General features: G+C 72.3%; 192 protein-coding genes, 2 tRNA genes, 3 rRNA genes, 6 pseudogenes and 2 riboswitches (1 of these 205 cut by a window edge). Of the genes and pseudogenes, 132 read left to right on the forward strand and 71 right to left on the reverse strand.

What is annotated here, in order from left to right:
- The first annotated feature begins 152 nt into the window (after positions 1 to 152).
- From OHQ87_RS00005 to rrf, 3 genes are all read left to right on the forward strand, one after another.
- A 16S ribosomal RNA gene (locus OHQ87_RS00005) occupies positions 153 to 1667 on the forward strand.
- A gap of 383 nt (positions 1668 to 2050) precedes the next feature.
- Positions 2051 to 5158 (forward strand): 23S ribosomal RNA (locus tag OHQ87_RS00010).
- Positions 5159 to 5253: 95 nt separating this feature from the next.
- Positions 5254 to 5370: ribosomal RNA gene (gene rrf / locus OHQ87_RS00015) — 5S ribosomal RNA — on the forward strand.
- Together the 16S, 23S and 5S rRNA genes form the textbook arrangement of a ribosomal RNA operon.
- Before the next feature lie 95 nt (positions 5371 to 5465).
- On the opposite strand, the gene OHQ87_RS00020 is transcribed toward rrf, so the two are convergent.
- Entirely contained in the window at positions 5466 to 6149 is a 684-nt protein-coding gene (locus OHQ87_RS00020) for a hypothetical protein (RefSeq protein WP_328343748.1), read from the reverse strand.
- A 70-nt stretch (positions 6150 to 6219) separates the two neighbouring features.
- On the opposite strand from OHQ87_RS00020, the gene OHQ87_RS00025 reads away from it, so the two are divergent.
- The 3 genes from OHQ87_RS00025 (at position 6220) to OHQ87_RS00035 (ending at position 10576) form a co-directional block, all read left to right on the forward strand.
- On the forward strand, positions 6220 to 8838 hold the full coding sequence (locus OHQ87_RS00025; protein WP_328343749.1) for a valine--tRNA ligase: 2619 nt from the start codon (positions 6220 to 6222) through the stop codon (positions 8836 to 8838).
- Positions 8839 to 8930: 92 nt separating this feature from the next.
- Positions 8931 to 10202 carry a bifunctional folylpolyglutamate synthase/dihydrofolate synthase gene (locus tag OHQ87_RS00030; RefSeq protein ID WP_328348687.1) on the forward strand — a complete coding sequence of 424 codons (1272 nt, stop codon included), beginning with the start codon at positions 8931 to 8933 and terminating at the stop codon, positions 10200 to 10202.
- On the forward strand, positions 10199 to 10576 hold the full coding sequence (locus OHQ87_RS00035) for a DUF4233 domain-containing protein (protein WP_328343750.1): 378 nt from the start codon (positions 10199 to 10201) through the stop codon (positions 10574 to 10576). Before OHQ87_RS00030 ends, OHQ87_RS00035 begins: the two co-directional genes overlap by 4 nt.
- Positions 10577 to 10582: 6 nt before the next feature.
- On the opposite strand, the gene OHQ87_RS00040 is transcribed toward OHQ87_RS00035, so the two are convergent.
- Positions 10583 to 11923: a VOC family protein gene (locus OHQ87_RS00040; RefSeq protein WP_328343752.1), complete on the reverse strand. Its 1341-nt coding sequence runs from the start codon at positions 11921 to 11923 to the stop codon at positions 10583 to 10585.
- A 141-nt stretch (positions 11924 to 12064) separates the two neighbouring features.
- Between OHQ87_RS00040 and ndk the strand changes: the two genes are divergently transcribed.
- Positions 12065 to 12490, forward strand: coding sequence for a nucleoside-diphosphate kinase (gene ndk, locus OHQ87_RS00045; protein ID WP_328343754.1), 426 nt, complete (start codon positions 12065 to 12067; stop codon positions 12488 to 12490).
- A gap of 14 nt (positions 12491 to 12504) precedes the next feature.
- On the opposite strand, the gene OHQ87_RS00050 is transcribed toward ndk, so the two are convergent.
- Positions 12505 to 14949: a glycogen debranching N-terminal domain-containing protein gene (locus OHQ87_RS00050; protein WP_442930631.1), complete on the reverse strand. Its 2445-nt coding sequence runs from the start codon at positions 14947 to 14949 to the stop codon at positions 12505 to 12507.
- Positions 14950 to 15092: 143 nt separating this feature from the next.
- Here OHQ87_RS00050 and OHQ87_RS00055 point away from each other — a divergent pair, with 143 nt between their 5' ends.
- Complete coding sequence (locus OHQ87_RS00055) at positions 15093 to 15875, forward strand: alpha/beta fold hydrolase (protein WP_328343756.1); 783 nt, start codon at positions 15093 to 15095, stop codon at positions 15873 to 15875.
- A gap of 67 nt (positions 15876 to 15942) precedes the next feature.
- Here OHQ87_RS00055 and OHQ87_RS00060 read toward each other — a convergent pair whose 3' ends face one another.
- The 3 genes from OHQ87_RS00060 to OHQ87_RS00070 are packed head-to-tail and all read right to left on the reverse strand — an operon-like array spanning position 15943 to position 18520.
- Positions 15943 to 16731: an ABC transporter permease gene (locus OHQ87_RS00060; protein WP_328343758.1), complete on the reverse strand. Its 789-nt coding sequence runs from the start codon at positions 16729 to 16731 to the stop codon at positions 15943 to 15945.
- 11 nt (positions 16732 to 16742) lie between these two features.
- Complete coding sequence (locus OHQ87_RS00065) at positions 16743 to 17513, reverse strand: ABC transporter permease (RefSeq protein ID WP_328343760.1); 771 nt, start codon at positions 17511 to 17513, stop codon at positions 16743 to 16745.
- A complete protein-coding gene (locus OHQ87_RS00070) occupies positions 17510 to 18520 on the reverse strand; it encodes an ABC transporter ATP-binding protein (RefSeq protein ID WP_328343762.1) in 1011 nt (336 codons plus the stop codon). The genes OHQ87_RS00065 and OHQ87_RS00070 overlap by 4 nt, the downstream gene beginning before the upstream one ends.
- Positions 18521 to 18884: 364 nt before the next feature.
- On the opposite strand from OHQ87_RS00070, the gene ileS reads away from it, so the two are divergent.
- A complete protein-coding gene (gene ileS / locus OHQ87_RS00075; protein WP_328343763.1) occupies positions 18885 to 22028 on the forward strand; it encodes an isoleucine--tRNA ligase in 3144 nt (1047 codons plus the stop codon).
- Between the two features lie 160 nt (positions 22029 to 22188).
- On the forward strand, positions 22189 to 22881 hold the full coding sequence (locus OHQ87_RS00080; protein WP_328343765.1) for a lysophospholipid acyltransferase family protein: 693 nt from the start codon (positions 22189 to 22191) through the stop codon (positions 22879 to 22881).
- Positions 22882 to 22929: 48 nt separating this feature from the next.
- Here OHQ87_RS00080 and OHQ87_RS00085 read toward each other — a convergent pair whose 3' ends face one another.
- Positions 22930 to 24783 (reverse strand): hypothetical protein, encoded by a 1854-nt coding sequence (locus OHQ87_RS00085; RefSeq protein ID WP_328343766.1) that lies wholly within the window; start codon positions 24781 to 24783, stop codon positions 22930 to 22932.
- A gap of 108 nt (positions 24784 to 24891) precedes the next feature.
- Between OHQ87_RS00085 and OHQ87_RS00090 the strand changes: the two genes are divergently transcribed.
- The 8 genes from OHQ87_RS00090 (at position 24892) to OHQ87_RS00125 (ending at position 34693) form a co-directional block, all read left to right on the forward strand.
- Positions 24892 to 26931 (forward strand): TIGR03960 family B12-binding radical SAM protein, encoded by a 2040-nt coding sequence (locus OHQ87_RS00090; protein WP_328343768.1) that lies wholly within the window; start codon positions 24892 to 24894, stop codon positions 26929 to 26931.
- A 185-nt stretch (positions 26932 to 27116) separates the two neighbouring features.
- Entirely contained in the window at positions 27117 to 27836 is a 720-nt protein-coding gene (locus tag OHQ87_RS00095; RefSeq protein WP_328348688.1) for a TIGR03936 family radical SAM-associated protein, read from the forward strand.
- A gap of 131 nt (positions 27837 to 27967) precedes the next feature.
- Positions 27968 to 31153 carry an Rne/Rng family ribonuclease gene (locus OHQ87_RS00100; protein WP_328343770.1) on the forward strand — a complete coding sequence of 1062 codons (3186 nt, stop codon included), beginning with the start codon at positions 27968 to 27970 and terminating at the stop codon, positions 31151 to 31153.
- Between the two features lie 118 nt (positions 31154 to 31271).
- On the forward strand, positions 31272 to 31766 hold the full coding sequence (locus tag OHQ87_RS00105) for a hypothetical protein (protein ID WP_328343772.1): 495 nt from the start codon (positions 31272 to 31274) through the stop codon (positions 31764 to 31766).
- Positions 31767 to 31964: 198 nt separating this feature from the next.
- On the forward strand, positions 31965 to 32279 hold the full coding sequence (rplU, locus tag OHQ87_RS00110) for a 50S ribosomal protein L21 (RefSeq protein WP_328343774.1): 315 nt from the start codon (positions 31965 to 31967) through the stop codon (positions 32277 to 32279).
- Between the two features lie 11 nt (positions 32280 to 32290).
- Complete coding sequence (gene rpmA, locus OHQ87_RS00115; RefSeq protein WP_088647594.1) at positions 32291 to 32542, forward strand: 50S ribosomal protein L27; 252 nt, start codon at positions 32291 to 32293, stop codon at positions 32540 to 32542.
- Between the two features lie 155 nt (positions 32543 to 32697).
- Positions 32698 to 34173: a GTPase ObgE gene (obgE, locus tag OHQ87_RS00120; protein WP_328343776.1), complete on the forward strand. Its 1476-nt coding sequence runs from the start codon at positions 32698 to 32700 to the stop codon at positions 34171 to 34173.
- A gap of 70 nt (positions 34174 to 34243) precedes the next feature.
- Positions 34244 to 34693, forward strand: coding sequence for a GNAT family N-acetyltransferase (locus OHQ87_RS00125; RefSeq protein ID WP_328343778.1), 450 nt, complete (start codon positions 34244 to 34246; stop codon positions 34691 to 34693).
- A 14-nt stretch (positions 34694 to 34707) separates the two neighbouring features.
- Here OHQ87_RS00125 and OHQ87_RS00130 read toward each other — a convergent pair whose 3' ends face one another.
- On the reverse strand, positions 34708 to 35367 hold the full coding sequence (locus OHQ87_RS00130; protein ID WP_328343780.1) for a DUF6766 family protein: 660 nt from the start codon (positions 35365 to 35367) through the stop codon (positions 34708 to 34710).
- Positions 35368 to 35594: 227 nt separating this feature from the next.
- Here OHQ87_RS00130 and OHQ87_RS00135 point away from each other — a divergent pair, with 227 nt between their 5' ends.
- Genes OHQ87_RS00135 through OHQ87_RS00145 form a run of 3 tightly spaced genes read left to right on the forward strand, consistent with a single transcriptional unit; the run spans position 35595 to position 37529 of the window.
- Complete coding sequence (locus OHQ87_RS00135; protein ID WP_328343782.1) at positions 35595 to 36386, forward strand: hypothetical protein; 792 nt, start codon at positions 35595 to 35597, stop codon at positions 36384 to 36386.
- 31 nt (positions 36387 to 36417) lie between these two features.
- Entirely contained in the window at positions 36418 to 36882 is a 465-nt protein-coding gene (locus OHQ87_RS00140; protein ID WP_328343784.1) for a phage holin family protein, read from the forward strand.
- Positions 36879 to 37529, forward strand: coding sequence for a DUF3618 domain-containing protein (locus OHQ87_RS00145; RefSeq protein ID WP_328343786.1), 651 nt, complete (start codon positions 36879 to 36881; stop codon positions 37527 to 37529). The genes OHQ87_RS00140 and OHQ87_RS00145 overlap by 4 nt, the downstream gene beginning before the upstream one ends.
- A gap of 122 nt (positions 37530 to 37651) precedes the next feature.
- Here OHQ87_RS00145 and OHQ87_RS00150 read toward each other — a convergent pair whose 3' ends face one another.
- From OHQ87_RS00150 to OHQ87_RS00160, 3 genes are all read right to left on the reverse strand, one after another.
- On the reverse strand, positions 37652 to 38749 hold the full coding sequence (locus OHQ87_RS00150; protein ID WP_328343788.1) for a glycosyltransferase: 1098 nt from the start codon (positions 38747 to 38749) through the stop codon (positions 37652 to 37654).
- A gap of 112 nt (positions 38750 to 38861) precedes the next feature.
- Positions 38862 to 40109 (reverse strand): cytochrome P450, encoded by a 1248-nt coding sequence (locus tag OHQ87_RS00155; protein WP_328343790.1) that lies wholly within the window; start codon positions 40107 to 40109, stop codon positions 38862 to 38864.
- A 191-nt stretch (positions 40110 to 40300) separates the two neighbouring features.
- On the reverse strand, positions 40301 to 40519 hold the full coding sequence (locus OHQ87_RS00160) for a DUF397 domain-containing protein (protein WP_067312494.1): 219 nt from the start codon (positions 40517 to 40519) through the stop codon (positions 40301 to 40303).
- A 66-nt stretch (positions 40520 to 40585) separates the two neighbouring features.
- Here OHQ87_RS00160 and pepN point away from each other — a divergent pair, with 66 nt between their 5' ends.
- The 9 genes from pepN (at position 40586) to OHQ87_RS00205 (ending at position 51228) form a co-directional block, all read left to right on the forward strand.
- Complete coding sequence (pepN, locus tag OHQ87_RS00165; RefSeq protein ID WP_328343798.1) at positions 40586 to 43102, forward strand: aminopeptidase N; 2517 nt, start codon at positions 40586 to 40588, stop codon at positions 43100 to 43102.
- Between the two features lie 189 nt (positions 43103 to 43291).
- Positions 43292 to 43891, forward strand: a complete 600-nt coding sequence (gene nadD / locus OHQ87_RS00170; RefSeq protein WP_328343800.1) for a nicotinate-nucleotide adenylyltransferase — start codon at positions 43292 to 43294, stop codon at positions 43889 to 43891.
- Positions 43892 to 43998: 107 nt separating this feature from the next.
- On the forward strand, positions 43999 to 44403 hold the full coding sequence (rsfS, locus tag OHQ87_RS00175) for a ribosome silencing factor (RefSeq protein ID WP_328343802.1): 405 nt from the start codon (positions 43999 to 44001) through the stop codon (positions 44401 to 44403).
- Positions 44400 to 45020 (forward strand): histidine phosphatase family protein, encoded by a 621-nt coding sequence (locus OHQ87_RS00180; RefSeq protein WP_328343804.1) that lies wholly within the window; start codon positions 44400 to 44402, stop codon positions 45018 to 45020. The genes rsfS and OHQ87_RS00180 overlap by 4 nt, the downstream gene beginning before the upstream one ends.
- A 116-nt stretch (positions 45021 to 45136) precedes the next feature.
- Positions 45137 to 45988, forward strand: a complete 852-nt coding sequence (locus OHQ87_RS00185; RefSeq protein WP_328343805.1) for a DegV family protein — start codon at positions 45137 to 45139, stop codon at positions 45986 to 45988.
- Between the two features lie 265 nt (positions 45989 to 46253).
- Positions 46254 to 47228, forward strand: coding sequence for a ComEA family DNA-binding protein (locus OHQ87_RS00190; RefSeq protein ID WP_328343807.1), 975 nt, complete (start codon positions 46254 to 46256; stop codon positions 47226 to 47228).
- On the forward strand, positions 47225 to 49615 hold the full coding sequence (locus tag OHQ87_RS00195; RefSeq protein WP_328343809.1) for a ComEC/Rec2 family competence protein: 2391 nt from the start codon (positions 47225 to 47227) through the stop codon (positions 49613 to 49615). Before OHQ87_RS00190 ends, OHQ87_RS00195 begins: the two co-directional genes overlap by 4 nt.
- 138 nt (positions 49616 to 49753) lie before the next feature.
- Entirely contained in the window at positions 49754 to 50734 is a 981-nt protein-coding gene (gene holA, locus OHQ87_RS00200) for a DNA polymerase III subunit delta (protein WP_328348689.1), read from the forward strand.
- 59 nt (positions 50735 to 50793) lie between these two features.
- A complete protein-coding gene (locus OHQ87_RS00205; RefSeq protein WP_328343810.1) occupies positions 50794 to 51228 on the forward strand; it encodes a hypothetical protein in 435 nt (144 codons plus the stop codon).
- A 271-nt stretch (positions 51229 to 51499) separates the two neighbouring features.
- Here the strand turns inward: OHQ87_RS00205 and rpsT are convergent, their stop codons facing one another.
- Positions 51500 to 51766, reverse strand: a complete 267-nt coding sequence (gene rpsT, locus OHQ87_RS00210; RefSeq protein WP_091238600.1) for a 30S ribosomal protein S20 — start codon at positions 51764 to 51766, stop codon at positions 51500 to 51502.
- Positions 51767 to 52004: 238 nt separating this feature from the next.
- On the reverse strand, positions 52005 to 53117 hold the full coding sequence (locus OHQ87_RS00215; RefSeq protein ID WP_328343812.1) for an aminoglycoside phosphotransferase family protein: 1113 nt from the start codon (positions 53115 to 53117) through the stop codon (positions 52005 to 52007).
- A gap of 191 nt (positions 53118 to 53308) precedes the next feature.
- Here OHQ87_RS00215 and OHQ87_RS00220 point away from each other — a divergent pair, with 191 nt between their 5' ends.
- The 8 genes from OHQ87_RS00220 to OHQ87_RS00255 all read left to right on the forward strand — a co-directional run bounded on the left by OHQ87_RS00220 (position 53309) and on the right by OHQ87_RS00255 (position 61044).
- Positions 53309 to 53845, forward strand: coding sequence for a DUF4240 domain-containing protein (locus OHQ87_RS00220; protein WP_328343814.1), 537 nt, complete (start codon positions 53309 to 53311; stop codon positions 53843 to 53845).
- 87 nt (positions 53846 to 53932) lie between these two features.
- Complete coding sequence (gene lepA, locus OHQ87_RS00225) at positions 53933 to 55810, forward strand: translation elongation factor 4 (protein ID WP_328343815.1); 1878 nt, start codon at positions 53933 to 53935, stop codon at positions 55808 to 55810.
- A gap of 246 nt (positions 55811 to 56056) precedes the next feature.
- Positions 56057 to 56344 (forward strand): GlsB/YeaQ/YmgE family stress response membrane protein, encoded by a 288-nt coding sequence (locus OHQ87_RS00230; RefSeq protein WP_328343817.1) that lies wholly within the window; start codon positions 56057 to 56059, stop codon positions 56342 to 56344.
- A gap of 300 nt (positions 56345 to 56644) precedes the next feature.
- Positions 56645 to 56932 (forward strand): GlsB/YeaQ/YmgE family stress response membrane protein, encoded by a 288-nt coding sequence (locus OHQ87_RS00235; protein WP_328343819.1) that lies wholly within the window; start codon positions 56645 to 56647, stop codon positions 56930 to 56932.
- A 326-nt stretch (positions 56933 to 57258) separates the two neighbouring features.
- Positions 57259 to 58548 (forward strand): sugar ABC transporter substrate-binding protein, encoded by a 1290-nt coding sequence (locus OHQ87_RS00240; RefSeq protein WP_328343821.1) that lies wholly within the window; start codon positions 57259 to 57261, stop codon positions 58546 to 58548.
- On the forward strand, positions 58545 to 59531 hold the full coding sequence (locus OHQ87_RS00245) for a carbohydrate ABC transporter permease (protein ID WP_328343823.1): 987 nt from the start codon (positions 58545 to 58547) through the stop codon (positions 59529 to 59531). Before OHQ87_RS00240 ends, OHQ87_RS00245 begins: the two co-directional genes overlap by 4 nt.
- Positions 59528 to 60358, forward strand: a complete 831-nt coding sequence (locus OHQ87_RS00250; protein ID WP_328343825.1) for a carbohydrate ABC transporter permease — start codon at positions 59528 to 59530, stop codon at positions 60356 to 60358. The genes OHQ87_RS00245 and OHQ87_RS00250 overlap by 4 nt, the downstream gene beginning before the upstream one ends.
- Positions 60359 to 60402: 44 nt before the next feature.
- Positions 60403 to 61044 carry an MOSC domain-containing protein gene (locus OHQ87_RS00255; protein ID WP_328343827.1) on the forward strand — a complete coding sequence of 214 codons (642 nt, stop codon included), beginning with the start codon at positions 60403 to 60405 and terminating at the stop codon, positions 61042 to 61044.
- Positions 61045 to 61069: 25 nt separating this feature from the next.
- Here the strand turns inward: OHQ87_RS00255 and OHQ87_RS00260 are convergent, their stop codons facing one another.
- Positions 61070 to 61933 (reverse strand): hypothetical protein, encoded by an 864-nt coding sequence (locus OHQ87_RS00260; protein WP_328343829.1) that lies wholly within the window; start codon positions 61931 to 61933, stop codon positions 61070 to 61072.
- A gap of 97 nt (positions 61934 to 62030) precedes the next feature.
- Positions 62031 to 62813, reverse strand: a complete 783-nt coding sequence (locus OHQ87_RS00265; RefSeq protein ID WP_328343831.1) for an enoyl-CoA hydratase-related protein — start codon at positions 62811 to 62813, stop codon at positions 62031 to 62033.
- Positions 62814 to 62832: 19 nt separating this feature from the next.
- On the opposite strand from OHQ87_RS00265, the gene hemW reads away from it, so the two are divergent.
- Positions 62833 to 64056 (forward strand): radical SAM family heme chaperone HemW, encoded by a 1224-nt coding sequence (hemW, locus tag OHQ87_RS00270; protein ID WP_328348690.1) that lies wholly within the window; start codon positions 62833 to 62835, stop codon positions 64054 to 64056.
- A gap of 100 nt (positions 64057 to 64156) precedes the next feature.
- Here the strand turns inward: hemW and OHQ87_RS00275 are convergent, their stop codons facing one another.
- Positions 64157 to 64777: a DUF4870 domain-containing protein gene (locus tag OHQ87_RS00275; protein ID WP_328343833.1), complete on the reverse strand. Its 621-nt coding sequence runs from the start codon at positions 64775 to 64777 to the stop codon at positions 64157 to 64159.
- Positions 64778 to 65014: 237 nt separating this feature from the next.
- Between OHQ87_RS00275 and hrcA the strand changes: the two genes are divergently transcribed.
- From hrcA to OHQ87_RS00340, 13 genes and pseudogenes are all read left to right on the forward strand, one after another.
- On the forward strand, positions 65015 to 66037 hold the full coding sequence (gene hrcA / locus OHQ87_RS00280; protein ID WP_328343835.1) for a heat-inducible transcriptional repressor HrcA: 1023 nt from the start codon (positions 65015 to 65017) through the stop codon (positions 66035 to 66037).
- A gap of 73 nt (positions 66038 to 66110) precedes the next feature.
- Entirely contained in the window at positions 66111 to 67256 is a 1146-nt protein-coding gene (gene dnaJ / locus OHQ87_RS00285) for a molecular chaperone DnaJ (RefSeq protein ID WP_282274015.1), read from the forward strand.
- 241 nt (positions 67257 to 67497) lie between these two features.
- Positions 67498 to 68232 carry a 16S rRNA (uracil(1498)-N(3))-methyltransferase gene (locus tag OHQ87_RS00290; RefSeq protein WP_328343837.1) on the forward strand — a complete coding sequence of 245 codons (735 nt, stop codon included), beginning with the start codon at positions 67498 to 67500 and terminating at the stop codon, positions 68230 to 68232.
- A 324-nt stretch (positions 68233 to 68556) separates the two neighbouring features.
- Positions 68557 to 68916, forward strand: a complete 360-nt coding sequence (locus OHQ87_RS00295; protein ID WP_328343838.1) for a histidine triad nucleotide-binding protein — start codon at positions 68557 to 68559, stop codon at positions 68914 to 68916.
- Positions 68917 to 69046: 130 nt separating this feature from the next.
- A complete protein-coding gene (locus OHQ87_RS00300; RefSeq protein ID WP_328348691.1) occupies positions 69047 to 70387 on the forward strand; it encodes a serine hydrolase domain-containing protein in 1341 nt (446 codons plus the stop codon).
- Positions 70388 to 70528: 141 nt separating this feature from the next.
- A pseudogene (locus OHQ87_RS00305) lies at positions 70529 to 71275 on the forward strand (PhoH family protein); the annotation flags it as partial.
- Positions 71276 to 71773: 498 nt separating this feature from the next.
- Positions 71774 to 72031, forward strand: a pseudogene (locus tag OHQ87_RS00310) (LAGLIDADG family homing endonuclease); the annotation flags it as partial.
- Between the two features lie 264 nt (positions 72032 to 72295).
- Positions 72296 to 72655: pseudogene (locus tag OHQ87_RS00315) on the forward strand (PhoH family protein); the annotation flags it as partial.
- A gap of 18 nt (positions 72656 to 72673) precedes the next feature.
- Positions 72674 to 73147, forward strand: a complete 474-nt coding sequence (gene ybeY, locus OHQ87_RS00320; protein WP_328343839.1) for an rRNA maturation RNase YbeY — start codon at positions 72674 to 72676, stop codon at positions 73145 to 73147.
- The gene (locus OHQ87_RS00325; protein WP_328348692.1) at positions 73123 to 74505 is read left to right on the forward strand and encodes a hemolysin family protein; all 1383 of its coding nucleotides are present in this window, start codon (positions 73123 to 73125) and stop codon (positions 74503 to 74505) included. Before ybeY ends, OHQ87_RS00325 begins: the two co-directional genes overlap by 25 nt.
- On the forward strand, positions 74498 to 74884 hold the full coding sequence (locus OHQ87_RS00330) for a cytidine deaminase (RefSeq protein WP_328343841.1): 387 nt from the start codon (positions 74498 to 74500) through the stop codon (positions 74882 to 74884). The genes OHQ87_RS00325 and OHQ87_RS00330 overlap by 8 nt, the downstream gene beginning before the upstream one ends.
- Positions 74881 to 75777: a GTPase Era gene (gene era / locus OHQ87_RS00335; RefSeq protein ID WP_328343843.1), complete on the forward strand. Its 897-nt coding sequence runs from the start codon at positions 74881 to 74883 to the stop codon at positions 75775 to 75777. Before OHQ87_RS00330 ends, era begins: the two co-directional genes overlap by 4 nt.
- 123 nt (positions 75778 to 75900) lie before the next feature.
- Entirely contained in the window at positions 75901 to 76998 is a 1098-nt protein-coding gene (locus tag OHQ87_RS00340) for an acyltransferase family protein (protein WP_328343845.1), read from the forward strand.
- Between the two features lie 14 nt (positions 76999 to 77012).
- Here the strand turns inward: OHQ87_RS00340 and OHQ87_RS00345 are convergent, their stop codons facing one another.
- Complete coding sequence (locus OHQ87_RS00345; RefSeq protein WP_328343847.1) at positions 77013 to 77789, reverse strand: DUF4097 family beta strand repeat-containing protein; 777 nt, start codon at positions 77787 to 77789, stop codon at positions 77013 to 77015.
- Positions 77790 to 77891: 102 nt separating this feature from the next.
- On the opposite strand from OHQ87_RS00345, the gene recO reads away from it, so the two are divergent.
- The 3 genes from recO to OHQ87_RS00360 all read left to right on the forward strand — a co-directional run bounded on the left by recO (position 77892) and on the right by OHQ87_RS00360 (position 79816).
- Positions 77892 to 78737, forward strand: coding sequence for a DNA repair protein RecO (recO, locus tag OHQ87_RS00350; protein WP_328343849.1), 846 nt, complete (start codon positions 77892 to 77894; stop codon positions 78735 to 78737).
- A complete protein-coding gene (locus tag OHQ87_RS00355) occupies positions 78734 to 79546 on the forward strand; it encodes an isoprenyl transferase (RefSeq protein ID WP_328343851.1) in 813 nt (270 codons plus the stop codon). Before recO ends, OHQ87_RS00355 begins: the two co-directional genes overlap by 4 nt.
- Before the next feature lie 81 nt (positions 79547 to 79627).
- Positions 79628 to 79816, forward strand: coding sequence for a hypothetical protein (locus OHQ87_RS00360; RefSeq protein WP_328343852.1), 189 nt, complete (start codon positions 79628 to 79630; stop codon positions 79814 to 79816).
- 173 nt (positions 79817 to 79989) lie between these two features.
- Here the strand turns inward: OHQ87_RS00360 and gndA are convergent, their stop codons facing one another.
- Positions 79990 to 81435, reverse strand: a complete 1446-nt coding sequence (gene gndA, locus OHQ87_RS00365; protein ID WP_328343854.1) for an NADP-dependent phosphogluconate dehydrogenase — start codon at positions 81433 to 81435, stop codon at positions 79990 to 79992.
- 507 nt (positions 81436 to 81942) lie between these two features.
- Here gndA and OHQ87_RS00370 point away from each other — a divergent pair.
- On the forward strand, positions 81943 to 82155 hold the full coding sequence (locus tag OHQ87_RS00370; RefSeq protein WP_328343856.1) for a hypothetical protein: 213 nt from the start codon (positions 81943 to 81945) through the stop codon (positions 82153 to 82155).
- Between the two features lie 159 nt (positions 82156 to 82314).
- Here OHQ87_RS00370 and OHQ87_RS00375 read toward each other — a convergent pair whose 3' ends face one another.
- Genes OHQ87_RS00375 through OHQ87_RS00385 form a run of 3 tightly spaced genes read right to left on the reverse strand, consistent with a single transcriptional unit; the run spans position 82315 to position 85162 of the window.
- Entirely contained in the window at positions 82315 to 83115 is an 801-nt protein-coding gene (locus tag OHQ87_RS00375) for an energy-coupling factor transporter transmembrane component T family protein (protein WP_328343858.1), read from the reverse strand.
- Positions 83112 to 84539 carry an ABC transporter ATP-binding protein gene (locus tag OHQ87_RS00380; protein WP_328343860.1) on the reverse strand — a complete coding sequence of 476 codons (1428 nt, stop codon included), beginning with the start codon at positions 84537 to 84539 and terminating at the stop codon, positions 83112 to 83114. Before OHQ87_RS00380 ends, OHQ87_RS00375 begins: the two co-directional genes overlap by 4 nt.
- Positions 84540 to 84571: 32 nt before the next feature.
- Complete coding sequence (locus tag OHQ87_RS00385) at positions 84572 to 85162, reverse strand: ECF transporter S component (protein ID WP_328343862.1); 591 nt, start codon at positions 85160 to 85162, stop codon at positions 84572 to 84574.
- A 75-nt stretch (positions 85163 to 85237) separates the two neighbouring features.
- Positions 85238 to 85343: riboswitch (TPP riboswitch) on the reverse strand.
- A 157-nt stretch (positions 85344 to 85500) separates the two neighbouring features.
- Here OHQ87_RS00385 and OHQ87_RS00390 point away from each other — a divergent pair.
- Positions 85501 to 86331, forward strand: a complete 831-nt coding sequence (locus OHQ87_RS00390; protein WP_328343864.1) for an alpha/beta fold hydrolase — start codon at positions 85501 to 85503, stop codon at positions 86329 to 86331.
- A gap of 266 nt (positions 86332 to 86597) precedes the next feature.
- The gene (locus tag OHQ87_RS00395; RefSeq protein ID WP_328343866.1) at positions 86598 to 87101 is read left to right on the forward strand and encodes a DUF6328 family protein; all 504 of its coding nucleotides are present in this window, start codon (positions 86598 to 86600) and stop codon (positions 87099 to 87101) included.
- An 82-nt stretch (positions 87102 to 87183) separates the two neighbouring features.
- Here OHQ87_RS00395 and OHQ87_RS00400 read toward each other — a convergent pair whose 3' ends face one another.
- Positions 87184 to 87351 (reverse strand): hypothetical protein, encoded by a 168-nt coding sequence (locus tag OHQ87_RS00400; protein ID WP_176734845.1) that lies wholly within the window; start codon positions 87349 to 87351, stop codon positions 87184 to 87186.
- A 204-nt stretch (positions 87352 to 87555) separates the two neighbouring features.
- On the opposite strand from OHQ87_RS00400, the gene OHQ87_RS00405 reads away from it, so the two are divergent.
- A complete protein-coding gene (locus tag OHQ87_RS00405; protein ID WP_328343870.1) occupies positions 87556 to 88818 on the forward strand; it encodes a cellulose binding domain-containing protein in 1263 nt (420 codons plus the stop codon).
- A gap of 145 nt (positions 88819 to 88963) precedes the next feature.
- Here the strand turns inward: OHQ87_RS00405 and OHQ87_RS00410 are convergent, their stop codons facing one another.
- The 7 genes and pseudogenes from OHQ87_RS00410 to OHQ87_RS00440 form a co-directional block, all read right to left on the reverse strand.
- The gene (locus OHQ87_RS00410) at positions 88964 to 90460 is read right to left on the reverse strand and encodes a cellulose binding domain-containing protein (protein ID WP_328343871.1); all 1497 of its coding nucleotides are present in this window, start codon (positions 90458 to 90460) and stop codon (positions 88964 to 88966) included.
- Between the two features lie 215 nt (positions 90461 to 90675).
- Positions 90676 to 91281: a hypothetical protein gene (locus tag OHQ87_RS00415; protein WP_328343873.1), complete on the reverse strand. Its 606-nt coding sequence runs from the start codon at positions 91279 to 91281 to the stop codon at positions 90676 to 90678.
- Between the two features lie 67 nt (positions 91282 to 91348).
- A pseudogene (locus OHQ87_RS00420) lies at positions 91349 to 91651 on the reverse strand (ArsR/SmtB family transcription factor); the annotation flags it as partial.
- Between the two features lie 43 nt (positions 91652 to 91694).
- Positions 91695 to 92561 carry a metal ABC transporter permease gene (locus tag OHQ87_RS00425; RefSeq protein WP_328343874.1) on the reverse strand — a complete coding sequence of 289 codons (867 nt, stop codon included), beginning with the start codon at positions 92559 to 92561 and terminating at the stop codon, positions 91695 to 91697.
- Positions 92562 to 92564: 3 nt separating this feature from the next.
- Positions 92565 to 93326, reverse strand: coding sequence for a metal ABC transporter ATP-binding protein (locus OHQ87_RS00430; protein ID WP_328343876.1), 762 nt, complete (start codon positions 93324 to 93326; stop codon positions 92565 to 92567).
- Positions 93323 to 94273 carry a metal ABC transporter substrate-binding protein gene (locus OHQ87_RS00435; RefSeq protein WP_328343877.1) on the reverse strand — a complete coding sequence of 317 codons (951 nt, stop codon included), beginning with the start codon at positions 94271 to 94273 and terminating at the stop codon, positions 93323 to 93325. The genes OHQ87_RS00430 and OHQ87_RS00435 overlap by 4 nt, the downstream gene beginning before the upstream one ends.
- Positions 94274 to 94327: 54 nt before the next feature.
- Complete coding sequence (locus OHQ87_RS00440; protein WP_328343879.1) at positions 94328 to 94585, reverse strand: DUF6703 family protein; 258 nt, start codon at positions 94583 to 94585, stop codon at positions 94328 to 94330.
- 27 nt (positions 94586 to 94612) lie between these two features.
- Between OHQ87_RS00440 and OHQ87_RS00445 the strand changes: the two genes are divergently transcribed.
- The 7 genes from OHQ87_RS00445 (at position 94613) to dusB (ending at position 101120) form a co-directional block, all read left to right on the forward strand.
- The gene (locus OHQ87_RS00445) at positions 94613 to 94954 is read left to right on the forward strand and encodes an antibiotic biosynthesis monooxygenase family protein (protein ID WP_328343881.1); all 342 of its coding nucleotides are present in this window, start codon (positions 94613 to 94615) and stop codon (positions 94952 to 94954) included.
- A gap of 209 nt (positions 94955 to 95163) precedes the next feature.
- Positions 95164 to 95637 (forward strand): Rv0361 family membrane protein, encoded by a 474-nt coding sequence (locus OHQ87_RS00450; RefSeq protein WP_328348693.1) that lies wholly within the window; start codon positions 95164 to 95166, stop codon positions 95635 to 95637.
- A gap of 116 nt (positions 95638 to 95753) precedes the next feature.
- Positions 95754 to 97133 (forward strand): glycine--tRNA ligase, encoded by a 1380-nt coding sequence (locus tag OHQ87_RS00455; RefSeq protein WP_328343883.1) that lies wholly within the window; start codon positions 95754 to 95756, stop codon positions 97131 to 97133.
- A 205-nt stretch (positions 97134 to 97338) separates the two neighbouring features.
- Positions 97339 to 98181 carry a hypothetical protein gene (locus OHQ87_RS00460; RefSeq protein WP_328343885.1) on the forward strand — a complete coding sequence of 281 codons (843 nt, stop codon included), beginning with the start codon at positions 97339 to 97341 and terminating at the stop codon, positions 98179 to 98181.
- A gap of 56 nt (positions 98182 to 98237) precedes the next feature.
- On the forward strand, positions 98238 to 99158 hold the full coding sequence (locus OHQ87_RS00465) for a hypothetical protein (RefSeq protein ID WP_328343887.1): 921 nt from the start codon (positions 98238 to 98240) through the stop codon (positions 99156 to 99158).
- Entirely contained in the window at positions 99151 to 99846 is a 696-nt protein-coding gene (locus OHQ87_RS00470) for a hypothetical protein (RefSeq protein ID WP_328343888.1), read from the forward strand. Before OHQ87_RS00465 ends, OHQ87_RS00470 begins: the two co-directional genes overlap by 8 nt.
- 104 nt (positions 99847 to 99950) lie before the next feature.
- Complete coding sequence (gene dusB, locus OHQ87_RS00475; RefSeq protein WP_328343890.1) at positions 99951 to 101120, forward strand: tRNA dihydrouridine synthase DusB; 1170 nt, start codon at positions 99951 to 99953, stop codon at positions 101118 to 101120.
- Positions 101121 to 101258: 138 nt separating this feature from the next.
- Here the strand turns inward: dusB and OHQ87_RS00480 are convergent, their stop codons facing one another.
- Both OHQ87_RS00480 and OHQ87_RS00485 read right to left on the reverse strand, forming a co-directional pair.
- Entirely contained in the window at positions 101259 to 101915 is a 657-nt protein-coding gene (locus OHQ87_RS00480) for a C39 family peptidase (protein WP_328343892.1), read from the reverse strand.
- 499 nt (positions 101916 to 102414) lie between these two features.
- A complete protein-coding gene (locus OHQ87_RS00485) occupies positions 102415 to 104253 on the reverse strand; it encodes a beta-N-acetylhexosaminidase (RefSeq protein WP_328343894.1) in 1839 nt (612 codons plus the stop codon).
- A 314-nt stretch (positions 104254 to 104567) separates the two neighbouring features.
- On the opposite strand from OHQ87_RS00485, the gene ppdK reads away from it, so the two are divergent.
- From ppdK to OHQ87_RS00510, 5 genes and pseudogenes are all read left to right on the forward strand, one after another.
- Positions 104568 to 107303 (forward strand): pyruvate, phosphate dikinase, encoded by a 2736-nt coding sequence (gene ppdK / locus OHQ87_RS00490; protein ID WP_328343896.1) that lies wholly within the window; start codon positions 104568 to 104570, stop codon positions 107301 to 107303.
- Positions 107304 to 107443: 140 nt separating this feature from the next.
- A complete protein-coding gene (locus OHQ87_RS00495; RefSeq protein ID WP_328343898.1) occupies positions 107444 to 108730 on the forward strand; it encodes a deoxyguanosinetriphosphate triphosphohydrolase in 1287 nt (428 codons plus the stop codon).
- Between the two features lie 218 nt (positions 108731 to 108948).
- Entirely contained in the window at positions 108949 to 109782 is an 834-nt protein-coding gene (locus OHQ87_RS00500; protein WP_328343900.1) for a siderophore-interacting protein, read from the forward strand.
- Positions 109783 to 109874: 92 nt separating this feature from the next.
- A complete protein-coding gene (gene dnaG, locus OHQ87_RS00505) occupies positions 109875 to 111749 on the forward strand; it encodes a DNA primase (protein ID WP_442930634.1) in 1875 nt (624 codons plus the stop codon).
- A 323-nt stretch (positions 111750 to 112072) separates the two neighbouring features.
- A pseudogene (locus OHQ87_RS00510) lies at positions 112073 to 112525 on the forward strand (hypothetical protein); the annotation flags it as partial.
- Between the two features lie 213 nt (positions 112526 to 112738).
- Here OHQ87_RS00510 and OHQ87_RS00515 read toward each other — a convergent pair.
- Complete coding sequence (locus OHQ87_RS00515; RefSeq protein WP_328343904.1) at positions 112739 to 112984, reverse strand: flavin reductase; 246 nt, start codon at positions 112982 to 112984, stop codon at positions 112739 to 112741.
- 364 nt (positions 112985 to 113348) lie between these two features.
- Between OHQ87_RS00515 and OHQ87_RS00520 the strand changes: the two genes are divergently transcribed.
- The 24 genes from OHQ87_RS00520 (at position 113349) to OHQ87_RS00635 (ending at position 142262) form a co-directional block, all read left to right on the forward strand.
- Positions 113349 to 114137, forward strand: coding sequence for a helix-turn-helix domain-containing protein (locus tag OHQ87_RS00520; protein WP_328343906.1), 789 nt, complete (start codon positions 113349 to 113351; stop codon positions 114135 to 114137).
- Positions 114128 to 114328, forward strand: a complete 201-nt coding sequence (locus OHQ87_RS00525) for a DUF397 domain-containing protein (protein WP_328343908.1) — start codon at positions 114128 to 114130, stop codon at positions 114326 to 114328. Before OHQ87_RS00520 ends, OHQ87_RS00525 begins: the two co-directional genes overlap by 10 nt.
- 94 nt (positions 114329 to 114422) lie before the next feature.
- Entirely contained in the window at positions 114423 to 114863 is a 441-nt protein-coding gene (locus OHQ87_RS00530) for a hypothetical protein (protein ID WP_328343910.1), read from the forward strand.
- 214 nt (positions 114864 to 115077) lie between these two features.
- Positions 115078 to 116031 (forward strand): YihY/virulence factor BrkB family protein, encoded by a 954-nt coding sequence (locus tag OHQ87_RS00535; RefSeq protein ID WP_328343912.1) that lies wholly within the window; start codon positions 115078 to 115080, stop codon positions 116029 to 116031.
- Positions 116032 to 116380: 349 nt separating this feature from the next.
- Positions 116381 to 117559 (forward strand): ROK family transcriptional regulator, encoded by a 1179-nt coding sequence (locus OHQ87_RS00540; RefSeq protein ID WP_328343914.1) that lies wholly within the window; start codon positions 116381 to 116383, stop codon positions 117557 to 117559.
- Positions 117556 to 119142: a sugar ABC transporter ATP-binding protein gene (locus tag OHQ87_RS00545; RefSeq protein ID WP_328343916.1), complete on the forward strand. Its 1587-nt coding sequence runs from the start codon at positions 117556 to 117558 to the stop codon at positions 119140 to 119142. Before OHQ87_RS00540 ends, OHQ87_RS00545 begins: the two co-directional genes overlap by 4 nt.
- A gap of 31 nt (positions 119143 to 119173) precedes the next feature.
- Positions 119174 to 120292 (forward strand): ABC transporter permease, encoded by a 1119-nt coding sequence (locus OHQ87_RS00550; protein WP_328343917.1) that lies wholly within the window; start codon positions 119174 to 119176, stop codon positions 120290 to 120292.
- A 127-nt stretch (positions 120293 to 120419) separates the two neighbouring features.
- The gene (locus OHQ87_RS00555) at positions 120420 to 121475 is read left to right on the forward strand and encodes a substrate-binding domain-containing protein (protein ID WP_328343918.1); all 1056 of its coding nucleotides are present in this window, start codon (positions 120420 to 120422) and stop codon (positions 121473 to 121475) included.
- Between the two features lie 20 nt (positions 121476 to 121495).
- Entirely contained in the window at positions 121496 to 122704 is a 1209-nt protein-coding gene (locus tag OHQ87_RS00560; protein WP_328343919.1) for a Gfo/Idh/MocA family protein, read from the forward strand.
- Positions 122705 to 123173: 469 nt separating this feature from the next.
- On the forward strand, positions 123174 to 124343 hold the full coding sequence (locus tag OHQ87_RS00565; RefSeq protein ID WP_328343920.1) for an inositol-3-phosphate synthase: 1170 nt from the start codon (positions 123174 to 123176) through the stop codon (positions 124341 to 124343).
- Entirely contained in the window at positions 124340 to 125263 is a 924-nt protein-coding gene (locus OHQ87_RS00570; RefSeq protein ID WP_328343922.1) for an SCO3242 family prenyltransferase, read from the forward strand. Before OHQ87_RS00565 ends, OHQ87_RS00570 begins: the two co-directional genes overlap by 4 nt.
- Positions 125260 to 126240 carry a sugar phosphate isomerase/epimerase family protein gene (locus OHQ87_RS00575; RefSeq protein ID WP_328343923.1) on the forward strand — a complete coding sequence of 327 codons (981 nt, stop codon included), beginning with the start codon at positions 125260 to 125262 and terminating at the stop codon, positions 126238 to 126240. Before OHQ87_RS00570 ends, OHQ87_RS00575 begins: the two co-directional genes overlap by 4 nt.
- 35 nt (positions 126241 to 126275) lie before the next feature.
- Positions 126276 to 126878: an EboA domain-containing protein gene (locus OHQ87_RS00580; protein ID WP_328343925.1), complete on the forward strand. Its 603-nt coding sequence runs from the start codon at positions 126276 to 126278 to the stop codon at positions 126876 to 126878.
- A complete protein-coding gene (locus tag OHQ87_RS00585) occupies positions 126879 to 127733 on the forward strand; it encodes a TatD family hydrolase (protein WP_328343927.1) in 855 nt (284 codons plus the stop codon).
- Positions 127733 to 128986: a metabolite traffic protein EboE gene (gene eboE / locus OHQ87_RS00590; RefSeq protein ID WP_328343929.1), complete on the forward strand. Its 1254-nt coding sequence runs from the start codon at positions 127733 to 127735 to the stop codon at positions 128984 to 128986. The genes OHQ87_RS00585 and eboE overlap by 1 nt, the downstream gene beginning before the upstream one ends.
- Positions 128987 to 129050: 64 nt before the next feature.
- The gene (locus tag OHQ87_RS00595) at positions 129051 to 130589 is read left to right on the forward strand and encodes an alkaline phosphatase family protein (RefSeq protein WP_328343931.1); all 1539 of its coding nucleotides are present in this window, start codon (positions 129051 to 129053) and stop codon (positions 130587 to 130589) included.
- Complete coding sequence (locus OHQ87_RS00600) at positions 130586 to 131653, forward strand: polyprenyl synthetase family protein (RefSeq protein WP_328343933.1); 1068 nt, start codon at positions 130586 to 130588, stop codon at positions 131651 to 131653. The genes OHQ87_RS00595 and OHQ87_RS00600 overlap by 4 nt, the downstream gene beginning before the upstream one ends.
- 672 nt (positions 131654 to 132325) lie before the next feature.
- Complete coding sequence (locus OHQ87_RS00605; RefSeq protein ID WP_328343935.1) at positions 132326 to 135199, forward strand: carbohydrate-binding protein; 2874 nt, start codon at positions 132326 to 132328, stop codon at positions 135197 to 135199.
- Positions 135200 to 135258: 59 nt separating this feature from the next.
- Complete coding sequence (locus tag OHQ87_RS00610) at positions 135259 to 136971, forward strand: ThuA domain-containing protein (RefSeq protein WP_328343937.1); 1713 nt, start codon at positions 135259 to 135261, stop codon at positions 136969 to 136971.
- 165 nt (positions 136972 to 137136) lie between these two features.
- The gene (locus tag OHQ87_RS00615; RefSeq protein WP_328343939.1) at positions 137137 to 138363 is read left to right on the forward strand and encodes a sensor histidine kinase; all 1227 of its coding nucleotides are present in this window, start codon (positions 137137 to 137139) and stop codon (positions 138361 to 138363) included.
- A complete protein-coding gene (locus OHQ87_RS00620; RefSeq protein WP_328343941.1) occupies positions 138360 to 139040 on the forward strand; it encodes a response regulator transcription factor in 681 nt (226 codons plus the stop codon). The genes OHQ87_RS00615 and OHQ87_RS00620 overlap by 4 nt, the downstream gene beginning before the upstream one ends.
- Positions 139041 to 139163: 123 nt before the next feature.
- Positions 139164 to 140105, forward strand: coding sequence for an ABC transporter ATP-binding protein (locus tag OHQ87_RS00625; protein ID WP_328343943.1), 942 nt, complete (start codon positions 139164 to 139166; stop codon positions 140103 to 140105).
- Positions 140105 to 140938: an ABC transporter permease gene (locus OHQ87_RS00630; RefSeq protein WP_328343945.1), complete on the forward strand. Its 834-nt coding sequence runs from the start codon at positions 140105 to 140107 to the stop codon at positions 140936 to 140938. The genes OHQ87_RS00625 and OHQ87_RS00630 overlap by 1 nt, the downstream gene beginning before the upstream one ends.
- 313 nt (positions 140939 to 141251) lie before the next feature.
- The gene (locus tag OHQ87_RS00635; protein WP_091238403.1) at positions 141252 to 142262 is read left to right on the forward strand and encodes a sugar phosphate isomerase/epimerase family protein; all 1011 of its coding nucleotides are present in this window, start codon (positions 141252 to 141254) and stop codon (positions 142260 to 142262) included.
- A gap of 54 nt (positions 142263 to 142316) precedes the next feature.
- Here the strand turns inward: OHQ87_RS00635 and OHQ87_RS00640 are convergent, their stop codons facing one another.
- A complete protein-coding gene (locus OHQ87_RS00640; protein ID WP_328343949.1) occupies positions 142317 to 142700 on the reverse strand; it encodes a hypothetical protein in 384 nt (127 codons plus the stop codon).
- A gap of 294 nt (positions 142701 to 142994) precedes the next feature.
- Here OHQ87_RS00640 and OHQ87_RS00645 point away from each other — a divergent pair.
- The 5 genes from OHQ87_RS00645 (at position 142995) to OHQ87_RS00665 (ending at position 148240) form a co-directional block, all read left to right on the forward strand.
- Positions 142995 to 143067, forward strand: a tRNA-Asn gene (locus OHQ87_RS00645).
- Positions 143068 to 143954: 887 nt separating this feature from the next.
- Entirely contained in the window at positions 143955 to 146081 is a 2127-nt protein-coding gene (locus OHQ87_RS00650) for an MMPL family transporter (RefSeq protein WP_328348694.1), read from the forward strand.
- On the forward strand, positions 146071 to 147312 hold the full coding sequence (locus tag OHQ87_RS00655) for an NAD(P)/FAD-dependent oxidoreductase (RefSeq protein ID WP_328343951.1): 1242 nt from the start codon (positions 146071 to 146073) through the stop codon (positions 147310 to 147312). Before OHQ87_RS00650 ends, OHQ87_RS00655 begins: the two co-directional genes overlap by 11 nt.
- Positions 147313 to 147442: 130 nt before the next feature.
- Positions 147443 to 147519 (forward strand) — tRNA-Ile (locus tag OHQ87_RS00660).
- Positions 147520 to 147760: 241 nt separating this feature from the next.
- A complete protein-coding gene (locus tag OHQ87_RS00665) occupies positions 147761 to 148240 on the forward strand; it encodes a DUF488 domain-containing protein (RefSeq protein WP_328343953.1) in 480 nt (159 codons plus the stop codon).
- Here the strand turns inward: OHQ87_RS00665 and OHQ87_RS00670 are convergent.
- Positions 148206 to 149045 carry a hypothetical protein gene (locus OHQ87_RS00670; protein ID WP_328343955.1) on the reverse strand — a complete coding sequence of 280 codons (840 nt, stop codon included), beginning with the start codon at positions 149043 to 149045 and terminating at the stop codon, positions 148206 to 148208. The two genes, OHQ87_RS00665 and OHQ87_RS00670, sit on opposite strands and share 35 nt — an antisense overlap.
- 398 nt (positions 149046 to 149443) lie before the next feature.
- Between OHQ87_RS00670 and OHQ87_RS00675 the strand changes: the two genes are divergently transcribed.
- A complete protein-coding gene (locus OHQ87_RS00675) occupies positions 149444 to 149833 on the forward strand; it encodes a hypothetical protein (RefSeq protein WP_328343957.1) in 390 nt (129 codons plus the stop codon).
- A 197-nt stretch (positions 149834 to 150030) separates the two neighbouring features.
- Here the strand turns inward: OHQ87_RS00675 and OHQ87_RS00680 are convergent, their stop codons facing one another.
- A complete protein-coding gene (locus OHQ87_RS00680) occupies positions 150031 to 150564 on the reverse strand; it encodes an SRPBCC family protein (protein WP_328343959.1) in 534 nt (177 codons plus the stop codon).
- 256 nt (positions 150565 to 150820) lie between these two features.
- On the opposite strand from OHQ87_RS00680, the gene OHQ87_RS00685 reads away from it, so the two are divergent.
- Positions 150821 to 152446, forward strand: coding sequence for a LamG domain-containing protein (locus OHQ87_RS00685; protein WP_328343961.1), 1626 nt, complete (start codon positions 150821 to 150823; stop codon positions 152444 to 152446).
- Positions 152447 to 152557: 111 nt separating this feature from the next.
- Here the strand turns inward: OHQ87_RS00685 and OHQ87_RS00690 are convergent, their stop codons facing one another.
- Positions 152558 to 153961, reverse strand: coding sequence for an extracellular catalytic domain type 1 short-chain-length polyhydroxyalkanoate depolymerase (locus tag OHQ87_RS00690; protein ID WP_328343963.1), 1404 nt, complete (start codon positions 153959 to 153961; stop codon positions 152558 to 152560).
- A gap of 301 nt (positions 153962 to 154262) precedes the next feature.
- On the opposite strand from OHQ87_RS00690, the gene OHQ87_RS00695 reads away from it, so the two are divergent.
- Positions 154263 to 155285, forward strand: coding sequence for a PaaX family transcriptional regulator (locus OHQ87_RS00695; protein ID WP_328343965.1), 1023 nt, complete (start codon positions 154263 to 154265; stop codon positions 155283 to 155285).
- Positions 155286 to 155326: 41 nt separating this feature from the next.
- Here OHQ87_RS00695 and OHQ87_RS00700 read toward each other — a convergent pair whose 3' ends face one another.
- The 6 genes from OHQ87_RS00700 to OHQ87_RS00725 form a co-directional block, all read right to left on the reverse strand.
- Positions 155327 to 158572, reverse strand: coding sequence for an ATP-binding protein (locus OHQ87_RS00700; RefSeq protein ID WP_328343967.1), 3246 nt, complete (start codon positions 158570 to 158572; stop codon positions 155327 to 155329).
- On the reverse strand, positions 158569 to 159219 hold the full coding sequence (locus OHQ87_RS00705; RefSeq protein WP_328343968.1) for a hypothetical protein: 651 nt from the start codon (positions 159217 to 159219) through the stop codon (positions 158569 to 158571). Before OHQ87_RS00705 ends, OHQ87_RS00700 begins: the two co-directional genes overlap by 4 nt.
- Positions 159206 to 160237: an endonuclease domain-containing protein gene (locus OHQ87_RS00710; protein ID WP_328343969.1), complete on the reverse strand. Its 1032-nt coding sequence runs from the start codon at positions 160235 to 160237 to the stop codon at positions 159206 to 159208. The genes OHQ87_RS00705 and OHQ87_RS00710 overlap by 14 nt, the downstream gene beginning before the upstream one ends.
- Before the next feature lie 220 nt (positions 160238 to 160457).
- Positions 160458 to 161414 (reverse strand): hypothetical protein, encoded by a 957-nt coding sequence (locus OHQ87_RS00715; RefSeq protein ID WP_328343971.1) that lies wholly within the window; start codon positions 161412 to 161414, stop codon positions 160458 to 160460.
- Positions 161411 to 162766, reverse strand: a complete 1356-nt coding sequence (locus tag OHQ87_RS00720; RefSeq protein ID WP_328343973.1) for a hypothetical protein — start codon at positions 162764 to 162766, stop codon at positions 161411 to 161413. The genes OHQ87_RS00715 and OHQ87_RS00720 overlap by 4 nt, the downstream gene beginning before the upstream one ends.
- Complete coding sequence (locus OHQ87_RS00725) at positions 162763 to 163068, reverse strand: DUF6403 family protein (protein WP_328343975.1); 306 nt, start codon at positions 163066 to 163068, stop codon at positions 162763 to 162765. The genes OHQ87_RS00720 and OHQ87_RS00725 overlap by 4 nt, the downstream gene beginning before the upstream one ends.
- 343 nt (positions 163069 to 163411) lie before the next feature.
- On the opposite strand from OHQ87_RS00725, the gene OHQ87_RS00730 reads away from it, so the two are divergent.
- The gene (locus tag OHQ87_RS00730) at positions 163412 to 164413 is read left to right on the forward strand and encodes a hypothetical protein (RefSeq protein ID WP_328343976.1); all 1002 of its coding nucleotides are present in this window, start codon (positions 163412 to 163414) and stop codon (positions 164411 to 164413) included.
- 68 nt (positions 164414 to 164481) lie between these two features.
- Positions 164482 to 165411, forward strand: a complete 930-nt coding sequence (locus OHQ87_RS00735) for an LLM class F420-dependent oxidoreductase (RefSeq protein ID WP_328343978.1) — start codon at positions 164482 to 164484, stop codon at positions 165409 to 165411.
- A 74-nt stretch (positions 165412 to 165485) separates the two neighbouring features.
- On the opposite strand, the gene OHQ87_RS00740 is transcribed toward OHQ87_RS00735, so the two are convergent.
- Positions 165486 to 165848: a hypothetical protein gene (locus tag OHQ87_RS00740; protein ID WP_328343979.1), complete on the reverse strand. Its 363-nt coding sequence runs from the start codon at positions 165846 to 165848 to the stop codon at positions 165486 to 165488.
- 240 nt (positions 165849 to 166088) lie between these two features.
- Here OHQ87_RS00740 and OHQ87_RS00745 point away from each other — a divergent pair, with 240 nt between their 5' ends.
- The gene (locus tag OHQ87_RS00745; RefSeq protein WP_328348695.1) at positions 166089 to 167327 is read left to right on the forward strand and encodes an FAD-binding protein; all 1239 of its coding nucleotides are present in this window, start codon (positions 166089 to 166091) and stop codon (positions 167325 to 167327) included.
- A 134-nt stretch (positions 167328 to 167461) separates the two neighbouring features.
- Here the strand turns inward: OHQ87_RS00745 and OHQ87_RS00750 are convergent, their stop codons facing one another.
- The 5 genes and pseudogenes from OHQ87_RS00750 to OHQ87_RS00770 form a co-directional block, all read right to left on the reverse strand.
- On the reverse strand, positions 167462 to 168073 hold the full coding sequence (locus OHQ87_RS00750) for a phosphatase PAP2 family protein (protein ID WP_328343981.1): 612 nt from the start codon (positions 168071 to 168073) through the stop codon (positions 167462 to 167464).
- Complete coding sequence (locus OHQ87_RS00755; protein WP_328343983.1) at positions 168070 to 168513, reverse strand: DUF6545 domain-containing protein; 444 nt, start codon at positions 168511 to 168513, stop codon at positions 168070 to 168072. The genes OHQ87_RS00750 and OHQ87_RS00755 overlap by 4 nt, the downstream gene beginning before the upstream one ends.
- Before the next feature lie 107 nt (positions 168514 to 168620).
- A pseudogene (locus OHQ87_RS00760) lies at positions 168621 to 169337 on the reverse strand (MAB_1171c family putative transporter); the annotation flags it as partial.
- Positions 169258 to 169785 carry a hypothetical protein gene (locus tag OHQ87_RS00765; protein ID WP_328343985.1) on the reverse strand — a complete coding sequence of 176 codons (528 nt, stop codon included), beginning with the start codon at positions 169783 to 169785 and terminating at the stop codon, positions 169258 to 169260. The pseudogene OHQ87_RS00760 and the gene OHQ87_RS00765, both read right to left, overlap by 80 nt.
- On the reverse strand, positions 169761 to 170246 hold the full coding sequence (locus OHQ87_RS00770) for a hypothetical protein (RefSeq protein ID WP_328343987.1): 486 nt from the start codon (positions 170244 to 170246) through the stop codon (positions 169761 to 169763). Before OHQ87_RS00770 ends, OHQ87_RS00765 begins: the two co-directional genes overlap by 25 nt.
- Positions 170247 to 170431: 185 nt before the next feature.
- On the opposite strand from OHQ87_RS00770, the gene OHQ87_RS00775 reads away from it, so the two are divergent.
- A complete protein-coding gene (locus tag OHQ87_RS00775; protein WP_328343989.1) occupies positions 170432 to 171298 on the forward strand; it encodes an AraC family transcriptional regulator in 867 nt (288 codons plus the stop codon).
- Here OHQ87_RS00775 and OHQ87_RS00780 read toward each other — a convergent pair.
- Positions 171295 to 172422 carry a site-2 protease family protein gene (locus OHQ87_RS00780; RefSeq protein WP_328343991.1) on the reverse strand — a complete coding sequence of 376 codons (1128 nt, stop codon included), beginning with the start codon at positions 172420 to 172422 and terminating at the stop codon, positions 171295 to 171297. The genes OHQ87_RS00775 and OHQ87_RS00780 overlap by 4 nt on opposite strands.
- A 105-nt stretch (positions 172423 to 172527) precedes the next feature.
- Here OHQ87_RS00780 and OHQ87_RS00785 point away from each other — a divergent pair, with 105 nt between their 5' ends.
- The 3 genes from OHQ87_RS00785 to OHQ87_RS00795 all read left to right on the forward strand — a co-directional run bounded on the left by OHQ87_RS00785 (position 172528) and on the right by OHQ87_RS00795 (position 175557).
- On the forward strand, positions 172528 to 174579 hold the full coding sequence (locus OHQ87_RS00785) for a prolyl oligopeptidase family serine peptidase (protein ID WP_328343993.1): 2052 nt from the start codon (positions 172528 to 172530) through the stop codon (positions 174577 to 174579).
- Between the two features lie 249 nt (positions 174580 to 174828).
- Positions 174829 to 174972: a hypothetical protein gene (locus tag OHQ87_RS00790; RefSeq protein ID WP_328343995.1), complete on the forward strand. Its 144-nt coding sequence runs from the start codon at positions 174829 to 174831 to the stop codon at positions 174970 to 174972.
- Between the two features lie 87 nt (positions 174973 to 175059).
- Positions 175060 to 175557 carry a hypothetical protein gene (locus OHQ87_RS00795; protein WP_328343997.1) on the forward strand — a complete coding sequence of 166 codons (498 nt, stop codon included), beginning with the start codon at positions 175060 to 175062 and terminating at the stop codon, positions 175555 to 175557.
- Positions 175558 to 175657: 100 nt separating this feature from the next.
- Here OHQ87_RS00795 and OHQ87_RS00800 read toward each other — a convergent pair whose 3' ends face one another.
- Both OHQ87_RS00800 and OHQ87_RS00805 read right to left on the reverse strand, forming a co-directional pair.
- Entirely contained in the window at positions 175658 to 175858 is a 201-nt protein-coding gene (locus OHQ87_RS00800; RefSeq protein WP_328343999.1) for a DUF397 domain-containing protein, read from the reverse strand.
- The gene (locus tag OHQ87_RS00805; protein WP_328348696.1) at positions 175851 to 176729 is read right to left on the reverse strand and encodes a helix-turn-helix domain-containing protein; all 879 of its coding nucleotides are present in this window, start codon (positions 176727 to 176729) and stop codon (positions 175851 to 175853) included. Before OHQ87_RS00805 ends, OHQ87_RS00800 begins: the two co-directional genes overlap by 8 nt.
- 358 nt (positions 176730 to 177087) lie before the next feature.
- Here OHQ87_RS00805 and OHQ87_RS00810 point away from each other — a divergent pair, with 358 nt between their 5' ends.
- Together OHQ87_RS00810 and OHQ87_RS00815 are read left to right on the forward strand one after the other, a co-directional pair.
- Positions 177088 to 177402, forward strand: coding sequence for a DivIVA domain-containing protein (locus tag OHQ87_RS00810; RefSeq protein ID WP_442930636.1), 315 nt, complete (start codon positions 177088 to 177090; stop codon positions 177400 to 177402).
- Positions 177399 to 177653 carry a hypothetical protein gene (locus tag OHQ87_RS00815; protein WP_328344000.1) on the forward strand — a complete coding sequence of 85 codons (255 nt, stop codon included), beginning with the start codon at positions 177399 to 177401 and terminating at the stop codon, positions 177651 to 177653. The genes OHQ87_RS00810 and OHQ87_RS00815 overlap by 4 nt, the downstream gene beginning before the upstream one ends.
- A 107-nt stretch (positions 177654 to 177760) precedes the next feature.
- Here OHQ87_RS00815 and OHQ87_RS00820 read toward each other — a convergent pair whose 3' ends face one another.
- The 3 genes from OHQ87_RS00820 to OHQ87_RS00830 form a co-directional block, all read right to left on the reverse strand.
- Entirely contained in the window at positions 177761 to 178606 is an 846-nt protein-coding gene (locus tag OHQ87_RS00820; RefSeq protein WP_328344001.1) for an alpha/beta hydrolase, read from the reverse strand.
- 562 nt (positions 178607 to 179168) lie between these two features.
- Positions 179169 to 180053, reverse strand: a complete 885-nt coding sequence (locus tag OHQ87_RS00825) for a L,D-transpeptidase (protein ID WP_328344002.1) — start codon at positions 180051 to 180053, stop codon at positions 179169 to 179171.
- A gap of 150 nt (positions 180054 to 180203) precedes the next feature.
- Positions 180204 to 181649, reverse strand: a complete 1446-nt coding sequence (locus OHQ87_RS00830; RefSeq protein ID WP_328344003.1) for an alpha-amylase — start codon at positions 181647 to 181649, stop codon at positions 180204 to 180206.
- 431 nt (positions 181650 to 182080) lie between these two features.
- On the opposite strand from OHQ87_RS00830, the gene OHQ87_RS00835 reads away from it, so the two are divergent.
- Genes OHQ87_RS00835 through OHQ87_RS00850 form a run of 4 tightly spaced genes read left to right on the forward strand, consistent with a single transcriptional unit; the run spans position 182081 to position 186753 of the window.
- Positions 182081 to 183766, forward strand: coding sequence for a ferric reductase-like transmembrane domain-containing protein (locus tag OHQ87_RS00835; RefSeq protein WP_328344004.1), 1686 nt, complete (start codon positions 182081 to 182083; stop codon positions 183764 to 183766).
- Complete coding sequence (locus OHQ87_RS00840) at positions 183763 to 185229, forward strand: NADH-ubiquinone oxidoreductase-F iron-sulfur binding region domain-containing protein (RefSeq protein WP_328344005.1); 1467 nt, start codon at positions 183763 to 183765, stop codon at positions 185227 to 185229. Before OHQ87_RS00835 ends, OHQ87_RS00840 begins: the two co-directional genes overlap by 4 nt.
- Before the next feature lie 40 nt (positions 185230 to 185269).
- Positions 185270 to 185899, forward strand: coding sequence for a TlpA family protein disulfide reductase (locus OHQ87_RS00845; RefSeq protein ID WP_328344006.1), 630 nt, complete (start codon positions 185270 to 185272; stop codon positions 185897 to 185899).
- Positions 185899 to 186753, forward strand: coding sequence for a cytochrome c biogenesis CcdA family protein (locus OHQ87_RS00850; protein WP_328344008.1), 855 nt, complete (start codon positions 185899 to 185901; stop codon positions 186751 to 186753). Before OHQ87_RS00845 ends, OHQ87_RS00850 begins: the two co-directional genes overlap by 1 nt.
- Before the next feature lie 80 nt (positions 186754 to 186833).
- On the opposite strand, the gene serS is transcribed toward OHQ87_RS00850, so the two are convergent.
- From serS to OHQ87_RS00875, 5 genes are all read right to left on the reverse strand, one after another.
- Positions 186834 to 188120 carry a serine--tRNA ligase gene (gene serS / locus OHQ87_RS00855; RefSeq protein ID WP_328344010.1) on the reverse strand — a complete coding sequence of 429 codons (1287 nt, stop codon included), beginning with the start codon at positions 188118 to 188120 and terminating at the stop codon, positions 186834 to 186836.
- Between the two features lie 202 nt (positions 188121 to 188322).
- The gene (locus OHQ87_RS00860; protein ID WP_328348698.1) at positions 188323 to 189396 is read right to left on the reverse strand and encodes a DNA polymerase III subunit beta family protein; all 1074 of its coding nucleotides are present in this window, start codon (positions 189394 to 189396) and stop codon (positions 188323 to 188325) included.
- 84 nt (positions 189397 to 189480) lie between these two features.
- Positions 189481 to 190662 (reverse strand): saccharopine dehydrogenase family protein, encoded by a 1182-nt coding sequence (locus tag OHQ87_RS00865; RefSeq protein WP_328344012.1) that lies wholly within the window; start codon positions 190660 to 190662, stop codon positions 189481 to 189483.
- Between the two features lie 29 nt (positions 190663 to 190691).
- Positions 190692 to 191864, reverse strand: a complete 1173-nt coding sequence (locus tag OHQ87_RS00870) for an alcohol dehydrogenase catalytic domain-containing protein (RefSeq protein WP_328344014.1) — start codon at positions 191862 to 191864, stop codon at positions 190692 to 190694.
- Positions 191861 to 192268: a hypothetical protein gene (locus OHQ87_RS00875; protein ID WP_442930638.1), complete on the reverse strand. Its 408-nt coding sequence runs from the start codon at positions 192266 to 192268 to the stop codon at positions 191861 to 191863. Before OHQ87_RS00875 ends, OHQ87_RS00870 begins: the two co-directional genes overlap by 4 nt.
- Before the next feature lie 183 nt (positions 192269 to 192451).
- On the opposite strand from OHQ87_RS00875, the gene OHQ87_RS00880 reads away from it, so the two are divergent.
- Positions 192452 to 195706: a LuxR C-terminal-related transcriptional regulator gene (locus tag OHQ87_RS00880; protein WP_328344016.1), complete on the forward strand. Its 3255-nt coding sequence runs from the start codon at positions 192452 to 192454 to the stop codon at positions 195704 to 195706.
- Between the two features lie 278 nt (positions 195707 to 195984).
- On the opposite strand, the gene OHQ87_RS00885 is transcribed toward OHQ87_RS00880, so the two are convergent.
- Entirely contained in the window at positions 195985 to 196533 is a 549-nt protein-coding gene (locus OHQ87_RS00885; protein ID WP_328344018.1) for a DsbA family protein, read from the reverse strand.
- Complete coding sequence (locus OHQ87_RS00890; protein WP_328344020.1) at positions 196530 to 197027, reverse strand: redoxin domain-containing protein; 498 nt, start codon at positions 197025 to 197027, stop codon at positions 196530 to 196532. Before OHQ87_RS00890 ends, OHQ87_RS00885 begins: the two co-directional genes overlap by 4 nt.
- Positions 197028 to 197214: 187 nt before the next feature.
- Here OHQ87_RS00890 and OHQ87_RS00895 point away from each other — a divergent pair, with 187 nt between their 5' ends.
- Both OHQ87_RS00895 and OHQ87_RS00900 read left to right on the forward strand, forming a co-directional pair.
- A complete protein-coding gene (locus OHQ87_RS00895; protein ID WP_442930639.1) occupies positions 197215 to 199194 on the forward strand; it encodes a hypothetical protein in 1980 nt (659 codons plus the stop codon).
- 176 nt (positions 199195 to 199370) lie between these two features.
- Entirely contained in the window at positions 199371 to 202115 is a 2745-nt protein-coding gene (locus tag OHQ87_RS00900) for a cellulose binding domain-containing protein (protein WP_328344022.1), read from the forward strand.
- 621 nt (positions 202116 to 202736) lie between these two features.
- Here the strand turns inward: OHQ87_RS00900 and OHQ87_RS00905 are convergent.
- Both OHQ87_RS00905 and OHQ87_RS00910 read right to left on the reverse strand, forming a co-directional pair.
- Positions 202737 to 203135 carry a hypothetical protein gene (locus tag OHQ87_RS00905; RefSeq protein WP_328344023.1) on the reverse strand — a complete coding sequence of 133 codons (399 nt, stop codon included), beginning with the start codon at positions 203133 to 203135 and terminating at the stop codon, positions 202737 to 202739.
- Positions 203136 to 203341: 206 nt separating this feature from the next.
- On the reverse strand, positions 203342 to 203494 hold the full coding sequence (locus tag OHQ87_RS00910) for a hypothetical protein (protein WP_328344024.1): 153 nt from the start codon (positions 203492 to 203494) through the stop codon (positions 203342 to 203344).
- 332 nt (positions 203495 to 203826) lie between these two features.
- On the opposite strand from OHQ87_RS00910, the gene OHQ87_RS00915 reads away from it, so the two are divergent.
- Complete coding sequence (locus OHQ87_RS00915) at positions 203827 to 204189, forward strand: STAS domain-containing protein (protein ID WP_328344026.1); 363 nt, start codon at positions 203827 to 203829, stop codon at positions 204187 to 204189.
- Between the two features lie 106 nt (positions 204190 to 204295).
- Positions 204296 to 204763 carry an SRPBCC family protein gene (locus tag OHQ87_RS00920; RefSeq protein WP_328344029.1) on the forward strand — a complete coding sequence of 156 codons (468 nt, stop codon included), beginning with the start codon at positions 204296 to 204298 and terminating at the stop codon, positions 204761 to 204763.
- 115 nt (positions 204764 to 204878) lie between these two features.
- Here OHQ87_RS00920 and OHQ87_RS00925 read toward each other — a convergent pair whose 3' ends face one another.
- From OHQ87_RS00925 to OHQ87_RS00940, 4 genes are all read right to left on the reverse strand, one after another.
- Entirely contained in the window at positions 204879 to 205934 is a 1056-nt protein-coding gene (locus tag OHQ87_RS00925) for a coiled-coil domain-containing protein (protein ID WP_328344031.1), read from the reverse strand.
- A gap of 4 nt (positions 205935 to 205938) precedes the next feature.
- Positions 205939 to 206070: riboswitch (cyclic di-AMP (ydaO/yuaA leader) on the reverse strand.
- A gap of 132 nt (positions 206071 to 206202) precedes the next feature.
- Positions 206203 to 207117, reverse strand: coding sequence for a cation diffusion facilitator family transporter (locus OHQ87_RS00930; protein WP_328344033.1), 915 nt, complete (start codon positions 207115 to 207117; stop codon positions 206203 to 206205).
- Between the two features lie 196 nt (positions 207118 to 207313).
- Positions 207314 to 209431: a HelD family protein gene (locus OHQ87_RS00935; protein ID WP_328344034.1), complete on the reverse strand. Its 2118-nt coding sequence runs from the start codon at positions 209429 to 209431 to the stop codon at positions 207314 to 207316.
- 275 nt (positions 209432 to 209706) lie between these two features.
- Complete coding sequence (locus tag OHQ87_RS00940) at positions 209707 to 210687, reverse strand: alpha/beta fold hydrolase (protein ID WP_328344035.1); 981 nt, start codon at positions 210685 to 210687, stop codon at positions 209707 to 209709.
- Positions 210688 to 210821: 134 nt separating this feature from the next.
- Between OHQ87_RS00940 and OHQ87_RS00945 the strand changes: the two genes are divergently transcribed.
- A complete protein-coding gene (locus tag OHQ87_RS00945; protein WP_328344036.1) occupies positions 210822 to 211436 on the forward strand; it encodes a carbonic anhydrase in 615 nt (204 codons plus the stop codon).
- 375 nt (positions 211437 to 211811) lie between these two features.
- On the opposite strand, the gene OHQ87_RS00950 is transcribed toward OHQ87_RS00945, so the two are convergent.
- Entirely contained in the window at positions 211812 to 212141 is a 330-nt protein-coding gene (locus OHQ87_RS00950; RefSeq protein WP_328344037.1) for a hypothetical protein, read from the reverse strand.
- A 317-nt stretch (positions 212142 to 212458) separates the two neighbouring features.
- On the opposite strand from OHQ87_RS00950, the gene OHQ87_RS00955 reads away from it, so the two are divergent.
- Both OHQ87_RS00955 and OHQ87_RS00960 read left to right on the forward strand, forming a co-directional pair.
- Positions 212459 to 212947, forward strand: a complete 489-nt coding sequence (locus OHQ87_RS00955) for a DUF3145 domain-containing protein (protein ID WP_328344038.1) — start codon at positions 212459 to 212461, stop codon at positions 212945 to 212947.
- 912 nt (positions 212948 to 213859) lie between these two features.
- Positions 213860 to 215590: a glycoside hydrolase family 3 protein gene (locus tag OHQ87_RS00960; protein WP_328348700.1), complete on the forward strand. Its 1731-nt coding sequence runs from the start codon at positions 213860 to 213862 to the stop codon at positions 215588 to 215590.
- Between the two features lie 94 nt (positions 215591 to 215684).
- Here OHQ87_RS00960 and OHQ87_RS00965 read toward each other — a convergent pair whose 3' ends face one another.
- The gene (locus OHQ87_RS00965) at positions 215685 to 218378 is read right to left on the reverse strand and encodes a sugar-binding protein (RefSeq protein ID WP_328344040.1); all 2694 of its coding nucleotides are present in this window, start codon (positions 218376 to 218378) and stop codon (positions 215685 to 215687) included.
- A 416-nt stretch (positions 218379 to 218794) separates the two neighbouring features.
- Between OHQ87_RS00965 and OHQ87_RS00970 the strand changes: the two genes are divergently transcribed.
- From OHQ87_RS00970 to OHQ87_RS01005, 8 genes are all read left to right on the forward strand, one after another.
- On the forward strand, positions 218795 to 219958 hold the full coding sequence (locus tag OHQ87_RS00970) for an ROK family protein (RefSeq protein WP_328344042.1): 1164 nt from the start codon (positions 218795 to 218797) through the stop codon (positions 219956 to 219958).
- A gap of 48 nt (positions 219959 to 220006) precedes the next feature.
- The gene (locus OHQ87_RS00975; protein WP_328344044.1) at positions 220007 to 221053 is read left to right on the forward strand and encodes an extracellular solute-binding protein; all 1047 of its coding nucleotides are present in this window, start codon (positions 220007 to 220009) and stop codon (positions 221051 to 221053) included.
- Between the two features lie 196 nt (positions 221054 to 221249).
- A complete protein-coding gene (locus OHQ87_RS00980; RefSeq protein WP_328344046.1) occupies positions 221250 to 222323 on the forward strand; it encodes an ABC transporter ATP-binding protein in 1074 nt (357 codons plus the stop codon).
- Positions 222324 to 222378: 55 nt separating this feature from the next.
- Positions 222379 to 224160 carry an ABC transporter permease gene (locus tag OHQ87_RS00985; RefSeq protein ID WP_328344048.1) on the forward strand — a complete coding sequence of 594 codons (1782 nt, stop codon included), beginning with the start codon at positions 222379 to 222381 and terminating at the stop codon, positions 224158 to 224160.
- On the forward strand, positions 224157 to 225197 hold the full coding sequence (locus OHQ87_RS00990) for a creatininase family protein (protein ID WP_328344049.1): 1041 nt from the start codon (positions 224157 to 224159) through the stop codon (positions 225195 to 225197). Before OHQ87_RS00985 ends, OHQ87_RS00990 begins: the two co-directional genes overlap by 4 nt.
- A complete protein-coding gene (locus OHQ87_RS00995; RefSeq protein ID WP_328344051.1) occupies positions 225194 to 226204 on the forward strand; it encodes an amidohydrolase family protein in 1011 nt (336 codons plus the stop codon). The genes OHQ87_RS00990 and OHQ87_RS00995 overlap by 4 nt, the downstream gene beginning before the upstream one ends.
- 9 nt (positions 226205 to 226213) lie before the next feature.
- Positions 226214 to 227665, forward strand: a complete 1452-nt coding sequence (locus OHQ87_RS01000; RefSeq protein WP_328344052.1) for a lyase family protein — start codon at positions 226214 to 226216, stop codon at positions 227663 to 227665.
- Positions 227666 to 227789: 124 nt separating this feature from the next.
- Positions 227790 to 228710 carry an ROK family protein gene (locus OHQ87_RS01005; protein ID WP_328344053.1) on the forward strand — a complete coding sequence of 307 codons (921 nt, stop codon included), beginning with the start codon at positions 227790 to 227792 and terminating at the stop codon, positions 228708 to 228710.
- 142 nt (positions 228711 to 228852) lie between these two features.
- Here the strand turns inward: OHQ87_RS01005 and OHQ87_RS01010 are convergent, their stop codons facing one another.
- Together OHQ87_RS01010 and fabF are read right to left on the reverse strand one after the other, a co-directional pair.
- Positions 228853 to 229437 carry a lipoprotein gene (locus tag OHQ87_RS01010; RefSeq protein ID WP_328344054.1) on the reverse strand — a complete coding sequence of 195 codons (585 nt, stop codon included), beginning with the start codon at positions 229435 to 229437 and terminating at the stop codon, positions 228853 to 228855.
- 120 nt (positions 229438 to 229557) lie between these two features.
- Positions 229558 to 230686 carry the 3' portion of a beta-ketoacyl-ACP synthase II gene (gene fabF / locus OHQ87_RS01015; protein WP_328344056.1) on the reverse strand. 98 nt of this gene lie beyond the right edge of the window, so 1129 of the gene's 1227 nt are visible here — the last part of the coding sequence; the start codon falls outside the window, past its right edge; it ends in the stop codon at positions 229558 to 229560.

Consider the following 230686-nt stretch of genomic DNA (forward strand, 5'->3'; position numbering starts at 1 on the left):
GTGTGGTTGTTCTTTGAGAACTCAACAGGGTGCTTGATAAGCCAGTGCCAATGATGATTTATACCCCGCGCTGGGCAGACTTTCGGGTTTGTTCGGTGGGGATTCCTTTGGCAACATTTGTTTGTTGTCGGGATGGATTGTTCAACAAGTTTTTGTTGGAGAGTTTGATCCTGGCTCAGGACGAACGCTGGCGGCGTGCTTAACACATGCAAGTCGAGCGGAAAGGCCCTTCGGGGTACTCGAGCGGCGAACGGGTGAGTAACACGTGAGTAACCTGCCCTAGGCTTTGGGATAACCCTCGGAAACGGGGGCTAATACCGAATATGACCTCCTTCCGCATGGTGGGTGGTGGAAAGTTTTTCGGCCTGGGATGGGCTCGCGGCCTATCAGCTTGTTGGTGGGGTGATGGCCTACCAAGGCGACGACGGGTAGCCGGCCTGAGAGGGCGACCGGCCACACTGGGACTGAGACACGGCCCAGACTCCTACGGGAGGCAGCAGTGGGGAATATTGCACAATGGGCGGAAGCCTGATGCAGCGACGCCGCGTGAGGGATGACGGCCTTCGGGTTGTAAACCTCTTTCAGCAGGGACGAAGCGTAAGTGACGGTACCTGCAGAAGAAGCACCGGCCAACTACGTGCCAGCAGCCGCGGTAAGACGTAGGGTGCGAGCGTTGTCCGGATTTATTGGGCGTAAAGAGCTCGTAGGCGGCTTGTCGCGTCGACCGTGAAAACTTGGGGCTCAACCCCAAGCCTGCGGTCGATACGGGCAGGCTAGAGTTCGGTAGGGGAGACTGGAATTCCTGGTGTAGCGGTGAAATGCGCAGATATCAGGAGGAACACCGGTGGCGAAGGCGGGTCTCTGGGCCGATACTGACGCTGAGGAGCGAAAGCGTGGGGAGCGAACAGGATTAGATACCCTGGTAGTCCACGCTGTAAACGTTGGGCGCTAGGTGTGGGGGGCCTCTCCGGTTTCCTGTGCCGCAGCTAACGCATTAAGCGCCCCGCCTGGGGAGTACGGCCGCAAGGCTAAAACTCAAAGGAATTGACGGGGGCCCGCACAAGCGGCGGAGCATGCGGATTAATTCGATGCAACGCGAAGAACCTTACCTGGGTTTGACATGGCCGCAAAACTGTCAGAGATGGCAGGTCCTTCGGGGGCGGTCACAGGTGGTGCATGGCTGTCGTCAGCTCGTGTCGTGAGATGTTGGGTTAAGTCCCGCAACGAGCGCAACCCTCGTTCGATGTTGCCAGCGCGTTATGGCGGGGACTCATCGAAGACTGCCGGGGTCAACTCGGAGGAAGGTGGGGATGACGTCAAGTCATCATGCCCCTTATGTCCAGGGCTTCACGCATGCTACAATGGCCGGTACAATGGGTTGCGATACCGTGAGGTGGAGCGAATCCCAAAAAGCCGGTCTCAGTTCGGATCGGGGTCTGCAACTCGACCCCGTGAAGTCGGAGTCGCTAGTAATCGCAGATCAGCAACGCTGCGGTGAATACGTTCCCGGGCCTTGTACACACCGCCCGTCACGTCACGAAAGTCGGCAACACCCGAAGCCGGTGGCCCAACCCTTGTGGAGGGAGCCGTCGAAGGTGGGGCTGGCGATTGGGACGAAGTCGTAACAAGGTAGCCGTACCGGAAGGTGCGGCTGGATCACCTCCTTTCTAAGGAGCACCATCCAGTGAAAGCTGGTATGGAGCCCGCGACCTGCACATGTTGGGTTGGGGTGCTCGAATGGCGGAGACACTGGTGAGTTCGTTCCTGGCAACGGCCGTGATGATCTAGTACAGCTGCTCTTCGGGGTGGTGGGAACGGTCGGGTTGGTGCGGCTGGGGAGGGATGTAGAGCACCCTGTTGGGTCCTGAAGGAACAACTCTCGGGTTGTTGTTTCGGAGCCTCGTTGACGGGCGTGATGCTTGTCGGGGGGGTGCCAGGCATGGCCTGGTCTCGCATACCGGGTTCCCTGTGGGGGGCTGTTTGGTGTGGGGCTGTGGGTTGTGGGTTGGTTGTTTGTTGAGAATTGCACAGTGGACGCGAGCATCTTTGTGGTCAAGTTGTCAAGGGCGAACGGTGGATGCCTTGGCACCAGGAGCCGATGAAGGACGTGGGAGGCCGCGATAGGCCTGGGGGAGCTGTCAACCAAGCTGTGATCCCAGGGTGTCCGAATGGGGAAACCTGGCACCAGTCATGTGGTGTCACCTGCACCTGAACACATAGGGTGTATGGGGGGAACGCGGGGAAGTGAAACATCTCAGTACCCGTAGGAAGAGAAAACAAATAGTGATTCCGTGAGTAGTGGCGAGCGAAAGCGGATTGAGGCTAAACCGGTTGCGTGTGATACCTGTCAGGGGTTGCGTAGTCGGGGTTGTGGGACCCTGCTGAACAGGCTGACACTTGTTCGAGGAGTTATCAAGTCAGTGGCTAGCCGAACAGTCTGGAATGGCTGACCGTAGTCGGTGAGAGTCCGGTAGGTGAAAGTTGCTGACCTTCTGTGGGTGTTCCCGAGTAGCGGCGGACCCCTGAAATCTGCCGTGAATCTGCCAGGACCACCTGGTAAGCCTAAATACTTCCTGGTGACCGATAGCGGACGAGTACCGTGAGGGAATGGTGAAAAGTACCCCGGGAGGGGAGTGAAATAGTACCTGAAACCGTTCGCCTACAATCCGTCGGAGCCTTGCGGGGTGACGGCGTGCCTTTTGAAGAATGAGCCTGCGAGTTAGTGGCATGTGGCGAGGTTAACCCGTGTGGGGGAGCCGTAGCGAAAGCGAGTCTGAATAGGGCGTCGTAGTCGCATGTTCTAGACCCGAAGCGGAGTGATCTAGCCATGGGCAGGCTGAAGCGCGGGTAAGACCGCGTGGAGGGCCGAACCCACCAACGTTGAAAAGTTGGGGGATGACCTGTGGTTAGGGGTGAAAGGCCAATCAAACTCCGTGATAGCTGGTTCTCCCCGAAATGCATTTAGGTGCAGCGTCGCGTGTTTCTTGCCGGAGGTAGAGCACTGGATGGTCTAGGGGGCCCACAAGCTTACCGAAATCAGCCAAACTCCGAATGCCGGTAAGTGAGAGCGCGGCAGTGAGACTGCGGGGGATAAGCTTCGTAGTCGAGAGGGAAACAGCCCAGATCACCAGCTAAGGCCCCTAAGCGTGTGCTAAGTGGAAAAGGATGTGGGGTCGCATAGACAACCAGGAGGTTGGCTTAGAAGCAGCCATCCTTTAAAGAGTGCGTAATAGCTCACTGGTCAAGTGGTTCCGCGCCGACAATGTAGCGGGGCTCAAGCACACCGCCGAAGCTGTGGCATTCACATGATACTTCGCCAGGTCTTGATATCTGGTGCAGGTGTGTGGATGGGTAGGGGAGCGTCGTGCCGGGGGTGAAGCAGCGGGGTGACCCAGTTGTGGACGCGGCACGAGTGAGAATGCAGGCATGAGTAGCGAAAGAAGGGTGAGAAACCCTTCCGCCGGATGACCAAGGGTTCCAGGGCCAGGCTAATCCGCCCTGGGTGAGTCGGGACCTAAGGCGAGGCCGAGAGGCGTAGTCGATGGACAACGGGTTGATATTCCCGTACCCGCGAAAGAGCGCCCGTGATGAACCTTATTGTGCTAACTGCCCGAACTGTTGGCGGTCTTCGGACCAAGAACGGGGAGCGTGGGAACCTGGTAGGTAGTAGTCAAGCGATGGGGTGACGCAGGAAGGTAGCTGAGCCCGGCCGGTGGTTGTGCCGGGGTAAGCGTGTAGGCCGTGCCGTAGGCAAATCCGCGGTGCACAGGGCTGAGACGTGATGCCGAGCCGATTCAGGTGAAGTCAGTGATCCTATGCTGCCGAGAAAAGCCTCTAGCGAGTTCTTAGCGGCCCGTACCCCAAACCGACACAGGTGGTCAGGTAGAGAATACCGAGGCGATCGGGCGAACTGTGGTTAAGGAACTCGGCAAATTGCCCCCGTAACTTAGGGAGAAGGGGGGCCGGAGACGTGAAGCCCCATGCGGGTGGAGCGTTGTATGGCCGCAGAGAGCAGGGGGAAGCGACTGTTTACTAAAAACACAGGTCCATGCGAAGAAGTAATTCGATGTATATGGACTGACGCCTGCCCGGTGCTGGAACGTTAAGGGGACCTGTTAGCCTTTCGGGGCGAGGCGGAGAACTTAAGCGCCAGTAAACGGCGGTGGTAACTATAACCATCCTAAGGTAGCGAAATTCCTTGTCGGGTAAGTTCCGACCTGCACGAATGGCGTAACGACTTCCCCACTGTCTCAACCACAGGCCCGGCGAAATTGCAGTACGAGTAAAGATGCTCGTTACGCGCGGCAGGACGGAAAGACCCCGGGACCTTTACTATAGCTTGACATTGGTATCTGAATGGGCTTGTGTAGGATAGGTGGGAGCCAGTGAAACCTGTACGCCAGTATGGGTGGAGGCAATCTTGAAATACCACTCTGGTTGATTTGGGTATCTAACTTCGGACCGTTATCCGGTTCAGGGACAGTGTCTGGTGGGTAGTTTAACTGGGGCGGTTGCCTCCTAAAGGGTAACGGAGGCGCCCAAAGGTTCCCTCAGCCTGGTTGGCAATCAGGTGTTGAGTGCAAGTACACAAGGGAGCTTGACTGTGAGACTGACAGGTCGAGCAGGGACGAAAGTCGGGACTAGTGATCCGGCACTTGCGAGTGGAAGCGGTGTCGCTCAACGGATAAAAGGTACCCCGGGGATAACAGGCTGATCTTCCCCAAGAGTCCATATCGACGGGATGGTTTGGCACCTCGATGTCGGCTCGTCGCATCCTGGGGCTGTAGCAGGTCCCAAGGGTTGGGCTGTTCGCCCATTAAAGCGGTACGCGAGCTGGGTTTAGAACGTCGTGAGACAGTTCGGTCCCTATCCGCCGTGCGCGTAGGATACTTGAGAAGGGCTGTCCCTAGTACGAGAGGACCGGGACGGACGAACCTCTGGTGTGCCAGTTGTCCCGCCAGGGGCACGGCTGGTTAGCTACGTTCGGAAGGGATAACCGCTGAAAGCATCTAAGCGGGAAGCCTGCTTCAAGATGAGGTATCCCACCCACCTATGGTGGGGTAAGGCCCCCAGCTAGACGACTGGGTTGATAGGCCGGAAATGTAAGCCCGGTAACGGGTTCAGTTGACCGGTACTAATAGGCCGAGGACTTGACTACGAAGCTGCTACGCGTCCACTGTGCAACTCTGAACAAGCAAACACCCCGACTGGTCACACGACCAGCCCGCGCGTGTGTTGATATGTTCATAGAGTTACGGCGGTCATGGCGGAGGGGAAACGCCCGGTCACATTCCGAACCCGGAAGCTAAGCCCTCCAGCGCCGATGGTACTGCACTCGGGAGGGTGTGGGAGAGTAGGACACCGCCGGACAACCATTACGAGTAGGCCCACCCCGTACGGGGTGGGCCTACTCGCATATTACCCGTGCCGTTGCCACCCCCGGTGGGTGAGCGGGAAGAAGGGTCTCAGTTCCGGGTCTGGACGCCGTCGCGGAGTTGACGGAAGAGGCCAGCCGACTCGTCGACGGAACGGTTGGCGAACATACCCATCGCCACACTGCCGTGATCGGCCCACCCGCAGACCGCGAAGTCGCCACCGTCGCCACTGGTCCGGCCGCACTTCATCACGCCGCCGTACCTTCCGGCGGGCACCTCACGCAGGTCGGTCACCCGACCGGTCTCGTCGGCCATCAGACCGAAGAGGCTGTCCAGGTCACGTTCCGGCTGCCAGAGCAGGGTGGTGCCGCCGAAGAACAGCACCGCCCGCTTCTCGTCGGCCGGGTCGCGGTAGACCGTACCGATGCTGCGGTCCAGCTCGATGTCGGCGGCGAAGCCGCTGCGCAGGTAGTCGGCGGTGCTGCGGGCCCGGTCCGAGTCGTCACGGGTGAGACCGGCCACCTGCTCCGGTGTGCCGAGCCGGACGTCCTTCTCCTGGGCGATACGCCAGCCGGCGGTGCCGAGTGCCCCGGCGCCGGCCAGGCCGACGACGAGGGCGACCGTCAGCACGATCCGGCGGCGTCGGGACACCGGGGCCCCGGTCTGCGGACCGTGCTGCGGGTCGTGGTTGCTCAACCGGATGGGTTCGTCGGTCAGTTCGACCGGCTCCGGCCCCTCGATGAGCTGACGCTCGGTGAGATGTGCGTCGGACATGTTCGCCACCGTACGCGAATGACAGGTGGCGCACGTCAGGTCCGCGGAAGCGCTCCGTAGACTTTCGCAGGTGACCGAGAGACTCGATGCCCGACGCCCCGACGCCCCGACCCTAGCCGGCCAGTACCAGCCCGGCGAGGTAGAGCAGCGACGGTACGAGCAGTGGGTAGCCGCCGGCCACTTCCGGGCGTCGGCACAGAGCGACAAGCCGCCCTTCACCATCGTCATCCCCCCGCCGAACGTCACAGGCGTGCTGCACATGGGCCATGCCCTGGACCACACCGTCCAGGACGCCCTGGTGCGCCGCAAGCGGATGCAGGGGTACGAGGCTCTCTGGCTGCCCGGGATGGACCACGCCGGCATCGCCACCCAGAACGTGGTGGAGCGGCAACTCGCCGGTCAGGGGCTGTCCCGGCACGATCTCGGCCGGGAGAAGTTCGTCGAGCGGGTCTGGCAGTGGAAGGCCGAGTCCGGTGGCGCGATCCTCGGCCAGATGCGCCGGCTCGGCGACTCGGTCGACTGGGACCGCGAGCGCTTCACCATGGACGAGGGCCTGTCCCGGGCCGTGCAGACCATGTTCAAGAAGCTCTACGACGACGGGTTGATCTACCGGGCCAACCGGATCATCAACTGGTGTCCGCGCTGCCTGACCGCGCTGTCCGACATCGAGGTGGAGCACACCGACGACGAGGGCGAGCTGGTCTCGATCCGGTACAGCGACGACGTGGTGGTCGCCACCACCCGGGCCGAGACGATGCTGGGCGACACCGCCGTGGCCGTGCACCCCGACGACGAGCGGTACCGGCACCTGATCGGCACCGAGGTCGAGGTGCCGCTGACCGGCCGGCGCATCCCGATCGTCGCCGACGAGCACGTCGACCCGACGTTCGGCACCGGCATGGTCAAGGTGACCCCGGCGCACGACCCGAACGACTTCGAGATCGGCCAGCGGCACGACCTGCCCGCCCTGACGATCATGGACGAGCGGGGCGTCGTCACCGCGCCCGGCCCGTTCCAGGGCCTGGACCGGTACGAGGCCCGCCCGGCGATCGTCGCCGCGCTGCGCGAGCAGGGCCGGATCGTGGCCGAGAAGCGGCCGTACCTGCACGCGGTGGGGCACTGCTCGCGGTGCGGCACCACTGTCGAGCCCCGGCTGTCGTTGCAGTGGTTCGTCGACACCACCCCGCTGGCCAAGGCGGCCGGCGACGCGGTGCGTGACGGCCGGGTGAAGATCGAGCCGGCCGAGCTGGCCAAGCGCTACTTCGCCTGGGTCGACAACATGCACGACTGGTGCATCTCCCGGCAGCTCTGGTGGGGCCACCGGATCCCGGTCTGGTACGGCCCGGCGGGCGAGATCGTCTGCGTCGGCCCGGACGAGACGCCGCCCACCGGCGAGGGCTGGCGGCAGGACGAGGACGTCCTGGACACCTGGTTCTCCAGCGGCCTGTGGCCGTTCTCCACCCTCGGCTGGCCGGAGCAGACCCCGGACCTGGCGAAGTTCTACCCGACCAGCGTGCTGGTCACCGGCTACGACATCCTCTTCTTCTGGGTCGCCCGGATGATGATGTTCGGCCTGTACGCGATGGACGGCCGGCAGCCGTTCGACACGGTCGCCCTGCACGGCATGGTCCGCGACCAGCACGGCAAGAAGATGTCGAAATCGTTCGGCAACGTGGTCGACCCGCTGGACTGGGTCGACAGGTACGGCGCCGACGCCACCCGGTTCACCCTGGCCCGGGGCGCGAACCCGGGCGGGGACGTCCCGGTCAGCGAGGACTGGTGCCAGGGCTCCCGCAACTTCTGCAACAAGCTCTGGAACGCCACCCGGTTCGCCCTGCTCAACGGCGCGCACACCACCGGCCCGCTGCCGGCCGCCGACCAGCTCTCCACCGTCGACCGGTGGATCCTGTCCCGGCTCGCGCACGTCACCGCCGAGGTCGACGAGCAGTTCGAGGCGTACGAGTTCGCGAAGGTGTGTGATCTGCTCTACCACTTCGCCTGGGACGACGTCTGCGACTGGTACGTGGAGCTGGCCAAGCCGGTGCTCGCCGAGGGTGGGCCGGCCGCCGACGCCACCCGCCGGGTCCTCGGGTACGTGCTGGACCAGTTGCTGCGGCTGCTGCACCCGGTGATCCCGTTCGTCACCGAGGAGCTGTGGACCGCGCTCACCGGCGGCGGGACGGTCGTGACGGCGGCCTGGCCGGTCGCCGACCGTACGCTTGTGGACGACGCCGCGGAGCGTGAGGTCGGCACCGTCCAGGGGGTGGTGACCGAGATCCGGCGGTTCCGCTCCGACCAGGGGCTGCGGCCGACCCAGCGGGTGGCCGCCCGGCTGGACGGGCTCGCCGGGGCGGGGATCTCGGCGCACGAGCCGCTTGTCCGATCCCTGGTCCGACTGGACGCCCCGGCCGACGACTTCCAGGCCAGCGCCACCCTCGCCATGCCCGGTGAGGTAAGCGTGGCGCTCGACACCCGGGGGTCGATCGACGTGGCCGCCGAGCGGGCCCGGCTCACCAAGGACCGGGCGACCGCCGAGAAGGAGGTCGCGCAGGCCCGCGCGAAGCTCGACAACCCGGCGTTCGTCGGGAAGGCGCCCGAGCCGGTGGTCGCCAAGATCCGTGACCGGCTGGCGGTGGCCGAGGCCGACCTGATCCGCATCGACGCCGCTCTGGAGGCGCTTCCCTCGTGACCGACCGTACCGACCAGACCAGCCGGCCCGGGGCCGGGCGGGGCGAGTTCGCCGCCGTCGACGCCGAGCTGGCCGCACGCGGGTTCACCCGGATGCACTTCGAGCTGGACCGCATCGAGATGCTGCTCGACCTGCTGGGCAGCCCGCAGCGGGCGTACCCGTCGATCCATCTCACCGGGACCAACGGCAAGACGTCCACGGCCCGAATGATCGACTCGCTGCTGCGGGCCTTCGGCCTGCACACCGGCCGCTACACCAGCCCGCACCTGGAGACCGTCCGGGAGCGGATCAGCCTGGACGGGGAACCGGTCGGCGAGGAACGCTTCGTCGCCACGTACCGCGAGGTGAAGCCGCTGGCCGACCTGGTCGACCAGCGGTCCGCCGAGCCGCTCACCTACTTCGACCTGACCACGGCGCTGGCCTTCGCCACGTTCGCCGACGCGCCTGTCGACGTGGCCGTGGTGGAGGTGGGGCTGGGCGGTGCCGAGGACGCCACCAACGTGCTCCAGGCCGGGGTGGCGGTGCTCACCCCGATCGGGTTGGACCACACCGAGTGGCTCGGCGACACCCTGGAGGACATCGCCCTGCACAAGGCCGGCATCATCCACCCCGGCGCGACGGTGATCGCCGCCGCGCAGGAGGAGGAGGCGGCCCGGCCGATCCTGGAGCGGTGCGCCGAGGTCGGCGCCACCGTCGCCCGGGAGGGCGCGGAGTTCGGGGTGCTGCGCCGGGCGGTCGCCGTCGGCGGCCAGGTGCTGACCATCCAGGGCCTCGGCGGCGTGTACGAGGAGGTGTTCGTGCCGCTGCACGGCGCGCACCAGGCGCAGAACGCGGCGGTGGCGCTGGCCGCCGTCGAGGCGTTCCTCGGGGCCGGGGCGAAGCGGCAGCTCGACATCGACGCCGTGCGGGAGGGCTTCGCCTCGACCAGTTCCCCGGGGCGGCTGGAGAAGGTCCGCAACGCCCCGACGGTGCTGCTGGACGGGGCGCACAACCCGCACGGGATGGCCGCCACGGTCACCGCGCTCCAGGAGGAGTTCGCGTTCAGCAAGCTGGTCGGGGTGCTCGCCGTGCTCGGCGACAAGGACGCCGCCGGTCTGCTGGAGCTGCTGGAGCCGGTGCTCGACTCGCTGGTCGTCACCCGCGCCAGCTCGCCCCGGGCGATGCCCGTCGACGAGCTGGCCGAGCTGGCCCGGGAGGTCTTCGGACCGGACCGGGTCCAGGTCGCCGCCGACATGCCGGACGCCATCGAGGCGGCCGTCGCCGAGGCCGAGTACGACGTCCCGGGGGAGTTGTCCGGGGTGGGGGTGCTGGTCACCGGGTCGGTGGTGACGGTGGCCGACGCCCGACGGCTGCTGAAGCGATGACCGGGCCGGTCCCGGACCGCCCGGACCCGGCCACCCGGGGTTCCGGGCTGCGCAACCCCGAGGCGGCCGTCCGGGGCCTCGGTGCCGGGACGCTCGGGTTGGAGGCGCTGGTCCTGCTGCTCGCCATCCAGCCGATCCGGGTGGTCGGTGGGCACTTCGGCGGAGCGGCGATCGCGGCCACCGTGACGCTGGCCGTGGCGGCGGTGGTGCTGGCCGGCCTGATGCGCCGCCGGTGGGCCTGGTCGGCGGGCACCGTGCTCCAGGGGCTGCTGCTGCTCGCCGGCCTGCTGCACTGGTCGCTGTTCGGGCTCGGGGTCATCTTCGCCCTGGTGTGGGCGTACGCGCTGCACGTGCGGCGGGTCATCCTCGGCTGAGCGGGGTCAGGCGTCGGCGCGTTCCCGCCACTGGGTAAGTGCGATGCCGTGCCCGTCCGGGTCACGGAAGGCGGCGGCCCACACCTCCACCCTGGTGCCCCGGTTGACCACCCGGGGCGCGTAGGTGAACCGAAGGCCGGTGTCCTTGAGCCGCCGGTAGGCCGCCTCGATGTCGTCCACCTCCAGGTTGACGTGGACCAGCCGGCGGCTCATCGGGGCCGCCCCGGTCACCTCGCGCAGCACCAGCCGGGTCGCCCCGGAGGCGAGCACCGCGTTGCCGGTGCCCCTGTCGAACTCCTCGAAGCCGAGCTTGTCACGGTAGAACTCCAGGGACCGGGACAGGTCGGTGACCAGCAGGGTCAGCCCGACGCCGCTGATCGGGGCGGCCAGGTCGTCCTGGTCCTCCGGCGCGGTGGTCGGGTCGTACCCGAAGATCGCCTCGTCCAGCTCCGGGTCGAGCCGGTCCTCGGTGGTGGGGGGAGCGTCCAGCGGGACGTCGACCGGGTCGAGGATCGGCTCGTCGAACCGTTCCTCGGCGGGTGGGCGGGGGGTGGGCGCGGCGGTGACCGTGGCCCGACGGGGCAGTCCACCGGCGGTCGGCTGCTCGACCACGGTGCCCTCCAGCACCACCGGGCGGCCGGGCCGCTGGTGTACCACAAGCGGCTTCCGCTCGTCGGTCAGCACCTCGACGTCGTCGCGCAGTGGCTCGGCCCGTGCCGGCTCGGGATGGGGCGACTCCGGCCGCCGGGGGTCGTCGGGCAGCGGGTCGGTGGGCGGCGGATCGCGCAGGTCGTCCCGGAACTCGTCGTCGGCCGTCCGGCCCGCCCACGGCGGGGCCTCCTGCTGGATCAGCAGGTCGTCGAGGGGCTCGGCCCCACCGTACTCGGGTGGCAGGTCGGCCATGCTCGTGGCGGACTCGGTGTGGGTCGGCACCTCGTCCCAGAGGACCCGGACGTGCCGCTGGTCGTCCAGGGCCACCCGGATCGGCAGGGTCTGCCCCAGCGACGGCCACTTCGCCACCGGCACCCGGGGCTCGATGATCTTCTTGGACCGGGGCGGCAGACCCGGCGCGTCGATCACCAGTTGCAGCTCGCAGCGGCCGAAGGCGTACTGGGTGGGTGGCTCGGAGGCGCTGTGCACGTGGCCGACGCCGACCACCCAGGTGCGCCCGCCGCCGCGCACGGTGGCCAGGGCGATGGCGAGCACCACCAGGGCCACGCCCAGCGCGACGATGGCCCAGCTGGTCATGCCCAGCCCGAACAGGACGACGAAGGTGGCCACGGTGCCGAGCACCGCGGCGATCAGCTTGCGTACCGGCGCGATGGTGCGGTTCCCGCCATTCGCCACAGTGGACCTCCCAGGGGTCAGAGCCAGGCTAGGCCGGACGGCGACCGAGGGAAAGAGCAGCCGCCGCGCCGGTGCCGGTACCGGGTCGCTAGGCTGACCGTACCCAGCCGAACCGCCTTGTGCGCACAGGAGGAACCCAGCGTGTCCAGCAGCAGCCCGGATGAGCGCACTCTCGTACTGATCAAGCCGGACGCGGTGCGCCGTGGCCTGGTCGGCGAGATCATCTCCCGCTTCGAGCGCAAGGGCCTGCGGATCGACGCGCTGGAGACCCGGACGCTGGACGGCGGGTTCGCCGACCAGCACTACGCCGAGCACGTGGACAAGCCGTTCTACCCGCCGCTGAAGACGTTCATGACGAGCGGGCCGCTGGTGTCGCTGGTGCTCTCCGGCGACCAGGTGATCGAGGTGGTCCGCGCGATGATCGGTAGCACCGACGGCCGTAAGGCCGCCGCCGGCACGATCCGGGGCGACCTGTCGCTGTCCAACCGGGAGAACCTGGTGCACGCCTCGGACTCCACCGACAGCGCCAAGCGCGAGATCGCCCTCTGGTTCCCCACCCTGGACTGACTCCGCCGGAGGCGCTACCGGGTGGGGCGGTCGCGGAAGGGGCGGCCCCGGCCGAGGGCGTCGGCGTACCCCCAGCGGCCCCTGATGTCGAGCAGTTCGATCTGCCCCAGCTCCTCCGGCACGGCGGCGTCGACGGCGAGATGGTCCTCGTACGGTTCGAGGCCGAGCAGCGTACGGAGCAGCATCAGGGGCGCTCCGGCCGACGGCGCGTACGGGCTGTCGGTGAAGCCGTGCGGGACGGGGACGTGGGTGATGGCCCGGTCGTAGCCGGTGAGGTACGCCGGCAGCCGGCCCTGGAAGTGCCGGGCGGCGTCGAGCAGCCCGGTGGCGACCCGGGCGGCATGGGTCCGGAAACCGGCCCGGCGCAGCCCCCAGGCGATAAGCGAGTTCTCCCAGGGCCAGATCGCGCCGGTGTGGTGGCCGAGCGGGTTGTACTCGGCCGCCGTGCTGGCCAGGGTGCGGATGCCCCAGCCGGAGTACAGCGCCGGTGAGAACAGGTGCGCCACCATCTGTTCGGCGCGGTGGGGGGCGACTATGCCGGTGCAGAACAACTGTCCGATGTTGGACGTCAGCGAGTCCAGTGGGGTGCCGTCGAGCTGCACCGCCACCGCGTAGTGGCCGCGTTCGGGCAGCCAGAAATCCCTGTCGAACCGCTCCCGCAGCCCGGCGGCGTCGCGTTCCAGCCGGTCGGCCCAGGCCGGATCGGCCCAGAAGCGGCGGGCCATCCGGGCGGCCCGTCGGCGGGCTTCGTAGGCGTATCCCTGGATCTCGCAGATCGCCAGCGGGAAGGTGGGCGAACGGCCGTCGTGGAAGCAGACCGCGTCGGCGGAGTTGCGCCAGCTCTCGTTCTGCAGCCCGGTCCGGGTCGGGTGGCGGGTGGACCAGACGTAGCCGGTGCCGGTCGGGTCGGCGTCGGAGCCGAGCCAGCCGATGGCGGCCCGGACCTCGAACTCGAACCGGCGTACCAGTTCCTCGTCGCCGGTCCAGCGTTCGTACTCGTCGAGCAGGATGACGAAGAGGGCGGTGGTGTCGGCCGCGGTGAAGCTGGCGGCCTCCGGGGTGTCGTTGAACGCGCCGGAGTCGCCGTACCGGCTCTCCTGGACGATCTTGCCGGGTTGTTCGCCCCGGAACGGGTCCTGCCGGACGCCCTGGCTCAGCGCCAGGATGCGCAGCGTGTTGACCGCCCGGTCGGGCATGAAGGGCAGCGCCTGGAAGCTGCTGACCAGGCTCTCCCGGCCGAGTAGGGCCATCGACCAGGGCAGCCCGGTGGCGGGCAGGGCGGCCTGGAAGTTCAGCCCGGGGTAGTGCAACGCGGCCAGGTCCCGGATGCCGTACTCGTACGCCTGCTGTAACGGTTTGTGGTCGGCGCGCAGCCGGGGCACCCCGGCGGTCCGGGCGGCGATGTCCCGGCCCCGCCGGTGGTGGCTGCGGCCGGCCGAGCTGGTCAGCCGTTCCCGCAGGTCGCGGCGGTGCAGGTCGCGCAGGAGGGCGAGCACCCGCAGCCGGGTGGACCAGGTGCCGTGCGACGCCACGGTGAACGTCCAGGTCAGCCCGTGCTCGTCGAACTCGGCAGGTGTGCTGGAGGTGATCACCGTCTCGCGGTGCAGGCTGCTCCGCTTGTAGTGCAGCCGGAGCGCGTTCTCGGCGATGGTGGCCGTCACCGGCCGGGCCCGGCGGAAGCCGTCGCGGACCTCCAGTACCTCGGCGAAGTCCGCTCCCGCGTCGAGCCGGACGACGTACCGCACCGGCTCCGGCGCGTAGTTGAACAGGGTGATCTCCTCTTCGAACTCCGGCCCCACCCAGCGGTGGCGCAGCACGGAGGTGGTGGCGTTGACGTAGTGGGTGGGTTCCCCGGGGACCAGCCCGAACTTGGCCTCGTAGGTGGCGACGTCGTCGACGGAGAGCACCGAGAGGGATTCGGAGTTGACGGTCAGCCGCCAGGTCGACAGGAACCGGGTGTCGAAGGAGAAGAGCCCGAGCGGGGTGGTCGGCGCCGCCGACACGTCCCCGTTCTGGGCGCTGATCATGAATATGTTGCCGGCGAATACGCTTGTGACCTCGTCCAGTCCGATGAAGCTGGGGGTGGTGTCCCGGACCAGTTCGGGGGCCGGTTCGGTGCCGGCGCTGTCGGCGGGCACCGGCAGCAGCCGCCGGAAGGTGAACAGCAGGGCCAGGTCGCCGGCGACCGAGACGTCGCCGCGTAGCAGCATCGCCACCGTGTTGTCCCGGCCGGCCAGCAGCCGGACGAACGCCTCCGGCCGGATCTCCACCGTGCAGTCGGGGTGGTCCCCGGTCCGGGTGACCCGGGCCCGCCCGTCGGCGAACCGGACGAACCAGGTGGCGGTCTCCCCGTCGTCGGCGACGACGTCGAAGCGGAGCAGTCCGGTGGGTGCGGTGGGCAACCGCCCCGGACGGTCCGCAGTGAGGCCGACGAAGAACTCCTCGATCCGCCCGTCCACCGTCGGCTCCCGTCCCCCTGCTGGCCGTACCCACGAAAAGGTCCAGGCGTGCCAAAAGGAACAATACGCCGCGTCGAAACCGGGTGGGCGCGCTTAAGTGGAAGAACGCCATTACGCTGCGCACACGCCGGGGAGGTTCGACGATGGACGGGCAGACGGCCGCCGGGATGCGGTACCGGACGTACGGGCAGGGTCGGTGCGGCACCTTCCTGCTGGTGCACGGCTGGTGCTGCGACCACGAGTTCATGGCGCCGCCGGCCCGGCACCTGGCCGCCCGGCAGGCCCGGGTGATCGCCGTGGACATGCCCGGTCACGGGGCCAGTCCACCCCCGGCCGACGGCTACGGGGTCGCCGAGATGGCGGGTCACCTGCGGTCCTTCGCCGCCGCCCTCGACCTGCGTCGGGTCTTCGTGCTCGGGCACAGCCTGGGCGGGGTGTGGTCGCTGGTGGCCGCCGCCGGTGACCGGGACCGGTTCACCGGGCTGGGGCTGCTCGACTCCGCGGTGGCCGGGCCGCCCGGTGCCGCCGCCGCGATCGCCCAGGTCGCCGCCTCGCTGCGGGACGACACCTCGGGTGCGGTCCGGGAGTCGATCGTCAGGTCGTACTTCCCGCCGTACTCCGACCCGCGGCTGGTGGAGCGGGTGGTGGCGGCGACGGCCCGACCGTCCACCGAGGTGGCGTACGCGCCGATCGCCGGGCTGGCCGAGTGGACCGCCGCCGAGGGGGACGTGGCCGCCCTGCGTCGCTGGGACCGCCGGCTGCTCTTCGTGGGCAGCAACGCCCCGTTCGCCGACTACGCCCGGCTGGCCCAGCTCGCGCCGCAGGCGGTCATCGGGCAGACCGTCGGCTCCGGGCACTTCGTCCAGCTCCAGGTGCCGACCCAGGTCGACGCGATGCTCGACCGCTACCTGGAGATCACCGACTGACCCGGGTGGTGGGCCGGCGGACGCGACGACCGCGCGGTCCCCGACAGCCGCGGGGGAGGGGACGCCGTCAGAGGGTGTCCAGCGAGGCGCGGCGACGGGACTCCGCCTCGAACACCTTGAGCAACCCGGCCGCCAGCACGGCGTAGCCGACCCCGACGGCCAGTTCGACGCCGATCGCCGGCAGGGCGTCGCCCAGGGTGGCCCCGCCGGCCAGCCGCCGGGCCGCCTCGGCGGCGTGGGTCACCGGCAGCACGCCGCCGACCGCGCGGATGCCGGCCGGCAGACCCTCGGCCGGCACGTTCACCCCGGTGAACAGCAACAGCAGCGCCGCCGCCACGTTCGAGATCAGGAAGACGTCCCGGAAGCGCAGCCCCAGCGCCCCCAGGGTCAGCCCGAAGAAGCCGCAGGTCAGCGAAGCCGAAGCCAGGGCCAGCAGCAGACCGGGCAGGGCGGTGACCGGAATCCGTAGGCCGAGCAGGAACGCGGCCACGGTGAGCGTGCTCGCCGCGATCAGCAGGCCGTTGCCGGCGTACGGCAGCACCCGGCCGAGGAAGATCGCGGTGCGGCTGCGCGGGGAGAGCAGCACGTGCCCGAGGGTGCCGAAGCGTCGCTCGTTGGCCACCGCCATGGTGCCGCCGTAGACGCAGGCCAACGAGGTGCTGAGCACCGCGTTGCCGACGATGTAGAACCTGTCGTCGGCTACCCCGAGCTCCCGCCCCAGGTAGGCGAAGAAGAAGAGCTGGAACAGCGGGCCCACCAGCAGGGTACCCACGAAGATCGACGGGGTGGTCCAGTTGAACAGGGCCCGGTAGGCGATCACCCCACCCACGCCCACCAGCCGCAACAGTGCGCTCATCGGTGACCCCCTCAGGCCAGGGCCAGGGTCGCGGCGACCCGGGCCCGGCGCTCGACGTACGTCATCAGCAGCCAGCCGGCGGCCAGGCAGGCCAGGCTGATCGCCAGGCAGATGCCCAGCGCCGGCCAGACCGACCCACCGACGGTGGCCTCGTGCACCGCGCGGGCACCCCAGGTGGTCGGCAGCACCGCGGCGACCGGCCCGGTCCAGCCGGGCAGCGCGGTGACCGGCACGAGCATCCCGGAGACCAGCCAGATCGGGTACTCCAGCGTGTTCGCCAGGGCGTTCGCGTGCCGCAGCAGCACGAAGCTGGACGCCAGCAGCAGACCGAACATGCCCAACCCGGCGATGCAGCCGACCACGGCGACCGGGAAGGCCAGCGGGTGGGCGAAGTCGAGCGGGATGCCGTAGAGCAACCGTCCCCAGGCCAGGGTGGCGAGCATCGCGTACGTGCCGGTGACGCCGGTGGCCAGGGTGATCGGCAGCAGCACCAGCGCCGGCGGTCGGGGCGCCAACATGATCATTTCCAGGGTGCCCTGCCAACGCTGGCTCTGGATCGCCCCGCCGGAACCGAACAGCACAGTCGACCAGACCCCCATCAGGCCCGCGCCCACCGCCGCCTCGAGCAACCGGTCCGGCTCACCGCCGGCCCGGAACAGGTAGACCGCCAGGGTCGCCTGCACCACCGGGACGAGCAGCGCGATGGCGATCTCGAAGGGGGAGCGGCTGAGCTGCTTGACGTGCAGCAGCGCGCCGACCGCGATCATCCGTGCGGTGCTCACGCCGGCACCGGATCGGCCACCGACGTCGGCTGCGCCGCCCGGTTGACGATCGCCACGTACGCGTCCTCCAGGGTGGGTTGCCGGGCGGTGACCCGGCCCAGCCGTACCCCGCTCAGCTCGCGCAGCACGTCGGCCTGCACGTCCACCCCCGCGTCGGACTGCACCCCGAGCACCTGCGCCGCCCCGTGCACCGCCAGGCTCACCTCGCGTACGCCGGGCCGGGCCCGGATCGCGGCCACCTGCTCGTCGGTGACCCCGTAGGCCTCGACCTCCAGCACCCGCCGGCCGTCGGCGTGGTGACGCAGCTCGGCGGGGGTGCCCAGGGCCTGGATCCGGCCGCCCGCGATCACCGCCATCCGGCCGCACAACTCGTCGGCCTCGGCCATGTAGTGCGTGGTCAGCAGCACCGTCGTGCCGGTGGCGGCCAGCTCGGCGACGGTCTGCCGCAGCTCCCGGGCGGCCACCGGGTCGACCCCGATCGACGGCTCGTCGAGGAAGAGCACCCGGGGCCGGTGCAGCAGCCCCCGGGCGATGTGCAGCCGCTGCCGCATGCCCCGGGAGTAACCCTCGACCCGGTCGTCCTCCCGGCCGGTCAGCCGGACCAGCGCGAACAGCTCGGCGATCCGGCGCTTCTGCTCCCGACCCGGTACGCCGTACAGCTCGGCGAAGTAGCGCAGGTTGTCCCGGGCGGAGAGCCGGTCGTACAGGCCCCGGTCGCCGCCGAAGACGTAACCGATCCGCCGGCGTACCTCCCGGGTCTGCCGGACCACGTCGAAGCCGCAGATCCGGGCCTCGCCCGCGGTCGGGATCAGCAGGGTGTTGAGCAGCTTGATGGTGGTGGTCTTGCCGGCGCCGTTCGGGCCGAGCAGGCCGAACAGCTCACCGTGGCCCACCGTGAGGTCGACCCCGGCGACGGCGTGCACCTCCCGGCGCTGTGGTCGTAACCAGCCGGTCCTGGTGCGGTAGCTGCGGTGCAGTCCCACCGCCTCGATCGCGTGCCCACCCATGGCCGTGAATCTATGGGTTGCCCGGGGACGCCCGCACGCCCATTACCCGCCGACCGGCACCGCCCCCGGCCCTCGCCCCGGCCGGTTACTCGGCGGCGGACGCCCCAGTCGGTCGAGTATCCTTGCCGGTACAGGCGACGACCCGGCCATCACCGGCGAGCCTCCGGAAGAAACGGTGGCGACACCGGAGTAGAACCGGACGGGGCGGCCCGTCACAGCCGACCGACGAGCGGGTGGTCGATTCCTGACCGCCAAGCGGGGTGGTACCGCGGGCCCGGCCCGGGGCGTCGACGACGGCGTACCGGCGAAGGCTCGTCCTCGCAGACCACGAGATCAGTGAGCTGCCAGAGGAGAGCGACCCCCGATGGGCTATCCGTTGCACGACCCGGCCGCCGGCGTCCCGGCGAGCCCGGACCTGCCCGCGGTCGAACGCCGCGTCCTGGAGCACTGGACCGCCGACCGGACCTTCGAGGCCTCGGTGGCGGCCCGGCCGGCCGGCGACGACGGCAAGAACGAGTACGTCTTCTACGACGGCCCGCCGTTCGCCAACGGCCTGCCGCACTACGGCCACCTGTTCACCGGGTACGTCAAGGACGTGGTGCCGCGTTACCAGACCATGCGCGGCCGGCACGTCGAGCGGCGTTTCGGCTGGGACTGCCACGGCCTGCCCGCCGAGGTGGTGGCCGAGAAGCAGCTCGGCATCACCAGCAAGGCGGAGATCCTCGACCTCGGGGTGGCCCGGTTCAACGAGGCGTGCCGCTCCTCGGTGCTGGAGTTCACCCAGGACTGGGAGCGGTACGTCACCCGGCAGGCCCGCTGGGTCGACTTCACCGACGACTACAAGACCCTCGACCTGGACTACATGGAAAGCGTCATGTGGGCCTTCAAGACCCTGCACGACAAGGGCCTGGTCTACGAGGGCTTCCGGGTGCTGGCGTACTGCTGGCGGTGCGAGACGCCGCTGTCGAACACCGAGACCCGGATGGACGACGTCTACCGTGACCGGCACGACCCCACGCTGACCGTGTGGTTCGAGCTGACCCCGGACGAGCGTGCCCCGGAGCTGGTCCGCGGGCCGGTCAAGCTCGGCGTCTGGACGACCACGCCGTGGACCCTGCCGTCCAACCTCGCGCTCGCCGTCGGCCCGGACATCCGGTACGCGGTGCTGGAGCGCGACGGCCAGCGGTACGTGGTCGGGGAGTCCCGGCTCGGGGCGTACGCCAAGGAGTTGGAGGGGTACGAGCAGGTCGGCTGGGTGACCGGCGAGGCTCTGGCCGGACGCCGCTACACCCCGCTGTTCGACTTCCTGGTCGAGCGGGCCGGGGAGAACGCCTACCAGGTGCTCGGCGCGGAGTTCGTCACCACCGAGGACGGCACCGGGATCGTGCACCTCGCCCCGGCCTTCGGTGAGGACGACCAGAACGTCTGCAACGCCGCCGGCATCCCCACCATCGTCACGGTCGACGACCACACCCGGTTCACCGCGCTGGTCCCGCCGTACCAGGGTGAGCAGGTCTTCGACGTCAACAAGCCGGTGATCCGGGAGCTGAAGGAGCGGGGGGTGGTGCTGCGGCAGGACACCTACACCCACTCGTACCCGCACTGCTGGCGCTGCGACACCCCGCTGGTCTACAAGGCGGTGTCGTCGTGGTTTGTCGCGGTGACGCGGTTCCGGGACCGGATGGTCGAGCTGAACCAGCAGATCAACTGGACGCCCGGCCACATCAAGGACGGTTCGTTCGGCAAGTGGCTGGCCAACGCCCGGGACTGGTCGATCAGCCGCAACCGGTTCTGGGGCTCACCCATCCCGGCCTGGAAGTCCGACGACCCGAACTACCCCCGGCTGGACGTCTACGGCTCGCTGGACGAGATCGAACGGGACTTCGGCGTACGCCTGACCGACCTGCACCGGCCGGCGGTGGACGACCTGGTCCGCCCCAACCCGGACGACCCGACCGGGCGCTCGATGATGCGTCGGGTGCCGGAGGTGCTGGACTGCTGGTTCGAGTCCGGCTCGATGCCCTTCGCCCAGGTGCACTACCCGTTCGAGAACGCGGACTGGTTCGAGCACCACTACCCGGGTGACTTCATCGTCGAGTACATCGGGCAGACCCGGGGCTGGTTCTACACCATGCACGTGCTGGCCACCGCGCTGTTCGACAGGCCGGCGTTCCGCAACTGCCTGAGTCACGGCATCCTGCTCGGCTCGGACGGGCGCAAGATGTCCAAGAGCCTGCGCAACTACCCGGACGTCTACCACGTCTTCGACGCGTACGGCTCGGACGCGATGCGCTGGATGCTGATGTCCTCGCCGGTGCTGCGGGGCGGGGACATGCCGGTCACCGAGCCGGCGATCCGCGACGCCGTCCGGCAGGTGCTGCTGCCGCTGTGGAACGTCTGGTACTTCTTCTCGCTCTACGCCAACGCCGCCGGGCACACCGCCCGTCGCCGGACCGACTCGACGCACCTGCTCGACCGGTACGTGCTGGCCAAGACCCGGGAACTTGTGGAGACCGTCGGCGCGCAGATGGACGCGTACGACATCTCCGGGGCCTGCGCCACAGTCCGGTCCTACCTCGACGCGCTGACCAACTGGTATGTGCGGCGGTCCCGGGACCGGTTCTGGTCGGGTGACGCCGACGCGTTCGACACCCTGTGGACGGTGCTGGAGACGCTCTGCCGGGTGGTCGCGCCGCTGGCCCCGCTGACCGCCGAGGAGATCTGGCGCGGGCTGACCGGCGAGCGGTCGGTGCACCTGACCGACTGGCCGTCGGCGCAGGACCTCCCCGCCGACCACGACCTGGTCGCGGCGATGGACGCCACCCGGGACGTCTGCTCGGCGGCGCTGTCGCTGCGCAAGGCCAAGGGGCTGCGGGTCCGGCTGCCGCTGCCCAGGCTGACCGTGGCCTCCCCGGTCGCCGACCAGCTGCGGCCCTTCGCCGACCTGGTCGCCGACGAGGTAAACGTCAAGGCGGTGGAGTTCTCCGCGCAGGTCGCCGACTACTGCCAGCAGGTGCTGACCGTGGTGCCCCGGGCGCTCGGCCCCCGGGTCGGCAAGCAGGTGCAGCAGGTGATCAGGGCGGTCAAGGCGGGGGAGTGGGAGCTTCACGACGGCGCTCCCGTCGCCGCCGGGGTCACCCTCGCCGAGGGCGAGTACGAGCTGCGCCTGGTCGCCGCCGACGCCGCGCACTCCGCCCCGCTGCCCGGCGGTGAGGGGGTGGTGGTGCTCGACACCGCTGTCACCCCGGAGTTGGCCGCCGAGGGGCTGGCCCGGGACGTGGTCCGGGTGGTGCAGCAGGCCCGCCGGGACGCCGACCTGGACATCTCCGACCGGATCGTGCTGTCGGTGTCGGCCTCCGAGGAGGTCCGGGCGGCGGTGTCGGCGTACACCGGGTTCGTCGCCCGGGAGGTGCTGGCCGACACGGTGGACTTCGCCGACGGCCTGGCCGGGTTCACCGGTGAGGTCGGCGACGGCGAGCCGGTGACGGTGACCGTCCGACCGGTGTGAGCGGTGTGGGAGGGGCCCCTGCCGTCGCCTGCGCGGCGGTCGGGGCCCGTCCCCGCGCCCGCCCATCCAGTGGGCGGACGCGCGTGCACCAGTTGGGTCGTGCGGGCGTCCGTCCGCTACCGTGACACCGCCTGTTCAACGTACGACCGCCGGAGGACCAGTGCCGCTGCTCTACACCATCGGCAAGCTCACCGTGGGACCCGCGATCCGGCTGGCCTTCCGCCCGGTCGTCGAGGGGCTGGAGCACATCCCGGCGAGCGGCGGTGCGATCTTCGCGGGCAACCACCTCTCCGTCGCCGACGAGCTGCTGCTGGGCACCGTCGTCCCCCGGCACCTCGCCTTCTGGGCCAAGTCGGAGTACTTCACCGGCCCCGGTCCGAAGGGCGCACTGTCCAAGTTCGTGCTCACCGGTCTGGGTGCCATCCCGGTCGAGCGGGCCGGTGGGCGGGCCGCGCTGTCCGCGTTCGACGCGGCCATCCCGGCGTTGCGCGGCGGAGACCTGGTCGCCGTCTACCCGGAGGGGACCCGCTCGCCCGACGGGCGGCTCTACCGGGGACGGACGGGCACCGCCCGGCTGGCGGTGGCGGCCGGCGTGCCGATCATCCCGGTGGGGGTGCTCGGCACCGACAAGGCCCAGCCGATCGGCACCCGGGTCCCCCGCCCCGGCAAGGCGAAGATCATCATCAAGTTCGGCAAGCCGCTGGACTTCACCGGCCGCTCCGACGACCGCACCTCGCTGCGGGAGATGACCGACGAGCTGATGGCCGAGATCCAGAAGCTCACCGGCCAGGAGTACGTCCCCCGCTACGCCCCCCGCCGGGCCGAGCCCACCGCCGGTGGCACGCCGGCCTGAACACCGCCTGTACACGGCGGAGCGTCGGCTGCTCGGGCCGGCCCCCGCTCAGCCCTGCTTCGGAGTGACGATCTGGGCGCGCATCGTGGCGAGCAGCCGGGCGCTGTCGTCCACCGAGAGTCGGGTGAAGACCCCGGTGGCGCTGCTGCCGTGGTCCACCGACGTGCAGACCACCACGTCGGCGCCGTTGGATGACCCGGTCGCGCAGCGCTCGTACCGGCCCCGGACGCCGGTGTCCACCGGTTGGGGCGTACCGAGCCCGAAAGTGTCGGTCAGCCGCACCATGGCGTCGTCCGCGTCGGACTCCGGGCTGAACCGGAAGCCGGTGTCACCGAAGACGATCACCCGCTTGCCGTCGGACGTGCCGTAGACGCCGGCGTAGACGTCCTCGGCGAGCAGGTTCGCCTTGCGTACCTCGGTCTTGAGCTTCTCGACCTCGCTGCCCGAGTCCTCCCGCAGGGTCAGGTCCGCGACCTGGCCGGGCAGGGTGGCATCGGCGGGGTACTGCTGCCAGGCCGGTCGGCCGAACCAGGCGGGGCAGCCGCAGCAGCAGGCCAGGCTGAGCAGCAGCACCCAGGGCCAGCGCCGACGCTTGCGGCGGACGTACCCCTTGGGAGGTCTCCTGGGGTCCACCGGCGGTGGGGCGGCCGGTTCCGGACGGGCCCGGCGCTGCTTCGGCGGCCGGGGTGGCGCGGGCGGCGGCGGGGGTGGCAGCGCCGGGCGGGCTGGTGGCGGGGACACCGGCCGCGCAGCGGGCACCGGCGCGACCGGGTAGGGCCTGGTCGGCGAGGGCGCGGCCGGAGCCGGCGACGACACCGGCGGGTACGGCGGGGTCGGGGTGTTCTGGTGGGGCGGGGTGTTCTGGTACGGCGGGGCCGGTGGGGTCGGGGTGTGCTGGTGGGGCGTCGACTGCGCCGGTGGGGTGGAGTCGGGCCGGTGGGGTGGGGCCGGGCCGGTGGCCGGTGGGTAGGGGCGGGTCGGCGGCGACGCCGGATAGGGCACCGCCGGCGGCAGTGCAGCCAGCTCGGGGTGGTGCAGGTCCCAACCGCCGGTGTCCGCGCCCGCCCACGGGTCCACCGGGGCACGGTGCTCCGGCAGCTCCGGCGGGGGCGGCGGCGGGAGTGGCGGCGGTGCCGGGGTGAACTCGGCCGACTCACCCCACCCGCGGCGACGCGGCGGCGGTGCGGGTACGGCGGCGGAACCACTCCACCGGGGCGCCGCCGGCTCCTCAAGCGTCGCGTCGGGGCGCTGTTCCAGCCGGGTGGCGTCGGGGCGTTGCTCCAGCCTGGTCGGGTCGGGGCGCTGTTCCTGCCGGGTCGGGTCGGGGCCCTGCTCCTGTCGGGCCAGGTCGGGCTGGGCTGGCGTCGTCGGCTCGGGCGGTGTGACCCGCGCCGGAACGGCGGCCGACCCCCGGGCCGGGGTGACCGGGCCGGGCGCGACCCCCCGCGCCGGGCCGACCGGCTCCACCGGACTGCTCTGCTCGGTCGGGCCGGTGGACTCCATAAGACCGGCCTGTCCGTCGGGGCCGGCCTGCTCGCTCGGGCCGGCGGACTCCGGCGTGCCGGCCTGCTCGGCCTGCTCGGTCGTGCCGGCCTGCTCGGTCGTGCCGGCCTGTTCCGGTGGGGTGGGGGGCTCGGTCGGGCCGGCCTGTTCCGGCGCGGGGGTGGGTCGGGGTGGGGTGGCGACGTCGACGGGTGACGCGGAAGGAGGGGCGTCACCAGCCGGATTCCCCAAGTCGCCCTGCGTGACCGCGATGGGCTCACCCGCCGACGCTGCGTGGTCACCAGGCGGTGGTGTGGGGAGGTCGACCGGCTCGGCGGTGACCACTGGATCCTGCTGCCGACCCGGGACCGGGTCGCCCCCGTCGGCCGGCCGGTCTGCTCCCGGCTGCGGCTCCGGCATCGCGGCAATCTCCTCTCGCGCCGGTTGCGAGGTTAGTACCGGGGTGCCACCTCGACCAATCGGCGGTGCGGCGAGTGGTTCGCCGGCGGACGCGTACCCTTGGGCTCCATGAGTGCTCCGTCCACGACGCCGCGCCCCGCCGCGGCCATGACCGACGACGGCTCCGGCACGGCGGGTCCTTCGCCGCGCCACGACGGCGAGCTGTCGGTCTGGCCCCGGCTGGAGGCGCTGCTGCCCCAGGTGACCAAGCCCATCCAGTACGTCGGTGGCGAGCTGGGCGCGGTGGTCAAGGACTGGGACGCGGCGACCGTACGCTGGGCGCTGATGTACCCCGACGCGTACGAGGTGGGCCTGCCCAACCAGGGCGTGCAGATCCTCTACGAGGTGCTCAACGAGCAGCCCGACGTGCTGGCCGAGCGGACGTACGCGGTCTGGCCGGACCTGGAACAGCTGATGCGTACCCACGGCGTGCCGCAGTTCACCGTCGACGCGCACCGTTCGGTGCGCCGCTTCGACGTGTTCGGGGTCTCGTTCTCGACCGAGTTGGGCTACACCAACCTGCTCACCGCGATCGACCTCGCCGGTATCCCGATGCGCGCCGCCGACCGTACCGAGGCCGATCCGGTGATCGTGGCCGGTGGGCACGCCGCGTTCAACCCGGAGCCGATCGCCGACTTCGTCGACGCCGCCGTGCTCGGCGACGGCGAGGAGGCGGTCCTGGAGATCACCGCGATCGTCCGGGAGTGGAAGGCGGAGGGCTCCCCGGGCGGCCGGGACGAGCTGCTGCTGCGGCTGGCCCGCACCGAGAGCGTCTACGTGCCGCGCTTCTACGACGTGGACTACCTGCCCGACGGCCGGATCCAGCGGGTCGTGCCGAACCGCCCGGACGTGCCGTTCCGGGTGCACAAGCGCACCACCATGGACCTGGACGCCTGGCCGTACCCGAAGAAGCCGCTCGTGCCGCTGGCCGAGACGGTGCACGAGCGGTACGCGGTGGAGATCTTCCGGGGCTGCACCAGGGGTTGCCGGTTCTGCCAGGCCGGCATGATCACCCGCCCGGTCCGGGAACGCTCGATCACCACCGTCGGGCAGATGGTCCAGCAGGGGTTGGAGTTCTCCGGCTTCCACGAGGTGGGCCTGCTGTCGCTGTCGTCGGCCGACCACTCCGAGATCGGCGACATGTGCTCCGGCCTGGCCGAGCAGTACGCCGGCACCAACGTGTCGCTGTCGTTGCCGTCGACCCGGGTGGACGCGTTCAACATCGACCTGGCGCAGGAGCTGTCCCGCAACGGTCGGCGGACCGGGCTGACCTTCGCCCCGGAGGGCGGGTCGGAGCGGATCCGCAAGGTCATCAACAAGATGGTGTCGAAGGAAGACCTGATCCGCACGGTGGTCACCGCGTACACCAACGGTTGGCGGCAGGTGAAGCTCTACTTCATGTGCGGCCTGCCCACCGAGACCGACGAGGACGTCCTGGAGATCGCCGACATGGCGCACGAGGTGATCCGGGCCGGGCGGGCGGCCACCGGGTCCAAGGACATCCGCTGCACCGTCTCCATCGGCGGTTTCGTGCCGAAGCCGCACACCCCGTTCCAGTGGGCACCGATCTGCCCGCCGGAGGTCATCGACCACCGGCTCAGGCTGCTCAAGCAGGCGATCAATTCGGACCGCTCGCTCGGTCGGGCGATCGGCTACCGCTATCACGACGGCGAGCCGTCGCTGATCGAGGGCCTGCTCAGCCGGGGTGACCGCCGGGTAGGCGCGGTGATCCACGAGGTGTGGCGCAACGGCGGCCGGTTCGACGGGTGGAGCGAGCACTTCTCGTACCAGCGCTGGGTGGACGCCGCCGCCGAGGTGCTTCCGGGCTTCGGCGTCGACCTGGACTGGTACACCACCCGCCAGCGCGACGAGCTGGAGGTGCTGCCCTGGGACCACCTCGACTCCGGCCTGGACAAGGACTGGCTCTGGCAGGACTGGCAGGATTCCCTGGGCGAGTACGAGCAGGACGACTGCCGGTGGACCCCGTGCTTCGACTGCGGTGTCTGCCCGTCGATGGACACCGAGATCCAGATCGGTCCCACCGGCCGTAAGCTCCTGCCGCTCACCCCGGTCACCGGCCTGAAGGTGCCCACCGGCGCCCAGCAGTGACAGTCGCCGGGGCGGGGGTGGCGTGCCCCGGCGGGCCACCCGTCCCGCGAAGACGCGCATGACGCTATCGTCACCGCCGGCCCGGGGCACGGGGACGACCGGCCGGTTCTAGACCGAGGAGTACGACGATCAGCAGGAAACCACAGCCGGAGGGCGGGCAGGCGCCCATCGTCCAGCGGGTCCGGATCCGGTACGCGAAGCGCGGACCGTTGCGGTTCACCTCCCACCGGGACTTCGCCCGCGCCTTCGAGCGCGCCCTGCGCCGGGCCGCCGTACCGGTGGCCTTCTCCCAGGGCTTCACCCCGCACCCGAAGATCTCCTACGCCAGCGCCGCCCCCACCGGCGTCGCCAGCGAGGCGGAGTACCTGGAGGTCGGCCTCCAGGCGGTGGTCGACCCGGAGCAGTTGCGCGCCGCGCTCGACGCGGCCCTCTCACCCGGCCTCGACGTGCTGGACGTGGTGGTCGCCACCGGGGGGAGCCTGCCCGAGCGGATCGAGGCGTCGCACTGGCGGATCGAGCTGCCCGACGTCGACCCGGCGGTGGCACAACGGGCGGTTTCCGCCTTCGTGGCCGCCGACGAGGTGCAGGTCGAGCGGATGACCAAGCAGGGCCGACGGACGTTCGACGCGCGGAGCGCGGTGACCCGCATCGATGTGCTGCCCCCGGTGGAGACGCCTTCCGGGGCAGCGGACTCGTCGTGTGCGATACTCGAACTGGTCGTACGGCAGGTCACCCCGTCCGTGCGACCCGATGACGTCCTTTCCGGCCTCCGCGTGGTGGCCGCCCTGGAGCCGCCGGTCTCCCCGAGGGTGATCCGGCTGGCGCAGGGCACGTTGACCGCGCAGGGCGCGATCGTGGATCCGTTGGAAGCGGACCGCGACTGGGCAGCCATCGGAGGACGCTGACCGTCGGTCAGGGTTCTGGCAGGCAGACTTCGGCGGTCGTGCACGTCGCGCGCCCGGCGGAAACACTTTTGCGGCAGTCCTGCGTGGCAGCGCTCACCCGCGCCCGGGGCCGCCAGAACTGGAGAACGTCCATGCTCGAGAACGAGCCCGAGGGCGGCGAACGGACCGGTTCCCAGCCGGCCGGCGACACCGCCGACACCACCATCGGCGGCGGCACCGGTGCCGCCTCCTCCGACGGCACGCCCGGCGCCGCGCCACCGGAGGCCGCCGCGACGCCCCCGGAGGGTGCCGCGACGACCACCGAGGGTGCCGCGACGGCTGTGGACGGTGCACCGCCGACCCGGCGACGGACCACCCGACGGCGGGCCGCGCCACTGAGCCAGCCGGAGCCGACCGGGGCGCCCGCCGAGGCGTCCGACACCGCCGCCTCGGCCACCGACGAGTCGCAGCAGGCCGAGGTGATCGTCCCGGTCGCCGGTGAACTCGACTCCGCGCCGAAGCCCACCCGACGCCGCCGCAAGGCCACCCCGGCCAAGGCGGTCGAGGATCCGCTCGTCGCCGACGGGGTGGAAGAGGGCAGCGCGGAACTCGTACCACCGGTGAAGGTGACCCGTACCCGGCGGAAGAAGGCTGTCGCCCCGGCGGCCGCCGAGCCGCTGCCGGCCGCCGAGGTCGCCGCCGGCCAGGTGCCGGCCGCCGAGGTGGAGGAGCCGGCCGTGGAGGCGGCTGCCCCGACCGAACCGACCGTCGCCGACGAGGTCGAGGAGACCGAGGAGACCGCGGCCGAGGAAGCCGCGGTGCCTGTCGACCAGCCGTCCGCCGGGGCGGCGCAGCCGGACACCGGTGCGCGGCCGGGCAGGACGTCCGGCCCGGCCGGTGCCGGGACGGGAGCCGGTGAGGTGTCGCCCGGCGTCGCCGTGCCGGCCGCCGGTGAGCCGGTGGAGCCGGCCGAGCCGCAGCTGCGTACCCGCCGGCGGCGGGCCGCGATCGCCGCGCCGACGGTGCTCTTCATGGCCCCGCAGCCGGAGGAGCTGCCCACCTTCCGGGTGGTCGAGCCCGGACCGGTCGCCGAGGAGCCCGCCGAGGAGCCCGCCGAGACCGGGCGGCGGCGTCGCCGTGGTCGCCGTGAGGCCGAGCCGGTCGAGGCCGTCGAGCCGGTCGAGGTCGTCGAGGAGGAGCCCACCGGCGAGGCCGAGGAGGGCACCGAGGACGACAGTGACGACGAGGAGGACGACGACGAGTCGGCCGCCGCGCGTCGCCGCCGTCGCCGGGGCCGCCGGGGCCGGGGCCGGGGCAAGGGCGGCGCGGACGACACCGACGAGGACGAGACCGAGGAGCCGGCCCAGGCCGAGGCCGAGAGCGAGGGCGACGAGGCCGAGGACGAGGGTGACGGGGACGGACTGACCCGCCGTCGTCGGCGGCGTCGCCGCCGGGGCGCCGGGGACGTCGAGGGGAGCGCCGACGACGGCGTACCCACGGTGGTGAAGATCCGTGAGCCCCGCAAGGCCGTCGACGAGGTGCAGGGCGTCTCCGGCTCGACCCGGCTGGAGGCCAAGCGGCAGCGTCGGCGGGACGGCCGGGAGCAGCGCCGCACCCGCCCGCCGATCCTGAGCGAGTCGGAGTTCCTGGCCCGCCGGGAGGCGGTCGACCGGGTGATGGCGGTCCGCCAGCGCGGCGACCGGACCCAGATCGCGGTCCTCGAGGACGGCGTCCTGGTCGAGCACTACGTCACCCGCAACTCGTCCGGCACCATGGCCGGCAACGTCTACCTGGGCAAGGTGCAGAACGTCCTGCCCAGCATGGAGGCGGCCTTCGTCGACGTCGGGCGGGGTCGCAACGCCGTGCTGTACGCCGGCGAGGTCAACTGGGACACCAGCGGCCTGGAGGGGCGCTCCCGCTCGATCGAGCAGGCGTTGCGCTCCGGCGATTCGGTGCTGGTCCAGGTCACCAAGGACCCGATCGGGCACAAGGGCGCCCGGCTGACCAGCCACGTGGCGCTCTCCGGCCGGCACCTGGTCTACGTGCCCAACGGCAACGCCTCCGGGATCAGCCGCAAGCTGCCCGACAACGAGCGCAAGCGGCTGCGTGACGTGCTCAAGAAGCTGGTCCCGGACGGCGCGGGCGTGATCGTCCGGACCGCCGCCGAGGGAGCCAGCGAAGACGAGCTGGCCCGGGACGTCAAGCGGCTGCAGGCCCAGTGGGAGGACATCCAGGCCAAGGCGACCGCCGGTGGCGCCCCGGTGCTGCTCTACGAGGAGCCCGACCTGGTCATCCGGGTGGTCCGGGACCTGTTCAACGAGGACTTCCGCGAGTTGGTCATCGAGGGCGAGCAGTCGTACGGCATGGTCGAGTCGTACCTGTCGCACGTCTCGCCGGACCTGGTCGACCGGGTACGCCGGTACGTCGGCACCGCCGACGTGTTCACCGAGTACCGGATCGACGAGCAGATCATCAAGGGGCTGGACCGCAAGGTCTTCCTGCCCTCCGGTGGTTCGCTGGTGATCGACCGGACCGAGGCGATGACCGTCGTCGACGTCAACACCGGCAAGTACACCGGCTCCGGGGGCAACCTGGAGGAGACGGTCACCCGCAACAACCTGGAGGCGGCCGAGGAGATCGTCCGTCAGCTGCGGTTGCGCGACATCGGTGGCATCGTGGTCATCGACTTCATCGACATGGTGCTGGAGTCCAACCGTGAGCTGGTGTTGCGTCGGCTCACCGAGTGCCTGGGGCGCGACCGGACCAAGCACCAGGTGACCGAGATCACTTCGCTCGGCCTGGTGCAGATGACCCGGAAGCGGATCGGCGCCGGCCTGCTGGAGGCGTTCAGCGAGCCCTGCGAGTGCTGCAAGGGCCGGGGCCTGGTCATCCACACCGAGCCGGTGGCGGAGAAGCCGCGTGCGGGTGCCGGTGCGGGTGCGGGTGCGGGCGACCGGGTCAAGGCGGTCGCCTCGGCGGTCACCGCCCCGGCGGCCGAACCGCCCGCCAGCGCGTCCTCGCGGCGGCGGGCCCGCAAGGCGGCCACGGCGGAGCGGACCGTTGTCGAGACCACCGAGGCCACCGACGTCGAGGTCGCCGCCCCGGCGGCCGACACCGGTTACGACGACACCATGGGCTACGACCTGTCCCGGTACGAGACGCAGACGCCGGCCGCGCCGGCTGTGGCCGACGCCCAGACCGGTGAGTCGGCCCGGCTCGCCGGGGTGGACGACCCGGACGCGCTGGGTGAGGCCGACGGCGACGACGACGGTGGTGAGGCCGGCACCGGTCGGCGGCGGTCCCGCCGGGGTGGTGCCCGTCGGCGGACCCGTCCGTGACGGGCTGACCCGCACCAACGTGCCCCAGGACCCCTCCTCCGGCGTCCCGCTGGTGGGAGGGGTCCTGCCGGGCCGGCGGCCGGCGATACGATCGGTCACCCCCGGCTAGGAGAAGACCATGCGCCGCCTGCCCGCCGCCATCGTGGTGACCACCGTCCTGCTGACCGGCGTCGGCTGTTCCGGCGACCGGACCGACGGGTCGGCCCCCGCCGACCGGTCGAGTGCCACGGTGGCCCCCGCCACGGTGGTCCCGTCCGCCGTGGTGAGCGGTTCCCCGGCGGGCGGCAACGGACCGCAGGTGTGCGCCGACGCCGAGGCCGCCTCGACCACGGCGGTGCGTACCTACGTCGAGGAACTGGGCAAGATGATCGCGGCGGTCGGTGCGAACGACAGTACGGCGGCGGACACCGCCCGCAAGCGGGCGGAGGTGGCGCTGACCACCTGGCGGACGGTGCTGCGGCAGCAGTCCGGCCGGGCCACCGACCCCCAGTTGAAGACCCTGCTCACCGAGTTGGCCACCGAGATCGGCCGGCTCGGCACCGACGTCGACTCGATCGACGAGACCGAACTGGACCGGCTCCAGCAGCGCCTGGACCAGCTCTGCGCCCGCTGACGGCGGGCCGGTTCCGGCGCGGCCGGCCGACCGGCGGGGGGCCGGTTTGGGTGGCGGGCGGGGGATGGCGTAGTCTTTCCTGCGGCGCACTTTGGTGTGCCGAGTTCCCGCGTGCCCGCGCTGCCGGTGTCACAGCTACCCGGCAAGTTGCCATGGGAACGACCGCCAGCAGCCTCAACGACAGGGAGTCCGCCTCCGATGTACGCGATCGTCAAGACCGGCGGCAAGCAGTACAAGGTCGCCGAGGGCGACGTGATCGAGGTCGAGAAGCTCACCGGTGCCCCCGGTGACGCGGTGAAGCTCACCGCGGTGCTCCTCGTCGACGGTGACGACCTGGTGACCGAAGCGGCAAAGCTTGCCAAGGTCGCGGTGTCCGGCGAGATCGCCGCGCACACCAAGGGCCCGAAGATCCGGATCCACAAGTTCAAGAACAAGACCGGCTACCACAAGCGCCAGGGTCACCGCCAGCCGTTGACCCAGGTCAAGGTGACCGGCATCTCCAGCGGGAAGTAGGTCGTCCTCCAATGGCTCATAAAAAGGGTGCGTCCAGCTCGCGTAACGGTCGTGACTCCGCGGCCCAGCGACTCGGCGTGAAGCGCTTCGGTGGTCAGGTCGTCAGCGCGGGTGAGATCCTCATCCGTCAGCGTGGCACCAAGTTCCACCCCGGTGACCTGGTCGGCCGCGGTGGCGACGACACGCTCTTCGCGCTGGCCGCCGGTTCGGTCCTGTTCGGCACCAAGCGGGGTCGTAAGACCGTCAGCATCGTGCCGCAGTAGCTCGAAGGCGAAGCGGGCCGCGGACCTCGGGGTCGCGGCCCGCTTCGCCGTTTCAGGTGCGGGGTGCTCCCGCCGGTGGGTGCTCCTGCCCGCCGGTGGCCCCGGTGGGGTGCTTTTCAGGTGCGGGGCGTGACTCCGCTGGAAGGATTGGCGTCGTGACGACGTTCGTTGACCGGGTCGTCCTGCACATGCAGGCCGGCGACGGCGGGCACGGCTGTGTCTCCATCCACCGGGAGAAGTTCAAGCCCTTCGGCGGCCCGGACGGGGGCGACGGCGGGCACGGCGGCAGCGTCTCGCTGGTTGTCGACCCGCAGGTGACCACGCTGCTTGACTTCCACTTCCGCCCGCACCTGAAGGCCGAGAACGGCAAGGGCGGCGCGGGTTCGAACCGGGACGGCGCCAAGGGCCACGACCTGCTGATCAAGGTGCCCAACGGCACCGTCGTGCAGACCCTCGACGGTACGGTGCTTGCCGATCTGGTCGGTGCGGGCACCACCTTCGAGGCGGCCCGGGGTGGGCGCGGCGGGCGGGGCAACGCCTCGCTGGCCAACGCCCGGCGCAAGGCGCCCGGCTTCGCCGAGCTGGGCGAGCCCGGTGACAAGCTCGACGTGGTGCTCGAGCTCAAGAGCGTCGCCGACGTCGGCCTGGTCGGTTTCCCGTCGGCGGGCAAGTCCTCGCTGATCTCGGTGATCTCCGCCGCCAAGCCGAAGATCGCCGACTACCCGTTCACCACCCTGGTCCCCAACCTGGGCGTGGTCCGGGTGGACAACCACACCTTCACCGTCGCCGACGTGCCGGGTCTGATCCCGGGCGCCGCCACCGGTAAGGGGCTGGGCCTGGAGTTCCTCCGCCACGTCGAGCGGTGCGCCGTGCTGGTGCACGTGGTCGACACGGCGACCCTGGAGCCGGGCCGGGACCCACTTGCCGACATCGACACCATCGAGGCGGAGCTGGCCGAGTACGGCGGACTGGCCGACCGGCCCCGGCTGGTGGCGCTGAACAAGGTCGACGTGCCGGACGGTCAGGATCTCGCCGACATCGTCCGACCCGACCTCCAGGCGCGTGGTTTCCAGGTGTTCGACGTCTCCGCGGCCACCCGTGAAGGGCTCAAGGAGCTCACGTACGCGATGGCGGAGCTGGTCGACCAGGCCCGCCGCGCCGCGCCGCCGGCCGAGCCGACCCGGGTGGTGATCCGTCCCAAGGCGGTCGACGACGCCGGCTTCACCATCGAGGCGGCGGCCGACGGCTCGTTCACCGTGCGGGGCGTCCGACCCGAGCGTTGGGTACGCCAGACGAACTTCGACAACGACGAGGCGGTCGGCTTCCTCGCCGACCGGCTGGCCCGGCTGGGGGTGGAGGAGAAGCTGGCCAAGGCCGGCGCGAACCCCGGTGACCTGGTCCGGATCGGTGAGCGGGAGTTCGACTGGCAGCCGACCCTCTACGCCGGCGTCGACTTCGTCCCCGGCAACCGGGGCACCGACGTACGGCTGGAGGAGAAGTCGTCGCGCCCGGCGGCGGCCGAGCGGTTGGCCGCCCGCAAGGCACGGCGGCAGCGCCCCGAGGACGAGCTGGCGACGGCCTCGCCGGAGTCGGCGGCCGACGACCAGGACTACGACGAAGACGAGGAATAGCCCGTTACCGGTCGGGTCCGGGTCGTTTCCCGGAAACCTTCGTGAAACGGACCCGTCCTACCGTGGGGTGATGCTGATCGAGTCCCGTCCCGCCACCGATCCGCAGGTCGACGCGCTGGTCGCCGCCCAGCAGCGGGAGCTACGCGAGGCCGACGGTGGGCTGGGCGGACAGGTCACCCTGGTCCACGACGGCATCCGCTACCTGGTGGTGGTGGACGGTGGCCGGGTGGTCGCCTGCGGTGGCCTCCAGTCCCTCGATGCGGACACCGGCGAGCTGAAGCGGATGTACGTCCGGCCGGCGTACCGGGGGCGGGGGATCGCCCGGCAGTTGCTCTGTGCGCTGGAGGAGTTGGCCTTCCAGCAGGGCCACTCGATGCTCTGCCTGGAGACGGGCACCTATCTACCTGCCGCGATCGGCCTCTACACCTCCTGCGGCTACCAGCCGATCCCGGTCTACGGCGAGTACGTCGGCAACCCGTACAGCGTGTGTTTCGCCAAGCGGCTGCCGGTGGCGGCCTGAACAGCCCCGCCCGGTCAGGCGCCGGTCTGGGCGTGCGCGGCGGTCACCGGCTTCGACTCCGGCGAGGACGCCTGGCGCAGGAAGATGCTCAGCAGGACCAGTGCCCCCACGGCGAGGAACTCGCTCTGCCAGTTCTGCATCGACTGGAACCAGAAGTCGCTGGTGCCGAGGAACTGCCAGGCGCTGATCGGGGCCGCGCCGCTCTGGAGCGCCTGCTCCTCGTTGTAGGCGGCAACCCCGCCGAACAGATGCCCGACGAAGGACCCCGCGAAGATCAGTAACAGGGCCGACGAGAGGCTGTGCCGGTAGACGGCCAGTGGCAGTCCACCGACCCGGACCGGCCAGGGCGCGTCCGGGCCGGCCCGCCGTTCGTCGTCGGTGGGCCGGTCGGTGCTGTCCTCGGGCTTCGACTCGGCAGAGCCCCGCTGTACCAGGTAGGTGGTGAGCAGCACGTAGCCGCCCATCTGGAGGAACTCCGACTCCCAGTTCTCGAAGACCGCCTCGGCGAAGTGCCCGCTGCCCAGGTACGCCCACCAGCTCAGCGGGGCGACGCCGTACTCGGCGAGCTCCTCGTTGTGGGTCTGCCAGCCGAACAGGCTCTGCAATCCCAGGAAGAGTGCGAACGCGCCCAACAGGGCCAGGCTCAGGGCGTTCCTGCGCAACCATCGTGACATCGCGGCCTCCTCGTCCTCCCGGTGGCTGCCCGAGCCGGGACGCGGGCAAACGCCGGCGCGGCGTGTCGGGGCACGGACCACCCGCCCGGGTGACGGGGCGGCGGCTCCGCGGAAACGACGGATCGTGCATGGACCCGAAAGGCGAGGGTAGGTCCGAAGGTGCGGCCGACGTGATCGGCGAATCCCCCGCACATCACCGCGACGAGTATCCGAGCGGAAGGACCATCATGACGCACGATCTTTCCTCCACCACTTCCTACGGGCAGCAGAGCAACGGCACCGGCGTCCGGGACCAGGCACGCCAGGTCGGCGCCGACGCCGCCAACGCCGGTGGGGCGGTCGCCCAGACCGCCCGGGAGCAGGGCCACGAGGTGGTCGGCGAGGCCCGCCGTCAGGTGCGCAACCTCTACGGCGAGGCCCGTGACCAGCTCACCACCCACGGCGGCGAGCAGCAGCGCAGGGCCGCCGGTGGCCTGCGGTCGCTGGCCGAGGAGATGCGCTCGATGGCGCAGAACGGCGGGCAGGGCGGCCCGGTGACCGAGCTCGCCCACCAGGCGGCCGACCGGGTCCACGGCGTGGCCGGCTGGCTGGAGGAGCGCGAGCCGGGCGACCTGCTCCACGAGGTGAAGACCTATGCCCGCCGCAACCCGGGCACCTTCCTGCTCGGCGCGGCCGTGCTCGGCGTGGTCGCCGGCAGGCTCGCCAAGGGTCTCACCGCCGGTTCCGACGACGCCACCAGCCCCCGCGGCTACGGCACGGCGGGCGGCTACGACCCGGAGCAGACCGCGGTCATCCCGACCCAGGCGGCCCCGACCCCGCCGGCCGGCTACCTGGACCCGACCCCCGGCACCTACGCCGAGCCCGACCCGGGCTACTCCGGCCAGGGCGCGGCCCACCCCGACAACGGGACCGGCGCCAGCTACGCCGACCCGGCCGGCGGCACCGGCCAGCCCCTACCGCCGGTGACCCAGACCGACCCGCTGCCCGGCGTGCCGTCCAGCGGCGTCACCCGCCCGTGAGCCGAGCGATCATCCGAAGGGAGGCAACGGCATGACCATGCCGACGCAGGGGTCCGGACCGGACTCCGGATACCACCCCGCGGGTGCGCCGCACTCCGCGGACGAGGTCAGGGGCAGTTCGCTCGGTGACCTGATGAGGTCGGTCACCGCCGACCTGTCCACCCTGATGCGCCAGGAGGTGGAGCTGGCCAAGGCCGAGATCCGCCAGGAGGGCAAGAAGGCGGGCAAGGCCGCCGGGCTCTATGGCGGTGCCGGTTTCGGCGGCTACATGGTCGCGCTCTTCCTCTCCATCGCCCTGTGGGCCGGACTGTCCAACGTGTTGGACGCCGGTTGGGCGGGCCTGATCGTCGCCGTGATCTGGGCGGCCATCGCCGCCGTCCTCTACTCGATGGCCAAGAAGAACGCCGCACACGTGCGCGGCCTCAAGCAGACCAACGACAGCGTGCAGCGCATCCCGGATGCGCTCAAGCCGCACCCGGAGGGAGTCACCCGATGAGCACCGATCCCGACCAGATCCGCCGGGAGATCGAGGCGACCCGCAACAGCCTCAGCTCGGACGTGGACGCGCTGGCGTACAAGGTCAGTCCCGGCCGCATCGTCGACTACCGCAAGCAGCGGGCGCGCAGCGCGCTGCAGAATGTGAGGGACAGGGTCATGGGCACCGCTTCCGACCTCGGCCACGGCACCGGTCACGCCGCCCACTCGGTAGGCGACCGCGCCTCCTCGGCGATCTCCGCCGTCGGTGGAAGCGCCCACGCGGCGGCCTCGACCGTCGGTGACGCCGCCCAGCGCGCCCCGCAGGTGATCCGGCGCAAGTCCGAGGGCAACCCGATCGCCGCCGGCCTGATCGCCTTCGGTGTCGGCATGCTGGTCTCCTCCCTGATCCCGGCCAGCCGCCGCGAGCAGGAGCTGGCCGCCCAGGTCAAGGAGAAGGCCGGCGAGCACAGCGGGGCCGTCAAGGAGAAGCTGGGCGAGGTGGCCGGCGAACTCAGGGAAGAGCTGCGCGAGCCGGCCCAGCAGGCCACCGAGTCGCTGCGCAGCACCGCCCAGGACGCCGTGCACGCGGTCAGGGACGACACCCGCACCGCCGCCCACGACGTGAAGGACTCCGCGCAGCAGTCCCGCGAACAGGTCCGCCACTGAGCGGACCCGGTACGACTCGCGGCCACCTCCGGCACCCGCCGGGGCGTGGCCGCGAGCCGCGTCCGGCCGGCGGGGTCAGGGCCGGCCCGCGTGCGGCCGGTGGCCGGTGACGTTCTCGCTGGTCAGCGGCCCCGGGAGGCCGGGTCGGCCCGGATCCAGCGGGTGAGGTCGCTCGGCTCGGCCGGGGTCAGCCGGCGGCGGAGCACCCGCACCGAGTGGGCCGGCCGGCGTACCCGCCGACCCGCGTGACGCACCCCGCCGCGACCTACCCGGCGGGCCAGCGCGAGCCAGCTGCAGGCTCCGCGTTCGAGCAGCCAGAGCGGTGCGGCCAGCACGGTGGTCGGGGGGAACACCGCCGTCCCCCCGGCCCGCCGTCGGCCGACCTCGGCCAGCGCCACCGTGCCGGCCGCCCCGACGGCCAGCAGCCCCGGCCGGCGGGCCACCGCCGCGGCCACCACCCCGGGCAGCACCGCCAGCGCGACCAGCAGCCGCACCGGTCGGGCCAGTTCGTCGTACGCCTGGCGGAACCGCTGGCTCTGGAAGTGCGCGGCGGTCGGTGGCAGCCTCCGGACGTACAGCCCGGCGGGGCTCGCCTCGGTGCCGCCGTACGCCCGCACCGTGCGGACCAGCTCCAGGTTCCCGAAGAGCACGTCCGGGTCGTAACCGCCCATCGCCCGGAAGGTGCTGCGACGCACCGCCAGGGTGCCCGGCCCGTCGGCGCCGAACGCCCGGTTGAGCAGCGTCCGGCCGGTGTCCCACCAGGCGTGCCAGGGCAGCGGATCGAAGTAGTTCTGCGGGCGGACCAGGTCGACGGTGTCCAGCAACCGGTGTACCGCGCGCAGCCCCGCCTCGTCGTACCGGACGTCGTCGTCGGCGATCACCACGTGTTCGTGCCGTGCCGCCGCCACCCCGGTCAGCACCCCGCACACCTTGCCGTTGACCCCGTGCACCGTCGGGTCGGGCGGCAGGTGCCGGAGCAGGCCGTCCCAGCGGGCGGCGTGCCGGACGAACACCTGTGGTGGGGAGCTGTCGACCACTGTCACGTCGACCAGTTGGCCCAGCTCCCGCAGGTAGCCGGTCAGCTCGTCCAGGCCGGTGTCGTCGGCCTGCCGCAGCGGTAGGACGTACTCGACGGGGAGCCGGATCGGGCCCGGGCGGCCAGCGGGGTGGTGGTCCCGGGCGGTGGTGTGGCGGTCCCGGGTCGCGGCGGTGTCGGGCAACGGTCCTCCCGGTGACGATGGTCCCCGAACATCCCCCACCGAAGGCCGACCAAACCGCGCAGTTTCCACAGGTCCGCGCCGGGTGGCACACCGGGCCCCGGTGGCGGAGCGGTCAGCCGGTCGGGTGGACGCCGGTGAGCACGAGGCCGCTGGGCGGCAGGGTCGGCACCCGGGTCAGGTCCAGGGCCAGGTCCTGCGGCGGCACCCGGTAGTCCATCGCCCCGGTCAGCACCCCGACCGCCTGCTTCATCAGCTCGATCGTGATCCACTCCCCGGCGCAGCGGTGCCCGCCCAGGTGGTACCCCCCGCCCTGCGGCACGAAGCCGTACGGGTCGTCGCGCCAGCCGGCGAACCGCTCCGGGCGGAACCGCTCGGGCTCGGGCCAGAGCCGCGGGTGGTGGTTGGTGCCGTACAGGTCGAGCAGTACCCGGCGACCCTGCGGGAAGTGGTGGCCCTGCCAGTCGAAGGAGTGCCGGACCCGGGCCATGGCCACCGGGAAGAACGGGTAGTAGCGGCGCACCTCCTGGACGAACCACTCGGTCGGCTCGTCACCGGTACGGACCCGTTCCCGCCAGCCCGGATGGTCGTGCAGGGCCAGGGCGGCGAAGACCACGTACCTGTCGACGGCCACCGTGGGGCGCAGCACGTTGAGCAGTTCCACCGCGGCGACCCGGCGGGGGAGCAGCCGGCCGTCGGCAGCCCGGTGCTCGGCGATCACCGCGAGCGCGCTGTCCGCCGGTGCGGGCAGGGTGCCGATCCGGACCCGCTCCACCAGGTCGGCGAGCCAGCGCTCCGCCCGCCGCCGGGCGAGCAGGCCACGCCAGTGCCGAGGCCCCAGCGCGGCCGGTCCGTCGATCATGGCGTGCATCTGCGCGGTACGTCGGCCCACCTCGCTGGTGGGCAACGGCACCCCGGCCCAGGCGCAGACGGCCCGCATGAGCAGCGGACCGACCTCGTCGCCGAGCACCGTCGGCCCGGACCCTGCCCAGCCGGCCAGCCGGGTGTGCCACTCGTCGGCGAAGAGCCGGCCGAGCCGTTGGACGGCCGAGGGCGTCATGATCGACATGAACATGGCCTTGCGGTCGGCGTGGGCCGCCCCGTCCAACCCCTGCACGCCGCCCTGCCCGGTCAGCGTCCGCTGGCCCCGCTTCGGGGCCGCCCCCGCCCGCAGGAAGCGCTCCTGGTCGTAGAAGAGCTCCGCCGCTTCCCGCCCGCGTAGGAAGATCGTCGGTTCCAGCATCAGCCGGGCGGTGAAGATGTCGCTGTCGTAGCGCTCGCAGCGGGTGCTGATGAACCGGTAACCCTCGCGCAGGTACGCCAGCGTGCTCTCCGGGCTGCGGTCGGCCGGGGTGGTGGCCATCTGGCTCTCCTGACGCGGGCTACGGTGGGCGGACCGGCCGACGGGTCGGCCGTGGGTGGTCTACCCGGGTATGGGGGACTGAATCGCTCGCGGCACCCCCGACCGGGGGTTGCCGGCCACCCACCGACCCACCTGCCCGCCGGCACCCCCGGGCGCGGGCGGGTCCCCCGCCCGGGGGCGGCGTCCGACGCTCAGTCCAGGTCGAACTCGCCGTCCTGGGCGCCCGCGACGAACGCGTCCCACTCGGCCTGGGTGAAGACCAGCACCGGGCCGTCCGGCTCGGCCGAGTTGCGCATCCCGATCAGGTCGTCCACGAAAGCCACCTCGACCGCACTGTCGGAGGTGTCCCCCTCGGCTCGCTGCCAGACCGCCCGGGACAGGTCGAAGTCGCCCTTGGGGTGCTGACCCATTGTTGATCCTCCATCGCGACGCGTAAGGGAAGCCCGGCCGGCTCCCCCGTCGGGCAGGATAAGCGGATGCCGAGCCTGACCCGTGTAGAGGCGACCGCGCGTCGCGCACTGATCGATGTCGAGTCCTATCAGGTGGACCTCGATCTGACCGGTGGCGACGACCACTTCCGCTCCACGACCACCATCCGGTTCCGGGCCACCGCAGGCGCCGAGACCTTCGTCGAGGTCAAACCCGCGACGCTCGAGTCCGTCCTGCTCGACGGCCGGGAGCTGGACCCGGGGGCGCTCGCCGACGGCCGGTTCCCGCTCACCGGGCTGGCGGCGGAGAACACCCTCACGGTCACCGCCGAGATGGCGTACTCCAACACCGGTGAGGGGATGCACCGTTTCGTCGACCCGGCCGACGGCGAGACGTACCTCTATGCGATGTCCTTCCTGGACGAGGCCCCACGCGTCTTCGCCGCCTTCGACCAGCCCGACCTCAAGGCCCCGGTGACCCTTTCGGTGACCGCGCCGCCGCAGTGGACGGTCGCCGGCAACGGCCCGCTCGTCGCCAACCCGGCCCCGGGCCGCTGGGAGTTCGCCCCCACCGCTCCGCTGGCGAGCTACCTCGTCTCGCTGATCGCCGGCCCCTGGCACGTCCGGCGGGACAGCCATGACGGCATCCCGCTCGGCGTCTACTGCCGGCAGTCGCTGGCCGCGCACCTCGACGCCGACCTCGACGAGATCCTCACCGTCACCAGGCAGTGCCTGGACCGCTTCCACCAGCTCTTCGCCGAGCGTTACCCGTTCGCCAAGTACGACCAGGCGTTCGTGCCGGAGTTCAACGCCGGCGCGATGGAGAACCCGGGCCTGGTCACCATCCGCGACGACGCCGTCTTCCGGTCGGCGGTCACCGACACCGAGCGGGAGCAGCGGGCCACCACGATCGCCCACGAGATGGCCCACATGTGGTTCGGTGACCTGGTCACCATGCGCTGGTGGGACGACCTGTGGCTGAACGAGTCCTTCGCCGAGTACCTGGGCACCCGGGTCACGGCCGAGGCGACCCGGTTCGACCGGGCCTGGACGACCTTCGCGATCCGCCGCAAGGCCTGGGGGTACGCCGCCGACCAGCGCCCGTCCACCCACCCGGTCGCCCCGGAGGAGGTCGCCGACGCCGCCCGCGCCCTGCTCAACTTCGACGGCATCTCGTACGCCAAGGGCGCCGCCGTGCTCCGTCAGCTCGTCGCCTGGCTCGGCGACGACGCCTTCCTGGCCGGGCTCAACCGGCACTTCGCCGCCCACCGCTTCGGCAACGCCACCCTTGCCGACCTGCTCGCCAGCCTCAGTGCCGCCAGCGGGCGGGACCTCACCGACTGGGCCGCCCGCTGGCTGCGCCAACCGCAGGTCAACACGCTGCGGACGGAGACCTCGGTGGACGCCGACGGCCGCTGGACCTCGGTGGCGGTGGTGCAGACCGCGCCGCAGGCGTACCCGGTGCTGCGCCCGCACCGGATCGCCGTCGGCAGGTACACCCCCGACGGCGCGGCCGAACGGATCGAGGTCGACCTCGACCCGGACAACGACCGGGGCCGCACCGCGCTGCCCGGCCTGACCGGTCAGGCCGCCGACGGTCTGCTGCTGCCCAACGACGGTGACCTGACGTACGCCAAGATCCGGCTCGATCCGGCCTCGGCGGAAGCGGTCGCCACCGTGCTGCCCGGACTCACCGACCCGCTGGCGCGTGCGCTGCTCTGGGAGGAGTCGCTGGACGCCGCGACCGACGGCGAGCGGCCGGTGTCGGCGGTGGTGTCGCTGTTGACGGCGGCCCTGCCCACCGAGACCGAGGTGGCCGTGGCGGAGAGCGTGCTCGCCCGCACCCGCAACCTGGTCGACCGCTACCTCGACCCGCTGGCCCGGGACGCCGCGCTGCTGCGGATCGCCGAGGCCTGCGCCGCGCTGCTCGCCGCCGCTGCGGCCGGTGGTTCGCTGCAACTGGCCGCCGTGCGCGGGTTGCTCTCCGCCACCGCCGACGCCGACCTGCTCACCGGGTGGCTCGCCGGCCGGGACGTGCCCGACGGGCTGGCCGTCGACGCCGAGCTGCGCTGGGCGCTGCTGCGCCGGCTGGTGGTGCTGGGCGCGGCCGGCGAGACCGAGATCGCCGACGAGGCGTCCGCCGACCGCAGCGCCACCGGCGCCGAGCGGGCCACCCTGTGCCGGGCGGCCCGACCCGAGGTGGCGGCGAAGGACGCCGCATGGGAGATCGTCATCCGGGACACCGGCCGGTCCAACCGTCTCGTCGAGGCGGCGGCCGAAGGATTCTGGCAACCGGAGCAGGCCGAGTTGACCGCCGCGTACGTCGACAGGTACTTCACGGAGATGCCGGCGGCGGCGCTTCGGCGTACCCCGTGGGTGGCCGAACAGGTCGCCCGGCTGGCCTTCCCCCGCTACGCCGTGGCGCAGCCCACCCTGGACTCGGCCGCGGCCCTGCTCGGCCGCGACGACCTCACCCCGGGACTTCGCCGGAGCGTCGTCGACGCCGCCGACGACCTGCGCCGGGCGTTGGTCGCCCGGACGGCGGTCGCCGCTGCCGCCGCCTGACCGGCGTGGCCGGGCCGGGTCGGCGGTCGTGGTCCGGCAGCCGGTCGTGGTCCGGCAGCCGGTCGTGGCCGCCGCCGGTCGTGGTCGGGCCTGCTCCGGCCCGGTACCGACCGGCCCGGTCCGGCGGCCTGCGGTGGCGGTACGCCCGGCCCGGGGCGGGACGGGCGAGGGGCGGCCTACGATCATCGGGTGGAGGACGACATCCGGCGGATCGGCATCATGGGCGGCACCTTCGACCCGATCCATCACGGCCACCTGGTGGCGGCCAGCGAGGTGGCGGACCGGTTCGGCCTGGACGAGGTGGTCTTCGTGCCGACCGGTGAGCCGTGGCAGAAGGCGGACACCCCGGTCAGCCCGGCCGAGGACCGTTACCTGATGACGGTGATCGCCACCGCCTCCAACCCCCGGTTCCAGGTCAGTCGGGTCGACATCGACCGCGGCGGCCCCACCTACACCGTCGACACCCTGCGTGACCTGCACCACGAGTACGGCCCAAAGGCGCAGCTGCACTTCATCACCGGCGCCGACGCGCTGGAGCGGATCCTCTCCTGGAAGGACCTGGACGAGATCTTCGCGCTTGCCCACTTCATCGGGGTGACCCGGCCCGGCTTCGCGCTGACCGACGAGCACCTGCCCGCCGACACGGTCAGCCTGGTGCAGGTGCCGGCGATGGCGATCTCCTCGACCAACTGTCGCGACCGGGTGGGCCGCGGCGAGCCGGTCTGGTACCTGGTGCCCGACGGTGTGGTGCAGTACATCGCGAAACGCCGGCTCTACCAGCAGGGATAGTGCCCGGTAGTAGCCATTTCGTCCCGGAAACCGGCCAGAACTGACAAGTCGTCTGTCCGCCGGATGTGAGACGCTTGGAGGGTCGCACGGTTGATCGAAGGAGAACGGTGACAGTTTCCGAACGCGCTCACGAGCTGGCGATGGCCGCCGCCCAGGCTGCGGCCGACAAGAAGGCGCAGGACATCGTCCTCATCGACGTGGGTGAGCAGCTTGCCATCACCGACGTGTTCCTGGTCGCCTCGGCGCCGAACGAGCGTCAGGTGATGGCCATCGTCGATGCCATCGAGGAGCGTCTGCTGGAGCTGCCCGAGAAGGCCAAGCCGCTGCGCCGCGAGGGCGAGCGGGGTGGCCGCTGGGTGCTGCTCGACTACGTCGACATGGTGGTCCACGTCCAGCACACCGAGGAGCGCGAGTTCTACGCCCTCGACCGGCTCTGGAAGGACTGCCCCCAGCTCCCGTTCGTCGACCGTGACCTGGTCGACGCCGACGCCGCCGGTTCCGCCGCCGAATGACCCGCCTGATCGTCTGGCGGCACGGCAACACCGACTGGAACGCCACCGGCCGGGTCCAGGGACAGACCGACGTACCCCTCAACGACCTCGGTCGGGATCAAGCCCGGGTTGCCGCGCCGCTGCTCGCGGCGCTGCGTCCGGACGTCGTCGTCGCCTCCGACCTCCGCCGCGCCGCCGACACCGCCGCCGCGCTCGCCCAGCTCACCGGTCATCCGGTACGTTCCGACGCCCGGCTGCGGGAACGGCACTTCGGGCAGTGGCAGGGCCTGGCCCTGACCGATGCCGCCGACCGGTTCCCCGGCGAGTACGCCCGCTGGCGGGCCGGCGACCCGGACCCGGGAGCGGGCATCGAACCCCTCGACGACCTCGGCAAGCGCGTCGGCGAGGCGCTGCTGGCCGCCGCCGAGCTGGCCGACGGTGGCACCGTCGTGGTCGCCACCCACGGCGGCGCGGGCCGGCAGGGCGTCGGTCACCTGCTCGACTGGGACCACTCCGTGCTGCGCAGCATCGGTTCGCTGGCCAACTGCCACTGGACCGAACTGCGGCGCAACGACGTCCGGGGTTGGCACCTGCGCGCCCACAACGTCGGCCCGATCACCCGGCCGGCGCAGACTTAACCGGTCTGAGTCGGCTGCCCGAACGCCGGACTGCAGGTGCCGGCGCGACCGGGACCTGCCAGCACTGCCGGTGCCGGCGCGGGCGGGCGGTCCCGGCATCGGCTAGCGTGCCGGGCATGCCCGTCGCGGTCGTCACCGACTCCACCGCCTACCTTCCACCCGGGCCGGTGCGGGCGCACCGGCTGACCGTGGTGCCGTTGACCGTCGTGCTCAACGGTGCGGAGGGGTTGGAGGGGGTGGAGACCTTCCCCGCCGACGCCACCCGGGTGCTCGGCGGCCGGCGGGTCTCGGTGAGCACGTCCCGGCCGTCCCCGGCGCAGTTCGTCACGTCGTACCGGCGGCTGCTGGCCGAGGGCGCGGACGGGGTGCTGTCGGTGCACCTGTCGGCCGAGCTGTCCGGCACGGTGGAGGCGGCCCGGCTCGCCGCCGCCGAGGTCGGTGACCGCGTCGAGGTGGTCGACAGCCGGGCCACCGGCATGGGGCTCGGGTTCCCGGTGCTCGCCGCCGCCGCGGCCGCCGAGGCCGGTGCCGACCTGACCGGGGTACGCGCCGCGGCGCTGGCCGCCGTCGACCGGACCACCATCTTCTTCTACGTCGACACGCTGGAGTTCCTGCGCCGGGGCGGTCGGATCAACGCGGCGGAGGCGCTGCTCGGCACCGCCCTGTCGGTGAAGCCGATCATGCACATGCGGGACGGCACGATCGTGGTACGCGACAAGGTGCGCACCGCCAGTCGGGGAGTGGCCCGCCTGGTCGACCTGGCGGTCGAGGCCGCCGCCGACGCCGACGTGGACCTCGGGGTGCACCACCTCGCCGCCCCGCAACGCGCGGAGCAGTTGGTCGAGGTGCTCACCGCCCGGCTCGGTGACCGCCTGCACGACACGTACGTCTCCGAGGCCGGCGCGGTGGTCGCCGCCCACGCCGGACCGGGCCTGGCCAGCGTCGTGGTCCACCGCCGGCCGGACTGAGGCGGGACGGGCGGCGGGCGGCCTTCCTCAACGGGGTCACCCTGCCGGTCGACGGCGGCCGGTCGGCGCTCGGCCTCGACCCGGAATCCTCCTGACGCTTCCTTCCGGCCTGCTGTCGCGAGTGGTGACCCGGGCCGGGTGACCGGGCGGTGTCCGCCATAGCAGATCGGGGCATGATCAGGCGGTTGTCCACAACGGGCGCCGTTGTCCACAGCCGACCTCCCGACGACTGAAGGGGAGCCGTCCGCCGTCCTAGCCTCACGCCGTGTCAGAGGACGAGGAGACCGTGGTGCGGCGACGGCTGCACCGGCTGACGGACGGGTTGTCGACGGCGGAGTGGCCGACGGGGTCCCCAACCCCGCCAGCCCACCCACAGCGTCCGGCGGGCCGGCGGGCCGGGCACCGCGCACCACCGCAGGACCGGGCGGGTGACGTGCCGCCCCTCCGCCCGCCCGCTGACCCCGGCCTTCGTGATCCCGGTTCTCTCGACGCCGACCGGCCGCGTGACGTCGAGGCCGTCCACCCCGCTCGGGCCGGGCAACCCGGCCTCGACCGGGCGTACCACCCCGATGGGGACGACACGCTCGCCGGCGGCCACCTGTCCGGGCCCGGTGTCTTCGACCCCGGCCGGCGCGGCGTCCGGGCGTTGGCCGCCGTGGCGGTGGTCGTGGTGCTCGGCGCGGGGTTCTGGGCCTGGCGGTCCCGCCCGCAGGCCGAGCCGGTGCGCTCGGCGCCGACGGTGGCCGGGCCGGAGTCCTCCGGCGGGCCTGCATCGGGTCCGGCCCCGAAGCCGACCGGTGAGCTGGTGGTGGCGGTGGCCGGCAAGGTACGCCGTCCCGGGCTCGTCCGGGTGCCGGCGGGGGCGCGGGTCGCCGACGCGGTCGAAGCGGCCGGCGGTGCCCTGCCCGGGGTGGACGTGGCGCTGCTCAACCCGGCCCGGAAGGTGGCCGACGGGGAGTTGGTCCTGGTCGGGGTCACCGCACCACCCGGTGCCGCCGGGGAAGGTGGTGCCCCGGCCGGGCCGGCGGCGGGCGGGGTGGTGCCGGGTGGCCGGGTCAACCTCAACACCGCCACGTTGGCGCAGCTCGACGCGTTGCCCGGGGTCGGCCCGGTGCTCGCCCAACGCATCCTCACCCACCGCGACCAGCAGGGCGGCTTCCGCAGCGTAGGCGACCTGCGCCAGGTCGACGGCATCGGCGACGCCCGGTACGAACAGCTCAAGGACCTGGTGACGGTGTGACCGGCGGCCCGATCCTGGACGGCGCGGTCGCCGCTGACCGGGCTCCCGACCTGCGCCTGGCCGGGCTGGCGGTGGCCGCCTGGTTGGCGGCGCTGACCTGCCTGCACCTCACCGCCCGGACGGCGGTCCTGCTCGCCGTCAGCGCCGCTGTCCTCGCCGCCCTGCTCGCCGCGCATCTCCTCGCGATGCTGGGCAACCCGACCACGCCGGTCCGACGGCACGGCTGGATCGCCGTCGCCGTACTGCTCGGGGTGGTCTGTGGCAGCACCGCCACCGCGGCCCGCCTGCACGTCCGCGATGCCGCCCCGCTGCGCGCCCTGGTCGACGACCGGGCCCGGGTCACCGCCGGCCTGGTGCTCCGCGACGATCCCCGTCCGGTACGCGGGGCACCCGGCCGACCGGCGACCCTGCTCGTCACGGCGGAACTGACCGCGCTCACCGACCCCGAGGGCCACCGCCTGCGGGTTCCGGTACGCCTGCTCGTGCTCGCCACCGACCCGGCCTGGCGGGGACTGCTGCCCGGGCAGCGGCTGACCGCCCAGGGCCGGTTGGCCACCCCCCGGGGCGGCGATCTCACCGCGGCCGTGCTGACCGTGACCGGTCCGCCGGTCCGGCACGGGCCCCCGCCGTGGCTCCAACGCGCCGCCGGCACCCTGCGGGCAGGTCTGCACCGGGCGTGCGCACCGCTCCCACCCGAGCAGGGCGGCCTGCTGCCCGGCCTGGTCGTCGGCGACACCAGTCGACTGCCGGCCACCGTGGAGGAAGACTTCCGGGCCACCGGGATGACCCATCTCAACGCGGTGTCCGGCTCGAACGTGGCGATCGTGGTCGGTGCGGTGCTGTTGCTGGCCCGCTGGGCCCGGGCGGGCCCCCGGCTGGCGGCGGTTCTCTGTGGGCTGGCACTGATCGGCTTCGTCGTCCTGGTCCGCCCCTCGCCCAGCGTGGTGCGGGCGGCCACCATGGGGGCGATCGGGCTGGCCGCGTTGGCCGTCGGGCGTCCCCGGGCGACGCTGCCGGCGTTGGCCGCGGCGGTGGCCGTGCTGGTGCTTGTCGACCCGGAGTTGGCCGGGGACGCCGGTTTCGCGCTGTCCGTCCTGGCCACCGGTGGGTTGCTGCTGCTCGCCCCCGGCTGGCGGGACGGGCTGCGCCGCCGGGGCGTACCGGCGGGGTTGGCCGAGGCACTGGCCGTCCCGGCGGCGGCCCAGCTCGCCTGCGGGCCGGTGGTGGCAGGCATCTCCGGCACGGTGAGCCTGGTGGCGGTGCCGGCCAACCTGCTGGTGGTGCCGGCGATCGCCCCGGCCACCGTGCTCGGGGTGGCGGCGGCCGTCGTCTCGCCGGTGTGGCCGGCCGGGGCCGGATTCGCCGCCTGGTTGGCGAGCTGGCCGGCCTGGTGGCTGGTCACCGTGGCCCGGGTCGGGGCCCGGCTACCGGCGGGCACCCTGCTCTGGCCGGGTGGGGTCCCGGGCGCGATGCTGCTGGCCGGGCTGACGCTGGGGCTGCTGCTGGCGGTCCGCCGTCCGCTGGTTCGTCGGCTGGTGGCGGTCGGCGCGGTGGCGGTGGTGCTGGGCGCCCTCCCGGTCCGGCTGATCGCCAGCGGGTGGCCGCCGGAGGGCTGGGTGGTGGTGGCCTGTGCCGTCGGCCAGGGCGATGCCATCGTGCTACCGGTGACGTCCGGCCGGGCGGTGGTGGTGGATGCCGGCCCGGAACCATCGGCGGTGGACGGCTGCCTGCGCCGGCTCGGGGTACGAGAGGTGTCGTTGCTGGTGGTGAGCCACTTCCACGCTGACCATGTGGGTGGTGTCGCCGGGGTGTCGCGGGGCCGGCGGGTGGCCATGGTGCTCACCCCGGCGATGGCCGAGCCGGCGGCGGGTCTGGAACTGGTGACGGCCGCCGTCGGGACCGCCAGGCGGGTGGTGCCGGCGGCCGGTTGGTCGTACCGGTCCGCGGGGGTCGACCTTGTCGTTCTCGGGCCGCCCCATCCCATGCGGGGCACCCGGTCCGACCCGAACAACAACTCGCTGGTGCTACGGGCCTCGGTGGCCGGCGTACGCATCGTGCTGCCGGGGGATGCGGAGACGGAGGAGCAGCGGGCACTGCTGGACCGGGTTCCGCCGGAGACGCTGCGGGCCGAGGTGCTCAAGGTGGCCCACCACGGCAGCGCGTACCAGGATCCGGGTTTCCTCGACGCGGTACGGCCGGCCGTGGCGCTGGTGCCGGTGGGGGTCGACAACGACTACGGGCATCCCAGCCCGGTGATCCTCGACCGGCTCGTCCGGTCCGGCACACGGGTGCTGCGTACCGACACCGACGGCGACGTGGCGGTGGTGGTCCGGGCCGGCGGTCGACTGGCGGTGGTCGAGCGAGGCCTGCCACCCGGCCGCAGGTGACCGACGGCGCACTGCACCCTGCGATGCATCGCGACCTTAGTCCAATAAAAATGGTAAATGTCCATATTTGCGCTGAGTGCGGGGTGGGCCGTCGCGGTCGCCGACGAGCAGACCCGATCCCCTGCCGGCCGTGCCAAGATGAGCGACGTGACCGGCGTCGACCTTGCTCCTATTCTGCTCGTCCTCGGCGACGAGGAGTTGCTCGCCACGCGCGCGGTGACCGACGCCGTGACGAAAGCCCGTGGCGTCGACCCGGACGTCGACGTCCGGGAGTACCAGGCCGGGGCGTTGGCGGTGGGCGAGATCGACGAGATGCTCAGCCCGTCGCTGTTCGGTGGGCGGCGGGTGCTGGTGCTCCGGTCCGCCCAGGACGCCCGTAAAGACCTGGTCACCGCGCTGCTCGGCTACGCGAAGAACCCCGATCCGGACGTCCAGCTGGTGGTGCTGCACCTGGGCGGGGGCAAGGGCAAGGCGTTCGCGGACGGGCTGCGCGCCGCCGGTGCGACGGTCGTCCCGGCAGCGAAGTTCAAGGGGCACCGTGAGCGGGTGGCATTCGTCCGCGACGAGATCCGCAGGGGCGGCGGAAAGTGCACCGACGACGCGGCCGATGCGCTGATCGCTGCCGTCGGGACCGACCTGCGGGAGCTCGCTGCCGCCTGTTCGCAGCTGATCGCGGACACCGACGGGCGGATCGGCGCGGAGACGGTGGCCCGCTACTACCGGGGCAGAGTCGAGGTGAGCGGCTTCACGGTCGCCGACGCCACGATGATCGGCGATGTCCCCGCCGCCCTGGAGGCACTGCGCTGGGCGCTACACGTCGGGGTCGATCCGGTGCCGATCGCCGACGCCCTCGCCGACGGGGTCCGGACGGTGGCGCGGGTCGCCGCCGCCGGCCGGGGCGATCCGTACCAGCTGGCCAGCACCCTCGGCATGCCCGCCTGGAAGATCAAGAATGCCCAGCAGCGGGCCCGGGGGTGGACGCCGGAGGGCCTGGTCGAGGCGATGCGGGCGGCAGCGGAATGCAACGCGGCGGTCAAGGGCGGCGCCGACGATCGGGGGTACGCGCTGGAGAAGGCGGTCTTCTCGGTCGCCGCCGCCCGGCGAGGCCGCACCAGGTGACCGGCGCGGCCCGTCCGGTGGCTGACCCGGCCCGTCGGGTGGCTGACCCGGCCCGTCCGGTGACCGGGCATAGCCGGAGGGGGTGGTCCACCATGCCGACAGATGATCAACGGTATCGGCCGCTCTACGCCCGGCTGCTCGGCCTGCGCTTCGTCAACCCCGGTGGGGTGCTCTGCTTCGTCTTCTTCGAAGGAGCGGTGGCGCTCGCGGTGCTGCTCGCCCTGGCCGAGTTGGTGAGCTGGTGGGCGGTCCCGGTGCTGCCGCTGGCGGTGGCCGTCATGGTGAAACTCAACGACGTGGTTGCCGAGCGGGTGGTCCACTCGGCGGCGCTGGTACCGGAGCAGGAACGGGACCGGTTTCGGCGGCAGGTCGAGCCGGTGGTCGGGCGGGCCCAGGTGCCGAGCGTCCCGTCCGGCGTGGTGGTCGCCACTCCGTGTCCACCGTGGGAGCCGGCTGATCTCCCACCCCCGGGTACCTCCCGGCACCCACTGTGAAGTAGGCCGCCTCCGCCGTGATCAGGGCCGTTCCGTGGACGGGGACAGAGCCTGGGCCGCACCAGATCGCGCTCGATCCTGGTTGTAGTGGCATCCAAGGTGCAACGAGGCCACTACAACCAGGAAACAGGCGATCCTGAGGCGGGGCGTTTGCTGGGTGCGGACATGATGTCCGAGACGAGACGGGTGGGATATCGGCGTCCGAGCGGTGGACAGCCGTAAGCCCCGGGGGCGCTGCCCCGGGGCTTACGGTCAGGTTTGGGTCGCTCGGTCAGGCCGAGAGCGAGCCGACGCGCTTCGAGATGGCCGACTTCCGGTTGGCCGCCTGGTTGGCGTGAATGACGCCCTTGCTGGCGGCCTTGTCAAGCTTACGGGCGGCGTCACGCATCAGGACGGTGGCCTTCTCGGCGTCACCGGCCTCCGCAGCCTCGTGGAACTTCCGGATGGCGGTCTTCAGCGACGACTTGACCGACTTGTTACGCAGCCGGCGCTTCTCGTTCTGCCGGTTGCGCTTGATCTGGGACTTGATGTTCGCCACGCGACAGCCTCGTCTTGATAGCTCGGTTTGGTCTGCACTTCCGCGCGCGACGAGCATGCGTCATCGCCACGCGAAAACCCAGGCTACCAGGTCCGCGGGGAGGAACCAAAGCGCCCACCCCCACCTCACCGGGCGGCGACCAGACCGTGACGCGGCGGGTGCGGAAACGGCAGGGCCCGGGAAGTGGCATGGCAGAGAGGCAGCGGGCGGGGAGGCGGGGGCTCCGGGACGCGGCGGGTCAGCGCCAGCCCTGGCGGGCGGCGAGCCAGCTGAGCGCCTGTTCCCCGCTGAACCGACGGTGCGCCCACAACAGCGGAGACGCCCCTGCCGAATCTGGCCCGGCGGCATCGTCACCAGACGACGTGTCGACCGTCGGTGCCGGGCTGAGGGCCGGTGGCAGGTCGGAGACGGGGGGTCGGCCGGCGGCCGGTGACAGGCCGGCGGCTGGTGGTCGGTCAGCGGTCGGTGGTGGTCCGGCGGCGGTGAGGTAGTAGCCGGAGAGGGCCGCCAGCGTCACGTCCAGGGCGTCGGGTGGGGCACCGACCGCTGCCGGATGACCGGCGAAGATCGCGTCCAGGTCCCCCTCGTCGGCGTACCCGGTGATCAGGAGCCCGGCCAGGTCGAACCAGGCCGGGCCGTGGCAGAGCCAGTTCCAATCGCAGAACCAGGCCCGCCCGGCCGGGTCCAGCAGCACGTTGTCCACCCGCAGATCGCCGTGGACCAGGCCGGGCGCGGTCGCCGCGTACCCGGGCAGCCGGGATTCCAGCGCGACGAGGTCGGGCAGCCGGTGGCGGGCCTGCGGGGGAAGCGGGGGTGTCGGCTCGCGCCCGGCGGCCACCTCACCCCACCAGAGGATGTCGGAGCGGGCCAGGTCGGCCAGCCGGGGCAGGCCGAGCGCGGCCAGCGCGGGCGGCGGGTCGGCCAGCGCGGCGGCGACCTCGGCGTACCCGTCGAGCACGGCGGTCAGCTCGGTCGGATCCCAGGGCAGTCGGGGTGTCCGCCCGTCGAGGGCGTCCAGGCCGACCGCGTACCAGCCGGCCGCGTCGAGCGCCCAGCGAGGGCGGGGGACCGGCAGGCCGGCCGGCAACCGGTCGAGGACGGCCAGCTCCCGGGCGTACCAGTCGGCCAGATGCCGTTGGCGGGTCAGGTCGGCGGCCTTGACGAAGACCCGGCTGCCGGCGGCCGTCTCCAGCACGGCGGCGAAGCCGCCGGTGAAACCCGCGGTGGCGGTCCGGGCCGTGACCACCGTCGCGCCGAGTCGGGCGGTGACTGCTTCCCGCAGGCCGTCGGGCAGGTCACGCCAGTCGGGTCGCACGGCGGTCTCGTGGTACGGCGGCAGCGTCGCGGACACCCCCTCATCGTGCCCGGTCCGGCCCGAGATCGGCTCGCCCGGTCCGGCCCGAGATCGGCTCGCCCGGTCCGACCCGAGGTCGGGAACGTCCCGAGGTCGGGAACGTCCCGAGGGTCGGACCGGTTCGGCCCGAGGTGGGCGGGGGACGGGTTCGGCCCGAGCCGGGCCGGGGTCTGGGAGACTGCGGGGCCATGAGGACCGATGAGTTCTGGCAGTTGATCGACCAGGCCCGGAGCGGGGCCGGGGGAGAGGCGGACGCGGTCGCCGCCCGGGCGGTCGCGCTGCTCGCCGAGCGCACCCCGGAGGACATCGTCGGGTACGCACACCATCAGCAACGGGTGTTGGCGGCCTCCTACCGGGTGGACCTGTGGGGAGCGGCGTACCTCATCAACGGGGGTGCCTCCGACGACGGGTTCGAGTATTTCCGGGGCTGGCTGATGACCCAGGGCCGGGCGGTCTTCGCCGCGGCGGTGGCGGCTCCGGACTCGCTGGCCGAGCTGCCCCGGGTCCGGTCGGCCGCGCTCAGCGGCGAGGAGTTCGAGTGCGAGGACATGCTGGCGGTGCCGTGGGACGCGTACCGGAAGGCGACCGCCAGCGACCTGCCGGCGGAGCGCGACAGGGTGCCGGTGCCCGACCTGAACGACTTCTGGGACTTCGACGACGAGGAGGAGGCCCGCCGTCGGCTCCCGAAGCTCGCGGCCCTCTTCGTCGAGCCACCCGAGGAGTGACCGGACCGGGTTCGGAGCGACGTGGGAACATAGAGGGGGCCGGCGGCGCGTCGGCCCGCTCACGTCAGCCGACCAGAACGGACCGCTGTGCCACCGACGCTCGATCCCGGCGCGAACGCTCCTGGTGCCACCGACCCGGCGCGCATCCGGAACTTCTGCATCATCGCCCACATCGACCACGGGAAGTCGACTCTGGCCGACCGGATGTTGCAGCTCACCGGCGTGGTCGACCCCCGGCAGATGCGCGCGCAGTACCTCGACCGGATGGACATCGAGCGTGAACGCGGCATCACCATCAAGAGCCAGGCCGTCCGGATGCCGTGGACCATCCGGGAGGGCGAGCGGGTCGGTGAGCAGGCCGTCCTGAACATGATCGACACCCCGGGTCACGTGGACTTCACCTACGAGGTGTCCCGGTCGCTGGCCGCCTGCGAGGGCGCGCTGCTGCTTGTCGACGCCGCGCAGGGCATCGAGGCGCAGACGCTGGCCAACCTCTACCTGGCGCTCGAGAACGACATGCGGATCATCCCGGTGCTCAACAAGATCGACCTGCCGGCCGCCCAGCCCGAGAAGTACGCCGAGGAGCTGGCCCACCTGATCGGCGGTGATCCGGCCGACTGCATCAGGGTCTCCGGCAAGACCGGGGTCGGGGTGCCGCACCTGCTCGACGAGATCGTCCGGCAGTTCGCCGCGCCGGTCGGCGACGCCGACGCCCCCGCCCGCGCAATGATCTTCGACTCGGTCTACGACGTGTACCGGGGCGTGGTCACCTACGTCCGGGTGATCGACGGCCGGATCAGCGCCCGGGACCGGATCAAGATGATGTCCACCGCCGCGGTGCACGAGCTGCTGGAGATCGGCGTCATCTCGCCCGAGATGGTCAAGGCCGACGCGCTCGGCGTCGGCGAGGTGGGCTACCTGATCACCGGGGTGAAGGACGTCCGGCAGTCCCGGGTCGGTGACACCGTCACCATCAACTCCCGGCCGGCGACCGAGGCCCTCGGCGGCTACAAGGACCCGAGGCCGATGGTCTACTCCGGCCTCTACCCGATCGACGGTTCGGACTACCCCAACCTGCGTGAGGCGCTGGACAAGCTCAAGCTCAACGACGCCGCCCTCGACTACGAGCCGGAGACGTCCGGGGCGCTGGGCTTCGGCTTCCGCTGCGGCTTCCTCGGCCTGCTGCACCTGGAGATCATCCGGGAGCGGCTGGAACGGGAGTACAACCTCGACCTGATCTCCACCGCCCCGAACGTGGTCTACCGGGCCATCACCGACGACGGCCAGGAGATCGTGGTGACCAACCCGAGCGAGTACCCCACCGGCAAGATCGCCGAGGTGTACGAGCCGGTCGTGCGGGCCACCGTGCTCACCCCGAACGACTACGTCGGTGCGGTGATGGAGCTGTGCCAGGGCCGGCGGGGCAGCCTGCTCGGCATGGACTACCTCTCCGCCGACCGGGTGGAGCTGCGCTACACCCTCCCGCTCGCCGAGATCATCTACGACTTCTTCGACCAGTTGAAGAGCCGCACCAAGGGCTACGCCTCGCTTGACTACGAGCCCTCCGACGAGCAGGCGTCCGACCTGGTCAAGGTGGACATCCTGCTGCACGGTGAGCCGGTGGACGCGTTCAGCGCCATCGTGCACAAGGACAAGGCCTACAACTACGGCACGTCGATCGCGGCGAAGCTGCGCAACCTGATCCCGCGCCAGCAGTTCGAGGTGCCGATCCAGGCGGCGATCGGCAGCCGGGTGATCGCCCGGGAGACCATCCGCGCCATCCGCAAGGACGTGCTCGCCAAGTGCTACGGCGGTGACATCAGCCGTAAGCGCAAGCTGCTGGAGAAGCAGAAGGAGGGCAAGAAGCGGATGAAGATGGTGGGCCGGGTGGAGGTCCCCCAGGAGGCCTTCATCGCCGCGCTCTCCTCGGATTCCGGCGACGCCAAGCCGGCCGGCAAGAAGTAGGCGGGGCCCTGCCTCCCTGGCGTACGGGTGAATTTTTTGTGTCCCGGTGTTGCTCGCACGGGCCGATGCACCCCCGCTGAGCTGGGCGGACATCGACGGTCGGTAAACCGACGCACCGTCGTCGCATCGACGTTCGGCGACAAGTGTGGCGGTGAGTCGGTTTGGGTTTCCGGCCGGTCGGGAACCTAGCTCTCACGACAGGAACCACACATACCGTGTGACTCAATCTTGAGGAGGAGGGCGACCGTGGAGTTCACCGTCTGGGGCATCATCACCGCGCTCGTTGTTGGTCTCATCGTCGGCGCTCTGGGCCGTCTGGTCGTGCCGGGCCGCCAGAACATGCCGATCTGGCTGCACCTGCTGATCGGCGTGGGCGCCGCGCTGCTGGGCACCGTGCTGGCCCGGGCGATGGGCATCGCCACGGAGACCGCCGGTATCGACTGGACCGAGCTGCTGGTGCAGGTCGTCGTCGCCGCCATCGCCGTGGCCCTGGTGGCCGGCGTGGGTCGTCGCCGCGGCGTCTCCCACCGGTAACAGCCGTACCGCTCAGCGGGCGCCCGCACCCCTCGGGGTCGGGCGCCCGCTCGCGTCTGTCCCGACCGTGGTCGCCACCGGCCTTCCCGCCGTGCAGCTCGTCCCGCGTCGCCGCAGCTGACCGGAGGGGGCTCGTCCCGCGCCGCCGCAGCCGGCCGGAGGGATCGACCGCCGGTAGTGGGATCTAGACCGGATCGTTACCGGAACCGGTTTCGCGATTCTCCGCTTCGGGAACCTTATCGATCACCACAGCAACAACAACTCATCGAATGACATATCGACAGAAGAAGGAGGACGGTCGTGGAGTTCACCGTCTGGGGCATCATCACCGCGCTCGTCGTCGGCCTCATCGTCGGCGCGCTGGGCCGCCTGGTCGTGCCGGGTCGTCAGAACATGCCGATCTGGATGCACCTGCTGATCGGTGTCGGCGCCGCGCTGCTGGGCACCGTGCTGGCCCGGGCGATGGGCATCGCCACGGAGACCGCCGGTATCGACTGGACCGAGCTGCTGGTGCAGGTCGTCGTCGCCGCCATCGCCGTGGCCCTGGTGGCCGGTGTTGGCCGGCGTCGGGGCGTCAGCCACCGCTGACCCGTCCGCCGGTCGGTGACCGGTCGGCACGTACCACCAAGCGGATGCCCGCTCCCCGGTTCGGGGGGTGGGCATCCGCTTGTCCTCGTGTCCACGGCTCGAGCCCGACAGGGCCGTCGTAGGCCCTCCTCAGGGGCCTCCGCCTGCGATACGGTCGCCTCGCCGGGCATCCGCGGCGGCCGCCGTCGGCACCCTCGCGGCACCCGCCGTCACCATCGGCGACGGTCTGCCGGCCGGGACGGGAACCGCCCCCTGTCGTAAAGGAAATTTTCCTACTAGGGTGCGGCTAAGAAGGTAAGTGCCGGACGGCGCGAGGGAGAAGTGGCGTGAACAGGTGGAAACGGCTGGCTCCGGTCACCGCCGTCGTGGCCTCGGCCGCGATGGTGCTCGCCGGCTGCGGTGGTTCAGGCGACGACGAAGCCGCCGACGACAGCAAGCTGACGGTCTGGATGATGGGCGAGGGCAGCGCCGCCCAGACGGCGTTCCTCGACGGCGTCGAGACCGAGTTCCAACAGCGGCACCCCGACACCGACGTGGTGGTCCAGTACGTCCCCTGGCTGGAGGCGCCGAAGAAGTTCCAGGCGGCGCTCGCCGGCGGCGAGGGCCCGGACGTCACCGAGCTGGGCAACACCGAGACCCAGGGCTGGGCGGCCCAGGAGGCCCTCGCCGACGTCTCCGGCCGGTTCGGCGACTGGGCCGACGGCAAGGACGTCCTGCCGGACCTGGTGCGCAACGCCCAACTCGACGGCAAGCAGTACGGCGTCCCCTGGTACGCCGGCGTGCGCGCCATCTACTACCGCACCGACTGGTTCGCCGAGGCGGGCGTGCAGCCGCCGAAGAACTGGGACGAACTGGTCTCGGTCGCCAAGGCGGTGCAGGCCAAGAAGCCCGGCACCTACGGCATCGCCCTGCCCGGCAACTCCGAGCTGCCCTTCTACTCCTTCCTCTGGGGTGCCGGGGGCGAGATCGCCACCGACCAGGGCGGCACCTGGAAGTCCGGTTACACCAGCCCCCAGGCACAGCAGGCGGTGAAGTTCTGGACCGACCTGGTGACCGTACACAAGGTCGCCCCGCCCGCCGCCGCCGCCTGGAACGAGATCGACGCCCGCACCCAGTTCGCCACCGGCAAGGCGGCGATGGCCTTCGCCGGAAGCTGGCAGGCCGGCGCGATCAAGAAGGACAACCCCGAGATCGAGAAGGTCTGGGGCACGTTCCCGATCCCCGGCCCGGACGGCAGGCCGGCCCCGGCCTTCGCCGGCGGCTCCGACCTCGCCCTCTGGCGCGACAGCGAGCGGCAGGACCTGGCCTGGGACTACCTGACCGTGCTGCTGAACAAGAAGAACGCGCAGACCTTCGCCGGCAGTCTCGGCTTCTTCCCGGTCTACGCCGACCTCGTCCGGGGCGGCGACTACGCCGACGACAAGCTGATGGCGGCGTTCGCCAGCACCATGCAACGCACCCGGGTGACCCCGTTGACTCCGAAGTGGGTGGAGGTCAGCCGGACCCGAACGGTCACCCAGGCGATGAACAGCTCGGTCATCAAGGGTCAGAAGTCGGTCGAGCAGGCCACCGCCGACGCCGCCGCCGAGATGGAAAGCATCCTCAACGCCAAGTGAGCACTCTGACCGAGCGCACCGGGGCGGCCGCCGCGCGGGAGACCCCCGTACGGCGGCGACGCCGGGTGGACCGCCTGCCGTACCTGCTCCTGCTGCCCTGCCTGGTGGTCATCGGGGTGCTGCTGCTCTGGCCGCTGGGCCAGGTGGTGGCGATGTCGTTCTTCAAGCTGGACAACGTCCGGCAGTTGCGCGGCGACCGCGAATGGCCGTTCGTCGGGTGGGCCAACTACACCCAGATCCTCGGCGACCCGTTCTTCCGTACGGTGCTGCGCAACACGGTGCTCTTCGCGGCGGCGAACGTGCTGCTGACGATGGTGCTGGGCACCCTGGTCGGGCTGCTGCTGCACCGGCTCGGCCGCAGGATGGCCACCTTCGTGGCCAGCTGCGTGATGCTGGCCTGGGCCACCCCGGCGCTGACCGGCACGATCGTCTGGAAGTGGATCTTCGATGACACCTCCGGCCTGGTCACCTGGGCGTTCAACGCCCTGCCGGACGGGCTGTCGCAGGCGCTCTTCGGGCGCACCGACTGGTCCGGCTACGGCTGGTTCAACTCGCCGCTGCTGTTCTTGGCGATCCTGACCCTGGTGGTGGTCTGGCACTCGTTCCCGTTCATCGCGGTGAGTGTGCTCGCCGGGCTCAAGAGTGTGCCGAGCGAGCTGCACGAGGCGGCCCGGGTGGACGGGGCCGGCCCGTGGACGGTGTTCTGGAAGATCACCTTCCCGCTGCTGCGGCCGGTCTTCGGCATCCTGGTGGTGCTCTCCACCATCTGGGACTTCAAGGTGTTCACCCAACAGTTCGTGCTGGCCGGCGGCACCCAGGACCGGCCGACGTTCATGCTCGCCATCTACTCGTACGCCGAGGCGTTCTCGCCGCCGCCGAAGTACGGCGTGGGTTCGGCCGTCGCGGTCATCCTCACGCTGATCCTGCTGCTGGTGACCGGCCTGTACGTCCGGATGGTGCTCAGGCAGGAGGACGGGTCGTGAAGAAGGTCGCCCTCAACGGCGCGGGCCTGCTGGTGGCGCTCTTCGCCGCGTTCCCGGTCTACTGGATGGTCGCCACCTCGCTGAAGCCGAACCGGGAGATCTTCTCGGCCACCCCCCGGCCGGTGCCGGCCCACCCGACCCTGGAGCACTACCGGGAGATCCTCACCGGCAACCTGATCCCGGGGGTGACCTTCGGCGACTTCCTGCTCAACAGCGTGCTTGTCGCGGGGAGCACGGTCGTGCTCAGCGGCCTGGTGGCGCTGCTGGCCGCGACGGCGGTGGCCCGGTTCCGGTTCCGGCTGCGGACCACCTTCCTGATCATGCTGCTGGTGGTCCAGATGATCCCGCTGGAGGCGCTGGTCATCCCGCTGTTCCTGATGATCCAGCGGCTCGGCCTCTACAACACCCTGCCCAGCCTGATCCTGACCTACCTGGGCTTCTCGCTGCCGTTCGCGGTGTGGATGCTGCGCGGCTTCGTCGCGGCGGTGCCGAAGGAACTGGAGGAGGCCGCCGCGATCGACGGGGCGAGCCGGTCGCAGATCTTCCGGAAGGTCCTCTTTCCGCTTGTCGCGCCAGGCCTGGTGGCGACCAGCATCTTCTCCTTCATCACCGCCTGGAACGAGCTGATCTTCGCGCTGACCTTCGTCAACGACCAGAGCCGGTACACCCTGCCGGTGGCGATGACCTTCTTCTTCGGTCGGGACGACACCGCCTGGGGTTCGGTGATGGCGGCCTCCACGCTCTTCACCCTGCCGGTGATCGTCTTCTTCCTGCTGGTGCAGCGGCGGATGGTCTCCGGCCTGGTGGCCGGCGCGGTCAAGGGCTGAGGCGCGGGGCCGTCGTCGGCGGGTGGTCGTCGTAGGCTGGGCCGATGACGGGCAGGGTGACGGCGGTGAATCTCGGCGTGGTGACCGAGGCGCAGTGGGCGGGCGGCGCGAGCGGGCGCAGCGGCATCGACAAGCGGCCGGCCGACGGCCCGGTGCCGCTGCGTACCGGCGGGGTGGCCGGCGACTTCATCGGCGAACGGGCCCACCACGGCGGCCCCGACCAGGCGGTCTACGCCTACGCGCAGGAGGACGCCGAATGGTGGGCGGCCGAGCTGGGCCGGGACGTCCGCCCCGGCGGCTTCGGCGAGAACCTGACCACCTGGGCGGTGGACGTGACCGGCGCGGTGGTCGGCGAACGCTGGGCGGTCGGCTCGGCGCTGCTCCAGGTCACCAAACCGCGCACCCCGTGCATGACCTTCGCCGGCTTCTGGGGGGTGCCCGACCTGATCAAGCGGTTCACCGTCCGGGCCGCGCCCGGGGCGTACCTGCGGGTGCTGCGCGAAGGTGAGGTCGGCGCCGGCGACCCGGTCGAGGTGGTGGACCGGCCGGCGCACGGGGTCACCATCGGCGAGGTGTTCCGGGCCATGAGCCTGGAACCGGAGCTGCTGCCCCGGCTGCTCACCGCCTCCGAACTGCCCGCGCCGACGATGGAGAAGGTCCGTCGCCGGTTGAACGTCGCCGGCTGACCGCACCGGCCCGCCGACCGGGCGGTCAGGTGCGGTCGGCGAAGACCTCGGCCAGCACCCGGGGCTCGGCGGCCCGGCCGTCGGCGACCTTCGCCCACCGGCCGTTGTCGGCGGTCCACTCCAGGCCGCCGAAGCGGACCCGCTTCACCCCGTGGTCGGGGGCGTGCGAGACCAGCCAGTGCGCGTACCGCCAGCCGTCGCGGGCGTCCGCGGCGGGCACCGTCACGTCGGTCAGTTCGGCCACCGCGCCGGCACCGGGCAACCCCCAGTCCAGGGTCAGGCCGCGGGTCAGCTCGGCGGTCGCCGCCTGCCCGCGCATCACCGGGGTACGCCCGACCGTGCAGGCCACCGCGCCGGTCGCCTCACCGAACAGGGCCCGCGCCAGCACCTGCGACTCGTCCGCCCACTTCTGGTAGGCCTGCGGGTACGCCGACCGCTGCACCGCCTGGGCGGCGTCGGTGACCTCCATCCGTTCCCAGCCACGGACCTTCTTCAGCGCCTTGTAGAACCGGTTGGCCGCGTACCGTTCGTCGCGGATCTGGTCCGGGGTGCCCCAGCCCTGGCTGGGTCGCTGCTGGAACAGGCCGAGCGAGTCCCGGTCACCGTGGGCGAGGTTGCGCAGCCCCGACTCCTGGTACGCGGTGGCCAGCGCGACCACCACGGCCCGCTCGGGCATCTGCCGCTGCATGCCGATCGCGGCGATGGTGGCCGCGTTGGCCATCTGGTCGGCGTCCAACTTCACGGTGCCGTCGGCCTGCACGGTGCAGGTGCGGCTGGCGGTGGGCAGCCGAAGCTGACCGCCGAGCTGACGGACTCCCCAGACCCCGAGCATGGCGAGCACCGCCACCACCACACCGGCTGCCACGAATGTCCGTGTTCGCACCCGCACCTCCTGTTTCAGGGTCGGAGCCAGCCTACGTCGTCATTCTGGGAGCCCGGGTCGGTCGACTGGTTCACGTTCCCGCGCGTAATCAGAAGAAACCAGCTCAATCCGTCGGTACCCAGGCCGCGTCCCGCCGCTCGCGGAAGGCAGTCACGCCCTCACGGCCCTCGGCGGACAGGAAGTAGCCGGTGGACCGGGCGGACAGTTCGGCGATCTCCGCCCGCAGGTCGGGGGCCGCCGGCCGGCGCAACAGCTCCTTCGTCCCGGCCAGTGCGCCAGGCGCTCCCCGGACCAGCGAGGCGCAGTACCGGGCCACCGCCGCGTCCAGCCCGTCGGCCGGCACGGCGGCGGTCACCAGACCCACCTCGGCGGCCCGCCGGCCGTCGAAGGTGTCCCCGGTCAGGTACAGCTCGGCGGCGGCCCGGGGGTGCAGCCGGGGCAGCACGGTCGCCGAGATGACCGCCGGGATCACCCCGATCCGCACCTCGGTGAAGGCGAACGTCGCCTCCTGCGCGCAGACCGCCAGGTCGGCCGCCGCGATCAGGCCGAGCCCACCGGCCCGCGCCGGCCCGGCCACCTTCGCCAGCACCGGCTTCGGGCACTCCCGGACCGCCACCAGCACGTCGCCGAGCATCCCGGCCGGCACCGACCCGCTGGCGTACGCCGCCGCCGTCTCCTTCAGGTCCGCCCCGGAGCAGAAGACCGGGCCGGTGTGGTCCAGCACGACCACCCGGACCGCCTCGTCGGCGACCGCCGCGGCGATCCCGGCCAGCAACCCGGTCATCAGCGCGGTGGACAGCGCGTTGCGGTTGTGCGGGCTGTCCAGGGTGAGGGTGGTCACCCCACGGGCCGTGGCGACCCGCACGAGTCGGTCGGGAGAGGTCATGCCGGGCACACTAGTGGCCATGCCCGGCGTCCTTCCAGATGGTGAGACCGTTCCCGTCGACGGTGCGCTGCCCGCCACCGCGCTGCGTGCCGTCGGCGCGCGCGGGTTCGGCGTGTACCTGCACGTGCCGTTCTGCGCCAGCCGGTGCGGTTACTGCGACTTCAACACATACACCGCCGCCGAGTTGGGCGGGGGTGCCGACCGCGAGTCGTACGCCGACACCGTGCTCGCCGAGTTGGCGCTCGCCGCCCGGGTGCTCGGCGACGCCCGACCGCCGAGGGTGGACACGGTCTTCGTCGGCGGCGGCACGCCGACCCTGCTGCCCGCCGACGACCTGGCCCGCCTGCTGGACGGCATCGACCGCACCTGGGGGCTGGCCGCCGACGCCGAGGTGACCACCGAGGCCAACCCCGAGTCGGTCACCCCGGAGTCGCTGAAGACCCTGCGGGCCGCCGGCTACACCCGGATCTCGCTGGGCATGCAGTCCGCCGCCCCCGGGGTGCTGGCGATCCTCGACCGCACCCACCGCCCCGGCCGGGCCGCCGAGGCCGCCCGGGAGGCCCGCGACGCCGGGTTCGACCACGTCAACCTGGACCTGATCTACGGTACGCCGGGGGAGCGCGCCGAGGACTTCGCCGCCTCACTGGAGCAGGTGGTGGCCGCCGGGGTCGACCACGTCAGCGCGTACGCCCTGATCGTGGAGGACGGCACCCGGCTGGCCGCCCGGATGCGGCGCGGCGAGCTGCCGTACCCCTCCGACGACGTGGCGGCGGACCGTTACCTGGCCGCGGAGGCAGCCCTCGACGCGGCCGGTTTCTCCTGGTACGAGGTCTCCAACTGGGCCCGCACCGAGGCCGCCCGGTGCCGGCACAACCTGCTCTACTGGACCGGCGCCGACTGGTGGGGCCTCGGCCCGGGGGCACACAGCCACGTCGGCGGGGTGCGTTGGTGGAACGTCAAACACCCCACGACGTACGCGCAGCGGCTCGCCGCCGGGCACTCACCCGGCCTGGCCCGGGAGGTCCTCACCCCGGCCGAGGCGCACATGGAGGACGTGATGCTGCGGCTGCGGCTGGCCTCCGGGTTGCCGCTTGCCGCGCTTGACGACGCCGGCCGGGCCGGTGCCGCCCGGGCGCGCGACGCCGGGCTGCTGGACCCCTCGGCCTATCCGCAGGGGCGGGCAGTGCTCACCCTGCGCGGCCGGCTGCTGGCCGACGCGGTGGTCCGCGACCTGCTGCCCTGAGCGCGCGACCCGGGCCGGTCCGTGGCGGTGCCGGGCCGGCGCACGACGGTGCCCGGCCCGGGGTGGTTCCCGGCCGGCCGGGGGAGCGGCCGACCGGGGCTCACTTGATGAAGCTGGTGGACATCGGGTAGCGGTAGGCCTGCCCCTCGTTGGCCTTCATGCCGGCGATGATCCCGAACAGGATCTGGATCACCACGACCGCGATGCTGGGCAGGAAGAGCAGGCACCAGCTCACGAAGAGCAGCACGAACGCGATGATCGACCAGAGGATCTGGAAGTTCAGCGCGGCCAGCGCCTGGGCCCGGACGGCCGGCGACTGCTGACCGCGTACCAGGTAGGCGATCAGCGGGGCGACGAAGCCGAGCGGACCGAAGCTGATCAGCGCACCGGCGGCACCGCCGAAGTGCGCGACAAGTGCCCAGGTCTTGTCCTCGTTGTTGGCGTAGCCACCGGCCGGGGCGCCGTACGCGCCGGCGGTCGGATATCCGCCACCGGCCGGGGGGTAGCCGCCCGGCGGCGGGTAGCCACCGGACGGACCGTAGCCGCCCGACGGCGGCTGGTCACCGGTGGGCGGCGGATACCCGCCGGGCGGGGGATACCCGCCCGACCCCGGGGCACCGGACAGTGGTGCGGTGGGTGGCTCGTATGGCGAGCCCTGGCCAGCGTTCGGGTCCGGCGGGTAGCCGTCCCCCGCGCCGGGCGGGCGAGGTGGTTCAGTCATGCCGCCACGGTAGGGGCTGCCGGCAAGGGCGCACCAGAGCGACACTGGTGAGGTTGGCCTCGACGTTCGGTCAGCGACCGCGCCGGCCGCCCGCCGGGGGCGGCCACACCGACGGTCCGTCGTTGATCATCGCGGCGGCGGTACTGCCGTCGTAGACTGGCACTCGCTACAGTCGAGTGCCAGAGCGGTTGCCGGGCGCAGCGGCTGCCCCGGTCGACGTGCATCAGGAGGTGGGAGATGGGTCTCGACGACCGCAAGCTCGCCGTGCTGCGGGCGATCGTCGAGGACTACGTCGCCACGCAGGAACCCGTCGGCAGCAAGACGCTCGTCGAGCGGCACCAGCTCGGGGTCTCCCCGGCCACCGTCCGCAACGACATGGCGGTGCTGGAGGAGGAGGGCTACATCCGGCAGCCGCACACCAGCGCCGGCCGGGTGCCCACCGACCGCGGCTACCGCCTCTTCGTCGACCGGCTCTCCCGGGTCAAGCCGCTCAGCCCGGCCGAGCGCCGGGCCATCGAGCGCTTCCTGGTCGGCGCGGTCGACCTGGACGACGTCGTGCACCGCACCGTGCGCCTGCTGGCGCAGCTCACCCGGCAGGTCGCCGTGGTGCAGTACCCGTCGCTGGCCCGCTCGTCGGTGCGGCACCTGGAGCTGGTGCCGATCTCCACCACCCGGCTGATGCTGGTCATGATCGCCGACACCGGGCGGGTGGAGCAGCGGCTGGTCGAGCTGCCCGCGCCGGTGCCCGCCGACGACGTCACCGACCTGCGCCGGTTGGTCAACGAGAAGCTGGTCGGCAGCCGGTTGTCCGACACCCCGCCGTTGGTCCAGGCGCTTGTCGAGGAGTCCGCGCCGCACCTGCGCGGTGCCATGACCACCCTCTCCACCGTGCTGCTGGAGACCCTCGTCGAGCGCACCGAGGAGCGGCTGGCGCTGGCCGGCACCGCCAACCTCACCCGGGGCGGCCTGCTCGACTTCCAGGGTTCGCTGCGTCCCATCCTGGAGGCGCTCGAAGAGGAGGTGGTCCTGCTCAAGCTGATCGGCGAGGCCGAGCCGAGCACCACCCGGGTGCTGATCGGCGACGAGAACGAGATCGACAACCTCCGCGCCGCCTCGGTGGTCAGCACCGGGTACGGCCCGGGCAGCACCATCGTCGGCGGGTTGGGTGTGCTCGGCCCGACCCGGATGGACTACCCCGGCACCATCGCCACGGTGCGGGCCGTGGCACGCTACGTGGGCGAGCTGCTGGCCCAGAACTGACCAGTCAGGGCCGACGGCCGGCTCCGGCCGCCGACCGGCGCAACGCGAGACGAACATGAGGACACGGAACGCAGTGGCCAGGGACTACTACGGCATCCTCGGCGTGAGCCGGGAAGCCTCCGACGACGAGATCAAGCGCGCCTACCGCAAGCTGGCGCGGCAGTTCCACCCGGACGTCAATCCGGACCCGGAGGCACAGGAGAAGTTCAAGGACATCAACGCCGCGTACGAGGTCCTGTCGGACGATCGGAAGCGGCAGATCGTCGACCTGGGCGGCGACCCGCTCGCCCCGGGCGGCGGGGGTGCCGGCGGCCCGGGTGGCCCCGGTGGGGCGGGCCCGTTCGTCGGTTTCCAGGACATCATGGACGCCTTCTTCGGCGGCGCCGCCGGTGGCGCACGCGGACCGCGCCCGCGTACCCGGCCGGGTGCCGACGCGATCCTGCGGCTGGAGCTGGACCTGCACGAGACCGCCTTCGGCGTCGAGGCCCCGATCACCGTCGACACCGCCGTGCTCTGCACCACCTGCTCCGGGGCGGGCACCGCAGCCGGCACCCACCTGGCGACCTGCGAGGCGTGCGGGGGCCGGGGCGAGGTGCAGTCGGTGCAGCGGACCTTCCTCGGCCAGGTGGTCTCGGCCCGCCCGTGCACCGTCTGCCAGGGCTACGGCACCACCATCCCGCACCCCTGTCCCACCTGCGCCGGCGACGGCCGGGTGCGGACCCGCCGCTCGCTGACCGTGAAGATCCCCGCCGGGGTCGAGGACGGCATGCGCATCCGGCTGGCCCAGCAGGGCGAGGTCGGCCCGGGTGGTGGCACCGCCGGTGACCTCTACGTCGAGATCCACGAGCGCCCGCACGACGTCTACTCCCGCAAGGGCGACGACCTGCACTGCCGGGTCACCGTCCCGATGACCGCCGCCGCGCTGGGCACCCGGCTGACCATCAAGACGCTGGACAGCGAGGAGACCGTCGACGTCAAGGCCGGCACCCAGCCGGGCAGCACGCTGCGGCTACGCGCCCGGGGCGTACCGCACCTGCGCGGCACCGGCCGGGGCGACCTCTACGTCCACCTCGACGTGCGTACCCCCACCAAGCTCGACGCCGACCAGGAGAAGATGCTGCGGGACTTCGCCAAGACCCGGGGCGAGGAGGTCGCCGAGCTGAGCAAGCAGGGCGGTTTCTTCTCCCGGATGCGCGACGCCTTCAACGGCCACGCCTGACCGGCCCGTTCGGGCTCGCGCCTGATCGTTCCGGTCGGGGTCGGGCTGTCGGGGTCGGGCCGGCGCTGCCGCGTCGCTCCGGTCGGGGTCGGGCCGGCGCTGCCGCGTCGCTCCGGTCGGGGTCGGGCCGGCGCTCCCGCTCCCGCTCCCGCTCGGGGTCGGGGTCGGGGTCGGGGTCGGGGTCGGGTGATCGTGGGACCAGCCCCGACCGGCTCAGGCTCGGCCGGTTAGCCTGATTGTCGTGTCCGCGTCGCTGTTCCTGGTCGAATCGCTGCCCACCGCCGACCAGTTCACCCTGGACGGCCCCGAGGGGCACCACGCCGCCACCGTGCAACGGGTACGCGTCGGCGAGGAGCTGCTGCTCGCCGACGGCCGGGGTGGCACCGCCGGCGCCGTGGTCACCGCCGTCGCCCGGGGCACCCTCGACCTCACCATCACCTCCCGGGGGTACGTCGACGCGGACGTCCCCCGGCTGGTCGTGGCGCAGGGCATCGCCAAGGGGGACCGGGGCGAGCTGGCAGTGCAGGCGATGACCGAGGTCGGGGTGGACGAGATCGTGCCCTGGGCGGCGTCCCGCTCGGTGGTGCAGTGGCGCGGTGACCGGGGCGTACGGGCCCGGGCGAAGTGGGCGGCGACGGCCCGGGAGGCGGCCAAGCAGGCCCGCCGGGCGCGGCTGCCGGTGGTGGCCGGAGCGCCTGACGAGTCGACCGCCACGGTGGCCAGACGGATCGCCGGGGCGGCAGCGGCGTTCGTGCTGCACGAGGAGGCCGACGAGCGCCTCACCGCGGCGGAGCTGCCGGCCACCGGCGAGATCGTCCTGGTCGTCGGGCCCGAGGGCGGCATCGCCCCGACAGAGCTGACCACCTTCACCGAGGCCGGCGCCCACCAGGTACGCCTCGGCCCCTCGGTCCTACGTACCTCCACCGCCGGCGTGGCCGCCCTCACCGTCCTAGCCACCCGCCTCTCCCGCTGGTAAATCCCCCACCCCCACCCCCACCCCGGTGATCAAGAGGTTTACGTCACCCTGAAGCACATCCCCACCCCCAAACCTCTTGATCACCAACCGCCAACGCCGGCTCCGGCGTGGTAGGTCCGGTGATCAAGAGGTTTGCGTCATCGGTGGGCTTGAAATTGACGTAAACCTCTTGATCACCGGGGCGGGGGTGAGGGGGGTGGGTGAGGGAGTGGGGGGAGGGAGGTGAGGGGGAGGGGGAGGGAAGGCGGGGCGGGCGGGTGAGGGCGGGAGGGGTGGGGTGGGCGGGGGGCGGGGGTGGGCGGGGGTGGTCTTTAGACTTGTGGGATGGGAGACGACTGTCTGTTCTGCCGCATCGTCGCCGGGGAGATCCCGGCCACCATCGTCCGGGAGACCGGCACCACCCTCGCCTTCCGCGACATCGGTCCGAAAGCGCCGGTGCACGTGCTGGTCATCCCCAAGGAGCACTACGCGGATGTGGCGACGCTCGCCCAGGGTGACCCGGGGCTGGCCGGTGAGGTGCTGGCCACGGCCGCCGCGGTGGCTGAGGACGAGGGACTGACCGGCGACGGGTTCCGGCTGATGTTCAACACCGGCCCGTACGCTGGCCAGGAGGTCTTCCACGTGCACGCCCACCTGCTCGGCGGCGCACCCCTCGGCCCGATGCTGGCCCGGGACCTGGCATGACGCCCGTGGATGGGGGGCACGTGACGGTCGAGGGTCGGGACGCGTGACGCCTGACGGCCCGGGGCCGGGGGTGTCGCCCGAGGCGGGGACGGGCGTCGACGGGGCGGGGGTGCACCACCGGCTGGAGCGGATGGTCCAGCAGGTCCAGGCGCAGGCCCGGGTGCCCGCCCTGGCGGTGGCGCTGCACCGGGCCGACCGTGCGCTCTGGACCTACCAGGTCGGCGGCACCGGCAACGGCACCGTGCTCGGCCCGGCGACCCGCTTCCGGATCGGCTCGGTCACCAAGACCTTCACCTCGGTGCTGGTGATGCAGTGCCGCGACGACGGGCTGCTCGACCTCGACGACCCGCTGAGCCGGCACCTGGAGCTGCCGGCGCACGGCGAGCTGACCGTACGCCGGTTGCTCTCGCACACCGCCGGGCTGCAACGCGAGCCGTACGGGGACGTCTGGGACACGCTGCGCGCGCCGCAGGTGGACGACCTGGTCGCCGACCTGATCCGGGTCGAGCGGGTGCTGCCCACCGGTCGCCGCTACCACTACTCCAACCTGGGGATGGCGCTGCTCGGTCGGCTGGTCGGCGTGCTGCGGGGCAGCACCTGGGCGGAGGTGCTCGCCGCACGGGTGCTCACCCCGCTGGGGCTGGCCGACACCTCGGTCGACCCGGGGCCGTCGGCGGCGACCGGGTTCCTGGTCGACGCGTACTCCGACGAGGCGCATCCGGAACCGCCGACCGACTTCGGGGCGGTCGGCCCGGCCGCCCAGCTGTGGAGCACCGCGACGGACATGGCCCGTTGGGCGGCGTTCCTGGCCGACCCGACGGCGCTGGATCCGACCGGGGCGGTGCTCGCCGCGACCACCCTGGACGAGATGCGCTGGCCGGTGACCACCACCGACGAGACCGCCTGGTCGGCGGGGTTCGGGCTGGGACTGATCCTGGTCACGTACCCGGACCGGGTGGTGCACGTGGGGCACGACGGGGCGATGCCCGGTTTCCTGGCCGGCGTGTACGGCCGGCGCGGCGGTGCCGGTACGGCGGGCGCGATGGGCTGCGCGGTGCTCGCCTCCTCGGGCACGGCGAGCGAGGTACTGGAGCTCCCGCACCGGTTGCTCGTCGCCTCGGCCGAGCACGCCCCGGCGGACATCGAGCCGTGGGAGCCCGGTCCGGGTGCGCCCGGACCGTGGCGCGGGCTGCTCGGCCGCTGGTGGGGCGAGGGTTTCGAGTACGTCTTCTTCTGGCACGACGGGGCGCTGCGGGCCCGGGGTGCGGACGACCCGGCGGGGAGGCCGCCGGCGGTCTTCGCGCCGATGCCCGAATCCCCGGACGTGTTCCGGACCGTCGCCGGGCGGGAGATCGGGGAGCTGCTGCGGCTCACCCGGGACGCCGACGGGAAGGTGGTCGGGATGCACTGGGCCACCTACCGTTTCACCCGCCACCAGGAGACCTTCGACAGGTACGACTTCCGTGCCTGACGGGTCGGCCGGAAGGGGCGGGGAAATGGACGCGGTGCCGCCGGTGCGGAGCGGATACGATGGGAGTATCGTCCGCACGCCGCGCCGGCAGGGCACGGCGCGAGATGGAAGCAGGTGGCGCAGGGCCCCACGGCCCGATCTATGACCGGCACCCCACCTCCCGGCCCGCCCCGGGTGCAGACCAGGATCACGGTTCCCGATGCCAAGATCATGGTCAACCTGCTCGGCGCGGGCGACGAGATCCTGCGACTCGTCGAACGTTCGGTCACCAGTGACGTGCACGTACGCGGCAACGAGATCACCATCACCGGTGCGCCCGCGGACAACGCTCTCGCCGAGCGTCTCTTCAGCGAGCTGCTCGAACTGATCGAGAAGGGCGAGACCCTGACCACTGACGCTGTCCGGCGTACCGTCGGCATGCTCGAGCAGGGCGGCACCGAGCGGCCCGCCGAGGTGCTCACCCTCAACATCCTCTCCCGGCGCGGGCGCACCATCCGCCCCAAGACGCTGGGCCAGAAGACCTACGTCGACTCGATCGACGCCAACACGATCGTGTTCGGCATCGGCCCGGCCGGCACCGGCAAGACCTACCTGGCGATGGCGAAGGCCGTCCAGGCACTTCAGGCCAAGCAGGTCAGCCGGATCATCCTGACCCGGCCGGCGGTCGAGGCGGGCGAGCGGCTGGGCTTCCTGCCGGGCACCCTGAACGAGAAGATCGACCCCTACCTGCGCCCGCTCTACGACGCGCTGCACGACATGCTCGACCCGGAGACCATCCCGAAGCTGATGGCCGCCGGCACCATCGAGGTCGCGCCGCTGGCGTATATGCGGGGTCGCGCACAGCCGTACGACGCACAGGTGCTGACTCCGGAGGGTTTCCGACCGTTCGGGTCGCTGCGGGTCGGTGACCTGGTCATCGGCGCGAACGGGACGCCCACGCCGGTGATCGGCATCTACCCGCAGGGCCCCAAGCAGGTCTACCGGGTCACCACGCAGGACGGGGCCTCCACCCTCTGCTGCGGTGAACACCTCTGGACGGTGGCCACCCCGGAGGACAAGCGGCGCGGCGGTCGGCGCACCCTCGAGACGCACGAGATGATCGGCAAGGAACGGCGGGGTCACATCCGCCGGTACGAGCTTCCGGTCGTGGCACCGGTGCAGCTCGAGTCGCAGGACGTTCCGCTCGACCCGTACGCCCTCGGTCTGCTGCTCGGAGACGGCAGCATCTCGTCGCGGACCACCCCGGCCTTCAGCACCGCCGACCCGGAGCTGGCCGACGCGCTCGACGCAGCGCTGCCCGACATCGAGCTGGTGCGCAGGAACAACTACGACTACGTGCTCCGGCACGTCAACGGTCACCGGGGCGGGGTGATCGTCGCCAATCCGATGACGCTCGCGCTCCGCGAACTGGGCCTCGCCGGTGCGAAGTCGGGGACCAAGTTCGTGCCCGACGTCTATTTGCAGAACAGTCTCGACGTCCGGCTGGCCGTCCTGCAGGGGCTGCTGGACACCGACGGGGGGCCGGTCGTCCAGGCGGGGCGCACCTGTCGGGTGCAGTACTCGACGACGTCGGCCCGGCTGCGGGACGACGTCGTCCACCTGGTCCAGTCGCTCGGTGGGGTGGCGACCTGGCGGGTACGGGAGGCCGAGGGACGCAAGCCCGGTCTGGCCAACGGGCGTCCGGTCCCGTGTCGTGCCGACGCCTACGTCGTGGAGATCCGGCTACCGGCCGGTGTCCCGCCGTTCCGACTGGCCCGCAAGCGCCAGCAGTACGACGAGCACGGTGGCGGACGGCCGATGCGGTTCATCGACTCGATCATCCCGGCCGGGGTGCAGGAGACGATGTGCATCCAGGTCGCGGCGGAGGACTCGTTGTACGTGACCGACGACTTCCTGGTCACCCACAACACCCTGAACGACGCTTTCATCATCCTGGACGAGGCGCAGAACACCACGCCCGAGCAGATGAAGATGTTCCTCACCCGGCTCGGCTTCGGTTCCAAGATCGTGGTGACCGGTGACGTCACCCAGGTGGACCTTCCCGGTGGGACGGCCAGCGGGCTGCGGGTGGTCCGGGAGATCCTGGAGAACGTCGAGGACGTGCACTTCGCCCAGCTCTCCAGCTCGGACGTGGTCCGGCACCGGCTGGTCGGGGAGATCGTCGACGCGTACGCCCGCTGGGACGAGCGGGAGAACCAGCAGGCGCAGGGCGTGCACGCCGTGCCGGGGCGGACCGCCCAGGGCGGCCGGGCCGGCCGGCGCCGCTAACCAATCAGAGGAAGACAGTTGTCCATCGAGATCGCCAACGAGTCCGGTGCCGAGGTCGACACCGACTCCGTGCTCGCCGTGGCCCGGCACGCCCTCGACGAGATGGGGGTCAACCCGCTCGCCGAGCTGTCCGTGCTGCTTGTCGACATCGGCTACATGACCGAGCTGAACCATCGCTGGATGGGCGGCGACGGCCCGACCGACGTGCTCGCCTTCCCCATGGACGAGGGCAGCGTCGACCACGGTCCGGGGGAGAGCGCCCCGGCCGGCGGTGAACCGGCCCTGCTCGGCGACATCGTGCTCTGCCCGGAGGTGGCGGCCAAGCAGGCAGCCACCGCCGGGCACGCCGCCGCCGACGAGCTGCACCTGCTGACCGTGCACGGCGTGCTGCACCTGCTCGGCTACGACCATGCCGAGCCGGAGGAGGAGCGGGAGATGTTCGCCCTCCAGGCCCGGCTGCTGGCCAGCTGGCGGTCGACCCGGTCCCGGTGATGGACATATTCGCGGCCGGTCCGACCGCCGGCCTTCCCGATCTCCAGTTGATCTTCTTCGCGGCCGGGCTGGTGGTACTCGCCGGCCTGATCGCGATGACCGAGGCCGCGTTGGCCGCGGTCTCCCCGGCCCGCGCCGCCGAACTGGCCCGGGACGGGGCGCGCGGCGCGCGTACCCTCCAGGCGGTCGCCGGTGACGTGGTCCGCCACCTCAACCTGTTGCTGCTGCTCCGGCTGCTCGCCGAGTTGACCGCCACCACCCTGGTCGCCCTGGTGGCGGTGGACAGCTTCGGCGCGGGTTGGCGGGCGGCGCTGGTGACCGCCGGGGCGATGACAGTGGTCAGCTTCGTGGTGGTCGGGGTGGCCCCGCGCACCCTGGGCCGGCAGCACGCGTACGCGGTGGGTCGGGCGGTGGCGCCGCTGGTCAGGTGGCTGGGTCGGGCGCTCAACCCGCTCGCCTCGCTGCTGATCCTGATCGGCAACGCGGTCACCCCGGGGCGCGGTTTCCGGGAGGGGCCGTTCGCCACCCAGGTCGAGCTGCGGGAACTGGTCGACCTGGCCGAGCAGCGCGGGGTGGTGGAGCACGGCGAACGCCAGATGATCCACTCGGTCTTCGCGCTCGGCGACACCATCGCCCGGGAGGTGATGGTGCCGCGTACCGAGATGGTGTGGATAGAGGAGGGCAAGACGCTCTCCCAGGCGCTGGCGCTCTTCCTGCGGTCCGGCTTCTCCCGCATTCCGGTGATCGGCGAGAGCGTCGACGACGTGCTCGGCGTGCTCTATCTCAAGGACCTCATCCGGCGTACCCGGGGTGGTGACCTGCGGGCCCACCAGACCCCGGTGGCCGAGCTGATGCGGCCGGCCACCTTCGTGCCGGAGTCCAAGCCGGTCGACGACCTGCTGTCGGAGATGCAGGCCGCCCGCAACCATCTGGTCATCGTCGTCGACGAGTACGGCGGCACCGGCGGTCTGGTCACCATCGAGGACATCCTGGAGGAGATCGTCGGCGAGATCACCGACGAGTACGATGTCGAGCGCCCGCCGGTGGAGCACCTGGCCGACGGTGCGGTGCGGGTCACCGCCCGACTGCCGGTGGAGAACCTGGGCGAGTTGTTCGACACCGAGCTGCCCACCGACGAGGTGGAGACGGTCGGTGGGCTGCTGGCGCAGGCCCTCGGTCGGGTGCCGATCCCGGGTGCCGACGCCGAGGTGGCCGGCCTCAAGCTGGTCGCCGAGGGCACCACCGGCCGGCGTAACCGGATAGACAGCGTGCTGGTCAGCCGGGCCCCGTCGACCGGCGTGCCCGATTCCCGTGACAACCAGAACAGCACCGAGGAGAGGCAACCCGCCGATGCCTGAGACACCTGCCGTGCCGGCCGCCCGGCCCACCCCGTCCGACCCGGCCGAGTTGAGCGCCGAGGACGGCAAGCTGGTCGTGCTGGCCCGGGGCGCCCGGGCCCGGGTGGCTGCCGTGGAGGGCGCGGCGGTCCGCGACCAGGACGGCCGGACGTACGCCGCGGCGAGCGTCTCGCTGCCCTCGTTGACAGTCACGGCGCTCCAGCTCGCGGTCGCCTCGGCGGCGGCGGCGGGGGCGAGCCGGCTGGAGGCGGCGGTGGTGGTGACCGAGGCGTCGACGCTTGACGGCGCCGGGCACGCCGCGGTGCGGGACCTGGCCGCCGACGCGCCGATCCACGTGGCCGCGCCGGACGGGACCGTCCTCGGCACGGTGGTCGAGTGACGGGCGTGGAGCAGCGACCGTACCGGGCGGGTTTCGGGTGTTTCGTCGGGCGGCCGAATGCCGGCAAGTCGACGTTGACCAACGCGATCGTCGGCACCAAGATCGCGATCACCTCGAACAAGCCGCAGACCACCCGGCACGTGATCCGGGCGGTGCTGCACCGGCCGGAGTCGCAGCTGGTGCTGGTGGACACCCCGGGCCTGCACCGGCCCCGGACGCTGCTCGGCGAGCGCCTCAACGACCTGGTCCGCACCACCTGGACGGAGGTCGACGTGATCGGCCTCTGCATCCCGGCGGACGAGCCGGTGGGCCGGGGGGACCGGTTCATCAGCGGCGAGCTGAGCGAGCTGAAGGCCACAGTGCTCGCCGTGGTCACCAAGACCGACCTGGTCGACAAGCGACGGTTGGCCGAGCAGCTGCTCGCGGTCAGCAAGCTGGCCGAGTTCGCGGCCGTGGTCCCGGTCAGCGCGGTCTCCGGGCACCAGGTGGACACCCTGGTCGACGTGATGACCGGTTACCTGCCGCCGTCACCGCAGCTCTACCCGGACGACATGCTCACCGACGAGCCGGAGCAGGTGCTTGTCGCCGAGCTGATCCGGGAGGCCGCCCTGGAGGGGGTCCGCGACGAGCTGCCGCACTCCATCGCCGTGGTGGTGGAGGAGATGATCCCCGAGGGGCAGCTCATGAAGATCTACGCCGACGTCTACGTCGAGCGGCCCAGCCAGAAGGCGATCGTGCTCGGCCACAAGGCCAGCCGGCTCAAGGAGGTCGGCACCACCGCCCGCAAGCAGATCGAGGAACTGCTCGGCACCCGCGTCTATCTGGACCTGCACGTGCGGGTGGCGAAGGAGTGGCAGCGCGACCCGAAGCAGCTGCGCAAGCTGGGTTTCTGACCCGGCCGACATCGGGCACTGATATGGGAATTTTCACGTCAGGCCCGAATTAGCAGCTGTTTCACAGGCTGGCTTTGCAGGGTAGGGGACATCCATCCCGCCCCCCCACATAGATGCAGTCTGATGCGCAATCGATATCTGGATCTGCTCCGTTTCCTGGCCATCGTCCGGGTCGTGGTCTACCACGTCACCGGGCTGGCCGGCCTGACGCTCGTCTTCCCGGCCATGGCGGTCATGTTCGCCCTGGCCGGGTCGCTGATGGCGGGGTCGCTGGACCGGTCCGGCGGTGCCGCACTGGGGCGTCGGCTGCGCCGCCTGCTGCCCTCGCTCTGGGTGCTGGCGGTGATCTTCGTGCCGGCCATGCTGCTCACCGGGCTGGAGTTCACCCCCCGGGTGCTGATCTGGCTGTTCCCGATCACCGACCCGCCGGCCAACTACTGGGGTGCGCTCGCGCTCAGCCCGATCTGGTACCTGCGGGACTACCTGTGGTTCGTGCTCGCCTCCCCGGTGGCGCTCTGGCTCTTCCGCCGGGCCCCGCTGCCCACCCTGGCCGCCCCCTACCTGCTGATTGTCGCGATCGAGGTGGGGATCCTGCCGACCACCTCGGCGGTGTTGCGCGACTTCGGCCTCTACTTCGGCGCCTGGCTGCTCGGCTTCGCCCACCACGACGGTCTGCTGCGTCGCCTGGCCGGCCGGGTGCTGGTGGCGGTGGCGCTGCTGCTGGCCGGGGCCGGCGGGGCGTGGATCCTCACCCACCCCGGGCCACGCGGCTACGACCTCAACGACATACCGCTGGGTAACGCCCTGTGGTCGGCGGCGTTCATCCTGGTCGTCATCGGGCGGGCCCCGGCCGCCGCCGCCTGGGTCGATCGCAACCGGATCTTCGGCCGGCTGGTGACGGTGGCGAACCGGCGCGCGCTGACCGTCTACCTGTGGCACATGCCCTTCGTGGTGGCGCTGACCCCGCTGGTGGGTCTGGTCGGCTGGTCGCCCCGGGACCCGTGGGGGCTGGCGATCCGGGTGGTGCTGGTCTTCCTGCTGGTCGGAGTGGTGACCCTGCTGGTCGGCTGGGTGGAGGACGTGGCCGCCGGCCGCCGTCCCGAACTGGTCCCCGGCCGCCGGCCGTCCCGACCGGCGACGGCGTCGCCCGGCACCGGGCCGGTCGGCGTCCCGGCCCCCCGGGTGGCCGAGGCCGACACCGTCGAGATCAGGGGCCGGTGAGGTACGCCGGCCGGTCACCGCTGCGCGACTGTCACGTTCCCGCTGCCGGCGTCCAGGTCCAGCAACAGCGGTGCGGCCGGATCGTTGGTGACCCCGATCTCGGCATCCCCCGAGTCGACGTTCGACTTCACCCGGTACCGGCCGGCCGGCACCGTCAGCTCGACGTCCCCGCTGCCGGCGTGGGCCCGCGTCGAGGCCGGTTTGTCCAGGATGAGCGTGATGTTGCCGGAACCGGTCTCGGCGGAGACGTCGCCGCCGAGGCGGGTGCCGGTGACGTCGCCGGAGGCCGCCCGCAGGTCGACCGGGCCGGCGACGTTGACCACCTCGATGTTGCCCGACCCGGTCTCCGCCCGCACCGTGCCGCTGGCGTCGGCGATCCGGATGTTGCCCGAGCCGAGGGTGAAGTCGACCGATCCGATCCTGGCCAGCTCCACGTCGCCGGAGCCGGCCTCGCCCTGCACCCGCACCCCGGGCGGGGCGGTCACGTCGTACGACACCGAGCAGCGGGAACCGCAGTCGGTGTCCAGCACCAACTCGTCCCCGGTGATCTCGTACGTGGTGTCGGGCTGGTCACCCTGGTAACGGACCACCCGCTTGACGCGTACGCCGGTGGCCGGGCCGGTCGCCCGGACCACCACGTCCCCGGATCCGGGCCGTACGGTGATCCGGGCGATCTTCGCCGCCTCGGTGGTGTCGAAGTCCAGCCGCCGGAACGCCAGCGTGTCGCACCCGGTGGCGAGGATGAGGGCGGCGGTCGCGCCCAGGGCGACCGTGCTGCGGGGAAGAGCCATGCCGAGCAACCTACGACCGTCCCCACCTGCGGCACATCCGGGGCGAAGCACCGACCCACCCCGAGCCGACCCTGATTTCCCACCCCGAGGGAGAATGACCCGATGGCCGGGTACCGCCGACAGCTCTACCGCGACGACGCGGTGGTGCTGCGCGTGCAGAAGCTGGGCGAGTCCGACCGGATCATCACCCTGCTGACCCGCCGGCACGGCCGGCTACGCGCGGTGGCCCGGGGGGTACGCCGCACCACGAGCAAGTTCGGCGCCCGGTTGGAGCCGTTCGGCCACGTCGACCTCCAGCTCGCCGGCGACCCGAAGGGCAACACCGGCAGCTCGCTGCACAGCGTCAGCCAGGTCGAGGGCATCGACCTGTACGGCAAGCGCTTCCTCGGGGACTACCCCCGGTACACGGCGGCCAGCGCGATCGCGGAGACCGCCGAACGCCTTACCCCCGTCGAGCGGGAGCCGTCGCTGCGGCTGTTCCAGCTCACCCTCGGCGCGCTGAAGGCGTTGTCCCGGGGGGAGCACGCCACCACGCTGGTGCTCGACGCCTACCTGCTGCGCGGGATGAGCCTGGCCGGCTGGGCGCCGGCGCTTACCGCCTGCGCCGTCTGCGGCACGCCGGGGCGGCACCGGGCGTTCTCCGTACCGGCCGGGGGTGCGGTCTGCCCGGACTGCCGGCCGCCCGGCGCGGCCCACCCGGCACCGGCCACCATCGACCTGATGTCCGCCCTCACCAGCGGCGACTGGCAGGTCGCCGACGCCACCGAGACCGGGGTACGCCGGGAGTGCAGCGGCCTGGTCGCGGCGCATCTGCAGTGGCACCTGGAACGCGCGTTACGCTCGCTGCCGCTGGTCGACCGGGGTGGGTCGCCGGGTGGCGCGGGGAGCGGTCCGGTGCCGCCGCCCCGGGTCGGCGTGGAGGGCGTGGACAGGGGGATGACCGAGTGATCCGATCGTTGAGGGCCGGCCGGCGGGCGCCGACGCCGCCGACACCGCACCCGTCGGGTGCCCGGCCGCCGGCGTTGCCCGTCGAGGCGCTGCCGAAGCACATCGCGGTGGTGATGGACGGCAACGGCCGATGGGCCAAGGAACGCGGCCTGCCCCGCACCAGGGGCCACGAGCAGGGCGAGCACAGCCTCTTCGACACCGTCGAGGGGGCGATCGAGCTGGGCGTGCCCTACCTGTCGGCGTACGCCTTCTCCACCGAGAACTGGCGGCGCTCGCCGGACGAGGTCCGGTTCCTGATGGGCTTCAACCGGGACGTCATCCGCCGCCGCCGCGACCAGCTGGTCGACCTGGGGGTGCGGGTGGTCTGGTCGGGGCGGGCCGGCCGGCTCTGGAAGAGCGTCATCTCCGAGTTGCAGACCGCCGAGGAGATGTCCCGGGGCAACTCGACGCTTACCCTCCAGTTCTGCGTCAACTACGGCGGCCAGGCCGAGATCGCCGACGCCGCCGCCGCGATCGCCCGGGAGGTGGCCGCCGGCCGGCTCGACCCGGCCAAGGTCACCGAGAAGACCGTGGCGAAGTACCTCTACCACCCGGAGGTCCCCGAGGTCGACCTCTTCCTGCGCCCCTCCGGTGAGGAACGGATCTCCAACTTCATGCTCTGGCAGTCGGCGTACGCGGAGCTGGTGTTCCTGGACACCCTCTGGCCGGACTTCGACCGTCGCCACCTCTGGTACGCCTGCGAGCTGTACGCCCAGCGGGACCGTCGCTTCGGCGGGGCGCTGCCCAACCCGGTCGCCCCGACTGTCTGACCGTCGCCCCGCCTTGCGATTGGTGATCTCGCCGGCGGGGTACCACCTCCGCAGGCAGCCAGATCGCGGAGGTGAGCACACATGATTCAGAAGCGGATCGCGCAGTGGGCGGTCATGGCGGTCGCCGTGCCGCTGGCCGCGGCCGGCGCCCGTCGGCTGAGCCACACCCTGGAGTCCCGTCGGGGGCCCAGCGGGGTGAGCCGGCTGCTGTCCAAGGGTGCCGACGTGCTGCGCCCCCAGAAGGCCGCCCGGCGTCGTCGGTTCTGGTGACCACCCGCCACCGGCTTCCCCGGTGACCAGCGGTCACCACCGACCTCACGGCGAACGCCCCGCCACCCCGTTTCACCGGGGCGGCGGGGCGTTCGCGTGGCACTGGTGCCGGTCCGGTGAGCGCGGTGCCCCCGCTGGGGGGAGACCGCGGCACGCCGGGGACGACGGGCTGGTCAGCCGGCCACTTCGGAGCGGTCGGCGGTCGCCCACAGGGTGTGGAACGCGCCCTCCCGGTCGACCCGGTGGTAGGTGTGCGCGCCGAAGTTGTCCCGCAGGCCCTGGATCAGGGCCGCCGGCAGCCGCTCCGCGCGCAGCGCGTCGAAGTAGGCGAGCGACGAGGAGAAGGCCGGGGTGGGCACGCCGGCCCGCGCCGAGTCGGCCACCACCCGACGCCAGCTCGGCACGCCGTCGCTCACCGCGTCGGCGAAGTACGGCGCGACCAGCAGGGTGGGCAGCTCCGGCTGCGAGTCGTACGCCTCCCGGATCCGGTCCAGGAAGCGGGCCCGGATGATGCAGCCGCCCCGCCAGATGGTGGCGGTGCCACCCAGGTCGATGTCCCAGTGGTACTCGCGGCTGCCGGCCCGGATCTGGTCGAAGCCCTGCGCGTACGCGACGATCTTGCTGGCCAGCAGCGCCCGCCGGACGTCCTCGACGAAGGCGTCCCGGTCGTCGACCTGCCACTTCTCGCCCGCGTCGCCGAAGGTGCGGCGGGCGGCCTCACGCTGGCCGGCGTGGCCGGACAGCGACCGGGCGAAGGTCGCCTCGGCGATACCGGTGATCGGGATGCCCAGGTCGAGGGCGATCTGCACCGTCCAGCGGCCGGTGCCTTTCTGCTCGGCCTGGTCGAGCACCACGTCGACGAAGGACTTGCCGGTGGCGGCGTCCGTGTGCGCCAGCACGTCGGCGGTGATCTCGATGAGGAACGACTCCAGCTCGCCGGTGTTCCACTCCCGGAAGATCTCCGCGATCTCCGCCGGGCTCGCACCCAACCCGGCCCGCAGCAGGTCGTACGCCTCGGCGATGAGCTGCATGTCGGCGTACTCGATGCCGTTGTGCACCATCTTGACGAAGTGACCGGCACCGTCGGGGCCGACGTGCTGGCAGCACGCGACGCCGTCCACCTGTGCGGCGATCTTCTCGAAGATCGGCCCGAGCTTCTGGTAGGACTCCGCCGAACCGCCCGGCATGATGCTCGGCCCGAGCAGCGCGCCCTCCTCGCCGCCGGAGACGCCGGTGCCGACGAAGTGCAGCCCGTGCTCGCGCAGCGTCTCCTCCCGGCGGCGGGTGTCGGCGAAGTGCGCGTTGCCGGCGTCGACGACGATGTCGCCCTCCTCCAGCAGCGGCACCAACTCGTCGATGACCGCGTCGGTGGGGCCGCCCGCCTTGACCATGACGATCACCGCGCGGGGCCGCTCCAGCGAGCCGACGAAGTCCGCCAGGGACTCGGACGGCACGAAGGTGCCCTCGTCACCGTGGTCGGCGACCAGGCTGCGGGTGCGCTCCGGGGAGCGGTTGTGCACCGCCACGGTGAACCCGTTCCGGGCCAGGTTCCGGGCCAGGTTGCGACCCATCACCGCCAGCCCGGTCACGCCGATCTGCGCCGTCGCCTGTTGCGTCATCTCGTACCCGCCACCTCTCACGTCACCTGTGTGCTGCGACGGTATCGCGTGCCCCCTACGCCCGGCAGCCGCCGTCCACCCAGTGTCACAGGGTGGTCGCGTCCGCGCGGCAGGGGCCGCCCGCCGCCGGGCCGGGATGACCGTCTGGTGTCCGCCGTGGGGCGGCGCGGTCGTCGGGGTGTCCGCCGTCGGGCCCTGGAACGGTCGTCGGGCCGGGAACGGCCGTCGGGAAAAACGGATGCGTCGGGCGCGGGGGCCGGCTAACGTGACGGCATGCGCATCTGACGCCCTTTCTCCAGAGCCGACCCGCCGCCGTGGCCGCGGGTCCGCGTGCTCGGGCGTCCGCGTCTCCCACCCCTCCTGGCAGGGGATGACTCGTGGCCGGTCGTCCGGAGCCGATCCCGTCCGTCGACCGCCCGCCCGCCGTTTGCTGGCGGTGTGGTCCTCCGCACGTACAGGAGGCAGCGTATGCCCGCCAAACGCAGTCCGAAGAGGTCCCGTCGTCCCGTGCCGAAGCCGGTGGAGGTGGACCCGGCGGCGCTCGCGGCACTCACCGTGACGCCCGCGCACCCGGTCCCCCTCGCCTTCGCATCGGCCCACCCGGACGCTGTCGTCCGGTCGCCCCCGCCCCCGCCGCCGTCGCGGTCGGGCCGGTCGGTCCGGTCCGGCTCCACCACCGCCCAGGGCCAGAACCGCCGGTACGCCTTCCGGCGCAGCTGATCCGCCCCCGGCGGGGACGTCCCGCACCAGATCGCCGAAACAGCGGTGTCCGGACCCCGGACACCGCTGTTTCGGCACAGTGGTGCCGGCGTGTCCCGGCGGTCCGGGTGCCTGGCCGCCCGGCATGCCCGGTGGGGCGATGGACCGGGTGGGAGTGGATCAGCCGATCAGGGGGCGGAAGGTGCCGAGCGCCACGCTGACCGCGAGCGCGCCGCCGGCCAGCGCCGCCGCGCCGACGACCAGCAGCCAGTCGGCCGGGCGGAACACCTGCCGGCGGGCCACCGTGCGCGGGGTGCCGGCGTCGAAGCCCCGGGCGTCCATCGCCACCGCCAGCCTGGTGCCGCGTCGGATCGCGCCCACCAGCAGGGCGAACGCCGTGGAGACGAAGAGTCGCAGCCGGGCCAGCGGGTTGCGGCCGGCGTCCACGCCCCGGGCCCGGCGGGCCATGGTCAACATCTGCCACTCCTGACCGAGCAGCGGCACCAGCCGGAAGGCGGCAAGCGCGCCGATGGCGAACCGGGCCGGGGCCTTCGCGTTCTGGACAAGCGCGTCGGCCAGGTCGGTCGGATCGGTGGTGGCGAAGACGATCACCCCGGGCAGGGCGACCGCGAACATCCGCAGCACCAGCCCGAGCGCGGTGACCACCACCCCCGAGGTGACAAGCAGCGGCCCGGCCTCCCACAGCACCCGGCCGGACCGGTCGGCGGCGAACAGGACCAGCGTGACCAGGATGCCGGCGGCCCCGGCCAGCAGCGGCAGTGCGCGGCGGGCCAGCACCCGGTAGCGGATGCCGAACAGCGGCAGCAACGCCAGCTCGACGGCGATCGCCACCGCCGGTGCGACCGGGTCGAGGCTGGCCACCAGCAGGAACGAGAAGACCAGCCCGGCCGCCAGCTTCGCCACCGGGTTGCGCCGGGCCAGCGGCGCACCGGGCCGGGCGACAGGTGCGAAACCGATCACGGTCCCTCCCGGGTGGGGCACAGGGTGACCGTCCGGTCGGCGAGCGCGGCGACGAAGTCCGTGTCGTGGGTGACGGTGACCACGCCGTGCCCTGCGTCGCGCAGGTCGGCGAAGAGGTCGACCAGCTCACCCCAGGTCCGCCGGTCCTGGCCGAAGGTGGGTTCGTCGCAGATCAGCAGCCGGGGCGCGGTGGCCAGGGCGGTCGCCACGCTGAGCCGCCGGGCCTCCCCACCGGAGAGGGTGTACGGGTTGGCACCGGCGAGCCGGGTCAGCCGCAGCCGGTCCAGCAACTCGTCCACGGTGGCCCGGACGGCGGGCTCGGGGCGGCCCGTCCGGCGGGGGCCGAGGGCCAGCTCGTCGTGGACGGTGCCGGTGACGAACTGGTGCTCCGGGTTCTGGAACACCGAGCCGATCCGGCCGGCCAGGGCGGGGGCCCGCCAGCGGTGCGGTGGGAGGCGGGTGTCCCCGTCGGCCAGCGCGGAGGTGCCGGCCAGCCGGCCGACGCCGGGGCGGAGCAAGCCGCCGAGCAGCAGCGCGAGGGTGGACTTGCCGGCCCCGTTGGGGCCCCGGACGGCGAGCGCCTCGCCGGCACGTACCGCCAGGTCGGTGGGGGCCAGCCGGGGTGGCAGGCCGAGCCGGTCGGCGGTGAGCAACTCCCCGCCCGGCGGCCCGGCGGCCGGGCGGGACGCGGTGGGGTGTCCGGGCACCCAGACCCCCTCGGCGGCGAGCGCGGCACCGTGTGCGGCGAAGACCGTCTCCGGTGGCCCGTCCGCCCGGACCCCGCCACCGGGTGCCAGCACCACCACCCGGTCGACCAGGGCGAGGGCGTCGGCGACCCGGTGCTCGACCAGGACCAGGGTGGTGTCGGGGTCCAGCGCGCCGGCCACCGCCCCGCGCACCAGCTCCGCGCCGGCCGGGTCGAGGTTGGCGGTCGGCTCGTCGAGCAGCAGCAGCCCGGGGCGCAGTGCCAGCACGCCGGCCAGGGCGAGTCGCTGCTGTTCGCCGCCGGACAGCGCCGCGGTGGGCCGGTCCCGGTGGTACGGGAAACCGACCCGGCGCAGCGCCTCGTCCACCCGGGGCCAGATCTCGTCGCCGGGCACCCCCCGGTTCTCCAGGCCGAACGCGACGTCGTCGCCGCTGCGGGCCATCACCAACTGGGACTGCGGGTCCTGGAAGACGGTGCCGACCCGCTCGCGGGCCTTGGCCGGGTCGAGGCCGTCGATCTCGACGGTGCCCTCCTGCTCGCCGGAGTCCGCCGGCAGCAGCCCGGCCAGCGCGGCCAGCAGGGTGCTCTTGCCGGCCCCGGACGGCCCGAGCAGCAGCACCCGTTCCCCGTGGTCGATCCGCAGGTCCACCCCGCGTACCGCCCAGGCCCGCCGACCGGCGTGCCGCCAGCCGAAGCCGACCAGCCTCACACTCGCCACGTCGCCGGCACCTCCATGATCGCCAGGGAAGGTCAGACCAGGGTGCGGTCACGGCCGGAGGGGAACCGGTCCAGCACGCCGGTCTCGGCCAGCGCGCGGGTCAGGTACCAGCCGCCGACCCCGGCGACGACGGCGGCGCTGAGCACCGTCAGCGCCGCGTACGGCAGCCGGTAGCTGGTCAGGGCGTACTCGGCGTTCCAGACGAAGAAGTCGAACAGGGCGGCGCTCAGCCCGGTCAGCGCGCCGGCCAGCACCGCCACCGGCAGCCGGAACGACCGGTAGCGGAACGCGGCGAAGGCCAACTCCGCGCCGAGACCCTGGATCAGCCCCTGCACGATGGTGATGCCGCCCCACTCCGCGCCGAGCAGCGCGGAGACGGTGGCGGCGACGGCCTCGCAGAACAGGGCCGCCCCGGGCTTGCGGATCACCAGGCCGCCGAGCACCGCCGGGACCAGCCAGACGCCGTACATCACCGCCTGGCTGGCCGGGGCGGCGGCGAACGCCGGGTCGGCGGCCTTCCAGACCAGGCCCCAGGCCCAGAAGATGACGCCGAAGGCCACGGCGATCACGGCGGCGACCACGATGTCGATGGTGCGCCACCGGTTGCTGTCGGTGTGTTTCATGTCGGTGCTCCCAGTCCAGTGATCGAACCAGGAGAAGACGCACGCCGCGCCCGGCGGCTGCCGGACGGCGGCGCGGCTGGAGGTCGACCGAACTCCCTGCGCTGGCATTACCCAGATCAGGTTCGAGGGTCTGCGGGCGATGCCCGCACTCTCAGCGCTGTGCGCTCCCCTGTCGGATGTGAAGTTGTCTCGGCAGACGCTAGCACCGACCTGCGGCAACGACCCAGCAGGCCACGGTTCCCGGCAGTCGACGCCGGTCCGCCGGGCGTCCGGGTCGCGACCACCGCCGGGCGTCCGCCCGGGGTGCGGCGCCGTCGGGGCTGGGTAGGCTGCCGGTCATGCGGGTACCGGCGCGAGGGCTCACGTTCGACGTACGGGCCGGTGGCCCCGAGGGCGGCGCGGTCGTGCTGCTGCTGCACGGCTTCCCCCAGCACGGCGGGGAGTGGGACGATGTGGTGCCCGCCCTGCACGCCGCGGGGCTGCGCACCTACGCCCCGGACCAGCGGGGCTACTCGCCCGACGCCCGGCCCGCCGGGGTGGCCGCTTACCGGTTGCCGGAGCTGGTCGCCGACGCGGTGGCGCTGCTCGACGAGTTGGGCGTCGACGCCGCGCACGTGGTGGGGCACGACTGGGGCGCGATCGTCGCCTGGGCGCTGGCCGCCCGGCATCCGGAGCGGGTGCGCACCCTCACCGCGGTCTCGGTGCCCCATCCGGCCGCCTTCGGCTACGCGCTCTCCGCCGACCGGGGGCAGCGGGCGCGCTCGTCGTACATGGCGTTGTTCCGCCGCGCGGGGCTGGCGGAGCGGGTGCTGCTGGCCTGGCGGGCGGCGGTGCTGCGCCGGATGCTGGCCGGCGTCGGTGACCCCGCCCGGGTGGCCCGGTACGCCGGGCCGATGCGGGTGCCGGGGGCGTTGACCGGCGCGTTGAACTGGTACCGGGCGATGTCGGGACGGGACCTGAAGGCGGTCGGCCCGGTGACCGTGCCGACCAGTTACGTGTGGAGCGACCGGGACGTGGCCGTGGGGCGTACCGCCGCGCAGGCGTGCGCCCGGCACGTGTCGGGGGACTACCGCTTCGTGGTGCTGCCCGGGGTCACCCACTGGATCCCGGACGAGGCCCCGGGCCCGCTGGCCGAGGCGATCCTGGCCCGGGTGCGCGGGGCGGTCTGAGCGTTGCCGGGGAGCCGGGTCACGCTCGATCCTGGTGGTAGTGGTACTCGATCCTGGTTGTCGTGGTACTCGATTCCTGGCTGTCGTGGTACTCGATCCTGGTTGTCGTGGTATCCGTGCGGCGGGAGGCCACTACAACATGGATCGAGCGCGATCTTGCGGGGCCGGGGTCGTGAATCGGTTTCGGGCAGGTATCGATGGGGCACAGGCGTTGCTGCCGACGGGGACGCCCCCGCCGGCCGCACGTCTCACCCCGGAGGTCGCCCGTGTCGAAGGAATCCGAGAAGCAGCGCTGGCAGCGCAACTTCGCCGATCTGCTCCAGGAGTTGCGGGTCGCCCAGACCGGCGTGCAGATCCTCTTCGCCTTCCTGCTGACCCTGCCGTTCAGCAACGGGTTCACCCGGACCAGCGAGTTCCAGCGGGACGTCTACATCCTCGCGTTGTTGTCCGCCGCCGCGGCCACCGCGATGATCATTTCGCCGGTCGCCTTCCACCGGGCGCTGTTCCGGCAGGGTCGCAAGCCGGAGCTGGTCCGCTTCGCCCACCGGATGGCCACCGGTGGTCTGGCCTTCATGCTTGTCGCCATGGTGAGCGCGGTCCTGCTGATCGCCGACTTCGTGCTGGACACCGGCATCGCCGTGGTGCTCACCGTGATCACCGGCCTGTGGTTCCTGACGTTCTGGGTGGTCCTACCGTTCGTCCGGCGCAACTGGGGTGACGACGACATCGACGACGACGATGACGAGCCGATCGTGCTGACCGGCGACTGACCCCGCCCGCCGCGCGGAACGGGTGCGGCGGGCGGGATGGCGTGGCGGTCCACCGGCTCCTCGGCCGGTCGCCGTCCGTTCGTCAGCGGGCGACGGCCCAGGCCAGCACGGCCGCCAGGATGAGCCCGTTGAGCAGCGCCAGCACCAGGTACGCCTGCGGCGGGATCTTGCGCCCGCGCCTGACGAAGCTGACCAGCACGGCGGCGTACGCCAGCAGCAGCACGGCGACGACGATCAGGAAGTAGAGCACCGCCCCACCCTAGACGAGGGGTGGGGCGGTGCTCGTCGTACGACGGTGGACATCGTGGAACCGGGGCGACTGATATCGAGTAACATCGATAACTGTCACGCCTCGTCCCGGGCGTGTGGCCGACTCCGCCCCGTCGAAGGGGCGCGTGCGGTGGCCCACACGGGCAGCCGACGCCGGCCCGGCACCACCGACGAGGAGCGGACGATGAGAGCAGCGCGGCGGCGTACCGCCGGACTTGGCGTGATCACTCTGGCGGTCCTCGCGGGCGGGGTGGCCGTGGCGAGCGGGGCCGCCACCGCCGCCGCGACCGGCTGCCGGGTCGACTACAAGGTCACCAGCGAGTGGCAGGGCGGCTTCGGTGCGGACGTCACGGTCACCAACCTCGGCGACCCGGTCTCCGGCTGGACGCTCACCTGGGCCTTCGCCACCGGCCAGCAGGTCAGCCAGGCGTGGAACGCCACGGTCACCCAGAACGGGACGGCGGTCAGCGCGAAGGACGCCGGTTACAACGCCGCCATCGCGACCGGGGCAGGCGTCAGCTTCGGCTTCAACGGCGCGTGGACCACCGCCAACCCGGTGCCCACCGCGTTCGCGCTCAACGGGGTCTCCTGCACCGGCGCGACGCCGACCGCCACCCCCTGCCCGCCGCCGTCCACCCCGCCGACCCCGACGCCCACCCCGACCCCGACCCCGACCCGGACGCCCACGCCCACTCCGACGCCCAGCCCGACCCCCTCGGCGCAGCGGCCGGTCACCGTGTGGCTGGCCGGCGACTCCACGGTCGCCAACCCGTCCTCCGGCACCGTCTGCCCGGTCGGCTGGGGCAACCAGTTCGGCCAGTACTTCAACGGCAACGCCACGGTGGTCAACAGCGCGGTCGGCGGGCGCAGCATCCAGACCTGGCTGTACGACCCGAACGTCACCACCACGATGAACTCGGCCGGCGAGTGCGTGGTCAACCCGCAGACCTACTCGACCCGCTGGCAGGCCATGCTCAACGCCAACGGCGGGATGAAGGCAGGCGACTACCTGTTCATCCAGTTCGGCATCAACGACGGCAGCGCCACCTGCAACCGGCACGTCGGCTCCGCGCGCTACAAGGAACTGCTCGGCGTGATGGCCCGCGCGGCCCAGCAGCGCGGCGCGTACCCGGTCTTCCTCACCCCGGCCGCCGCGATCACCTGTTCGGGCAGCACCGCCGTCGGCAACCGGGGCTTCCTCACCGAGACGTTCGACGCGGGCCGGGCCAACAACGTCCCCGTCATCGACCTGCACAAACTGAGCTACACGCTCTACAACACGCTGCGGCTCTGCCCGAACAACGGCGACTACAACTCGGGCGCGGTGGGGGCGTTCTTCTGCGCCGACCACACCCACTTCGAGACGGCCGGAGCCCGGCAGATCGCCGGTGTGGTCGCCACCGCCCTCCGCAACCAGCAGCTCGGCCTCTCGGCCTACCTGCGGTGACGCGTCCCGGCCCGGCCGGGCGGATGGTAGCGCCCCGGCCGGGCGGGTGGGAACTGCCCCGGCCGGGGTGCGGTCGGCACTGCGCAGCGGGCGGCCCCGGCCGCCGTGGTCCGGGTGGCGGGGTCACCCGGACCACGGCGGACCGTCAGGAGACCGCGCAGGCGGTGCCGTCGAGGGCGAACCCGGTGGGTCGGCTGTTCGCGCCGGTGGCGTCGGCCAGGAATCCGAAGCTCACCGTCGCCCCGGCCGCGATCGTGCTGTTCCAGCTGACGTTGGTCGCCCGGACGGTGCCGCCGCTCTGCGTGTAGCTGGCGTTCCACGCCTGGCTGACCCGCTGGCCGTCGGCGAACGTCCACTGGAGCGTCCAGCCGGCGATCGGGGTGGTGCCGGTGTTGCGGATCGTCACCTCGCCCTGGAAACCGCCCTGCCACTGCCCGGTGACCGCGTAACCGACGCCGCACCCGGTCCCGCCGGCCGGCGGGGTGGTGACGGGCGGGGTGGTGGGCGGTGCGGTGGTGACCGGCGGCGTGGTCACGGGCGGCGTGGTCGTGGGCGGGGTGGTCGTGGGCGGTGCGGTGGTGGGGGTCGGCGTCGGCGTCGGAGTGGTGGTCAGCTTCGCGGCGACGATCGGGGCGAGCCGGGCGGTGATCGCCCGGTGACCGGCGTCGTTCGGGTGCACCGAGTCGCTCAACCCGTCGGCGGGCAGCCAGCCGGTGGTGTCCACGTAGAACACGTTGCGGTCCCCGCCACCGGTGACCGCCGTGACGGCGGCGGCGGTCTCCGCGGCGTACCGGCCGCTGAAGGTGCGCAGCGCGAAGATCGCCGCGCGCGGGTACTTGCCCCGCACGGTACGGATGAACGTGGCGTACTGGTTCTGGAAGTCCGCACCGCTCACCCCGTGGCTGCGGTCGTTGGTGCCCAGGTTGATCACCACGGCGTCGGCCTGGTAGCGGCTGAAGTCCCAGTTCGGGCTGTTCGCCGCATACCCGGTCCGGAGGAACTGGGTGGCCACGCTGACGCAGCCGTCGGCGGTCGCCACCAGGCAGCCCCCGCCGTAGCCGAGCTGGGTGTGCTCGGTGCCGAGCTGCTCACCGGTCAGCCAGCCGTACGCGGTCAGCGCCGTCCGCGAGGAGGTGGTGCCGAGGGTGATGGAGTCGCCGACGAACTCGATCAGCCGGGGCCGCACCGCCGCCGGCAGGGTACGCGCGCCCGAGTCGAGGGTCAGCCCCTGGAACACCGCGTCCCCGGTGTACGAGCCGGCGACCACCCGGTACGACACCAGCAGCGTGTGGTTGCCGGCGGGCAGCGGGCTCGGGGTCAGGTTCACCGTGCCGCTGACGTTGGTCAGATACCTGAAGTCGGCCCCGTCGATGCTGTAGTAGAGGTCGATGGTGCGCCGCTGCCGCAGCTTGACGGTGGTGCCGGTGAACCCGGTCTTCAGGTAGGCACCGGCCCAGTTCGGCACGTACGCGGTGCTGTTGCTCCGGTCCCAGCGGCCGACGAACGCGATGTTCGCATCAGTGGGTGTGCCGTCACCGGCCGCCGCCTGCGCCGGTGGCAGCCCGGTGAGTGTGGCGGCCAGCATCGCCACCAGGCCGGCTGCCCCGGCCGCGACGATCGACCGACTGCGAATCAAAGGCATGGATCGCTCCCGTTCCGGGCCGCCCGCGCCGACGCACGCAGACCGGTCCCTACCGCAATATATTTATCATCATCTAATCCTCTCGGGCGGGAAGGCACAACTCGCCGCAGCTGCGGCATGGTGACCGGCCGCGCCGGGGGACCCGTTGCGGAGGGGGAGGGCGGGCGGGGCGGTGACCGGCCAGCCGCAGGGCCGGTCACCGCCCGGCCCCGGGCCTAGCGGCCGGCGCGTAGGCCGAGTCGGCGCAGCTCCAGGGCGGCGAGCGCGTCGACGGTGGCGTCGTCACCGCGCCGCCACGCCTGGGCCACGTCCGGGTCGATCCTGGTCAGCCGGCGCAGCGGCTGGCTGGTCAGCGCGCGCAGGGCCAGCAGGTCCCGGCCGGCCGGGACGGCGGCGAGGGCCTTCGCCGAGGCGGCCCGGCGCATCCAGCGCAGCCGCAGCGGCAGCCAGCCGAACAGCACCAGCCCGAGCGGGAAGACCAGCACCGCGAGGCTCAACGCCAACGCGAGCTGACCGACCAGCTCCTGCTGGTCGCGGCCCGCCTCGGCCATCGCCCGCGCGGCGTCGGCGGCCTTGGTGAACGGCCCGGTCAGCTCGTCGCCGACCAGCGGCACCCGGCCCACCTTGCCACCGGCGTCGGCCAGGTTGTCGGCGAGGCCACCGCCGGCCCCCTCCAGCTTCTGCCCGGGTACGGCTAGCTTCTCCACCAGGTCGTACAACCACAGCGCGAAGCGGACCGCCGCGTAGACCCAGGCGACGACGAGGAGGTCGGTGAGGAACTGACGGAGGGCGACCGGAGAACGGTCAGCGTAGATCTTCACGGCCGACAGCGTGCCACGACGCGGGCCGCCCGGCACCCCCCGCATGCCCGGCCGACGGCTCACCGGCGGACGACGGACCCTCCCCGGCGTGGCTGACCGCGTCGGCGACGATGTGCGCGACGTGCTCGTCGACCAGCGCGTATGCGATCTCCCGGCCGCGTCGGGAGCCCCGCACCACCCCCGCCCCCCGCAGCACCCGCAGGTGCTGGGAGACCAGCGGCTGCGGGGCGCCGAGCTGCTCGACCAGCTCGTGCACGCACCGCTCGCCCTGGGCGAGCTCGCTGACGATCGCCAGCCGGATCGGGGCGGACAGCGCCCGGAGCAGCTCGCCCGCGCCCTCGAAGGCGTCGTAGCCGTGGGTGCCGGTCACCCCGTAACGGTAACCAACACCGGTGACGGTCCGCCGGTCGGCGTCACCGGAGCACCACCTCGTGCGGCTCCTGGACGGTGGCGGCGGCCGGGGCGGCCCGGCGGCGCAGCACCCGCCACGCGGCGGCGGCCAGCGCCACCACGAGGAAGGACGTGATCGCCAGCAGCACCACCGAGGCGCCGGGGGCGGTGTCGGCGGTGGCCGCCACCCAGACCCCCGCCCCGGCGGCGAACAGGCCGAGCGCCATGGCCGCCGTCATGGTGCTGCGGAACCCCCTGGTGACCTGCTGCGCGGTGGCCACCGGCACCACCATGAGGGCGCTGATCAGCAGGACGCCGACCGCCCGCATGGCGATCGTGACGGTGACCGCGGTGGCGACCGCCAGCAGCAGGTTCAGCGCCCGGACGGGCAGCCCGGCGACCCGGGCGTACTCCTCGTCGTGGCAGACCGCGAAGAGTGCCGGGCGCAGCGCCAGCATGAGCACCGCGATCGTCGCCCCGAGCACCGCGATGGTGGTCAGGTCGGCGGGGGAGGTGGTGGTGAGCGAGCCGAACAGGTAGGCGTTGAGGTTGGCGCTGCTGGCGTCGGAGAGGCCGACCAGCATCACCCCACCGGCGATGCCGCCGTAGAACAGCAGCGCCAGCGCCAGGTCGCCGGAGGTGCGGCCCCGGGCCCGGACCAGCTCGATGGTGACCGCGCCGAGGATGGCCGCGACCACCGCCACCAGCACCGGTGAGCGGTTGAGCAGCAGGCCGGCGCCGACACCGGTGAGCGCGACGTGGCCGATGCCGTCACCGATCAGGGCCAGCCGCCGCTGCACCAGATAGATGCCGAGGGCCGGGGCGGTCAGCCCGATCACCAGGGCGCCGAGCAGCGCCCGCTGCATGAAGTCGTACTGGAAGAGGTCCATTGCTCAGCTGCTCCACAGCCCGGCGGGCTCCTCGGGACCGTGCGGGTGCACGTGGTCGTGGTCGGGCTCGGCGTGGTGCCCGGCCGGTTCCGGGACCGCGCCGTCGTGGCAGATTCCGCCCTGGTGCACCACCACGGCCCGGCTGATCAGCGGACGCAGCGGGCCCAGCTCGTGGGCGACGAGCAGGACGGTGCCCCCGGTGCCGACGAAGTCGTGCAGCGCCCCGGCGAACGCCTCCTGGCTGGCCGCGTCGACCCCGGCGGTCGGCTCGTCGAGCACCAGCAGCTCCGGCTCGCCGGCCAGCGCGCGGGCGATCAGGGTGCGCTGCTGCTGACCGCCGGAGAGGGTGGACACCGGGTCACCGGCCCGGTCGGCGAGCCCGACCGCGTGCAGCGCCGCGGCGACCGCCGCCCGGTCGGCCCGTCCCGGTGGACGCAGCACACCCCGGCGGGCCAGCCGCCCGGAGGCCACCACCTCGCGGACGGTGGCCGGCACGCCGCTTCCCGCGCCGAGCCGCTGCGGGACGTACCCGATCCGGTGCCACTGCCGGAACCGGCGCTGCGCGACGCCGAACAGCGCGACCGACCCGCTGCCCAGCGGGACCAGCCCGAGCACGGCGCGGATCAGTGTCGACTTGCCGGAGCCGTTGGCCCCGAGCACGGCGACCACCTCGCCGGCGGTGACGGTCAGCGACACGTCGCGCAGCACCGGCCGGCCGTCGTAGCCGGCGGTGGCGTGCCCGACCTGGATCACGGGTGTGGTCACGAGCACCCCAGGGCGGTACGGAGCGTGGTCAGGTTGGTGCGCATCACCGAAAGGTAGTCCTCCCCGCCCCCGTCGGCGGAGAGCCCTTCGATCGGGTCGAGCACCGCGGTCTTCGCCCCGACCTCGGCGGCGATGGTCTCGGCCACCTTCGGGCTGACCAGCGTCTCGAAGAAGATCGTGGTGGCGCCGTGCTCACGGGCCTCCCGGGCGACCTCGGCCAGCCGCTGCGGGGCGGGCTCGGTGTCCGGGGTGAGCCCGGTGAGGCCGACCTGCTCCAGCCGGTAACGCTCGGCGAGGTAGCCGAAGGCGGTGTGGCTGACCACGATCTCCCGGCGCTGGCAGGTCTTCAGGCCGGCGGCGTACTCGGCGTCGAGCTTCTCCAGCTCGCCACGGAGCGTCCGGGCCCGGGTGGTGAAGTCGGCCGCCCGGTCCGGGGCGAGGGCACCGAGCCGCTCGGCGAGCTTGTCGGCGACGGTGGCCAGCCGGGTCGGGTCGAGCCAGAGATGCGGGTCCTTGCCGCCGCCCTCCTCCTCGGCGTGACCTGCCTCACCCTCGTGTTCGTGGCCGCCGGCTGTGGCGTCGCGCAGCGGCGCGACGGTCGTCACGTCGAACGCCCGGTCGGCGGCGTTCTGCGCCACGGCCTCGTCCACCGCCGGCTGGAAGCCCTTGAGGTAGAAGACCAGCTCGGCCTCGCTGACCTGGCCCACCTGCCGGGGGTTGAGTTCCAGGTCGTGCGGCTCGGCGCCCGGCTTGGCGAGGTTGGTGACGGTGACCGCGTCCCCGCCGACCCGCTCGGCGACGAACTGGAGAGGGTAGAAGGCGGCGACCACGTCCACCCGGTCCGGATCGGCCCCGGCCCGGTCGGTCGAGCAGGCAGTGCCGCAGGCCAGGACGAGCAGGGCGGTGGTGGCGGCGGTCAGGGCGCGGGGCAGGGTACGGGCGGTCATGTCGGCAACTGTCCGTGAAAACGAGAATGATTGTCAAAAACGCATGAGTGCATGTCAGAAGAGCTTGACCAGGGCCACCGTGACCAGCAGCGTCAACATCACCAACCGGATCAGCCGGGTCTGCGGCGCCTGCACCGGCCACGTGACGGTCAGCAGGTAGGCCAGCCCGGCGGCCAGCGCCAACAGCAGCAGCCCGCCCACCGGGCCGGGCGCGAAGAGCGCCACCAGCACCAGCACCAGGGCGGCGAGGAACACCGACGTCGGGTTCACCCGGGCCAACCGGGCCAGCAGAGGACGCTGCGTAGGCTGCATCCCACAGACTCTACGAGGAGGAACCCGGTGCTTGTCACCAACCGGTTCGTGGTCGCCGTCGAGGCGGCGGACGAGTTCACCGCCCGGGCGCACGCCGCACTGGCCGCGCTCGCCGCCCGCCCCGGCTACCTGCGCGGCGAGCTGCTGCGTGCCCTCGACGACCCCCGGCACTGGTGCCTGCTCACCGAGTGGGAGTCGGTCGGGACGTACCGGCGGGCGCTGGGCGGGTTCGATGTCAAGATCACCGCCGTGCCGCTGCTTGCCGAGTCGATCGACGAGCCCTCGGCGTACGAGACGCTGGCCGGCGCCGCCCCCGACGGCGAGGTGGTGGTCGTCGACAGCGATCGGGCCGCACGTCCGCACCGCTGAGCCCGATCGGGCTGCGCGCCCGCAGCGTTGAGCCCGATCGGGCTGCGCGCCCGCAGCGTTGAGCCCGTGGGCACTACCCTGCTCCTATGACCGCTCCCGGCCCGGCAGCCCCACCGCCGTACCCCCCGACACCCGGCCCGGACGGCACCCCGCCCCCCGCCGCCCCGGGTCACCCGGGTGTGCCGGCTCCGCCCCCGGGTGATCCGGGTGTGCCGGCTCCGCCCCCGGGGCCCGGGGTGGCCCCGCCGTTCGCCGCCCCGCCCACCGAGGGCAGCCGCAGGCGGCTCTGGCTGGGGCTCGGCGTCGGGGCACTCGCCCTGGTGATCTGCTGCGGAGGCGGTGGCGCGGCGGCCGTCGGGCTGGTGGTCAGCAACGTGCAGGCGATCGAGGAGCAGGGCCAGTCGGTCACCGACGACTACTACCGTGCACTGGTCGACAAGCAGTACGGCAAGGCGTACGAGAAGCTCTGCGACGACGCGCGACGGCGGGAGTCCCGGGGCGAGTTCACCCGCCGGGTCGCCGCGGAGCCGGCCGTGGCCAGTTACCGGGTGGGCGACGTCGACCCGCAGACCCTGACCGTGCCGGTCGACGTGACCTTCAGCGGCGGCGGGCGGGACACCCAGCAGGTCACCCTCGCCGCCGACCAGCAGTCCGGCGGCATGGAGGTCTGCGGGGTCAGCTGAGCCGTCCCCGGTATTCTGCTGGGCCCGGGGCGCTGCTGGTCGTACCGTTGTCCCGGGCCGTCCGGTCCCACCCGTCTTCATGGCCACGCCGACCGCCAGCCGGCGTAGGAGGAAACATGCCAGCCGACCGTATCGACGCCGTCGTCAGCCTCGCCAAGCGCCGAGGCTTCGTCTTCCCCTCCAGCGAGATCTACGGAGGCACCCGATCGGCGTGGGACTACGGTCCGCTCGGCGTGGAGCTGAAGGAGAACGTCCGGCGGCAGTGGTGGAAGGCCATGGTCCAGCAGCGCGACGACGTCGTCGGCCTCGACTCGGCGGTCATCCTGTCCCGCCGGGTCTGGGAGGCCAGCGGGCACCTCGCCGAGTTCGTCGACCCGCTGACCGAGTGCCAGTCGTGCCACAAGCGGTTCCGCGCCGACCACCTGGAGGAGGCGTACGCCGAGAAGCACGGCAAGCCGCTGACCTCGTTGCAGGAGCTGAACTGCCCCAACTGCGGCAACAAGGGCACCTTCACCGAGCCCAAGATGTTCAACGGCCTGATGAAGACCTACCTCGGCCCGGTGGAGAGCGACGAGGGCCTGCACTACCTGCGCCCGGAGACCGCCCAGGGCATCTTCGTCAACTACAACAACGTGGCGACCGCGGCCCGCAAGAAGCCGCCGTTCGGCATCGCGCAGACCGGCAAGTCGTTCCGCAACGAGATCACCCCGGGCAACTTCATCTTCCGGACCCGCGAGTTCGAGCAGATGGAGATGGAGTTCTTCGTCGAGCCCGGCTCCGACGAGCAGTGGCACGAGTACTGGCTCCAGGAGCGCTGGAACTGGTACCTCGACCTGGGGCTCTCCGAGGAGAACCTGCGCTTCTACGAGCACCCCAAGGAGAAGCTCTCCCACTACTCGAAGCGCACCGTCGACATCGAGTACCGGTTCCGGTTCGGCGGCACCGAGTTCGCCGAGCTGGAGGGCGTCGCCAACCGCACCGACTTCGACCTGTCCACGCACAGTAAGCACTCCGGCGTCGACCTGTCGTACTTCGACCAGACCCGCAACGAGCGCTGGATGCCGTACGTCATCGAGCCGGCCGCCGGCCTGACCCGCGCGGTGCTGGCGTTCCTGCTCGAGGCGTACGACGAGGACGAGGCCCCGAACACCAAGGGTGGCGTCGACAAGCGCACCGTGATGCGGTTCGACCCCCGGCTGGCCCCGGTCAAGGTGGCGGTGCTGCCGCTGTCCCGCAACGAGGCGCTCTCGCCGAAGGCCAAGGGCCTGGCCGCCCAGCTCCGTAAGCGCTGGGTGGTGGAGTTCGACGACTCGCAGGCGATCGGCCGCCGCTACCGCCGGCAGGACGAGATCGGCACCCCGTTCTGCGTCACCGTCGACTTCGACACCCTCGACGACGACGCGGTGACCGTGCGGAACCGGGACACCATGGCCCAGGAGCGGGTCGCCCTCGACCAGGTCGAGCGCTACCTGATCGAGCGGCTGCCCGGCTGCTGACCACGACCGCCGTCGTACCGGCCCCGCCCCGCTGACCGGGGGCGGGGCCGGCGCGTTGCCGGGCGGAGGCCGGGTGGGCCGCGTCGCCGGGCGGGGTCGGGTTCCGGGCCGGGCATCGGTCGGTATCTGTGTCCGTTCGGTCCTTGAGTCGGGCGGTGGGCCGTGTCAGCGTTTGCGGTGCTGAATCTCTACACGGGGGTTGGAAATGACGCGTGCGTCGCAACCTGGGCACGACCACGACGGGGATCGTCGTCGCCTGCTGCGTCGGGCCGCCACGGTCGCCGCCGGGACGGCCGGCGCGGGTGTCGCCGCCACGGTCGGCGTGCCCGGCACGGCCCTGGCCGCCCCGGGCGACAACCTCACCATGGGTACGACAAACGACGCCGGCCCGGTCACCACCACGGTGAACGCCACGAACGGTTACGGCACGCTGCTGTTGGAGAACACCGCCGGTGCCCCGCTGCGGTTGGTGCCCGGCGAGAGCATCTACCCGCAGGTGCTGGACGCCGAACTCGGCACGCTGGCCGTCGACGAGCAGGGTGACCTGTTCGTCAAGGCCGGGGCGGACGACGCCGACCACGCCACCGTCGGCTGGGCCTGGACCTCGGAGTGGGCGACCACCTCGGTGGCGGTCGCGCCGACCCGGGTGCTCGACACCCGGGATCCGAACCTGCGCCGGGCCATCGTCTCCGGCAAGGGCGACCTGGACGCCACCGGCAGGCTGGTCCCCGGCAAGCCGATCGTGCTCAGCCTGGACGGCTACGTCCGGGACGGCTACGCGCTCAAGGGCAACGTGACGGTGACCGGGATGACAGGTGGTGGCGTGCTGACCGTGTGGGGCAGCGGCCCCCGGCCGGTCACGTCCACGGTGAACTGGTGGACCAGCGGCCAGGTCCTGTCGAACTTCCTCTTCACCGAGTTCGGTGCCGTGGGGGCGTACCGCAGCGTGTTGACGCTCCAGGCCACCAGTTCACCGACCCACGTGATCCTCGACCTGACCAGCCTGCTGGTCGGCCACCCGAGCCAGGTGCTCGTCAGTCGTGCCTAGCCGCCCGGAGGCGCGCCGAACGTCGCTCATCCATCCAGCCGACGGGGGAACGAAGAATGACGTCGTCCGAACCTGACCGCTCCGCGTCCCGGCGTGCGCTGCTGCGCCGGGCCGCCGTCACCGGCGGTGCCGCGGTAGCGGCCACCGCGGTGGCCGCGGTCAACGCCGCGCCGGCCACCGCCGCGACCGGCGATCCGGTCGTCCTCGGTGGGACGACCACCGGCACCCTGCACACCGTCGTGACCGGCGCCGCCGACGGCGGGGCCGCCACGCTGGCCCTGAAGAACAGCACCGGCGCGACCCTCCGGCTGACCCGCAGGCCGCCCAGCTACGGGTGGGGCGGCGGATTGCTCTCCACCGCCGACGGCCTGGGCGTGCAGCGGGTGGTCGACGGCGCGGTGGTGCAGCACGAGACGCTGACCACGGCGAACGCCACCATGCTGGTGCCGATCCCGCCGACCCGGGTGCTCGACAGCCGCAGCGCGACCGGTCGCGCCCGGCTCCTGGAGGGTGCTGGCCGGGTCGATCCGCAGGGCCGGGTACTCGCCGACACCCTGCTGGTCGTGCACCTGCGCGACATCGTCGACTACGGCGACGGCCTGATGGGCAACGTCACCGTGGCCAACACCGCGCGGAGCGGGTTCGCCACGGTCTGGGGTCGTGGCCAGCTGCCCACCGCCTCCACGATCAACTGGTGGGAGGCCGGCCAACTGCTCTCCAACGGCGTCATCTCCCAGCTCGGCGGCTACGAGACCGCCGGTGGGGACTACTACCCCGACGTGGTGGCCGTCTGGGTGGCCGCCGGTGCGACGGCGGTGATCCTCGACGTCACCGGCCTGCTGGTGTTCCACCCGGAGTCGGCGGTGATCAACGCGAAGTCCGCCCAGGGCGGTCGCGTCGGTGCCGGCGGAGTCCGGGCCCGGGTGATCAGGGAGGCCGCCGAGCGCGGTGACCGCGAGGTGCGGGCCGATGCGTGACCACGGAGACCCGGTGCGCGCCGGGCTGAGCAACGATGCCGGTACGACCGAGACGCTGCTGACCGGGGGCTCGTCGGCCGTCCCGACGCTGGCCCTCACCCACGCCGACGGGCGTCCGCCGTTGATCCTCGCGCCCACGCCGGAAGCGTCGATCCCGGCTGACCTGCCCACCGGTTCGTTGGCGATCAACGAGTCGGGCGACCTGGTCATCGGCGGTCGGGACGGGACGAAGCAGTACGTCAACACCTCCCGCTGGGCGAACCGGACGCTGGCGGTCGCGCCGACGCGCATCCTGGACACCCGGGCGATGGGCACCTACAGCGGCAACGTGGTGGCCGGTGCGGGGAACGTGCTCGCCGGAAAGCTCGGCGCTGGCAAGATCCTCCACGTGACGGTGAGGAACGTGCCGCCGGCGCTGGCCGAGAAGGCCACCGCCGCGTACGTCAACGTCACCGTGGCCGGGACCGTCTCCGGCGGCTTCCTCACCGCGTACAGCTCGTCGACCGCCCGGCCGGGCACGTCCTCGCTGAACTGGTGGGGGCCCAACCAGGTGCTGTCGAACCTGGTCGAGGTGCAGTTGGGCAGCCACGACGGCACCCCGCTGTCGTTCGGCGTCTACGTCAACGCGGCCACCTCGGTCATCGTGGACGTCTGCGGGTTGATCCTCGCCGACCCCGGCACGTACTGAAGCCGTACGCCGGTCGTCGTCGCGGTGCGGGTTCGCCCACCGTCGCGGAGGCGGCCGGACACCGGCCGTCGGCGGATCACCGCCGGCATGGGATTCTTGGGTACGTGACCAGTCCCGCTCCGGTCCTGCGCCCGCTCACCATCGGCCCCCACCAGGTGTGGCCGCCGGTGGTGCTCGCGCCGATGGCCGGCATCACCAACGTCGGCTTCCGACAGCTCTGCCGGGAGCAGGGCGGTGGCATCTACGTCTGCGAGATGATCACCACGATCGCGCTGGTCCAGCGGAACCCGAAGACCCTGCGCATGATCGCCTTCGGTGCCGAGGAGCAGCCGCGCAGCCTCCAGCTCTACGGCACCGACCCGGAGGTCACCGCCGCCGCGGTGCGGATCGTGGTGGAGCGGGATCTCGCCGACCACATCGACCTGAACTTCGGCTGCCCGGTGCCGAAGGTGACCCGTCGGGGTGGCGGCTCGGCCCTGCCCTGGCGGCGTCGGCTCTTCGCCCGGCTGGTGCGGGCCGCTGTGGACGCCGCGTCACCCGCCGGGGTGCCGGTCACCGTGAAGATGCGCAAGGGCATCGACGACGACCACCTGACGTACGTCGAGGCGGGGCTGGCCGCCCAGGACGCCGGGGTCGCGGCGGTAGCCCTGCACGGGCGGACGGCCGCGCAGCGGTACTCCGGCACCGCCGACTGGGACGCCATCGCCACCCTCAAGCAGGCGCTCGACGTGCCGGTGCTCGGCAACGGCGACATCTGGGAGGCCGACGACGCGCTGCGGATGGTGGCCCACACCGGGGTGGACGGGGTGGTGGTGGGACGGGGCTGCCTGGGGCGGCCGTGGCTCTTCGCCGACCTGGAGGCCGCGTTCGACGGCCGTCCGGAGCGTCGGTTGCCGACCCTGGGCGAGGTCGCGGTGACCATGCGACGGCACGCCGAACTGCTTGTGGACCAGTTCACCGCCGGCTCGCGCACCCCGTCGCGGGGTGAGCGGGACGGCTGCACCGACTTCCGCAAGCACGTCGCCTGGTACCTGAAGGGCTTCCCGGTGGGTAGTGGGCTGCGTCGGGAGCTCGCCATGATCGAGAGCCTGGCCCAGCTGGACGACCTGCTCGGCAAGCTGGATGCCACCGAACCGTTCCCGGTGGCCGCGCTCGGCCAACCACGGGGCCGGACGAACTCTCCCGGCAAGGTCTTCCTGCCCGAGGGCTGGCTGGCCAGCCGGGACGACGACACCGTCCCCGAGGGCGCCGAGCTGGACGACTCGGGCGGCTGACGCCCGTAGCCGCGCCGTCTTCCGTTCGCGCCGCCTTCCGGCTGTGCGGTCTGCCGGCCGGGCTGTCTTCGGGCCGTGCCGACGGCGAAGGGCCGACCCCTCCAGGGGGTCGGCCCTTCGCACGATCGGTGGGACGGGTCAGGAGGCGTAGCCGCGGCTGGCGATCCAGTGGGCCAGCTCGTCGACGTCGATCCGGTAGGAGGCGGTGTCCGGGTTGGCGGAGTCCGCGATCGTCACGACCCGACCACCGTCGCGGTAGCCGACGACGCTGATGTAGTGCCCGCCCTCGAAGGAGTGCGTGTTGCCGTCGGTGTCGGTGGCGGTGCCGGCGATGTTGGCGACCACGGCGCGGCCGTCGTCCACCGCCCGGACGACGTCGGCGCGCAGCTGCGCGATGCGCTTACCGTCGACCTTGCCGGCCGGGATCTCGGTGCTGCGGTAGGCGTCCTTGCGGCCGGTCTCCTTGTTCAGGATCGGGGTGATGTCGTTGATGCTGTCGGTGCCGTTCTCGGTGGTGCCCATCTCCTTGGCGATGGCGTCGACGTCGATGCTCTTGCCCTGGACGCTCAGGGCGTTGCGGGCGGCGGCGGGGCCGCAGTAGTAGAAGTTCGGCTGGGCGGCGTAGTCGACCTTCAGCTCCCGCTCACCGGCGGGCTTGCGGTCGGCCTGCACCACGGCGGCGGGCCGGGTGGTCTCGGCGGCGTGCGCGGCCAGCGCGGGGCCGGCGATGCCACCGGCGGTGGCGGCCAGGCCGGCAGCGGTCAGCACGGTCTTACGCAGGATGTCGGTACGCATGATGGAGGTGCTCCTCTGCATCTCGGGGGTCCCCGCACGGTCCCGCGGGGGCGCGGGATGGCGCGGTCGTGCCGCAACGGCAGGTGAAGAGGAAGATCGGACCGGCGATCGTGGGGATGCCGGACGGGTGCCGGGGTGACGCGTCGCTGGCCCGCCGGGCGGACCGGGGGCCGAGCCCGAGGACTTGGCCGGGGCGATCGCGGCTACCAGGTGTAACGACCCCGACCGGCCGACGATTCCGCCCTGCGGGTGACCCCCGCCACCCGTCTGTGGGCCGATCCGTCATCGGGTGTCGCCACTGACGACACCCGTCGGCAACCCCCGAATTCGGTCACCCAGTGTGATACACAAGCCGCCCGCACCCTCACCCTCCACCCACTTTGCTCTGCTGCCCTCCCCGCGACGGTCACCTGGTGTGCCTGGTGCGTATGTGGCGGCAGAGCAAAGTGTCCGAGGGAGGTATGTGGTGGTCGGCCGGAGAGCAGTCACTCTATGTGATCTATGGGCCCTGTGTGCCCGAAGTGACCGGCTGTGGTCGGAGGGGCGGAGGGGTGGCAGGTCGGAGTGGCGGCGGGTTCGGGGGTTCTGCGGTGCCGGGGAGGTGCCCGCCGGCTGACCTGGTGGGCCAGGGGATCTCCGGGGACGGGTGGAAGGTGATGCCGGCGGCGCGCCAGCGCGGGCCGTGGCCGGCGAGCCGCTCCCGGAAGCCGGCCCAACTCCGGGTCGACGGCGCGGACCAGGCCAGTTCGGCGAGGGCGGGCAGGCGTGGGAAGAACAGGAACTCGATCTCGGCCAGCGAGGTAACCGACTCCGTCCAGAGCGGGGCCTCCAGGCCGAGCACCGCCTCGGCGGGGACGTCGGTCAGGTGGGTCGCCGGGTCCCAGTGGTAGGCCCGGTGCACGTCGATCAGACCGGCCCAGTCGTGTCCGATGGGGGTGTCCGGGGCGTACTTCATGTCCAGGTACGCGTGGTTGCCGGGGGAGAGGATCAACCGGGCGCCCCGGCGTACCGCCTCGGCCACCGCCGGGTCGTCGCCGTTGGTGCCCCACCACTGGAGGACCCGGCCCTCGACGTGGTCGGCGGGGGCGATCTGGTGCCAACCGACCACGGTCCGGCCGAGCCCGGCGACGACGCGCTGCGCCCGCTGCACGAAACCGGTGTACGCCGCACCCTTCACCTTGTACGCCTCGTCGCCGCCGAGGTGCAGCCACGGCCCGGGGGTCAGCGCGGCGACCTCACCGAGCACGTCGGAGACGAAGTCGTACGTCCGCTCGCTGGTGGGGTCGACGTAGCTGAAGCCGACCTCGGTGCCGGTGTACGGCGGCGGCGCGGCCTTGTCCGGCGCGAGTTCGGGGTACGCGACAAGTGCCGCGTTGGTGTGGCCGGGCAGATCCACCTCGGGTACGACGGTGACGTGCCGACGGGCGGCGTACCCGACGATGCGCCGGTAGTCGGCGGCGGTGTACCAGCCACCGGGGCCACCACCCACCTCGGTGCGCCCGCCGACGGCGGCCAGCCGGGGCCAGGAGTCCACGGCGATCCGCCACCCCTGGTCGTCGGTGAGGTGCAGGTGCAGGTGGTTGAGCTTGTACCGGGCCAGGTGGTCGATCACCCGGAGCACGTCGTCGACGGCGAAGAAGTGCCGGGCCACGTCGAGCATCGCGCCCCGGTAGGGGAAGCGGGGCCGGTCGACGATGGTGCCGCCGGCCACCACCCAGCGTTCGGTCACCGGCGTCCTGCTCTCCACCGCCACCGGCAGCAGCTGCCGCAGTGTCTGTACGCCGTGGAAGAGGCCGGTCGCGGTGTCGGCGGTGATCCGTACCCCGTCGACGTCGACGTCGAGCCGGTATCCCTCGTCACCCCCGGACGTAGCCTCCGCCGCGCCGTGCGGTGCGACGGCGGACAGGGTGAGCTGAAGCGCGCCCGGTGCGGTCGGCAGGTCGGTGACCGGTAGCGGGTAACCGGTGGCCGGGCGGAGCAGCTCCGCGAGGTGCTCGGCGACCTCCCGGGCGGCCGGGTCGGCGCTCACCCGTACCGCCGCGTCGGCCGGTAGGACGAAGTCGGCGGTCGGCTGCGGCCGGACCGACCCGGGCGCCGGCACCACGTCGCCCAGGCCGATCGTCGGCCGGGCGAGTTGCCGACCGGCAGCCTCGGCGGCACTGCGCGCCAGCTCGGTCGCGGACGGTGAAACCGTGGGCGGCCCGTGCGGCGCGACAGTGGGCGGCTCGCCGGGGGCGGCGGGCGCGACAGTGGGCGGCTCGTCCGGGGTCGGGCCGGCGTCGGGCCGTTGCGGCTGCTCGGGGACGGGGACGACGCCGGTACGTGGGGTGAGCGACACGGGGCAGCTCCGAGGGGTGTATCCGCGAGGGATATGGCAAAGGTCAGGTTTGGCGGAACCGGTGACGTCAAGGGTACGAGGAGGAACCGTAATTGCGTGATCGTGCGCATGGAAGCGTTCCCAGAAACCGGTGCGAACGCGGATAGTCGTGATGGCTGTGCCTATTGTCACCGAACGGCCCCAGCCCGCCCGATGTTCGCTTAACCTTCGCCCACCGAACGCTGACCAGGCCGGATTGCCGGAGGCCAGCCCCGGGGTAGCTCAGAACTAAACCTTCGTTAAGTGTCAATTCCGGCGCGCGTGGGAGGCTTCTGGTGACAGCGCAAGAGAAGGCTGACGACAAGTACGTCTACGACTTCGCCGAGGGCAACAAGGAGCTCCGGGACCTGCTCGGTGGCAAGGGCGCCAACCTCGCCGAGATGACCAATCTCGGCCTGCCGGTGCCCCCCGGTTTCACCATCACCACCGAGGCCTGCAAGGCGTACCTGGCGACCGGGCGGGAGCCGGACGGGCTGGCCGGGCAGATCGAGGCCCACCTGGAGGCGCTGGAACGCGAGATGGGCCGTCGCCTCGGTGACCCGCAGGACCCGCTGCTGGTCTCGGTACGCTCCGGCGCCCGGTTCTCGATGCCCGGCATGATGGAGACCGTCCTCAACGTCGGCCTCAACGACCGCAGCGTGCAGGGGCTCGCCCGGCAGGCGAGCGGCAGCGCCGACCCCGCCGGCTCCGACGGGGCGGACCGGTTCGCCTGGGACTCCTACCGCCGGCTGATCCAGATGTTCGGCAAGACCGTCTGCGAGGTGCCGGGCGAGGAGTTCGAGCACGCCCTCGACGAGGTCAAGCGGGCCAAGGGTACGCACGACGACCTCGACCTGGACGCCGACGACCTGCGCGGGCTGGTCGAGGCGTACAAGAAGATCTTCGTCAAGCACACCGGGCGGGAGTTCCCGCAGGAGCCGCGCGAACAGCTCGACCTGGCCATCCGGGCGGTCTTCGAGTCGTGGAACGCCGAGCGGGCGATCCTCTACCGCCGCCAGGAGCGCATCCCGGCCGACCTGGGCACCGCGGTCAACGTGGTGACCATGGTCTTCGGCAATCTCGGCCCCGACTCCGGCACCGGGGTCGCCTTCACCCGTGACCCGGGCAGCGGCGCGCAGGGCATCTACGGCGACTACCTGGCCAACGCCCAGGGCGAGGACGTCGTCGCCGGCATCCGCAACACCGTGCCGTTGCAGGAGCTGGAACGGCTGGACAGCCGGTCCTACCACGAGCTGCTCGACATCATGGCCCGGCTGGAGGGGCACTACCAGGATCTCTGCGACATCGAGTTCACCATCGAGCGGGGCAAGCTCTGGATGCTCCAGACCCGGGTGGGCAAGCGCACCGCCGCCGCCGCGTTCGTCATCGCCGGCCAGCTCGTCGACGAGGGCCTGATCGACCTGGACGAGGCGCTGCACCGGGTCAACGGGGCGCAGCTCGCCCAGCTGATGTTCCCCCGCTTCCAGCTCGACCACGACTTCGCGCCGGTCGCCACGGGCATCGGCGCCTCCCCGGGGGCCGCCTCCGGCGCGGTGGTCTTCACCTCCGCCCGCGCGGTCGAACTGGCCGCCGAGGGCAGGTCGGTGATCCTGGTCCGTCGGGAGACCAACCCGGACGACCTCAACGGCATGATCGCCGCCCAGGGCATCCTCACCTCGCGCGGCGGCAAGACCAGCCACGCCGCCGTGGTGGCCCGGGGGATGGGCAAGACCTGCGTCTCCGGGGCCGACGAGATCGAGGTCAACGTGCCGGCGAAGCGGTTCACCGTCGGCGGGCACACAGTCGGTGAGGGGGACGTCGTCTCCATCGACGGCACCACCGGCAAGGTCTACCTGGGTGAGGTGCCGGTCATGCCGTCCGAGGTGGTGCAGTACTTCGAGGGCAGCCTCGACCCGGCGCACGTCGACAACGCGCTGGTCCGGGCCGTACACCGGATCATGACGCACGCCGACGACAGGCGGCGGCTGGCCGTCCGGACGAACGCCGACACCGGGGCGGACGCGGCGCGGGCCCGGCGCTTCGGGGCCGAGGGCATCGGCCTGTGCCGCACCGAGCACATGTTCCTCGGCGACCGCCGGGAACTTGTCGAACGGCTGATCCTCGCGGCCACCGACGCGGACCGCACCGACGCCCTCGCCGCTCTGCTGCCCCTGCAGCGCCAGGACTTCGTGGAGATCTTCCGCGAGATGGACGGCCTGCCCGTCACCGTCCGGCTGATCGACCCGCCGCTGCACGAGTTCCTGCCCCCGCTGGAGCAGCTCGCGGTCAACGTCGCGGTCGCCCAGGAACGCGGCGAGGACGTCGCCAAGGAGGAGGCGCTGCTCGCCGCCGTCCGGCGGATGCACGAGGAGAACCCGATGCTCGGCCTGCGCGGTGTGCGCCTCGGCCTGGTCATCCCCGGCCTGTTCGCGATGCAGGTGCGGGCGATCGCCGAGGCTGCCGTCGCGGTCACCCGCGACGGCGGCGCGGCCCGCCCGGAGATCATGGTGCCGCTGGTCGGCGCGGTCCAGGAACTGGAGACGGTACGCGCCGAGGCCGAGAAGATCATCGCCGAGGTGGTCGGGGACAGCGGGGTCGAGGTGCTGATCGGCACCATGATCGAGGTACCCCGGGCGGCGCTGACCGCCGGGCAGATCGCCGAGGCGGCGCAGTTCTTCTCCTTCGGCACCAACGACCTGACGCAGATGGCCTGGGGTTTCTCCCGCGACGACGTCGAGGGCGCGTTCTTCTGGCGCTACCTGGAGCTGGGCATCTTCGGCATCTCCCCGTTCGAGTCGATCGACCGCGACGGGGTCGGCCGGCTGATCCGGATCGCCGCCGAGGAGGGCCGGGCCGCCCGCCCCGGGCTGAAGCTCGGCATCTGCGGCGAACACGGCGGCGACCCCGACTCGGTGCACTTCTTCCACGAGGTGGGGCTGGATTACGTCTCCTGCTCGCCGTTCCGGGTGCCGGTCGCCCGGCTGGAGGCCGGTCGGGCCGCCATCGAGACCACCGGCTCCGACAGCCGCTGACCGCCGCGACGTCCACCGGCGGCGGCCCTGCCCGTCGCCGGTGGGCGTCGTCCCGGCGTCTCGGCACGTGCGTGGTCCGGCGTGGCGCGGCGTAACCTGGTCTCCCGCGACCATGGGGTACGACCGTGAGGGGTGGCCGGATGGCTGAGGTGCCCGTCCCACCAGCCGCCGGGCAGTCGTTCGACGCGCAGCGGTGGGTCGAGGAGACGCCGAAGGACACCGGCCACGGCCGGTCCCCGTACGAGCGGGACCGGGCCCGGGTGCTGCACTCGGCCGCGTTCCGTCGGCTCGCCGCGAAGACCCAGGTGCACGTCGCCGGCACCGACGACTTCCTGCGTACCCGGCTGACCCACTCGCTGGAGGTGGCCCAGATCGCCCGGGAGATGGGTGCCCGGCTCGGGTGCGATCCGGATCTGGTGGACACCGCCGGGCTGGCCCACGACCTCGGGCACCCGCCGTTCGGCCACAACGGCGAGGACACCCTGGACGCACTCGCCGCGCCCTGCGGCGGCTTCGAGGGCAACGCGCAGACCCTGCGGGTGCTCACCCGGCTGGAGGCCAAGGTGCTGGCCCCGGACGGCAGCCCCGCCGGGCTCAACCTCACCCGGGCCGCGCTCGACGCGGTCAGCAAGTACCCCTGGCCCCGCCGCCCGGGGCTGCGCAAGTTCGGCGTCTACGGCGACGACCGCCCGGTCTTCGACTGGCTCCGCACCGGCACCCCCTCCACCACCGCCCCGTCCGCCGTCGACCCGTTCGGTGGGGCCCGTCGGTGCCTGGAGGCGCAGGTGATGGACTGGGCCGACGACGTGGCGTACTCGGTGCACGACGTCGAGGACGGCATCCACGGCGGCTACGTCTCACTGCGCCCACTCCTCGCCGACCCGGACGAGCGGGCCGCCCTCTGCGCCGACGTGGCAGCCACCTATTCCACCGAGTCGCCTGACCACCTCGGCGAGGCACTGCGGGAACTGCTCGCCGATCCGCTGCTCGTCCCGCTGGCCGGCTACGACGGTAGCCATCGCGCCCAGGTCGCGCTCAAGGCCACCACCAGCGCGTTGACCGGCCGTTTCGTGGCGAGCGCCGTGGCCGCCACCACGGCCCGGTTCGGTCCCGGGCCGCACCGTCGCTACGCCGCCGACCTCGTCGTACCCGGGCCGCTGCGGGTACGGTGCGCGCTGCTCAAGGGCATCGCCCTGCGGTACGTGATGCGCCGCCCTGACGCGCAGGGCCGCTACGAGCGACAGCGGGAGATCCTCACCGAGTTGGTCGGGGTGCTGGCACAGCGGGCGCCGGACGTGCTCGACCCGGTCTTCGCCCCGCTGTGGCGGGCCGCCCCCGACGACGCGGCCCGGCTGCGGGTGGTGGTGGACCAGGTTGCCTCGCTGACCGACCCGGCCGCGCTCGCCTGGCACGCCCGCCCAACCTGACCCCACCCCACCCCACCCCGCCACCGCCCTGCCCCGCCCTTTCGCCCCGGTGATCAAGAAGTTTGCGTCATTGTTGATCTTCAAATTGACCTAAACCTCTTGATCACCGGGGCGGGGGCGGGGCGGGGGCGGGGCGGGGCGGGGCGCGGGGCGGGGTGGGGGGCGCGGGGTGGGGTGGGAGGGTGGGGTGGGGTGGGGAGTTAGGGTAGCCTTAGTGCATGGCGGAACGGGTTAGGGCGGTTACTTCGGCGCGGGTGGTGCGGGTGGGGCGGCCCACGCCGCATCTGGTGCGGCTCGTTCTCGGTGGGGAGGAGTTGGCGGGGCTGCCGGTGGGTGAGTTCACCGACCACTACATCAAGATCGTATTTCCGGTCGCCGGGGTCGACTATCCGCGCCCGATGGACTACGCGGCGATCCGTCGTGAGCTGCCACGCGAGCAGTGGCCGAGGCTGCGGGCGTACACCGTGCGGGCCTGGGACGCCTCGGCCGGAGAGTTGACCGTCGACGTGGTGCACCACGGGGACGAGGGGTTGGCCGGTCCGTGGGCGGCCGGGCTGCGGCCCGGCGACGAGGTGCTGTTCACCGGCCCGGGTGGGGCGTACGCGCCGGATCCGACGGCGGACTGGCACCTGCTGGTGGGCGACGAGAGCGCCCTGCCGGCGATCGCCGCCGCGCTGGAGCGGCTGCCCGAGGGTGCCCCGGCGGTCGTCCTGGTCGAGATCGCCGACCGGGCCGAGGAACAGCCGTTGCGCAGCCCCGGCGCGGTGGCGCTGACCTGGCTGCACCGGGGCGACAGGCCGGTCGGGGAGGCGCTGGTCGAGGCGGTGCGTGCGCTGGAGTTCCCGCCCGGTCGGGTGCACGCGTTCGTGCACGGCGAGGCCACCTTCGTCAAGGAACTGCGTCGGCTGCTGCGGGTCGAGCGGTCGGTGCCCCGGGAGGCGCTGTCCATCTCCGGCTACTGGCGGCAGGGCCTGGACGACGAGGGTTGGCGCTCCACCAAGCCGGACTGGAACCGTCAGGTCGAGGCCGAGGAGGCCGCCGCCGTCGGCTGACCTGGCCGCCGGCGGTGTGGGTCACCCGGCGTCCCCCCGGCGGCGGATCGTCGGTGCGGCAGGGCAGGATGTAGCCCGAGGGGGTGGCGTCGGTGGCTGGCCGGATCCGGGACGAGGACATCGCGTTGGTCCGCGAGCGCACCTCCATCGCCGAGGTCATCTCGGACACGGTGACCCTCAAGTCGGCAGGCGGCGGCAACCTCAAGGGCCTCTGCCCGTTCCACGACGAGAAGAGCCCGTCGTTCAACGTCTCGCCGGCCCGCAACGTCTTCTACTGCTTCGGCTGCGGGGTCGGCGGCGACGCGATCAAGTTCCTGATGGACGCCGAGCATCTCACCTTCGTCGAGTCCGTCGAGCGGCTCGCCGACCGGGTGGGCATCCAGCTCCGCTACGTCGAGGGTGACCAGGCCGCCCCCCGGGCCCGCCCGCAGCAGGGGCAGAAGCAGCGGCTGGTGGCCGCGCACGCCGCCGCCGTGGAGTTCTACCAGTCGCAGCTCACCACGGCCGGCGCCCGTCCGGCCCGGGAGTTCCTGGCCCGGCGCGGCTTCGACCGCGCCGCCGCGCAGCGGTACGGCTGCGGCTTCGCCCCGGACGCCTGGGACCTGCTCACCAAGCACCTGCGCCAGCAGGGGTTCAGCCATGACGAGCTGGTCACCGGTGGGTTGTCCCGGCCGTCCCGTTCGGGCACCCTGATCGACAGGTTCCGCCGCCGGCTGATGTGGCCGATCCGGGACATCGCCGGTGACGTGATCGGCTTCGGGGCGCGGAAGCTCTTCGACGACGACGACGGCCCGAAATACCTGAACACCCCCGAGACGCCGATCTACAAGAAGTCGCACGTCCTCTACGGCATCGACCAGGCCAAGCGGGAGATCGCCAAGCAGGGCCGGGTGGTGGTCGTCGAGGGCTACACCGACGTGATGGCGTGCCACCTGGCCGGGGTCCCCACCGCCGTGGCGACCTGCGGCACCGCCTTCGGCGCCGACCACATCTCCGTGCTGCGCCGGCTGCTGCTCGACACCGACGCGGTGGCCGGCGAGGTCATCTTCACCTTCGACGGGGACGCCGCCGGTCAGAAGGCCGCGCTGCGCGCCTTCGAGGACGACCAGCGCTTCGTCGGGCGTACCTTCATCGCGGTCAGCCCGGACAACATGGACCCGTGCGACCTGCGGCTGGCAAAGGGTGACCTGGCGATCCGCGACCTGGTGGCCCGCCGCGAGCCGCTTGTCGACTTCGCCCTCCGGCACGTGATCAACCGCTACGACCTGGACACGGTGGACGGCCGGGTGGAGGCGATGCGCCGGGCCGCCCCGCTGGTCGCCAAGATCAAAGACCTGGAGAAACGCCCCGAGTACGTCCGCAAGCTCGCCGGTGACCTCGGCATGGAGATAGAGCCGGTGCAGCGGGCGGTGCTGGCCGCCGCCCACGCTCCCGGTGAGCGGGAGGCCGCCGCCCCGCCCCGGGGCCGGACCCGCCCGGCCACGCCCGCAGTGGACAGTCCGGAGTCGATGGTCGAGCGGGAGGCGTTGAAGCTCGCCCTGCAGGAGCCGGTCCTCGCCGGGCCGATGTTCGACGCGGTCGAGGCTGTGGAATACCGGCACCCGGTGCACGTCGCCGTCCGTACGGCGATAGCGGCGGCCGGCGGGGTGGCGACGGCGGCCGGCGGCGCGGTGTGGATCGAGGCGGTCCGCGACGCCTGCGAGGACCTGGCCGCCCAGGCGCTCGTCGGTGAGCTGGCCGTGGAGCCCTTGCGGCTCGACGGCGAACCCGACCCGAGGTACGTCTCCAGTACCCTCGCCCAGTTGCAGTGGGGCTCGGTGACCGCCCGGATCCGGGACCTCAAGTCCAAGATCCAGCGGATCAACCCGGTCAACCAGAAAGACGAGTACTTCGCCCTGTTCGGGGAACTGCTCTCGCTGGAACAGCACGCGCGGGCCCTGCGCGAGCAGGCCGCAGGAGGACTCTGATGGGACTGTTCGGCCGCAAACCCAAGCTGCCGCCCGCCGCCCGCCCCGCGCTGGCCGCCGGTGAACGGGTGCTGGCCTGGGCCGCCGCCGGCACACCGACCGCCGCCGGCAGCGCCGGCACACCGACCGGCGCTCCTGCCCGCGCGTCGGCAGGGGGCGACGACGAGGGTACGGCCACCCGTGCCGGCGCGGCGGCAGCTGCCAGCAGCAGCGAGGACGCCCCGGACGCTGTCGGCGACGGTGCCTCGGCAGGCGTGGGCGACGGTGCTTCGGCAGGCGTGGGCGACGGTGCTTCGGCAGGCGTCGACGGCGGGGGGAGCACCTCAGCGCCGGCGGGTGCCGGTGGCGGGGTGCTGGTGGCCACCAACCTCGGGCTCTGGCTGCCCGGCCGGGGAGAGCGGCTGGGCTGGCACGACATCCTCAAGGCCGTCTGGTCCGGGCGGGAGCTGACCGTCACGGTGGCGGAGACGGTCGCCGAGCGGGACGGCTACCAGGTGGTCGCCGACCGTCCCGTCGAGACGTACCTGCTGCTCGATCCGGGGGACCTGCCGCATCAGGTGCGCGCGCGGGTGACCCGCTCGGTGGCGTACACCCAGCAGCACGCGGTGCCCGGCGGCTCGGGCCGGATCGCGGCCCGGCGGGTGGCCGGGGCGGACGGTCTGACCTGGACGGTCCGCTACGACCCCGGCACCCCGGTCGACGCCGACGGGGTACGCGCCGAGACCGACCAACTCGTCGCCGCCGCCCGCGCCGCCACCGCCCCCGCCGACCTCTGACCCGGAACGGGTGCCGCCCCGCGCGGTCGCTGGACGCGTTTGCACCTGCGACGACAGGGCGGGTATCAAAGCGAAGCCGACACCGTTCCACCGACCCCACTGAGTTGATCACGGGGCTGCGAACCCGGACCCGGGTAGATCTTGGTAGTAAACGGCCCCCAGAGGGGCCGAAATCCTCCAAGATCTCAGTCGCTCGGCCTCGAACCGGTCAGGTCATCGGGCTCGCGCCCAGGTGACGATGCGTGCGGTCAGGTCGGGTGGCGTGACGCCGTCGTGCAGGGTGGCGAGGTCGCTCATCGCCTCGCCCAACATGGTGCCCAGGTAGAACAACAGGGCGGTGCGATCCTCGCGGTACTCCCCGAGCAGCGCCAGTCGGGCCGGCGAGCAAGGCCAGGCTGCCCCGCACACCCGGCAACGCCAGGAGGGGCGGGCAGCTACGTGCGGGCGGTAGCGGGGCATTGGTGTCTATCCCTTCCGCCGCTGCGCGGTGTGGGGTACCGCGAGAGCCTGCGAATGCCGCCGGGACATGGATCGCCGCTGTGCGGCCGGCGGTACCGCGATGACATGCGGGTGTCGCCGGGGAACGGGTCGCATGGTCGAGCCTCCGTCAACGGTGGAGGGGAGCGCCCGCCGACATCGTCGTCAGCGGACGCTCCCGGCCTGGTTCCGCCCACCGTCCGATCCCGGGAGCGGTTCCGCTGCGTGACAGTCTGTTGATGTTCCGGCTACGGTGGGAGGTCTGACCCGCCGACGGCCGGGGCGTGGTTCGGCCGATTCCGACTGGTACGACGATGTATGGAGGCTGTCCGTGGAAAGCTCGTCCATGCTGGACTACTTCGCGGAGGAGTTGCGGCTGGCTCGGGCCGCCACCGGGATGTCCCAGGCGACGCTGGCCGAGGCGCTGAGCTATTCGGGCGCGCTGGTGGCCAAGGTGGAGACCTGCGAGCGTCGACCGAGCCTGGACTTCGCGCGCCGCTGCGACGCGGTGCTCGCCACCGACGGCCGGTTCGAGCGCATCCAACGCCGAATCAGTCGCGAAACCGTGGTGCCCTGGGCGCGTGATTGGACCGGCATCGAGTACGAGGCAACCGCGCTGCGCTGGTTCGAGCCGATCTGTGTGCCGGGGCTTCTGCAGACCGAGGCATACGCTCACGCATTGTTGTCCGGCGGCGGGTTGTTCGCGTCTGACGAGATCGAGCAGCAGGTGGCGGCGCGGCTGGATCGTCAGGCGGTGCTCCCCCGCGACCGGCCGCCGCTGCTCACCGCCGTCATTGACGAGTACGTGCTGCGTCGCCGGATCGGCGGCTCGGAGGTGATGCACGAACAGTTGCGCCACCTGGTGAAGCTCGGCTCGACGCTGCCCCGGGTCCGAATCCAGGTCGTGCCGCTATCTGCCGGCGCGTACCCTGGGATCAATGGCCCCTTCGTGATCGCCACCTCACCCCAGGGGGAGGACGTCGTCTACCAGGAGGGTCAGCTCCACGGACAGGTGATCGACCGTTCCGACTTTCTGCGGCAGATGGTCGAGGTTTGGGAGTCGATCCGGGGCGAGGCACTATCGCAGCAGCAGTCTCTTGAGTTGATAGCGGAAGTGGCGGAGACATGGATCTGAGTGGTGCCCGGTGGCGCAAGAGCAGCCGCAGCAACGGCCAGGGTGGGGCGTGCGTCGAGGTGGCGGACAACCTACCCGGCGTGGTGGTGGTGCGTGATTCCAAGGACCCGGGCGGGCCGGTGCTGGCTTTCGGCCCGTCGGCCTGGTGCGCGTTCGTCGTCGGGGTCGTCGGGGTCGTCGGGCGCTCGTAGCCTCCGCGCCGGCCCGCCAGGAGGCGGTGCTGCCAGGAAGTGGTGGCCGTGTAGCCCGCTACTTTCACCGCGACCCGTGCTGAGGCTGAATGGCATGCGTTTGCTGAAATTTCTGGACGAGTTGGCGGACCATGTCCGGGCTCAGGTCAATGATGAGACCCAGGTGCGGGTCGTGGGGAGTGGTGTCAGGAGGGCGGTCGAGGTCGCGCCGGGTAATGCGAAGGCTTGTGGCTTCACCGTCTTTCCGCAGGACGCGGATGAGCTGACGATCGAGTTCGGCGAGATGTCCATCCTCGATTTCGTTGACGAGTCGCCCGAGGAGTTGTTCCTTGCCTGTCGAGAAGTGGTAGATGCGATTATTGCCGGCAAGGTGTCGGAGGTGGTCTACCTGAAAGGCGTGGTGCCGGTGCGGGCGGTGGCCCGCCTGGGACTGCCGGATCGAGTGATGACCGCGCATACTTTGCAGGGCTTTTCAGTCTTTTCCCGTAGCGGAAGAACCGTCCAGTACGAGCCGTATCCGGCCGCGACCACATAGCCCCTGGCGAGTCGGGTCAGCCGGTGACGCGGGCATCTCCCTCCGCAGTTGGGTCCGGCTGGTGGTGCTGTGGGTGGCGCTTGTGGCTTCGGCGTACCCGGAGGGTCGTCCCGCCGGTCGTAGTGGATGGGGTCTGCGCTGCCGGTGAGGGGTTAGCCGGCGGCTCCGACGGGGCATGTCGGAGGGCGACATCCGCAGATCAGGAGGAGGGGCGATGGCCTCGGACGGTCCCACCGACCTGCCCCGCGCGGACTGGAAGGCGGCGCTCAAGCGCACCGGACGGGAGTTCCAGGAGGACAGCCTGACCGACTGGGCCGCCGCGCTGACCTACTACGGGGTGCTGTCGATCTTCCCCGGGATGCTGGTGCTGATCTCGATCCTCGGCCTGCTCGGCGAGCGGGCCACCAGCGGGGTCCGGGACACTGTCGGCCAGGTGGTGCCGGAGGAGAGCATCCGCACCATCATCCAGACCGCGATCGACCAGGCCGGCGAGTCCGGCGGGCTGGCGAGCATCGCCGCGGTCGTCGGTCTGGTCGCCGCCTTCTGGTCGGCCTCCGGCTACGTGGGTGCGTTCATGCGCGCCTCGAACAGCATCTACGACGTGCCCGAGGGGCGGCCGGTCTGGAAGACGCTGCCGATCCGGCTCGGGGTGACCGCCCTGGTCGGGGTGCTGCTGCTCGCCGCCGCGGTGATCGTGGTCTTCACCGGCGGGCTCGCCGAGCAGGTCGGCAGCGCCATCGGGCTCGGCTCCACGGCGGTGACGGTGTGGAACATCGCCAAGTGGCCGGTGCTGCTGGTGCTGGTCAGCCTGATGTTCGCCATCCTCTACTGGGCCTCGCCCAACGCCCGGCACGGCGGTTTCCGCTGGGTCAGCCCGGGTGGGGTGCTGGCGGTGCTGCTCTGGCTGCTCGTCTCCGGCCTCTTCGCCGCGTACGTGAGCAACTTCGGGTCCTACAACAAGACCTACGGCGCGCTGGCCGGCGTGATCATCTTCCTGGTCTGGCTCTGGCTGAGCAACATCGCCATCCTCCTCGGTGCCGAGTTCGACGCCGAGCTGGAGCGGGGCCGGGCCATCTCCGCCGGCCACGACCCCGACGAGGAGCCGTACGTCGAGCTGCGCGACGACCGCAAGCTGCGCAAGAAGCGCAACGCCGCCCCCGGCCGCTGACGGCCGGCCGACCTGCCGCCCGCCCGTCTCCATCCCGCCCAGCCCCGCCCCGCCGCGTCTGACGCGGCGGGGCGGCGGCTTGTCACGGCACGCCCTGCTCTGGTAAAGGTTCCGCCGCACGTCACGGGCCTGGTATGCGAGGGTCGCCACCGTGGTGGTAGCAGGTCGTTGCGGATGTTTCTCGGTCTGTCAACCTTTTCTTGATCGACTGGTAGCTTTTGTTCGTTCGGACAAAAGTTGCCATCGGAACGACTGAAGGTATGGACAGGTGCCTCGGAAGTCTCTTACTGTGTCGACCACAACACAACGGCGTGACGTGAATGTGAACCCTGAGGCGGAGGTGAGACCCGTGCGGACGGCAGATCCCCTGCACGTGCAGCTCCTGCGGCTGCTCCGTGACGAGGGGCCCGCGTCCCGGGCCGAGCTGGGTGACCGGTTGCAGATGCCCCGGCCCCGGCTCCTCGCCGAGTTGGAGCGTCTGGTCGGGCTGGGCCTGGTGGCCGAGGCCGGACTGGCCGCCTCCCGTGGCGGACGCCGCTCCACCCTGGTCGAGTTGAACCCCGACCTCCGGTTCGCCGCCGTCGACATGGGCGCCAGCTCGATCGACGTCGAGGTGGTCAACGGCCGGCTGGAGCCGGTCGCCGCGTACGCCGAGGTCGCCGACATCCGCTCCGGCCCGAAGGCCATCCTGCACCGGGTCAACGACCTGCTGCACAAGGCCCGGGTGGACGGGGCGTACGAGCGGCTCAACGGCGTCGGCGTCGGCGTACCCGGGCCGGTGAGCTTCCGCGACGGGCTGCCGGTGTCACCGCCGATCATGCCCGGCTGGGACCGCTACCCGGTGCGCGAACTGCTCAGCCGGGAGCACGGCTGCCCGGCGGTGGTCGACAACGACGTGAACATCATGGCGATCGGCGAGCGGCACGGGGGGGTGGCGCACTCGGTCGACGACTTCCTCTTCATCAAGATCGGCACCGGAATAGGGTGTGGGATCTACCTCAGCGGCGAGGTCTACCGGGGCACCGACGGCTGCGCCGGGGACATCGGGCACATCCAGGTCGACGCCGGTGGTCCCACCTGCTCCTGCGGCAACGCCGGCTGCCTGGAGGCCGTGTTCAGCGGGGCGGCCCTGGCCCGGGAGGCCGGCGTGGCCGCCCGTACCGGCGCGTCGCCGGCGCTGGCCGAGCGGCTCGCCGAGCGGGGCGCGGTCTCGGCCCGCGACGTCGCCGAGGCGGCGATCGAGGGCGACGTGGTCTGCATCCAGCTCATCCGCGACGGGGGCCGCCGGGTCGGGCAGGTGCTGGCCGGCCTGGTCAGCTTCACCAACCCGTCGATGATCGTCATCGGCGGCGGGCTGGCCCACCTCGGGCACATCCTGCTCGCCGAGATCCGCAGCGTGGTCTACCGGCGGTCGCTGCCGCTGGCCACCGGCAACCTGCCGGTCGTCCTGTCCGAGCTGGGACCGCGCGCCGGCGTCGCCGGCGCGGCCGTCCTCGCCAGCGACGTCGCCTTCGGGGAGGCATCATGAGCAACGCACCGACCTCCGCCGCCGGGGACAGCCCGCTGGTCGAGGCACCCGCCGACACCGTCGCCGGTGAGGTGGTGCTCCGGCTGACCGACGTGGTCAAGACCTTCCCCGGGGTACGCGCCCTCGACGGCGTGCAGCTCGAGGTGCGGGCCGGCGAGGTGCACTGCCTGCTCGGGCAGAACGGCGCCGGCAAGTCCACCCTGATCAAGGTGCTCGCCGGGGTGCACCGGCCGGACTCCGGCCAGGTGGAATGGCGCGGCGAACCGGCTCACTTCGCCAACCCGCAGGCCGCCATGCGCGCCGGCATCGCCACCATCTACCAGGAGCTCGACCTGGTCGAGGACCTCTCCGTCGCCGAGAACGCCTTCCTCGGCCACGAGCCGAAGGTCGCCGGGTTCGTCCGGCGCGGGCTGATGGCCCGGCGTACCCGGGAGATCCTGAGCCGGCTCGGCCACGGCGAGATCCCGCCCGGCCGGATGGTCCGGGCGCTGCCGGCCGCCGGCAAGCAGGTGGTCAGCATGGCCCGCGCGCTCTCCCACGAGGCCCGACTGATCATCATGGACGAGCCGAGCGCGGTGCTCGCCCACGACGAGGTGGACAACCTCTTCCGGATCATCAGGGAACTCACCGCCCAGGGCATCGCGGTCATCTACATCTCGCACCGGATGGAGGAGATCCGCGAGATCGGCGACCGGGTCACCGTGCTCAAGGACGGCCGGACCACCGCGGCGAACCTGCCGGCCCGGGAGACCCCGACCCGCGACCTGGTGGCCCGGATGACCGGTCGGAACATCGAGTACGTCTTCCCGGACCGCCCGACCGCGCCGGCCGCCGGCGACGAGCTGCTGCGGGTGGAGGGGCTGAGCCGGACCGGCGAGTTCGCCGACGTCTCGCTCAGCGTCCGTCCCGGCGAGATCGTCGGCATCGCCGGGCTGGTCGGCTCCGGCCGCTCGGAACTGCTGGAGACGATCTACGGCGCCCGCCGCGCCGAGTCCGGCAGCGTCCGGATGGGCGGCCGGGCCCTGCGTCCGGGCAGCGTCGGCGCGGCCGTGCGGGCCGGCATGGGGATGGCCCCGGAGGAGCGCAAGAGCCAGGCGCTGCTGCTCGGCGAGCCGATCCACCGCAACGTCACCCTGGCCACCTTCACCCGGTACGCCCGCCTCGGCTTCACCAACGCCGGGCGCGAGCGGGCCGAGGCGGAACGGATCGCCGACGACCTCCAGCTCCGGCCCAACGACGTGCGCCGGGCGGTACGCACCCTGTCCGGCGGCAACCAGCAGAAGGTGGTGGTCGGGCGCTGGCTGCTCGGCGACACCCGGCTGCTGCTGCTCGACGAGCCGACCCGGGGGGTGGACGTGGGGGCCCGTGCCGAGCTGTACCGGGTGATCCGCGGCCTGGCCGCGCAGGGGGTCGGCGTGCTGCTGGTCTCCAGCGAGGTACCCGAGGTGCTCGGTCTGGCCGACCGGGTGCTGGTGATGCGCGAGGGCCGGATGGTGCGCGAGGCGCCCGCCGGCGAACTGGACGAGAACACCGTGCTCGACCTCGTCATGGCGGGGTCTCTGATGGAAGGCGCGCCGGCATGAGCGAGCGCAGTGCACATAACGAGGTGACAGCATGAGTGAGTCGACCGGGACCGCGACGCCGGACCGGCCGGCGGACCTGCCGGCCCAGTCCCCGCCTGTCGACCCGGCGGTGACGGCGGAGGTCAAGGAGAAGCCCAGGTCGGGCGGGTTGTCCTTCTGGCAGGGCGACGGGGGTGAGGGCGCGAAGCGTAACCTCGGCCTGATCGCCGTGCTGGTGGTGCTCGTCGTGATCGGGGCGGCCACCCGCTGGGACCTCTACTCCAACCCGGACTGGGTGTGGGGCAACACGCTGACCATCCTCAAGCTCGCCTCGGTGGTCGGGGTGGTCACCGTCGGGATGACCTTCGTGATCATCGGCGGCGGCATCGACCTGTCGGTCGGCGCGATCGTCGCCCTCGCCGGGGTGTGGGCGACCACGCTCGCCACCCAGAGCTACGGCGCCGGCGGCATGATCTTCACGGCGATCGTGGTCGGCACGGCGGTCGGCGTGGTCAACGGGATCCTCATCTCCTACGGGCGGTTGGTGGCGTTCATCGCCACGCTGGCCATGATGGTCGCCGCCCGGGGCCTGGCCGCCCAGATCTCCGGCAAGCAGACCCAGGTGTCGAACAACAGCTTCATCAACGGCATCGCCAGCACCGAACTGCTCGGCATCCCGCTGCTCGTCTACATCCTGGCCGCCGTGGTGGCCGCCGGTTGGGTGCTGCTCAACCGGACCACCTTCGGCCGGCGTACGGTCGCCGTGGGTGGCAACCCGGAGGCGGCCCGGCTCGCCGGCATCAACGTCCGGCGGCACACCCTGCTGCTCTACGCGCTCTCCGGCCTCTGCTGCGGCATCGCCGCGATCATGCTGACCGCGCAGGCCAACTCCGCCCAGGCGGCCATGGCCAACCTCTACGAGCTGGACGCGATCGCCGCGGCCATCATCGGCGGCACGCTGCTCAGCGGCGGCCGGGGCACCATCATCGGTTCCCTGCTCGGGGTGCTGATCTTCTCCACCATCACCAACCTCTTCGCCATCAACGGCCTCTCCACCGAGGCGCAGAACATGGTCAAGGGCGGCATCATCGTCGGCGCCGTCCTGATCCAGCAGGTGCAGTTCCGCAGCGTCAGCCAGTTCTTCAGCCGTAACCGGACCACCACCGCCTGACGGACCGCGTCGCCCGACCGGGCGCGGCCCCACCCTTCGCACCATCGCATCGCTCGACGGCCACCGACGGTGGCCGGGATCAGTACGCCCTTTTCACCCCCACCATCCGTCATTTCAGGAGGTCGTCATGACCCACCCCCGTGACCTGTCCCGTCGCCGGTTGCTCTTCGGCGGCGCGGCGGTCGGCGCCGGCGTGCTCCTCGCCGGCTGCACCAGCAACGAGGCCACACCGACCGCGGCCCAGACCAAGGCGGCCGACAACGCCGAGGGCGGCAACAGCGCCCCCGGCAAGAAGGTCACCATCGGCTTCTCCGCCCCGGCCGCCGACCACGGCTGGATCGCCGCCATCACCAACAACGCCAAGGCGCAGGCCGGGGCGTACTCGGACGTGGACTTCAAGACCGTCGAGGCGGGCGCGGACGCGGCTGCCCAGCGGGCCGCGCTGTCCACCCTGGTCGCCCAGAAGCCGGACGTCATCGTGGTGCTGCCGCACGACGGCAAGGAGCTCAACGCCTTCGGCCTGGAGGCGATGAAGGCCGGCATCCCGGTGGTCAACCTGGACCGGGCCTTCCCGGACGCGCTGGCCTACCGGCTGCAGATCATGGGCGACAACTACGGCATGGGCGTGGCCGCCGCGAACTACATCGTGGCGCAGCTCAAGGCCAAGGGCGTCAGCGCCCCGGTCATCGGCGAGATCCCCGGCATCGACTCGCTGGAGCTGACCCAGCAGCGCTCGAAGGGCTTCGCCGAGACCCTCGCCGTGGCCGGCTTCAAGGTGGCCAACCGGCGGCCGGCGGAGTTCACCGCCGACTCCGGCCAGCAGGCCGCGACCGGCCTGTTCCAGGCGCTGCCGAAGATCGACGCGATCTGGAACCACGACGACGACCAGGGCATCGGTGTCCTGGCCGCGGTCAACCAGGCCAACCGCAAGGAGTTCTTCATGGTCGGCGGCGCCGGCTCGAAGAAGGCCATGGAGGACATCCAGGCCGACAACACGGTGCTCAAGGCGACCGTGACCTACAGCCCGTCGATGGCCTCCTCGGCCATCTCCCTGGCCCGCCTGATCGCCCAGGGTAAGGGCATGTCCGACCTGGTGGAACTCCAGGTGCCCAAGGAGATCGTGCTCGCCTCGGAGACGATCACCAAGGAGAACGCGAGCAACTACCTCAAGCTCGGGTTCTGATACACGGGGGGAGACCCACCTTGTCCACTCACCACAGCGAACTCCGGGTCGGCATGATCGGCTACTCGTTCATGGGCGCCGCGCACTCACAGGCGTGGCGCACCGTGAACCGGGTGTACGACCTGCCCGCCCGGGTGCGGATGGCACAGATCTGCGGCCGGGACGCCGCGAAGGTCGCCGAGGCAGCCGACCGGCTGGGCTGGGACACGCACACCACAGACTGGCGTGCCCTGGTCGCCTCGGACGACATCGACGTGGTCGACATCTGCACACCAGGTGACAGCCACGCCGAGATCGCGCTCGCCGCGCTCGCCGCCGGTAAGCACGTGATCTGCGAGAAACCGCTGGCCAACACGGTGGACGAGGCGCGGGAGATGACCGCCGCCGCAGCCACCGCCGGGGCCGCCGGGGTCCGGTCGATGTGCGGGTTCAACTACCGCCGGGTGCCCGCCGTCGCCCTGATGCGACAGCTGGTCGCCGAAGGCCGGCTCGGGACGATCCGCCACGTCCGCGCGACGTACCTGCAGGACTGGATCGTCGATCCGCAGTTCCCGCTGGTCTGGAGGTTGCAGAAGGACAAGGCGGGCTCCGGTGCGCTCGGCGACATCGGGGCGCACATCATCGACCTGACCCAGTACGTGACCGGGCAACTGATCACCGGGGTCAGCGCGGTGACCGAGACGTTCGTCAAGGAGCGTCCCCTGCCGGGTGAGTCGAGCGGCCTGGCCGCGCAGGTCGACGGCAGCGCGACGGCGACCGGCACGGTCACCGTCGACGACGCCGCGATCTTCGTGGCCAGGCTCGACGACGGCGCGCTCGCCACGTACGAGGCGACCCGGTTCGCCACCGGCCGCAAGAACGCCCTCCGGGTGGAGATCAACGGTTCGCTCGGTTCGGTGGTGTTCGACCTGGAACGCCTCAACGAACTGGAGTTCTACGACGCCTCCCGGCCGGCGACCGAGCAGGGATTCGCCCGGATCCTGGTCACCGAGGCGGAGCACCCGTACATGTCGGCGTGGTGGCCGCCGGGCCACATCATCGGCTACGAGCACTCCTTCACCCACGAGATGCGCGACTTCGTCGAGGCGGTCGCCACCGGCGTCGACCCGACCCCGTCGTTCGCCGACGCGTTGCAGGTCCAGTTGGTGCTGGACGCGGTGACCCGCTCGGCGGAACTCGGTTCGCAGTGGACCGACGTCGAGCCGGCCCTGGCCGCGCTCGCCGTCTGACCAGCCACCTCCGCCGCCGACCGGCGAGGGACCGGCCGCGGTTGCGCCCCGCGGCCGGGCCGGGGTCGGTGACGGAGGGCGTGCACCAGGGCCACCCGGCCCGGGACACGCAACCGATGGCCGTCCGGTGCGGCCGGACCGGGATTCCCCGGTCGCACCGGAGGGCCGCCATGATAGATAGATGAAGGTGATTCTGGGTACCACTGTGGAACCCGGGTCGCCACCACCATTCGTCCGGTCGAGGGCGCGCCGCCGCCGTCGGCCGGATGCGGGGAGACAGGGCCGAGACGCCGAACCGGCCCTGCCTGCCGGCCCCGTCCGCACGCCGTACGGGAGCCGGGTACGGCGTCGACGCCGCCGACGTCGACGCCGTACCCGGCACCACCCCGGACGACCGGGCGGGCGGGGCCACCCGTGCCCACCCGTACGACTCGACCGACAGGACGTTCCACCCGACGGAAGGAGCACCATGCGTACGGGTGTCTGGCTGGTGGGAGCGCGCGGTTCCGTCGCGACCACCGGCATCGTCGGGGGGCTCGCCCTACGGGCCGGCCTCACCGGCCCCACGGGCTGCGTCACCGAACTGCCCGACCTGCGTGGGCCGGCCCTGCCCGGCTTCGCCGACCTGGTCTTCGGCGGCCACGACGTGGCCACCACCCCGCTGACCAAGCGGGCCGAGGCGCTCGCCGCCGCCGGGGTCCTGCCCGGGCGACTGGCCACCGCGCTCGCCGCCGACCTGGCCGCCGTCGAGGACGACCTGCGGCCCGCGCCGACCGGCGGCAGTCAGGCCGAACGGGCCGCCGCGATCACCGCCGACCTGACCGCGTTCCGCGAGCGGCACCGGCTGGACCGGGTGGTGGTGGTCAACGTCTCGGCCACCGAACCGGCCCCGCCGCCGCACCCCGGCCACGCCGACCCGGACGCCCTGCGCGCCGCGCTCGCCGGCCCCGACGAGGTGCTGCCGCCCAGCTCGCTGTACGCGTACGCGGCCGTCGAGGCGGGCTGCCCGTACGTCGACTTCACCCCGTCCACCGGGCTGCGCCTGCCGGCGCTCGCGGCGCTTGCCGCCCAGCGCGGCCTGCCGTACGCCGGGCACGACGGCAAGACCGGGGAGACCCTGGTCAAGTCGGTGCTCGCCCCGATGTTCGCGATGCGTCACCTCGCGGTGCGCTCCTGGTCCGGGGTCAACCTGCTCGGCGGCGGCGACGGGGCGACCCTGGCCGAGCCGGGCGCCAACGCCGCCAAGGTGGACAGCAAGCAGCGGGTGCTCGGCGAGACGCTCGGCTACGTGCCGCAGGGCGGCACCCGGATCGAGTACGTCGAGGACCTGGGCGACTTCAAGACCGCCTGGGATCTGATCACCTTCGCCGGGTTCCTCGGCACCGGGATGCGGATGGAGTTCACCTGGCACGGCTGCGACTCCGCGCTGGCCGCCCCACTGGTGCTCGACCTGGCCCGGCTCGCCGCCGCCGCGCACGCCGCCGGGCGCGTCGGACCCCTGCCCGAGCTGGCGTTCTTCTTCAAGGACCCGATCGACTCGCCCACCCACTCGCTGAGCGAGCAGTGGCAGCGGCTCGTCGACTTCACCCGGGAGTTGCACGCCTTCACCCGGGAACTGCACGCCGGGGGTGCCGGGTGACCAGCCTGGCCGACCTGGCCGAGCTGGTCCGGGCACCGGCCGCGCTCTCCGTACCCGGGGATCTGGTGGCCGGGGCGGCGGCGGCCGGAGTGCTCGGTCCGCGTACCGCCGGGTTGGCCGGGGCGTCGGTGCTGCTCTACTGGGCCGGGATGGCCGCCAACGACTGGGCCGACCGTGGGCTGGACGCCGAGGAACGACCGGAACGACCGATCCCCAGCGGCCGGGTCAGCCCGAGCGCCGCCGCCGGGATCGCCGCCGGGCTCACCGTGGCCGGCCTGGGCCTGGCCGCCGCCGTGGGCGGCCGGCGGGCCACCGCCGTCGCGCTCCCGCTCGCCGCCACCATCTGGGGGTACGACGTGGTGGCCAAGAACACCGCCGCCGGCCCCGCCGTGATGGCCGCCTGCCGAGGGCTGGACGTGCTGCTCGGCGCGTCGCCGGGTCGACCGGTCCGGGCGCTGCCGGCGGCGTTGACAGTCGCCGCGCACACCTGGACGGTCACCGCCCTGTCCCGACGCGAGGTGACCGGCGCCGACGCCGCCCTGCCCCGGCGTACCCTCGCCGGCACCGCGCTCGTCGCGTTGGCCGCCACCACCCTGCCCCGCCCCACCGGTCGACCGTCCCCGGGGGACGACGCGGTGCCGGCGTCGACCGGCGCGGCCGGTGTCGGCCGCTCGCTCGCCGCCGCGCTGCCGGTCGGCCTGGCCGGCTGGTACGTCGCCCGCTACGGCGGCGCGCAGGTCCGGGTGGCCGCAGACCCCACCGCCGGCCGGGTCCGGGCGGCCGTCGGGGCCGGGATCACCGGCCTGCCGTCGTTGCAGGGCGCGCTCACCGCCCGGGCCGGCGCCGGCCTGCTCGGTGCGCTTGTCGCCCTCGCCGCGCCGCTCGGCGGCCGGTTGGCCCGGAAGCTCTCCCCGACATGACCGTCCCGCAGCCCACTGGCCCGGCCGGCAGCTCGCAGCGCGGCCCGACCACGGGCGACGGTGTGCCCGCCGGCGGGGTGGACCGGCTCCGGTTCGGCTACGGCACCAACGGGTTCGCCAACCACCGGCTCGACGACGCCCTGACGGTGCTGGCCGACCTCGGCTACGAGGGGATCGCGCTCACCCTGGACCACGACCACCTCGACCCGTACGCGCCGGGGCTGGCCCGCCGGGTCGACGCGGTGGCGCGGCGGCTGGCCGCGCTCGGCCTCGGCGTGGTGGTCGAGACCGGCGCCCGGTTCCTGCTCGACCCGTGGCGTAAACACGCCCCGACGCTGCTGCACGACGACCCGGCCGGTCGGGTCGACTTCCTGGAACGGGCGGTACGGGTCGGCGCGGACCTCGGCGCGGAGGCGGTCTCCTTCTGGGCCGGGGTCCGGCCCGGCCACGTCACCCCGGAGGTCGCCCGCGACCGGCTGGTCGCCGGGTGCGCCACGGTGGTCGCCGCCGCCGACCGGGCCGGGGTGACCCTGGGCTTCGAGCCGGAGCCCGGGATGCTCGTCGAGGACATCGCCGGCTGGCGGTGGCTGCGCCACGCCCTCGGCGAGCCGGCGTGCTTCGGCATCACCCTCGACATCGGACACTGCCGGTGCCTGGAGTCGGCGACCGTGCCCGACTGCGTGCACCAGGTGGCCGAACACCTGGTCAACGTGCAGATCGACGACATGCGCCGGGGGGTGCACGAGCACCTGGAGTTCGGCACCGGCGAGATCGACTTCCCGCCGGTGCTGCGCGCCCTGGCCGACGGCGGCTACCGGGGGCTGGTCGCCGTGGAACTGCCCCGGCACTCGCACGCCGCGCCCACCGTGGCGGCCCGGTCGCTGGACTTCCTGCGGACCGCCGCCCGGCAGGCCGGCCTCACCCCGGACACGCGACCCGCGCCGGTCGGGGCCGACCGCACCACCGGGGTGGACTGACCACCGCCGACCGCACACCTGGGGAGGGGAGACGGATGACACCGGATCGACTGCGGGCCGCGCTGGAGGGCGTACCCGATCCCGACTGGCTGGAGACCGCGCTGCGCCGCGTCGCGGCCGAGCCCGGCACGGTGGCGCGGTACTTCCCGGCCGCCGCCCGGCGGTGCGGCCGGCACGAGCTGCCTGCCGCACCCGGCTGGACCGCCGACGAGGCGGCCCGGACGCTGCTGCTTGTCGCGCTCCCCGCCGACCTGGCCGCCGGGCAGGCCGAGGAGGTGTACCGGTACGGCGACGCCGCCGAGAAGCGGGCCGTGCTCAAGGCCCTGCCGCTGCTGCCGATCGGGACGGCCGGGGTGTCGCTGCTGCACGACGCGATCCGCACCAACGACACCCGGCTGGTCGCCGCCGCGCTCGGCCCGTACGCCCGGCACCTGGCACCGGAGGCCTGGCGGCAGGCGGTGCTCAAGTGCGTCTTCATCGGGGTGCCGCTGGCCGCCGTCGCCGACCTGGACACCCGCGCCGACGGGGAGCTGGCCGCGATGCTCGCCGCGCTCGCCGCGGAACGGCACGCCGCCGGCCGGCAGCTCCCCGCCGACGCCACCGCACTGCTCGACCGGCTCACCATCAGGGAGGCGTGAATGCGCATCTTCGACCCGCACATCCACATGACGTCGCGGACCACCGACGACTACGAGCGGATGGCCGCCGCCGGGGTCCGCGCCGTGGTCGAGCCGGCCTTCTGGCTGGGGCAGCCGCGCACCAGCGCCGCCTCCTTCGCCGACTACTTCGACTCGCTGATCGGCTGGGAGCCGTTCCGGGCCGCACAGTTCGGGGTCCGGCACCACGCCACCGTGGCGCTGAACCCCAAGGAGTCCAACGACCCGCGCTGCCGCCCGGTGCTCGACCTGCTGCCCCGCTACCTGGAGAAGGACGCCGTGGTCGCGGTCGGCGAGATCGGCTACGACGACATGACGCCGGCCGAGGACGAGGCGTTCGCCACCCAGCTCGCCCTGGCCGTCGACCACGACCTGCCCGCCCTGGTGCACACCCCGCACCGGGACAAGGCGCGCGGCGTCGAGCGCAGCCTCGCGGTGGTCGCCGAGAGCGGCATCGCGCCCGGCCGGGTGGCGTTGGACCACCTCAACGAGGTGACCGTGAAGCTGGCCCGGGACAGCGGCTGCTGGCTGGGCTTCTCGATCTACCCGGACACCAAGATGTCGCCGCCGCGGATGGTGGAGCTGCTGCGCACGTACGGCACCGAGCGGATGCTCGTCAACTCGGCCGCCGACTGGGGCCGCTCCGACCCGCTGCTGACCCGGGCCACCGGCGAGGCGATGCTGGCCGCCGGGTTCACCGACGACGACGTCGACCTGGTGCTCTGGCGCAACCCGGTGGAGTTCTACGGGCAGTCCGGTCGGCTCGACCTGACCGACCTGGACGCCCCGGCCACCGGCACCTTCGAGGGCAACTCCATCCTGCGCGGCGGCGACTGATGCGGCTGCGGCACGCCGACGGCAGCACCGTCCACCTCGGCTACTGCACCAACGTGCACCCCGCCGAGGACACCGCCGGCGTCCTCGCCCAACTCGACACGTACGCGCTGCCGGTGCGCGAGGCGCTCGGCTCGGACCTGCTCGGCCTGGGGCTGTGGCTGGCCGCCCCGGTCGCCGCCGAGCTGGCCGCCGACCCGGCCGCCCGGCGTCGGCTGCGCGCCGAGCTGACCCACCGGGGACTGGAGGTGGTCACCCTCAACGGCTTCCCGTACGCGGCCTTCCAGGCCCCGGTGGTCAAGGGCGCGGTCTACCACCCGGACTGGACCACCGGGCAGCGACTGCGATACACCCTCGACCTGGCCCGGGTGCTTGCCGACCTGCTACCCGACGACGCCGCCCGGGGATCGATCTCCACCCTGCCACTGGCCTGGCGGCAGCCCTGGGACGCGGCCCACGCCGACACTGCCCGCCGCCGGCTCGCCGCGCTCACCGCGGGGTTGGCCGAGGTGGAACGGGACACCGGCCGCCCGGTGCGGGTGGGCTTCGAGCCGGAACCGGGCTGCGTGGTGGAGAGCAGCGGGCAGGCCGCCGCGCTGCTGTCCGGTCTGGACCCGGACCGGCTCGGCATCTGTCTCGACCTGGCCCATCTCGCCTGCGCCTGGGAGGAGCCCGTCGAGGCGCTGGCCCGGTTGCGCGCCGCCGGCCTGCCGGTGGTCAAGGTGCAGGTCTCCGCCGCCCTGGAGTCGGCCGACCCGGTCGCCGACGCCGAGGCGCTGGGCCGCTGGGTCGAGCCACGCTTCCTGCACCAGACCCGGACCGCCGGCTGCGCCCACGCCGTCGACCCGGCTGACCCGGCGTACGCGGCCGACGACCTGGACGCCGCGCTGGCCGCGCGGTTGCCGGGGGCCTGGCGGGTGCACTACCACGTGCCGCTGCACGCCCCGCCCGAGCCGCCGCTGACCTCGACCCTGCCGGTGTTGCGCACCGCGCTGGGCGCGCTGCTCGGCGGCCCGACCGCCGGCTGCGACCACCTGGACGTCGAGACGTACACGTGGGGGGTGCTGCCGGCGGCACGGCGTCCACGCACCGACGCGGAGCTGGCCGTCGGGATCGCCGCCGAGCTGGCCTTCGCCCGCGACGAACTGGTCACCCTCGGCCTTAGCCCGGTCGACCGAGCCACCCCCGACCGGGCGACCAACGGCCTTAGCCCGGTCGACCGAGCCATCCCGACGATCCTGGGAGCACGACGATGAACGAGCGCCACCGACCCGGCACGACGAGGTGCCACCGCCGCGCCGGGCGCAGCGAGGTGTCGGCGTGAGCCGCCGGCTGGTGGTGCTGGACGTGGTCGGGCTGACCCCCCGGCTGCTGGCCCACATGCCCCGGCTGCGTGCCGTCGCCGAGCAGGGTTTCTCGGCCGAGCTGGGTACAGTGCTGCCGGCGGTGACCTGCTCGGCGCAGGCCACCCTGCTGACCGGCGAGCCGCCGGCCGGGCACGGCATCGTCGGCAACGGCTGGTACTTCCGCGACCTCGGCGAGGTGCTGCTGTGGCGGCAGCACCACGCGCTGGTCGGCGGGGAGAAGGTCTGGCAGGCGGCCCGCCGGGTCGAGCCCGGCTACACGGTGGCCAACGTCTGCTGGTGGTACGCGATGGGCGCGGACGTCGACTGGACCGTCACGCCCCGGCCGATCTACTACGCCGACGGGCGCAAGGAACCGGACTGCTGGACCGATCCGCCGGAGCTGCACGACACGCTCACCGACGCCCTGGGCACCTTCCCCCTGTTCACCTACTGGGGCCCGGGGGCCGGGCTGCCCTCGTCCCGGTGGATCTGCCGGGCGGCCGAGCGGATCCTCGCCGACCAGGCCCCCGACCTGACCCTGGTGTACGTACCGCACCTCGACTACGACCTGCAACGCTTCGGCCCGTCCTCGCCCCGGGCGGCCGCCGCGGCGGCGGAGCTGGACGCGGTGCTCGCCCCACTGCTGGACGCCGCGCGGGCCGCCGACGCGACAGTGGTGGCGCTATCCGAGTACGGCATCACCGAGGTCTCCCGCCCGGTGGACGTCAACCGGCTGCTACGCGCCGAGGGGCTGCTGCGGGTCTACACCCAGGACGGCATGGAATACCTGGACCCGTGGACGTCCCGGGCGTTCGCCGTCGCCGACCACCAGATCGCCCACGTCTACGTGAAGGACCCGGCGGACGTGGCGGCGGTGGCGAAGCTCTGCGCCGGGCTGCCCGGGGTGGCCGAGGTGCTCGACGCCGAGGGCAAGGCGGCGGCCGGGCTGGACCACGAGCGGGCCGGCGAACTGGTGCTGGTGGCCGAGCCGGACTCCTGGTTCACCTACTACTACTGGCTGGACGACGACCGCGCCCCGGACTTCGCCCGCAACGTCGAGATCCACCGCAAGCCCGGGTACGACCCGGCGGAGCTGTTCTTCGACCCGGCCGCACCGGGGGCGGCGAAACGGCGGGCGGGGATCGCCCTGGCCCGCAAGAAGCTCGGCATGCGGTACCTGATGAGCGTGGTCGGTCTGGACGCGGGGGCGCGGGCGGTCCGTGGCTCGCACGGCCGGTTGCCGGCCGACCCGGCGGACGGGCCGGTGCTGATCTGCTCCGACCCGTCCGCCGCCCGGGACACCTTCGCCGCCACCGAGGTCAAGGCGTTGCTGCTGGACCTGGCCGGTCTGGGCCCGGCCACCGCGCCGACGGCTGCGGCCGGCGCTGGTGCCGTACCGACGGCTGCGGCGGGTGCGGATGCCGTACCGACGGGTGCGGTGCCGGCCGGGGCGGATGCCGGCGCGGTGTCGGCGGACCCGACCGGTCCGCCGGGCACGGGGGAGCGGCGGTGACTGTCACCGCCACCGCGGCCGATGCCAGCGAGCTGCGGACCCGCTTCGACGCCGAACTGGTGGCCTTTCTCGACCGGCAGGGGCCGGACTGGCCGGACGGCGCGCCGCGCGGCATCTTCACCGCGCTGCACCGGTTCGTGCTGGCCGGGGGGAAGCGGTTGCGTCCGCTGTTCTGCTACTGGGGCTGGCGGGGGGCCGGGGGCGCGGACGACCGGCCGATCGTGGTGGCCGCGGCGGCGTTGGAGCTGTTCCACGCGTTCGCGCTGATCCACGACGACATCCTGGACGGCAGCGACCACCGCCGGGGCGCCCCCTCGGTGCACCGGGTCTTCGCCGAGCTGCACACCCGGTCGGCGTGGCGCGGCGACCCGGAGACCTACGGCCGGAACACCGCCCTGCTCTGCGGGGATCTCTGCGCGGCCTGGTCGGATCAGATGTTCCACGAGTGCGGGCTGACCTCCGCGCAGATCTGGCAGGGTTACCGGGTCTTCGCCCGGATGCGGACCGAGGTGATCGCGGGCGAGTACCTGGACCTGGTCTCGGGGGTCGGGGACGGCTCGGTGGCCAGCGCGCTCACCGTGATCCGGATGAAGGCGGCCCGGTACACGGTGACCCGGCCGTTGCAGATCGGTGCGGCGCTGGCCGGGGCCCCGGCGGAGCTGATCGCCGCGCTCGTCGACTTCGGCGACCCGCTGGGGGACGCGTTCCAGCTCCGCGACGACGTGCTCGGGGTCTTCGGCGATCCGGCGGTGACCGGTAAATCCATCCTGGACGACCTGCGGGAGGGCAAGCCGACGGTGATGATGGCACTGGCCCGTGACGCCGCCGACCGGGTGCAGGCCGCCCGGCTGCGCGACCTGTTCGGCAATCCCGAGCTGGACGCGGCGGGTGCCGCCGAGCTGCGGGCGATCATCGAGACCACCGGGGCGCGGGAAAAGATCGAGCGGTTGATCCGGGTCCGCGCGGACGCGGCGCGGGTCGCGCTCGCCCAGGTGCCGCTGGCGGAGCCGGCGCGTACCGCCCTGGCCGGGCTGGCCGACCAGGCCGTGCACCGCCAGCACTGACCCGCGCCGGTCCGGGCCCTTCGTCGCTCCGGGGCGCGGACCTCCGTGCGGTGAGCGGAGGTCCGTGGTGTTCCGACCGGCCGGAGCGTCTGTCCGTCTGGTGCGGGTGGCAGGCTTTCATCAGATGAATGTGGATTCCCGTACGGGCGGGTCGCCCCGGCGTTGCGGGCGAGCGTCCCCGCGTTGCGGGCGAGCCTCGCTCAGGCTGGGGCACGTCCCGGCGTCAGGGGTGAACCGGGGGGGCGTTACTGCTCGGCACCGAGCGGTGACCCGCAGGTGTCCACCAGGCCAGCCGGCCCGCTGCCGCTCGGCGCGGAACCGGGGATGACAGCTGATGCGCATGCTTCATCTGATGAAAACCCACATCGGTGGGCGGAAGGTATGGACATCGATATAGGTCGCCATTAATGTTCGTGGCATCACGAGTGTGTTTCGTCATGGTGAACCGGCGGCGCGGTGACCTATCGACGAGAGTGACCCTACGGCGGCGGCTCCGCGCCCCCGACCGAGGGGAGACCCGGCCGACCGGCACTCGGCCGACTGGCATTCGACCGACTGGCACCCGGTCGACCCTGCCGTGTGTCCACCACCACCCACCACCACCCCCGGCATCCGGCGCGGCGGCGCGGGCTCCGCCCTGGCCGTGATCCGTCAGGAGAGGACAGCCCAGCAATGTCCACAAAGGACCAAAATATCCATCGTCGCCGACGGTGGCTCTCCTCCGCCGCGGTGCTGCTCCTGGCCGCGACGGCCGGCACGGTCACCGCCACCACCGGCCCGACCGCCCTCGGCGGTCCCGCCCCGGCCGCCGCGCACACCATCAACGCCAGCGACTTCCAGCAGGTCGAGTTGGCCCGCGGCGTCGGCGAGATGGGCGAGCCGATGTCGCTCGCCGTGCTGCCGGACCGCTCCGTGCTGCACACCGCCCGCAACGGCACCGTACGTCGCACCGACTCCGCCGGCGTCACCCGTGTGGTCGGCACCATCCCCGTCTACACCCACGACGAGGAGGGGTTGCAGAGCCTCGGGGTCGACCCGAACTTCGCCACCAACCGGTACATCTACCTCTACTACGCGCCGCCGCTGTCCACCCCCGGCGGCGACGCGCCCGCCACCGGCACCAACTGGTCCGCCTGGCAGGGCGTGAACCGGCTGTCCCGCTTCACCCTGAACGCCGACTTCACCCTCAACCAGGCCAGCAAGGTCGACGTGCTGGACGTCGGGACGGACCGGGGTATCTGCTGCCACGTCGGCAGCGACATGGACTTCGACGCCGCCGGGAACCTCTACCTGTCCACCGGCGACGACTCCAACCCCTTCGACTCCGCCGGCTACTCGCCCCTCGACGAACGGACCAACCGCAACCCGGCGTACGACTCCCAGCGCGGTGCCGGCAACACCAACGACCTGCGTGGCAAGCTCCTGCGGATCAAGGTGAACGCCGACGGGTCGTACTCCATCCCGAGTGGGAACCTGTTCCCCCCCGGCACCGCGAAGACCCGCCCCGAGATCTACGCGATGGGCTTCCGCAACCCGTTCCGGATCAGCGTCGACAAGCCCACCGGCATCGTCTACGTCGGCGACTACGGCCCGGACGCCGGCAGCACCAACGCCAACCGGGGGCCCTCCGGCCAGGTCGAGTTCAACCGGGTCACCGGCCCGGGCAACTACGGCTGGCCGTACTGCACCGGCACCAACACCACGTCCGAGACGTACAACGAGTGGAACTTCGCCACCAACTCCACCGGCCCCAAGTACAACTGCACCGGCGGGCCGACAAACAACTCGTTCCGCAACACCGGCCTGGGCACCCTCCCGCCGGCCAAGCCCTCCTGGATCAAGTACGGCGGCGACTCCGGCAGCCCGCCCGCCTTCGGCGGCGGCTCCGAGTCCCCGGCGGCCGGCCCGGTCTACCGGTACGACCCGAACAACCCCTCGGCGACGAAGTTCCCGCAGACCTTCGACGGGCAGTTCTTCGCCACCGAGTTCGGCCGGGGCTGGATCAAGCCGATCCACCTCAACGCCGACGGGTCGCCCGGCACCATCGACAGCTTCCCCTGGGTGGGCAAGCAGGTGATGGACTCCGCGTTCGGCCCCGACGGGGCGTACTACGTGCTGGACTACGGCACCGGCTACTACAACGGTGACGCCAACTCCGCCCTGTACCGCTTCGACTACGTCGGGGTCGGCAACCGGGCGCCGGCCGCCCGGGCGAGCGCCGACCGGACCTCCGGTCCCGCGCCGCTGACCGTGAACTTCTCCTCGGCCGGATCCGCCGACCCCGAGGGTGGGGCGCTTACCTACTCGTGGGCGTTCGGCGACGGCACCACCTCCACGGCGGCCAACCCGACCAAGACGTACACCGCGGACGGCTCGTACACCGCGACGCTCACCGTACGGGACCCGCAGGGGGCGACCGGCACGAACAGCGTGACGGTCAGCGTCGGCAACACCGCCCCGACTGTCACGATCAACAGCCCCGGCGACGGCTCGCTGTTCTCCTTCGGTGACACCGTGCCGTTCAACATCACCGTCACCGACCCCGAGGACGGCACTGTCGACTGCACCAAGGTCAAGATGACCTACGTGCTCGGCCACGACCAGCACGGTCACCAGATCACCTCGGTCAACGGCTGCTCCGGCTCGATCACCATCCCGGTCGACGGCGAGCACGACGACGCGGCGAACATCTTCGCCATCTTCGACGCCGAGTACACCGACGCCGGTGGGCTCACCACGCACACCCAGCACACCCTCCAGCCCCGGCACCGGCAGGCCGAGCACTACAAGACCTCGTCCGGCATCGCCACCTTCGACAAGACCCCCGCCGAGGGTGGGAAGACCGTCGGGAACATCGAGAACGGGGACTGGATCGGGTTCACGCCGTACCGGGTGGGCAACGTCACCTCGTTCACCGCCCGGGTCTCCTCGGCCGGCGCCGGCGGCACCATCCAGCTCCGCGCCGGCTCGGCCACCGGCACCGTCCTCGGGCAGGCCAACGTGCCGGTCACCGGCGGTTGGGACGTCTTCACCACGGTCACCGGCACGGTCTCCGGCGCACCCACCGGCACCACCACGCTCTACGTGACCTTCGCCGGTGGCACCGGGTTGCTCTACGACCTGGACGCGTTCACCCTGAACACCGGCACCGTCACGCCGGGCAACGGCACCGGGCCGATCAAGGGCCTGGCCGGCAAGTGTCTGGACGTGCGCAACGCGGCCACCGCCGACGGCACCCAGGTCCAGATCCTCACCTGCAACGGTGGGGCCGGGCAGACCTGGACGGTGACTCCGAACGGCCCGATCAAGGCGCTCGGCAAGTGCCTGGACGTCAACGGCGGCGGCACCGCCGACGGTACGAAGATCCAGCTCTGGACCTGTACCGGTGGCACCCCGCAGGTCTGGTCGGCGCAGGCCGACGGCACCCTGCGCAACCCCGCCTCCGGCAAGTGCCTCGACGTCTCCGGCAACAGCTCCGCCGACAGCACGGTGGTCCTGCTGTGGACCTGTAGCGGCGCCGCGAACCAGAAGTGGACCCTGCCCTGACCTGACGGGCGCGGGACCGGCCCGTCCGGTCCCGCGCCCCCGGCGTACTGGAGCACTACATGAGACTCTTCCGACCCATCCTCGGCGCGGCCGCAGCCGTCCTCGCCGCTATCGCCTGCACCACCCCGGCCACCCCGGCGTCGGCCGCCGACGCCGCCTACGACGTGCTGGTCTTCTCCAAGACCGCAGGCTTCCGGCACGACTCCATCGCGGTCGGCACGCAGGCCATCCGCGAGCTGGGCGCGGCGAACAACTTCACCGTCACCGCCACCGAGGACGGCAACCAGTTCACCACCGCCAACCTCTCCCGGTTCGAGGCGGTGATCTTCCTCAACACCACGGGTGACGTGCTCAACGCCAGCCAGCAGACCGCCTTCGAGTCGTACATCGGCGCCGGTGGCGGGTACGTCGGTGTGCACTCCGCCGCCGACACCGAGTACGACTGGCCGTTCTACGGCAACCTGGTCGGCGCGTGGTTCGCCTCCCACCCGGCGATCCAACAGGCCACCGTACGGGTGGAGGACCGGGCGCACGCGGCCACCGCCCACCTCGGCCCGACCTGGCAGCGCACCGACGAGTGGTACAACTTCCGCACCAACGCCCGCTCCACCGCGCACGTGCTGGCCAACCTCGACGAGTCGTCGTACTCGGGCGGTGGGATGGGGGCCGACCACCCGCACGTCTGGTGCAAGACGTACAGCGGTGGCCGGTCCTTCTACACCGGCGCCGGGCACAACCAGTCGGCGTACTCCGAACCGGCCTTCCGGGCCCACCTGCTCGGCGGCATCCGGTACGCGGCCGGCCGGACGAAGGCCGACTGCCGGCCGGAGACCGGCTACACCGCCCTCTACAACGGCTCGACCAACGGCTGGTCGCAGGCCGGGCCGGGGAGCTTCACCAACTCCAACGCCACCCTCAGCTCGGTCGGCGGGCTGGGCATGCTCTGGTACAGCGCGAAGCAGTTCACCAACTACTCGCTGAAGCTGGACTGGAAGGTGGACGGGGACGACAACTCCGGGGTCCTCATCGGCTTCCCGCCGTCGAGCGACCCGAACTCGGCGATGGACAACGGCTACGAGGTGCAGATCGACGCCACCGACACCGTCGACCGGACCACCGGCTCGGTCTACTCGTTCCAGGCCGCCGACCAGGCGGCCCGGGACGCGGCGCTGAACCCGCCGGGGGAGTGGAACACCTACGAGCTGCTGGTCGAGGGGGAACGGCTCCAGGTCTTCCTCAACGGGTCGAAGATCAACGATTTCACCAACACCAACCCGGTCCGCTCGCTCGCCGGCCACATCGGCATCCAGAACCACGGCACCGGTGACGACGCCTCGTTCCGCAACATCCGGATCAAGGAGTTGGGCGGCACCACGCCGACCAACGGCACCGGCCCGATCAAGGGGCTGGGCGGCAAGTGCCTGGACGTCCGCAACGGCGCCACCGCCGACGGCACCCAGATCCAGATCTTCACCTGCAACGGCAGCGCCCGGCAGACCTGGACGGTGACCCCGAACGGCCCGATCAAGGCGCTCGGCAAGTGCCTCGACGTCTCCGGTGGCGGCACCGCCAACGGCACCAAGATCCAGCTCTGGACCTGCACCGGCGGCACCCCGCAGGTCTGGTCGGCCCAGTCCGACGGCACCCTGCGCAACCCCGCCTCCGGCAAGTGCCTGGACGTGTCCGGCAACAGCTCCGCCGACAGCACCGTGGTCCTCCTCTGGACCTGCAACTCCTCCGCCGCCAACCAGAAATGGACCCTCCCCCAGTAACCCACCCCAACCCCAACCCCACCCGGGCTCCCGCCCGTGGTTCGCATCGGTGATCAAGAGGTTTGCGTCACGACGGTCGGCCCGACATGACGCAAACCTCTTGATCACCGGGGGCAGGGTGGGGGTTGGGCGGTTGGGGGGTGGGGGCTGCCGTACGTTGGCGGGATGGAAGGCATCGTGCGGTGGCGGCGGGCCGTACGGGGACACCCGGCGGTCGCCGACGTGCTGCTGGCGGCGCTGTTGTTCGTGGTCAGCCTGCTGCCGGTGAACCCGCCGGGCGGCGCGTCCCGCGCCCCGCTCGCCGTCGGCACGGTGCTCTTCGCCCTGGCCGGCTGCGGTGCCCTGGCGTTGCGTCGCCGTCGTCCCCTGGCGGTGCTGGGCACGGTCACGGTGCTGGTGGTGGCCGCCCTGCTGCTCGGCTTCGTCCGCGGCCCCTTCATGATCATCGTGGCCATCGCCGCGTACACCGTGGCCTCCCGGACGGATCGGTGGACCGCCTGGGTGACCGGGACCGGTGCCGCACTCGCCATCGGCGCGACCGCGGTGTTCGTCCTGGGTGTCTCCTGGGTCCGGCCGGAGATCGTGGTGCTGCTGCTCTGGTTCGGCTTCGCGGTGGCCGGCGGCGACGCGGTGCGCAGCCGTCGGGCGTACGTGGCGGTGCTGGAGGAACGGGCCCGTCGTGCGGAGCAGACCCGCGAGGAGGAGGCGCTGCGCCGGGTGGCGGAGGAACGGCTGCGCATCGCCCGGGAGCTGCACGACGTGGTCGCCCACCACATCGCCCTGATCAACGTGCAGGCCGGGGTCGCCGGGCACCTGCTGTCCGGGCAGCCCGAAGCGGCCCAGGAGGCGCTCGGGCACGTCCGCGCCGCCAGCCGGACCGTCCTCGACGAGTTGGCGACCCTGCTCGGGGTGCTGCGCGGTGCCGGGGAGAACGACAGCCCCACCGAGCCGGCCCCCAGCCTGAACCGCCTCGACGCGCTGGTCGAGGGCTTCAGCACCGGTCAGCCGGTGCGTTGGACGGTCGCCGGGCAACCCCGGCCGCTGCCCACCGCCGTGGACGTCGCGGCGTACCGGATCGTGCAGGAGTCGTTGACCAACGCCTACCGGCACGCCCCCCGGGCGGCCGTCGCCGTCCGCCTGGGCTACGGACCGGCCGGGGTCACCGTCGAGGTACGCGACGACGGAACCCCCCGGCCGGAGGGTGGGCCGACGGGTGGTGAGCCGGTGACCGGGGCGACCGGACGGTCCCGCGGAGCGGGCACCGGGCTCGGGCTGATCGGGATGCGGGAACGGGCCGAGACCGTCGGTGGCACCTTCTCCGCCGGCCCTCTTCCGGACGGTGGCTGGCAGGTCCGTGCCGAACTGCCCGCCCCCGAGGAGCTGGCCGAGTGACGATCAGGGTCCTCCTGGCCGACGACCAGACGCTGCTGCGGGCCGGATTCCGGGTACTGGTCGAATCCGCTGCGGACCTGAGCGTGGTCGGCGAGGCGGCCTCCGGGCGGGAGGCCGTCGACCTGACCAGGCAGACCCGGCCCGACGTGGTGCTGATGGACATCCGGATGCCCGGACTGGACGGCATCGCCGCCACCCGGGAGATCAGCGGTGACGACGACCTGGTCGGCGTACGGGTGTTGATCCTGACCACCTTCGAAATGGACGAGTACGTCTTCGAGGCGCTCCGCGCCGGGGCGAGCGGGTTCCTCGGCAAGGGGGTGGAGCCCACCGAGTTGCTGGACGCGATCCGGACCGTGGCGGCCGGCGAGGCGCTGCTGTCGCCGCGAGCGACCCGGGGACTGATCGCCCGGTTCCTGTCCCAGCCGCAGCCGGACCCACGGGTCGACCCGGTGCGGCTGCGGGTGCTCACCGAGCGGGAGCGGGAGGTGGTGACCCTGGTCGCCGGTGGGTTGTCCAACGAGCAGATCGCCGCTCACCTGGTGGTGTCGCCGCTGACCGCGAAGACCCACGTCAACCGGGCGATGACGAAGCTGGGCGCGCGGGACCGTGCGCAACTCGTCGTGCTCGCGTACCAGAGTGGTCTGGTGCGGGTCGCGGACCCGCCGACCCGCTGATCCCCCGGCCCGTGGTGCGTCCGCTGCGGTAGCCGGGGCGGCCGGCTACCACCATGGTGGTACGCACAGGTGTCTGCCGACAGCCGACGCCACGAGCGGGGTGCCCGAGCCATCGTTGGTCACATGATCGAAGTGACCGACCTCAGCAAGCGTTACGGCGACAAGGTCGCCGTCGACTCCCTGACCTTCCAGGTCAAGCCGGGGATCGTCACCGGCTTCCTCGGCCCCAACGGTGCCGGTAAGTCCACCACCATGCGGATGATCCTCGGCCTGGACGCCCCGACCACCGGCACGGTCACCGTCAACGGCCGGCGGTACGCCGACCACCCCGCCCCCCTGCGCGAGATCGGCGCGCTGCTGGAGGCGAAGGCGGTGCACACCGGCCGGTCCGCCCGCAACCACCTGCTCGCGATGGGGGCCACCACGGGCATCGGCCGACGCCGGGTCGACGAGGTGATCGACCTGGTGGGCCTGCACGAGGTGGCCGGCAAGCGGGCCGGCGGCTTCTCGCTCGGCATGGGCCAGCGGCTCGGCATCGCCGCTGCGCTGCTCGGCGACCCGAAGGTGGTGATGCTGGACGAGCCGGTCAACGGCCTCGACCCGGAGGGCATCCGGTGGATCCGCGATCTGCTGAAGGGCCTCGCCGCCGAGGGCCGGACGGTCTTCGTCAGCTCGCATCTGATGAGTGAGATGGCCCAGACCGCCGAACATCTGATCGTCGTCGGCCGGGGACGGCTGATCGCCGACATCTCGGTCGAGGAGTTCACCCGGCAGGGCACCCGCAACGCGGTGCGGGTCCGCTCACCGCAGGCCAGCGTGCTGCGTGAGCTGCTCGTCGGCCCGGATGTGACGGTGACCGCAGGCGAGCCCGGACTGCTGGAGGTGACCGGCCTGGGCCGGGAGCAGATCGGCGACCTGGCCGCCACGGCCGGTCTCACCCTGCACGAACTCGCTGCCGTCGAGGCGTCCCTGGAAGAGGCGTTCATGACGATGACCCGGGACGCCGTCGAGTACCCCACCGAACCCGTCGTCGCCGTGCCGGTGGCGGCCGGAAGGAGCAACTGATGACCAGCGCCACGCTCACCCGGGCGTCCGTGCCCACCGACGCCCGGGTCACCTGGTGGCGGGTGGTCCACGCAGAGTGGATCAAGTTCCGTTCGCTCCGGTCGTCCCTGATCATGCTGGCCGCCACCGTGGCCGTCCTGGTGGGTCTGGGCCTGGCGTTCTCCGCTGTGCTGGCGAACAACCCGCCCACCCCCGGCGCCCCGCCTCCGCCCGGGCCGCCGGGGACGTCCCTGCTCGAGCCGCTCGGGGTCAGCCTCGGCGGGGTCAACCTGGCGCAACTGCTCATCGGCACGCTCGGCGTGCTGCTGGTGGCGGGGGAGTACGGCACCGGCATGATCCGGTCGTCACTGGCCGCCGTGCCGAAGCGCTGGCCGGTGCTCGGTGCGAAGGTGGTCGTGCTGGCCGGTGTCTCGCTGGCGGCGCTGGTGCCGGCCGTGCTGCTCACCTTCCTCGGCGGGCAGCACATCCTCGGCACGGACGGGATCTCCCTCGGCGACGACGGGGTGCTGCGTGCGGTCCTCGGCGCGGCCGGCTACCTGGCCGGGGTGGGGGTGCTCGGCGTGGCGCTCGGTGCCCTGCTGCGCAACACCGCCGGTGGGATCACCAGCGTGGTGGCCCTGCTGCTCGTGGTGCCCGGACTCACCTCGCTCCTGCCGGACAGTTGGTCGGACGCCGTCACGCCCTACCTGCCGTCGAACGCCGGGCAGGCGTTGATGTCGATCGGATCGAACCCGGACCTGCTCTCCCCGGGCGCAGGGCTGGCCGTGTTCGTGGGCTGGTTGGCGGTCCTGGCCAGCGCGGCGGCGATCCTGCTGCGGAGGCGGGACGCCTGATCCGACGGCTCGGCTGGACGCCGTCCCGACGGGTTCCCGACGGCGTCGGCCGGGCCGTCGGGCACCCGCCCGCCGAGGCCGCGTTCCGAGCGACGGCCGGACCCGGGCCTCTTCCCTGTCCGGTCCGGCGGCCCTAGAGTGGGTTCGGCGACCGTACGGTGGCCGGTGACCCGACGGGAGGCGCAACCCGTTGGGCCCAGGTGCGCGTGCATCCACCGGTGATCCGGCACGGCCGCCGACGTACCGGCCCGGCCCGGTCCCCTCGCCCCGGTCCCGCCCAGGAATCCCCACCACAACAGGGGAGAGACAGACGATGGCGCGACCGATCACGCTCTTCACCGGCCAGTGGGCCGATCTGCCGTTCGAGGAGGTCTGTCGGCTCGCCTCCGAATGGGGCTACGACGGCCTGGAGATCGCCTGCTGGGGCGACCACTTCGAGGTCGACAAGGCGCTCGCCGACGACTCGTACGTCGAGCGCAAGCGGGAGACGCTGGCCAAGTACAACCTGAAGGTCTTCACGATCTCCAACCACCTGGTGGGCCAGGCCGTCTGCGACCATCCGATCGACGAGCGGCACCAGGACATCCTGCCCGCCCGGATCTGGGGCGACGGCGAAGCCGAGGGGGTACGCCAGCGGGCCGCCGAGGAGATCAAGGACACCGCCCGTGCGGCGGCGAAGCTCGGCGTGGACACCGTGGTCGGCTTCACCGGCTCGTCCATCTGGCACACCCTGGCGATGTTCCCGCCGGTGCCGCCGGCGATGATCGAACGCGGCTACCAGGACTTCGCCGACCGGTGGAACCCGATCCTCGACGTCTTCGACGAGGTGGGGGTGCGGTTCGCCCACGAGGTGCACCCCAGTGAGATCGCGTACGACTACTGGACCACCAAGCGGACCCTGGAGGCGATCGGCCACCGGCCCGCGTTCGGGCTCAACTGGGACCCGTCGCACTTCGTGTGGCAGGAACTGGACCCGGTGAACTTCATCTTCGACTTCGCCGACCGGATCTACCACGTCGACTGCAAGGACGCGAAGGTGCGTACCGGGGACGGGCGGCGGGGTCGGCTCGCCTCCCACCTGCCCTGGGCGGACCTGCGGCGTGGTTGGGACTTCGTCTCCACCGGTCACGGCGACGTGCCGTGGGAGGACTGCTTCCGGGCGTTGAACGCCATCGGGTACACCGGGCCCATCTCCGTGGAGTGGGAGGACGCCGGGATGGACCGGCTGGTCGGTGCGCCCGAGGCGCTGGAGTTCGTCCGTCGGCTGGCCTTCGACGCGCCGACGGCGGCGTTCGACGCGGCGTTCAGCAGCGGCAAGGACTGAGGCACGCGTGGGGCCGGTCGCCACCTGGCGACCGGCCCCACGACGTACGGACGATCAGATCGTGCTGCCGTTGGTGCCGGTACCCGGCGCCTTGGGCTTCGGGGTGGTCGCCGACGAACTGGTCGGGTTGATGCCCGACTTGGCCCCGACCGTGGCCGGGGTGCCCGCGAAGGTGTCGTCCGCCGGGGTCAGCTCCGGCCGGCTGCCGTTGCCCGTGTTGAGCTTCTCGCCGAGCCTGGACTGGCCGAGCTTGTCCTTGCCCTCGCTGTAAAGGCGGGTCGCCTGGGCCTGCGCGACCCCGGCCGCCTCCTGGACGGTCGGGTGGTCGAGCACCTTGCGGCCCCGCACGACCAGCTCCTCGTACTTCTCCCGGCCGGCACGGGCGCCCAGGACGAAGCCCGCAGCCAGCCCGCCAAGAAACATGATCTTTCCGCGCATGGCGGCTCCTTCCGTACCTGACGCTCCCGTCGCTCCCGCCCGGTGGTTTCCGGCCGGGACCGACCATCGTCGCGCCCCACGTCTTCCTCGGTCGACAGCTAACTACCCATCCTGCTCCGCGCTCATGCCTGGTTGTACCAGGATGACGATTTGTCCGCATTATTGGCGTCGGCTGTCCCGATTCGTGGCGGCGCGGTCGAATGCGGCAACCCCCTGGACCGAACCCCCCCGAAGTCCTGTACTCTTGTGCCGTCCCCGAGCGCCGGAGAGATCCGGCACGACGTGACGACGCAGTCCCCCGTAGCTCAATTGGCAGAGCAGCCGGCTGTTAACCGGCAGGTTTTTGGTTCGAGTCCAAACGGGGGAGCTCAGCCTCCACTTCACGCCCGTCGGCAGTGCCGGCGGGCGTTTCCGTATGTCCGGTGCCTCAGTTGCCCGGTGCCCTTACTTGATCATCTCCGCCGCCCGCGCTCCCGCCCACTGCCCGCCCTGCTGCCCGTCGCCTGCTCTGCTGCCCGTCGCCTGCTCTGCGGCCCTTGCCTGCCGCCTGACCGCTGTCTGGTGCCCGCCGCCTGTCTCCTGCCCGCTGTCTCCTGCGCGCTGTGCTGCCCGCTTTGCTCGTCGTTGCCCGCGCTGTAGCCCGCCGGTTATGGCTCTGCTGCCCGTCGAGCTCTACCGATGTCGATGCTGCTCGTGCCCTTTGTGGAGATCTGTTGCTGCTCTGGCTGCTCTGGCGACAACAGATCTCCACAAAACTTGGGCGCCATGGCGGCGTGCGGCTCGTCGATGCCCCCGGTTGTCCGTTCGCCACTTCCGCGCGATCCGGCCTTGCTCATGGCAGCGAACCGTCTGCGTCATCAGATCGACAGGGTCCGCGACGGGCCTGACCGGTGGTGCCGAGGGCGAAGGGTGGCAGGTGGCGGTGCTGATCAGGGCGAGGGTGGGACGCCTGCCCAGGCCGGGAAGGACGCCCGTCCAAGCCGGGAAGGACGGCGGCGCAGGTAGGTGGCTTGGGCGGCGGTGGCGCGCCGATCGGGTGGGGCAGGACAGGGTGCGGCAGGCAGCAGAGCGGGCGGCGGCGCAGGGGGCAGTCAGACCGGCCAGTGGTGGCGGGGTGGAGATGGCGCAATGGGAGGGATGGGGTGGATGGTCGGTTTCGGCCCCGGATGACGTACCCGGGCGGCAGGATGGCAGATGTCGACTTAGACTCCCGCTGCGTCGATTGGTGCGTCGATTTGAGGGGTGACCGAGAAGATGGTCGGTGGACGGGGCCGGGGTGCGGCCACGCTGATCGCCGTGGCGGTCGTCCTGGCCTGGCTGGTCGTCGGCGGGGTCGCCGGGCCGTACGCCGGCAAGCTGGGCGACGTCGCGACGAACGACAACGCCTCCTTTCTGCCCGCCGACGCCGAGGCGACCCGGGCGCAGGACCTGGCCGCCGGCTTCGTCGCGCAGCCGACCACCCCCGCCCTGGTGGTGTACGCGCGCAGCACCGGCATCACCGCCGCCGACAAGCAGCGGGCCGTCGCCGACAGCGCCCGGTTCGCCCAGCTCAAAGGTGTGCTGGGGCCGCTGCCCCCGCCGATCGCCAGCCAGGACGGGCAGGCCCTCCAGGTGGTGGTGCCGATCGACGACTCCGAAGGGGAGCAGATCGGCCAGGTGGTGGACGAACTCCGCACGATCGCAGGGGGCGACCGGAACGGGCTCACCGTCGACGTCGCCGGCCCGGCCGGGCTGCTCGCCGACCTGATCGAGGTCTTCTCCGCGATCGACGGGCCCCTGCTGCTTGTCACCCTGGTGGTGGTGCTGGTCATCCTGCTGATCGTCTACCGCAGCCCGGTGCTCTGGATCTTCCCGCTGCTGGCGGCGGGGATGTCGTACTCGCTGGCGTCGGTCTTCGTCTACTACCTGGCGAAGAACGACGTGATCAAGCTGAACGGGCAGGCGCAGGGCATCCTCACCGTGCTCGTCTTCGGTGCCGGGACCGACTACGCGCTGCTGCTGATCGCCCGCTACCGGGAGGAGTTGCACCGGCACGAGCGCCCCTGGGATGCCATGCGCACCGCCTGGCGTGGTGCCGCCCCGGCCATCGCCGCCTCCGGTGCCACCGTCATCGTCAGCCTGCTCTGCCTGCTGCTGTCCAGCCTGAACTCCAACCGGGCGCTCGGCCCGGTCGCCGCCATCGGCATCGCCGCCACCCTGCTGGTGATGCTGACCTTCCTGCCCGCCCTGCTGGTGCTCGGCGGCCGGCGGGCGTTCTGGCCGCGTACCCCCAGGGTCGATCTTGCCGATGCGCAGGCCGAACACGGGCTGTGGGCCCGGATCGCCCGCTTCGTCGCCCGCCGGGCCCGGGTGGTCTGGTTGACCACCGCCGGGGTGCTGGCCCTGCTCGTGCTCGGCCTCACCCAGCTCGGCGCCACCACGCTGGGCCAGTCCGAGCTGTTCACCAACCGCACCGACTCGGTCGCCGGGCAGGAGGTGATCGCCCGGCACTACCCGGCCGGCACCGGCAGCCCGGCGACCATCTTCACCCGGGAGCAGACCGCCCAGCAGGTCGCCCGGGTCGCGCAGGGCGTCGCCGGGGTGGCCGCCGTCCGCCCGGTGACCCGGCGGGACCAGGCCGGCCCACCGGATCCGAACGCCCCGCCCCTGGTCGTCGACGGGCGGGCGCAGCTGGAGGCGACCCTTACCGACCCGCCGGACAGCGACGCCGCCGAGCGGACGATCCGTGACCTACGCGAGGCGGTGCACCGGGTGCCGGCCGCCGACGCCGTGGTCGGCGGGTTCACCGCGATCGACGTGGACACCTCCGACGCGTCGACCCGGGACCGCAACGTGATCATCCCGGTCGTCCTGGTGGTGATCGCGGTGATCCTGGCCCTGCTGTTGCGGGCGCTGGTCGCGCCGGTGCTGCTGATCGCGACGGTGGTGCTGTCGTTCCTGGCCACCCTCGGGCTCTGCGCGATGATCTTCACCTACCTGCTGGACTTCCCCGGCGTCGACGCGTCCTTCCCGCTCTTCGCCTTCGTCTTCCTGGTCGCCCTGGGCATCGACTACAACATCTTCCTGATGAGCCGGGTACGCGAGGAGTCGGTCCGCCGGGGCACCCGGGCCGGGGTGCTGGCCGGGCTGACCGTCACCGGCGGCGTGATCACCTCGGCCGGCATCGTGCTCGCCGCCACCTTCTCCGCACTGGCCGTACTCCCGCTGGTGGTGCTCGTGGAGCTGGGCGTGGCGGTCGCGGTCGGCGTACTGCTGGACACCATCGTGGTCCGCTCGCTGCTGGTGCCCGCGCTGTCGTACGACATCGGGCCGAAGGTCTGGTGGCCGAGCCGGTTGTCCCGGTCGGTGCGCGACGACGCGGAGGTGGAACGTGCCCGCTGAGACGGACGTGGTGATCGTCGGCGGTGGCCTGGCCGGGCTGGCGGTCGCCCGCCGGCTGCACCGGGCCGGGGTGCCCTGGCGGCTGCTGGAGGCCGGCGACCGGCTCGGCGGCCGGGTCGCCACCGACGCCGTCGACGGATACCTGCTCGACCGGGGTTTTCAGGTGCTCAACACCGCGTACCCGAGGCTCGGCACCCTGCTCGACCTGGGCACCCTCGACCTCGGGTGGTTCACCTCCGGGGTGCTGGTCCGCCGGGGCGACCGCCTCGACCGGCTGGTCCACCCGGTCCGCGAACCCGGCGGCGCACCGGCCACCGCGCTCGCCGGCATCGGCTCGCTGCTCGACCGGCTGCGCTTCGCCGCCCTCGCCACCGGCTGCGCCACCCTGCCGGCGCACCGGCTGCTCACCGCGCCGGAGACCACGAGCGAGGCGGCCCTGCGCCGGGCCGGGCTCTCCGACACCATCATCGAGGAGCTGATCCGGCCGTTCCTGTCCGGCGTGCTCATCGACCGGGAGCTGGAGACCTCCAGCCATGTGCTGGCGATGATCCTGCGCTCCTTCGCCCGGGGTCGGATCGGGCTGCCCGCCCGGGGGATGGCCGCGCTGCCGCAGGCCGTGGCCGCCCCGCTCCCCGTCGACCTGGTCACCTGCGACACCCCGGTCACCGAGGTCGCGCCCGGCCGGGTCCGCACCCCGGCCGGTGAGATCGAGTGCCGCGCCGTCGTGGTCGCGGTCGACCCGACCGCGGCGAGCACGCTGCTGCCCACCCTGCCGCGGGTACGTACGCACAGCTACACCACCTACTACCACAGCGCCCCCGAAGCGCCGCTCGACGAACCGATCCTGCTCGTCGACGGCGACCGGCGGGAACTCGTAGCCAACACGGTGGTCGTCAGCCGGGCCGCGCCGTCGTACGCCCCACCGGGCCGGCACCTGGTGGCCACCTCCGTGGTCGGCCCCGACGCCCCGCCCGAGCCGACGATCCGGGCCGAACTGGACCGGTTGTACGGACGCTCGACAGCCGACTGGACCCACCTGACCACTGTCTCGATCCCGCACGCGTTGCCCGCCGCGCCACCGCCGCAGGGGCGGCTGCGCAAGCCGGTGGCCCTCGGCGACGGGCTCTTCGTGGCCGGCGACCACCGGGACAGCCCCTCCATCCAGGGGGCCCTCGCCAGCGGGTGGCGGACGGCCGGCGCGGTGCTCGCGGAACTCCGCGCGGCGGGCTGATTCGAGTGCCTCCGGGGTGACTGCTGACTGTTATTCTCGCGTAGCCCATCGTGGCCACCGGTTCGCCGGGCGCACCGGTTCGGTGGTGGCCGGTGGTCCGCCGGGCGGGTTACGATCCGGCGCGGCATCGGGGGCGGTAGCTCAGCCGGTTAGAGCAGGGGACTCATAATCCCTCGGTCGCGGGTTCGAACCCCGCCCGCCCCACCAGCCAAAACGCAGGCCGACTGGTCCTCCCGTTCGGCTGCTCATGGTGCGACGAGCTTGTGTCCTGTCCCCATGGGGACAGTAGGCACGGGCCGGCGGGCGAAATCCAGCAACTGCCCACGGTGTGCGCCACGTCCCACGGTTACCTCGTTGCCTTGTGCCGTCGCTCGCGTTCTGAGCTGTGGGAGGCGCGTCCTTGGCCGTCCCGATGGTCTTGACTCGCAAGACATGAAAGGGTGTTCCGATGAGCGTCACGTTAGCTGTGAGTCACCAGCCCGGCATCCTGGGTGTCGGTTACGAAGGTCGCTCCATCGACGAGTTCGTCAGCGGACTGGTGAGCGCGGGCGTCACGCGACTGGTCGATGTCCGGATGACGCCGATCTCCCGGAAGCGTGGCTTCAGCAAGTCGGCGCTCGGTCACGCGCTCGCCGCGCAGGGGATCACGTACGAGCACCGTCGCGAGCTCGGCAACCCCAAGGAGAATCGCCCCGGGTTCGGTGGCACGCCTGAGGAATTGGAGTTGGCGCGTGCCGTGTACGCCACCCGGCTTAGCCAGGGTGAGTCACTGGCAGCCCTCGACGCGCTCGCTGAGACGGCCCAGCGCGAGCTGATTGCACTGCTCTGCTTCGAGGCGGATGAGAGCCGGTGCCACCGCCAGGTCGTGATGCGTGCGCTCGAAGACCGGACATCTATCGCTGTGGCCAGTACACCCCCAGCACGCTGAAGACGTGGACCCGCTTGGCCTGGTTGCCGACGTAGAAGGCGACGTCACGGTTCGGCGCGCACATCTCTCCGAGAAACTTGGTCTCCAGCGCTTCCCGTAGCGCAGCGTCCGAGTAGCCGACGAGCCGGCGTTGCAGCGCTACCAGTTCCCAGTCGATGACGTGCTGCTTGTGTCCGTTGCATCCATGTTCGTGGCAGCGGTAGTGGTATGCGGCTTTGAAGCGGGGTGCCTGTAGCGGAGATCTGCTCCGGCCGCTGAAGAGGTCCGGTTGGCTTGCGTATGCCTCAATCTTGCGTTGCTCGTCAGGAGTCCAGCCGTCGTGCGGCGTGACCTTGAGCGTGTGAACTTCCTTGGGACGTACCAGGGCCAGTGATTTGGCGTCCGCGTGATCTCGGGCTTCGCGGTTGAGTCGGCACATCGAATCCTCGACGGCCGGGTCAAGCAGCGGCTGTCGCGACCTCCAGCCGTCGAGATGGCGCTCCTTCTGAATCCGGTCCATGATCGGCTTCCAGCTTTCGCGCCGCTGATCCTGCCGTGCCGGCTTGGCATCGACGGAGATGATGTCGTACTTCTTGAACGCCTCGTCGCTGTCGAGGTGCCGGAAATTGATCGGGTAGAGGCGCACCCACGTGGGCTTGAGCACGTCCGTCCGCAGGCCGGCTACGCAGACGGTTTCCCCGTACCTCTCCGACGGGTTCGGTGCCGCCTTCACTGTGATCAGTAGCTGTAGCCGAACGACGCGATCGTCGGCGGGCTTCGGGTCGGGGTCGGCCTCACCACTACCGAAGAGCGACATCTGGGCCACGCGCGCCTCCAGCTTAGATAGCCCTAGGTAGTCGTGCGATCACACGATCATTCAGGTTCTCATGAGATTGACGGATTCGTATAGAGCGTGATGCTGCTCGTGGTCGAAGCGCCTCCGTCCGCCCCCGCCCCATCCTCCGAAAGTGGCGTTTGAACTGCTGTTTCTTGCAGCCCTGGGCAAGGTCCAATGCGCAACGGGGTGCTGGAGCCAGCGGTAGCCGGAGCGCCGGTGGGTGGGCTGATGTCGGTCGGGCACGCTGTTCGTCGCGCGTGCTCGCGGATCCGGGGAGCCTCAGGTGCGGCAGTGTGGCCTACGCTGCCGGGATGAAAGCGGGCACGGGTGCTGGCCGAGTCGACGGCGGGCATCAGGAGGAGGCCGGTACGAGCAGGGGGAGGACCGTGCTTGTGGTCGCCGGCATCCTGGTGACGCTGCTCGTGGGCGGCTTTGCCTGGCGCGCACTGTGGCCGGTTCGCATCGACGCCTTGTGTGGGGTCTTTCAGTCCCGCCAGGGTGGGGTCATCCAGATCACGGCAGAGCGCGCCTTCACGGTGTCTGGGGCCATCTTCGGTGCCAACATGGACGGATCGGACACGGTCTCCGGGAGTGGTCAGCTGCGACCGGGTGACCTGGCAGCGGATGGGCGGCTGGTCCTGAGGATGACGGATGTCAGATCGACCCTGGAATTGAACACTCAGCGCAGTTGGCGGGGCGAGGTGAGCCTGTGGCAGTGGGCCGATGACCCGGATACCGGGGAGCGTGAGACCTTCGTCCGGCAGTCTGCCTGCTGATCGCGTCTACGGTCGGCATCTGGCCACCGATGGCAGGGGTGTGCAAGGTGGAGGCATGGCGCTTCGTGGCCTCTGTCATGACGAGTCTGGCCATGAGCCTCCTCGGTCTTGCGCTGGCGGCCACCTTTCGGGGCGTGTCCGAGTGGCACATGCAGCGATCGATGGCCTCCATGAGCGCAGCAGGGTCGTTCGGGGATTCACCCGTTGCGGCCGGCAGGGCCGGCGTCGGGGTGCGTCGTACCGTCGTGGCTGTGCTGCCCGGCGGCCCGCAGTTCGGCGTGCATCTCCCAGGGTGCCTGCGGCAGCGCGTGTCCGGTTTCGAGCAGTGACTTCAGGTTGGCCATGACCGCGGGCCAGCCGGCGGAGACGGCTTCGAGATCCTCGTCGGACGGCAGGTTCACGTGCGTGACGGTCAGCCGGACGATGTCCTGGTGCGGTTCGATGAGGAAGGTGACAGTGGAGGCGTCCGGCCCCGCTTCGGCGTCGACGTCGCCGAAGGTCATGACCAGGCGGGTCGGCGGGGTCGCTTCGAGGACCGTGCCGCCGCCGTCGGCGATGCCCGAGCCGTCGGTGCGTCGGTGTTCCCATCGGGAGCCGGGTTGCCAGTCGGAGACGTTGCGGTGGCCCCAGTAGGTGCGGGTCAGGTCGGCATCGGTGAGCGCCTCCCAGACCCGTTCCGGGGCGGCGTGGATGTAGGTCACGTACACGAAGGTCGGTCTGGTGACGCTCATCTGCGGCTCCTCTGCCTGTCGGCGGATCGCGTCGAGCACCCGTAGCCGGGGTTCCTCGAACGCGGCGATCCAGCGTTGCGGCAACTCGTGGATGGGGACGGGGTTGAGGTAGTGCCACTTCTCCCGGCCGTGCCGGACGGCCAGGCTGGCTATGGCAGGGGGCAGCGGTCCGCTGGCGATCCTGTGACACTGTCCCCGGATCGGCGGCCGTCATTCCTGTTCGGTCGCGCTGACGAGTTTCACGGGGGAAGGTTCGATGATCGACGACACTGCTGTCTTTCGCTCTGCCTGGAGTTCGACCGGCAGGGCCACCCTGAGCCTGGCCACGATCGTCGCCGCCACGCTGCTGCCCCTCGGCGTGGCGACCGAGGCGGATGCCGGTCCCCGCGTCACCATCCTCGATCGGCCGTCCCCGGCGACGGCGATGTGGGGGCTGGAGGCGCTCCCCGGCGTGACCCGGGAGCAGGCGCTCGCCGACAGGCAGCCTGCGTCGGGCGGCGACAGCCCGCTGACCGGCACCAGCATCAGCTGGCAGGACGACGCCCGGCTGCTCGGCGTTCAGACGGTCGCCTTCGACGGCGCGTCGTCCTCCCTGTCCGCGTCGCCGTCGACTCTGGACACCGCCGGGACGTTCTCCCTCGCCACCTGGGTGCGGCTCACCGACACCTCGGTCAGCCGGGTATTCGCCAGCAAGGCCGGCACCCACGGGGCCACCTTCTCGGTCGGCTACGACAAGGCGAGCAACCGGTGGCAGGTGCGGATGCCGTCGAAGAGCGGCAACCGCGGCAGGCTGGCGGTCGCCCGGTCGACGTCGACGCCGGCGATCGGGCTCTGGACCCACCTGGCGGTGGTGCACGACGCCGCCGCGCACACCCTCACCCTTCGGGTGGACGGGGTGGCCGAATCGGTGGCAGGCAACGTGACAGGCGTCAACGACCCGGCCGGGGAGTTCCGGTTGGGCCGTGGCGACACCGCCTGGTGGCAGGGAAACCTGGCCGAGGCCCGGGTGTACGATCGGGCGCTGGTGGGGCAGGACTTCACCGGCTGGTTCGCCGCCGACCCGGCCTCCGGCGGGTTCTCGGAGCCGGGTCTGCTGCGGGCACCGCTGGTCGGGTGGTGGTACTTCGGGGGTGGCACCTCGTGCTACGAGGAGGACCTCGATCCGACCCTCTGCTCCGTGCCGGACAGCAGCGCCTTCGGGCGCCAGCTCGCCCTGACCAAGGGCAGTTTCATCACCGACTCGGCTCGGGGCCCGGCTCTCGATCTCGACGACCGGCACTGGATCGACGACCCGTCCGATCCGCACTTCGGTGAGGCGACCCAGGAGTACGGGCGTACCCAGATCAACCTCGGTGAGCCGCAGAATCCGGTCTGGCAGGACGGGCCGGTGCTCCGCACCGACCAGTCGTTCACGGTCTCGACCTGGGTGCGGCTCGACCCGGCGCGGGGTGCTCAGTCGGTCCTCTCCCAGGACGACGGGGACCGCAGCGTGTTCCGGCTGGCGTACGAACCGGCCGACGGCGGGCGGTGGGTGTTCCGGGTGAGCGCCGGAGCCGATGACTCCGCGACCACCACGGCGACCGCGCCGGCAACCGGGGTCGACCAGTGGCACCAGCTCGTCGCGGTCCTCGATGCCACCCACCGGCAGGTGCGGCTGTACGTCGACGGGACGTCGGCCGGCGCGGTGGGCCTGCATCCCGCCTGGCAGCTCCACCAGGCGACCGGTTCCCTGCTGGTGGGTCGGTCGACCGCCTCGGCGGGACCGGACGGATGGCTGTACGGGCAGCTCAGCGATCTCGGTGTCTACCAGGGCGTGTTCAGTGACGCCGACGTCCAGCGCCACTACGCCGAACAGCAGATCCGGGAGCCGGGCCTGAGCTGATCCGCTCGGAGAGCTCCCCCGCCCGGCACCGGGCGGGGGAGCTCTTGTTCAGCTGGCCGGCCACGGGGTCGGGCCGGATGGCGGTCCACCTCCGGAGGTGGACCGTGTCGGTCAGGCGACCGTGCAGGCAGCGCCGTTGAGGGCGAACGAGGTGGGCTTGGCGGTGTTGCCTGTGTGGTTGGCCTGGAACCCGATGTCGATCGACCCGCCTGCCGGGATGGCGGCGTTGTAGCTGGCGTTGCGGGCCGTCACCTGCCCCGACGAGGGCGAGTAGCTGGCGTTCCAGCCGGAGGTGATGGTCTGCCCGCCGGGCAGGGTGAAGACCAGGGACCAGCCGCTGACGGCACTGACGCCGGTGTTGGTGATGGTCAGGTTCTCGGTCAGGCCGGAGTTCCAGGCGTTGACGGTCGCGGTGACCCGGCAGGCCCCGGAGCTGGGCGGCGTGGTCGGCGGGGGAGTGGTCGGGACGGGCGGGGTGGTCGCCGGCGGGGTGGTAGCGGGCGGAGTGGTGGCCGGCGGGGTGGTCGGCACCGGCGGGGTGGTCACCGGCGGCGTGGTCGGGTTCGGGTTGGTCAGGCCGAAGAACTGCAGGGCGACGGCGGCCATCCCGCCGGAGGGGAGGCTGTGCCCCGCCCCCTGGACGCTGTACGCCTCGACCAGGACGTTACCGCTGGCGTCGGCGTACCGGCGGCGGTTCCAGTTGGTCTGCGGGGTGTCGGTGGAGGTGGGGGTCTGGCTGAGCCCGAACACGTTGGTCCACTGCTCGATGGTCTCCTGGAGCAGCGAGTACGGCACCAGGGTGTCGGCGGTGCCGTGCCACAGCTGCACCTTCGGGCGCGGACCGGAGTAACCGGGGTACGCCTGCTGGCGGACCGCGTCGCCCCACTGCTGCGGGGTGCGGTTCATGTTCCCGCCGGTGCACTGGCTGGCACCGGGCGGGTAGTCGGCAGCGTTGGCGAAGCAGTTGTAGGGCACCCCCATGAACGCGGCCCCGGCGGCGAACACGTCGGGGTAGAGCGCCAGCATGTGGTTGGTCATCATGCCGCCGGACGAGCTGCCGGTGGCGTACACCCGACGGGGGTCGCCGCCGTACTGCCGCTCGGTGTAGTTGATCATCGAGACGATCGACACCGGGTCGCTGCCGCCGCCCCGGCGCTTCGCGGCGTCCGACCAGGTGTCGAAGCAGTTGCCGAAGCCGGCCTGCTGGGTGGCGGACGGGTAGATCACGATGTAGCCGTACCGGTCGGCCAGCGAGGCGAACTCGCTGCTGGAGTAGAAGCCGGGGCCGGTGCCGCCGCAGCCGTGCATGGCCACCACGATCGCCGGGTTGGTCGGGCGGGTGTTCGGCACGTAGATGTGCATCCGCATCCGGCCGGGGTTGTCGCCGAAGCTGGTCACCTCGACCAACGACGCGGCGTACGCCGGTTGGAGCGTCGGTATCACCAGGGCGGCTGCCGCCAGCGTCGCCACCAGTGGCGCCGCCAGGGCGAGCAGCATCTTCCGTCTGATTCTCATGGGTGTGACTCCCTCACAGATCGAGATCGGCCGCGCGTCCGTGCGGCACGGGTGCGCCCGGTTGCCCGTGTCGTCCGCGCCGGCCCACTACTGCTGGTATGCCCTGCTCCGGCCCAGGTGGCATTGCATGGCACTTAGTGTTCTCCTCGGTCAGACAAGTGTCAATCGAATGACCTCGATACAATATGCGGTCGCCGGTTTCGGTCCCGGCCCACACCGGATCCGTGCCCCGGTAGGCGGGCCCGATGCTGCCGTCTACAGTCGATGCCACCGTCACCGAGCCGAGCCCGGAGCGTCCCCTGTGCCACACCCGTTCGACATCGAGGAGATCTTTCCCGACGACGGGGACCACCAGGTTCGGCTGCCCCGGCGGCAGGCCGGCAACTCGCCCCAGGGCGTCGCGGTGACCCTGCTGGCCGACTACACCCTGCGGACCCGGGCATGGCTGCCGTCCGCCGCCATCGTCGCGCTGCTCGCCGAGTCCGACGTCAGCCCGGCCGGTGCGCGGACCGTGATCAGCCGGCTGGCCCGCCGGGGCGTACTGGAAGGAAGCCGGCAGGGGCGGCGCAGCTCGTACCGGCTCAGCCGGTCCGCCGCCGTCAGCCTCTCCGTCGGCGGCAGCTGGGTCATGGCCGCCACCACCACTACCCAACCGTGGGACGAGTGCTGGACGCTCGTCGCCTTCTCCCTGCCCCAGGAGCGCAGCGCGCAGCGGCGGGCGCTGCGCGGGCGGCTCCGGTGGCTGGGTTACGCGCCGCTGTACGACGGGCTGTGGATCTCGCCGCACGAGTTGACCCCGAAGGCGCGCGCCCAGCTCACCCAGCTCCACCTCGGCGCGGTCACCGTGTTCCGGGGCCGCCGGGTCGACCTCGACGCGGTCGCCGGCCGCGACCCGCTCGACGCCTGGGACGTCGCCGCGGTCGCCGCACAGTACGAGAGCTTCCTGCGGCGGTGGCGGCCGATCCTGCCCCGGATCACCGCCGGTCAGGTCGACGGCGCGGAGGCGGTCCGGGCCCGGACCGAGGTGATGGACACCTTCCGGCGCTTCCCCACCCTCGATCCCCAGCTACCGCTGCGGCTGCTTCCCACCGGTTGGCTGCGCGGCCCCGCCCGGGAGACCTTCGCCGCCGTCTACGACGGGCTCGCCGACACCGCCGAGCGGCACGTCCGGGCCGTCGTGGCGCGGTTCACCGACGGCACGTACGCCGACGTCCGGGCACACACCACCGCCGACCTCCTCGCCGGGGTGTGCCCCACCGAACCCGGAAGCCCCGCCCCACGCGTGGCCGCCACCGACCTGGCGGAGTCGTCCCCCGCGCACTGACCCGACCATCGTCGGTCACCCGGTGCGGACCACGGTCGGGCTCACCGGCGGCGGGCCCGGTCCAGCACCTCCTCGGCGGTGAGCGGGCTGCGTGGATGGTGGCTGAGCGACAGCGGGGTACGGATCTTCACCGGTGCGGCACCCTCGGCGGCGAGGTAGAACTCGCCGGTGGTGAGCCGGGAGATGTCGGCGACGTCGCCGCCCTTGGCCTTCGCCATCTCCCGGGCGGCCTCCATCTGGATCGGGCTGTTCAGCCGGCCGTAGAGCTGGGTCGCCGCGTTGCCCGGGATCCGGTTGTGCAGCCCCTTGGGTGACTGGGTGGCGAAGACCAGGCCCAGGCCGTACTTGCGGGCCTGCGCGGCCAGCGCCAGCGTGCTCTGGGTGCAGGCGGTCATCGCGCCGGACGGGGCGAACGTCTGTGCCTCGTCCATCACGAGCAGCCCGAGCAGCGGCCGGTCGTTCGCCGGGTGCTTCTTGATCCAGGCGAAGAGCGCCATCTGCAACTGGTTGACGAAGCCCTGCCGGGCCTCGTCGGACGGCAGCCCGACCAGGCTGATGACGGAGATCCTGGCCCGCCGGCCCGGCTCGGGGGTGAGCAGCAGCCCCGGGTCCACCGGGCTGCCCTCGCCGCCGAACAGCGGATCGTTGACCATAGCCGCCGCCAACGACTGCGCGAGCCCGACGCCGATCTTGTCCGCCCCGTCGATGTCCAGCAACCCGTCCGGCAGGTCGGCGAGGGTGTCGATCAGCCCCTGCACCCGGGTGCCGCCCCGCCGGCCGTAGTGCTCGACGGCCTTGCGCAACACGGCGAGACCGAGGTGGACCTTGCTGGTACGACCGGTGAGCTGGGCGCGGGGCGCGAGCGACGCGACAGCGGCCTCCACGGCCTCGTGGAACTCGTCCGGGTCGTCGAGCACGCTGCGGAAATCCGGCAGCGGCTGGAAGCTCAGCGGGCGTCCCGACGACCGGCGCGGCGTCCACACCCGGATGTCGGTCCCGGCGAGGTACTCCCGGGCCTTCTCCGCGTCCCCGGCCCGCCAGTCCGGCGGCGGCTCCGGCCACTCGTCACCGAGCCGGGCCAGGTCGTTGTTGGGATCGAGGACGATGGCGGAGACCCCGGCGAGGGCACACTCCTCCAGGATCCGCCGGATCAGCACGGTCTTGCCGGAGCCGGAGCCGGCGAAGATGGTGGTGTGCTTGCGGAGGGCTTCCAGGGAGAGCGGCACGGGCTCACCGGTGCGGTGGTCGTACCCCACGGTGAGCTGCGGACCGGCCTCCCGACCGTCGGCCGGCTGCGGCCCGACCCGCCCCGCGCCGGGCCGTCCGCCGGGTGACCCGACGTCGACCGGGTCCGTCTCGGGGTCTGCCTCCACCGGTCCTGCACTGACCGGTCCGGCCCGGTCCGGCCGTGCCGTCGCACCGGCCTGGGCATCGCCGGGAGCATCGGGGAGCCAGTCGGCGACGGAGGCGAGGGCCTGCCGCAACACGGCGATGTCCCGGGTCGGCCGGCGGACGGTCAGCCAGCCCCTGATGTCGCCGGGTGACTCCGCGAGCATGATCCGGAGGGCACCGAGGATACGCAGATCCTCGTGCCCCAGGGGGAGGACCGTCCCGCCGGCCTGGGTGAAGGCGGCGATCGCCTGCCGGGTCTTGGCCCCGCCGGACCAGGCGCCGTTGCGGAGCAGGAAGAGCTTGCGTCGGGGCACCCGGGCGTCGAGCCCCGCCACCGTGCAGGCCTTGCGGAGCCGGGCGAGGGCGGCGATCGCGTGGTGTTCCTCGCTGACCGCCCGGAAACACCAGTGGACCTGGTCCTCGGTGGCCTCGTCGAGGGTGAGTCGGAGCCGGGCGTGCAGCGGCGGCTGGGCGCTCGGGGGCGGGTCCACGCTGAACGCTCCGCCGTCCTCGCCACGCTCCATCACCCAGGCGGTGAGACCCGCGGCGAGCACCCCGGGGGCCAGGCTGTCCTCGCTGTCCCGGCGCAGTGCGCCGGAGACGTCGACCTCGCTCTTGAGCTGGGCGAACCTCGTGTCGAAGCGCCCCAGATCTGCGCCGGGAGCGGCGCGCGGGCCGGGGGGCTGCGGCTCCGCCGGGTCACCGAGCCGGGTCAGCTCCCGTACCTCGCCGGCCGCGAGACAGGCCCGGATGTGCCGGTCGATGTCGATCAGCAACTGCCGGGGGGTCATCCCCTCGGCCTGCGCGAAGGCGTCGGGCTGCACCGGCCACGAGGGATGCGGGGGTACGAAGCCGACGTCGGCGAACCGGGCGGCGAGCCGGCGCTCGACGATCTCCCGGGCCAGGGTGGCGTCGTGGATGGTGGTGAGCCGGGGAGGGGTGCGGAACCGGTCGCTCACCGTCCCCACCGTCCGGCTCCTGATGATCGTCCACGAGGTCGGCAGGCAGGCCACCAGGGTGAGCGTGCGGCGGGTCAGCTGGCGTAGCGACATCAGGCCGTCGGCGATCCGGGCGTGCACGGCGGCCTGCTCCGGGTCGTCCGGTGCTCCCGGCCGGGCGTGCAGGACGTCACCGGTGGCCACGGACTGCGCGATGAGGGTGTCGATCTGGTCGACGGCGACCACGGCAGGGCCGGTGAGCGCCAGCAGCCAGGAGAGTTCCTGGACGATCTGCTGCGCGCTGCGCGGTGCCCGCCGCATGCCCCAGGCGCTGCGTTCCCCCGGTTCCCCCTCCTCGCCGGAGGCGAAGTAGTTCTCCGCGATGTCCCGGTGCGTGACGTCCTCCGAGGCGCTCAGCGCGAGCGCCCGGGCGGTTTCCCGGCAGGCGCGGGCCACGTGCGGCTCGTGCCCGACCAGCCCCTCGACGAACGCGTCCAGGGCCGCCCGGGTCAGCTCGGTGTCACCCATCACCGCCCGCCGGGCCGATCGGGGCGCCCCGACCAGCGAGGAGAGCCGCCGCAGCAGCAGCCGGAGCTGGCTCTCGCTGCCGGGCGCCGGCCGGGCCAGCCCGTCGAGCATCGAGGCGAGCACACTGTCCCAGAAGCCGTGCGCGTCGAGCAGGCCCACCAGGAAGAAGTAGCCGCCCTGCCGCTGGACCTGCTGTCGGACCCAGCCCAGCAGGTGGGTCTTGCCCGAGCCGCGCTGCCCCTGCAACACCAACCCGATCGGGCTGCTGTCGGCGCTGTCCCGGGCGTCGGCGACACCAAGGAGGATGTCGCGGACCACTGTGGTGTGCAGGCCCTCCACGTGGAACGGCGAGGGCCGCCAGACGTCGTCGGGCACCGGTGCCCAGTCGAACCTGAGCGCCGCCAGGGCAGCGTGCTCCGCCTCGGTCATCCCACCCCGATTGCCAGCAGGTGCTTGTCCTGACCGCCGAGCCGCAGGGCCGCCGCGACGTCCTGCGGGGTCAGCTGCTTCTGGTTCTCCTCCGGGACGATGTCCACGTCCGGCTCGCGTTCCAGTTCCCGGAGCGCCTCGTCGAGGTCGGCGGTGCCGACGTCGCCGAAGAAGGGCCGCAGCCGGGTAAGGCTGACCCAGGCCCCCGGCTCGGCGGCCAACGCGGCGTACGCCTGCCGGATCCGGGTACGCAGGACGCCACGCCGGTCCGACCGGGGTGCGGCGGCCCGCACGTCGGTCAGCGCGAACATCTCACCGAACGACTGGTAGTCGCTGCGCCCCATGACCCGGTCGCGCAGGTTCACCTGCAACGCCGTCAGCGCCCCGCCGAGGATCCGGCCGACCGACGACTGGAAGTTCAGATCCGCCTGCACCCGGATCCAGCCCTTGTCGCCGAGCTGGTGCAGGAAGGTGTTGCCCTCCCGGCGGCTGTCCAGGTAGCCGAGCCGGTTGAGCTTGTCCCGGTACGACTTGCGGACGTCGACGCCGTACCGCTTCTTCAGGTCGGTGTTGGGCACCTCCCGCGCCTCTGCCATCAACACGATCAGGATCGCGGCCTCGGAGGGGGTGAGGTCATCGCCGGGCATGGAGTGTTCCTTCCGCCATGGCACGTCGCCGGGCACGGATCAGGGTGCCGATCTGGTGCACCACCGCGCCGACGTCGTGGTTGATTCGGGCATTGGTGAAGCGCAGGACGGCGTACCCGTCCAGCTGCAACTGCACGTCGCGCTGCCGGTCCGCCTCGAACCGCGCCGGCCGGCAGTGCTCCGGCCCGTCGATCTCGACGACACACCGTACGTCGGGCCAGAGCAGGTCGAGGCAGACCGGGGGCGCGAGGGGATGTGACTGGTGGTACTGGTTCCAGACCCGGCCCGCCGCCCAGCTCTCGGCGGCCAGGGCGGCCTCCAGCGCCGCCTCTGTCGCACTGCCGGGGTGCGGTCGCCCCACCACCTGCGGTGGCGTGCCCGGTGTCGGTGTCGGTGCCGGTGGGGCGTCCGCCGCCGGGGTGAGCCGGACGCAGAGCACCCGGTCCTCGTGCCGCAACACCGTGCCGACCAGCCACACCCCGACCCGACCGTGGTGGCACAGCCATTCCGCGCCCGCCACGACGGCCCGTTCCCCGTCCGCGTCGAGGCCGGCGGGCACCTCGATCAACAGGTTCGCCCGGGGACGACCGAATCCCTCCGCCACCACCCGGGTCAGCCCGGGGCAGCGGATCTCCAGGGCGAACGGGTCGACCGGCGGCCGCCGGCCGGACAGTGCCACGGTGGCGAGGTGTGCCAGGAACGGGGCGAAGTGCGCCGAACCCTGCGCCCGGCCGACCGCGGCGGCCCGGACGGCGGCCAGGCCGAACGGGTCGGCGCGGGGGATCTCCGCAGCCTCGGGAAGCCACCCGGGCAGCAGCGCGACCGCCACCCGCTCCAGTTCGCCCAGGACGGCGTGGACGAAGGAACCGGGCGTACGGGCCCGACCAGGGCACAGTACGACGGCAGCCGGGCCGGCCGGATCGCCGGTGGCGGTCGCCGCGATCGTGTCGGCGGGCACCCCTGCGAGTTGGACGACGCGATCCGCCGGCAGCGCGGCGAGTTGGCGGACGAGGCTCATGGCAGGTCACCGGCGCGGACCGCGACCGCCTTGGCCAGAGGGAGATCGGATCGGGCGCAGCTCAGCGGTCTTCATCCTCCCGGGTGGCCAACGGACGAACCCGAACACACTACGAAGCGGTTCGCCACCGACGCCATAGCCGTCCTCCGCCAGTCGTGCTTCGGACACCTGACGACGCTGGGAGAACATGGCGACCGCCCGGTTCGCCGTCGTCCGGCGGTTACGAGGAGTCCGGGTCCGGTCGGCCGTCGGCGAGCGCCTGCGCCCGCCGGCTCAGCGACTCGACCCGCCCGGTCAGCGCCCGCACCGCCGCCCCGTCGGTGTCGTCCAGCACCGCCAACCGGTCGAGCAGCGCCGCATGGTCCGAGGTCAACTGCCGGTAGCGCCGGCCGAAGCCGCTGTCGCCGCCCCGACGGCCACTCAGCAGGGCGTACATCGGGTCGAGGTCGATGATCTGCTGGGCCAGGCCGGCGGTGGCGGCGCCGAGCGCGCTGCGGCTGTCGGTCAGCTCGTCGCGGCGGACCCGCCGGGCCGCCGCGAGCCGGCCCGCCCGCCGGCCGCCGAGGTAGAGCGCCGTCGCGGCGGCGACGACGCCCGCCACGGCGGCGACGGCGAGCAGGAAGCGGGGCAGCGACGGGCTGATCGTCCGGGCGCCGTCGGGTACGGTGCCCGCCCTGACCAGCCGGTCGTAGTTGACGGCGATGACCTTCACGGCCTCCAGTGGACGGTCGGCGAAGGTGTCGATGCCCCGACCGATGACCATCTCGGCGGCGGCGGCCTTGCCCAGGTTCTTCTTGTCGTATCCGGGCACCAGGGCGCAGCCGTAGGTGTCGTAGTCGTCCCCGTCCCGGCTGAGCACCAGCACGACCGTCCCGTCGGCGGCCTGTCTCACCTGCGTGCAGGTGCCTCGCAGGTCGGCGTCGGGGGAGCGCAGCACCACCACCAGCCGGCGGTTGCCGATGATCCGTTCCGCCGCCGCCCGGTCCACGTCGAGCCCCGGGTCGGCGTAGAACGACGAGGTGCGCACCTGCCTGGCGATCGGGCCGTCCAGTGCCCCACCGCTCCACGCCGCCCAGCCGGCCAGCACCAGGCAGGCCAGCACGGCGAGGCCGAAGGGGGTGCCGAGCAGGCCGGTGACGCGCTGCCGCCGGGAGCGCCGGGATCCGGAAGGGGTCATGACAGTCTGCCCCGCAGGTAGTTGTCCGGGCGGTAACTGGCGATGCCCACCTGGCGCGCGGTGTCGTCCAGCTCGGCCGTCGCCTCGTCGAGCAGCGTGCGCACGTGCCGGGCGGGCAGCTTCTCCTCCCAGGCCGACCGGGCCGCCCGGAGCTTGACGATGCCCCGGGTCAGCGCCGGGTTGCTGCGGGCGTCGGTCAGCAGGGACACCTCGACGGCCAGCGCGGTCAACCCGGCCAGCCGGACCGGGGCGGCGTCCCGCCGACGGCCCGGCCCCCGGTCGGGGCGGCGCAGCGACCGGGCCGACAGGATCAGGAACGCCGCCACGCAGCCCGCGAAGAGCCACGGCAGCGCCGGCAGCGCCACCCGCAGCGGATCGACCGGCCGGTACGGCAGAGGCCGCTCGAACAGCCCGGCGTACCGGATGTCGGTGACCCGGTTGAGGTAGACGCCCAGCACATTGCGCTGCGGGTAGTCGGCGCGGCTGAGCACGCCGGCGAACTGGCCGTAGAAGCTCGCCCCGGCCAGCTCGGCGAAATCCGCCGCGCCCGGGCCGTGGTATTCGATCCACAGGCCGTACATCACCACGACCGGCTGGTCGGGGAAACGCGCGTGCAGGGTCGGTCCGTACCGGGGCAGCGGGTCGCCGAACCGCTGCGGGGGCAGCGCGACGTACCACGCGCCGTCCGGGAAGGCGTTGCGCGCGGCCGTCTCGGGTACGTCGGTCAGGGTCGCGCCGGGGGCCACGTGCCGCCCGGTCGCCCGCAGGTCGGTCAGCACGGCGGTCAGCTCCGGCCCGCTCGGCTCGCGCCAGCGCAACTCGTCCCGGTCGGCCGGGGCGGGCTCCTTGCGCAGCCCGGTGATCAGGGTGAGCAGCAGGTCGGTCACGTCCCCGGTGGCGAACTGGGCCCGCCAGCCGGGCAGCGTGTCGGCGCTGGCCTGGTAGAGGCCGCCGGAGACCTCGGTGCCGATCACCCGGATCGTCGCGTTCTCCACGTCCCGGACCCGGGCGCGTTCGTCGGAGTCCAGTCCGGGCGGGGCGACCAGGATCCGGGTGTCGCCGGCCACCTCCCGGACCCGCTGCTCGTTCCAGTACGCCACCGAGCCCGGCAGGCGTACCACCGGTGCGGCGGCGACCAGCGCGGTCATCTCGTCCACCGACGGCACGGTGGCCCGGTCGACGCTGCCGGCGGTGTCCGCGTCGACCCCCGCCGACGACGACGGCGATCGTCCGTAGCTGACGTCGACGCTCTGCCGCTGGGCGAGCAGGAACACCACCAGGACGAGCACGGCGACCCCGAGCAGCGTCCAGCGCAACGGCTCCGACCAGCGACGGTACCCACGGGCGATCACCGGTGCCCCCGCCACAGCCGATCGGCCCGCCGGGCGTGCTCCGCCGCCGCCCGGGCCGCGTCCGTCCCGCCGCGCCCGCCCGCGAGCGACTCGGCGCGGGCGAACAACCGCTCCGCCTCGGGTACCGGAACCGGGGCCGCGTCCCGGCTGACGGCCGCGCTGTCGATCGCCGCCCGGGCAGCCGACCAGGCGGTACGTCGCTGCTCGGCCCGGACCCGTCGCCGGGGCAGCAGGGTGGTGGCGATACCCGCACCCACCAGCAACACCGCGCCGACCAGCCAGAGCAGGTAGGGGTGTGCCATGGGCTCCCACCGTCCGAGGGGTCCCCGGGAGCAGCCCCGGGGCGGTCCCGACCGAGTCTCGCTGATCGGGTCAACCCGGCTCGCACCGGCCCCGACCAGGGCGGTTGCAGCCCGCACCGGCAGATAGCCGACAGGACGCCGAGAGGTGGCAGGGAGCATTGTTTATGCAGGTGGATGGGGGGTGTGGCCGACGAGTGAGGCGCACCCTTCCGGCCGGTCGGACGACAATCGCGTCCGCGTCGGCCGCCATCGCCTCGACCCGACGACGACGTCACCACCTCCGGCCGGAGTACGTCGTGACCGTCGTGCGTCCGGCCGGGCGAGCAGGAGAGGAGGGGCCGGGATGGCCACTCCCACCACGGTCGTGGACCACACCGTCGCCCCGCCGGTACGGGGTGGCTACTACCTCGCCGGCAACGCCGACCCGACGGCGGACCTGGTGGGCGGGAACTTCCGCTCGCTGACCCAGTACCGCAGCCTCGCCGACGGTTACGTCTTTCCCGGCTACGACAAGGCCTGGCTGCTCAAGCTCGGGCGGGCCGGGATCGCGCTGAACATGGTGCTGGAGCTGAAGCACTACGGCACCACCAACCCCGGTGCGCAGACGTTCACCGTCGACGGGGTGACCTGGTCAGTGCCCGCGCCGTCGATGACCATCCAGCAACGTCCCGGCACCACCTGGCCCCGGGCGTACGGGTACGGCCAGGTGCTCGCCGGCCAGTGCGACGGGCTGCTCGCCCGTGCCCTGTCGCAGTACCGGACGATGGGCTTCGGGGTGAACATCCAGCTCGCCTCCGAACTCGACACCGATCACGAGTTCGGCACCACCGAGTCCGGGGTGTCGTACCCCTGGGCCGGGTCGGACGCCCGCGCGGTGCAGGCCCTGACCTACGTGGTGAACTGGTTCCGGTCCCGTGGCCTGCCGGCCGGCACCACCTTCTCGGTCGGTGCGGGCGGTTTCGACCGGGCCTGCTACCGGCGTACCCACCCGGAGGCGCTGATGTCCCGGCTGGATTTCCTCCAGTGGAACGTCTACGCGACCGACCCCGGCCACACCGCGCTGGGCCGGTTCCGCCGGACGAAGGACTGGGCGGTGGCCGACCTCGGGCCGGTGGCGCTGTCCCGACCGGTGCTCGTCGCGGAGTGGGGGGTGCAGGTCGCCGCCTTCCCCGACCAGGCGGCCTGGATCGCCACCGTGCCCCCGGCCCTGGCCCAGCTCAACGCGGAACGGGGGCCCCGGATCGTCCGGGCGAACTACTTCAACTCCGGTTGGGGCACCCTGTCGCCGAAGCCGGCGGGGCTGGCCGCCCTGCGCGCCGCGTACGCGACCAGGCCGTTCGGGTGACCCGCCGGCCCGGGTCCGGCCGGGCCCAGGTCCGAGCGGGTGGCCGACCGGCTCCCTATGCTCGGGGAATGGAACTGCGGATCTTCACCGAGCCCCAGCAGGGTGCCACCTACGACCAGCTGCTCACCGTGGCCCGCGCCGCCGAGGATGCCGGCTACGGGGCGTTCTTCCGGTCCGACCACTACCTGGCGATGGGATCGTCGAGCGGTGAACCCGGCCCCACCGACGCCTGGACCACCCTGGCCGGGCTGGCCCGGGACACCTCCCGGATCCGGCTCGGCACGCTGGTGACGGCGGCAACCTTCCGGCTGCCCGGCCCGCTCGCGATCACCGTCGCCCAGGTCGACCAGATGAGCGGCGGCCGGGTCGAGCTGGGCATCGGTGCCGGCTGGTACGCCGACGAGCACACCGCCTACGGCATCCCGTTCCCGTCGCTGGGGGAGCGCTTCGACCGGTTGGAGGAGCAGCTCGCCGTCATCACTGGACTGTGGGCGACCCCGGCCGGCGGGACGTTCGACTTCGCCGGGAAGTACTACCCGGTCGGCAACTCCCCGGCGCTGCCCAAGCCGGTGCAGCAGCCCCGCCCGCCGATCCTGCTCGGCGGCAAGGGACCCCGGCGCACCCCACGCCTGGCCGCCCGGTACGCCGACGAGTTCAACCTGCCCTTCGTCTCGCTCGACGAGACGGTGGCCCAGTTCGGCCGGGTCCGCGCGGCCTGCGCCGAGGTGGGCCGCGACCCGGGCACCCTGCGCTGGTCCAACGCGCTGGTGCTCTGCTGCGGCCGGGACGACGCCGAGGTGGCCCGCCGGGCCGCGGTGCTCGGTCGGGAACCGGCCGAGCTGCGGGAGAACGGCCTCGCCGGCACCCCCGCCGAGGTGGTCGACAAGATCGGCCGGTACGCCGAGGCCGGCAGCGAGCGGATCTACCTCCAGGTGCTCGACCTGGCCGACCTGGACCAGGTGGAGCTGGTCGCCGCCGAGGTGATGCCGCAGCTGTGACCCCGGCCGGGGCGCGCCCGGCCGGGGGTGGGCACGTGCTCGGGCGCGGCCGGGAGGTCGGCCCGCCGGCGCGGTCAGCGGGGGCGGGTCATCCCGCCGGGCTCGCGCAGCACCGTGTCCAGCCGGCCGTCCCGGTCGCTGTCCAGGTAGGTGATGTCCGGCACGCCGTCGCCGTCCAGGTCGAACTGGACCACGTCGGCGATCCCGTCCCCGTCCAGGTCGGTCACCACCTGCGTCGACCCGTCCAGGTGGTGGGTGACGATCGAGTGCGCCCCGGACTCCGCCACCCGGGGTGCCGGCGCGGGCTCCGGCGCGGTCCGGTCCGGGTACGCCGCCGGCGGGGCGCTCGCCGGATCCAGGCCGACCCCGGTCGGGTCGATCTCCTCCTCCGACGGGTAGACGTCACCGTGCAGGATGGGGTCGCGGTAGCTGCTCATCGGGTCCTGATTCCCCGTGGGCGCCACCGACAACCGTGCCGACCCTGGTCGGGACGGTCCGTCCGTCGGCGGGCGGTCCGCTCCAGGCTTCACCGTCGGTCGGCGCGGGTACAGTTCCGACGTGATCGACAGACTGGTGGGACGCGCCCTGGCGGCGCTCGACCCGGACGACCCGGCGCGGCGGCGGGTCGCCGGGTGCCGAGACGTCACCCGGCTCGTGGGCGGTTCGTCGTGAGCGGGGTGGCGCGGCGCAACTGGGCCGGCAACGTCCACTACGCCGCCCGTGCCTTCCACGAGCCGACCTCGCTGGACGAGCTGCGTCGACTGGTCGCCGGCAGCGACCGGCTCCGGGCGGTCGGCAGCGGTCACTCCTTCAACCGGATCGGCGACACCACAGGTGACCTGGTCTCGCTGGCCGGGCTGCCGCCCACCGTCGAGATCGACAGGGAGCGCGGCACGGTCACCGTCGCCGCCGGGCTGCGCTACGGGGACGTGGCGACCCGGCTGCACGAGCGGGGGCTGGCCCTGGCCAACCTCGCCTCGCTGCCGCACATCTCGGTGGCGGGTGCGATCGCCACCGGCACCCACGGCTCCGGCGACGGCAACCGCAACCTGGCCGCCGCCGTGGCCGGGCTGGAACTGGTCACCGCAGACGGGGACGTGCTCACCGTCGACCGCTCCGCCGGCGACCGGTTCGCCGGCATGGTGGTCTCGCTCGGCGCGCTGGGCGTCGTCACCCGGGTCACCCTGGACGTGCTGCCCACCTTCACCGTCCGCCAGTACGTCCACGCGGGCCTGCCGGTCGGGGCGCTGGACGCGGCGTTCGCCTCGGCGTACAGCGTCAGTGGGTTCACCTCCTGGCGCTCGACGGACATCGACCAGGTCTGGCGCAAGCAGCTCGCCGACGCCCCGCCGCCGGAGCCGGACTGGCTCGGCACCACAGCGGCCGACCGGCCGGCGCACCCGGTGCCCGGCATGGATCCGGTCAGCTGCACCCCGCAGTTCGGCGAGCCCGGCCCGTGGCACGAGCGGCTGCCCCACTTCCGGCTGGGTTTCATGCCGAGCAGCGGCGACGAGCTCCAGTCCGAATACCACCTGCCCCGCTCGGCGGGGGCCGAGGCGCTTGCCGCGTTGGACGGGATGCGGGACCGGATCGCCCCCGTGTTGCAGATCTGCGAGCTGCGTACCGTCGCCGCAGACGAGCTGTGGCTCAGCCCCAACCAGGGGCGCGACACGCTGGCCGTGCACTTCACCTGGGTCGACGACCCGGCGGCGGTGCTGCCGGTGCTGGCCGAGATCGAGGCCCGGCTGGCCCCGTTCGCGCCCCGCCCGCACTGGGGCAAGGTCTTCACCCTCGACCCGGCCGTGGTCGCCGCCACCTACCCCCGGTACGCCGATTTCGCCACGCTGCTCACCGAGCTGGACCCGGCCGGGGTGTTCCGCACCGAGCTGCTCGACCGCTACTTCCCGCGCGACTGACGGATCGGCTGCCGCAGGGCCCCATGCCGGGCCGGGTGGCTGGCTGTCCGGGCTGTGGGAGTGTCCCGCACCCACCCCCGTCGGGGCACGGGACACTCCTACACCCCGGACAGCACCACCGGTTGACGTGCCGCTCAGACGACAGCCGCGTAGACCCCCGTCGCGAGAACCGCGCCGGTGGCCGCACCGGCGACCACCTGGGCGACGGTGTGCGCACCGAGATGCACCCGGGACCAGCCGATCAGGGCCACGACCGGCACCCCGACGGCCAACGCCGGCCCGACCAGCAGGACCAGGACGGTGAGCGCACCGGCGGAGACGCCCGTGTGGGCGCTCATCTTCCACACCTGGTTGACGGCGGTGGTGCCGGCCAGCACGGCCAGCATGACGGCGATCATGGCGATCAACGCCCGGGGCGCACCCAGGATCACGAACACGACCAGCCCGGCGGTGACCGACGCGATGCCGACCAGCAGCACGCCTCTGCGCTGCTCCCGGCGGCTGATGTGATGGTCGGTGACCCGGCCGGTGTGCTTGGCGTAGAGGATCGCCCCGAACGGCACCACGGCGGTGAACAGCGCCGCGAACGCACCCCAACCGATGCCGGCGACGACGGTGCGGGCGGCGATCACCGCGACGACGACCGGCATGACAGCCGCCCACACGGCAGGCTGGAACACCTCGGTGATGACGTGGGCGACCCGGGTCGGGGTGCGGGTGACGCCGGCGGTGGCCTGTTCGGTCACGTTTCTGTCCAATCTCGTGCTGACGTCGTCGACGGGGCCGGAGAGCCGGTGGAGGCGGCGCGGGCGTGGGCGCGTTCGGCGCGGACGCCCGCCACGACCGGGGACCGTGCCAGGGCCTGAGACACCCGGCCCAGCCAGACCACCTCGCTGGTGAGGTCTGTTCCTCCGGCCTCGACGCGGCCGGTGTCGACCGGATCGTCACCGGCGGTCTTGGCGTCGAGGGCCACCACGACGACCGCCGCCTCCACGGTCGCCATCAGGTCGGGTCCGTCCATGCCGGCCCGGCGCCCGAGCTGGATCGCCCGGTCCCGTACCGCGCAGTCGAACCACGGGGTGAGCTGGAGGTAACCGTCGCGGATCTCCAGGACCCGGCGGGACAGGCTGCGGCCGTCCCCCAGCCAACTGGTCGTCCAGGCCATCGCGCGCCCCCACCGGTGCATCGGGCGGGGCTGCCGGCGGGGGATGGCCGGGTGGGTCTGGACGATCGCGGCTCCATCCGCTCGCACTGGTGTGCGTCGTGGGCGCGACGCAGGGCGGCCGAGGCCGCTGCGGCGGTGCCGGGTACGGCGGAGCCGCTGGCGATGAGCCCGATGCCGGTCAGTTGACTGGTCATGGTGACGTACGTCCAGGCGGTGCCGGCGTCGACGCCGAGTTGCCCGGCGACAGCCACCGCCACGACCGTGACCGAATAGCCGAGGCTGATCAGCCCCCCGACGGCGAACATGCGGAGACCGACGCGGGTGACCGGTCGGGTGGTGACACGGGTGGCGTAGCGCAGCGACAGGCGGGCGAGATCGATCAGCGCGTAGGTGAGGATGCCGCCGAACACCGCCATATAGATAGCGATCGATGCCCGTCGATGATAGGCCGCGAACCAGTCACCCTCCGCAGCGGGTGTCCGGGCGATCAGGAACAACGCCGTGAGGACGACGGTGGCCGTGCAGGCGAGGAACTGCCACCCCCGGACGGCCCGTCGGGTGGTTTCGGGGCTACGCGTCCAGTACGCCAGCATGCACAGCACGGCGACGGCTGCCCATATCGTGAGGGTGTGGGCGATGAGCCTGCTGACGTGGGGAAGCCCGATCAGGTCGTCGATCGCGTCGTTGACGCCGGGGGCGACGGCGGTGAGGGCGAGGGCGAGACAGAACAGGCTGCCGCCCATCCAGGTGCGTGCGGGGACGTGCTCACGGCCACCGTGCAGGGTGGAGGCGGTGTATGCGGCGGCGCACAGCGCCACGGAGGCCACGAGGGCGGTGAAGATCATCGGTGGGGGTGCCCGTTCCGAAGGTGTTGATGACGCGGAGTACGTCGTCCGGCTCCAGGGGTGGTGGTGTCGGAGGTGACGCCGCGCGGCGGAGGATCATCTCGGCGAACTCGTCGGCCTCGAACTCGTGCCGCTGGTCGTAGGGGCGGTGGCTGACGCGTCCGTCGAGCTCGGCGAGGTCCCGCGAAGGATGGCCGAGCCACATGTGGGCGACCTCGTGCAACACGATCGCGGTCTGCTTGAACGGGCCGCTGCGCGCCGGGTAGGCGATGTAGTCCGCCCGGGACGTGGCGACCCACAGGCCGTGTAGGACGCTGCCGTGCATCTCGACGGGCATGAGGTGGATGGGGCGGTCCCGCTCCCTGGCGATCTGCCCGACGAGGGCCGTGAGGTCCCAGGGGGTGGGCAGGGTCAGCCCGGAGATCAGTAGTGCTGCTCGGTGGTCCATCGCTCCCCGTCGACTCTGTCGGCATCCCCGGTCACGGCGGGACTCCCGATCTGGTCCTCGATCCGCTGAATCTGGGCCAGTACCGCGATAACAGTGGCCTTGACCTGGGCGAGATCCTCGCCGACGGTGTTCGCTGCCAGGTGCTGCACCCCGAGATCGGCCATCCGGCGGCCCACCTCACCCTGCGTCGCGTGGGCGGCGGGTAGGAAGAAGTAGTTCGGCTCGACCTCGAAGAACGATGCGAGTGCATTGATCGTCTCCCAGGTCGGCCCGCGACTGCGGCTGCCGCTCTGTTTGGGATTGCGGAGGTTGTGCAGCTGCGCGCGGGACAGCCCGCACCGGGCCCCTACCTCGGAGTTCTCCCAACGCGAACCACCCGGCCGGCGTACGACCTCGAACAGGTGATTGAGTCGCGCAGCGAAAAGTTCGGCAGGATGTTCCTCGACCACCTGACGGATCATTCCCGCTTCCACGCGGTGCGTCAAACCCATTGGACGCATTGCCGGAGATCCGTCCAACCTACTTGACGGGCGGCTGTCCGGAGACCATGTCCTCCGCCCCGGTATCCGACCGCAGCGGGCACCGGAAGTCGGGTTCGGCCGTTTCCGGCTGCCTACCGTGGATCATGCAAGCGGAAGGAGACCAGGTGCTGGAGCGGCTGAACGAGGCCTTGGCGCACGTGGAGCGGCACCTCGACGCACCGATCGAGGTGGCGGACCTGGCGCGGATCACGCTCACCTCGGAGTACCACTTCCGGCGGATGTTCTCGGCGTTGGCCGGGATGCCGCTGTCGGAGTACGTCCGCAGGCGGCGGCTCACCGTCGCGGCGGCCGAGGTGCTGGCGGGTGAGCGGACGTTGCTGGACGTCGCGATCCGCCACGGGTACGGCTCGACGGAGGCGTTCACCCGGGCGTTCCGGGCGATGCACGGGGTCGGACCCGGTGAGGCGCGGCGCACGGGGGCCGCGCTGCGCTCCCAGCAACGGTTGTCCTTCCGACTCGTCGTCGAAGGGAGTGCCAGCATGCGGTACCGGGTGGTGGAGAAGCCGGCGTTCCGCCTGGTGGGTAAGCGGGCCCGGGTGCCCCTGGTGCACCAGGGGATGAACCCGGCGATCGTGGCGTTCGTCAGGGGCATCCCGCCCGGGACGACGGCCCGGATCGAGGCCCTGTCGGACCAGGAACCGGCGGGCATCGTCAACGTCAGCGACCAGCTCGGCGAGGACCGGTCCGAGGGCGTCGAGCTGGACTACTGGTACGGCGCGGTGACCGGCGCGGACGTGCCGGACGACCTGGAGGCGCTCGACGTGCCGGCGGGGACCTGGGCGGTCTTCGACACCTCGGGCGAGTTTCCGGCCGCCGTGCAGAACCTGTGGCGGGACGTGTTCACCCAGTGGTTCCCGTCCAATCCGTACCGGAGCCGGCCGGGGCCGGAGATCTCCCGTACCCGCATCTCCTCCGACGGCACCCACGCCGACGCCGAGCTGTGGATCCCGGTGGAGCGGGCCGCCGCCTAACGGCGGTCGCGGAGGCTGGCCCGCTGTACGGCGCGGCTGATGTCGCTGGGGGAGACGATGCCGACGAGCTGGTCACCGGTCACCACCAGGGCCCGGCCGTCGGCGCACCCGGTGAGCCGGGGGAGCAGGTCGTTGAGCTGTTCCTCCGGCCGGGCCAGCACCAGGTCGTCGGCCCGGCAGGCCACCTCGGCCAGCGTGGTGGCGGCCCGCCGGTCGGCCGGGATGCCGCGTACCCGGTCCAGGGTGACCAGGCCGACCGGCCGGCCGTCCTCGGTCAGTGGCAACGCGGTGTGCCGGTAGGCGAAGAGGTAGTTGTCGACGAAGTCGGCGACGGTCATCTCCGCCGAGGCGGTCTGCGGTTGCGGGGTCATCACCTCACCGACCCGGACGCCGGACAGCGCGCTGCCCAGCCTGGCCTGGCGCTCCTCCACCCCGGCCGCGCCGATCAGGAACCAGCCGATCAACGCCAGCCAGATCCCGCCCACCCCGTAGCCGGCCAGGAACTGCCAGATGCCCAGGCCGATCAGGAGCACGCCGAGCACCCAACCGGCGCGGGCGGCCACCACCGACGCCCTGGCCCGGTCACCAGTGGCCTTCCAGACGGCGGCGCGCAGCAGCCGGCCGCCGTCCAGCGGGGCGGCCGGCAGGATGTTGAAGACCGCCAGCAGCACGTTGATCCCGGCCAGCCAGGACAGCGAGCCGAGCAGCAGCCCCTCCTGCCCGGCCAGCGCCAGCAGCACCGCGATCGCACCGAAGAAGAACCCGAGGACCAGGCTTACCAGCGGTCCGATCCCGGCGATGCGCAGCTCCGCGCCCGGGTCGGGGGCCTCGCCGCGCAGCTCGGCGACGCCGCCGAAGAGCCACAGCGTGATCCCCTCCACCTGGAGGCCGTTGCGTTTAGCCACCACCGCGTGCGACACCTCGTGGGCCAGCAGCCCGACGAAGAAGACCACCGCCGCCGCCAGCCCGGCCAGCGCGTACGCCCAGCCGGGCCGGTCGGGGTACGAGCGGGGGAACTGGTTGGCCGACAGCAACCACGCGATCAGCACGAAGATGACCAGGACGCTCCAGTTGACCCCGACGGGTACCCCCGCGATCCGGCCAAGCCGGAAGCTCGCCCTCATGTTCCCGTCATACCCGGCGACGCCGCGCCCATGCCAGGGCAGCAGGTCCAGGGACGGTTGATATCGGGCCGGTGCGGGTTGACCTTGTCGGGAATAGTGGCAGGGGTGACGCTGATCGATGAGGGTGACGACCCGTACCGCTGGTTGGAGGAGCTGGACGGGGCGGACGCCGCCGGCTGGGTCCGCGAGCGCAACGCGGCGACCGTCGCGGCGCTGGCCGGCGACGACGCGTTCGCCGAGTTGCAGGCCGGGATCCGGCAGGTGCTCGACGCCGACGACCGCATCCCCTACCCCGGCTGGCGCGGCGACGGGTTCTACTACGGCTTCTGGCGGGACGCGACGCACCCCCGGGGGCTGTGGCGGCGCACCACCCTGGCGGAGTACCGGCGGCCCGAGCCGGCCTGGGACGTGCTGCTCGACCTCGACGCGCTGGCCGCCGCCGAGGACGAGAACTGGGTCTGGGGCGGGGTGACCGTGCTGAAGCCCGGCCACCGCCGCTGCCTGGTCAGCCTGTCCCGGGGCGGCAAGGACGCGGTGGTGGTCCGCGAGTACGACCTGGAGACCCGGGCCTTCGTCGCCGACGGGTTCACCCTCGCCGAGGCCAAGAGCGACGTCACCTGGATCGACACCGACCGGATCTACGTCGGCACCGACCTCGGCCCCGGCTCGCTGACCACCTCCGGCTACCCGAGGGTGATCCGCCGGTGGCGGCGGGGCACCCCGCTGACCGAGGCCGAGATCGTGTACGAGGGCCAGACCGACGACGTCTCCGCGTACGCCTCGCACGACCCGACACCCGGCTTCGAGCGCGACTTCGTGGGCCGCAGCCTGGACTTCTACCGGACCCGGAGCTTCCTGCTGGCCCCCGACGGTGGGCAGGTCCCGATCCCGGTGCCCGACGACGCCCGATGGGACGTGCACCGGGAGTGGCTGCTGATCCGGCCGCGCTCGCCGTGGGAGGTCGCCGGGGTCACCCACCCGGCCGGGGCGCTGCTGGCGGCCCGGTTCGACGACTTCCTCGCCGGGGACCGCGCGCTGACGGTGCTGTTCCGGCCCGACGAGCGGACCGCGCTGAGCTACCACGTCTGGACCCGGCACCATCTGATCCTGGCCACCCTGGTCGACGTACGCCGGCGGTTGGAGGTGCTGACCCCCGACGGCCCGGAGTCTGCCGACGGTGCGGGGTGGCGGCGGGAGCCGTTGGCCGGGGTGGCGGAGGAGGACGACAACTGGATCGTCGACACCGATCCGGATCTGGGCGACGACTACCTGATCGCCTCGACCGGCTACCTGCGGCCGGCGACGCTGCGGCTGGGCCGGGTCGGCGGCCCGGTCGAGATCCTCAAGCGGGAGCCGGCGTTCTTCGACGTCACCGGCCTGACCGTGCGCCAGTTCTTCGCCACCTCCGCCGACGGGACCCGGGTGCCGTACTCCGTGGTGGGCGACCCGGCGGCGTCCGCCGGGCCGACCCTGCTCACCGGGTACGGCGGGTTCGAGATCTCGCTGACGCCGCGCTACGACGGGGCGGTCGGCCGGGGCTGGCTGGCCCGGGGCGGCAGCTACGTGGTGGCGAACATCCGCGGCGGCGGGGAGTACGGCCCACTGTGGCACCGGGCGGCGCTGCGCGAGAACCGCCCCCGGGCGTACCAGGACTTCGCGGCCGTCGCCGCCGACCTGGTGGCCCGGGGGATCACCACCCCGGACCGGCTCGGCATCGAGGGCGGCAGCAACGGTGGGCTGCTGATGGGGGCGATGTTGACCCGCTACCCCACGCTTGTCGGCGCGGTGGTGGCGAACGTGCCGCTGCTGGACATGCGGCGCTACCACCTGCTGCTCGCCGGGGCCTCCTGGATGGCCGAGTACGGTGACCCGGACGATCCGGCCGACTGGGCGTTCCTGCGGGAGTACTCGCCTTACCACAACGTGCGGCCCGGGGTGCGGTACCCGCCGGTCCTGTTCGTCACCTCGACCCGGGACGACCGGGTGCACCCGGGGCACGCCCGCAAGATGGCCGCCCTGCTGCGCGAGCACGGTCACGACGTGTCGTACTACGAGAACGTGGAGGGCGGGCACGGCGCGGCGAGCAACAACGAACAGCGGGCGTTCCTGACGGCGTTGACGTTGCGCTTCCTGTGGCGACGACTGGGTGATCGGTGACCACTGTGGCGACGGGCCGGTCCCCTGCGGGCGCCCGTGCCGTCGCCGCCATCCGGTCGGCGGCCGACAGCGCGGTGTAGTACGGGAACAAAGGTCGTCGATATCGGCGAGTACGGGATTTCTGAGATCGAAGTGAATTGGTTCCCCATATTATTCATGTTTGTCGGCGTGGCGACTCAGTGGGCGGACTCCCATTGAGTTGCGGTACTCGATTGACTACTATCTGTAGTTGCCGACTTCAGGGGGGCCATGAAACTCCGCTTTCTCACCACGTCCAGCAATTCTGGGTCGTGCCCGAGCCTGTACGAGACCGACAACGGCGACATCGTGGTGCGGGGCTACCGGTTGACCGACCCGGAGGCGCTCGCCCAGCTACGCGACGCAGTGGGGTGAGGAGCGCGGAACCGGCCTGGCCCTGATGAGCCTCGGCAACGCGGCGCTGGCCGCTTCGCTGAGGCGCTCGTGTCGTACGACGACGCGATGACGGTGTTCGAGCGGCTGCGAAACCGGTGGAGTCAGGGGCTCGTCGCCCTCCACCGTGGGCAGACACTGCTGCACACCGGTGAGCACGCTCAGGCGTTGGCGGCGGTGACCTCGGCCGCCGAGCTGACGCCTCAACTGACCAGGGGAAGCAAGATGGATGACCCGATTCCCACGGCGATCGCCGTGACGCTGTCGACCCGGGCGGTCGAGGGCCTGACCGATGCGGCAAGGGAAGCCCTCGCGTCGTTGATGCACCTCGTTCGGCGTAAGGCAACGGACCATCGAGCGCTTCGGGCCTCGCTCGCCGCCGAGCCCGCATCCGCCGAGGGCGACGACCGGGCGGCCGGGTTGCGCCTGGCACTTGCCGACGCCGCCGCCCAGGATCCGAACTTCGACCAGGAACTACGCCGCCGCTGGGAGATCTTCCACCAGACGACAGTACGGTCCGACGCGGTCACCAACGCGCTGCACCGGCCCAGCCACGACAGCGAGTAGTCGCCGGCGGTGGCGTTGTGTGCCGGCCTTCCCGGCGGGTAGGCCGGCACGGTCGAAACGGTCGGCCTGCGTTGGTGCAGCCGGGGCCGTCCGGTCACTTTCAGCGCTGGGGCGGCTGCTGCTTGATGCTCGTCAGGAATCGCGTCCACACCCGGGGTGCGAAGGTGAGAGCGGGGCCGGACGGGTCCTTGCTGTCGCGGAGCCCGACGACGGCGGGAAGGTTGTCGGCGACCTCGACGCAGTCGCCGCCGTTGTTGCTGCGGGTGGACTTGCGCCAGACGGCACCGGTCAGGTCAGGCACGGGCGTACTCCTCTGCGATCTGTTGGATCAAGCTCTTGGACTGGGACTCGTTCAGCGCTCGGTCTGTCATGTTGGCCCAGATGCTGTTGTAGGCGGAGATCTCATGCGGCTTATCGAGATAGACAGCCCCGGTTGCGGCCTCAAGGTAGGTCACCGGTGGCTCCACCTCCTTGCCGTCTCCGTCGAGGGGAAAGTCCATGATCGAAAATGCGCCGGTCATCGCCCCGGCATGCAATCCCGCAGAAAATTCCAGCACATGGACGGTTACGTTCGGTAGCTCCGCAGCCTTCAGGATCTGGTGTAGCTGCTCGACCATGATCGTGGCGCTGCCAACCGGACGACGCAACACTGCCTCGTTCATGACTACGCTGAGTTGCGGGGCGGCGAAGCGGGTGAGCAGCCCCTGCCGTTCCACCCGTAGTTGGAGGGCGCGCTGTTGTTCGTCACGGTCCCCGGCGTCGATTGACCCCCCGGGCATCTGGAAGACCTGCTCCGCGTAGGCGCGCGTCTGGAACAGGCCGGGCACCAGTTCGGGCTGGTATTTCCGGATGCTGGATGCGGCAGCTTCGAGTCCGATGTAAAGCTGGAACCAGCGCGGCAGGCCAGAGCCGATGTAGTCGTGCCACCAGTTCTTGTTCTCCCGGGTGGCTGCTGCCATCGCAAGCACCAGTTCGGCGCTTTCGTCACTCGCGTTGTAGAGCGTGAGCATCTCCCTCACGTCGGCAGCGCGAAAGCGGACGTTCTCGGCGCCGTTTTCGATCCGGTAGAGGGTCGCTCGCGCTCGGTCCAGTTGCTCGGCCGCTTGCTCCATCGTCAACCCGGCCGCCTTGCGGAGGGCTTCGAGCTTTCTTCCGAGTTGTCGTCGGAGCATCGTCGACCCCGCTACCGCCTGTGACACCGATGCCTCCGTGTTCAGTCATGGCTGACGTCTGTCCGTCCAATTAGACGCTGATCGTGTATCAGAAACAATAGACACGTGACCGAGAGTGTGCTTTCGAGTGTCAGCTCTCCAGAATGAGAGTTCCGTTAGACGTTGCATTTCGGTTCGACGTGCTTGACTGCTTCGGCGGTCGCTGCGGAGTTTCTGCTGCTCAGTGGCCGTGTGGGCCCTGCTGTCGTACTGCTGATCGGAGCTGCGGCGGTGGGTGCCGGGGTGGGTCCGCCGGTGCGCGGCGGGCCGGTGGACCCACCCCCTCCATGCGTCGATCTCGAGGAGAGGCAGGTTCCTCATGCGTGACTTCTTCCGCCGGATGCCGGAGGACCGACGACAGGTGCCGGCGTCGGTGGGGCGTCGTCCGGCCGTACCTCATCGGTTGTTGCCCTGGCAGGTGCGTGCGTGGCGGTTCCGGCCGGCGCGGTTCGGGCAGCGCGGGCTCGACCCGCAGGAGGTACGGGAGTTCCTTGACCAGGTCGCCGGGGAACTGGCGGCCGTCTACGACGCGTTGCGGCAGAGCCGGCGGGAGGCCGGTCGGGTCAGGATCGCGCTGTGCCGCCTGCAAGCCGAGCGGGCGCACGCCCGCAACGAGCGGGAGTGGGACCGGTGACCGAACGTTTCGTCATCCACCTGCCGGTGGTCGCCAACGACCTGCCCTCCGGGCAGCGGCTGGCCCGGGTGGTGGCGCACTGGACGCACGTCCTGCCGCAGACCGACCCGGGCGGCACCACCGTCTCCGTCGAGGACGACCAGAACGTACGCCACTGGGTGTTCTGCGACCGGCTGCTCTCCGGTGGCCGGCGCTGCCTGCTCCGTCCCGACCACGACGGCGAATGTTCCCGGCGGCGCGGGTGGCGGTGAGCGGGCATCCGGTGCGGGCGGTGCCACGCTCCCGGGCCGGGCCGGGCCGGGCCGGCGACCGTGCCGGGCCGGCGACCGGTCGCCGTGGTGCTACGTCGCCGCCCGGCTCAACGGCGGGGCGCGTCGCCCGCTGTCGCCGGGATCTGCGCCATCCGGGTCGCCCAGTCCAGGGCGTAGTCGGCGACCGCCTCCCAGCCCGGCTCACCCACCGTGAAGTGGGAGCGCCCGGGGAACTCGTGGTACGCGGTCACCGCCCGCGACTTCTGGTAGAGCCCGGCGTTCGCCTTGACCAGCGACGGCGGGGCCACGTGGTCCTCGCCTCCGGCGATCAGCAGCAACGGTGGCCGGTCGTCGCGGCCGGTGTCGACCGTCGCGGCGGAGTGCGGGTCGAGGTTGGCGAACGCCCCCTCGAAGAGCACGTGACCGGCGGCCGGGACGGCGTAGCGTCGCCAGGCCCGGTCGGAGTCGTCCGGTTGGAGGGTGTTGCCGAAGGCGTACCGGAACTCGTCCGGGCTGATCTGCACCCCCCGGTGCCGGTTGACCGGGCTGTGCAACACCGGGTACGACGCCCGCAGCGTGCTGATCGGCAGCCGGAGCACCCCCTTGACCGGTGCGGACGCGATCGCCACTACGGCTGCACCGAGACGCCGGTCGGCGAGCACCTGGGCGACCAGCCCGCCGAACGAGTGGCCGATCACGATCGGCGGGCTCGGCAGTTCGCGGATCACCTCCGCGTAGTGGTCGATCACCTGGCGCAGGGTCGTTCCGGCGATCGTGCCCGGGTCGGCGCGCAGCGCGGTCACCTCCCGGTCGAAGCCCGGCCAGGCCGGCGCGAGCACCCGGAACCCGCGTGCCGCGTACCGCTCGGCCCACCCCTCCCAGCTGCGCGACGTCATCCACAGCCCGTGCACGAACACCACCGTGTCGACCCGCCCACCCGACCCGTTCCCCATGCCGTCCCCCCGACCTCACCCACCCCGACCCCGGCGGCATACCCACCTTCCACCTCCCGATGCCCCACCCGGGCGGACAGCACCTGGTCCCGCTCCTGCCCTGCTTCGCGCCCCACCCCGTGCTCCCGGCTTGGCGCCCCACCCCGTGCCGCTCCTAGCTTCGCGCCCCTGCTTCGCGCCGCTCCTGCTTGGTGCTCCTGCCCTGCCCACCGCGCTGCGCCCCTGTCTCGCGGTCCCACCTTCGCGCCCGGCTCAAGGTCGTGCTGGAACCAGGTTGTAGTGGCCTCGGAATCGCAGGAAGCCCCTACAACGTTGTTCCAGCACGATCTTGGGTGAAGCGGCTCACGACTTCCGCCGGCGTGTGTCGGTGCGGGGCGCGCATCGGCGGTAGCCGCGTAGAGCGGGTGGTTCCGGCGGCGGTGATCAAGAGGTTCGCGTCAGAATCCGGCTGGGAGATGACGTAAACCTCTTGATCACCGAGGCGGGCCGGGCCGAGGCGGGCCGGGCCGAGGCGGGGCGGGGCGGGCCGAGGCGGGGCCTCGCCGGGCGGGGCGGGGCGGGGTCAGGTGGTGGGGAGGGTGTCGACGACGGTGAGGGGGGTGCCGGGGCGTAGCTCGTCGAGGAGGGTCTGCTGGGCGGCGCGGGGTAGGCGGATGCAGCCGTTGGTGACGTTCTCGCCGAGGGTGTCGTCGTCCTGCCAGGTGTGCAGGCCGATGTGCGCGCCCCTGAGGCCGGTGGGCACCGCGTCCGGGTCGTCCGGGACCGCGCCGAGGGCGAAGACGTCCACCCCGCCGTAGACCGGTTCGGGCGGGGGCGTGACGCCGAGGATGAAGGTCCGGCCGAGCGGGGTCTCCTGGCCGGGCAGGCCGAGGCTGACCTGCCAGGTGTGCACCGGCTTGCCGTGCCGGTACCAGGTGAGCTGGTGGGTGCGCCGCTGCACCACGAGCTGGTCGCGTAGGGCGACCGGGGTCCAGCCGCCTGCGGGCAGCCAGGCCAGTCGGCGGCTCGCCGAGGGCAGCAGAACGGCCGTCCAGCCGGTGCGGCGTTCCACCACCGGCATGGTCAGCTCGACGCCGTTGATGGTGGGCGCGAGCAGGGCGCGGGGGCGTCCGCCGGGTGCGTCGTACGCGGCGATGTTCCGGGTCGGGGTGAGGCCCTCGGTCAGCGGGGTGACGTCGAGCGGGCGGGGGTCGGCCGGGAAACCGGCGGGGGCCGGATCGTAGTCGACCACCGGCAGCCCGGCGGGGGCCGGCGCAGCGGGCGGCACGGTCCCGTCCTCCGCCGGGACGGTCACTGTGGGCGGCGGAGCGGCCCGGTGGGTCGGCGCGGGTGCGTCGTACCGTAGCGCCGCGCCGACCAGCAGGGCCAGCACCAACAGCGCCGGCACGCCCACGGCGGCGGCGAGCGGGCCGCGCCCCCACCGGTCGATTATCCGATCAAAAAGCACAAAAACACTCTAACGGGTACGAGGCTCCCACCGGTGGCGAACCACCCGGCCGGGAGCCCCGCAGACCCGGTCTCGCCTCTCCCGATAAGAGCCCGGGGGCCCTGCGCGGGAGCCCCCGGGGAGCTCCGCGCAGAGCTCGGGAGCGGGCAGTCAGGAGAGTTTGGCGCCGACGTGGAGGGCGACCGCGTCGTGTGCTGGGACGGTGGCCGCGAACCAGCCGGAGGCGTCGACCGTGATCACCGGTCCGCTGCACGAGCCGTTGGCGAAGTCGCCGTGGATCACGTCGCAGTACCGGCCGGCGGGCAGCCCCGTGTAGTACGACCGGCCGGCGACCGCCGAATCCTCGTCGTTGATGGTCAGGTAGCCCTTGCCGGCCCGGCTGAACGCTATGTGCTGGTAGCCGTTGTCGTACCAGTTGGCGACCGCCGCGCCCTGGGTGGCGTTGCGGAAGCCGACCATGTTCTGCACGACCCGCCAGCGGTGCTCGCACTCCCAGCCCGAGTAGCAGGTGGTGTCGCGGGTCTTGTTGCCGGCGTCCGACGGGGGGCCGGCGTCCTTGTTGCTGAAGGTGTAGCTCGACATCACCGTCGGCGAGCCGTACGGCCAGGCCAGCATGAACGCGTTCGCCAGTGCGTACGCGGCCCCGTCCCGGTAGGTGAGCACCCCGCCCTCGCGCTGGGTGTCGTGGTTGTCCACGAAGACCGCCGCCGAACCGCTCGGCAGGTAGCCCCACGCCTCACCGAAGTTGCGCAGGTACGCCAGCCGCTCGCTGGTGAACATCCGGGCGAGATCCCGGCCGTACCGGAACTCGTGCACGTCGCCGTTGCCTGTGTACTCGCCCGGCTGGACCGGCTCGCCCGCACCGTAGATGACCTCCTGCACCAGGTACGCCGAGCGGGACAGCTTTCCCCTGATGGCGGCGATGTCGGCGGCCGGCATGTGCTTGCTGGCGTCGAGGCGGAACCCGTCCACGCCCAGCGACAGCAGGTCGTTGAGGTAGCCGGCGATCTTCGACCGCACGTAGTCCGACTCGGTCTTCAGGTCGGACAGGTTGACCAGCTCGCAGTTCTGCACCTCGTACCGGTCGTTGTAGTTGGCGATGTCGTCGCCGCCGTTGCGCCCGCAGTGGTGGAAGTCCTGGGTCTGGTAGACGCCCGGGTAGTCGTAGTGCCCGTACGACGAGCCGGCCCAGCCGGTGCCGCCGTTCGCCTGGCCGGACATGTGGTTGATCACCGCGTCGACGATCACCTTGACCCCGGCGGTGTGACAGGCGCTCACCATGGTCTGGAACTGCGCGCGGGTGCCCTTGCGGGACTCGATCCGGTAGCTGACCGGCTGGTACGCCACCCACCACTGGTTGCCGGTGACGTGTTCCTGCGGCGGGGAGACCTGGACGTAGCCGTAGCCCTTCGGACCGAGCGTGGTGCGGCACTCGTCGGCCACCGAGGGCCAGTTCCACTCGAAGAGGTTGGCGATGACGTTCCTGGTGCCGGCGGGTGCGGCGGCGGCCGGGGGTGCCGCCACGGCGATGGGTGCGAGCAGGCTGGCGAGCGTGCCGAGGGCGAGGATCGCCGAGCGGCATCGACGTCGATGCATCGGTACTCCTGGGTTCGGGGGTGGTGACCGCGGGTTCGCGGGCGGTGGCGGAGCGTGGGGGAGGATGCCGACTGTCCACTTCTTGCAACAGCGGCTGAAATTTGCGGAAAGGTTACAAGCGTGTTGCAGAGCCTGTCAACGGATGGACGACCGTCGTTGCATCGGGCGTCAGGTTCGCGCTGCGGTGGGTCCCGGCGGCACGGTGCGCCGGGCGCTACACGCGCCCCGGACCGGGGTGGTTCGACAATCCGCCGAGAATTTTCGGCACCGGCACTGATCCGTACGCGCCGGAGGTCCGTACTGGAGGTGGGAGCAAGGTCGGCCGGTGGTGGCGCCGCCGTTAGACGATCGAGGAGCAGATGGCCCGGGCAAAGCAGAACGAGCAGGCCGCGACGGTCCGGACCTCCACCAGTAGCCGTGGTGTCCGGACCGTGTCGAAATCCACGATGGCGTTGATGGTGGCGTCCGCCCTGGGCGTGTTCTGGGCCGGCGTCGAGATGACCGGCAACGGCACGGCGATGTACGCGTACGGCTTCTTCTTCACCGAGTTCTTCGCCGGGGTGGTCACCCTGGTGTCGCTCAGCCTCACCGTGATGATGGGTCTGCTCGCCACCGACCGGCTGGTCCTCATGATCCGGCACCGGGTGCTGCTCCAGTCCGCGCACCGGGCCACCGGCGTCCTCGCCGTCGCCGGCCTGGTGTTCCACGTCATCACCAAGATCGCGATCGGCCGGGCCGGGCCCAGCGACGCCGTGGTCCCGTTCATCGGTGGCAGCGGGCTCTACGTCGGCCTCGGCACGGTGGCCGCGTTCCTCATGGTGAGCGTGTTCTGGACCGGCATCGTCCGGGTCCGCTTCGCCGGCGTCGGCCCCAAGTGGTTCTGGCGCAGCCTGCACTCCCTGGCGTACCTCTCCTGGCCGTTCGCCCTGTTCCACGGGCTCAACGCCGGCCGCGCCGCCAAGTCCTGGGTGGTGCTGAGCTACCTGGCCTGCGTCCTGCTGGTGGTGGTGGCGCTGATGGTGCGGCTCTCGGTCTACCTCGGCAAGCGCACCCGCGAGCAGCAGCAGGCCGCCGCGCTGAACAAGGCGATGACCGCCAAGGCGACCGACGAGGGCAAGGGTCGGACGCTGCTCAGCGGGATCGGTCGCAAGAAGGAGGAGGAGACCAGGGACAGCCGGACCAGTTGGGCCGAGACCACCCTGGCCCCGTCCTGGAACGCCCAGACCGGCAGCGCCCGGCGTCGTGACCCCGACCGGTTCACCGTTCCGGTGGTGCCCGAGCCGGGCACCCTGCGGGAACCGGTGCGCGGTGGCCGGTCCACCCGGGAGGCGGAGCCGACCCCCCGCCGCGAGCGCGACCTGGAACCGGCCGCCCGCCGCCGGACCGCCGAGCGCGACGAGCGTCGCGACGAACGACCCCGCCGTCGCGACGAGGACGTCGCCCCGGTGTCGGGCAGCCGCCGGTCCCGCTACGAGGAGGACGTGGCCCCGGTCTCCGGTGGTCGCCGGTCCCGCTACGAGGAGGACGTGGCCCCGGTGTCGGGCACCCGTCGGTCCCGGTACGAGGAGGAGGTGGCCCCGGTCTCCGGCAGCCGCCGCCGTGACGAGGACGTCGCCCCGGTCTCCGGTGGTCGCCGCTCCCGCTACGAGGAGGACGTCGCCCCGGTCTCCGGTGGTCGCCGGTCCCGGTACGAGGAGGACATCGCGCCGGTCTCCACCGGTCGGCGGGCCCGACGTGACGACGACGACCTGGCTGCCCGCTACTCGGCACCGCCCCGGCGGCGCACCGAGGAGCCCGAGGAGCCGTGGGACAGCCCGAGCCGGTGGCAGGAGTCCAACCGGCCCGTCTCGGCCGAGCCGATCTCGGCCGCCCCGCGCAGCGGCTCCGGCCGGCACAGCGTCGAGCCGGACGTGCCGGAGGAGCCCGACTACTGGCGTCCGCCGGCCCGCTACGTCGCCGACGACATCCCCGTCGACGACACCCCGACCCTTGTCGACCTGGCCTCCCGCCGGGCCCGCAAGGCCACCGGCGACACCCGGGGCCGGCGCAAGGGCAAGGCCAACGCGGACGCCGTCGACGGGGCGTACTGGGCCGGGCTGCGCGGTGAAGCCAAGTGATGCGCACCAAGGTGCCCCCGGTCGCCTGCATCGGCGAGCCCCGGCTCACCGCCGGCTTCGCCGAGTACGGCCGGCTCGACCTGATGGCACACGAGATGGAGCACGGCCCGATCGGCCCGATGGAACCCGCCAACCTGCTCCGGCTGGCCGAGGCCATCCAGCTCAAGGGCAAGGGCGGGGCCGGCTTCCCGTTCTACCGCAAGTTCAAGGCGGTGCTGGAGTCCTGCGAACGGCAGGACCTGCCCGCCGTGGTGGTGGTCAACGCCACCGAGGGGGAACCGGCGAGTTGGAAGGACAAGGTGCTGCTCACCCGGGCCCCGCACCTGATCCTCGACGGTGCCGCGCTGTCCGCCTACGCGTTGGACGCCGAGGAGATCGTGCTCTGCGTCGCCGACGACCTGATCGGCCGGGACTCGCTCACCGAGGCCCTCGCCGAACGCCGGATGCCGGTGCCCACCACCATCGTCACCGTGCCGCACCGGTTCATCTCCGGTGAGGGTGGCGCGCTGGTCAACGGCATCAACGGGCTGCCGCACATCCCGCCGGGCACCAAGAAGCGGTCCAGCGATTCGGGCGTACGCAACCTGCCCACCCTGCTCTCCAACGCCGAGACGTACGCCCAGGTGGCCATCGCCGCCCGGCTCGGCCCGTACGAGTACGCGGCGCTCGGCACCGACGACGAGCCGGGCACCGTGCTGCTCACCGTGACCGGCCAGGCCAAGCGCGCCGCCGTGGTGGAGTGCGCCGCCGGTACCCCGCTGCGGGACATCCTCGAACTGTGCGAGGTGCCGGAGGGGCCGGGCATCCTGATGGGCGGCTACCACGGTCGCTGGATCACCTGGGAGGCGGCGCAGCGGGCCGAGATCACCCGCAAGAGCCTCACCAGCGTCGGCGGCACCCTGGGCGCGGGCATCATCATCCCGCTCGGCCGGGACACCTGCCCGCTCGGCGAGGCCGCCCAGGTGGTCCGCTACCTGGCCGGGGAGTCCGCCGGTCAGTGCGGGCCGTGCAAGCGGGGCCTGCCCGACCTGGCCCGCGCCGTCGACCTGGCGGTCTCCGGCAGCGCCCCGGTGGAGGTCGTCCGGGCCGCCGCCGGCGACGTGAAGGGCCGGGGCGCGTGCAGCCACCCCGACGGCACCTCCCGCTTCGCGCTCTCCGCGATGGAGGTGTTCGCCGACGACCTGCGGCAGCACACCACAGGTGAGGGGTGCGGCAAACGGGTCAAGGGCGTGATGGGGCTGCCCGGCGCCCCCGACGCCAACCCCCGGATGCTCACCCTGGACTGGTCCCGCTGTGACGGGCACGGGCTCTGCGCCCACGTCGTGCCGGACTTCATCCGGCTCGACGCCAACGGATACCCCGCCTTTCCGCCCACCCCCGTGCCGACCTGGCTGAAGGAGGGGGCGATGAAGGCCGTCAAGGTCTGCCCCGAACTCGCGCTGCGGCTGGTCGAGGTCAAGTAGCACCGTCGAGGCCACCGAGCACCACCGAGAGGAGAATCGGATGCGGTCGTCGTACCCCAGGAACCGGCCGGGAGGCCGCCCGGCCGCCCGGCTCGCCGTCGCCGCCACCCTGGCCGGCACCCTGCTGGCCGCCTCGGCGTGCGCCGTCGGGCCGACGTCGGCGCAACCCGCCGCCGAGGTCGCCGTGCCGGTCGCCACCTCGTCGCCGTTGTCCGCCGAGCCGACCCCGACCGGCGTACCCGGCACGACCGGCGCACCCGCCCCGGTGCCCGACGCGCTGCGCTTCACCGCAAAGACCCTCCACGGTACGGCGTTCTCCGCCGCCACCCTGGCCGGCCGCCCGGTGGTGCTCTGGTTCTGGGCGCCGTGGTGCGCCACCTGCGCCAGCCAGGCGTGGACGGTCGCCGAGATCGCCCCGAAGTACCGGGACACCGTGCCGATCGTCGGGGTGGCCGGCCTCGGCGAGCAGAAGGCCATGCGCAGCTTCGTCACCGAGTTCGACCTTGCCGGAACCACCCAGATCGACGACCGGGCCGGCGCGCTGTGGCGGCGCTTCGAGGTCGTCGAACAGAGCACCTTCCTGATCATCGATCGGGACGGGAAGGTCGTCCACCAGGGCTTCCTCGACGGTGAGGACCTGACCCGCCGGGTCGCCGCGCTGGCCGGCTGATGACCGGGCCGCTGCTGCTCGCGCTGACCGCCGGGATGCTCGGCGCGGTCAACCCGTGCGGCTTCGCCATGCTGCCGGCGTACCTGTCGCTGCTGGTCGCCGGGCCGGCGGACGGCCGGGGCGCGATCGGCCGGGCACTCACCGCGGCAGCCGGCCTGACCTGTGGGTACGTCGTGGTGTTCGGAGCCTTCGGGCTGGCCGTCGCACCGCTTGCCGACTGGCTGCGCCCCCGGCTGCCGTGGCTGACCGTGACGCTGGGGCTCGGCCTGCTGGCGCTCGGGTTGTGGCTGCTCGCCGGTCGCCGGCTGCCCACCCCGGGCCCGTCGACCCGCGCCCCCCGACTGACCCGCTCGCTGCCGTCCATGGCGCTGTTCGGGATGGCGTACGCGCTGGCGTCGCTGAGCTGCGCGATCGCGCCGTTCCTGGCGATCGTGGTGACCAGCCTCCAGGCCGGCTCGACCCTGCGCGGGCTGGCGCTCTTCGTCGCGTACGCGATCGGGATGGGGTTGGTGGTGACGGTGGCGGCGCTCGGCGTGGCGCTGCTCCGCGGCCGTGTGGTACGCGGACTGCGCGGCGCCGGTGCCTGGGTGCCCCGGCTCAGCGGCCTGGTGCTGCTCGTCGCCGGCGGCTACGTCGCCTGGTACGGCTGGTACGAGGTCCGGCTCGCCCAGGGCCGGCACGACGCGTTCGGCGACCCGGTGGTCGTCGGCGCGGCCCGGGTCCAGCGGATGCTGGTGACGGCGCTGGACACGGCCGGGCCGGTGGTGCTCGCCGGGCTGCTGGTCGGGCTGCTCGCGGTGGCGGCGCTGCTGCACCGCAACCGCACCCGGGACGGTGCCACCGAACGGGTGTGAACGCGGCGGGTCGGTCGTCGCCGGGGTGGTGTGTGCGGTGAGGGGCGGGAGCCCGGAGGCCCCGCCCCTCACCGGAAGCCTCAGCGCAGCGGGGTGAGCCGGTCGGTGCCGAGCCGGTCGCGGAGCACCTCGGGCACCAGCACCGAGCCGTCGGGCTGCTGGAACTGCTCCAGGATGGCCGGGAAGAGCCGGCTGGTGGCAAGCGCCGAGCCGTTGAGCGTGTGCACGAAGCGGGTCTGCTTGCCGCCCGGCTCGCGGTAGCGGATGGCCGCCCGGCGGGCCTGGTAGTCACCGGCCCAGGAGACCGACGAGACCTCCTTGTACTTGCCGGTGCTCGGCATCCACACCTCGATGTCGAGGGTCTTCTTCATCGACGCGCTGGCGTCGCCGGCGGAGAGCAGGCTGCGCTGGTAGTGCAGGCCCAGCTTCTCGACCAGGCTCTCCGCGTGGCCGAGCATCTCCTCCAGCGCCGCGTCGGCCTGCTCGGGCAGGGTGAACTGGAAGATCTCCACCTTGTTGAACTGGTGCCCCCGCACGGTGCCGCGCTCGTCGGAGTGCGAACCGGCGGCCTCCCGTCGGTAACAGGGGGTGTAGGCGAACGCCTTCAGCGGGAGCTTCGACGTCTCCAGGATCTCGTCCTGGTAGGCGCCGAGGATGGCCGTCTCCGAGGTGGGCAGCAGGAACTGCCCGCGCGGGGCGGACTCCCGGTCCAGGTGGTAGACGTCGTCGTAGAACTTGGGGAACTGGCCGGCGGCGAAACCGGCGGTGTCCAGCAGCAGGTGCGGCGGGAGCAGGAACTCGTAGCCGGCCCGCACGTGCTCGTCGATGAACCAGTTGATCAGCGCCCACTCCAGCCGGGCACCCAGGCCGGTGTACATCCAGAAGCCGGACCCACCGAGCTTGACACCCCGCTCGTGGTCGACCAGGCCGAGCGCGCGGCTCAGCTCCACGTGGTCGCGGATCTTCTCGATGACCGGGGGCTCGCCGAAGGTCTTCACCACCCGGTTGGCCTCCTTGCCGCCGGGCACGACGTCGTCGGCGGGCAGGTTGGGCAGCTCGCTCATCGTGCCGCGCAGCCGGGACTGCACCTCGTCCAGCTGGGACTCCAGCTCGGCGAGCTGCTTACGCTCGGCGTCCGGCGCGACGGGCTCCGGCGTGGTGCCGGCCCGCTTCGCCTGCGCGTACGCCCGAGCCTCGGCCTTGCGGCGCTGCCGCTCGGCGTCGATCTCCGTGATCAGGGCACGACGCTCCTGGTCGAGCCGCTGGATCTCGTCCAGGACCCGGTTGACCTCGGCGGGATCCAGCCGCTTCGCCAGCGCGGTCGCCACCGCCTCGCGATCCTTCCGGATCAACTCCATGTCGAGCATGCTGCTCCGTACGCTCCGTCCAGGCAGTCGGGTGGGACCCCCAGATGCTACCGTCGCGCCCCCCGGCCCCCGGCCCCGGCTTCGGCGACCCCCATGCCCCCGCCGCTCATGTCCGGGCCGGTCATATGCGTGCCGGCGCCGGTCGCGGGCGGTGCCGGTGACCGCCGGCGGGGTGGAGACCCGGCCGGCGGGGGCGGCACCGTCAGAGACGGATCGGCATCAGGATCGAGAAGGTGTCCTCGTCGTCCGGGCGGCGGACGGCCAGCGGGGCGATCGGGCCGTCGAGTTCCAGCACCAGTTGCGCGCCACCGGCGGCGTCCAGCGCGTCGAGCAGGAAGTCGCCGTTCACCCCGACCAGCAGGTCGGGCTGGCCCGGGCGGGCCAGTTCGGTCGCGTCGACCAGGCGCAGCCCGTTGCGTTCGTCCACGCCGAGCACGGTCACCGGCAGCGACACCCCTTCGTGTTCCCGGGTGACCGTGGGGGTGCTGGCCCGCAGCGCGGCGCGTAGGGCCGCCACGTCGACCGGGACCCGCCGGGCCGGGGCGTCGGCCGGTCGGTGCAGCAGCCGCCGGTAGTCGGTGAACTCGTACGGCAGGACCGCCGAGCGGGCTTCGGCACCGGCGACGGCGACGGTGACCTGCCCCTCGGCGACAGTCAGGTGTGCCTCCGATTCGGTGGCGGTGTCGAGCAGCGCCCGGAACTCGTCGACGGCCGCCGTCGGGAGCAACGCCCGCACCGGCGGGCCGTCCACCCCACCACCGGCCCGGGCCAGCGCCATCCGGTACCTGTCGGTCGCGACCAGGCGTACGCCGTCGGGCTCCACGTCCAGCAGCACGCCGGCGAGCACCGGCAGTTCGGGGTCGCTGCCGACGGCGAACCGGACGGCGTCGACGGCGGCGGCCAGGTCGGCACGGGACAGCACGATGCGGGTGGTCATCTGGTACTCCTCGGGATCGATCAGGGCACGGACCCGGGAGAGTTCGCGGCGGGCATCGGCGAGACCGTCCTCCAGCCGACGCAGGTGCGCGTCGAGCAGCCGCCCGACCCGCTCCGGTTCGTCCCGCAGCCGCAGCACGGCGGCGATCTCGGCCAACGGCATGCCGACCCGGCGCAGACCGGCCACCAGCCGGGCCGGCGCCACCTGCGCGTCGGTGTACCAGCGGTAACCGTTCACCGGGTCGACGAGCGTCGGGGTCAGCACCCCGCACCCGTCGTAGAACCGCAGCGCGCTGACCGTCAGGCCGCTGGCCCGGGCCAGCTCGCCGATACTCCGCAACTCGCTCTCCACGCCCATGATGCTGTCGCCTCAACCAGGTAGAGGGTCAAGCCGCGACCGCCGTCGACCCGCCGACCGCCCCGGTCAGCTCCGCGCCTGGAGGACCCGGAACGTCATCCCCGCCTTCACCAACCGGTCCAGCAGCGCATCGCCCATCGCCGTCACCGGGGTCACCTGACCGGATGTGCCGGGCAGTTCGTCGTACGCCAGGCAGAGGGCCGACTCGGCGAGCATCTTGGCGGTCTCGTCGTAGCCGGGATCGCCGCCGGAGACCTCGGTGCGGACCGTGCTGCCCCCGCCCTCACCGACGAACCGCACCCGGAACCACGACCTGGCCCGCTGCGCCGCACTCGGGCCCTGCCCGGACGCGAGCCGGCCGAGCAGCCAGCGCCGGGTCGGCGGCAACTTGACCAACCCGACCAGGCCGGCCATCCCCACCCCGGCCAGCAGCACCGTCGGTAGCCGCTTGACGGCGGCGAAGTGCCGGTAGCGGAAGTCCGGGCCGTACTCCGGGCGGGCGGCTGCGGACCGGCGTACCACCTGCGGGTCGATGGTGGGCAGCGGCACCGCCCACCCGCCGGCCGTCGCCGAGCGGCCCACCTTGCCGGGCACCGCGCGGACCCGGCGGCCGTCAGGTCGGGGCTCGACCGCCCGGCGGGCCCGCGCCGCCCGCTTCGCCTCGGCGGTACGGGAGAACGCGGTGAGCGCCGAGTGGTACGTGCCGGCGGAGAACTTCCCCCCGGCCCGGACGAACCCGTCCACGGTGATCGGCCCGTCCGCCGGCAGCTGCCGGACCGTGTACCAGACGCCCAGGTCGTGCGGGATCGAGTCGAAACCGCAGGCGTGCACCAGCCGGGCCCCGGTGCGCACCGCCTCGGCGTGATGCCGCACGTACATCAGGTCCACGAACTCCGGCTCGCCGGTGATGTCGAGATAGTCGGTGCCGGCGGCGGCGCACGCGGCGACCAGCGGCTCCCCGTGGTGCACGTACGGCCCGACAGTGGTGGCGAGCACCCGGGTGGCCTGCGCCACCACGCGCAGCGATCCGGCGTCGGTGACGTCGGCGGTGAGCAGCGGCAGCTCCGCCAGGGTCGGGTCGATGCCGACGAGCCGGTCCCGGACCGCCGCCAGCTTCGCCGGGTTGCGCCCGGCCAGCGCCCAGCGCAACCCGGCCGGGGCGTGCCGGGCCAGGTACTCGGCGGTCAGCCCGCCGGTGAAGCCGGTCGCGCCGAACAGGACGATGTCGTACGCGCGGTCGTGGGGCATCCGCCGAGTGTGCCACCCGTGCCCGCCCCTCACCCGTGCGGCGTGAAGACCGACCGGACACAGCCGTCGGCCCGGTCCCGGAACAGCGCGTACCCGGTCGGACCCTGGTCCAGGTCGAACCGGTGCGTCGCCAGGTGTTCGGTACGCAGCTCGTCCCGGGCCATCCGGTCCAGCAGCATCGGAATCCACCGCTGACCGTGCTGCCGGGCGCTGCGCAGGGTGAGCCCCTTGTGCATCACCGCGCCCAGCGGAAAGGCGTCCACGAAACCGGTGAAGGTGCCCGAGACGAAGACCGTGCCACCCTTGCGGCAGGCGTGCACCGCCTCCCGGACCGCCAACGGGTCCTCGGCCGGGCCGCCCCGACCGGTGAAGCGGTCGGCGAGCGAGACCGGCCGGCCACCGCCGTCGGCCACCCCGACCGCCTCCACGCAGACGTCGGGGCCCCGGCCGCCACTGCGTTCCCGCAGTTCGGCGGGGACGTCGGTGTGCTCGTAGTGCAGCGTCTCGGCGCCCGCGTGCCGTTCGGCCATCCGCAGCCGCTCCGGATACCTGTCGATCACGATCACCCGGTCCGCGCCGAGCGCCGTCGCCGCCTGCGCGGTGAGCTGACCCACCGCCCCCGCCCCCCAGACCGCGACCACGTCACCGGGGCGGACCGCACCCAGCTCGGCCCCCATCCACCCGGCGGGGGCGGCGTCCGAGGCGAAGACCGCCCGGTCGTCGCTGACCGGGTCGGGCACGGCGAACGCCCCGACGTCGGCGTACGGCACCCGGACGTACTCGGCGTGGCTGCCGGCGAACCCGCCCGTCCGCCGGGGGTGGCCGTAGCAGCCGCCGGTGGGCTGACCCCAGGCCGCCTCGGTGACCGTCCCGGTGGTCGCGCCGTTGTCGCAGCAGGAGTAGAGGCCCTGCCGGCAGTACCAGCAGTTCCCGCAGGCCACGGCGGCGCAGACCACCACCCGGTCGCCGACGCGGTGTCGGCGTACCGCCGGGCCGATCTCGGCCACCTCGCCGAGGAACTCGTGCCCGAGCACGTCCCCGGCGGCGAGGCCCGGCACCCGACCGGCGAGCAACGGCAGGTCGGCCCCGCAGGTGGCACTGCGCCGGACCCGGACGATCATGTCGTGGGCGTTGCGCAGCTCCGGGTCGGGCACCTGGCGTACCGCGAGCCGGTCGACGCCCTCCCAGCACAGCGCCCTCATCCGGGCTCCACCGGGCGGGCCACGGCGGGCCGGTCGTCGGCGGGCCGCTCGACGACGGGCCGGTCGGCGCGCAGCTCCTCGCCGGTCTCGACGAGCTGCCGGACCGCGCGCAACACCTGCCGCAGGTAGCCGTCGGGGTCGTCGCCGACCAGGTGGGCGGACATCCCGGGCAGGGTGTCGACCCCGCCGAGGGGCCGGACCGCCAGCTCGGTGCCCCGCCCGCCGGGGGCCGGCCGTAGGTCGACCTCCACCGCGCCGGCCAGGGGCCGCAGCGGCTCCGGCCACCGCCCGTCGGGCAGCAGCTCCGCCGCCGGCACCCCGACCGTCACCACCTGCCAGCGACCTGACCGTACGCCGGCCACCTGCCGCCGCGGCCACCACCGTGGTACGCCCAGCCGTCCCATCCGTACCACCCGCCTCTCCCGCCGGGACCGGGGTGGGCGGCCGGCCCTGCCCGGCCAGCCGTCCGGTCCGCCCATGGTCGGTCGGCCCCGGGTGAACCGGGCTCGTCCCGAAGGGGTGAACCGGGCCGGGCCGGGTAACCGCCGTCGACCGGGGGAGGAACGCGTCGACGGGGGGAGGGGTGGATGCCGCGACAGCGCCGCAGCACCGCAAGCGCCGAGGTGTCCGCCGGCCCGCCGCTCCTGGCATCCCGGCTCACTCCGCCCGCCCTGCCGGAGCCGGTGCTGCTGCGACCCCGGCTGCTGGGCTGCCTCGACGGCGGGGTCACCGGCGCCCTCACCCTGGTCCGCGCGCCGGCCGGCTGGGGCAAGACGACACTGCTGACCGCCTGGGCGCGAGCGTCGGACCAGGGCCAGGGCCGGGACCAGGGCCGGGACCAGGGCCGGGACCAGGGCCGGGACCAGGGCCGGGACCAGGGCCGGGACCAGGGCCGGGACCAGGGCCGGGACCAGGGCCGGGACCAGGGCCGGGACCAGGGCCGGGACCAGGGCCGGGACCAGGGCCGGGACCAGGGCCGGGACCAGGGCCGGGACCAGGGCCGGGACCAGGGCCGGGACCAGGGCCGGGACCAGGGCCAGGACCCGCCGGCCTGGGTGCAGGTCGAGGCGGGCGACAGTGGGGAGCGGCTGTGGGCGTACCTCACGACGGCCCTGCGCGGCGCGCTGCGGGCCGAGCCGACCGCCGTACCGCCGACCCCCCCACCGTCGGTCACCCCGCTGCGCCCCGACCAGCTGGAGCCGCTCGCCGCCGCGCTGGCGGCCCGGGAGGATCCTGTTCGGTTGGTCCTCGACGACCTGCACCGGGTGACCGACCCGGCCGTACTCACCGGTCTGGATTTCCTGTTACGGCACGCCGACGGGCGGCTGCGGCTGGTAGCCGCCGCCCGGACCGGTCTGCCACCCGCCCTGCACCGGCTGCGGCTGGCCGGTGAACTGACCGAGATCGGCCCCGACGACCTGGCCTTCACCACCGACGAGGTGGCCGACCTGCTGGTGGCGCACGGGGTGCCGTTGCCGGCCGCTGCGGTCGCCCGGTTGCGGGAACGCACAGGCGGTTGGCCGGCAGGTCTGCGGTTCGCCGCCCTGGCCGCCCGGGGGCAGCCCGACCCGTGCCGGTGGGCGGAGCGGTTCGGCGGTGATCACCCGGACGTGGCCGCGTACCTGCGCGCCGAGGTGCTGGCACAGTTGCCGCCGCCGACCCGGGAACTGCTGCGTCGCGGCGCCCTCGGCGGGGCGGTCCGCGCCGACCTGGCCGACGCGCTGACCGGCCGCACCGACTCCGGTCAGCTGCTGACCGGGCTGGCCCGGGACGGCGGCTTCCTGCACCGCGACGACAGTGAACCGCCCTGGTTCCGGCCACACCCGCTGCTTGCCGACGTACTCCGCGAGGAACTGGCCGGTCTCGACGAGGCCGAACGTGGTGAGCTGCACCGGCGGGCCGCCGACTGGCATGCCGACCACGACCGGCCGGCCGACGCGCTGCGCCATGCGCTCACCGCCGGGCAGTGGGACCGGGCCACCGGGCTGCTGTTGACCCACTGGCCGGAACTGGTGCCGTACGAGGGGGAGGCGCCGGACGTACCGCCGCCCCCGCCGCCGCCCGCCGAGGCGGTGCGGCGGGATCCGGAGCTGGCGTTGGCGGCCGGCACCGAACGGGCGTACGCGGGGGACACCGGGGCGGCGACCGCCCGGCTGCGGGACGCGGTGGCGGCTGCCCACGCGCTGCCGGCCCCACGCCGGGACCGGTTCCGTCGGTTGGCCGTGGCGTTGGAACTCACCCTGGCCCGGTTGGCCGGCGACCACCCGGAGGTACGCCGGGCCGCCGCCCGACTCCTCGCCACCGGCGTACCGGCCGGGGTCGACCTTTCCGGCGTGCCCGCCGGGGCCGGTCTCGTGGTGGCAGCGGTGCCGACGGACGAGGACCCCCGGACCGGGGAGGACGCGGACGTGCGGGCGGTGGTCGGCACCGCGCTCGGCCTGACCGACCTGGCCGAGGGGGACCTGGGGACGGCCGGGGCGCGGTTCACCGAAGCGCTGGCGGCGGCCCGGCAGGCCGGTCGGCACCGGACCGAGCTGGTCGGCGCGACCCGGTCGGCCCTGCTGCTCGCTCTCGCCGGTGAGCTGTCACCGGCCGAGCAGACGGCCCGCGCGGCCCTGGCCATGCCTCCCTGCCAGGGTTGGTCGAGTCGGGTCGACTGCGGCTACGCACATCTGGCATTGGCCCTGGTGGCGTTGCAGCGGGGCCAGCCCGCAGAGGCTACCGCCGAGCTGACGGCGGCTGTCGCCGTGACAGGTGTGACAGGCGGCGTGCCGACCAGCCTGTTCGGTGACGGGACGACCGGACCGCCGGACGTGACAGGTCCGGCCGGTGCCGTGGTGGGCCCCTCGGCCCGCATGGTGACCGGTCTGACCGGTGGCATGGTGACCGGTCTGACCGGTGGCACGGTGGTGGGTACGGCCGGTGGCGCGGTGGGCCGTCCGCTCGGTGAGGTGATCGGTGGTGCGGTGCCCCGTTCCCTGGACGGGGCGGTGAACGGGGCGGCCACGGTCGGGGCGGTGGTGGCACTGTGCCGGGCGGCGTTGTTGCGCGATGCCGGCGAGCCGGCGGCGGCCATCGAGGTGGTGCTGCGAGCCCGGGACGGGCTCACCGGTGCCGGGCGGCTGGCGGATGGTGGTGTGCTTGCCGGTGCCGGGGAGTTGGTCGACCGGCTACTCGCACTGGAGGCGGACCTGCGTGGTGAGCAGGGCGATCTGGACACCGCCCGGCGGTTGCTCGCCGGGCGGGTCCGGGAGCCGGAACCGGTGCCCGTGCTGGCGCTGGCGCTGGCCCGGGTGGAGTTCCGAGCCGGTGACGTCCGGGCCGCCGCTCAGGCGCTGCCGGACTGGGACGCCCCCGGCGCTGCCGACTGGCCGCTGTCGGTACGCCTCGCCGCCGGTGTGTTGGACGCGGTGCTGGCCCGGCGGGCCGGTGACGAGCGTCGGGCCGGCCGGCTGTTGGAGCGGGTGCTGGACCTGGCCGGCCGGCACGGTCACCGGCGGGTCTTCACCCGGGCCGAACCAGCCGTCCGGGACCTGCTCGCCGCTCACCTCGACTCCGGTACGGCACACTGGCCCCAGGTCAGCGAACTCCTGCGTGACGCCGAGCAGCCGGTCGAGCGGGTGTCGGGCGGTCCACAGCGGGCGCTGGAGGAGCCGCTCACCGATCGGGAGCTGACCATCCTGCGCTACCTCCAGAGCATCCTGTCCAACGTGGAGATCGCCAGCGAGTTGTCCCTGTCGGTCAACACCGTCAAGACGCACGTACGCAACATCTACCGCAAGCTGGACGCCACCCGCCGCCGCGAAGCCGTCCACCGAGCCCGCACCCTCCACCTCCTCTAACCCCCCACCCACCCCACCCCACCCCACCCACCCCACCCCACCCACCCACCCCGCCCCGGCCCGCCCCGGCCCGGCCCGCCCCGGCCCGGCCCACCCCGCCCCGGCCCACCCCGCCCCGGCCCACCCCGCCCCGGTGATCAAGAGGTTTGCGTCAACTTCGATCTTTGAAATGACGCAAACCTCTTGATCACCGGGGCGCGGGGACGAGGGGCGAGGGACGAGGGACGAGGGGCGAGGGGGCGAGGCGGGGGGTGGGGTGGGGGTGGGGGTGGGAGGGGTTAGGGGGTGGGGGTGGTGTCTACTGCGGTGAGGAGGGTGGGGAGGTCGAATCCGGCCTCGTGGCGGTGATCGTCGACGAACAGGGTGGGAGTGCCGTTCACCCCGCTGCGGATGCCGCCGGTGAAGTCGTGCCGTACCCGGTCGCCGTAGGCGTGCCGGTCGATCTCCGTGCCGATCTCGTCCGGCGGCAGACCCACCTGCTCGACGCCGAGCGACAGGTGCACCGGGTCCAGTTGGTCCTGGTGTTCGTAGAGCCAGTCGTGCATCTCCCAGAATCGGCCCCGGTGGCCCGCCGCCTCGGCCACCTCGGCCGCCTGCTCGGCGTACGGGTGGAGGTTGGTGATCGGGAAGTGCCGGTAGACCAGCCGGACCGTGTCCCGGCGCTGACGTAGCAGTTCCACCAGATTCAGGTACGCCGCCCCGCAGAACGGGCACTGGAAGTCGCCGTACTGCACGATGGTGACCGGTGCGTCGGCCGGCCCGCGGATGTGGTCGATCTCGGTCACCGGCACCCGGAGTCGGGCGGTGACCTGCAACGGGGTGCTCATCGGGTCATCACCTGCCGTTCGGTGCCGAGGCGGTCCAATGCGTCGAGGATGCCGTCGGCCCCCGGGTTCACCTCGGCGGGGGAGAGGTAGCTCCAGGCCACCGTCCCGGCCGGGTCGACCACCACCAGGGCCCGAGCGGCCTGCCCCTGCGGGGTGTACGCCCCGTAGACACGGGTCACCTCGCCCTTGGGCTCGAAATCGGCCAGCAACGGGAACCGGACCCCCTTGGCCTCCGCGAAGGCCCGGTGTGACCAGAGGCTGTCCACGGAGATGCCCAGCACCGCCGCGTCGTACCGCTCGAACTCCGGCATCGCGGCCTGGTACAACGCCATCTGGTCGCCGCAGACCGGGGACCAGTCGGCGGGGTAGAAGGCGAGCACCACCGGCCGACCACGGAACTGGCCGGGTCCGGTCCGTCGCCCGTCCGGGGTGGCCGGCAGGGTGAATTCGGGGGCCGGGCTCCCGGGTTGGATCAGCCCATCGGATCCAGTCATGCCGCCCACCTTCCCGCCGGACCGGGTGAGGGCGGCTCACCCGGCCCGGATGGTCCCGGGCCGTCCGCCGCCGGATCGGATTCGGACCGCCGGATCGGACCCGGTGTCGATATTCGGGCGCGGTCCGGTGTCGACAACGGGATCGGAGTCGGGCAGTCTGACGGACGGCAAAGGACGGGGTGGAGAGATGGACGTCGATCGGATGCGGATCTTCGGCCGCCGGCTGGCGGGTGTGTCGTGGCGGCTGGCCCGGCACGAGTGGACCCTGGCGGCGCTCGCCGCGCTGCTGTTGGCCGTGGCGTTGACCTGGCCGACCCTGCGCGACCCGGCGAGCACCATCCCGCAGGACACCGGTGACCCGACGCTCCAGGCGTGGCAGGTGGCCTGGGGTGGGCACGCACTGCTCACCAACCCGTTCCAGGTCTGGCACTCCAACACGTTCTATCCCGAGCCCTACACCTACGCCTACTCCGACACCCTGCTCGGGTACGCCCCGTTCGGGATGATCGGGGACGGTCCGGTGGCCGCCGTGGTGCGCTACAACCTGCTCTACGTGCTGACCCACGCGCTGGCCCTGTTCGGGGCGTACGCGCTGGCCCGGCAGGTGGGGGCAGGCCGGGCCGGTGCGGCGGTCGCCGGGGTGTCCTTCGCGTACGCCCCGTGGAAGCTCGCCCAGGCCGGGCACCTGCACGTGCTCAGCATCGGCGGGATCGCCCTCGCACTGGCCATGCTGGCCCGGGGGCACGGCTGGTCGCTGCGGCACGGCCACCGACCCGACCGGGTCCGTCCCGGCTGGGTGGTCGCCGGGTGGGCGGTCGCCGCCTGGCAGGTCACCCTCGGCTTCGGCATCGGCCTGCCCTTCGCGTACGTGCTGGGACTGCTCTGCCTCGGCGGCGCGGTGACGTACGGCGTGGTGTGGTGGCGGCGGCGGGTCCGGCCGGCGGTGCCGCGCGGCCTGCTCCTGGCCGACCTGGCCGGCGGGATCGGGTTCGCCGGGGTGACCCTGGCGATGGCCGCGCCGTACTTCGAGGTGGTGGCCCGCAACCCGTCCGGTCGGCGGACGGTGGCCCAGATCGAGATGTTCTCCCCACCGTGGCGGGGCTTCGTCACCGCGCCGCCGGAGTCCTGGCTGTGGGGCGAGCGGCACGAGGCGGCGCGCGCCACCCTCGGTTTTCCCGGTGAGATGACGCTGCTGCCCGGGGTGGTGCTGTTGTCGCTGGCGATGGCCGGGATCTTCTTCTCCGCGTGGCGGCTGCGGCACCGGCTGATGCTGGCCGGTGCGGCGCTGGTCAGCGTGGCGCTCGCGGCGGGCACCACGTTCGGTGGTGACGGCGACCCCGGTTACGTGACGCTTGTCGAGCACGCCCCCGGCTGGGACGGGGTGCGCACCCCGGGCCGGTTGGTGCTGTGGACGACCCTGCTGCTCGGCCTGCTCGCCGCCGGCGCGCTGACGGTACGCGAGCCGGCGACCGGGGCCGAGCGTGACCCGGAACCGGCACCGGGGTCGGGGTCGGGGCCGACCGGGGAACAGGTGGCGGAGCCGGGGCCGACCGGGGAGCCGGCCGTGCCGGTGGAGCCGGCCGTGCCTGCGAGGTCGGCCGTGCCGGAGGAGTCGGCCGTGCCGGTGGAGGTGGGGTCGGCATCGCGGCCGGTGCTGCGGTCGGCGGCGTGGTCCGAGCCGGCGGCAGAGCCGGAGGTGGTCCGGAAGCCGGCCGTGGACCAGGGCGGTAGGCCGTTCCGACTGGCCCGGTTGGCGTTGGTGGTGCCGCTGGTGCTGGTCCTGCTGGAGGGGGTCAACCGCACCCCGCACGTGCCGACACCGGAGCAGCCGGCCGCGCTGCGCGGGCTGACCGGCCCGGCGTTGGTGCTGCCCAGCGACGGCATCCGGGAGCTGCACGTGATGCTCTGGTCCACTGACGGGTTCCCCAAGGTGGTCAACGGGCTCGCCTCGTTCACCCCGCAGTCCCAGGAGCGGATCCGGGCGGTGAGCATGACCTTCCCGGACGTCACCTCGGTGGCGTACCTGCGGGAGATCGGGGTGCGCACGGTGGTGCTGCTGCCCGGCTGGGCGCCCGGCACCCCGTGGGCGGACGTGGCGGCCCGACCGGTGGACGGGCTGGGGATCAGTCGCGAGATGGTCGGTGAGGACGTCGTCTACCGGCTCTGATGGCCGAGTTAGTTGGGAGCGCTTCCTAATTCGGCGGCGCAGCGGTTACTGTTGAACTCTTCTTCGGCAGCGGGAGCCAAGCGTGCCGGCGGGGAGCCAGGGCAGCTCTTCGCACCCGTCGACGTCCCTCCTGGGGCGTCGCACCCTCACCCTGGCATTCCCGAGAGGAACCGCAGATGCGGAGAAGTCTCGTCGGCGCGGTAACCACCGTGCTGGCCGCCGCCACGGCAGTCGTGGCCGTGCAGTTCACCGTCGCACCGACCATCCCGGCCGCCGCAGCGGCGGCCGACCCGTACAGCTGGAAGAACGTCCGGATCGACGGCGGCGGCTTCGTCCCCGGCATCGTCTTCAATCCGACCGAGAAGAACCTGATCTACGCGCGCACCGACATCGGCGGCGCGTACCGCTGGGAGCAGGCCAGCCAGTCCTGGACGCCGCTGCTCGACTGGGTCGGCGCGGACAAGTGGGGCTACAACGGCGTGGTCAGCCTGGCCACCGACCCGGTGCAGACCAACCGGGTGTACGCGGCCGTCGGCATGTACACAAACGACTGGGACCCGAACAACGGCGCGATCCTGCGCTCGGCCGACAAGGGCGCCACCTGGCAGGCCACCGCGCTGCCGTTCAAGAACGGCGGCAACATGCCCGGCCGGGGCATGGGCGAGCGGCTCGCCGTCGACCCCAACAAGAACAGCGTCCTCTACTACGGCGCCGAGGGCGGCAACGGCCTGTGGCGCAGCACCGACTTCGGGGCCACCTGGGCCAAGGTGGCGAACTTCCCCAACGTCGGCAACTACCGGGCCGACCCCAACGACACCACCGGCTACCAGAGCCAGAACCAGGGTCTGACCTGGGTCACCTTCGACAAGAGCACAGGTACGGCCGGCAACGCCACCCAGACCATCTACGTCGGCGTGGCGGACAAGGCCAACCCGGTGTACCGCTCCACCAACGGCGGCACCACGTGGGAGCGGATCGCCGGCCAGCCCACCGGCTACCTGGCCCACAAGGGCGTGGTCGACCCGGTCGGCGGCTTCCTCTACATCGCCACCAGCGACACCGGCGGCCCGTACGACGGGGGCAAGGGTGACGTGTGGAAGTTCAACCGGGCCACCGGCACGTGGACGCAGATCAGCCCGATCCCGTCGTCAAGCAGCGACGCCTACTTCGGCTACTCCGGGCTGACCATCGACAGGCAGAAGCCGAACACCCTGATGGTCGCCACCCAGATCTCCTGGTGGCCGGACGCGATCTTCTGGCGCAGCACCGACGGCGGGGCGACCTGGACCCGGATCTGGGAGTTCGGCAGCTACCCGGACCGCACCAAGAAATTCAAGATGGACATCAGCTCGGTGCCGTGGCTGACCTTCGGCGCCAACCCGGCCCCGCCCGAGGAGACCCCGAAGCTGGGCTGGATGAACGAGTCGGTGGAGATCGACCCGTTCGACTCGAACCGCTTCATGTACGGCACCGGCGCGACCATCTACGGCAGCACCGACCTCACCAAGTGGGACACCGGCAGCCAGTTCACCATCAAGCCGATGGTGAAGGGGCTGGAGGAGACCGCCGTGCTCGACCTGATCAGCCCGCCCACCGGGGCGCCGCTGATCAGCGGGCTCGGCGACATCGGCGGATTCCGGCACACCGACCTCGACGCGGTGCCGCCGATGCTGTTCACCCAGCCGGTCTTCACCAGCACCACCAGCCTCGACTATGCCGAGTCCACCCCGGCGACGATGGTCCGGGCCGGGAACTTCACCGACGCCGACCGCCCCAACGACAGCCACATCGCGTTCTCCACCGACGGCGGGGCGAACTGGTTCCAGGGCAGCGAGCCGGGCGGGGTCAACAACGGCGGCACGGTCGCCGCCGCCGCCGACGGCAGCCAGTTCGTCTGGGCCCCCGGTGATGCCGGGCAGCAGGTGATCCGCTCGGTCGGGTTCGGCAACTCGTGGACCGCCGCCACCGGCATCCCGGCCAACGCGGTGGTCGAGTCCGACCGGGTCAACAAGAACAAGTTCTACGGCTTCAGCGGCGGGAAGTTCTACGTCAGCAGCAACGGCGGGGCCAGCTTCACCGCCTCCGCCGCCACCGGCCTGCCCACCACCGGCACCGTCAAGTTCAAGGCGGTACCCGGCAAGGAGGGGGACATCTGGCTGGCCGGCGAGGGTGGGCTGTGGCACTCCACCGACTCCGGGGCCACCTTCACCAAGCTGGCCGGCGTGACGGCGGCGGTGAACGTCGGCTTCGGCAAGGCCGCCCCCGGGCAGACGTACCCGGCGGTGTTCACCTTCGGCACCGTCGACGGCAAGGCCGGTGTCTACCGTTCCGACAACGCCGGCGCGGCCTGGGTGCGGATCAACGACGACCAGCACCAGTACGGCAACGCGGGCGAGGCGCTGACCGGCGACCCGAGGGTCTACGGCCGGGTCTACCTGGGCACCAACGGCCGGGGCATCCTGGTCGCCGACCGGCTCGGCGGCACCCCCACCCCGACCACCCCCACCACGCCCCCGCCGACGACCCCTCCGCCCACCACGCCGCCGCCCACCACGCCCCCGCCCACCACGCCCCCGCCCACCACGCCGCCCCCGCCCACCACGCCGCCGCCGACGACCGGTGGGTGCGCGGCGACGTACAAGGTGACCGGGTCGTGGCCCGGTGGCTTCCAGGGTGAGGTGACGGTACGCAACGCCGGCACCAGCGCGATCGCCGGCTGGACGTTGGGCTGGACGTTCGCCAACGGGCAGACGATCAACTCGCTCTGGGGCGGCACCTACACCCAGACCGGAGCGACCGTCTCGGTACGCGACGCCGGGTGGAACGGTGCGCTCGGTGCCGGTGCGACCGCCAGCATCGGCTTCACCGCCAACGTCACCGGCAGCAACACCGTTCCGGCGTTGACCTGCACCAGTCGCTGACGACGTACCCCCACCTGCCCCACCCGCCGGCTCCCCCGATCCTCCGGGGGAGCCGGCGGCATGTTCGCCGGTACGCCCTGTCGCGGCCCTTGATCAACTCGCTTGAGGTGATGTTGCGGTGTCGGGCGCGGGCTCCGCCCTCGCCCTAGCCCTCGCTCCTTCTCCTCGCTCCTGCTCCTGCCCGCGCAACACGGCCCAAGATCGTGCTCGATCCATGTTGTCAACACCGTTGCGTTAGGGGGAACGGCTGTTCGTCAACCGCCGCTGCCTCGCCGATCATGGAGTTGTGGTGGGTGACAGAACGCCCGTAAAGCCCCAAGGTCGGCACCACCACTCCATGATCGCCGAGCGGGCCCACCCCGCTCCCCGATCGGGCACTTCCTGTCCCGGGTTGACCAGCCGCCCATGGCGTTAACGCAACGGTGTTGTCCGTGTTGTAGTGGCTTCGTGGCTGGGGGATGCCACTACAACATGGATGTTGTGGGGGCACCAGCGAGGGTGCTCGGGTGGGGAGCGCCAAGCGCGGGTGGGTGTGGTCGCGCGCGGGCCGGGTGGTGGGGTGGGGAACGAGGCAGGCCCCGGTCGACGCCGAGGGGCGTGACCGGGGCCTGCGGGAATGCGTCAGTCGTCCAGGCCGACCGGGGAGTTGGGCCGGTCCACGTCGACGAACTCGATGTCGTCGGCGGCACGGTCACCCCCACTGCCGGCGGCCCGTGCGGCGGTGCCGGCGGCCCAGCCGATCGCTGCACCGACCAGCGCCGCGCTGATCAGCAGGGTCCAGGGCAGGGCCGGACGACGACCGGCGAGCGCGTCGAAGGCGAGCGTCGCCCGACGGCGTGCCTCGTCGGCGGTCGAGCCGACCATGTCGCCGGCGTCGGCCAGGCCCGAGCTGCGGACCGACCTGGCGGCGTCACGAACGCTGTCGCCGGCGGAGTCGACCGCCGAGAGCAGGTGCTGCCAGGCCTGGTCGGCGATCCGCTCGGGCTTGCTGCGGCGCTCCAGAAGGTTGCTGCCATACATCGTGTCCTACCTCCTCGGGTGCCGAAGTCTGCGGCCACTTCGGACTTTTCGTCTCTACGGCGCGGGACGGTCCTCGGACCGGCCGGTGTCCGGCCGGTCATCGAGCGGTGCCGCCTCGTCACCGAGCGGTTCCGCCTTGTCCATCGAGCAGTGCCCCGGCCGGTCGGATCGCAAACCCCGGTTCGGGCAGCGCGTAGAGCCGGTTTCTAGCGGACCATGACGACGGACGTCGCGCGGGCGAAATCGTCACCGTCGTCGTCGTCATCGTCGTCGCCCCCGCCCCCGCCGCCGAAGCCGCAGGCGAGTACGAGAGCGAGCAGCGCGCCGACCCCGGCCAGGCCGAGCAGTCTCTTGATCATGGATCCGTCCCTCCGTCGTGGTGACCCATCTCTCGCCCAGGTTAGGCACCGGCCACAACCTGCACCGCCATGCCGGGCGAGGCTCGCCCGAGCTGCCGGATTCGGCCCGGGGTGGACCCGGACCGCTACTCTGGGACGGTTGGAACGGCCGAGCTGCGCCGTCCGTCGGAAAGAACGGGACCAGCAAAGGTACGGGGAAGGACGGTCCGGTCCGTCCGGATCCGCGAATTGCTCATCCCGAGGGGTGGCGACCGAGGCCATCGGAGGAATACTCTCGGTCGCGGCCCGCGTACTGATGAGGCGCCCGGGGACGGGCGAGTGGAGGTGCTCGCGTGAGCCTGTCGATCGTGAAGTCGGTTCTGCCGGCCGGTGTCATCGAGATCGCCCCGCGGGGCGAGATCGACGTCGACACCGCCTACGAGGTACGTGAGTCGATCGCCGAGGTGCTGGCCAAGGGCCGGCCCGCGCGGATCGAGCTCAACATGCGACTTGTCACCTTCATCGACTCCGTCGGGATCAGCGCGATGGTCGCCGGGTTCCAGACCGCCGAGGTCAGTGGCGTCAAGCTGATCGTCACCGAGCCGAGCCGGTTCGTACACCGGCAGCTCTGGGTCACCGGCCTGCTCGGTCTCTTCGGTGCCCCGGAGCCGTACTTCGCCGGTGCCGCCACCCCCGAGGTGCTGCCGGGCGCCTGACCCGGGCAGCGGGTAGGCCGACCGTCCGCTGCCGGGCGAGCTGGGACGTTGCCAGTCCGTCTCCGGTACGGCACGATCGGGCGACCGACGACGGTCAGGAGGCCCGGTGGTCCGGCGGGAGAGCTTCAGCTACACGGTGCAGGCGCGCTGCTCACAGGCGGATGCGATGGCGCTGCTGAGCGACCTGTCCCGGCAGGAGGAGCTGCATCCCCTGATCGTCCGGGTGCGTCGGCTACCGGCCCGGCCGGGTGCCCTGGCCAGCTATGCGATCACCGACCGGCTGGAGTTGGGGCCGCTGCGATTCCCGGTCACCTACCAGGCCGATGTCCTGCTGGTCGGCGCGGACGAGGTCGTGACGGTGGCCCGGCAGCAGCCCGGCACCACGGTCCGTAACCACACCCGGCTCCGGGTGGAGGGTGACCTGCTGCGCATCGACGTCGAGATCACCCTGGCCGCGCCGGCGCCGTTGTTCGGCTACGCCTTCCGACAGGCCCGCGCCGCCCACCTGGGGCTGGCCAGCCGGCTCGGGGCGGCGCTGGACGGCCGCCCCGGCGATGCGCCGACGGTCGGCTGAGCGGGCCGGCAACCTGCGCCGGCGGTCGGCTGGGCGGGCCGGTGACCTGGGGGCGGCGATCCCAGGGCGGGACAGTTCCGGTGGCCCGCCGTTGCCGACGGGCCACCGGGACAGCTCAGATCATCGACAGGTGCACGTGGTTGGTGTGGTCGCTGGACGGGTCGCCGTTGCCCCCGCTGTACGACTTCCATCCGCTGCTCGGCAGCCAGATCCGCTTGAACCAGATCACGTAGAGCACGCCGAGCCGGTCGGCGTTGCGGATGAAGTACGCGGCCAGGTTGTTGCCGTACGTCCGGTCGCCGCCACTGGCCACCCCGCCGAACCCGTTCTTCTGGGCGGCGAAGTCGCACGCCCGGCCCTTGGGGTGCTCACCGGAACCGCTGGGCCGGTGGCAGGAGACGTACCTGGTGAAACCGGCCGCCTTGGCCTGGTGGAGGGCGTTGAGCGTACGCGGGGTGATGCAGCCGTTGGCCGGGGTCGGGTCGTTGACGCTGCACGACTCGGACGGCCAGGAACCGTCGGAGTTGCGGGCTGCTCCCTTGGCGTTGCTGTTGGACGTGCCGTCCGAGCTGCCGGAGTCCCGGGAGGTGGGGGTCGGCTTGTCGGCGGCGGCCACCGCCAGCGCGCGTTCGGCCTGCTCCTTGCGCTTGCCCATGGTGGCGACCTGCTTGCGCTGTTCGGTGATCTCCCGGCTCACGGCGGCCCGGGTCCGGGTGGCCTGGTCCCGGGTCTCGATCATCGTGCGTAGTTCCTGGTCCTCCCGGGCCGCGACGGTCTCCAGCGCCGCCGCGCGGTCCAGGAAGCCACCCGGGCTGTTGCTGTTGAGCAGGGCGGACATTGGTCCGAGACGGCCGGTGCGGTAGGCCGCGCCGGCGATCTCGCCGACCTTGCCGGTCTGCACGACCAGCTGTGCCTCGATGGACTTGAGCTGGCCGTCCAACTCCTGCTGGCGCTTGGTGGAGCGTTCCAGCGCGGCCTTCGCGTCGACCCAGCCCTTGCTCGCCGCGTCCAGCTGGTCCCGCAGTGCCGGGGTGCCGCCCTCGTCGTCGCCGGGAGCGGCGAGCCGGGTGACGGGCGCGGCGACGGCCGGGGTGAACGGCGCGGACGACACGCCCAGGGCGAGTGCCGTGACGACTGCGGCCAGTAGCCGCGTGGTGGTGCGTACGTGCATGCGAATGTCCTTCCGTCAGCCGCCGACCGGGTTAGCTGACGGGTTCGGGACGGAAGATCCCTACCGCTGACGCGGATGCACCCCAGGAACATGGTTCCCCGGTTCGCCCTGGTGGGCGATTAGGCGGCGGCCACCGCCGGCGCCGGTGGGCGCCGCCTGGCGGAGGCCGGAGCCGAGCCTACCGGTACGCGTGTGACACTTGCCTACCTCGTGACTGAGGGTACGAGAGTGAATACTGCTAAAAGGTTTGAATGGGATAAAAAGCTAATCACCAGTGGGTCGGGCCGCAGGCGCCGGGGGCCGCGCCGGGCTCGATCTGCAGGGTGGCGTGCTCGATGTGGAAATCCTCCCGCAGGGCTTCCCGGGCGGCGGCCAGCACGGTGCCGACCTCGGCGTCGGGGGCCATGGTCAGGTGCGCCGAGGCGACGTCCATCCCGGAGGTGAGCGTCCAGACGTGCAGGTCGTGCACCTCGGCGACGCCGGGTACGGCGGTCAGCCGGTCGTGCACGGCAGTCACCTGGAGGTGTTCCGGGGCGGCCTGCACCAGGATGCGCACCGCCGCCCGCCCGAGTCGCCAGGTGCGGGGCAGGATGAACACGCCGATCGCCACGGCGACCACCGGGTCCGCCCACCACCAGCCGGTGCCGGCGATCAACAGGGCCGCGACGATCACCCCTAGGGAGCCGAGCAGGTCGCCGACCACCTCCAGGTACGCCCCGCGCAGGTTGAGGCTCTCCTTGGCGCCCTCGCGCAGCAGGCCGAACGCGACGAGGTTGGCCAGCAGGCCGAGCACCGCCACCACCAGCATCGGGCCGGCCAGCACCTCGGCCGGTTCGCCGAACCGGCGTACCGCCTCGATCAGTACATAGACGGCGACGCCGCTGAGCAGGACGGCGTTGGCCAGCGCGGCGAGCACCTCCAACCGGTAGAGCCCGAAGGTGCGCTGCGGATCCCGCTCGGCCCGCCGGGTGGCGGTGATCGCCGCCAGCGCCATCCCGATGCCGAGCACGTCGGTGAACATGTGCCCGGCGTCGGAGAGCAGCGCCAGTGAGCCGGTGCCGAAGGCGGCCACCGCCTCCACCAGCATGAGCACGGTGAGCAGCCCGAACGCCGCCCAGAGCCGGCCGCGGTGCCGGTGTGCGGCGTTGCTGATCGTCGCGCTGTGGTCATGACCTGCGCCCACGTCCACACCTTCCGTCGCCGCCGCGAACCCGATCCAATCTATGCTCACATCGCTATGTGTGCAAGTGACAGCCCGGCAGCCGGCCAGGTGGGGGCCAGGCGTGGGCGGCCCGGGCCGGGCCGGTCGCGGACAGGGCGGGCCGGTCCCGGGCCGCGTCGAGAGGTCGGGACCGGCTGCCGGCGGGTCAGCCCGTGGATCAGCCCGTCGGCTCGACGGTGGTGAGGCGCTGGGTGGCCCGGGAAAGTGCCACGTAGAGCGTCCGTACCCCGGAGCCCGGATCGGCCCGGATCTCGCCGGGGCAGACCAGCACCACCCCGTCGTACTCCATGCCCTTGGCCTGGAGACTGTTCACCACCTGGAGCCGCGCCCCGCCCCGGTCGCCCAACCAGCCGGCGACCTCGTCCCGGCGGGGCACCGGCGTGATCACGCCGACCGTCCCCGCCACCTCGGCGAGCAACGCGTCCACCGCGTCGAGCGTCGCCGGGGCCAGCTCCGTCGCCGGGACGTTCAGCGCCACCGGGTCCACCCCGGTGGACCGCACCGCGCTCGGCAGCTCCAGGTCGGGGTAGAGCCGGCGGATCTCCGCCGCCGCCACCGCGAAGATCTCCGCGGAGTTGCGGTAGTTGGTGGAGAGCGTGAACCGGTGCCGACGGCGCCGGCCCAGCGCCTGGTCCCGGGCCCGGTCCAGCTCCTCCTGGTCGCCCGTCCAGGCGGTCTGCGCCGGGTCGCCCACCACCGTCCAGGAGGCGAGCCGACCGCGCCGGCCGACCATCCGCCACTGCATCGGCGAGACGTCCTGCGACTCGTCGACCACCACGTGCGCGTAGTCGCGGTAGTCCTCCGGTCGCTCCCGGTCCGCTGCCCGGGCGGCGCGTTGCCGTTCACCGAAGGTGCTCAGCTCCCGCACCCCGCCGGCCAGCTGGAACGGATCCCGGTTGGCCTTCCTCGGGCGTACCGGCTTGCCCAGCAGGGCGTCCAGCTCGTCGAGGAGGGCGACGTCGGCCACCGTCAACCCCTCGGTGTCCAACGACCGGTACGCCCTCACCAGCAACGCGATCTCCGCCCGGGAGAGGATGCCTGTCGCGTACCGGTGCAGTCGATCCGGGTGGGCCAGCCAACCCAGCACGTGCCGGGGATGCAACCGGGGCCACCACGCCTTGAGGAACTCCCGGAACTCCGGCCGGTCGATGATCTCGTCCTCGAAGGCGCGTTGCTCGGGCAGGCCGGTGACGGCCAGCCGGCGGGCCTGCGTGTACAGCGCGGCGAGTACCCCGTCGAAGCCGGCGCGGCGCACCTCGTTACGGCGGGCGCCCCGGTGCAACGCCCGGTCCCGGATGCGGTCCAGCTCCTGCCGTTCCAACCGCAGCAACGCACCCCGGTAGAGCAGGCGCAGCTGCTGAGGGCTGTCCGGCACCGCGTCCCGGGCCGCCCGTTCCAGCACCCGCCGCATCCGCAGCGAACCCTTCACCGCCGCCACCTCGGGCTCGTCGGTACGGGTCGACGACATCCCGGGGAACAGCGAACCCAGGGAGTGCAGGGTGGCGGTCTCCTCGCCCAACGAGGGCAGCACCGAGGCGATGTACTCCACGAAGACCGCCGACGGACCCACCACCAGGATGCCGCCGCCGGCGTACCGGCTGCGGTCGGCATAGAGCAGGTACGCCGCCCGGTGCAGGGCCACCGCCGTCTTCCCGGTGCCCGGCCCACCCGAGACGATCGTGACACCCGCCGCGGGGGAGCGGATCACCTCGTCCTGCTCCCGCTGGATGGTGGCGATGATGTCCCGCATGCCCCGCCCGGTCGCCCTGGACAGGGTGGCCAGCAACGCCCCGTCGCCGACCACCGGCATGTCCGGCGGCGCGGCCTCCGGGTCGAGCAGTTCGTCCTCGATCCGGGTGACCTTCTCCGCCGACGAGCTGATGGTGCGCCGCCGCACCACCCCCAGCGGGTCGGCCGGGGTGGCCCGGTAGAAGGCGGCGGCGGCCGGAGCACGCCAGTCGACCACAAGCGTCTCGGCGTTCTCCCCGCGCACCCCGAGCCGGCCGACGTGCAGCACCTGCCGGTCCCGCAGATCCAGCCGGCCGAAGACCAGCCCCTCGTGTTCCGCGTCCAACATGTGCCGGCGCTGGGCGGCGTGGAAGACCATGGCGTCCCGCTCCACCAGTGCGCCGAAGTTGCCGACCCGGGCCAGCCGGTAACCGTCCCGCTCGGCGCGGACTGCCGCGCGGCGCAGTTCGGCGAGCCGGGCGTACACCCGGTCGAGATGCCGTTGCTCGGCGGCGATCTCCTGTTCCAGGGTGATCTGGTCGGTCAACGTACGGGCTCCTGTGCGACGGCGACGCCGGGCACGGGTGCGTGCCAGGCGGAATGAGGGTACGGGCAGCCGCCCGCCCGCGTCGGGCCGATACCCGCCCCGCGACCTCCGCCACCCCTGGCGACCTCCACGCCTCGCCGGTCGAGCGACCTCCGCACCTCGTCCGGTCCGGCCAGGTTGCTCGGTCGACCGGCCGGCGGCGTCGGTGCCGGCGGGATGCCTGAGCGCGTCGGTTGGGCGATCGGGGCGGACCGGTGTGCCGCCGGCGGGGCGGCTCAGCCCGCCGGTTGGGGGACCGGGGCGGACCGCCTCGGCGTGCGGGCGGCGCGGCGCGGGCGGGGCGGTCGGCCGGCGCGGAGGTGACCGAGCACCCGGTGGAGCACCCCGGCGAGGGCGGCGTTCACCTCGTCCGGGCGCTCCATCATCAGCATGTGCCCGGCCCCCGGGCAGACCGTCAGCTCGGTGGCCGGCAGCGCCGCCGCTATCGACTCCGCGCACGGCGGTGGGGTGAGCCGGTCCCGGTCGCCGACCAACGCCGCCGCCGGCAGGTGCGCCAACGCGGCCAGGGTGTCGAGTCGGTGCTGGGCACCGATCGAGGCGCGGAAACCGCCGATCGAGCGCAGCGACGCGCGGGCCACCGCCGAGGTGACCAGGCGGATGTCCGAGGCGGAGCAGTGGTCGCCGAAGAGCATCCACCGGATGCTCGGGGCCAGGGCGCGCAGCAGCGCTCGGGGCGGCCGCCAGGCGCCGCACCGGGCCAGCACCCCCGCGCCGGTGGTCTCGGCGATCCGGATCAACCGGGCGATCCGCGGCGACAGGCCGTACGCGGTGTGGGTGTGTCCCTCGGCGGTGGTGGAGACGAAGACCAGGCCGGCCGTCCGGGCGGCGAAGTGGGCCGGGTGCCGGTGGGCGTACTCCATCACCGTCATCCCGCCCATCGAGTGGCCGACGAGCACCACCGGCCCGGTCGGGGCCACCTCGTCCACCACTGCCGCCAGGTCGTCGCCGAGCTGGGCCAGGGTCGCCGTACGCAGCGCCATGCAGCTCGACCGGCCGTGCCCGCGTGCGTCGTACGTGACCACCCGGACCCGGTCGCCGGACCGGCTCCGTAGGTCGGCGAGCTGCCTGTGCCAGGCCCGGCCGTCCAGCGTCCAGCCGTGCAGCAGGATCACGGTGACCTCGGCGTCGGCCGGGCCACTCACCTCGACGTGCAGTCGTACCTCGTCGGGCAGCCGCAACTCCCGCTGATCCGGCATCGCCACCTCCCCAGCCACCCGGTACCCATTCACCGGCGTCATCCGGCTACCCGAGCCGGGTCCGCGCCAATCGTGCTGGTGGGAAGAATCCCGACCCGGCTGCGCAGGCTCGGCGCGGCGACCAGTCTGGGGGCATGCCGACTTCGTCTGCCGGAGCTGCCCGGACACCCCGGGCGGCGTTGGCCGAGTTGCTCGCCGGCAACCGGCGCTTCGTCAGCGGCCGTCCCGTCCACGGGCACGACATCACCGCCGCCGCGGCCGTGGCCTCCGGCGACCAGCAGCCGTACGCGGTGCTGCTCGGCTGCATCGACTCGCGGGTGCCGCTGGAGGCGATCTTCGACCAGACCTTCGGCTCGATCTGCGTCATCCGCACCGGGGCACACGTGCTGGACCGGGCCGTCCGGGGCTCGATCGAGTACGTGGTGGACCAGCTCGGCGTGACGTTGGTGATGGTGCTCGGGCACGAGCGGTGCGGGGCGGTCGCCTCGACGGTGGAGAGCCTGCGCACGGGACGGCGACCCGGTGGGGACCTGGACTACGTCGTCGACCGGATCGCCCCGGCGGTGACCGAGGTGGGTCTGCACGACCCGGCCGTCCACTCGCTGGCGGCACGTCGGCACGTACGACGAACGGTGCGAACGCTGCGCACCGAGGCACTGCTGTCCGGCCCGGTCGTACAGGGTGCCGTGGACGTCGTCGGCGCCCTGTACGACCTGGACACCGGCGAGGTCACCCTGCTCGCCCCCTGACCATCACCACCCACCTGACCCACCCCACCCCACCGCTCTGCTCTGCCGCCACCGACGCGCCGCTGGCGAACCGCGTTGAGGCCGGACCCTTCATGCTCGCGCTGGATCCATGAAGTAGTCCCCTCCACCCGGCCGGATGCCACTACTTCATGGATCCAGCGCGAGCATGGGGGCAGGGAGGGCGGAGACGGAGCGCAGAAGAGGATGGGCAGGGGTGTCGGGCACCCATCCCGGGAAGGGGAACCCCTCTCCTGCGTGGCCGCGCTCATCCGGACCCGCCCCGAGGGGCGGGGCCACGTGGCACCCGACCCGGGAATGAGGAAACCGCCCGCCGGGGTGACCCGACGGGCGGTTCCAGGTGAGGCTGGGGAGTGCTCAGCCCTCGAAGACGCCTGCCTCGACGAGGCGCTTCTCGGTCTTGTCCCAGCCGTCGCCCGGGTGGGCGGCGGCGAGGTTGTTGATCTCGGCGCGGATCTTGGCGGCGTGGCCGGCGGTGGCCAGCACCCGGATCTCCTCGACGAAGGCGTCGGAGTCGGTACGCAGGTGCGCGGTCTTGCCGTTGGTCAGGTTCCGCACGTAGGCGTGCTTGCCGCCGTTGAGCGGGATGAGGTACTTGAACTCGCCCAGCACGCTGAGGGCGCCACCCTGGCCAGCCTGGCCGGCCCGGACTGACGCGCGCGCGGTCTTAGAGGTGTTGCTCGCCACGGAGATGCTCCTTGCAAGACGTACGGGAGGACGGGAACGTCCGGGGGCTGTAGCGGGTGACGCCCGGGTGAGCCTCGGCCCGCGAAGTTGTGCGACGGCGCAGAACCGCCCAGAGAAATATACACGACCACGATGCCTGGCAGCTCACCGTGCCCGTCGGAGTGCACAACCGAGGTCACCGGTCCGGGTATTTCCCGGCGGCGAATTTTCCGATTCTCTGGCGCACCATCCGTCACAGCAGTCATCATGTGTGGCAACAGCCACTCGGGTGGTCGAGGTCGTAGGGGAAGACGCACCTCGCTCTCCGGGAGGTCACCGTGCCAACGCGTGGCGTCGTATACGTCCACTCGACCCCGCTCGCCGTGTGCTCGCACGTCGAGTGGGCGATCGCGCGCGTCCTCGCCGCGCCGGTCAACCTGCACTGGACGGCCCAGCCCGTCGATCCCGGCGCCCGTCGGGCCGAGTGCGGATGGACCGGTCGGCCGGGGACGGGTGCCGAGCTGGCTGCTGCCCTGAGGCAGTGGCCCATGATCCGTTTCGAGGTGACCGAGGAACCCAGCGCGGGCGCGGACGGTGAACGTTTCATGCACGTTCCGGGCCGTGGCCTGTTCCGGGCCGCGGTGGGCGCGGCCGGCGACATCCAGCTCGGCGAGGACCGGCTGCGCAGCATCATGGCCTCGGTACGCCCCGAGGCGCTGGCACACGCCCTTGACAAGGCGATGGGCACCGCCTGGGACGCGGAGTTGGAGCCCTACCGGTATGCCGGCGACGGCGCACCGGTGACCCTGCTCACCCGGGTCGGCTGACCACAGCGGCGCCGGTGGCCGTGCTGACCGGCCGCCGGCGGCGCGAGCCCTCACCGCCCCGTTTTCGCGTCTCCGCCCACACCCACCGCCCCGTCTCCCGCTTGCCGTGCACCCCGCGCCCACCGGTGTGCCCTCACCCGTGCCGTGTGCCCGCACCCTCCGCTCCGTCTCCCACTCGCGCGCCCGCACCCTCCGCTCCGTCTCCCACTCGCGCGCCCGCACGCTCCGGCTCGACTCCCGATCCTGCCGTGCTCCTGCGCCCACCGGCGCGCCTCCACATCTATGACCCTGGGAGGTCTATGCCTGTCAGTCATATTTATGACCGGCAGGCATAGACCTCCCAGGGAGGTGGTACTCACCTGCGGCGCATGCCTGGCCGTTCGGCCGGCGGTGGCGCTCGATGGGGCCTGCGGCGCATGCCTGGCCGTTCGGTCGGCGGTGGCGCTCGATGGGGCCTGCGCGCACGCCTGGCCGACTCGGCCCGCGGTCGCGTTGATGGAACCCGAGGCGAGAGACACGGGCCATGCCGCGTCCCGGACGACAGGGGGAGGAAGCCACCGGGCCGGGCGACCGAGTGTCCCGACCGGGACGATCACCCAGGTCAGACGATCACCCAGGTATTGGACCAAGCGCGCGATGGTCACTGGTGATGGGCCACGCGCGAGGGGTCGGCCGTTCACCCGGGTCGGTGGTTGCCCCGGCGCTGCGCGGCCGGTTGCGGAGACCTTCGCGCTGCGCTCGGTCAGCGTCCCGGAGCTCGGTCAGTGTCCCGGAGTTGGGTGAGCCTGCTCACCCGGACCGGCCACCCAGCAGCCAGAAGGGCCGGGTCAGCCGGACAACCGGTCGGGGACGGGCACCCTCCACCCACGGCGTGACCTGGTCGGGTTGCCGCTGATCTTCGGCGCGGGTTGGATGGGCCGGGTGCCGATCTCCCCACGACGTGCCGGCGTCGCCGTCGCCGCCCTGACCGCGCTGCTCGCCTCCGGATGCGCGGGGGAGGGGCAGGCTCCGTCGCCGGCCCTCTCCGGGGCCGCCCCGACAGCCACGCCGACCGTCGCCGCGTCCACCGCCTCCGACCCGGCCGCGCGGGCCGCCGCGCTGGCCGGCACGCTCGGCGACGAGGACCTGGTCGGCCAGGTGCTGATGCCCTATGCGTACGGCAGCTCGGCGACGAAGGTGACGCCCGGCTCGGCCACCGGCAACCAGGCCCTCGGCGGGGTCGACACGCCCGCCGAGATGATCGCGAAGTACCGGCTCGGTGGGCTGATCCTGGTCGGCTTCAGCGCCGACGACCCCACCTCCGGCAACCAGTCCACCACCAACGTCGACAATCCCGCCCAGGTGCGGGAGCTGACCACCGGGCTACGCGCCGCCGCCGGGAAGCTCGCCACCGCGCCGGCGCCGTTCCTGGTCGGCACCGACCAGGAGTACGGGGTGGTCACCCGGATCACCGACGGGGTGACCACGCTGCCCAGCGCGCTCGCCGCCGGGGCGGCAGACGAACCGACCCGGACCGAGGCCGCCTGGAAGGCCGCCGGCACCGAGTTGGCGGCGATGGGGGTGAACCTGGACTTCGCGCCGGTCGCCGACGTCCTCGCCACCCGCAGCACGGTGATCGGCTCGCGTTCCTTCGGTGCCGACCCGCAGCGGGCCGGCGCGCAGGTCGCGGGCGCGGTCCGGGGGTTGCAGAGCGCCGGGGTGGCGGCCAGCGTCAAGCACTTCCCCGGGCACGGGCTCAGCGCCGCCGACTCGCACCAGGAGGTCCCGGTGGTCGGCCAGCCCCGGGCCGAGCTGGAGGGCACCGCCTTCCCGCCGTTCCGGGCCGGCATCGACGCCGGGGCGATGGCGGTGATGTCAGCGCACCTCGACGTCACCGCCGTGGACCCGGGCACCCCGGCCACCTTCTCCCGCAAGCTGCTCACCGACGTGCTGCGAGGCCAGCTCGGCTTCCAGGGGGTGGTGATCACCGACGGGATGAACATGCCGCCGGCCAAGCGCTACCCGCCGGGCGAGGCGGCGGTGAAGGCCCTGCTCGCCGGCAACGACCTGATCCTGATGACCCCGAACGTCGGCCAGGCGTACGACGGGCTGCTGGCCGCGCTGCGCGACGGCTCGCTGCCCCGGGACCGGCTGGTGGCGGCGGTCACCCGGGTGCTGACCATGAAGTTCCGGCTCGCCGACCGGCCGACGCCGGCGATGTCCACGCTCGGCAGCGCCCCGCACCGGGCCGCCGCCGCCGAGCTGGCCGCCGCGGCGGTCACCCAGCTCCGGGGGGAATGTGGCGCGAAGGTGTCCGGCCCGGTCACCGTCACCACCTCCGCCGGCCGGGACCGGACCCGGGCGGCGCTCACCGAGGCGCTGACCGCGGCGGGCGTACGGGTGGTGCCGAAGGGGGGAACCCGGGTCCACTTGGTCGGCTACGGCGACGGCCCGAAGGACCTTGCCGCAGGCGCGGCGGTGACCGTGGCGATGGACACCCCGTACGTGCTGGAGAAGTCGACCTCACCGGCCCTGCTGGCCACCTACTCGTCCAGCGGGGCCTCGATGACCGCGCTCGCCGAGGTGCTGGCCGGCAAGGCCCGGCCCACCGGCCGCTCCCCGGTGCCGCTGACCGGACTGCCCGCCACCAGCTGCACCGGCTGATCCCGGGGCGTCCGGGTGAGCCGGGCCGCGCGACGCCGGCGTGGCCGGCCGTCGACGGAGGTCGACGGCCGGCCACGGGTCACGCGGTGGCGGGTCAGCCCAGCGGAACCTGCTGGGCCACGGCGGCGCCGCCGGCCTCGAACGCGGCCAACAGGGACGTCGGGGTGCCTCCGCTGACCGGGACCGTCACGGTGACCCGGTCACCGGCGGCCATCCGTACGGTGCGATCGCCCCGGGCCGTGTCGCCGTCCCAGGCGTACAGGTAGGCGGTGCCGGCCCGGTCGGAGCGCAGGGTGACCTGCACTCCGTCGGTGACCCGCTGGGCCGAGGTCAGTCGCAGCGCCGAGTTCTTCAGCCGCGGCACGGCGGCCGGGGCCACCCCGTCCACGGCCGACTGGGCGATGGTCTGCGGGCTGAGCACGCTGCGGGCGGAGGTGTCCGGGAAGACCGGCGCGCTGGGCTGCCGGGCCGCCGGCTGGTAACCGGGCAGGGTGGCCAGACCGTAGCGGTACGGGTCGGCCCGGACGCCGGTGAAGGTGGACCAGCCCAGTCGGGACTGCGAGCTGAGGTCCTGGGTGTCCGAGTCGTAGACCAGCACGTTGAGGCCCATCCGGGCCGGGTCCACCGCGTCGGGCAGCACCGCGAACGGGATGCTCGTCTCGATGGTGTACCCGGTGTAGGGGGAGCTGACCTTGCTGACCACTGTCATCCCGGGTGCGGTGGTCGCCCCCGGGCCCTGCCGGTTGTCGGCGTCGCGCTGCCAGCAGGGCGGGTTGCCGTTGGCCGGGTCGTCGGTGATCGGGAAGATGCCCGCCTTGAACGCCGTGGAGGTGTCCGCCGAGTTCCCCTTCGGGTCGACGATGATCTCCACGCTGTCGGTGCGGCGCTGCCGCTTGCAGTCCTGCGGCACCACCTTCTTGCCGAGCACGTCGTCGGTGACCTGCACGAACACCTTCAGGGCGTCGGGGGTCCAGGCGATCCGGCCGGTGGCCGAGGCGTCCTGCGGGGTGGTGGCCTGCCCCTCCCAGATGCGGGAGAGGTCCAGCTCCGGGCCGGGGTACTCGCCGGGCGAGGCGACCCCGTCGACGGTGCCGTTGCCGGCGGCCGGGACCTCGGTGGTCGGCACGATCTCCAGCGCGCCGGTCTCCACGGTGCTGCCGGCGGCGCTGGTGGTGGTGATGGTGATGCCGTAGTCGCCGTCCGTGCCGCCCTCGTTGGCGGTCGGCAGGGTGGCGTCGGTGTTGGTGACGGTGAAGGTGACCGCCCCGGTCGCGCCGGGTGCCAGTTCGGGGTAGCTCTTGGTGGCCGCGTCGGCGGTGAAGCCGGCGGGCAGGCCGAGGGTGACGGTGCCGCTGCGGCTGACCCGACCGTGGTTACGCAGGTCGATGCGGACCGAGCGCTGCTGGCCGGAGCCGATGGTGAGCACCGGCTTGATCAGGGTGTCCAGCTGCGGGTATCCGCCGTCGCCGGCCCAGTCACGGAAGATGCCGACCTCGGGCAGTGGCTCCAGCGTGCCGCGCACGTCGGCGACCACCCGGACGGCCCGGTCGGTGCGCCCGACACCCTGGCGGGTGGTCAGGGTGGCACCGATGAGCTGCTGCTGGTTGGTGTCGGCGTCGGCCGGGACGGTGACGGTGAACGTCCTGGTCCGCTCCTTGCCGGCCGGCACGTCGTTGTTCAGCACGCCGGAGCCCTTGGCCTTCCAGCCGGCCGGCAGTCGCAGGTCGATCCGGGGCTTGGCCAGGAGTCGGTTGGCGGGCGCGCGCAGGTGCGCGGTGACCTCGACGGTCGCGCCGGGGGCCAGGTCGAACCGGTCGGTGGTGAGGTACAGCTCGGTGCCCTTCGGCAGGCCACCGGTCACCGGCGGCAGCACCGAGCCGCGCAGGATCGCCTCCGGCGAGGTGTCCGCCGGGTCGTACGGGACGCGGCTGTCGATCAGGGTGTAGAAGTCACAGCGGATCTTCGTCGGGTCGGTGGGGGCGGCGGCGGTGCCGGCCCAGCCCTGGGTGACGTACTCCCGGCGGGCGTCGACCTCGACCTCGGCCCAGGTCTTCCCGCTGGCGCTGGGGGTGCCCTCCCAGACGCCGAAGACCTGGTCGGTGGGGACGGTCGGGGTGAAGCCGGTCGCGCACTGCGGCCCGGCGGCGGAGGTGCCGGTGCCGCCGGTACGCAGGAACTTCGCGGCCCGGAACGGGGTCAGCCCCTCGGCGCTGAGCTGCTCGGGGAAGGCGGCCGGGTCGGCGGCGGCGGCGAACGCCTCGGCGGCGAACCGGGCGGCCTGCTGGTGGTTGCCGTGGTTACCCGGGGTCGGCGACGGGTTCATCGTCATGATGATCTCGGGCCGGGTGGTCCGGATGACCCGGACGATCTGGCCCAGGGTGTCGTCGTGCCCCCAGATCTGCTCGGACAGCGGGGCGGACGCGGTGTACCAGAAGTCGACCCGGTCGAGGTTGTAGAGGTTCTCCACGCCGGCCTTGCCGATCGCGGTGCGTTCCTCGCGTTCGCGGATGATGCCCAGCGGCGGGCCCTCTTCCAGACCGACGGCGTTGCCGCCGCCCTCGCCCCGGGTGATGGTGACGACGCCGGCCTTGGCGCCGTACTTCTCCTTCCACTGGCCGAGGGTGGCGAGGCTGCCGGCCTCGTCGTCGGGGTGGGCGCTGACGAAGAGCACGTCGAGGTCGACGGCCTTGGGTGGGCGGACCTCGGCCGGGGCGGCGACGGCGGTGGCAGGTGCCCCGGCCACGGCCAGGGCGAGTGCGGTGGGTAGCAGGAAACCCTTGATGCGCATGCAGATCCTTCCGGAACCACGACGTCCGGGCGGCGACCGTCGTCGTCGGACGCGGTGCGCCGGACGCGGGGTCGTCGGTGGACGGTGAGGCGGTGGGAACGGGGAACGGTGGGCGTCGTCGGACGCGGTGCACCGGGTACGGCAGCGGTACGGGTTCCGTACACACTGGAAGGCCTTCGTCCGGTGACGCTAGGGACCGGCGCGGTGGTACGTCAATGCTTTGGAAGGTATTTCTTTCTTTGCAGAAGAAATAAAGTAGGGCATGTCCCGGATGTCCTCTGGTGCGCCGGAACGGCCATCCGAACCGGCCATCGACCCTCTTGGTGGACGTTATTGCTGCTCCAGTGCCTGCCGACGGCCGATCCGAGACGGACTTGTTACTTGACTCTTTAATTCGTTCGCCGTAGGAAGGAAGTGTGACAGACGTGGTGACGCCACCAACGAGCCCGGTGAGCCGGGAGCGGTCGAAGGAGATCAAGCGGCTTTCCGTGATCTCCACCGCCCGCCAGGTCCGGGTGCTCTCCCGGGCCGAGCTGACCGAGCTCACCGGCCTGAGTCCCGCCACGCTCACCCCGCTCGTGCGTGACCTGATCGCCGAGGGCTACCTCATCGAACGCGGGCCGGGTGCCTCACGGGCCGGCCGACCCCGGGCGATGCTGGAGTTCAACCCCCGGGCCGAACTGGTCGCCGCCGTCTCGCTGGAGCCGTCCCGGATCAGCTGCGAGATCGCCGACAGCGACGGCGCGGTGGTCGCCCACCGTGCGATCCGGCTGACCGGCGACATCGTCGACACCATCTGCCGATCGGTGCCGGAACTGGCCGGGGAGGGGCTGCCCGCGCTGCGCGGGGTGGCCATCGCCGCGCCCGGCGTCATCTCCGGTGGCGCGGTCCGGCTCGCCCCCTCGGTCGGCCTGATCGAGGGCCGCCCGATAGGGGAGTCGGTCCAGCGGACGCTCGGCGTACCGGTGGTGGTGGACAACGACGTCAACCTGATGGCGGCCGGCGAACACTCCGCCGGCGCCGGCATGGACGTCGCCGACCTGCTGCTGCTGCACGTCCGCGACGGCATCGGCGCGGGCCTGGTGCTCGACGGCCAGGTCCGGCGGGGTGCCCGGGGTGCGGCCGGCGAGGTCGGCTTCCTGCCGCTGGACCCGGCCGGCCGGGGACACGACGGGATCGGTCCGTTCGAGGCGCGCTGGTCGGAGAACGCGATCGCCGAGCGGGTGGTCGCGCTGGCCCCCGGCCGCCGCCCCGACTCGCCGGTACGCGCGCTCGTCGAACTGGCCGGCACCGACCCGCGCGCCGCCGGCTACCTCGACGAGGTGCTGCACGCCTGGTCCCGGCTGATCGTCTCCTGCGTCTGCGTGATCGACCCGGGCCGGGTGCTGCTCAGCGGTGCCGCCGCCGAACTCGACGACGCCGCCGTCGACCGGCTCCAGGGCCTGGTCACCGCCGCCGCACCCAGCACCACCGAGGTACGCCGGGCCGTGCTCGGCGACCGGGCCGTGCTGCACGGCGCGGTCAGCTACGCCCTGTCCGCTGCCGCCGCCGGAACGCCCACCCTGTTACCGGCCCCCTGACCTGCCCGAACCGCTGATTTCTTCGCCCACACCCCTCGGAGGTACCCCATGAGACGTCGACTTCTGCTAGCCGGAGCGCTCGCCACCGTCCTCGCCGCCGGCACCGCCTGTGGCGGTGGCGGCTCGGACGACACCGCAGCCGGTGAGACCGAGAAGCTGACGATCTACACCGCCCGCGACAAGAAGGTCTCCACCTTCGTCGTGGACAAGTTCACCGCCAAGTACCCCGAGTACAAGGGGAAGGTGGAGATCCTCAACCTGGGCGCCCAGGAGATCCTGGAGCGGGTCCGGGCCGAGAAGGCCAACCCGCAGGCCGACGTCTGGTGGGGCGGCACCCAGCAGGGGCTGGCCGCCGGTGCCGGCGAGGACCTGCTCACCGCCTGGCAGCCCGCGTTCGCCGGCAAGATGGACGCCAAGTACAAGGACGCCGAGGGACGCTGGTTCGGTGAGATCCTGCTGCCCGAGGTCATCATGTACAACAACAAGGCGCTCACCCCGGAGCAGGCCCCGAAGGACTGGGACGACCTGCTGAAGCCGGAGTGGAAGGACAAGATCGTCATCCGGGACGTGGCCGCCTCGGGCACCATGCGGTCGATCTACGCCGCGATGATCATGCGGCAGTCGCCGGACGGCAGCAACCCGCAGCCCGGCTACGACTGGCTCAAGAAGCTGGACGCCAACACCGGCTCGTACGCGGCCAACCCGGCCGACCTCTACCTCAAGCTCTCCCGCCAGCAGGGCACCCTCAGCGCCTGGAACCTCCAGGACATCCTGCTCCAGGCCAACCAGTCCAACATGCCGTTCGGCTACGTGATGCCGGCGTCCGGTGCCCCGGTGCTGGTCGACGGGCTGGCCGCGGTCAAGGGCGGCAACAGCGCCGGCGCGCAGAAGTTCATCGAGTTCCTCTTCGACGACACCCTGCGTGCCGACCTGGCCAAGGACTACTACCAGATCCCGGCCGTGGAGATCGCCCAGCAGCCGGAGTGGCTGGCCCAGCTCAACCTCAAGCCGCTCGACGTCAACTGGGACATCATCGGCAAGAACGAGACCGAGTGGATCAACAACTGGAACAGCCAGATCAAGAACAAGGGCTGACCGCACGGGTGCCGGGGGCACGTCCCGCCCCCGGCACCGCCGCCCGTCCGCGCCGTGACGGCCCGACCGGAACTCGCTCCGACCGCTGCGGCGACGGCCCGACGGCGTCCCGCGACCCGTACCCCGTGCCCACCGGCCCGGTCCCCGCACCCCCGCCCGCCCGGCCAGGCCGGTACCGCATGAAGGAGAGGACATCATGATCGATGTCACGCTGGAGTCGGTGAGCAAGCGCTTCGCGCGTGCCGGCGACACCGCTGCCGTCGACGACGTCGACATCAGCATCGCCGCCGGGGAGTTCTTCACCCTGCTCGGCCCGAGCGGCTGCGGCAAGACCACCACCCTGCGGATGGTTGCCGGGTTCTACTTCCCCACCTCGGGGCGGATCCGGTTCGGCACCGAGGACGTCACCCACCGGCCGCCGAACAAGCGCGACACCGGCATGGTGTTCCAGAACTACGCCCTCTTCCCGCACATGTCCGTCGCGCAGAACGTCGCGTACGGGCTGAAGATCCGCAAGGTGGGGCGGGCCGAGTCCGCCCGGCGGATCGAGGAGGCGCTCGGCCAGGTCCACCTCGCCGGCTACGGCGACCGCCGGATCGACCAGCTCTCCGGCGGCCAGCAGCAGCGGGTGGCGCTGGCCCGCGCGCTGGTCATCCGGCCGCGTACCCTGCTGCTCGACGAGCCGCTGTCCAACCTCGACGCCAAGCTGCGCGAGGAGACCCGGGTGGAGATCCGGCGGATCCAGCAGGAGGCCGGCACCACCGCCATCTACGTCACCCACGACCAGGCCGAGGCGATGGCGATGTCCGACCGGATCGCCGTGATGGAGTCCGGCCGGGTCCGGCAGATCGGTGCCCCGCAGGAGATCTACCACCGGCCGGCGACCGCCTTCGTGGCCCGTTTCATCGGCCGCAGCAACGTGCTCGAGCTGCCGGTGGTCACCGCCACCGCCGGGACGGTCACCGTGGGACTGCCCGACGGCAGCGAGACCGCCGTCACCGCCCCCACCGACCACGGCCTGCGCGCCGGGGACACCGCCCTGGTCTCGGTACGCCCCGAGCACCTCGGGCTCACCTCGGCCACCGAGCCCGGCGCGCTCACCGGCCGGGTGACCGAGGTGGAGTTCACCGGCATGGCCACCAACCTCGTGGTCGAGGTGGCCGGCGAACCGGTGCAGGTCGCCGCGATCGACGTCCCGGCCGGGACCGCCGTCGGTGACCAGGTCGGGCTGCGGCTGAACCGGGAACGGATGTGGGTGGTGCAGCCGTGAGCGCGAGGAGTGAGCCGGTTTTGCGAGCCCCGCAGTCGCGAACCGAGGTGACACTGTGAGCACCATTCCCGCCACGCCGAGCCCGGCCACCGTGCCGCCGGTCACCACGGACCCCGCCCCACCGAAGGCCGGCCGGCCCCGGCGCGGCCTCAACGCCAACTCGCCCTGGTTCCCGTACCTGCTGGTCTTCCCGCTGGTGCTGATCCTCTTCGGCTACGTGGTGCAGCCGATGTTCGCCACCTTCGCCGAGAGCGTCGGGGTGGACGGGGTGGCCAACTACTCCGAGTTCCTCACCGGCACCGGGGTGGCCCGCTCGGCGCTGCTCACCTCACTGATGATCTCGGCGGCCAGCGTGCTGCTCTGCGGGATCGTCGGGGTGGCGATGGCCTTCCTGCTCAAACGCTTCTCGTTCCCCGGCCGACGGCTGATCGAGGCGATCATCCTGGTGCCGGCGGCGCTGCCGCCGCTGATCGGGGCGATCTCGTTCCAGCTGCTCTACAGCGAGACCGGCATCCTGCCGCGCGGCCTGCAACACCTGCTCGGCACCGAGAACCCGGTGCTCCCGTTCACCGGCATCGCCGGGGTGCTGGTGGTGCACACCTTCACCATGTACCCGTTCTTCTACCTCGCCGCGTCCGCCGCCCTGGTCGGGATGGACCCGTCGGTGGAGGAGGCGGCCTACAACCTGGGCGCCAGCCGGGTCCGGGTCTGGCGCACCGTGCTGCTGCCGATGCTCACCCCGGCCCTGGTCTCCGCCTCGTTGCTGGTCTTCATGACGTCGCTGGCGTCGTACACCGCGCCGTTGCTGTTCGGGGTGGACCGCACGATGACCATGCAGATCTACATCAACCGCACCAACGGCGACCTGCCGATGGCCTCCACCTACGCCTCGGTGCTGGCGGTGTCCTCGGTGCTGTTCCTGCTCGGCATGCGCTGGTACGAGGGCCGGCGCAGCTACCGCTCCCAGTCCAAGGGCGTCGCCTCGCACCGCCGGGAGATCAGCAACCCGTTCGGCAGGTGGCTGGCCCTGCTCGCCTCGGTGCTGGCCACCATGGTGCTGCTCGCCCCGGTGGCGACCATCGCCCTGGTCGCGTTCTCGCAGGACGGCTCGTGGACCACCGAGGTGATCCCGTCGTCGTACACCATGCAGAACTTCGTCACGATCTTCTCCGACCCGGGGGCGTACCGGCCGATCCTCAACTCGTTGCAGATGAGCCTGCTCGCCACGGTCGGCTGCGTGCTGGTGGGCGTGCTGATCGCGTACGCGGTGCGTCGGCTCGACTTCCGGGGCCGGGGGCTGCTCGACGTGGCGGTCATGCTGGCCTGGGCGCTGCCCGGCACGGTGGTGGCGATCAACCTGATCTCCGCGTTCAGCACCGGCAACGCGTTCAGCTTCGGCCAGGTGCTGATCGGCACTTTCTGGATCATGCCGCTGGCGTACTTCGTGCGGTTCCTGCCGCTGGTGTTCCGGTCGAGCTCGGCGACGCTGGCCCAGATCGACCCGTCGCTGGAGGAGGCCGCCCGCAACCTCGGCGCGCCCTGGTGGCGGGCGTTCGGCACGGTCACCCTGCGGCTGATGCTGCCCGGTGTGCTGGCCGGCGCGCTGCTCGCCTTCGTCAACGGGGTCGGCGAGTTCGTCGCCTCGGTGCTGATCTACACCTCGGAGACGGCACCCATCTCGGTCGAGATCAACAACCGGATGTACTCGTTCGAGGTCGGCACCGCCGCCGCGTACGGCATGCTCCAGGTGGTGTTGATCTTCGTGGTGATGGTGTTCTCCGGTCGGTTGCAGAACGGCGGCCGGGCCGCCCGGGAGGCGGCGAAGTGGACGGCGTGACCTGGCCGACCGGTGGTGGGCTGCTGCCCGCCACCCGGATTCCCGGCGGTGAACTGGCCGCCGTCGCGGCGGCGGCGGACTACGCGGTGCTGCCCGTCGGTGCCGTCGAGTGGCACGGTCCGCACCTGCCGCTCGGCACCGACCTGATCCTCGCCGAAGGCTTCGCCGCCGAGGCCGGCGGCGCTGTCGGTCCTGCCGCCGAGGCCGGCGGCGCTGTCGGCTCTGCCGCCGAGGCCGGCGGCGCTGTCGGCTCTGCCGCCGAGGCCGGCGGCGCGACCGCCGCCGGCTCCTCCGGGGGTACGACCACCGGCTCCCAGGGACCACGCGGGGTGCTCTTTCCGGCGGTGCCGTACGCGGCCTGCCCGGGGCAGACCCGGCCCTGGCCGGGGACGGTGTCGATCCGGCCGGAGATCGCCGTCGGCTACCTCGCCGACGTGATCGAGGGGATCGTCGCCGCAGGCTTCCCCCGGCTGCTGATCGTCAACGGCCACGACGCCAACATGTCCACCGTCCGCGCCGCGATGGAGTGGGTCTCCGGCCGGCGTACCGCAAGCCTGCTGCTCGTCAACTGGTTCCAACTGGTCACCCCGGCGGAGACCACCGAGCTGTACGGGCCGCTGACCGCCCGCGGGCACGGTGGCGCGTACGAGACCTCGGGGGTGCTCGGGTTCGACCCCGGCGCGGTCCGCCTCGACGCGGTGACCGACCTGCCGCCGAAGCCGAAGCTGCCGGTCGGCCACCCGTACGTGCTCGTGGAGTCCCGTCCCGATCCGTGGCAGGGCTGGTCCGGGCACATCTCGCTGGCCTCCGAGGCGGCCGGCCGGCAGGTCCGCGCCACCGCCGGCGGGCGACTGCGGGAGATCGTCGCCGCCTGGGTGGCCGCCCCACCGCCGGCCCCACCCACCGCCGACCCGCTGCCGGGCGCGACGGCCGACGGCCCGGCCCTGACGGCCGACGGCCCGGCCCCGGCGACCGGTGAGCCGGCCCCGGCGACCGGTGAGCCGGCGACGGACGGGTCGACGGGGGGAGTGCGATGAGCGTGGACCGGGGACTCGACATCGTCGACTTCCACCTGCACTTCCGGATCGGCACCGACGAGACGATCCACGCCTGCGAGGACGCCGCCGGGATGCACCCGGGCGGGGAGCACGAGCGGGCCGTCCGGGCCGCCGGCTCCGCCCCGTACGCGCGGGCGTGGCGGCAGGCGTGGAGCTTCCCCGACCCCGAGCCACCCGCGCCACGGTGGCAGGACGAGGCCGACCGGTGGGCCGACGAGCTGCACGCGGTGCAGGTGCGGCGGGCCGTCTTCGTCACCGGCGGCGGCAACGACACCGTCGCCGACGTGGTCGACCGCCACCCGGACCTGCTGCTCGGCTTCGCCCACCACGACCCGTACGGCCCGGGAGCCGCCGCCGAGCTGGAACGCGCGGTGACCGAACGGGGACTGCGCGGGTTGAAGCTGTTCGCCCCGCTGCTGCGGGGACCGCTGGACCACACCGACCTGGACCCGCTCTGGTCCACCGCGCAGCGCCTCGGCGTGCCGGTGCTGATCCACATCGGCCACTACGGCAGCGCCGGTGGCCTGTCCTTCGGCCGGTACGGCACCCCCGACGAGCTGGCCCGGATGGCCCGCCGCTTCCCCGAGCTGAGCGTGGTGGTGCCGCACTTCGGCGTCCAGCACGTGCAGGATCTCCTCTTCGCCGCCTGGGGCTGCCCCAACATCCACGTCGACACCTCCGGCTCCAACCAGTGGGTGCGCTGGATGCCGTACAAGCTGACGTTGGAGGACCTGTTCCGCCGCTGCTACGAGACGATCGGCCCGCAGCGCATCGTGTACGGCAGCGACTCGTCGTGGTTCCCGCGCGGGTACGTCACCCGCTACCTCGACGACCAGCTGCGGGTCTGCCGCGAGCTGGGGATGCCCGACGACCACCTCCGCGCGATCTTCGCCGGCAACGCCGAACGGCTGCTCGGCCTGACCGACCGACCAGCCGAGAACCCGGGACCCGGCCGTCGTGCCGCGTCCCGGCCCGGAAGGAAGTAAGGAACCGCCATGAGCGAGCTGACCACCTACCAGCGGCACCACCTGGCCCCCACCTACGACCACCACGTCGGGTACCTCTATCCGGCGATGGTGCGCGCCAGCCAGGCGCACGTGGTGATGCTGACCGAGCAGGGGCTGATCCCCGCCGAGCGGGGCGCCCGGCTGCTGCGCGGGCTGGCCACGCTGCGTGCCGACACCACCGCCGCCCCGGCGTTCGACGGCACCTTCGAGGACACCTACTACCTGCTGGAGTCCAAGCTCGCCGAGGCGTGTGGCGTGCCGGCGTCCGAACTGGACGTGCAGATGGCCCGTAGCCGCAACGACCTCGACGCCGGGGTGTTCCGGATGCTGCTGCGCGACCAACTGCTCGACGTGCTGGACCGGGTGCTGACCACCGGCGCGACCGCGCTTGACGTCGCCGACCGGTACGCCGACGTGGTGATCACCGGTTACACCCACCGCCGGCCCGCCCAGCCCACCACCATCGGGCACGCCCTGGCCGGCTACGCCGAGGCGCTGGCCGGTGAGGCCGCCGCGTACGCCGACGTGATCGACCAGCTCAACGTCTCGCCGCTGGGCTCCTGCGCGTTCGCCGGCACCGACCTGGACATCGCCCCGGCCCGGGTGGCCGAGCTGCTCGGCTTCGACGGCCTGGTCACCAACTCGTACGAGGCGGTCGCCGGGGCCGACCACCTGGTCCGGGTCGGCACCCTCAACGCCCAGGCCCTCGCCACCGGCGCCCGGTTGGCCCGCACCCTGATGGACTGGCTGACCTGGCAGTGGGTGGCCACCCCCGGCGACTTCACCCAGGGCAGCAGCATCATGCCGCAGAAGCGCAACCCGGTGGTGCTGGAGCATCTGGTGTCGATGGCCGGTGCGAGCGCCGCCGACGCCGCGTCGGTGCTCAACAACGTCGGGGCCGCCTGGTGGGAGGACTCCAACAACGCCACCACCGACGTGCAGGTCCGGCTCTGGGACAGCAACGACCGGGCGGATCGATTCTTCGCCCTGGTCGGCGGCTTCCTGGCCGAACTGGAACCACTGAACCCGCCCAGCCGGGAGGAGATCGTCGCCTCCGGCGCCACCACCACCGCGGCGGCCGACGCGCTGACCCGACACGGGGTGCCGTTCCGGGCCGCCCACTCGGTCGTCGGCCGGCTGGTCCGGGCCGGTGCGCCGGACAGCTGGACCGCCGAGGGCGTCCGGGCCGCCGCCGACGGGCTGACCGACCGGCTGACCGACGACGCCGTGGCCGACCTGATCGCCGCCGCCGTCCACCCGGATCTGGTGCTGGACCGGGCACAGGTGGACGGTCCGGGGGCCGCTGCCGTCCGCGCCCAGGTCGGCACCCTGCGGGTCGCCTTCGCCGGCGTCGCCGACCGCCTCGTCGCGACCCGCGACCGGTTGGCCCGCGCCGACCAGGCACTGGACACGGTCGCCGCCGAGGTGGCCGGCCGGTGAGCGCGCCGATGGGAAGACCCGTTGCCCATCCGTGTCCCGGGTCACCGGGTGGACGGCTGTCCGGGTCGGCGGGTCGGTCGCGATCCGGTCCGGCGGACACGGTGGTGACGGCGTGGTGGACCCGGTGAACGTACGACTGGCCGGCCGGGCCGCCACCGGCACCCGCACCGACGAACTGCTGCTCGGCATCGACTTCGGTGGGACCAAGATGGCGGTCGGGGTGGCCGACGGCACCGGTCGGCTACTGGCCCACCGGCGGATCGCCACGCACGCCGAACGCGGTGCCCCGCAGGCGTTGGACCGGGCCCTGGCGCTGGCCGTCGAGCTGGTGGCCAAGGTGGGTGGTCCGCTCGCGGCAGCCGGGGTGGCCTCGCCCGGGGTGGTCCGCCCCGACGGCATCGACCTGGCCCCGAACGTGCCGGGTTGGGAGCGGCTGCGGCTGGCCGACGCGGTCTCCGACGCTCTCGGGGTGGCCCGGGTGGCGGTGGACAACGATTTGAACGCCGCCGCCCTGGCCGAGCTGCGGCTCGGTGCGCTGCGCGACGCCGACCCAGGGCTGGTGGTGGGGATCGGTACCGGCGTGGCGGCGGCCGTCACCGTGGGTGGCGCGGTCATCGCCGGTCACCGGGGCGCGGCCGGCGAGATCGGGTACGCGGTGGCCGGTGGCCCGTGGCCCGGCACCATGCTGGAGCTGGACTTCTCCGGCCGGGCGTTGGACCGGCTCGCCGCCGACCTGGGGGTGGCCGGGGATGCGGCCGGGCTGGCCGCCGCCGCCGAGCTGCCCGGTGCGGCCCGGGACGCGCTCACCGCCCGGGTCGACGAACTGGCCCGGCACCTGGTCACCTGCTGCCTGCTGCTCGACCCGCAACGGGTGGTGCTGGTCGGCGGGGTGGCCGGCAGCGCGTTGATCCGTGGGCTGCTCGTCGACCGGCTGGCCGAGGTGCTCCCGCACCGGCCCGACGTGGTGCTGTCCCGGTTCGCCGACGACGCGGCGCTGCTCGGCGCGGTCACCCTGGCCCGCGAAGCGGTGCCGGCCCCCCGCTGACCGGCGGGCCCGTGCGTCCGGTCGGGGGAGGCCGGTCGGGTTTGTGCGTCCGGTCGTGGGGGAGCTGTGCGTCCGGCTGTGGGAGGCCGGCCGTGGCCGGCTGTCCGGCCTGCGAAGGGGGCAGGCCGGACAGCCGGCGCGGTCACGTCGGCAGGTTGGCGCTCGACTTCGCCGACTGGTACGCCGGCAGCATCGCCTCGAACTCCTCGGTGTCCAGGCCGCCGAGGGTGATCATCAGCTCGCCCTTGCGGGTGGACACCACGATCGCCCGCTTGCGCTCGCCGTCCTCGGTCCAGGTGGCTTCGAAGGCGTCCAGCGGGCCGGCCCTGGTCCGCCGGTGCTGCTGCTCCTTCGGGCCGTCGAACGCGGCGAGATACCTGTCCACCGTGTCCTGCGGGTTCAGGGGCGTGGCCCCGGTGATCTGCCACACCCGCAGGAAGCCGATGTGCCCGGCCGGCTTCGCGTCGATCTCGCAGACCGGCACGGCCGGGCCGAGGGTGAACTCGGCCCCGGACCTCACCGCCTCGACCCTCCACTCCGCAGGCACCGAGAAGGTCACCGACAGCGTGCAGGCGCTACCCTTTGGGCCGACCGTGGTGGCGTCGGTGGCCGATGCGACATCGTCGTACCACGGTGGACCGGCGGCGACCGGCTGCCGTCGACCGGCCGGGCCGGTCACGACGGTGGGCTGGGCGGCCGTACTCGGGCGGGCGGGGCTGGCCTTCATGATCGGATTGCGATTTCACGCACTCTTCCCGGCGTGTCGTCTCACTCTCCGCAATCTGATCATGATGGACGCCGGACGGCCCACCACCCCGGGTGTCGGGGTGGTGGGCCGGTGGTGCGGTCAGGGGCGGGTGAAGACCAGGGCGACGTTGTGGCCGCCGAAGCCGAACGAGTTGTTCAGCGCGGCGGGTACGTCCAGGTGGCGGACCTTGTTCGCGGCGACGTCCATGTCGAGACCGTCGTCAGGGTCGTCCAGGTTGATCGTCGGCGGGATGACACCCTCGCGGATGGTCAGGATGGTGGCGATCGACTCCAACGCGCCGGCCGCGCCGAGCAGGTGCCCGGTCATCGACTTGGTGGCGGTCAGCACCGGATGGTCACCGAGTGCCCGGTGCAGCGCCTTGATCTCGGCCAGGTCGCCCACCGGGGTGGAGGTGGCGTGCGCGTTGACGTGCACGATGTCGGCCTTCGCCACGTCCGCGTCGGCGATCGCCTTGGCGATGGCCCGGATCGCGCCGGCCCCCTCCGGGTGTGGCTGGACGATGTCGTACCCGTCGGAGGTGATGCCCGCGCCGGCGAGCCGGGCGTACACGTGGGCACCCCGGGCGGTGGCGTGGTCGGCCCGCTCCAGCACCAGGATGCCGGCGCCCTCGCCGAGGACGAAGCCGTCCCGGCCCTTGTCCCAGGGGCGGGAGGCCAGCTCGGGCTCGTCGTTGCGGGTCGACATGGCCCGCATGGAGCTGAACCCGGCGATCGGCAGCGGGTGGATGACCGCCTCGGTGCCGCCGGCCACCACCACGTCGGCCCGGCCGGAGCGGATCATGTCCAGGCCGAGCGCGATCGCCTCCGCGCCGGTCGCGCAGGCGCTCGCCACCGAGTGCACCCCGGCCTGTGCGCCCAGCTCCAGCCCCACCCAGGCGGCGGGGCCGTTCGGCATCAGCATCGGAATGGTGTGCGGGGAGACCCGACGCGGGCCGGACGCCTCAAGGATGTCGTCCTGGGCGAGCAGGGTCAGCGCACCGCCGATGCCGGAGCCGACGCTGGCGCCCAGCCGCTCCGGGTCCAGCCCGGAATCGGCGAGCCCGGAGTCCGCCCAGGCCTGCTGGGCCGCGATCAGGGCGATCGCCTCGGAGCGGTCCAGCCGGCGCAGCTTGACCCGGTCCAGCACCTCGGACGGATCCACCGCGAGCTGGGCGGCGATCCGGACCGGGAGCTGGCCGGCCCACTCCTGGGTGAGCGGACCCACCCCG

Source organism: Micromonospora sp. NBC_00421 (assembly GCF_036017915.1).
GTDB lineage: Bacteria > Actinomycetota > Actinomycetes > Mycobacteriales > Micromonosporaceae > Micromonospora.

Coding starts and splice junctions, on each gene's coding strand:
- OHQ87_RS00020 (WP_328343748.1), bottom strand. CDS start 6,149: ATGTCCGACGCACATCTCACCGAGCGTCAGCTCATCGAGGGGCCGGAG.
- OHQ87_RS00030 (WP_328348687.1), top strand. CDS start 8,931: ATGCACTTCGAGCTGGACCGCATCGAGATGCTGCTCGACCTGCTGGGC.
- OHQ87_RS00035 (WP_328343750.1), top strand. CDS start 10,199: ATGACCGGGCCGGTCCCGGACCGCCCGGACCCGGCCACCCGGGGTTCC.
- OHQ87_RS00055 (WP_328343756.1), top strand. CDS start 15,093: ATGGACGGGCAGACGGCCGCCGGGATGCGGTACCGGACGTACGGGCAG.
- OHQ87_RS00060 (WP_328343758.1), bottom strand. CDS start 16,731: ATGAGCGCACTGTTGCGGCTGGTGGGCGTGGGTGGGGTGATCGCCTAC.
- OHQ87_RS00070 (WP_328343762.1), bottom strand. CDS start 18,520: ATGGGTGGGCACGCGATCGAGGCGGTGGGACTGCACCGCAGCTACCGC.
- ileS (WP_328343763.1), top strand. CDS start 18,885: ATGGGCTATCCGTTGCACGACCCGGCCGCCGGCGTCCCGGCGAGCCCG.
- OHQ87_RS00085 (WP_328343766.1), bottom strand. CDS start 24,783: ATGCCGGAGCCGCAGCCGGGAGCAGACCGGCCGGCCGACGGGGGCGAC.
- OHQ87_RS00090 (WP_328343768.1), top strand. CDS start 24,892: ATGAGTGCTCCGTCCACGACGCCGCGCCCCGCCGCGGCCATGACCGAC.
- OHQ87_RS00100 (WP_328343770.1), top strand. CDS start 27,968: ATGCTCGAGAACGAGCCCGAGGGCGGCGAACGGACCGGTTCCCAGCCG.
- OHQ87_RS00105 (WP_328343772.1), top strand. CDS start 31,272: ATGCGCCGCCTGCCCGCCGCCATCGTGGTGACCACCGTCCTGCTGACC.
- rplU (WP_328343774.1), top strand. CDS start 31,965: ATGTACGCGATCGTCAAGACCGGCGGCAAGCAGTACAAGGTCGCCGAG.
- rpmA (WP_088647594.1), top strand. CDS start 32,291: ATGGCTCATAAAAAGGGTGCGTCCAGCTCGCGTAACGGTCGTGACTCC.
- OHQ87_RS00125 (WP_328343778.1), top strand. CDS start 34,244: ATGCTGATCGAGTCCCGTCCCGCCACCGATCCGCAGGTCGACGCGCTG.
- OHQ87_RS00130 (WP_328343780.1), bottom strand. CDS start 35,367: ATGTCACGATGGTTGCGCAGGAACGCCCTGAGCCTGGCCCTGTTGGGC.
- OHQ87_RS00135 (WP_328343782.1), top strand. CDS start 35,595: ATGACGCACGATCTTTCCTCCACCACTTCCTACGGGCAGCAGAGCAAC.
- OHQ87_RS00140 (WP_328343784.1), top strand. CDS start 36,418: ATGACCATGCCGACGCAGGGGTCCGGACCGGACTCCGGATACCACCCC.
- OHQ87_RS00145 (WP_328343786.1), top strand. CDS start 36,879: ATGAGCACCGATCCCGACCAGATCCGCCGGGAGATCGAGGCGACCCGC.
- OHQ87_RS00155 (WP_328343790.1), bottom strand. CDS start 40,109: ATGGCCACCACCCCGGCCGACCGCAGCCCGGAGAGCACGCTGGCGTAC.
- OHQ87_RS00160 (WP_067312494.1), bottom strand. CDS start 40,519: ATGGGTCAGCACCCCAAGGGCGACTTCGACCTGTCCCGGGCGGTCTGG.
- pepN (WP_328343798.1), top strand. CDS start 40,586: ATGCCGAGCCTGACCCGTGTAGAGGCGACCGCGCGTCGCGCACTGATC.
- OHQ87_RS00180 (WP_328343804.1), top strand. CDS start 44,400: ATGACCCGCCTGATCGTCTGGCGGCACGGCAACACCGACTGGAACGCC.
- OHQ87_RS00185 (WP_328343805.1), top strand. CDS start 45,137: ATGCCCGTCGCGGTCGTCACCGACTCCACCGCCTACCTTCCACCCGGG.
- holA (WP_328348689.1), top strand. CDS start 49,754: ATGAGCGACGTGACCGGCGTCGACCTTGCTCCTATTCTGCTCGTCCTC.
- OHQ87_RS00220 (WP_328343814.1), top strand. CDS start 53,309: ATGAGGACCGATGAGTTCTGGCAGTTGATCGACCAGGCCCGGAGCGGG.
- OHQ87_RS00255 (WP_328343827.1), top strand. CDS start 60,403: ATGACGGGCAGGGTGACGGCGGTGAATCTCGGCGTGGTGACCGAGGCG.
- OHQ87_RS00265 (WP_328343831.1), bottom strand. CDS start 62,813: ATGACCTCTCCCGACCGACTCGTGCGGGTCGCCACGGCCCGTGGGGTG.
- hemW (WP_328348690.1), top strand. CDS start 62,833: ATGCCCGGCGTCCTTCCAGATGGTGAGACCGTTCCCGTCGACGGTGCG.
- OHQ87_RS00275 (WP_328343833.1), bottom strand. CDS start 64,777: ATGACTGAACCACCTCGCCCGCCCGGCGCGGGGGACGGCTACCCGCCG.
- hrcA (WP_328343835.1), top strand. CDS start 65,015: ATGGGTCTCGACGACCGCAAGCTCGCCGTGCTGCGGGCGATCGTCGAG.
- OHQ87_RS00295 (WP_328343838.1), top strand. CDS start 68,557: ATGGGAGACGACTGTCTGTTCTGCCGCATCGTCGCCGGGGAGATCCCG.
- OHQ87_RS00300 (WP_328348691.1), top strand. CDS start 69,047: ATGGTCCAGCAGGTCCAGGCGCAGGCCCGGGTGCCCGCCCTGGCGGTG.
- OHQ87_RS00330 (WP_328343841.1), top strand. CDS start 74,498: ATGCCTGAGACACCTGCCGTGCCGGCCGCCCGGCCCACCCCGTCCGAC.
- OHQ87_RS00340 (WP_328343845.1), top strand. CDS start 75,901: ATGCGCAATCGATATCTGGATCTGCTCCGTTTCCTGGCCATCGTCCGG.
- OHQ87_RS00345 (WP_328343847.1), bottom strand. CDS start 77,789: ATGGCTCTTCCCCGCAGCACGGTCGCCCTGGGCGCGACCGCCGCCCTC.
- recO (WP_328343849.1), top strand. CDS start 77,892: ATGGCCGGGTACCGCCGACAGCTCTACCGCGACGACGCGGTGGTGCTG.
- OHQ87_RS00360 (WP_328343852.1), top strand. CDS start 79,628: ATGATTCAGAAGCGGATCGCGCAGTGGGCGGTCATGGCGGTCGCCGTG.
- gndA (WP_328343854.1), bottom strand. CDS start 81,435: ATGACGCAACAGGCGACGGCGCAGATCGGCGTGACCGGGCTGGCGGTG.
- OHQ87_RS00385 (WP_328343862.1), bottom strand. CDS start 85,162: ATGAAACACACCGACAGCAACCGGTGGCGCACCATCGACATCGTGGTC.
- OHQ87_RS00390 (WP_328343864.1), top strand. CDS start 85,501: ATGCGGGTACCGGCGCGAGGGCTCACGTTCGACGTACGGGCCGGTGGC.
- OHQ87_RS00405 (WP_328343870.1), top strand. CDS start 87,556: ATGAGAGCAGCGCGGCGGCGTACCGCCGGACTTGGCGTGATCACTCTG.
- OHQ87_RS00410 (WP_328343871.1), bottom strand. CDS start 90,460: ATGCCTTTGATTCGCAGTCGGTCGATCGTCGCGGCCGGGGCAGCCGGC.
- OHQ87_RS00425 (WP_328343874.1), bottom strand. CDS start 92,561: ATGGACCTCTTCCAGTACGACTTCATGCAGCGGGCGCTGCTCGGCGCC.
- OHQ87_RS00435 (WP_328343877.1), bottom strand. CDS start 94,273: ATGACCGCCCGTACCCTGCCCCGCGCCCTGACCGCCGCCACCACCGCC.
- OHQ87_RS00440 (WP_328343879.1), bottom strand. CDS start 94,585: ATGCAGCCTACGCAGCGTCCTCTGCTGGCCCGGTTGGCCCGGGTGAAC.
- OHQ87_RS00455 (WP_328343883.1), top strand. CDS start 95,754: ATGCCAGCCGACCGTATCGACGCCGTCGTCAGCCTCGCCAAGCGCCGA.
- OHQ87_RS00460 (WP_328343885.1), top strand. CDS start 97,339: ATGACGCGTGCGTCGCAACCTGGGCACGACCACGACGGGGATCGTCGT.
- OHQ87_RS00465 (WP_328343887.1), top strand. CDS start 98,238: ATGACGTCGTCCGAACCTGACCGCTCCGCGTCCCGGCGTGCGCTGCTG.
- OHQ87_RS00470 (WP_328343888.1), top strand. CDS start 99,151: ATGCGTGACCACGGAGACCCGGTGCGCGCCGGGCTGAGCAACGATGCC.
- OHQ87_RS00480 (WP_328343892.1), bottom strand. CDS start 101,915: ATGCGTACCGACATCCTGCGTAAGACCGTGCTGACCGCTGCCGGCCTG.
- OHQ87_RS00495 (WP_328343898.1), top strand. CDS start 107,444: ATGGCTGAGGTGCCCGTCCCACCAGCCGCCGGGCAGTCGTTCGACGCG.
- OHQ87_RS00500 (WP_328343900.1), top strand. CDS start 108,949: ATGGCGGAACGGGTTAGGGCGGTTACTTCGGCGCGGGTGGTGCGGGTG.
- OHQ87_RS00515 (WP_328343904.1), bottom strand. CDS start 112,984: ATGCCCCGCTACCGCCCGCACGTAGCTGCCCGCCCCTCCTGGCGTTGC.
- OHQ87_RS00520 (WP_328343906.1), top strand. CDS start 113,349: ATGCTGGACTACTTCGCGGAGGAGTTGCGGCTGGCTCGGGCCGCCACC.
- OHQ87_RS00525 (WP_328343908.1), top strand. CDS start 114,128: ATGGATCTGAGTGGTGCCCGGTGGCGCAAGAGCAGCCGCAGCAACGGC.
- OHQ87_RS00530 (WP_328343910.1), top strand. CDS start 114,423: ATGCGTTTGCTGAAATTTCTGGACGAGTTGGCGGACCATGTCCGGGCT.
- OHQ87_RS00535 (WP_328343912.1), top strand. CDS start 115,078: ATGGCCTCGGACGGTCCCACCGACCTGCCCCGCGCGGACTGGAAGGCG.
- OHQ87_RS00545 (WP_328343916.1), top strand. CDS start 117,556: ATGAGCAACGCACCGACCTCCGCCGCCGGGGACAGCCCGCTGGTCGAG.
- OHQ87_RS00550 (WP_328343917.1), top strand. CDS start 119,174: ATGAGTGAGTCGACCGGGACCGCGACGCCGGACCGGCCGGCGGACCTG.
- OHQ87_RS00555 (WP_328343918.1), top strand. CDS start 120,420: ATGACCCACCCCCGTGACCTGTCCCGTCGCCGGTTGCTCTTCGGCGGC.
- OHQ87_RS00565 (WP_328343920.1), top strand. CDS start 123,174: ATGCGTACGGGTGTCTGGCTGGTGGGAGCGCGCGGTTCCGTCGCGACC.
- OHQ87_RS00575 (WP_328343923.1), top strand. CDS start 125,260: ATGACCGTCCCGCAGCCCACTGGCCCGGCCGGCAGCTCGCAGCGCGGC.
- OHQ87_RS00580 (WP_328343925.1), top strand. CDS start 126,276: ATGACACCGGATCGACTGCGGGCCGCGCTGGAGGGCGTACCCGATCCC.
- OHQ87_RS00585 (WP_328343927.1), top strand. CDS start 126,879: ATGCGCATCTTCGACCCGCACATCCACATGACGTCGCGGACCACCGAC.
- eboE (WP_328343929.1), top strand. CDS start 127,733: ATGCGGCTGCGGCACGCCGACGGCAGCACCGTCCACCTCGGCTACTGC.
- OHQ87_RS00605 (WP_328343935.1), top strand. CDS start 132,326: ATGTCCACAAAGGACCAAAATATCCATCGTCGCCGACGGTGGCTCTCC.
- OHQ87_RS00610 (WP_328343937.1), top strand. CDS start 135,259: ATGAGACTCTTCCGACCCATCCTCGGCGCGGCCGCAGCCGTCCTCGCC.
- OHQ87_RS00615 (WP_328343939.1), top strand. CDS start 137,137: ATGGAAGGCATCGTGCGGTGGCGGCGGGCCGTACGGGGACACCCGGCG.
- OHQ87_RS00625 (WP_328343943.1), top strand. CDS start 139,164: ATGATCGAAGTGACCGACCTCAGCAAGCGTTACGGCGACAAGGTCGCC.
- OHQ87_RS00630 (WP_328343945.1), top strand. CDS start 140,105: ATGACCAGCGCCACGCTCACCCGGGCGTCCGTGCCCACCGACGCCCGG.
- OHQ87_RS00635 (WP_091238403.1), top strand. CDS start 141,252: ATGGCGCGACCGATCACGCTCTTCACCGGCCAGTGGGCCGATCTGCCG.
- OHQ87_RS00640 (WP_328343949.1), bottom strand. CDS start 142,700: ATGCGCGGAAAGATCATGTTTCTTGGCGGGCTGGCTGCGGGCTTCGTC.
- OHQ87_RS00650 (WP_328348694.1), top strand. CDS start 143,955: ATGGTCGGTGGACGGGGCCGGGGTGCGGCCACGCTGATCGCCGTGGCG.
- OHQ87_RS00665 (WP_328343953.1), top strand. CDS start 147,761: ATGAGCGTCACGTTAGCTGTGAGTCACCAGCCCGGCATCCTGGGTGTC.
- OHQ87_RS00680 (WP_328343959.1), bottom strand. CDS start 150,564: ATGAGCGTCACCAGACCGACCTTCGTGTACGTGACCTACATCCACGCC.
- OHQ87_RS00685 (WP_328343961.1), top strand. CDS start 150,821: ATGATCGACGACACTGCTGTCTTTCGCTCTGCCTGGAGTTCGACCGGC.
- OHQ87_RS00690 (WP_328343963.1), bottom strand. CDS start 153,961: ATGAGAATCAGACGGAAGATGCTGCTCGCCCTGGCGGCGCCACTGGTG.
- OHQ87_RS00700 (WP_328343967.1), bottom strand. CDS start 158,572: ATGACCGAGGCGGAGCACGCTGCCCTGGCGGCGCTCAGGTTCGACTGG.
- OHQ87_RS00705 (WP_328343968.1), bottom strand. CDS start 159,219: ATGCCCGGCGATGACCTCACCCCCTCCGAGGCCGCGATCCTGATCGTG.
- OHQ87_RS00710 (WP_328343969.1), bottom strand. CDS start 160,237: ATGAGCCTCGTCCGCCAACTCGCCGCGCTGCCGGCGGATCGCGTCGTC.
- OHQ87_RS00715 (WP_328343971.1), bottom strand. CDS start 161,414: ATGACCCCTTCCGGATCCCGGCGCTCCCGGCGGCAGCGCGTCACCGGC.
- OHQ87_RS00725 (WP_328343975.1), bottom strand. CDS start 163,068: ATGGCACACCCCTACCTGCTCTGGCTGGTCGGCGCGGTGTTGCTGGTG.
- OHQ87_RS00730 (WP_328343976.1), top strand. CDS start 163,412: ATGGCCACTCCCACCACGGTCGTGGACCACACCGTCGCCCCGCCGGTA.
- OHQ87_RS00735 (WP_328343978.1), top strand. CDS start 164,482: ATGGAACTGCGGATCTTCACCGAGCCCCAGCAGGGTGCCACCTACGAC.
- OHQ87_RS00740 (WP_328343979.1), bottom strand. CDS start 165,848: ATGAGCAGCTACCGCGACCCCATCCTGCACGGTGACGTCTACCCGTCG.
- OHQ87_RS00755 (WP_328343983.1), bottom strand. CDS start 168,513: ATGCACCGGTGGGGGCGCGCGATGGCCTGGACGACCAGTTGGCTGGGG.
- OHQ87_RS00765 (WP_328343985.1), bottom strand. CDS start 169,785: ATGGACCACCGAGCAGCACTACTGATCTCCGGGCTGACCCTGCCCACC.
- OHQ87_RS00770 (WP_328343987.1), bottom strand. CDS start 170,246: ATGATCCGTCAGGTGGTCGAGGAACATCCTGCCGAACTTTTCGCTGCG.
- OHQ87_RS00780 (WP_328343991.1), bottom strand. CDS start 172,422: ATGAGGGCGAGCTTCCGGCTTGGCCGGATCGCGGGGGTACCCGTCGGG.
- OHQ87_RS00790 (WP_328343995.1), top strand. CDS start 174,829: ATGAAACTCCGCTTTCTCACCACGTCCAGCAATTCTGGGTCGTGCCCG.
- OHQ87_RS00795 (WP_328343997.1), top strand. CDS start 175,060: ATGACGGTGTTCGAGCGGCTGCGAAACCGGTGGAGTCAGGGGCTCGTC.
- OHQ87_RS00805 (WP_328348696.1), bottom strand. CDS start 176,729: ATGCTCCGACGACAACTCGGAAGAAAGCTCGAAGCCCTCCGCAAGGCG.
- OHQ87_RS00810 (WP_442930636.1), top strand. CDS start 177,088: ATGCGTGACTTCTTCCGCCGGATGCCGGAGGACCGACGACAGGTGCCG.
- OHQ87_RS00820 (WP_328344001.1), bottom strand. CDS start 178,606: ATGGGGAACGGGTCGGGTGGGCGGGTCGACACGGTGGTGTTCGTGCAC.
- OHQ87_RS00830 (WP_328344003.1), bottom strand. CDS start 181,649: ATGCATCGACGTCGATGCCGCTCGGCGATCCTCGCCCTCGGCACGCTC.
- OHQ87_RS00845 (WP_328344006.1), top strand. CDS start 185,270: ATGCGGTCGTCGTACCCCAGGAACCGGCCGGGAGGCCGCCCGGCCGCC.
- OHQ87_RS00850 (WP_328344008.1), top strand. CDS start 185,899: ATGACCGGGCCGCTGCTGCTCGCGCTGACCGCCGGGATGCTCGGCGCG.
- serS (WP_328344010.1), bottom strand. CDS start 188,120: ATGCTCGACATGGAGTTGATCCGGAAGGATCGCGAGGCGGTGGCGACC.
- OHQ87_RS00865 (WP_328344012.1), bottom strand. CDS start 190,662: ATGCCCCACGACCGCGCGTACGACATCGTCCTGTTCGGCGCGACCGGC.
- OHQ87_RS00870 (WP_328344014.1), bottom strand. CDS start 191,864: ATGAGGGCGCTGTGCTGGGAGGGCGTCGACCGGCTCGCGGTACGCCAG.
- OHQ87_RS00875 (WP_442930638.1), bottom strand. CDS start 192,268: ATGGGACGGCTGGGCGTACCACGGTGGTGGCCGCGGCGGCAGGTGGCC.
- OHQ87_RS00880 (WP_328344016.1), top strand. CDS start 192,452: ATGCCGCGACAGCGCCGCAGCACCGCAAGCGCCGAGGTGTCCGCCGGC.
- OHQ87_RS00885 (WP_328344018.1), bottom strand. CDS start 196,533: ATGAGCACCCCGTTGCAGGTCACCGCCCGACTCCGGGTGCCGGTGACC.
- OHQ87_RS00890 (WP_328344020.1), bottom strand. CDS start 197,027: ATGACTGGATCCGATGGGCTGATCCAACCCGGGAGCCCGGCCCCCGAA.
- OHQ87_RS00895 (WP_442930639.1), top strand. CDS start 197,215: ATGGACGTCGATCGGATGCGGATCTTCGGCCGCCGGCTGGCGGGTGTG.
- OHQ87_RS00900 (WP_328344022.1), top strand. CDS start 199,371: ATGCGGAGAAGTCTCGTCGGCGCGGTAACCACCGTGCTGGCCGCCGCC.
- OHQ87_RS00905 (WP_328344023.1), bottom strand. CDS start 203,135: ATGTATGGCAGCAACCTTCTGGAGCGCCGCAGCAAGCCCGAGCGGATC.
- OHQ87_RS00910 (WP_328344024.1), bottom strand. CDS start 203,494: ATGATCAAGAGACTGCTCGGCCTGGCCGGGGTCGGCGCGCTGCTCGCT.
- OHQ87_RS00925 (WP_328344031.1), bottom strand. CDS start 205,934: ATGCACGTACGCACCACCACGCGGCTACTGGCCGCAGTCGTCACGGCA.
- OHQ87_RS00940 (WP_328344035.1), bottom strand. CDS start 210,687: ATGCCGGATCAGCGGGAGTTGCGGCTGCCCGACGAGGTACGACTGCAC.
- OHQ87_RS00945 (WP_328344036.1), top strand. CDS start 210,822: ATGCCGACTTCGTCTGCCGGAGCTGCCCGGACACCCCGGGCGGCGTTG.
- OHQ87_RS00960 (WP_328348700.1), top strand. CDS start 213,860: ATGGGCCGGGTGCCGATCTCCCCACGACGTGCCGGCGTCGCCGTCGCC.
- OHQ87_RS00965 (WP_328344040.1), bottom strand. CDS start 218,378: ATGCGCATCAAGGGTTTCCTGCTACCCACCGCACTCGCCCTGGCCGTG.
- OHQ87_RS00975 (WP_328344044.1), top strand. CDS start 220,007: ATGAGACGTCGACTTCTGCTAGCCGGAGCGCTCGCCACCGTCCTCGCC.
- OHQ87_RS00980 (WP_328344046.1), top strand. CDS start 221,250: ATGATCGATGTCACGCTGGAGTCGGTGAGCAAGCGCTTCGCGCGTGCC.
- OHQ87_RS00995 (WP_328344051.1), top strand. CDS start 225,194: ATGAGCGTGGACCGGGGACTCGACATCGTCGACTTCCACCTGCACTTC.
- OHQ87_RS01000 (WP_328344052.1), top strand. CDS start 226,214: ATGAGCGAGCTGACCACCTACCAGCGGCACCACCTGGCCCCCACCTAC.
- OHQ87_RS01010 (WP_328344054.1), bottom strand. CDS start 229,437: ATGAAGGCCAGCCCCGCCCGCCCGAGTACGGCCGCCCAGCCCACCGTC.